This window comes from Amycolatopsis sp. NPDC101161 (genome assembly GCF_044768185.1).
Taxonomy (GTDB): domain Bacteria; phylum Actinomycetota; class Actinomycetes; order Mycobacteriales; family Pseudonocardiaceae; genus Amycolatopsis.
On record NZ_JBIWPI010000006.1, the window covers coordinates 578,599 to 802,890 of the forward strand.

Here is a 224,292-nt window from a genome sequence, read left to right on the forward strand (position 1 = left end):
CCGGCACCTGCGCCAGGCCGCGCTGCTGGCCGCCGGCTCGGGGTGGCGCTCGATCGGCGCGCTGGCGCGGGACCTGCTCGAGGAGTCCGGCGGCCGGCTGCGGCAGCCGCGCGCGGACGTCCTGACGCTGCGCGAACGCGAGGTGGCCGACCTGGTCGCCCGCGGCGCGAGCAACCGCGACGTCGCGAGCGCCCTGTTCGTCTCGCCGCGGACCGTCGAGCTGCACCTGACCAACGTCTACCGGAAGCTGGCCGTGGACAGCCGCGCCGAGCTGGCCGCGGCGCTGCGGGCGAGCGCCGGACCGGCGGCCCCGGAGGCCGCGAAGAGGACGCATGGGCTCGCCGGGTAGGGACGACGAGGTCGCGGTGGCCGGGGTGCCGTACCAGCGCGGCGTCCGGTGGCCGCGGCTGGCCGAGCGGGACGAAGAAGCCGCGTTGCTGACCGGGCTGGTCGGCGACCTGCGCGACGGACGGTCGGCGGTCGTGACGGTCACCGGCGCGCCGGGTTCCGGCCGCAGCGCGCTGCTGGCGTCCGTCGTGGCGACGGCCCGGGACGCCGGGTTGCCCGTGGCCCACGTGCCGTGCTGCCCGTCGGACCGGACCGAGCCGTTCACCGTGCTGCACGAGGTTTTCGCCGGGCTCGGCGTCGCGCTCCCGGCGCTCGCGGACGCACCCGATGAGCGCGAGCTGTGCCGGGACCTCTACGCCGGGCTCGGCGGGCAGCCGCTCGTGCTCGTCGTCGACGACCTGCACTGGGCCGACGCCCCGACCCGGGCCTGGCTGCGCGTGCTTTCCGGCTACCGCGCCGATGTTCCGGTGCTGCTGGTGGTCAGCGAGACCAGCGGGCTGGACACCTGGGAGCCGGCGACGGACGCCCACGACGTCCGGCTGCGGCCACTCGGCGACGCCGCGGTGGCCGCCCTGGTCCGCGTGCGGCTCGCCGGCGCCGACGAGGGGGTCGTCGAGCACGCCGTGCGCGGCAGCGGCGGAAACCCGGCGGTGCTGAGCGAGGCGCTCGCCCGGCTGCACATGGACCCCGCCGGAGCCCCGGAACCGGGCGGGCTGTTCACGCGGGTCGCCACCGAGCGCCTGCTGCGGCTGGTCGACGGCCTGCCCGCCGGGCTCCTCGCGGTGCTGCGCGCGGTTTCGGTGTGCCAGGAGGGTTTCGGGCCCGCGTTGCTGGCCGAGCTCGCCGGCTGCCCGCCGGACCGGCTCGCCGCGGACCTCGCCCGGCTGCGCGCGCTCGGCCTGGTCACCGCGGCCGGCGGGCTCGCCGGACCGGACGTCGGCCAGCGGGCGCTCGGCGGGATGACCGAGGAGAGCCGCGACGCGTTCTTCGCCCGCGCGGCGAAACTGGGCTACGAACACGGCGTCGCGAACGCGGCCGTCGCGGCGATCCTGCGGCGGACCCGCGTGATCGGCGAGCCGTGGGTGGTCGAGGTGCTGCGCGCGGCCGCCCGGCTGGGCCAGGGCGGCGGCCGCGACGGGCAGGCGACGGCGTCGCTGCGGCGGGCGCTGCGGGAACCGCTCGACCCGGCGCGGCGCGCGGCCGTGCTGATCGACCTCGGCGCCGGGGAGCTGCTGCTGGACCAGGAGGCGGGCGACCGCCACCTCGCCCAGGTCCTGTCCGAAGTGGACGGTCCCGGGCTCGGCCGGTACCGCTTGCTGGCCGCCGACCTGCTCAACGCGCGCGGCGGCCTGAGCGCGCGCACGCTCATCGCCGCGTTCCGCCGCCCGGACGTCTCGGCGGCCGAGCGCGACGCCCTCCTCGCCCTGTACTGGCTGGCCGACGGCGAACCCCAGGACCGGTCCGCGGTCGGCGGCTACGGCATGCCGCCGCTGCCCGAGCGGCCCGCCGAGCCGGCGCAGGCGGCCGTGGCCGCGGTGCTGCTCGCCCGGTGCGGCCGGCGTCCCGCCCGGGTGCGCGGGCTCGCGCGCGCCGCGCTGGCGCAGCCGATCGCCGACGCCGGCTCGCTCACCGCGCGCGCCGCGGCGGTCCGCGCGCTGACCCTGACCGGGGACCTCGACGAAGCCGCCACCCACGGCGGAGAAGTGCTCGTGCGCGCACGCCGCCAGGGCGCCCGGACGCTGATCGCGCGGGCCCTCGTCGACCGGGCCGAACAGCACCTCGCCGCCGGGCTCCTCGACGACGCCGAGGCCGACCTGGCCGACGCGCACGAGCTGGTGCCGCCCCGGCACTGGCACTCGGTGCTGCGCGCCCGAGTCGTCGCGACCGAGGCGCGGGTGCACCTCGAAGCCGGCCGCGCCGACCTCGCCCGGCGGACGCTCGACCGCGACCACGTCGAGCCGGGCCCCGGGCTCGGCAGCGCGTTCCTGTTGTACGCCAAGGGAACGACGCTGCTCGGCGAGGGCCGGCCCGACCAGGCGCTCCCCCCGTTGCGCGAGTGCGGCCGCCGGCTTTCCGCGCGGGGCTGGGAAAACCCCGAGCTGCTGCCCTGGCGCTCCGCCGTGGCGCGGTGCCTGGTGGCGACCGGCGACCGGGCGGCGGCTCGGCTGCTGCTCGGCGAAGAGCTCGCCGCCGCGAACGCGTGGGGCACCCGGGCCGCCGTCGGCGGGGCGCACCTGGCGATCGCGCTCGCCCTCGGTCCTGACGAGGAGGGCACCGCCGGGCACCTGGCCCGGGCGGCCGCGCTGCTGGACGGCACCGGCAGCCACCTGCGGCACGCGACGGCGCTGGTGGAGCTGGCCGCGCTCGCCGGCGACGCCGGTGGCGACCTCGCGCGGGCGGGCGAGTTGGCCGCGGTCGCGGACGGCGCCGGTGGCCACCTCGCGCGGGCGAGCGAGCTGGCGGCGCGGTACCGCTGGCCGGCCGTGCTGGCCCGGCTGCGCGAGCTGACCGGGGTGCCGGACCGGCGCCCCGTGCTTTCCGAAGCCCAGCGCCGGGTCGCGGACCTGGCCGCCGCGGGCACGTCCAACGCCGAGATCGCGGACCGGCTCGAGGTGACCCGGCGGACGGTCGAGCTCCACCTGACCAACGTCTACCGCAAGCTGGGGATCGCGGGCCGGCGCCAGCTCGCCGAAGCGCTGGCCGCCGCGGGGCGCCCGGGCGGCGAGGAGGGGTAGGCGTGACGCTGCCGGAGCGCGAGACCGAGCTGCGCCTGCTGTGCGGCGCGATCACCGCGGCCGGGGCGGGGGAGGGCTCGGTCACGGTGCTCACCGGGCCGCTCGGTGTCGGGAAGACCGCGCTGCTCAAGGAAGTCCTGCGGGTCGCCGAAGCGCGGCCCGGCGCGATGCGGGTGCTGACCGCGTCGGCGAGCCGGACCGAGCAGGACTTCGACTTCGGGGTGGCCTGCCAGGTGCTCGAGCCGGTGGTCGCCGGCGCGGCCGAGCGCGACGCCGAGCGCTGGTTCGCCGGCCCCGCTTCGGCGGCGCGGTGGCTGTTCCCCGGCGCCCCGGGCTGGCCGGGGTGGGACCCGGTCGGCCACAACGACGTCCTGACCACGCACGGCCTGGTCGGCCTGCTCGCCGAGATCGCCGCCGACCGGCCGCTCACCGTGCTCGTCGACGACCTGCACGTCGGCGACCGGCAGTCGCTCACGTGGCTGCGGCAGTGCGCGCGGCGGATCCGCGACCTGCCCTGCGCGCTCGTCGTCGCGGTCCGCGAAGGCGACCCGGGTGCCGACCGGCCCGCGATCCGCGAGCTGTGGGAGCTGGCGAAGACGCGGATCCGGCCGCCGAACCTGTCCGAGGCCGGCGTCGGGGCGGCGTTGCGCGCGATGTCCGACGGCCGGGCCGGCGACGCGCGGTTCGTCGCCGCCTGCCACGCGGCGAGCGCCGGAAACCCGTTGTTCCTCACCGAAGCCGTGCGCGGTGACCACCGCACCGGGCCGTCGCTGCTGCAGGAACGACTCGCCGCCCAGCTTGCCGTGCTGCCTCCCGCCGTGGGCGAGTGCGCCAAGGCGATCGCGGTGCTCGGCGAGCACGCCGAGCCGTGGCTGGTCGAACGCCTCACCGGCGGCGACTCGGTGGCCGTCGCGGAGGCCGTGCGGGCGTTGGGGCGCCTGGGAATCCTCGGCCCGGCGTCCCGGCCGCGGTTCGCCGCGCCCGTGCTGCGGGCCGCGGTCGAGGCGTCGACGACCGCGCCGGAGGACCTGCGGCTGCGGGTGCGCGCGGCGACGGTGTTCCACGAGGCCGGGTTCGCCGCGGAGACGGTCGCGGCCCAGCTGCTCGAAGTGCCCGCGCCGTCGCCGTCGCCGTGGATGCCGGAGGAGCTGCGCACGGCGGCCGACGCGGCGACCCGGCGCGGGCGGCCCCGGACGGCGGCGCGTTACCTGCGCCGCGCGCTGCTCGACCTGCCGCCCGACGGCCCCGAGCGCGGCTGGCGGCTGGTGGACCTGGCGCTCACCGAAGCCGCTTTCGACGTCCCCGCCGCGATCCGGCACCTCACGCAGGCGATCGGGCTGCTGCCCACGCCGCGGGAGCGGGCCGAGGCGGTCACCCTGCTGCCGCTGTCGGCGTTCCTCCGGCCGGAAGCCGCCGTCCTCGTCGGGCGCGTCCGGCCGGAGGACGCCGGCGCGCAGGCCGGGCTCCGGCTGGAGGCGCGGAGCCGGCTCACCCGCTGCGAAGACCCGGTGCTGCTGGCCGGCGCCGTCGACCGCCTGCGCGAACTGGGCCCGGAGCCGCCGATCGGCACGCTCGCCGAGCGCGAACTGCTGGCCGTGCTGCTCCACGCGGCCACGCTGAGCGCCGGGATGCCCGCGCGGACCGTGGCGGAGCTGACCGAGCGGCTGCTGCGCTGCGCCCCCGCGTCGTCGACGGAGTTCGCGGGCACCGCGCCGCTGCTGATCATCTGCGCGTTCGCCGCGGGCTCGACCGGGCAGCCGTCGTCCTGGCTCGAGAGCGCGGTCGGGGAGACGGTCGAAGGCCGCCCGGCGTCGCTGATCGCGGCGCGCGCGGCCGAGCTGGCCCAGAGCGGGCAGCTGACCCGCGCGCGGTCGACGGCTTGGGAAGCGTACGAGCTGATCGGCGGCGACCTGGCCGAAGCGGCCGAATCCCTGGTGATGGCGCTGGTTTCGGTCGCGATCATCGCCCGGGACGAGCGGCTCGCGGCCACCCTGGTCGAGCACTTCGACGAGGCCACCCTGGCGCGGCACGGCCTGCACGTGCGGGCCGCGCTGCTGATGCTGCGCGGCGCGGTGGCGGCGGTCGAGGACCCCCGCGGCGCGCTGGCGCGGTTCCTCGACTGCGGCGCGGCCCTGCACCGCGCCGGCTGGCGGAACCCGGCGGTGTTCCCGTGGCGGACGTGGAGTGCCTGGCTCCAGCGCCGGCTCGGCGACCGCGTGTCGGCCGGCGAGCTGATCGAGGACGAGGTCCGCTGGGCACGCGGCTGGGGCGCGCCGGTCGCGCTCGGCCGCGCGTTGCGGATCAAGGCGTCCCTGACTTCGGGCGCCGAAGCGGATCGCGTGCTCGCGGAGTCGATCGAGATCTCGCGGGCGTCGGGCGACCGGCTGGAGCTGGCGCGCGCCCTGTTGGCGGAGGGGGCGTTGCTGGGCGACGCCGCGGCGGCGGGCGACCGGTTCCGCGAGGCGTACCGGCTCGCGGAAGGCTGCGGCGCGCCGTGGCTCACCGGACGGCGGGTGGAGGAGCCGGCCGGGCCGTCGGCCGCGCTCAGCGAGGCGGAGGGCCGGGTGGTCGCGTTCGCCTTGGACGGGCTGACGAACGGCGAGATCGCGGCCGAGATCAACGTGAGCCGGCGGGCCGTCGAGAAGCACCTGACGAACTGCTACCGGAAACTGGGGATCTCGGGCCGCGCGGAGCTCGCCGAAGTGTTCGGCGCCTGGGGGTTCGGGGCCCGCAGCAGCGCGTGAGTCAGCCCGCGAGGCCGGCTTCGTGGGCCAGCAGCCCCGCCTGGGTCCGGTTGGCGCAGCCCAGCTTCGTCAGCATCCGCGAGACGTAGCTCTTCACCGTCGCCTCGGACAGGTGCAGCTTGGCCGCGATGGCCGCGTTCGACATGCCTTCGCCGAGGCAGACGAGCATGTCCAGCTCGCGGTCGGTGAGGTCGGCCGTGCGCTCCCGGGCTTCCTGCGAACGCTCGTGCTCGCCGGCCGACGCGGAGACCATCCGGCGTGCGGCTTCCTTGGACAGCACCGTGTGCCCGTCGGCCGCGACGCGCACCAGCCCGATCAGGTCTTCCGGGGGCGTCGACTTGAGCAGGAAGCCCGAAGCGCCGGCCCGCAGGGCCTTGAGGACGTAGCTGTCGGTGTCGAACGTCGTGAGCGCGACGAGGGCGGGCGGGTCGGGGAGCTTGACGATCCGCTCGATCGCGGTCAGCCCGTCCACCCCGGGCATCCGCAGGTCCATCAGCATGACGTCGGGCCGGAATCGCCCGGCGGCCTCGACGGCTTCGGCGCCGTCCTGCGCCTGGCCGACGATGTCGATGTCCCCGGCGGAGGTCAGGACCGTACGCAGGTGCGCGAGCACCATCGGCTCGTCGTCGACGATCACCAGGCGGATCACGCTGTCGTCTTTCCCTTGGGTGCGCACACCCCGCAGTATCGCATTGACCGGGCCCGCGCCGCCTCCAGACGTGGAACCCGCCGGGGCGGGTTCCACGTCCGCGCGTCAGCCCTCGGCGACCAGGTCCAGCAGGCGGCCGCTGAGGTCGAGGTGCTCGTCCACACTGCTCGTCAGGTAGGTCAGGTCGACGAACGTGTGGTCCGGCTCGAGGATCCCGGCGATCTTCGTCACCGCCTCGGCGATCTGCTCCGCTTCCGTGCCGGGCGCGGCGTTCACGCGCAGCGCCACGCCGAGCGCCTGCGGGTCGCGCCCGGCCTTCTCGGCGTCGGCCCGGAGCTTGGCCAGGGTGGAGGTGAGCACGTCCGCGGGGAACTGCTCGGGCACCGACCAGACCGGCAGCCAGCCGTCGGCCCGCTCGGCGACCCGGCGCAGCGACTTTTCGCCGAAGCCGGCCAGGTGCACCGGCGGCTTGCGCACCGGCTTGAGCGCGACGTGGGACTCGGCGATGGCGTAGCCGACGCCCTCGTGCGTCACGGTGTCCTTGGTCCACCAGGTTTCGAGCAGGTCGAGCAGGTCGTCCAGCCGCTTGCCGCGCTCGCTCATCGGGATGCCGACGGCCGCGTACTCGTCGGGCGACCAGCCGATGCCGAGGCCGGGCAGCAGCCGTCCGTTGGAGGCGACGTCGAGGCTGGTGAGCAGCCGGGCGAAGTTCGCCGGCTGGTACTGCGTGGCGTTGATGGTGCTTGAGCCGAGGATCGCGGTCTCGGTCACGGCGGCGGCGACGGCCAGCGCGGTGAACGGGTCCTGGGCGGTGTGGAACTCCTCGGGCATGGTGTCGTAGCCCGGGTAGGGCACGACGGGCGCGACCGGCGAGAGCAGCCGGTCACCGACCCAGAGACCGGCCGCCCCGGCCTGTTCGGCTTCGCGGGCGTACCGCGCGATCCCACCCGGTGTGGCGGCCGCCTTGCCGAAGACCGGAAGGCTGAAACCCAAACGCATGAATTCTCCCCTGGAGAGCGAACGGATCTTTGGATCCTCTCCCCAGTAGTACTCGCGTTTAGTTGCTCGTTCAAGCACCTACCATTCGATCTTCGCGAACAAGAACGGTTCGTCCTCCGGCGCGTCCTTGCGAGCCCGCAACGCTTTCGCGGCGGGTGCCCCGGCGGGCACGCGCAGCGGCGGCTCCGGTCGCTCGATCGTCTCGGCCACCGTGACAGCGACCTCTTCGGGTGTCACGACTTCGCCGCGCAAGGCGGCGAGCTGCGCGTACAGCGGGAGGTACGGATCTTCGTCGCCGAAGAAGACCTTGGCGCGTTCGGCGCCACCCGAGGAAACCGCGCCCGGCTGGACGATGCTCACCTTGACGCCGAAGTGGCGCGTTTCGACGGCGAGTGTCTCGGCGATCGCTTCCAGGGCCCATTTGCTGGCCGCGTACGGGCCGATGATCGGCAGCACGAGCCGTCCCTGGACGCTCGAAACGAAGACGAGGTGACCCGAGCCGCGGACGCGCATCGCGGGGAGGACGGCCTGGGCGACCCGCAGCGCGCCCAGCGTGTTGAGCCGGAAGAGCCGGTCGACCTCGTCGAGCGGAACGGTTTCCAGTGGCGCGCGCACGGTTTCGCCGGCGTTGCTGATCAGGACGTCGACTTCGCCGGCGTCCCGGATCGCCTGGCTGACGGAGTCGGAGTCGGTGACGTCGAGGCGCAGGCGCTGGTCGACGGGCAGGTCGGCGAGTACCCGCGGATCGCGCGCGGTGGCGATCACGCGGTGCCCGCGGCGGGCCAGTTCGAGCGCGATGGCGCGGCCGATGCCCTTGCCGGCGCCGGTGATGAGGACGGATGCCATGGTTTTCTCCTCAGGAAACGAAGTACGGGCCGTTGCCGGCGAAGGATTCCTTGTTCGCGAGCACGAACTGCTCGACCGACAGCGGGGTCTGGCCGCCGACCTGCTCGACGACGTCGTTGGTGTCCGCGAAAACGCCGTTCCGGTAGTCGATCGCGACGTTGCCGAGGTGCTGGATCAGGTGCGCCGGCAGCCCGCGCGCGGTCATCGACGCCGTGAACTCTTCGACGGTGATCGGCTCGTAGCGCACCGGGATGCCCAGCGTGCGGGCCATGGTTTCGGCGATCTCGTGGTGGTTCAGCTCGACCGGGCCGTGGAGGGTGTACGCGGCGCCGGCGTGGGGCTCGGGGTCGGCGAGTACCGCGGCGATCACGCGTCCTTGGTCGACCGCGGCGATCGGTGCGTGCCGGCCGTCGCCGAAGGGGAGGCGCAGCAAGCCTTCGCCGTCGCGCAGCTCCCACCACGTGGTGAGCCATTCGGCGAAGAACGTGGGGCGCAGGTGGGTGGCGAGCAGGCCGGTCCGGTCCAGCACGCGTTCGGCGAGCCAGTGCTGCCGGGCCGCGTTGCTGCGGGCCTCGCGGCGGGCGGAGATCTGGGACATGCCGACGATCGAGCGGACGCCGGTTTCCGTTGCGGCTTGGGCGAAGTTGACGGTCGCGTCGAGCAGGCCTTCGCGGATCGGGTAGCAGAAGTAGGCGCCGGTGACGCCGTCGAGCGCCGCGGTGACGGCGTTGAGGTCGAGGAGGTCGCCGTGCACGACTTCGGCACCGGCCGCGGCGAGCGCCCGCGACCGCTCGTCGTCGCGGCGGACCATGGCCCGGACGCGGTGGCCGCGGGCGAGCAGGTGGTCGATGGTCGCGCTGCCGGTCTTGCCGGCCGCGGCGGTCACGAGGAAGCGGGACATGGGACCTCCTGGGAAGTTCATTCACCGAACTACCGCACCGTAGCACGGTCGAGTTCAATGAACGAACTGCCGGTGTAAGCTGGCCCCATGGCCCTCCCCAGCACCTACGCGGACCGCAACTGCTCCCTCGCGCGCTCGCTGGAGGTCGTCGGGGAGCGGTGGACGCTGCTGATCGTCCGGGACGCCTTCTTCGGCGTCCGGCGGTTCGGGGACTTCGCCGCCCAGCTCGGGATTCCGCGTGCCGTCCTGACCAGCCGGCTGAAAGCCCTCGTGCGGGAGGGCGTCCTGGTCCGCGAAAACGCCGAATACCGGCTCACCGACAAGGGCGTCGCGCTCTGGCCGGTCGTGCGCGCGCTGATGGGCTGGGGCGACGCCTTCTACTCGCCGGACGGCGAAAAGCGCACGACCCGCCACGACGCGGACGGCGGCCGCCTCGACGCGGACGGCCGTTGCGAAGAGTGCGGCCTGGCTGTCCCGGTGCCGGAGATCCGCATCGAGCCCGGCCCGGGGTACCGGCCGCCCGCCGACCCCGACCCGGTGTCGGCCGCCATGAGCGCTTCGCGGCGACTGCTCGAACCGGTCGTGTGACCCACGTCATGCCCTGTCACAGCGACCGGGCACCCGGTGTCTTGAGGCCGACAAAGGAGACCTCATGACCATCGCACTCTGGATCGCCGCCGCGCTGCTCGCCGTTGTCGCCCTCACCGGGGGTGTCAGCAAGGCGTTCGTGCCCAAGGAAAAGCTCGCCGCCCACCCGGGCGGCGCGTGGACCGGGGAGAGCAGTGCCGGCTTCGTCAAGACGCTCGGCGTCCTCGAACTGCTGGCCGCGGCCGGCCTGATCCTGCCCGCCGCCCTCGGGATCGCTCCCGTCCTGGTCCCGGTGACCGCCGCCTGCTGGGTCCTGCTCATGATCGGGGCCATGATCACGCACCTGCGCCACGGCGAGGCGAAGTTCGTCGCCCTGAACCTGACCTACCTCGCCCTCGCGGTCTTCATCGCCTGGGGACGCCTGTGACCGCCACCGAAACCTTCGTCGCCCACCGCAACCTGCTCTTCACCGTCGCCTACGAGATGCTCGGCTCGGCGGCCGACGCGGAGGACGTCCTGCAGGAGACCTGGCTGCGCTGGGCCGACGTCGACCTCGGGGAGGTCCGTGACGAGCGGGCCTACCTGGTCCGCATCACCACCCGGCTGGCGCTCAACCGGCTGCGCACGATGAAGCGCCGCAAGGAGGCCTACGTCGGCCCCTGGCTGCCCGAGCCGCTGCTCACCGCGCCGGACGTCGCCGAGGACGTCGAACTCGCCGAGAACGTCTCGATGGCGCTCATGCTCGTCCTGGAGACGCTGGCGCCGACCGAACGCGCGGTCTTCGTGCTGCGGGAGGTCTTCGAGTTCGGCTACGACGAGATCGCCGCCGCCGTCGGCAAGACCCCGGCCGCGGTCCGCCAGATCGCGCACCGGGCGCGCAAGCACGTCGACGCCCGCCGCCCGCGTGAGACGGTGTCGGCCCGCGAAACCCGCGCGGTGCTGGAGTCGTTCCAGCGCGCGCTGGCCACCCGCGACTTCCAGGGCCTGCTGGACGTGCTCGCCCCCGACGTCGTCCTGCTCAGCGACGGCGGCGGCCTCAAGCAGGCGGCGCTGCGGCCGGTCGCCGGCGCGGACAAGGTGGTCCGCTTCATGTCCGGCGGTATCAGCCGCACCGACGCGGTGCTCACCAGCGGTTTGACGGTGGTCAACGGCAACCCGGGACTGGTGCTGCACCTGGACGGCGAGCTCGACGGCGTCATGGCGGTCCGGCTCGACGACGGCCGCATCACCGGGCTCTACTACGTGCGCAACCCCGAAAAGCTCACGCGCGTCGAGTCGGAGACCCCGCTGACCCTGCGGTGACGCTCAGACGTGCGTCGAGCTGACGACGTAAGCGGTGATGTGCTCCGCCAGCGCGCGGACCGCGGGGTGGTCCAGGTGCTTCTCCGCCTCGAGCTTGAGCGGCCGCAGGCGGTCCTTGGTCCGAACGGACTTGAGCATCTCGGCCGCGTCGACGGCTTCGGTGCCGATCCGCGCCCCGCGTTCGAGGTCGCCGTCCAGCAGGTGGGCGTGCGCCAGCATCGCCAGGCAGAACGCCCGGCTGCGGGCCATGTCCGGGCCGTACCGGGCGACCACGTCGGTCAGCGCCGCGATCGCCGTGCGGGCGTGGCGCGGCCGGCCGCGCTGGGCGAGCTCGGTGCGCACCGTCCCGGTCATCGCCGCGACGTCGGTCTCGGTGAAGAACCGCGCCCAGTCCGGTGGGTCCGCGGGCCCGGCCGCCTCGAACTCCTCGGCGGCCCGGCCGAGCAGGGCGAGCGCGAGCTGTTCGTCGCCCTTCCCCGCGTACGCCCACGCCTGGTTGGCGCTGAGGATGGCTCCCCGCCAGCGCGGACCCGCAGCGCCGCGCGGCCAGCCGGCCGTGCTGGAACTGGGCCAGCGCCTCGTCCGGGGCGCCGTGGTGCAGGTGGATGCGCCCGCGCCGGTAGCGGATGTTGGCCGCGAGCTCGTCGTTGCCGCCGTGCTCGGCCAGCGCGAGCGCCAGGTCGAGGTGGTGGTGCGCGGCGCCGGCGTGCCCGCTGTCGAAGCTCGCCCACGCGGCCAGGTTGTGCAGGTCGGCGACCGCGGAGAGCAGCCGCGTCCGCACTTCGCCGGGGGCCGCGTCCAAGAGCTCGTGCCCGCGGTGGATCCGGACGAGCACGGCGTCGCGGCACATCCCGCCGCCCGCCGCGTAGTCGACCGCGCGCAACGCCCTCGTCTGCGTCTCCAGCTGCTCGACCTCGGGCGGCCCGGGGCGGTCGGGCCGGGCCCGGCGGACGGTGAACTCGGCATCGGTCATGGCGACGTCTCCTGGCAGCACCAGTCGTGGCCGTAAACCATACTCGCCGCACCCGGGACCGGCGACCCCGGCGGCGCCGGAGGGTAGTGCCGCGGGCGCGGCACGTGACGGCGGGACAGGTATGGGTTCAGGTACTTGTACGGGTGCGGGGACGCGGGCCCGGGCGCAAGCTGAACCGGCCCCCGATGACCCGCAGGAGGTCGGAAAACCCATGGTGCACGGCCGGTCGCGTCCCCTCCTCCGGGTCGTTTCCCCCGCGAGCGTCCCGGAGCCGCGGCCGGCCCCTTCCGGCTCGCGCGACCGCTACGCCGACCTCGACGACCGGCGGCTGGCCGCCATCCTGGCCGCCGAGGACACCGCGGAGGAGCACGGCCTCAGCCCGCACACGCGCAGCACCTGCTACGTCCACCGGTGCTGGGCGCACCAGTGCGTCGGCGACCCGCTGCACATCCTCGTCGTCACCGGGCACCGGTGGTGCCGCCGCTGCGAGTGCCCGGTCGACGTCGCCGTCGACGAGACCCCGCCCGGCGCGGTGCACCTGTTCTGCCCGCGCTGCGGCCAGGCGGGCTCGGCGGCCAACCGCGAAGTCCGCCAGGCCTGCCGCACGAGCCTCGCCGCGATGCACGGCGGCGACACGCCGACGCTCTACCGCATCCCCGACGCCTGACACCCGCGAGGTTGCTTCCTCCGAGGGGCTCGCATTGACCGGCCCGCGCGGACGTCCTTACGGTGCTCGGGTGGGCAAGGCCGGCACGACGTGGGGGAAGGGCAACCTGCCCGCCGACACCACGAGCTTCGTAGGGCGCAAATCGGACGTTTCCGAGGTCAAGCAGCTGCTGACGCGGGCGCGGCTGGTCACGCTGACCGGGGTCGGGGGCGTCGGCAAGACGCGGCTGGCCGTGCAGACGGCCGCCGGCCTCTCCCGCGCGTTCCCCGACGGCGTCTGGCTGGTCGAGCTCGCCGGGCTGCAGGACCCGGCGCTGGTCGCGCACACCGTGCTGGAGGCGCTGGCCGTCCACGACGAAACCGGCCGGACGCCGGCGGCCGTGCTCGCCGAGCACCTGCGCGACCGGCGGCTGCTGGTCATCCTGGACAACTGCGAGCACGTCCTCGACGCGTGCGCGACGCTGGCGCACGACCTGCTGCGGGCCGCGCCGGGCCTGCGGCTGCTCGCGACCAGCCGCGAGCGGCTCGCGCTCGCCGCCGAGCACCTCTGGCCGGTGTCCCCGCTGCCGCTGCCCGAGCCCGGCCGTCCGCTGCCCGGCGGCGCCTGGCTGCGCTACCCGGCGCTGACGCTGTTCGCCGAACGCGCGGCCGCCGTCGACCCCGGGTTCGCCGTCACCGCGGAGAACCAGGAACGCGTGGCGCAGGTGTGCCGGCTGCTGGCGGGCATCCCGCTGGCGATCGAGCTGGCGGCCGTCCGGCTGCGGGTGCTGACGCTGGCGGAGCTGGAGTCCGGGTTGGACGACTGCTTCCGGCTGCCCGGGACGGTGAAGCGCGGCGGCGAGCCCCGGCACCAGACGCTGCTGGCGGCCGTCGACTGGAGCTTCGCGCTGTGCAGCCCGGCCGAGCAGCGGCTGTGGGCCCGGACGTCGGTGTTCGCCGGCGGGTTCGACCTGCGGGCGGCCGAGCGCGTCTGCGCGGGCGAGGACGTCGGCGCCGGTCTCGCCGGGCTGGTGGAGAAGTCGGTGCTGATCCGGGAGGCCGGGCGGTTCCGGCTGCTGGAGCCGTTGCGGCAGTTCGGCCGGGCCAAGCTGACCGAGTCCGGGGAAGCGGCGGAGGCCCTGCGGTCGATGCGGGACCACTACCTCCACCTGGTGGAGTGCGGCGAACGGGCGTGGTTCGGGCCGGAGCAGGCGGAGATCTTCCGCCGGACGCGGGTCGAGCACGCGAACCTGCGGGCGGCCCTGGACTACAGCCTGACGGTGCCGGGCGAGCTCGAAACCGGCCTCCGGCTGGCCTCGACGCTCTGGTACTACTGGGCGGGCTGCGGCGTGTTCGGCGAAGGCCGCCACTGGCTCGACCGCGCGCTCGCGCTGTCGCCCGAACCGGGTGCGTCGCGGGCGAAAGCGTTGTGGGTCAACGGGTACGTGGCGACGCTGCAGGGCGACAACGCGGGCGCGATCGCGATGCTGGAGGAGTGCCGCGCCTACGCCCGCCGGGCCGGCGACGAGGTGGCCCTGGCGTACGCGACGCACCGGCTCGGCTGCAACCTGCTGGTGGGCGACGACGTCGGCGACGCGAAGGCGCTGTTCGAGGAGGCGCAGGCGCGGTACCGGCGGCTCGGCGAGCTGAACAGCAACGTGATGCTGGCCGGCATCGAGCTGGCGGTGGCGTCGATCTTCCTGGGCGACCTGGACCGCGCGGGCGAGCTGTGCGAAGAGGCGTGCGCGACGGGCGCCGCCCACGGCGAGCAGTGGGCCCAGGCGTACGCGATCTTCGTCCAGGCGCTGGTGGCCCTGGGCCGAGGCGACTTCGCGCGCGCGGCCGAGCGCGGCCGGCATTGCCTGCGCGTCAAGCGGAAGTTCCACGACCTGCTGGGGATCGTGCTGGCGATCGAGCTCCTGGCGTGGAACGAGGCGGCCCGCGGCCACTGGGAGCCGGCGGCGACGATGCTGGGATCGGCGCAGCCGATCTGGCAGGCGGTCGGCTTCCCGATGTTCGGGTCGAGGTACTTCGGAGCCCCGCACGGCGAGTGCGAGAGTTCGGCCCGCCGGGCATTGGGCGAGGGCCGGTTCGCGGCGGCGGTCCGCCGCGGCCGCGAGTTCGGGCTGGAGGAAGCGATCGCGTACGCGTTGGGTGACGTGACGCCGTCGCCCGAGCCCGGCCCGTCCCGGGTGACACCGTTGACGGACCGCGAGCGCGAAGTGGCGGTTCTGATCGCGGACGGCCGGTCGAACCAGGAGATCGCGGACAAGCTGGTGATCTCCCGGCGGACCGCGGAGGGCCACGTGAACCGGATCCTGCGCAAACTGGGGTTCGATTCCCGAAGCCAGGTCGCGGCGTGGGCGGCGCAGGTCTCCCGGCTTTAGCCGAGGTCGCCTGAAGGCTGAAAAGCCCCGGCATCCGTAACGCGGAGCCGATTCGCGGCGACCCTGGCTGCGCATCGAAGAACGCGATGTTCGGCACTCGACGGCTCGTCCCCGGCCTCGCCGAACCCGGGAATCCTGGCGCGCCAGGGGAAGGGCTCACAATGATGCGAAAAACCCACGCGGTTCCGCGCGGCCTGCTGGTGGTGTTCTCCGTCGTCCTGCTCACCGTTCTCGGCCTCGCGCCGAGCGCGTCGGCGTCGGTCCTGTGGCCCGACGAGCAGGCGATGATCACCACGAGCACCTACCGATCCACCTACGTCTACGACGTCGGCGTCGGGAACGCCATCTCCGCCGAGCAGTTCGCGCAGCCGGCGGTCACCGCGTTCTACGGCGCCCAGGGCGGCTTCGACCGCAACTTCATGTACTGGGCACCGATCGTGGCGATCGACCGGCCCGACCAGTTCTGGACGAGGTGTGTCGGGAACGCCGGTGGCCTCTGCCAGAACGTCCAGCCCGGGAGCCAGAACATCTCCGCCGAGATCGGCGCCGGTCAGATCCACGTCAAGTACTGGAACGGCGCGTTCATCGGGGTGGCCTGCGGAAACTGGAACCACGGCGGCACCGGACCGGTTCCGGTGATCAGCGGCACGAAGTACGAGGACGTCAACGGCGACGGTGTCCGGCAGGCGGGCGAACCGGGGCTCGCCGGCTGGACGATCGACCTGTCCTTCAACGGAGCGGTCGTGGAAACGGCCACCACGGACGCCGGCGGCGGCTACTCGTTCGCCTTGGACGCCGACCAGTTCCCGGTCGGCGCGGGCACGTACACCGTGGCGGAACGCCCGCAGGCGGGGTGGGTCCAGTCGCACGCGCCGGCGCCCGTCACCGTGGGCTACGGCGCCGGTCCGGCGAACTTCGGCGGGAACGACTTCGGGAACTACCGGCCGGCGACGATCGGCGGCCGGAAGTTCGACGACCACGGTGCCGACGGCGGCGGAGCCGGCGATCCCGGGCTGGCGAACTGGACGTTCGACCTGGACAACGGCGCGACGGCGGTGACCGGGAGCACGGGCGACTTCGCCTTCCCGGGCCTGCGGCCGGGAACCTACACGGTGCGGGAACGGCAGCAGCCGGGGTGGCGGCGCACGACGCCGGCCTCCGGGGCCACGACCGTGACGGTCACCAGCGGCCAGGTCACCGGGGGCGTCGACTTCGGCAACGTCTGCCTCGGCGCGATCGCGGTGACCGCACCGGCCGGCGTGACGACCCGAGTCGACGAGGCCGGCGTCCCCGGCGTCCTCGCGAACGATCCGCCGGCACCGCGCACCGCGTCGGGTACCGCGACCGTTTCCGGGCTCCTGCCCGGGACCTACCGGGTGACCTTGACCTTGCCCGACGGCGTCTTCACGACCGACCCGGACCTCACGTCGCTCGACGGGAAGTTCGCGATCGTCAAGACGATCACGGTCGCCGAGTGCGGCACGAGCCCGGTCGCGCCGGCTTTCGTGACGTCGCAGCCGGGCAAGATCACCGGTGGCGTCCGGATCCTGGTGCCGGGCGGAACCGCCACCGCCGGGTTCGAGTTCATGCAGCGGGGCGACGGCCCGCGCGGCACGCTCGAGTACAACGACCACGGCAACGGGATCGACATCCACACCTCGGACATCACCGGCATCTCGGCTTCGGGCACGGACGCCTACGTGTTCGGGCACGCCGTCGTCGGCGGGGTGACGTACGGCTTCCGGCTCCACCTCGTCGACGCGGGTGAACCCGGCACCGGCGACCGGTTCGAACTCCTGCTGTCGAACGGGTACTCCGCCGGGCTGGGCCAGACGCTGAACGGCGGGAACGTCCAGATCCACTGACGGCCGCGGCGCAAGGGTCGTGAGTGGTGATCGGGGCTAGAACCCCGGTTGTCACTCACGACCGGTCGCGCTCTAGCCGAGCCGGTTGTCCCAATCGGCGAACGACGCCACCAGGTCCTCCGGTGCCCCGATGTCCTTCAACCGCCGCAATTGGTCCTCGATGTAGTAGCGGTACAACGGAACCAGCCCCGCCGCCAACTCCGGCCGCAGCTCTTCCGCGTCCAGCGGATGCCCCTCCCGGACCCGCAACGCCAACCGCACCAAAGATGCGGCCGGGGCGTCCGGCTGGGACAGGTACCACTCGATCGCCTCGTCGTTGTTCGCCGCTCGGCCCGACTCCAGCGTTCCCGAGTACAGGAACCGGACCGGGAACAGCACCGCCTTCGTGAACCACACCGTGTCCACCAGCAGCCGGCGCGGCGCGCGGAACTCCGCCGTCACCTCGGGCGTCGCCAGCACCGCGATCGCGAAGGAAGCGCTCTCCAGCAACAGCTCCGCCGGCGACGGGCGGGCGATCTCGGCCAGGACGTCCGAGCCCAGCAGGACCACGCCGTGGTCGGCCAGCTGCAGGCGGTCCAGCGCCGGGAACCGCCCGTCGTCGCGGCCTTCGCGCAACGCCGGCAGGGACGCCCAGAACACCGAAAGCTTGCGGTGCAACGGGCTCCGCTCCTGCAACGCCGTCGTCGTGTCCGCGATCGAAGCGCCGTCCGCGTCGGTCAGCACCAGTGCCAGGTCGATGTCGCTGGCCGCCGGGGAGTAGCCGCCGTAGGACAGGCTGCCCAGCAGGTACGCGCCGATCAGGCGCTCTCCCAACGCTTCCTGGTACGCGCGGGCCGCTTCGGCGGCGATTTCGCGGGCGGTCGCGGCCGGGTCGGTGCTCGTCATGCCGCCACCGTATCGCGGCGGGCGCACTCGGCGATGCGGTCCGAGACGACGCCGATCACCTGCCACGCCCGGTCGAGCACCGTGACGACGTCGTCCACCGTCCAGTCGCTGCGCCGGCGCAGCAGCTCGTAGCCCATCTCGAGGTGCTCGACGTCGGCTTCGTCGTGCAGGTCGAAGTATTCGTCCTCGGGGAACGCCCGCGTGCCCGCCTGGCTGAACACCAGGCTGCCCGCTTCGAGGGCCAGGTGCGCCAGCACCGCGCGCTGCACGCCGGGCAGGATCCCGAACTGGTCGACGAACCACGACGCGCCCGCCTCGATCACCGGGTCCCAGACCAGCTGCCGGTCTTCCGCGCGGCTGCGGGCGAGGATCTTGTCGTGCCCGATCTCCTCTTCCTGGTGCTCCAGGGCCAGGGCGCGCAGCTCCGGGTCGCTCTCGAACGTGACGCGGGCGCTGATCATCCGCTGGAAGGCGTTCGACCACGGCTGCAGGTAGGTGAGCACGGCCTTCTTGGTGTCGTCGGTCGTGTCCGCGTCGGTCAGCAGCCGGATCAGGGCCGACCCCTCGTACTCCCGCTGCCGCTGCTCGTTGTGCCGGGCCACGCGCTCGACGTCCTGCTGGGTCACGATCGGCTCCTTACCGTGGTGCTTCGGGAGATCATCTTTCCTGCCACGCTAAGCAAGATCAACAGGCGCGAGCGACCGGTCGTACACGGGGAACCGGAAGTACGTGGTGACGTCGCCGCGGCGGCCCGCTGTGCGGTAGCTCACCAGCTCGAGGATCCGCGTCTCCGTCAGCGGTCCCGGGGCCAGCGCGGCGGTGAGGAGGCGGAACCGGCCGGGGTCGACGCCTTCGCGGTGCAGCAGCGCGGCCGTCCGTTCGACGGCTTCTTCGTCACTGGCAGCGAGATCCGGCAGGCGCAGGTAGGTCGTGGACTCGGCCGCGCGGTCCAGTCCGGACCGGAACGCCAGGCAGCTCAACGCCGCCTCACCAGCGTCTTCCCGGTCGCCGGCCAGGAGTTGGTAAGCGGCGCGCGCGTCTTCGGCGTCGTGGCGCAGCGCGACCGAAGCGACGCGGTTCACGTCGGCGAGCCCGGCGCCGTGGTTGCGGTAGTAGACCTTGACCCGCGCCTCGGCTTCGTCGGCCAGGTCCACCGCGAAGAACTCGATTTCCCGGCTGCCGTCGACGGTTTCGACCCGGCGGCGGGCGTCGTCCCACGCGCGGGCCATGCCGAGCCGGTCCATCGCCTCGGCGACCGCGAGCTCGCGGTGAGCGTGCGGCCACGGGTAGAGGCCGAAGTAGGTCTTGTGGACGATCCGCGACGGCGGGCGCCAGGCGATCGAGTGCCACAGGGGCGCGGGCGACGGGCGGCCCCCGCGCACGGTGAACGTCTCGTGCACCCGGTGCAGCCTGCGGAAACCGCTCTCCGCGGGCGGCGCGACGGCGTGCCCGAGCCCGTCGAACAGCACCCGCAGCTCGGGGTGCGCTCCGGACCAGTTCACCGACATCTCGGCGGGGAACCCGTCGTCCGCCACATAGGACGGCTGGGCGGGCACGGCGCCGATCCGTTCGTGCGCCCACGGCGGCAGCAGCGCGCGCAGCATCCGCGTGGTCCGGACGGACTGCTCCACCGGAACCCCGAGCGCATCACACGCGGTAGACCAAAGCCCGCACAGGAAGTCACCGAAGAGACGACCCTGTGGCGGGTAGTTTTCCCTTATATATCCGGGAAACTCCGGCTCACGACTCGTCACGACCGGATGCTATCAGTTTGATGCTTGCTCAACTAAAAAGCTGCACCCGGGTGGTCCAACCAATTGCGCCATGTGGGTTTGCCGGTGTCCGACGTGGACACGCTCGGACACATCGGACACCGGCGCCGTCCGAGCCGGACACGGACCGGACAAACCGCAGGTCTCAGACCGGCGCGGGCACCACCGTCATGGCGTGCTTGACCAACCGGATCAGCGCGAGCTTGCTCGAGTCCCTGTCACGCGCGTCACACATGACGATCGGCACCCGGTCGGGGACGACGAGGGCCTCGCGGATCTCGTCCGCGGTGTAGCGCGGCGAGTTGTCGAAGCAGTTCACCGCGACGACGAACGGGATCTTCCGGCGCTCGAAGAAGTCGATCGCGGCGAAGCTGGTCTCCAGGCGCCGGGTGTCGACGAGCACGATCGTCCCGATCGCGCCGCGCGCGAGGTCGTCCCACATGAACCAGAACCGCGCCTGTCCTGGCGTCCCGAACAGGTACAGCACGTGCCGCGGCGAGATCGTGATCCGGCCGAAGTCGAGCGCGACCGTCGTCGTGGTCTTGCGCTCCACGCCGGACAGGTCGTCCACCCCGGCGCTCGCCTCGGTGAGCACCTCTTCGGTGGTCAGCGGCGGGATCTCGCTGACCGACCCGACCATGGTGGTCTTCCCGGCGCCGAACCCGCCGGCGATGATGATCTTGACCGGCGTGGGGACCAGTTCGTCAGTACTTGATGAGGCCATCGAGAACCGCCTGGAGTGTTTCGAGGTCCGGCGACTGCGCCGGGTGGTGGGCAGGGGAGCGCGTGATGACGAGGCCGCGTTCGATGAGGTCGCCGACGAGCACGCGCACGACCCCCAGCGGGATCTTCACGTAGACGGCGATCTCGGCCACGGACACCGGGTGCCGGCACAGCTGCACGATCGCCTGGTGCTCCGGGCCCAGCCCGGCCGGCTCCTGTTCCGAGCGCAGGGTCATCACCTGCGTGGACAGGTCCAGCCGCGCGTTGTCCGCGGGCGTCCGGCCGCTGGTGATCGTGTACGGCCGGACGAGCGGCCCGGCGGCCTCGTCGTACCAGCTCTCGTCCCCGCTCATGTGGCCTCCCGCAGGATCTGCGCCGCCTCGCGCGGCGCCGACACCATGTAGTCGCCGACCCGCTTGACCAGGCGGCTCATCTCGTACGCGATCATCTCGACGTCGACGTCGTCCGCCGCCAGCACGGCGAGGCACGCGCCCTGCCCGGCCGCCGAGACGAACAGGTAGCCGCGTTCCATCTCGATCATGTTCTGCAGCACCGGGCCGCGGTTGAACTGCTTGCTCACCCCCTTGGCCAGGCTCTGCAGGCTGGAGGCGATGGCCGACAGCTGGTCGGAGTCGTCCTTGCCCATGCCGGCCGACTTGCCGATCAGCAGCCCGTCGGCGGACAGCACGATGGCGTTCTGCGCGCCGACCACGCGGTTGACCACGTCGTCGAGCAGCCAGTTGAGATCGGGTTTGGGGTTCCCGTACTCGTTCATGCGTCAGAGACCTTGACTTTCCTCTGTGGACATTCGATGTGCTGTCGCGGACTTACGCGTCGTCGGACCCGACCACCCGGCCCCGGCGAGTGCCCTTGTGGAACGCGGCGAGGGTCCGCGCGGTCCCCTCACCGGGCGCGACGACGTCCTCGTCGCCTTCGTCGGGTTCGTGTTCGAGCTGGGCGACGAGGTTCTGCTGGGGTTCGCGCCGGGGCAGCCGGGGCCGGTCGTCGGCGGTCGGGGGCGGCGTCGCGGGCGCCTCGGCGGCCGGCGGTTCCGCGACCGGCGGCGCCGCGGCGGGCACCTCGGGCAGCGCGTCGGGCTGGGTGAGCGCGCGGGCCGGGTACGGCCTCGGCTTGGTGTCCCGCTTCATCGGGATCTGACCGCTGAACGAGCTGGGCGTGTCCATGGAACCGGGTGAGCTTTCTGCTGCCTGCGGCGCGGGTGCGCCCACCGGGGCCAGGACCGCGGTGGTCTCCGCCGGGGAGGAGCCGGGCTCTTCGGGGACGTTCCCCTGCTGTCCGGCCAGGTGCTGGGTCGGGATGAGCACGGTGGCGCGCAGGCCGCCGTAGCGGGACGGGTCGAACGTGACGGTCATGCCGAGCTTCGCCGCCAGCCGCGCGACCACGAAGAGGCCGAGGCTGGAGTCGGCCCGCAGCGCCATCGCGTCGAACTCGGGCGCCTCGGCCATCATCGAGTTGGCCCACTCGCGGACGCCGTCCTTCATGCCTAGCCCCTGGTCCGACACGTCGACGACGACCCCGCGCGCGACCTTGCGGCTGGTCACCTCGACCGGCGACCCGGGCGGCGAGAACGACGTCGCGTTGTCGACCAGCTCGGCGACGAGGTGGATGGTGTCGGCCACCGCGGCGCCGACGATCGCGACGTCGGGTACCTGCTCGACCTGGACCCGCGCGTACTGCTCGGTTTCCGAGACGGCCGCGCGCAGGACCTCCATCAGCGCCACCGGCTTGCGCCAGCGGCGGCCCGGCTGCTTGCCGCCGAGGATGATCAGGTTCTCGGTGGTGCGGCGGGCGCGGGCGGCGAGGTGGTCGAGCTGGAACAGCGAGGCCAGCTGCGTCGAGTTGTCCTCGCGGGCTTCCATCTCGTCGAGGATCTGCAGCTGCTGGTGGACCAGGACCTGGTTGCGGTGGGCGATGCCGAGGAACACGTTGTGCACACCGCTGCGGGCCTTGGCCTCGCTCGCCGCGGCGTTGACCGCGGTCAGCTGGGCGGTGTTGAACGCCTCGGCCACCTGCCCGATCTCGTCGCGGCCGTGGTCGAGCTGCGGGAGCTCTTCGGAGAGGTCGACCGGTTCGCCGTTCTTCAGCCGCTCCACGATGTTCGGCAGCCGGTTGCGGGCGAGGTCGAGGGAGTCGTTGCGCAGCCGCGCGAGGCGCGTCATCAGCGCGCGGTCGACGAGCGAGCGGGACACCCGCACCGCGACGATGATCGCCGCCAGCGACGCGAGCAGCGCCAGGATGCTGCCGATGATGACGTTGCGCAGCTGGGCGTCCCCGGAGTCGATCGCGGCCGCGGAGACCTTGTCCGCCTGGGTGATCGCGAGGTCGTTGAGGCCCTGGGCGACCTGGGTGGTCGCGTTCAGCCAGTCCGTTTCGGACACCGGCACGGTGTTCTGCTCGCTCGGCGACCACGGGCCGTGCTTGACGATCGCCTGCTCGGCGGTGGCCAGCTGCTGCCAGGCGGTGCTCTTGGTCAGGGCCCGGTACTTGTCGCGGACGCTCGGGTCGAGGAACGGCTCGATCTGCGTCAGCTGCGTCCGGTAGGTCCCCGACAGCTGCGCGAACTGGGCGAAGTCGTCGGGGGCGAAGGTGCCGGCCGAGAAGGCCGTCGAGACGAGCGACGTCTCGCGCGACATGGCGTCACCGGCGCGGAACACCGAGGTCGCGGTGATGCCGCCGGTCGCGGCCTCGGCGTCGGGCACGACGCGGGCCTGGGTGTCGAAGAGGTTGGACGCGGTGTCCATCACGCCGTTGTAGTAGCCGTTGACCTGCGCGCGGTCGATGCTGCGGAAGGAGATCTGCGAGCGCAGCACGGGCAGCTGGTCGAACTGGGACTTCAGCGCGTTGACCTTGGCCGCGATCTCGTCCGGCGCGTTGGAGATCGTCGCGGCGAACGCGTCCTTCAGGGCGCCGAGCTTTTCGTCGGTGGCCTTCTGCTGCTGCTGGAGCCGGCCCGGGCCGAGCGCGGGGTCGTCCAGGTACTGCAGCGCGGACTGGCGTTCCTTCTGGAACTCGGCGAGCGCGGAGGCGGCGGGGATGGACACCTCGCGCACCGACGCCGCGACCAGCCGGACGTAAACGCCGTTGAAGAGGAAGTAGGAGGAGACCGCGATCCACAGCACCAGCAGGGTCACGCTGGGAATGAGAACGGTCCTGGTCAGCCTTTTGCGGATCGACTTGTCGTACGGCTTGTCCGACTCGTCCTGGGCGTCTTTGTTCAGCACGGCGGTTCACGAACTCCTGAGTGACGGTCGGCGAAAACTCCGGACCCGGACGAGGAAGCGGACACGACGATGGGACACAGCGGCCGCCGTCACCCGTCTTCGCCTCACCCTCCGTGTTGCCGCGGAATCGATCAGGGTCCGTTTTTTACCACGAACCAGGAGGAGGCGGTGCCGCTGACCCGGCGTCCGGACGGTTGTCCGCCGGACGGCGAACGGTGTTTACCGACCGCGTCCGGTTGATTACCCCCATTTCCTCTGGTAACGGCCCCGAGCTGCATTTCGGCGTCTTGCACGCTGGGCCGAACGGGTGAAAGTGAATTCGTCCGGTTCGCCGCGCCGAAGCGTTCGCGGCGTGGGAATGAAGGGCAACGCGGTTGCCCGCGAGTCCGGTTCGGACCGTGGTCGCGGGCGACGGTGAGTCATGGTGCGCGGGGAAGATGATCTTCGTCACGAGCGGTGTGCCGCGGGCCGGAAAAGGCTTGGAAGCCGTGCCGGCCGGCCGCGTAGCGTACCGCGCATGTGCCGGTACGCCGAGACCGTCTACAAGGTCCACTACGTGTGCGTGCCGTGCCGCCGGAGTGGCAAGCACGCCTGGGATGGTGGAGAGCACCGGTGTCCCGAGTGCCGGGCGCCGATGGTCTTCGCCGGCCACGACTTCGCCGCGCCCCCGCGTCGCGACGGTTCGGGCTGGGCCGCGGTCGCCGCGGTACTGGCGGCCGGGTTGGCGTACGACGGCTTCGAGCCGTGCGGTTGTGGTCGCGAGCCGGAGTTCCGGCCCCGCAAGTCGGCGGAGGTGCGGGCGCGGCGTCGAGTTGCCGAGCGCACGGGGGTGTCGGACGCGGAAGCCCTCGCGGTCCGGGATCCGCACGACCTCCTCGGCTGAGCCCGTCCCGAGCTGACGGCCGAAACCCGGTTCACTCCTCGCCGCATCTCGGCAATGGCCGCCGTGGTTCGCGGACTCCGGCTGGGTCGCCGCCGCTGATCCACACCGTCACGACGCCTGCCACCGGCGCAGCGAGCGCCGCAGATTTTACATCGGACGAGCTATTGTCAAGCACACTCGACATCACCTACAGTTCTGTAAACCCAGCCAACGGAGGAGGGTGTCATGACCGGAACCGTGCCCGCGGGGTCCACTGAGCTTTGGCGCGATCGCAAGCGCTACCTCTGGCTGATCGGCCTGGTCGTCCCCTCGCTGGCGTTCCTCGCGATCGGCCTGCACGCAGCCACCGGGTGGGGCGCCTGGTTCTGGATCGGGCCGTTCGTGATCCTCGTGGTCGTGCCGCTGATCGACCTCGGCGCCGGGCTGGACCGCAGCAACCCGCCGGACGACGTCCTCGAACGGCTGGAGAACGACCGCTACTACCGCTGGATCACCTTCGCGTTCCTGCCGATCCAGTACGTCGGTTTCGTCGCCGCGTTCTGGCTGATCGCCCGCGGGAACCTCACCGTCGCCGACAAGGTCGGGCTCGCGATCTCCATCGGCTGCATCGGCGGGATCGGCATCAACACCGCGCACGAGCTCGGCCACAAGAAGGAGAGCCACGAGCGCTGGCTGTCGAAGATCGCGCTGGCGCAAAGCTTCTACGGCCACTTCTACATCGAGCACAACCGCGGTCACCACGTCCGCGTCGCGACGCCGGAGGACCCGGCGAGCAGCCGCGTCGGCGAAAGCTTCTACCGCTTCTGGCCGCGCACGGTCTTCGGCTCGCTGAAGTCCGCGTGGCGCCTGGAGCGCAAGCGCTACGCCCGCCGGGACAAGCACCCGTTCCGGCTCGGCAACGACGTCCTCAACGCCTGGCTGATGTCCGCGGTCCTCTGGGCCGCGATGGTCGCGTGGCTCGGCGCCGGCGTCCTGCCCTACCTGGTGATCCAGGCCGTGATCGGGTTCTCGCTGCTGGAGGTCGTCAACTACATGGAGCACTACGGCATGCTGCGGCAGCGCGTCGGCACGGAGGGGAAGCGACGCTACGAGCGCGTGGATCCCAGCCACAGCTGGAACTCCAACAACATCGCCACCAACGTCCTGCTCTACCACCTGCAGCGGCACAGCGACCACCACGCCAACCCGACCCGCCGCTACCAGACGCTGCGCGACTTCGCCGAGTCGCCGGTGCTGCCCACCGGGTACGCCGGGATGATCGTGCTCGCGCTGGTCCCGCCGGTGTGGCGCCGGGTGATGGACCCGCGCGTGCTCGCCCACTTCGACGGTGACATCTCCCGCGCGAACATCCAGCCGTCGAAGCGCGAAAAGATCCTTGCGCGGTACGGAACCCGCGTCACGGCCACCGTCCCGGAGCACGCCGACACCCACGGCGACGCCACCGAAGGCGGCATGTGCCCGGGCTGCGGCTACGTCTACGACGAGAAGCTCGGCGACCCGCGCGAGGGCTTCCCGGCCGGCACGCCGTGGTCGGCGATCCCGGACTCCTGGTGCTGCCCCGACTGCGGCGTCCGCGAGAAGGTCGACTTCGTCGCGCCGGGCCGGGTGGGTGCGTGATGCGGATCGACGCGGACCGCGCGAAGTGCGACGGCCTCGGCATGTGCGAGGCCATGGCGCCGGACTTCTTCGAGGTGGGCGAGGACGGCACGGTCGTCGTGCTCGACGAGCAGCCCGGCGAAGAGCACCGCCAGGACGTCGCCGCGGCGGTGGACGCCTGCCCGGTCCTCGCGCTGAAGCTGACATGAGCCTCGTCGTCGTGGGTGCCTCGCTGGCCGGGCTGCGCGCGGTGGAGTCCGCGCGCCGCACCGGGTACCGCGGCCGGATCGTCCTCGTCGGCGCGGAGGAGCACCTGCCCTACGACCGGCCGCCGCTGTCGAAGGCGTTCCTCGACGCGGATGGCCCGCGCCGCGTCGAACCGTTCCACGCGGAAACGGTGCTGCGGGACGAACTCGGCGTCGACCTGATGCTGGGCGCGTCCGCGGAAAGCCTGGACACCGACGCGCGCGAGGTGACGGTCGCCGGCACAGCGGTGTCCTACGACGCCCTGGTCATCGCCACCGGCGCGACCGCGCGAACCCTCCCCGGCGCGCGCACGCTGCGGACGGCCGAGGACGCCGTCGCGGTGCGCGCCGCGCTGGACGCCGGTGCGCGCACGGTCGTGATCGGCGCCGGGTTCATCGGCTCGGAAGTGGCGTCCGCGGCACGCAAGCGCGGCCTGCCGGTGACGATCGTCGAAGCGTCGGCCGTCCCGCTCGCCCGCGCGGTGGGGGAGACGGCCGGGGCGGAGCTGGCCGCGCTGCACCGCGAAGCCGGCACCGAGCTGCGGCTCGCCACCGAAGTCACCGGGGTCGCGGCCGGCGGCGTGCACCTGGCGGGCGGCGTGCACCTGGCGGGCGGCGAAGTCCTGCCCGCGGACCTCGTCGTCGCCGGCATCGGCGCGGTGCCGGCCACCGGCTGGCTCGAAGGCAGCGGGCTGACGCTGCACGAGCGCGACCGCGGTGTCGTGTGCGACGCGACGTTGGCGGCCGGCCCGCCGGGCGTCTACGCGGCGGGTGACGTCGCGCACGTGCCGAACCCGCTCTTCGACGGCCTCGGCATGCGGCTGGAGCATTGGACGAACGCGGCCGAGCAGGGTGCGGCCGCCGCGCGGCACGCGCTCGAGCCCGCGGCGGCCCGCCCGCTCGAAGCGGTGCCGTACTTCTGGTCGGACTGGTACGGCCGGCGCATCCAGTTCGTCGGCACCCCGCACGCCGACGAGGTGGTGTCCGCGGGCGGGGTGACGCTCTACCGCCGCGGCGACCGGATCGCCGGCGCGCTCACCGTCGACCGGCCACGCGAGATCATGAAGTACCGCCGCCGCGTCGCCGCCCGGGCGCCCTGGGCTGAGGCCCTGGCCTTCGCGGGCGCCGCCTAGAATGGCGATCATGAGTGCGGCACTTCCGGCGGCGCCCGAAGGTGGTCAGCACCGGCAGCCGATCATCACGGCGGCGATCGAGCTGACCGCGCGGTCGGGCTGGCAGGCGGTCACGATGGCCCGGCTGGCCGAGGTCGTCGGCGTCAGCCGCCAGACGGTCTACAACGAGATCGGCTCCAAGGCGGCGCTGGCCGAAGCGATGGTCACCCACGAGCTCGGCCGGTTCCTCTCGGTCGTCGCCGCGGCGTTCGACCGCCACGAGGACGACCTGGTCGAGGCGATCTACGACGCCGTCCGCGCGGTCCTCGAACTGGCCGACGACAACACGCTGCTGCGCGCGATCGCCTCCGCCACCCACGGCACGGCGTCGGAGCTGCTGCCGCTGCTGACGACGGAGGCGGGAACGCTGCTGACGCAGGCGAAGGGGATGCTGACCGCCCGGGTGGCGGCCTACGACCCGCCGTTCACCGGCGAGCAGCTCGCCGTGGTCATCGACCTCGTCGTCCGCACGGTCCTCAGCCATGTGATGCAGCCGTCGGACACGCCGGCCCGCACCGCGGACGCGCTGGCGTGGCTCGCGGCCCGCGTCCTCGGCGTGGACGCGACCCCGCCGCTGCGGCACCGCTGACTCACCGGAGGCCGTGCCGGTCCAGCCAGGCCGAGATCTCGGCCGCGATCTCCTTCGGCCGGTCCTCCTGGGCGTGGTGCCCGGCTTCCCCGCACGCGACGACGTCGAGCGCCGCGATGTTCTCCCGGCACCACCGCGCCACCTTCTCGCCGATGAGCAGCGTCGGGGAGCCTTCGAACGTCATGAGCAGCTTCGGCGTCCCGGTGCTGGTGGCCAGCCACTCGTCGTAGGCCTCGACGCGCGCGACGACCTCGGCGGGCTCGCCGCCGAGCGGCAGCTGCCGCGCCCACGCGAGCACCGGGCGGCGGCTTTCCGGCGTCGGGAACGGCGCGAGGTACGGCTCGAGGTCCGCCACCGGCGTGCGCACGCCGCCGGTGAACGCCTGCCGCACGAACAGGTTCTCCTCCAGCACCATCCGCTCGCCGACGCCGGGCGTGCGGATCTTGCGCGTGCGGTCCGCGGCCTGCGGGGTCACGTCGTCCCAGGCCAGAGGCTTGACGATCGTCTCGAAGAACGCCACCCCGCGGACGCGGCCCGGGTGCCGGGTGGCGAAGTCGAAGGCCAGCGCGCCACCCCAGTCGTGCCCGACGAGGACGACGTCGTCCAGGCCGAGCGCGTCGAACCAGGCGTCGAGGTGATGGGCGTGGTCGGCGAAGGAGTACGCGATGTCCGGCTTGGGGGAGCGGCCCATCCCGATCAGGTCGGGGGCCAGCAGCCGCCCGGCGCCGACGTGCGGCAGGACGTTGCGCCAGCCGTGCGACGAGCCGGGGTTGCCGTGCAGGAAGACGATCGGGGTGCCGGTGCCGGTTTCTTCGTGGTGCAGCGTCATTTCTCGTCCTTCAGCGGAGTGTCGAGCAGGAGCGTGAGTTCGCGGCTCAGGGCCGCGGTGCGGTCGCTTTTGCGGCCGCCGAGGGGTTCGAGCAGGCGGTCGAGCAGTTCGGCGACGGTCGCGATCGCCGGCTCGACGACCTCGCGGCCGCGTGCGGTCAGGCGCAACCGGATGGTGCGGGTGTCCGCGGGGTCGCGGGTGCGCTCGATCAGGCCGTCGGCGTCGAGGGAGCGCGCGAGCTTGGAGGTGTAGAGCGCTTCCAGCCCGGCCTCGTCAGCGAGTTCCCGCTGGCTGGGGAGGTTTCCGGCGCGTTCCAGCCCGAAGAGCGATGCCAGGAAGACGTACTGCGCGTGCGTGAGGCCTGCCGGCGCCAACGCGCGGTCGACCGCCACGCGCCATTTCGTGGAGAGCCGCCAGATGAGGTGCCCGGGAGTGCTCATGCCAGATACTGTACATGGCTATTAAGTACATGGCTACTATCTGGCGAGCTCGCGGATCCGTTCCATGGCCGCGCGGACTTCGGTGAACCCCGTGGTGAGCGGGCTCAGCCCGATACGGATGCCGTCGGGACGGCGGAAGTCGATGAGCACGCCGTTCTCGATGAGCACGCGGGACAGCCGTTCGGCGTCGGGGTGGCGCAGGGTGACGTGCCCGCCGCGGCGCGCGTCCTCCCGCGGCGAGGCCACCGTGAACCCGAGCGGGACGAGCCATGCGTCGGCGAGGGCGAGCACCCACCGCCCGAGCGCGACCGCCTTCGCGCGCACCCGCTCGATCCCCGCTTCGGCCAGCAGCGCGACGCCTTCCTGGACGCCCACCATGCCGAGCACCGGCGGCGTCCCCGAAAGCGCGCGGCGGATGCCGGGCGCGGGCACGTACCGCTCGGCCATCCCGAACGTGTCGGCCGCGCCCATCCAGCCGGTGATCGGCTGCCCGAACGCCTCGTGGTGACGCGCGTTGACGTAGAGGAACGCGGGCGCGCCGGGGCCGGCGTTGAGGAACTTGTACGTGCAGCCCACGGCGAAGTCGGCGCCGTCGGCGTCCAGCGCGACCGGGATCGAGCCGACGCTGTGGCAGAGGTCCCAGACCGTCAGCCCGCCGCGCTGGTGCACCACCCGCGTGATCCCGGCGAGGTCGGCGATCGCGGCCGAGCGGTAGTCCACATGGGACAGCACGACCGCCGCCGTGCGCGGGCCGGTGACCGTGGCGACGTCCTCGGCGCTCTCGATCCACCGGACGGTCAGGCCCAGTTCGGCGGCGACGCTGTCGACGAGGAACCGGTCGGTGGGGAAGTTCGCGGTGTCGGTGACGAGCTCGTCGCGGCCCGGCCGCAGCGCGACGGCCGCCCGGAGCACCTTGTACAGGCACACCGACGTCGAGTCGGCGACGATCGTCTGCCCCGGCGCGGCGCCGAGGGCGACGCGGCCCAGCTCGTCCCCGATCCGCTCGGGCAGCTCGAGCCAGCGCTCTTCCCACGACCGGATCAGCCGGGCGCCCCACTGCTCGGCGACGACGTCCCGCAGGCGTTCGGCGGTGGCGAGCAGTGGCCGGCCGAGCGAGTTCCCGTCGAGGTAGGCGACGACGCCGGGGTCGGTGATCGGGACGAAGCGGTCCCGGAACGCGGCCAGCTCGTCCGCGGCGTCGAGGCGCGCGGCCTCTTCGAGCGTGGTCAGCGGTTCTGCTCCTTGACGCGCACGGTTTCCTTGCGCACCTCGGCCTGGGTGGCGCGTTCGCGGACCAGCCAGTCGGGGTTCTCGGCCTTGAGCGCCTCGATCTGCTCGGTGGTGAGCGCCTCGGTGATGCCGCCCCGGGTGAGGCCGCCGATGGAGACGCCCAGCTTCGCCGCGACGACCGGCCGCGGGTGCGGGCCGGTGCGGCGCAGTTCGCGCAGCCACTCCGGCGGGTCGGCCTGCAGCGCGTTCAGCTCGTCGCGCGAGACGACGCCCTCCTGGAACTCCGGGGGCGTGGCTTCGAGGTACACACCCAGCTTCTTCGCCGCGGTCGCGGGCTTCATCGTCTGGGCGGTCTTGTGCGACGTCATGCCGTCCAGGGTAGCCAGCGCCCCGCCCGGTAGCCTGACCCGGTGACCTCGTTCCGTCTCGCGTACGTCCCGGGCGCGACGCCCGCCAAGTGGGTGCGGACCTGGGGCGAGCGGCAGCCGGACGTGCCGCTGGAGCTCGTCCCGGTCGCCGCCGCGGACGCGACGGAGCTGATCCGCTCGCGCGGGGCGGACGCGGCGCTGCTGCGGTCCCCGATCGACCGCGACGGCCTCCACGCGATCCCGCTCTACACCGAGACGACCGTCGTGGTCGTCCCGAAGGACCACCTGATCGCCGCGGCCGACGAAGTGTCCACAACGGACTTGGCGGACGACGTCGTGCTGCACCCGCTGGACGACACGATCGAGTGGCCGGCACTCCCGGGCCGGCCGGCGATCGAGCGGCCGGAAACGACGGCGGACGCCATCGAGCTGGTGGCGGCGGGCGTCGGTGTGCTGGTCGTCCCGCAGTCCCTGGCCCGCCTGCACCACCGCCGCGACCTGACGTACCGGACGGTCGCGGACGCGCCGCAGTCGAGCGTGGCGCTGTCCTGGCCGGAGGACGAGACGTCGGAGCTGATGGAGACGTTCATTGGCATCGTCCGCGGCCGCACGGTCAACAGCACGCGCGGCCGCCAGCAGCAGCCGGCGGCGCCGGCGGAGAAGAAGCGCCCGGAGCGCAAGCCGCCGGCGCCGAAGAAGCCGGCTGCCCGCCGGGCCGGCGGCGGCGCCCCGAAGCGGGGCAAGCCGCGCCGGAAGTCCTGACTCAGTTCGTCGCGTAGACGCAGTTGCCGTCGGCGCGGTCCGGCAGGTCGGGGTCGTCGAACCAGTGGCCGTTCTCGCCGAGGTAGCGGAACTGGAGCACGGTGCCCGGCGCGACGTCCACCGAAGCCGAGCGGCGGCCGTTGGAGCGCGGGGTCAGGTGGTGGCGGCCGGGCGTCCAGTCGTTGAACGACCCCACGACGCTCACCCGTCCGGGTGGCGCCCCGGCCGGGAGGCTGAACGTGACGCGCTGGGTGCCGGCCCGGCTCTTGCTGGTCTTGATCACGGCGGTGACGGCCTTTCGGGGAGGGCGGACGAGGGGCGTGCTCGGCACTGAGCGCCGACATGATGGCACAGTGGTAACGGTTCGGTCACCCGCAGTGCCCGAAGGTGGTACCCAGCCGCTCAACGGTTCGCCACCGACCGGGTGGTCCTGCGGTGATCCATGATCATCTTGCTGCCGGGCGCGCTTTCCGGTGCGAGACTGACTGCCGTGACCGTCGCCGCTGATAGTCAAGTCAAGGACCCGTGTGCCTGGCTCAGCGCCGTCACCCTCGACCTCGCCGGCGCGCTTCCGGCCGACACCCGAGGGGTGCTCTTGACGGTGTGGGACGGGTTGGTCGCCGCTCGGCTCGCCGGGCTGCACGCCGCCGTGGCCTCGCCCCGATGGCGGGCGCGGCAGCTCCACGCCGAAGCGGTCGAGTTCGATCTCGCGCTCCAGCTGGCCCGCAACTGCACCGTCGGCACCGGCCTGGCCATCCCGGCCCGGCTGCCGGGCGCCGCGGTCGCCTGGTCGGTCGCCCGGGCCGACGCCGCCGTCGCCGCGATCGTTTCCTTCTGCGCCACGGCCGAAACGATGCTCCGCCGGGCCGGCGAGCTGACGCCGGTGTGGGAGGACAGCCTGCTCGGGCCGGTCGCGCTGACCCGCTGGCTGGCCGACTGCTGGACGGGCCGCCACACGGGCTGCCCCCTGCGGCTGCCGGTGCCACCGCCGTCGTGGTGGCGGTGAAGGCCGTCCGTCAGGGGAAGGCTGGGCCGGCCGAACCCGGCGCCGGGCGAAAGGAGGCGGGGGTGGCCGGATCAGCTGTCCCGCCCACGAGACTCGCGGAGAGAACCCGCGCGGCGGTGCGCGAGGTGCTGCTGGCGGAGCTGAGATCGGCGAGCATCCGGGTGCTCGCCGCGGGGTGTTCACGGGAGAGACTGTTCGAGGTGCTGGACGCCCGGTTGAGTTCGCTGGCCGACGAAGTGGGCGGCCGACCGGCCCACCGGCGCTCGGCGGCTGAGGCTGCCTGCGAGCAGCCGGATTCCGCCGCCGCGGACGGCGGGCGGTTCGCGAGCCCGCGCTCGGCGGGCGAACCCGGTTGCGCCGCGCCGGACTCGGCCGGCGACTGGCTCGCGCCCGTGCGCTGGGTGGCCGAGGACCGGCCCGTCCACCCGTCCTCAGCGGCCGAGGATCGCGAGCACCGTCGCGACGACCCCCTCCAGCCGGGCCTCGTCGGCGAGGGCGGTGGCTAGCCAGTCGTCGAGCGTGGATCCGTTGTGCGGCAACCGGTCGAGCGCACCGCCGCCGGCTCCGAACACCGTCCGGACGACCGCGCGCACCGCTGTCGGCGGGTCCGCTCCGGCGTCCAGCCGGCGCTCGATCGCGCGCAGTGCCTGCTCGGCCAGTCCCGCCAGCCGGTCGTCGTCCGCCTCCTCCTCGCCCACCAGCTGCAACGGGGCCGGCTCGGCCGCGCCGTCCGCCGGCATCGGCGCCACCGGGGCCCGCTTGTGCCCGAGCGGCCGCTCGACGTGCTCGGCGTACCACTTCGGCCGCCTGCCCATCGCCGCCAGCACCTGCCGCACTTCGAGGTCCAGGGTGTCGCGGCCCGGCGGCGGCGCACCCGTGACCTCGGCCCGGCGTGCGGCCCAGCCGTCCAGCGGCCACAGCTCCGCGCCCGCCGTCGCCGGCACCCCGGCCCACACCAGGATCTGCACGGCGAGGTCGCACAGCCACGGGTCCCGCCCGAGCGCGTCGCCCAGCCAGCCCGGCAGCCGGGGCCGTTGCAGGGCCCCGATTTCGCCGCGGCGCCGCCGGTGCGCGTCGACCGTCGCCGGGCTCAGCCGGGTCGCCAGCCAGCCGTCGAAGTTCTCGATCGGGTCCGTCGCGCGCCGCAGTGCGTGCTCGACGACGGCTTCGACGTCGTCGTGGAACCGGTCGAGGCAGTCCGGCCGCAGCCAGTGCAGCCCGCGGGCGCAGTCCGGGTGCCGCCGCTGCCGTTCCAGTGGTTTGGTGATCCGTGTGAAGACCAGTGGCCAGGCCACCGTGTAGACCGCCCCGCGCAACCGGGCGAGGTCGCCGGGCGGGGCGGCCGACGCGGAGCCGGCGAGCCTGCCGTCGCGGGCCAGCCGGCGGACGCCGTCGACGTCCGCCGGTCCCGCGCACGGAAAAGTGGTGTCGAGCAACCCGTCCTCCCCGATGCCGTCGACCGGGACATGGTCGGTCAGCCGGGGAACGGGCAAAGGCCGCCCGCGGGCCGAATCACCGCGGAACTGGCCACGCGCTGGCCACTCCGGCGAATCACCTGATCGGCGCAGACGCTGCCGCCGATCGCGCGGAAGTCCGCGTGCCACAATCGAAACCCCATGGCACACGAGGACGGGTTGCTCCGCGAGCTGACGACGTTGCGCCGCGGCTGGGGGCTGGAGGCCGATCGGCTGCGCGACCGGCTCGGGCCGATCGTCGCCGGGTGGTGCGAAATCCACCGCACCGCGAACGACCGCGAAGCGCGGCGGGTGCTGCGCGACGCGATTTCCGCGGCGATCGCGGAGTTCCCGGCCGACGACCGGCTCGCGGTCAACGTCGCGCTCGGCATCGCGCCCGGCTCGCAGCACGCCCTGCTCAGCGACCGGGTCGGGGTCCTCGCCGACCAGCTGCGCGTGTCCGAACGCACGGCGCGGCGCCGCATCGACCGGTCGTTCGCGAGGCTGGCCGCCGAGATCGAGGCCGCCGCGAAGCCCGGCGACGACGTGCCGGACCCCGACCAGGGCTGGTTCGTCAAGCGGCTGCGCGCCATCGTCCGGTTGGACACGCCCGAACCGGAGCTGATCGAGGAACGGCTGATCGTCGCGACCCGCGACGGGCTGAGCCGGATCGCCGCCCAGTTCACCGTGCCCCGCCTGGAAGACGGCCACGACGGCGAGCGCCACGTGGCCGCCGACGCCCAGCACGGCGTCCGGATCACCGACGCGAAACGGGTGGGGCAGCGGCACTTCCGCTGGCTGCTCGACCTCCCGCGGCCGCTGTCGCGCGGCGACACCCACACGTATGCGCTGGTGGTCCGGATCGAGGACGGCCTGCCGATCCGGCCGTCGTACACGTTCGTGCCGCTGGTGGCGTGCGAGTCGTTCACCGTGCGCGTCCGCTTCGACCCGCGACGGCTGCCGTGGCGGGTGTGGCGGGTGGACCGGGTGCCGCCGTCGGTGCTCGCCGACCCACCCCAGCCGGGCACGCCGCTGCCGCTGGACGGTGCGTGCGAGGTCGCGCAGGAGTTCACCGCCCCGCAGCTGGGCTACGCCTACGGCCTCCGGTGGCTCACCTAAAGTATTCCTTGACTTGAATATTCTGCTGCGTGAATACTCGCCTGCATGGACGGGATCGCGGCAGCACTGGGCGACGCGGCGCGGTGGCGCCTCGTCGAGCTCCTGGCCGAGCGGCCTCGCTCGGTCGGGGAGCTTGCGGAGCTGACCGGCCTGCGGCAGCCGCAGACCACGAAGCACCTGCAGACCCTGGCCCGCGCGGGGCTGGTCACCGTGTTCCCGTTGGGGCAGCGCCGGGTCTACGCGCTCGAAGCCGAGCCGCTGACGGCGTTCGCGGGCCGGCTGGGGGAACTGGCGAAGGAGACCGAAGCGCACCGAGGCGAGCGAGACGCGGTCGCGCGGTATCGCGAAGCGGTCGAAACGGAGACGGCGGCCGCGGACCGGGAGCGATGGGCGGATGGCCGCGCGTTCGGCTTCGAGCGCGCGCTGCCCGCCCGGCGGGAGGTCGTCTGGAAGTACTGGACGGACCCGGCGTTGCTGGCGTCGTGGTGGGTCCCGCCGTCGATGACGGTGACCACGTGTCTCCTGGAGCCGCGTCCGGGAGGCCGGGCGGCGCTGACGTACCGCGACGCGGACGGCGAGTACCGAGCCGAAGGCTGGGTCCGGGTGGCGGACGAGCCGGGCAGGCTGGCGTTCGACCTGGCGGTGACGGGCCCGGCGTCGTTCACGGGCCATTACGACCTGGAGCTGACACCGCTACCGGGCGGCACCCGCTTGCGGCTGGGCTTGCGCATCACGGCAACAACGGTGGAGGCGGCCCCGGCGATAGCGGGGATCGAAACGGGCTGGGCCCAGGTGCTGGACCGCCTGACCGAGGTATTGGCGCAGCGAAAGGGCTGATCGGATGACCAGAATAGTAACGGCAAACCTGAGCATAACGCTGGACGGCCGTTACCACGGCCCAGAAGGCCCAGCCGACATGGGACCAATCATCCGCTACGCAACAACAGAGGTAGCACGCCGCCACCTGACAAGAATCTGGGAGGAAGCGACAACGGCGGTATTAGGACGCCGAAACGCAGAGGGCCTCCTGGGCTTCTGGCCATCGGTGGCATCCGACGAAAAGGCGGACCCCCGCGACCGAGCGTACGCAAACTGGCTGGTAGAAGCGGAGAAGGTGGTCTTCTCAAGAACGCTGAAAGAGGCCCCCTGGAAAGACACCCACCTGGTAATGATCTGCCCGGAGATGACAGGAGGCGGCCCACGCGTATTCGACGACGGCCTACCACCCTCAGGCTGGACCCTGACCCACCAGCAAGCGGGCGAGAAAGAAGAGCTGGCCCTGGTCTACGACCGAGCAGGCCGACGTCCTATGTAGACACCGGCAGGAGCCACCACGTCAACCCGGCCACACGGACGGGGGTCCGGGGGCGTGCCCCCGGGCGGGGTGTGGGGGTCGCACCCCCACAGGGAGGAAGCGAACCGAGCGAGTCGAGCGAAGCGAGAGGAGCAAAGGGTAGGGCGGGCGGGGCTCGAACCCGCGGCCAAGGGATTATGAGTCCCCTGCTCTAACCAACTGAGCTACCGCCCCCTGGCCCCGGCGCGTTGGTGGCTCGGGGATGTGCGTTTGCACAGAAGACCCAGTTCGCTTCAAGTTATCACAGCGGCCATCCGGGGAGATCCGGTAGGCCAAACAGGTTGAAGTGGCCACCGGGTGGCGCAGGCTCGTCTAGGTTGCAAGGGCGTCACCGCTGAACGGAACGGCGGGAGGGTGAGCGATGGTCACGGCACCGCGAGCCGGTCCGCACGAACCCCGCGCTCTCAGGTTGGCGCTGCTGGACGCACTCATCGCCGGGGCGGGTCTGGGGTACCTGGCGCACCTGTACCGGGAGGCGCTCGTGGCGAACCTCGCGGCCATCGGCCTGGGGCTGTTGCTCGCCTTGGCGGCGGGGTACGTGATCCGGGTGGCGGTGCGCGCTTTGCGCCGCGCGAACCGGCGTATGGAGGGGATTTTCGCGGAGGAACTGCGAAAGCCGTCGCCGCGGCCGCGGTGAGGCGGCGGATTCCGCTCAGGTGCCGCCGCCGGTCGGCGTGGGAGTCGGGTCCTGCGTGGTGGCCGGCGGAGGCGTTGTGGTCGGCGTGGTCGGCGGAGTTGTCGGCGTGGTCGGTGGCGCGGACGTTGTGGTCGGCGGGGGTGCCGTCGGCGAGCCGTAAGCCGCGTAGGTGAACCAGATCTGGCCGAACGTCTTCGGCGTGGTCTGGTTGAACATCGCCCGCACCTGGAACGTGTTCGCGGTGTAGGACCCCAGGACGGTGTTGAGCGTGAACGCGTTGTTCGGGCTCGGCGTGTTCGGCGACACCAGGATCGCCTCCGGCACCTTGCCGAGCGAGTGCGTCACGGTGCAGACGCCGTTGCCGTCGGTGAGGCAGCTGGCCTGAGCCGCTTGGACGATCGGTGCCGGCGACGGCCCGACTGCCGACGAAGCGCCGGCGAAGGCCACCGCGCCCGCCGTCACCACCGCTGCTCCGGCCAGCGCGGCCACCACGGTTCGTGCCATGACGATCCCCTCCCGTCGAAACGACGCCCCCAGGGTCGTCCGGCCCCGGCCCGCTGTTACACGCCGACCACTACTGTCCACAAGGGACTCGGTACCAGGCGTTCAGGATCGGCCCGGAGCAGCTCAGCTCCACGGCTTCCAACCGAACCGCCTCCCCACCCGCACGGTCGAACAGCCGCACCCCGTCGCCGAGCAGCACCGGCGCCACGTGCACCAGCACCTCGTCGAGCAACCCGGCCTCCCAGCACCGCCGGGCCGTCGCCGCGCCCAGTACCGCGACGTACCCGTCACCGGCCGCCTCGGCGGCCGACGACACGGCCTTCTCCAGCTCGGGGACCACCGTGAACCCCGGCGACGGCTCAGCCGACCGGGAGACCACGAAGATCGGCCCGCGCCACCGGCCGCCGTAGACCTCGCCCTCCGCCGTGGTCGCCGGGGCGTACGTGTTGTGCCCCATCACGATCGCCCCGATGCCGGCGAGCACGCGCTCGACTACCGGGTTCGGGCCCGCGTGCAGGCCGGACAGCCACGTCATGTCGTCGCCGGGGGCCGCGACGAAGCCGTCGAGGGACATCGTGATGTGGTAGAGGACCTTGGCCATGGTGGTGCCTTCCGTGTAGGGGGTCACCACGTACTGACGAAGGCCTCCGGAAAACTCATCGGTCGCGAAGTCAGGCCGGCACGAGTTCCGGCGCGGAGGCGTACCGCCGCGCCAGCGAGGCGCACACGATCAGCTGGATCTGGTGGAACAGCATCAGCGGCAGCACGATCAGCCCGACCTGCGCGTGCCCGAACAGCACCGTCGCCATCGGCAGCCCGCTCGCCAGGCTCTTCTTGGACCCGCAGAACACGATCGTGATCCGGTCCGCGCGCGCGAACCCCAGCAGGCGGGCGCCCCAGCTCGTCGCCGCCAGCACCGCCGCGAGCAGCACGCCGCAGAGGGCGAGCAGGACCAGCAGCGGGACGACGTCGAGCCGGTGCCAGATGCCTTCGGTCATGCCCGCGCTGAACGCCGTGTACACCACCAGCAGGATCGAACCGCGGTCGAACAGCTTGAGCGGCGCGGAGTTGCGCGTGATCCAGCCGCCGATCCAGCGCCGCGCCAGCTGGCCCGCGACGAACGGCGCCAGCAGCTGCAGCACGATCCCGAGGACGGCCGAACCGTCGACGCCGGCGCCGTCGCCGGACAGCAGCAGCGCCACCAGCAGCGGGGTCAGCACGATCCCGGCCAGGTTGGACAGCGACGCACTGCAGATCGCCGCCGCGACGTTGCCGCGGGCGATCGAGGTGAACGCGATCGACGACTGGACCGTCGAGGGCAGCACGGCCAGGAACAGCACGCCGGCCGCGAGCTCGGCGGGCAGCACCGACGGCGGCAGCAGCGTGAGCGCGAGGCCGAGCAGCGGGAACAGGACGAACGTGGCCGCCAGGACGACCGCGTGCAGCCGCCAGTGCCGCAGCCCGTCGAGGGCCTCCTGCGTCGACAGCCGGGCGCCGTACAGGAAGAACAGCAGCCCGACGGCGATGGTGGTGGCGGTGCCGAAGCCGTCCGCCACGACGCCGGAGGCGGGCAGCAGCGTGGCGATCCCGACGGTGGCGAGAATCGCGAGGACGAACGGGTCGAGGCGTAACCGGGACATGGATCTCCTTCCACACCCATTCTCGGCGGCCGGACGTTCATTGTGAACCCCGATGACCGGACTGACTGTCATCGCGGATCGCGATAAAGTGACCGCGTGCTCGACCCGCGCCTGTGCCGTTCGTTCCTCGCCGTCGCCGAGACGCGCAGCTTCACCGCGGCCGCGCGGCGCCTGGGCGTCGGCCAGCCGACCGTCAGCCAGCACGTCCGGCGCCTCGAGCGCGACTCCGGCGGCCTGCTCTTCGCGCGCGACACGCACACCGTCGAGCTCACCGCGCGCGGGCAGGCGATGCTGGGGTTCGCGCAGACCATCGTGGACACCGAAGAACGTGCGGAGCGGCACTTCCGCGGCGCCGAACTGCGCGGCCGCGTGCGCTTCGGCGTCTCGGAGGACTTCGCGCTCGGCGAGCTGCCGGAGATCCTGAACCGGCTGCGCCGCAGCCACCCGCTGGTGGACGTCGAGCTGACCGTCGAGCTGTCGGACGTCCTCGCGCAGCGGCTGCGCGCCGGCCAGCTGGACCTGGTGCTGGGCAAGCGCCGCCCGGGCGCGCACCACGGGCGGCTGCTCTGGCGGGAGCCGCTGGTCTGGATCGGCTCGGCGGCGACGGTGCTGGAGCCCGGCCAGCCGGTGCCGCTGGTGCAGTACCCGATGCCGTCGATCACGCGGCAGCTCGCCGTCGAGTGCCTGGAACGCGCGGGGCTCGAGTGGCGCGCCGCGTGCCAGACGTCGAGCCTCACCGGCCTGCGCGCCGCGGCGGCCGCCGGGCTCGGCGTCACCCTGCACGCGCGCAGCCTGGTGCCCGCCGACCTGGTCGAGCTCGACGGCCTGCCCGAACCCGGCGACATCGAGTTCATGCTGCTGGCCCGCGAGTCGAAAGAGGGCCCGGCGGCGGCGCTGGAGGAGTTCGTCCTCGACTACGTGCGGCGCTAGTCCTCTTCGCCCGTCAAGAGTCTTCGCAACCGCGCCAGCGCGCGGTGCTGGGCGACGCGGACCGCGCCCGGCGTCGAGCCCACCGCGTCCGCCGTCTCCTCCGCCGACAGCCCGACAACCACCCGCAGCACGACGATTTCGCGCTGCTTGGCCGGCAGGACGTCCAGCAGCCGCGCGAGCCGCTCGTTGAGCTCGAACCGCAGGGCGTGCTGCTCGGGACCGTCCGCGTCGGACACGCCGTCGGGGATCTCCGGGACCGGGTCGGAGCGGTTGCGGGCCGCGGCGCGGTGGGCGTCGGCGACCTTGTGCTGGGCGATGCCGTAGACGAACGCGAGGAACGGGCGGCCCTGGTCCCGGTAGGACGGCAACGCGGTGAGCACGGCGACGCACACCTCCTGGGCGACGTCGTCGGCCGAGGCGAACGACCGCTCGTGCCGGCCGACGCGGGCGCGGCAGTAGCGCACGACCAGCGGCCGGATGGTGGCGAGCAGGCGGGCGGTCGCGGCGTCGTCGCCGGCGATCGCGTCGGCGACCGGCTCGTCGTGGCGCCGCCAGTGGGAGGGGAACGCCTCGGGTGGCTGCGTCGCGGCGATCTCGCGGACGAGGGCGCGGCTGCGCACCCGGAGCAGGGTGCCCTCCACGTCGAGGCCGACCCGCAGCGAGTCGTGCAGCGCGGCGTTGGACTCCCGCAGCAGCTCGGTGATCGCCCGATCCCCGTACTCGGTTGCCGGCATGGTGCTCACCCTTCCCTGTCCCGCTGGTCGCCGGGCGGTGCGGCCCGGTGGCGCCTGAGGCGTTCCCGCACGTGGCGGAGGTTCGAACGGACGGTCGCGGGGGCGATGCTCAGCGCTTTCGCGATCTGCGTCGGCGTGAAGCCGTCGAGTGACCACGCGAGCACCATCCGCTGCTGGCCGGGCAGGGAGGCGAGCAGGTCGACGAACCCCGCGTGCTGGTCGACCAGGACGGCCAGCTTCTCGTCGTCCTGCGGGTCGGGCGTCCAGTCCGCGCGCGCTTCGCCGGCCGCGTCGAGCAGCCGGCCGGCGACGCGGCGCACCCAGGCCCGCGGGTCTTCGGGGACCGGCCACGCCTCCAGCGCGTGGAGCATCGCCTCGACGGCGGCGTCACGGGCGGTTTCGACCTCGAACCCGGCCTTGCACAGGAACGCCACGAGCGGGGGGAAGTCGGCGCGGAAGAACGCGTCGAAATCGTCGCCAGCGCACACGGACCCCTCACCACCCCTCGCCTCCACAGAACAAGTGCGGCGAGGTGACTCCTACGTGTAACGATTCGATCAAGACTGCTCGGTAGGAGTAATGGTCTGCTCCGGATCGGTGACGACCCGTGACGAATGGGTGCGGGCATCTCGGGTACCCGAACCCGATGACCCAGCGAGACACGGTCCGGCGCCTGCTGGAAGAGGCAGGCCCGACGTACGCCGCCGAGGCGGGCATCAAGCTCGCCGACCAGCCGGCGCCGCTCTACCGGCTGCTGGTGCTGTCGGTGCTGCTCTCGACCCGGATCAAGGCGGGCATCGCGGTCGACGCGGCCCGCGAGCTGCGGGCCGCGGGGATGGGCTCGGCGCGGGCCATGGCCCGCTCGACGTGGCAGCAGCGGGTGGACGCCCTCGGCCGGGCGCACTACAAGCGCTACGACGAACAGACCGCCACGGCGCTCGGCGAGGGCGCGCAGTACCTGTTGGACGAGTACCGCGGCGACCTGAGACGGGTGCGCGAGGCCGCGAACGGCGAATTCCGGACACTGGCCCGGCTCCTCGGGAAGGTGCCGCGGCTCGGACCGGTGGGCGCGGACATCTTCGGCCGGGAGGTGCAGCTCGTGTGGCCTGAGTTTCGACCGCGGCTGGACGGGAAAGCCTTGCAGGGGGCCGAAAAGCTCGGCCTGCCGACACAGCCCGGGCGGCTCGCGAAACTGGTCGCTCCCGACGAGCTGGCGCACTTCGCGGCGGCTCTCGTGCGGGTCGCGCTGGAGCGCGGTCTCGCCGATCGAGTGACGTGATCGACATCGAGATCCCGGGAAGAAGGGCGTACTCTCATGTGTTGCAGTCTTGGTTGCCCGGAGGGTGAGCCGGGGACCGAAGCCAAAACCCCCTTGACCCACGCGGATGCGCACGCGCGCCCGCGAGCTTCAAGTCGGTTGACGCGCCCTGACAATGGGAAACAGCAGTAGTAGAGGGAGGTGAACGAAGGAAATGGAAGCCACGATGACGGGCTGGGCGGAGCTCGCGGCCTGCAAGGACGAGGACCCGGAACTGTTCTTCCCGATCTCCGCGGTGGGCCCCGGCGCCCGGCAGACAGCGCAGGCCAAGGCCGTGTGCGCCCGCTGCCCGGTGCGCGCCGAGTGCCTCGGCTACGCGCTCGACAACGGCCTGGACCACGGTGTTTTCGGCGGGACCACCGCCGAGGACCGACGCCGGCTGGCGCGTACCGCGCCGCAGCGGCACCGAGCTGCTTGACCCAGCCGCCCGGTGACCTCTTCCCGGCGGCCTCGAAGGCGAACACCGAATCGGAAGAATTACTTTCCGGATCAGTGCGTGCCCGGGCGGGTGATTCCCTGAATCGCCCGCCCGGGCTTTTTCACGCCCACCCGCGGTCATCGTGCTCATTCACGCAGGATTTCCGGCAGGTCCCACACCGCCGCCGGGACGGACTCGAAGGCGGCCAGCTCCGTGATCAGCCCGTGCTCGATCGTGAGCAGCGAGACACCGAACCAGCGGTACTCGGTGTCGCCGGGGCGCCGCAGCCAGGTCGCCACCGCGGGCTGGCGGTTGGCGCGCGTCGGGCGCATCCGGAAGCGGCCGACGCAGTGCGGCGACGCGGGGTCCATCGACAGCGAGAGCGCGCGCACGATCGCCGCGGCGCTGCCGAACCAGAGTTCGTACGGCGGCATGACGGCGCGGGCGTCTTCGTGCAGCAGCCGCGCGACGGCTTGCGGGTCGCCCTGCTCGTAGGCGGCGATGAACCGTTTGAGCAGCGCGGTTTCCTCGGCCGTCGGATCGCCGGCCGTCCACTCGGAACGGTGCGCGGGCAGTCGTTCACGCAGGGTCGCCCGCGCCCGCTGCAGGGCGCTGTTCGCCGACGCGACGCTCGTCTCCAGCAGCTCCGCGGTTTCCTTCGCCGACCACCCGAGGACGTCGCGCAGGACGAGCGCGGCCCGCTGCCGGGGCGGCAGGTACTGCACGGCGGCGAGGTAGGCGAGCTCGATGGTCTCCCGCTCGACGGCGACGGCGTCCGGCCCGGCCGCGTCGAGCAGCCGGTCGGGGAAGGGTTCGAGCCACGGCAGATCGGCGGCGGCGATCGGGCCGTCGGGTTCGCCGGCGGGACCGAGCTGGTCGGGCAGCACCCGCCGCGGGCGCCGCGCGAGGACGTCGAGGCAGGCGTTGGTGGCGATCCGGTAGAGCCAGGTGCGCACGCTGGCCCGGCCTTCGAAGCGGTCGCGGGCCTTCCAGGCGCGCAGGAAAGTTTCCTGGGCGAGGTCTTCGGCGTCGGCGAGCGAGCCGAGCATCCGGTAGCAGTGCACGTGGATCTCCCGCCGGTGCCGTTCGACGAGAGTCTCGAAATCCAGTGCGCGCCCCACCCGGGCACGCTAGCGCACCCGGGGCTGGGAGACTGCCTCCGTGAGCGGAACGGTGCTGGTACTCGGCGGACGCAGTGAAATCGGCCTGGCCGTGGCGGAACGCCTGGCCGGCGACCACGACAAGGTCGTGCTGGCCGCCCGCCCCGGCGCGGACCTCACCGCCGCCGTCGCGGCCCTCGGGAAAGCCACCACCGTCGCGACCGCCGACTTCGACGCCGACGACCTCGCCGCCCACGGCCCCTTCCTCGAGAAGGTCGCCGCCGAACACGGCCCGCTCGACGTCGTCGTGCTCGCCTTCGGCATCCTCGGCGACCAGGCCCGCGCCGAAGAGGACGCCGCCCACGCCGCCGCCATCGTGCACACCGACTACGTCGCCCAGGTCGGCGTCCTCACCCACGCCGCGAACCTGCTGCGCGCCCAGGGCCACGGCAGCCTCGTCGTGTTCTCCTCGGTCGCCGGGATCCGCGTCCGCCGCGCCAACTACGTCTACGGCTCCGCGAAGGCCGGCCTCGACGGCTTCGCGAGCGGCCTCGCCGACGCCCTCCACAGTGACAACCGGGGCTTCGCCCCGGGCCGGGGGCTCCGCCACCCAGACCCCCGAAAACGCGGTGGCTCGGGCGTCCACCTGCTGCTCGTCCGGCCGGGCTTCGTCATCGGGCGGATGACCGAGGGCATGAGCCCGGCGCCGTTCTCGAGCACGCCGGACCAGGTCGCCGACGCGACCGTCGCCGCGCTGCGGAAGGGGCGCGGGGTCGTCTGGGTGCCCGGGGTGCTCCGTCCGGTCTTCTTCGCGATGCGCCTGCTGCCGCGCGCGGTCTGGCGCCGGATGCCGCGCTGACGCACACTGTGGCCGCGGCCACAGCACTCGCGCGTACGCGTTCCGGCACAGTCCGTCGCGAAACCGGCGGAAAGGCTCGGCCGATCGGCTAGCGTCACAGTTTTTCGACAACTTTCTCAGCTGATTCCCAGCTAACGCGGCGATCCTCGAAGGAGGGGATCCACCAGAGGGAAGCAAGGGGAAGTGTCGTGCTGCTGTCGTCCCGGGGGCGTCGCATCGGCGGGCGGGTCGCGCTCGGCGTCGTGTCGGCGCTCGTGCTCGGCGCCACCGGGTACGCCTGGTCGCAGCTGAGCAAACTGGACCACGGCCTCGTCACCGCCGACGTCATCTCACCGTCCGGCCAGGTCCAGGACGAGGACGCCCTGCCCGGCGAACCGCTCAAGGTCGCCCAGAACATCCTGCTCGTCGGGATCGACGCGCGTACCGACGCGTACGGCAACCCCTTGCCACAGAACGTGCTCGACGCACTGCACGCCGGCGGCGGCGAAGACGGCGGCGACACCACCGACACGATGATCGTCGTGCACATCCCGGCGGGCGGCGCCGCGGCCACCGCGATCTCGGTCCCGCGTGACTCCTATGTGGACATCGCGGGCGGGTACGGCAAGCACAAGATCAACTCCGCTTACAGCCGTGGCAAGAACGCCGCGATGTCCGGTTTGCGCTCCCAGGGCCTTTCCGGCGCGCAGCTGGAGGTGGCGGCGAACGAGGCGGGCGCGAAGACCGCGATCCAGACGATCGAGAAGTTCACCGGCCTGACGATCAACCACTACGCGGCCATCAACCTCGCCGGCTTCGACGCGCTCTCACAGGCCGTCGGCGGCGTCGAGGTCTGCCTCAAGGCGCCGGTGCACGACACCTACTCGGGCGCGGACTTCCCGGCCGGCCCGCAAACGCTTTCCGGCCCGCAGGCGCTCGCGTTCGTGCGCCAGCGCCACGGCCTGGCCAACGGTGACCTCGACCGCATCGCCCGGCAGCAGGCGTTCCTGTCCGGAATGGCCAAGAAGGTGCTGAGCGCGGGCACGTTCACCGACGTGTCGAAGCTGAACGCGCTGGTCACCGCCGTGCAGGGCTCGGTCGTCCTCGACAAGGGCTGGGACGTGCTCAGCTTCGCCCAGCAGCTTCGGGGGATGAGCTCGGGCGCGATCGCGTTCGCCACCATCCCGGTGCAGAGCCTCTCGCTGGCGACGCCGTCGGACGGCGACGCGGTGAAGGTCGACCCGGCGCAGGTCCAGCAGTTCATCCGGACGGCGATCAGCACCCCCGCGGTCCGGGCCTCGGGTGACGACACCGCCGGCGGCGTCAAGCCGGTGGCCGCGACCACTACGAAGACACCGTCACCGGACACCAAGCAGCCGGCGACCAGTACGGCCGCCGGCTGCGTGAACTGAGTGATCAGACGAATGCGGACTGCCCGGTGATCGCCTTGCCGACGATCAGGGTGTTCATCTCGCGCGTGCCCTCGAAGGAGTAGATCGCCTCGGCGTCGGCGAAGAACCGCGCGACGTCGTAGCCGAGCACGATCCCGTTGCCACCGAAGATCTCCCGGCTCCAGGCGACGACCTCGCGCATCCGCGAGGTGACGAACGCCTTGGCCAGCGACGAGTGCTCGTCCTTGAAGATCCCCGCGTCCTGCAGCCGGGCGAGCTGCACGAGCATGCCCCACGACGCGGTGATGTTGCCGAGGCTCTTCACGAGCAGGTCCTGCACCAGCTGGAACCGCGCGATCGGCCGGCCGAACTGCTTGCGCTCCTGGGAGTAGGCCAGCGCGGCCTCGTAGGCACCGATCATCACGCCCAGCGCCTGCCACGCGACGCCGCCGCGGGTGGCGCGCAGGATCTCCGCGACGTCGCGGAAGCCGTTGATGCCCTGCAGCCGGTTCGCCTCCGGGACGCGGACGCCGGTCAGGGTGATCTCGGCGTTCTCGACGATCCGGAACGCGGTCTTGCCCTGGATCTTCTCCGGCACGAAGCCCGGCGTGCCCTTCTCGACGACGAACCCCTTGACGTGGTTGTCGTCGACGTCCCGGGCCCACACCACGACGTAGTCGGCGAAGGTCGCATTGCCGATCCACTTCTTGGCCCCGTCGAGAATCCAGGTGTCACCTTCTCGCTTGGCGGTGGTGCGCATGCCACCGGCCACATCGGACCCGCCGAGCGGCTCGGTCATCGCGAACGCGCCGATCTTGTCCATCGCGGCCATCTCGGGAAGCCAGCGGTCCCGCTGCTCCTGGCTGCCTCCACTGTAGATCGAGTACATCGCGAGTCCGTTGTGGACACCGAAGAACGTCGCCACGGACGCGTCGGTGCGGCTCATCTCCATCGCCATCATGCCGGTGAGCAGGTGGCTGACCGCGGGCTTGTGCTCGCCGTAGCCGTCGTACGGCAGGCCGGCGAGACCGCTCTCGCGGAACATCCCGATGAGCTCCTTCGGGAAGGTGCCCGCTTCCCAGTTGTCGTTCACCAGCGGCTTGACGTCGTTGGTCATGAACTCGCGCGCCTTGACGAGCAGCTTGCGCTCGTCGTCGGGGAGCAGCGCCTCGAAGTCGTAGAAGTCGGCGGTCAGCTTGTCCTTGAGCGGTTCCATGTCAGTTCTCCTCCACTGCGTGCAAAACGGCGAGCTGCTTGCGGTCGCGCGTCTCGGCGAGTTCCGAGTACGTGGAGGAGCCGTAAGCCTGTTCGACGGCTTCGATGAGCCGTTCCTGCTCTTCGGGGCTCTGGCTGGGGTTGCCCAGACCGGCCCACATCTTCTTCATGGACTTGCCGATGTGCTCGGCCATGTGCCGGTAGCCGCCGGGGCCGCCACCGAGGTGCGAGCCGAGGAACGGCCCGACGGTCGCCCAGCGGATCCCGAGCGAGTTCGTGATCACCGCGTCCAGTTCGGCCGGGGTCACCACGCCCTGCTCGACGAGGTAGATGGCCTCGCGGCTCAGCGCGTTCTGCAGCCGGTTGCCGACGAACCCGGGGATCTCCTTGCGCTCCACGACCGGCGTCCGGCCGAGGGAGGTGTAGAACTCGACGGCCCGCTCGACCGACTCGTCGCTCGTGCGCACGCCGGGGACGACCTCGACCAGCGGAATGAGGTGCGGCGGGTTGAACGGGTGTCCGATGAGGACCCGCGTTCCGTCGATCTCTTCGGTGAACGCCGTGGACGGAATGGCGCTCGACGAGCTGAGCAGCAGCGCGTGCTCCGGAGCCTCCTCGACGAGCTGCTTGAAGAGGTCCTTTTTGAACTCGACGTTCTCGGGACCGTTCTCCTGCACCACATCCGCGTCTCGCACGGCTTCGGTGACGTCGGCGGCGATGCTCACCCGGCTCGCCAGGTCCTCGGCGGTGGTGCCGAGGTGCGGGGCGAACTGGGCCAGCGCGCCGGCGACGGCCTCAGTGAGATCCGGGCGGGGGTCGGTGACCCGGACGGTCAGGCCGTGGTGGGCGAACAGCGCCGTCCAGGACAGGCCGATGGTGCCGGCACCGATGACTGCGGCGTTCTTCATGACCGCGCTCCTTCCAGGTAGTCGAAGACCGGCTTGACCGGGGCGAGCGTCAGGTCGGTGAGGATGTGGCTGGCCGAGACGACCTCAAGCACCGGCAGGTCGGCCAGCGGCGCGAGGACGTGCTGGAACAGCTGCAGCCGCGCGGGGCCGGTGTAGGCCTCCTTGACCACGACGTCGGTGATCTCGGTGCGGACCAGCTCCTGGACGCGCGGGGCGCCGTCGTAGCCCGGGATCGTCTTGAGCATGAACGTCGGGACCGTGATCTGGCGCTCGGCCTCGCGGACGTCCAGCTCGTGGTGCTTGTAGCCCATGGTCGCGGTGGCCACCCGCAGCGTCCCGTAGTCCAAAGTGCCCACGAGGACACCGTTGTCGACGTAGAGGTCCGGGCTGCCGACGGTCTTCGGGTACGCGCTCACTTCGCGCCCGGACGCGGTCGCCGGGAAGTTGTCGAGGTACATCGCGTGCAGGTACTCGCCGCGCTCCCCGTCGAAGCTGACCTCGATCGCCTGGCCGGACTCGGTGTACGGGCCGTAGCCGGAGACGTCGCCCATCTTCATGACTTCGAAGCGCACCAACGGTTCTTCGACTCGCAGCGGCTCCGGCACGACGGCGCGCAGGGCGTCGGCGTCGGTGCGGTAGACGATGTTCAGGTACTCGCGGTTGGTGAACCTCGGGACGACCGGCGCGAACGCCGGGGCGGTCAGGGGAGTGGTCACGTGCTGCCGGACTTCTTCGATCTTCATTCGCCTGTCCACTTCGGAGCGCGGCGCTCGGCGAAGGCGGTCATGCCCTCGCGGACGTCGTTCGACTGCATCAGTTTCTTGATTTCTTCGCGCTGCACGGCTTTCGGATCGGCAGCACGCACGATCTTCTTGACGGCGGCGAGCGCGAGCGGCGCGTTCTCCGCCAGCTTCTCGGCCAGCTGCAGCGCGACCGCGGCGGCGTCGCCGCTCGGCGTGACGCGGTTGACCAGGCCCAGGTCCCCGGCGCGGCGGCCGCTGACGGGCTCGCCGGTCAGCAGGAACTCCATCGCCAGGTGGTGCGGGATCCGCTTCGGCAGCCGGATCACGCCGCCGCCCGCGGCGATCAGGCCCCGCTTGACCTCGGGGAGACCGAACTTCGCGTCTTCGGCGGCGACGATCAGGTCGCAGCCCAGCGCCAGTTCGAACCCGCCGCCCATGGCGAACCCCTCGACGGCGGCGATCAAGGGCTTGGTCAGCTCGGCTTCGGTCAGGCCGCCGAACCCGCGTCCCGGGATCTCCGGGGACTCGCCCTTGAGCGCGGCCTTGAGGTCCATGCCGGCGCTGAAGGTGTTCTCGGCGCCGGTCAGGACGCCCGCGCGGAGCGTGGGTCGGCTTCCAGCTCGTCCAGGGCCGCGGCCAGCCCGGCCGCGACGGCGGCGTTGACCGCGTTGCGGGCCTGGGGCCGGTCGATCGTGATCAGCAGGGTGCCGCCGATCCGTTCGGTGCGTACTTCGGTCATGGTCTTGCTTCTCTCAGTTCAGTTCCGCGAGGACTTCGGCGGTGTCCTGGCCGGCCAGCGGGGCCAGGCGGCGGATCGAGCCGGGCGTCGCGGAGAACTTCACCGGGATGCCGACCGTGCGGATGGTGCCCTCGCTCGGGTGCTCGACGGTGTCGAGCAGGTGGCCGTCGCGGACGTACGGGTTCTCGTGCGCCCGGTCCAGTTCGAGCACCGGCGCCATCGGGATGCTGTGCTTCGCGCAGACCTCGGCCCACTCGTCGGTGGTCAGCGCCGGCGCGCACGCGGCGATCTGCTCGGTCAGCCACTCGTTGTCGGCGCGGTCGATGGCCTCGCCGTTGACGCGCGGGTCCTCGGCGAGGTCCGGGCGCTCGGCGGCGGCGAAGAAGTCGCGGAAGTTCTTCGGGTTGTAGGGGATGACGCAGGCGAGGCCGTCCTTGGTGCGGACCGCGGCGTGCCCCTTCGTCATCGACAGCGCGAACCCGGTGGGTCCCTCGGCGGGCTCGTAGGTGTGGCCCGCGAGGTGCTCGACCAGGTTGAACGCGAGCAGCGTGTCGGTCATCGGGATCTCGATCTGCTGGCCCTGGCCGGTCTTGTCGCGGTGGACCAGCGCGGCGAGCACGCTGTAGGCGATGGTCAGCGACGACACCTTGTCGCCGATGATCGTCGGCAGGTAGACCGGCTCGCCCAGCGCCCGGTTGGCGACGTCGACCAGGCCGGAGGACGCCTGCACGGTCTCGTCGTAGGCCGCGTTGCCGGCCTGGGGGGAGTCGCCGCGGAAGCCCTGCGCGTGGGCGTAGACCAGGCGCGGGTTGCGCTGGGCGACGTCGGCGTAGTTCAGGCCGAGCCGGCTCAGCGCGCCGGGGCGCATGTTGGTGATCAGCACGTCGGCGGTGTCGATCAGCTTGAGGGCCTGCTCGCGCTCGGTCTCGTCCTTGAGGTTGAGGGCCACGCTGCGCTTGTTGCGGTTGACGTTCAGGTTCAGCGCGGTCATGCCCGGCGTGGTGCGGTACTGGCCGACGCGGACGGTGTCCGCGGGCGACTCGATCTTGATCACGTCGGCGCCCAGGTCGCCGAGGATCTGGGCCGCGTACGGGCCCATCACCACGGTCGAGAGGTCGATCACGCGCACGCCGTCCAGGGGGCCGGTGCTGTTCATCGCTTCCGTCCTTTCGCGCCTTGCTGTTTCGCTCTACTTACGAACGTAGGCGCGGTCGGCGCGAAAGGGAATGATCATGATACGAACAATGGTGTGACCGCGGCGGTCATACCATTTCTAGGTGGCCAGCGGCTCGGCGAAGACCTCTTTCGCGGCGTCGACGAGCTCACGCAGGTCGCCCTCGGCGCGGTCGCGGCGCCAGAGCAGGCCGGTGTCCAGCTGGGGGCGGAAATCCGTGAAGGGCAGGACGATGACGTTTTCGAGCCGGTAGCCGTGCATCGGGCTCTTCTCGTCGAGCATCGAAATGGAAAAGGCTTCGCCGCTGGAAATGATTTCCGACGTCCCGCCGTAGCCGGTGTTGGTCAATCTGATGCGTTTCTTGACGCCCAGTTCGGCCAATTGGTGGTCGAGCTGGTCGAAATAGGCTGGGGTGATTTCCCCAGGTGAGGCCACGTACGGGAATTCGGCCAGCTCGGCGAGGCTCACCGAGTCCCGCCCGGCGAAGAGATCGGCCGGGACGACCGCGCCGAGCCGTTCCGACATCACCGGCACCTGTTCGAGCGCGGGGTCGTTGACCGGCAGCCGGGCCAGGGTGAGGGCGAGCTTGCCCTCGTGCACGCCCTGGACAAGATCGGCGGTCGTGCCGGGCCAGCGCTTCAGCTCGTAGGTGTCGTGCACGCGCCCGGCGAGCGTGTTGACGAGCTCCCGCAGCTCGGGGTGCACCCCGGCGGGCATGCCGAGGAAGACGGTGCTGCGCCGCGGACGGGTCGCCTCCCGGAGCTTCCAGGGAATGGCCCGGACCTGCTCGAGGACGTCCCGGGCGAGCGGCAGCAGCGCGGTCCCGGCGGCGGTGAGGGTGACGTGGTGGGTGCTGCGGTCGAACAGCTGCTGGCCGAGCTCGTGTTCGAGGTCCTTGATCCGCTGCGAGAGGGGAGAGGCGGCCATGTGCAGCTTCCGCGCGGCGGCGGAGAAGTTCAGTTCCTCGGCGACCGCGACGAAGTAGCGCAGGTGCAGCATCTCCATGCCCCGACCCTACGGCCCGCCCGTGCTCGACACGCCGCGGCGGACCAGGTCCAGGAGCCGGTCGGCGCGGTCCGAGGCGCCGGAGAGCGCGATGCCGGTGGCGAGCAGGAGGAGGTCGAGGGCGTCGGTGTCGGCGGCGACGGCCCCGGCCTCCTTGGCGCGGTCCACCAGGGCCGCGGCCGTCTCGTTCACCGTCGCGTGCCACTGGGCGAACAGCGTCTCGTGGTCGCCGGCCGGGGTGGTCAGCGACAGCGCGAGGTCACGCTTGTCCCGGACGTGCTCGACGAACGCCGCCAGCCACGCGAACAGCTCCGCGCCCGGGTCGGCCGCGTCGAGCCGCGCGTTGCCCGTCAGCGAAGCGACGTCGCTCGCGTACACGGCGATGACCAGCTCACGACGGCTGGGGAAGTGCCGGTACATCGTCGCGTTGCCGATGCCCGCGCGCCGGGCGACGCGGTCGAGCGGGGCGTCCGGGCCGTCCTCGGCGAACACCTCCTTCGCCGCGGCCAGCAGCAGCGCGTGGTTGTCGCGCGCGTCGGATCGGCGGGCTCGTGCGGGCATCGCGCTCCTTGCCAAACGGGGACTTCCCCGGTTAGCGTAGCCGCACACTATCCGGGGAACTCCCCACTTAAGGAGCGAGCATGGACGCCGCCGAAGTTCACCGCCGGCTGGTCGCGCTGACGCCGTTCACGGCCGAGAGCGTCGAGGAAGGCCTGCGCTACATCGATCCGGAGGTCGTCGACCACCGCGGCGGCGCCGGGGGCGACCACCACGGCATCGACGCCTGGCGGGCGAAGTGGGAGGCCATGCTGGACGGCGGGATCTTCGCCGGCTTCCGCGACATCGGCGTGCGGGTCGAGCAGAACGTCGCCGCCGGCGAGTTCTCGGTGAACCGCTACACGAGCACCGGAACGGAGATCTCGACCGGCCGCGGCTACGCCGTGACCAGCATGGACATGATCCGCGTCCGCGACGGCCGGGTGGTCGAGCACTGGGCCCTGATGGACGTCACCGACCGCGCGGCCCAGCTGGCGCCAGGGGGAACGTCATCGTGAACGCCGCCCCGCCCTCCGGCGCCGGGCCCGCGGCCAGCGTCCCGCCCATCCGCGTCACCAGCCCGTGCACCAGGGCCAGCCCGATCCCCGACCCCACCGGCCGCCGGTCCCGGTAGCGCGCGTTCAGCACCCCGCGCTCGAACGCCACCGGGTAGTCCTCCGGCGCCAGCCCCGGCCCGCCGTCGCGGACCGACAGCTGCGCCGAGGACCCGTCGGTGGAAAGCGCGAACACCATGGGCGCGCCCGATGGCGTCACCCGCAGGGCGTTCTCCGCCAGCCCGTCGACCACCTGGCGCAGCCGCCGGGCGTCCGCCGTCACCAGGACCGGAGACGGGGGCGCCGAGACCCGCAGCTCCACGTCCTCCCGCGCGCACCGCAGCTGCCACACCTCCGCGCAGTCGCGGACCAGCGCACCCAGGTCCACCGAGGCCAGATCCAGCCGGAACTCGTCCGCGCCCAGCCGCGCCAGCTCCAGCAGGTCCGTCACCAGCCGTTCCAGCCGCGCGGCCTCGCGCTGGATCGTCTGACCCGCGCGCACGGCGTCGTCCCCCGAGGCGACGCCGTCCGCGATCGCCTCGGCGAAGCCCGTCACCGCCGTCAACGGCGTCCGCAGCTCGTGGGACACCGACAGCAGGAAGTCCCGCTGCCGCGTCTCGCTGACCGCCAGCGCGTCGGCCAGCGAGTTCAGCGAGCCCGCCACCTCCGCCACCTCGCGCGGTCCCTGGACCGGCACCCGGACGTCCCGCCGGCCCGCCCGCAGCGACCCCGCCGCCGCGGCCGCCCGGCGCAGCGGACGGCCCAGCAGCCGGCCCGAGACGAAGCCCGCCAGCGCCGCCACCAGGAGCCCGATCCCCAGCGCCAGCGCGATGCTGCGCACCAGCGCCCGTTGCGTCGCTTCGGCGTTGCGCGCCGGCAGGACCAGCGCGAACGCCGCCCCGCGCGTGCTGACCACCCGCGTCTCGACGAGGTACTGCGTGCCGCCGGCGGTGACGCGTCCCGAGTGGTTCGCCGCGAGGCCGAGCTTGCCCGCGGCCTGCACCGCCACCGCGTCCCCGAGCGCCTGCCCGCCCGCGCGCCGGACCACCACCGAGATGCCCTGCCCGCGGAGGACATCGGCCACCTTGCCCACGCCCAGCCGGTTGCCGATGCCGGTTTCGTCGAGCTGCGTCGCGACCACGTCGGCCTGCGCCGACAGCGACGACTGCAGCACGTTGTCCGCCGTGGTCCGGATCAGCCGGGCCGCGACCAGCCCGGCGACGATCACCGCGACGCCCGCCACCGCCAGGCACACGAGCGTGATCCGCCCGGCCAGCGTCCCCCTCATGCCGGGTCCGCCGCGTAGCCGATGCCGCGGACCGTCCTGATCGGACTGGCCGCGCCGAGTTTCGCCCGCAGCTGCGCCACGTGGACGTCGACCGTGCGCGTGCCCGCCGCCGCGGCGTACCCCCAGACGGCGCTCAGCAGCTGGTCGCGTGAAAGCACCTGCCCCGGGTGCCGGAGCAGGTGCGTGAGGAGGTCGAACTCGGTCGACGTCAGGAAAACCTCGGTGTCGCCGGCCCAAGCGCGGCGGCTCGTGACGTCGACGCGCGTGCCGCCCACGGCGAACGTCTCCGCGGCCGGTGTCGCCCCGGACGCGCGCCGCAGCACCGTCCGGACCCGCGCCGCCAGCTCGCGCGGGCTGAACGGCTTCGTCAGGTAGTCGTCCGCGCCGATCTCCAAGCCCAGCAAGCGGTCCAGCTCGTCGTCGCGGGCGGTGACGAACAGCACCGGCGTCCAGTCCCCGGCCGCGCGCAGCGCCTTGCAGATCTCGATACCGTCCATTCCGGACAGTCCGATGTCGAGCACGACCGCCACCGGCTTGAGCCGCCGGACGGCGTCCAGCGCACGGCCGCCGTCGGCCTCGACGTGCACGCCGAAGCCGTCGCGCTTGAGGTACATCGCCGCCAGCTCGGCGATCGCGGCCTCGTCCTCGACCACGAGGACGAGGCCGCGTCCCGGTGACCCCATGCCTGCTCCCGTCGCCGCCGTCACCAACGGGGAGACGCTAGCCGGTCAGGGTGAGCCATCGCTGTTCATGTCGGATTCGATGCCGTTGAGCGTCGACTCGACCCCGCTCAGCTCGGACGACGCCGGGGAGGTGCCGGAGTCCGGCGAACCGACCAGGTTGTCGCGGCAGGCCGAGCAGCCGAGCGCGATGAGCGCGGCGGCCCCGACCGCCGCCGCGACCCTCGCGCCCCTCACTTGGCCGGCTTGCAGTGCGCGGACGCGAAGGCGTCGAGCTTCTGCTTGGCCGTGGTCAGCTCGCCGATCCGGCCCTGCCGCTTGGTGGCGCGGTCGTCGAGCTTCTTGGCGCGGTCCTCGTGCCCCGCGGCGCGCTGGTCCTGCGCGCGCGCCTTGAGGTTGGCGACCGAGCCGGCCACCTCCGGGCCGCCGTTGATCCGCTTCTCCAGGTTGTCGGCCTTCTTCTGCAGCTTCGGCACCCAGTCCGAGCAGACCTGCTGCGACTCCTCGGGGCTCAGCGTGATCGGCGCGACCGGCGCCGGCGACGTGGTCTGGGCCGAGGCCAGCGGCGCCGCCACCAGCAGGCAGGCCGCGCTCCCGCAGCCCGCCAGCGCCAGCCGCGTCCAGGTGGTTCCTCGCATCGTGTCTCCCTCGTGTCCGTTGCTTACGAGGAGAACTCTCGCGGGGCGGTGTTCGGGGGGCGTCCGTCCCGTGTTCGGGGTTTGTAAGGCCGAGGGCTTCGGATCGGGGTGCGGGGGGTCTGGGTCTCGTTATCACGTGCTCCGCTCGTACATCGCCAGGAACTGCGCCATCGCTGCGTTCACGGCGTCGCGGTCGCCGGTCGTCACGAGGTCGAGCAGCAGGCCGCGCGTCACGGCTAGGCCGAGCCGGGCGTGGGCGGGCCTGTCGGCTTCGGGGACGCCTCGCTCGGCCAGCAGCGCCTCGAGCGGGGCGAGCCAGTCGTCGATGACGCCGTCGAGGAACTCGGCGGTGCCCGGCGTGCCGCCGAGCGCCTGGCCGTAGAGCTGGAAGAAGAGCTTCTCGTTGGCGCGCAGGTCGTCGTCGGTGAGCCGGCGCCAGAAGTCCGCCGGGTCCAGGTCGGCGAGCGCCGCCCGCTGCCGGGCCTCGACCTCCCGCGCCACCGCCGTGAGCAGGCCTTCCTTCGACCCGAAGTGGTAGATCAGCATGCGGTGGCTGGTGCCGAGGTCCGCGGCCAGCGCCCGCAGGCTCTTGCTCGCGCCGCCGTGGTGGGCGATGCGGTCGATCGCCGCGTCGAGGAGCTTCGCGCGCGGGCTTGCGTCGATCATGTACCAAATGGTACACGTACCAAATGGTACAGAAAATCTCGGTCCGCTCGGTGACGGCCGCGGACGCCGACACCGTGTACGCGCTGCTGCGGGACGGCGCGAGCTGGCCCCGCTGGTCGCCGCTGGGGTCGTTCGAACTGGTCCGCGAGGGCAAGGACGAGCCGGAGGGGCTCGGCGCGATCCGGCTGTTCCGGACCGGCGGCATCCGTTCGTACGAGGAGATCGTCGCGCTCGAGCCCGGCCGCCGGTTCGGCTACGCGCTCGACCACGGCCTGCCGCTGCGGGACTACGTCGCCTACGTCGACCTCGCGCCGGTGGACGGCGGCACGGAGATCCACTGGCACTCGTCGTTCACGGCGAAGGTCCCCGGCACCGGCTGGTTCTACCGCCGGTTCCTCACCCGCTTCATCGGGCGGGTCGTGGCGGGGCTGGTCGAGGCCGCGCCGGTGGCCCCATAAAGTAGGCGCATGTCAGCGCCACGACGGGGATCGACCGGCCGCACCCAGGAGGAACGCAGCGCGGCGATGCGCGTCCGGCTGCTCGACGCGACGATCGACTGCCTCGTCGAGTACGGCTACGCGGGCACGACGACGACCCGGGTGGCCGACCGCGCCGGCGTCACGCGCGGCGCGCAGGTGCACCACTTCCCGACGAAGGCCGACCTGGTGACCTCGGCGGTCCGGCACCTCGCGCAGAAGCGCACCGAGGTCGCGATGGCCGAGCTCGACCGGCTCCGCGCGTCCAGCGACCCGGTCGGCGACGCGTTGCAGCTGATGTGGGAGATGCACCAGGGGCCGGTGTTCTCGGCGACGGTCGAGCTGTGGGTCGCGTCCCGCACCGACCCCGAGCTGCGCGGGCAGATGGCGGCGGTCGAGCCGATCGCGACGTCCAGCCTGGTCGAGTTCGGCCGGGCGCTGCTGCCGGACCACGCGGAGCACCACGAGTTCCTGCACGCGGTGTACACGGCGATGGACGTCGTGCGCGGCATCCTGATCGCGAGCTGGGCGACGCGGGACCAAGACGAGCTGGAGGCCCGCTGGGAGCGCGGCCGCCGCCACCTGCGGCTGCTGTTCACGACGCTGATGGCCACTGTCTGAACGGCGTGTTACTCTCCCGGGGAAAGTGAGGTGTGCCGTGGGGCCGGACCCGTACGACCGCAACTGCCCGACCCGCCAGCTGCTCGACCGCATCGGCGACCAGTGGACGGTGCTCATCGTCGGCGCGCTGAAGGACGGCCCGCTGCGGTTCACCGAGATCGGCCACCGGGTGGACGGGATCTCCCAGAAGGTCCTGACGCAGACGCTGCGGAGCCTGGTCCGCGACGGAATCCTGACCCGCACGGCGTACGCGGTGATCCCGCCGAAGGTGGAGTACGAGCTGACGGCCCTGGGCCGCAACTTGTCGGAGCCGCTGGACGTGCTGGACCGCTGGGCCCGCACGCACATGACGGCGGTGCAGGAAGCCCGCGACGCCTACGACGCGGAGCACACCCCCGCCTCGGCGTGAGTTCGGCGGCCGCCGAAGCGTCCCGCTCCTAGATTCGGGGCCATGGACGAATTCCGCGCCCTCCACATCCCCGGTTCCCCGCTCCTGCTGCCGAACGCGTGGGAGTTCGGCATCGGCGCTTTCCTCGCCGCCCAAGGGTTCCGGGCCCTCGGCACCACCAGCCTCGGCGTCTCCGCGGCCACCGGCGAACCCGACGGCGCCCCCTCGACGCGGGACGCCACCGTCGCCCTCACCCGGCGCCTCACCCGGCTGGACGTCCTCGTCAGCGTCGACATCGCCGACGGCTTCAGCGCCGACCCCGCCGCCGTCGCCGATCTCGCCGCGGAACTCGGCGACGCCGGTGCCGTCGGCGTCAACCTCGAAGACGGCCGCGCCGACGGCGGACTCGCCCCGATCGACCACCAGACCGCCCTGATCAAAGCCGTCAAAGACCGCGTGCCGAACCTGTTCCTCAACGCCCGCACCGACACCCACTGGGCCGGCGACCACTCGATGGCGGAAGCCGAAAACCGGGCCAAGGCCTACGCGGACGCCGGCGCCGACGGCCTCTTCGTCCCCGGCCTCGCCGCACCCGCGGACGTCGAACGGATCGCCGGGATCGGCCTCCCGCTCAACCTCTTGTTCCTCCCCGGCAAAGTCACCCTCGCCGGGCTGGCGGAGCTGGGCGTCGCGCGCGTCAGCCTCGGCTCGCTCCCGTACCGCATGGCCCTCCAGGCGGCGGCCGAGACGGCGGCCGCGATCCGCGACGACCGGGACCTGCCGCTGAGCCCGCCGAGCTACGCCGACGTCGTCGCGCTCCTGCCCTAAACGGGTTGCCCCGGTCTGCCAGCCTGAAGACCATGACCGACTTCGCCGTTCCGCCCGGATACCTGAACACGCCCAGCGTCGGCGTCCCGCCGGCCCCGGTGGCGGCGGCGGTCGCCGAGTCCGTCGAACGGTGGCGCGCCGGCGCCACGCGGCCGGGGGAGTTCGACCCGTACGTCGACCGGTCGCGGGCCGGGTTCGCCCGGCTGCTCGGCGTCGAACCCGGGCGGGTCGCGATCGGCGCGTCGGCCTCGCAGCTGGTCGCCAATGTCGCCGCCGCGCTGCCTTCCGGCACCCGCGTGCTCGCCGCCGAAGGGGACTTCACCAGCGTGACGTTCCCCTTCGCGGCCAACCCCGGCGTCACGGTGACCGAGGTGCCCCTCGAGGCACTGCCGGAGCGGGTCGAGGGCCACGACGTCGTCGCGGTGAGCGTCGTCCAGTCCGCCGACGGCCGGCTCGCCGACCTGCCCGCGCTGCGGGCCGCGGCCGAGGCCGCCGGGGCGGCGGTGCTGCTCGACGCCACCCAGGCCGTGGGCTGGCTGCCGCTGGACGTCGCCTGGGCGGACTGGGTGGTCGCGGCCGGGTACAAGTGGCTGCTGTCCCCGCGCGGCTGCGCGTGGCTCTACGTGCGGCCGGACGCGCACGAGCGCACCCGGGCGGTCGCGGCGAACTGGTACGCGGGGGAGGACCCGTGGGCCACGGTCTACGGCCTCCCGCTGCGCCTGGCCGGCGACGCCCGCGCGTTCGACCTCTCGCCGGTCTGGCTCGCCCAGGTCGGCGCGGCCGCCGCGCTCGAGTACCTCGGCGGGCTCGACCTCACGCAGGTCGCGGCGCACAACACCGGCCTCGCCGACCTGCTGCTCGAGAAGCTCGGACTGCCGCCGCGCGGCAGCGCGATCGTGTCGCTCGACGCCGACCCGGAGCGGGTCGCGGCGGCGGGGATCGCCTCGAGCGTCCGGGGCGGCCGGGTGCGCGTCGGCTTCCACCTCTACAACACCGCTGACGACGTCGAACGCGTCTTACGCGCATTCGAGTGAACGCCGCGGAGACGGTGAACTACCGTATGGCCTCGTGGTTGGTGCGCATTTCACCCCAGGCCCGTCCGACACGGCTCCGCTGGGCGCGGTGCCCCCGCAGCCGCGGCCGCCCGCCCCGGGCCCGCCGCCGAGGGACACCAAGGCCCTGGCGCTGCGCGGCGCCGGGCTGGTCGCGATCGCGGTCGTCGCCGGGCTGCTGTGGTACCTGATCCGGCACGACTCGACGCCGGACGAGCCCGTGGCGCAGCCGCCGGCCCAGAACACCGGGCAGTACCAGTTCACCCAGGTCGCCGGGCCGGCGAAGTCCACGGACTGCGCTGCGAAGTCCTACGGCAAGACGCACGACTTCTTCGTGGACAACGCCTGCCAGTCGCTGGTGCGCGCGCTGTACACGACCGAGACGGGCGGGGCGAAGGCGCTGGTGTCGGTGGTGCTGGTCGGGATGCCGGACTCGACGAAGGCGAAGGCGCTCAAGACGCTCACCGAGCAGGACGGCACCGGCAACGTCACGGACCTGGTGAAGGACAAGACGTTCGCCGGCACCGGCACCCCGAGCGTGAGCGGCACGGACGCGGCGTACGCGTCGAAGGTGGACGGCACGAACACGACGATCGTGCTGGCCGACTTCTACGGCAAGCACTCGGACAAGACGCTGCTCGACAGGATCGCGAAAGACGCGCTGCGGCTGTCCGCCGACCTCCCCGGCTGACCCGGTCGCGCGCGGGTGTGCCGCGCACGACCGGGAGGGCTCAGCTCGCCTGGCCGGGCATGGCGATCGCCGTCGGCTTCTCGCCCGCCTCCGAACGCCACGGCGTCCCGCGCCGCGAAGCCGCCACCAGCGCGTGCAGCGCCGTCGTGCGCAGGCCCGCGTCGTCGGTGTGGTTGATGACCGCAAGCCACGCGTTCGCGCAGTCGGCCTCGGCCGTCGCGACCACCAGTGACGCCGACTTCGCGTCCGTCACCGGCTTCTTCGGCACGTACGCCGCTTCCGGCGCCACCGGCGTCGCCCCGGAGGCCGACAGCATCGTCTGCAGCAGATCGCGGCGCACCGCGTGCTCGGCGGCGCCGGCCTTCTCGGCGTCGCCGAAGTCGCCCGGCAGGAACGCGCTGACCAGGCCGTACACCCAGACAGCGGCGTGTTCGGCGGCGAGCGCGGTCTGCAGCGGGTCCACCGCCTCCGCCGGGACGGCACCGGCCGCCGGTGCGGGCGCCGGCGCGTCCTCGCCTGGGCCCAGCGCGGGGGCGGTGCGCTGGAGCGCCGCGCAGCCCGCCGCCACCGCCGCGACCAGGCCGGCCCGGTAGCGCGGCAGGCCGCCGACGAGGTCCTCGGCCTGCTTGCGCGCGGCCGCCAGCCGCTCCTTCAGGTCACTCAGCGCGGCCGGCGCCGGCGGCGTCGCGGACGTCGACGGCTTCGGCCGGTTCAGCCGGTCCACTTCGGACTTCAGCGCGGCCGCGTGGGCCGCGCGCGCGTCGGCGAGCTGGCCGGCGGCGTCGGCGTTCCCGCCCTTGGCCAGCGCCCGCGCGGCGGCGGCGTCCGCCTCGGCGGCGGCCAGCAGGGGCTGCAGGGGGTCGGGGCTCTCGTCGTAGCCGGGCCCGCACGCGGCCAGGGGGACGGCCAGCGCGGCCAGCGCCCCCGCGCGGAGGGCGGCACGACGGGTCAGGTCGGTCGGTCTTCCGGTCACGTCGGCCCATCCTGCCAGGCCCCGGGGCGGCCCCGCCGCTCGCGCGGGGTGAGCGGGGGACCGGATAAGCTGGTCCACCACCGACCCGCGCAACCGAGGAGAGCCCCACGTGCCAGGAGAACTCGCCAGCCGGCTTCAGCCGATAGTGGCCGAAGCCGTCACCGCCGCGGGTTTCGACCTCGACTCGTTCGAGGTGCAGCAGGCCGGCCGGCGGCAGCTGGTCAAGGTCGTCGTCGACGCCGACGACGGTGTCGGGCTGGACGAAGTCGCCGAGGTCAGCCGCAAGGTCTCGGCGGCGCTCGACGAGAACGAGCACGTGCTCGCGAGCGCCTACACGCTCGAGGTCACCTCGCCGGGCCTCGACCGCCCGCTCACCCAGCCGCGGCACTGGCGGCGCGCGCGGTTCCGCCTGGTGAAGATCACCCCGGCCGAGGGCACGGCCTTCATCGGCCGGGTCGGTCACGCGGGCGAAGACTCCGCCCGCGTCCTCGAAGGCGGCAAGCTCCGCGACGTCCGCTACGCCGACGTGGCGAAGGCGGTCGTGGAGATCGAGTTCAAGCAGCCGCCCGCCGAGGACCTGAAACTGCTCGAAGACGACGCGTCCGGCATGATCGCCGCCGAGACGGAGAAGGGGTCGAAGTGAACGTCGACATCGCCGCGCTGCGGGCGATCGAACGGGACAAGGACATCCCCTTCGAAACGGTGATCGAAGCCATCGAGACGGCTTTGCTCACCGCGTACAAGCACACCGAGGGCCACCAGCCGCACGCCCGCATCGACATCGACCGCAAGACGGGCCTGGTGCGCGTGCTCGCGCACACGCTGACCCACGACGGCCAGGTCGACGAGGAGTGGGACGACACCCCCGAGGGCTTCGGCCGGATCGCCGCCACCACCGCGCGCCAGGTCATCCTGCAGCGGCTGCGCGACGCCGAGCACGAGAAGACCTTCGGCGAGTTCTCCACCAAGGAGGGCGAGATCGTCGCCGGGGTGATCCAGCGCGACGCCCGCGCCAACGCCCGCGGCATGGTCGTGGTCCAGGTGGGGGACACCGAGGGCGTCCTGCCGTCCGCCGAGCAGGTGGCGGGGGAGTCCTACGAGCACGGCAGCCGGATCAAGGCGTACGTGGTCACCGTCTCGCGCGGCAACCGCGGCCCGCAGATCACGCTCTCGCGCTCGCACCCGAACCTGGTGCGCAAGCTCTTCGCGCTCGAGGTGCCCGAGATCGCCGACGGGACCGTCGAGATCGCCGCCGTCGCGCGCGAGCCCGGGCACCGCACGAAGATCGCGGTCAAGTCCACCGTGCCGGGCGTCAACGCCAAGGGCGCGTGCATCGGCCCGGTCGGCGCGCGCGTGCGGAACGTGATGAGCGAGCTGGCCGGCGAGAAGATCGACATCATCGACTACTCCGAGGATCCGGCCCGGTTCGTGGGGAATGCCCTGTCGCCGGCGAAGGTTGTTTCGGTACGAGTCGTGGACGAGCGGGCGAAGACCGCCCGCGTCGTGGTGCCGGACTTCCAGCTGTCGCTGGCGATCGGCAAGGAGGGCCAGAACGCCCGCCTCGCCGCCCGCCTGACCGGCTGGCGGATCGACATCCGCAGCGACGCCGCGCCCGCGGACGACGAGGGTGATCAAGACCACGCCAGTCCGTCGCGGCCCGCCGCGACAACCGGTTCGGCTGAGTGAAGGTCGAAGCGCTAGACTCAGGAGTGGTTCAACGCCCGCGGCGGGTAGCCGAGCACCAGCCCCACCGGAATTCCCCGGTGCGGACTTGTGTCGGCTGCAAGCGGCGGGCATTGATCGGTGAGCTGCTGCGCGTGGTCGCGGTGGCCGGGCGGGTGGTCGTCGACGAACGTCGGCGGCTGCCGGGCCGGGGGGCTTGGCTGCACCCCGACCCGGACTGCCTGGCCAAGGCCGAACGGCGGCGAGCCTTCCCGAGAGCCTTGCGGGCTCCCGGGGCGCTCGACGCCCGCGAGGTCCGCGAGCACGTCGGGCGCACCACCCCGCACCACGAACCCGGGACGTCCCCGGGGTCGCGAGGAATCAAGGAAGCAGGTCGACCCGTCATGAGTCAGCCGTGAAGCTGAAGCCATGAGCGTCAGACAATAAGGACGAGGTCAGCGGATCCCCGCCTGGCCTCCCCTAGATGAGGAGAGTTGTGCCAGGCAAGGCCCGCGTACACGAGCTCGCGAAAGAGCTCGGCATCACCAGCAAGGACGTTCTCGCGAAGTTGAAGGAACAGGGCGAGTTCGTCAAGTCCGCGTCGTCCACGGTCGAGGCGCCCGTCGCCCGCCGTCTCCGCGACGCGTATGCGCCGAAGGGCGCGAAGAAGCCCACCCCCGGTCCGTCGGCGCGCCCCGGCCCGCCGGCCGCGAAGCCCGGCGCGCCCGCCGCCCCGAAGCCCCCCGCACCTGCCCAGCAGGCGCCGGCGGCCCAGGCGGCTCCCGCACCGGCCGCTCCGGCTCAGGCCGCACCCCAGCAGCAGGCGCCCGCGGCGTCGAAGCCGGCCACCCCGGGGCAGCGCCCCGGCCCCCGGCCCGGCCCGCGCCAGCAGCCCGCCGCTCCGGCACCCCAGGAGCAGGTCCCGGCCGCCAAAGCCGAGGCTCCGGCGGCGCCCAAGCAGGACACCCCGGCCGCGCCCGCGCAGGGCACCGGCTCGGTCGTCCCGCCGAAGCCGCAGGGCCCCAAGCCCGGCGGTCCCAAGCCCGGTCCGCGCACCCCGCGGGTCGGCAACAACCCGTTCGGCGTCGGTTCCGGCGCCCCGCCGCGCCCGCAGGCCCCGCGCCCCGGTGGCGGTCAGGGCGGCGACAACCGCCCGCCGCGTCCCGGTGGCGGTCAAGGCGGCGGTGACCGTCCGGCCCCGCGGCCCGGCGGCGGCGCCGGTGGCAACCGGCCGAGCCCGGGCAACATGCCCCCGCGGCCGAACCCCGGCATGATGCCGGGCCGCACGCAGCGTCCCGCCGGTCCCGGTGGCGGCGCCCGCGGTGGTCCCGGCGGCGGTGCCCGTGGCGGTCCCGGTGGCGGCGCTCGTGGCGGCCCCGGTGGCGGTGGCGGCGGTTTCCGCGGCGGTCCCGGTGGCGGTGGCGGCGGCGGTGGCTTCCGCGGCGGCCCCGGTGGCGGCGGCGGTGGCGGCGGTTTCCGTCCCGGTGGCGGCACAGGTGCCCCGGCCGGTGGCGGCGGTTTCCGCGGCGGCGGCGGTGGCCGTGGCGGCCCCGGTGGCCGTGGCGGCACGGCGGGTGCCTTCGGGCGTCCCGGTGGTCCCTCGCGCAAGGGCCGCAAGTCGAAGCGGCAGAAGCGCCAGGAGTACATGGACAACATGCAGGCGCCCAGCGTCGGCGGCGTCCGCCTGCCCAAGGGGCAGGGCGAGACGATCCGGCTGCCGCGGGGTGCTTCGCTGACCGACTTCGCCGAGAAGATCGACGCCAACCCGGCTTCGCTGGTGCAGGTGCTCTTCCACCTCGGCGAGATGGTCACCGCGACGCAGTCCGTGTCGGACGACATCCTCGAGCTGCTCGGCGGCGAAATGAACTACACGGTTCAGGTCGTCAGCCCCGAGGAAGAAGACCGCGAGCTGCTGGAGACCTTCGACATCACCTACGGCGACGACGCGGGTGGCGAAGAGGATCTGCAGGTCCGGCCGCCGGTCGTGACCATCATGGGTCACGTCGACCACGGTAAGACCCGCCTGCTCGACACGATCCGGAAGACGAAGGTCCGCGAGAGCGAGGCCGGCGGCATCACGCAGCACATCGGTGCGTACCAGATCGAGACCGAGCTCGAGGGCAACCCGCGGCTGATCACCTTCATCGACACCCCGGGTCACGAGGCGTTCACCGCCATGCGTGCCCGTGGTGCGAACTCGACCGACATCGCGGTGATCGTGGTGGCGGCCGACGACGGTGTGATGCCGCAGACGGTCGAGGCGATCAACCACGCGCAGGCCGCCAAGGCCCCGATCGTGGTCGCGATCAACAAGATCGACAAGGAAGGCGCGAACCCGGACAAGATCCGGCAGCAGCTGACCGAGTACGGCCTGGTCGCCGAGGAGTACGGCGGCGACACGATGTTCGTCGAGATCTCCGCGCGGCAGAACATCAACATCGACGGCCTGCTCGAGGCGATCCTGCTGACCGCCGACGCCGCTCTGGACCTCCGGGCCAACCCGGACATGGAGGCCCAGGGTGTCGCGATCGAGGCGCACCTCGACCGCGGCCGCGGCCCGGTGGCCACCGTCCTGGTCCAGCGCGGCACGCTGCGCGTCGGTGACTCGGTCGTGGCGGGTGACGCCTACGGCCGCGTCCGCCGGATGGTCGACGAGCACAACGTCGACGTCACCGAGGCGCTGCCGTCGCGTCCCGTCCAGGTCATCGGGTTCACCTCGGTGCCGGGTGCGGGCGACACCTTCCTGGTGGTCGACGAGGACCGCGTCGCCCGGCAGATCGCCGAGCGCCGCGCCGCTCGTACGCGCAACGCGCTCAACGCGTCGCGCCGCAAGCGGGTCAGCCTCGAGGACCTCGACTCCGCCTTGAAGGAGACGAACAGCCTCAACCTGATCATCAAGGGTGACAACTCGGGTACGGTCGAGGCCCTCGAAGCCTCGCTGCTCCAGCTGGACGTCGGCGACGAGGTCGAGCTGAACGTGGTCCACCGCGGTGTCGGTGGCGTGACCGAGTCGGACATCGACCTGGCGACCGCGTCCGACGCGATCGTCCTCGGGTTCAACGTCCGCGCCCAGGGCAAGGCGACCGAGCGGGCCACCCGCGAGGGCGTCGACGTCCGGTACTACACGGTCATCTACCAGGCGATCGACGAGATCGAGCAGGCCCTCAAGGGCATGCTCAAGCCGGAGTACGAAGAGGTCGAGCTGGGCCGCGCGGAGGTCCGCGAGGTCTTCAAGTCCTCCAAGATCGGCACGATCGCGGGTTGCCTGGTCATGTCCGGCGAGATCCGGCGCAACGCCCGGGCCCGTCTGCTCCGCGACGGCACCGTCGTGGCGGAGAACCTGCCGGTCAGCTCGCTGCGGCGGTTCAAGGACGACGTGGTCGAGGTCCGCGAGGGCTACGAGTGCGGTCTGACGCTCGGTTCGTACGGCGACATCAAGGTCGGCGACCTGATCGAGACGTACGAGCAGCGCGAGAAGCCCCGCGCGTAAGGACGATCGACACCGGGTGTGCGTTTCCGCGCACACCCGGTGTCTCCCTACTACACCACCAAAACTGCCTATGTTCGTCGGAGCTCTCGAGCTCGACATCCTGCTCGGCGACGTCCATTCGCTGAAGCAGAAGCGATCCGTGGTCCGTCCGGTGCTGGCCGAGGTGCGCAAGCGCTTCGCCGTGTCGGTGGCCGAAGCCGGGCACACCGACCTGCACCGCCGGACCCTCATCGGGGTGGCTGTGGTCGCCGAAGGTGGCGAGCACGTCCGGGACGTGCTCGACTCGTGTGAGCGGTACGTGGCGAGCCGGCCGGAGTTCGAACTGCTCTCCGCCCGCCGCCGGCTGCTCGGTCCAGACGATTGAACCCTTTCTAGGAGAACGACATGGCTGATCCGGCTCGGGCTCGCAAGCTCGCGAAGCGGATCTCGCAGATCGTGGCGTCCGCGATCGAGCACGAGGTCAAGGACCCCCGGCTGGACTACGTGACCATCACGGACACGAAGGTCACCGGCGACCTGCACGACGCCACGGTGTACTACACGGTGCTGGGCGAGAAGCTGGACTCCGTCCCGGACTTCGCCGGTGCGGCGGCCGCCCTCGAATCGGCGCGCGGCGTGCTGCGCACGAAGGTCGGCCAGGGCACCGGAGTCCGCTACACGCCGACGCTGACGTTCGTCGCGGACACCATCCCCGAGGAGTCGAAGCGGATCGAGGACCTCCTCGCGAAGGCCCGCGAGGCCGACGCGGAGGTCGCGCGCCGCGCGACCGGCGCCCAGCACGCGGGCGACGTCGACCCGTACAAGGCACCGCGCGAAGACACCGAAGACGACGAGCTCGCGGAGGAGGAGAGCCGGGGCTGACCCGTGCTCTCCCGCCGCGGCCTGCTCGCCGGCAGTGCGTTGACGCTGCTGGCGGGCTGCTCGTCGCCCGAGCCGGCGCCAAGTCCGTCCCCGACCCGTCCTTCTGCGACGCGTGACCCGGTGACGGTGCAGCGCATGCGCTCCGCCGCCCGCGGCACGGACGTCGACCTGGTCCTGATCACACCCGAAGGCGTCCCGTCCTCGGGTCTGCCGGTGTGCCTGGCGTTGCACGGCCGAGGCGCCCGCGCGCGGACGTTCCTCGACTTGGGCGTCCCGGAGGCGTTGACGCAGGTCGTGCGCGCGGGCACCCCACCCTTCGCGGTGGCCGCCCTCGACGGCGACCACTACTGGGTCGACGTGGGTGGGAAAGACGACCCGCAGCGCATGCTGACCGACGAAGTCCCGGCCTGGCTGACGGCCCACGATCTCCGTCCGGCATCGGCGGTGTTCGGCATTTCCATGGGCGGCTTCGGAGCATTGCGCTTCGCCCGCACGCACCCGGACGTGAAGGCGGTCGCGACGGCGAGCGCGGCCCTGTTCGCCAGTTGGCCGGACGCGCGGTCCCGCGGGGTGTTCGCGGACGAAGCCAACTGGCGAGCGGAAGAACCGTTGCTGCACACGGGAGAATTGCGCCCGGCCGCGCTAGGCCTGTGGTGCGGCGAGTCGGACCCGTTCCTGGGCGCGAATCGCCGGCTGGCAAAGGCGGTTTCGCCCGCGGTGGCAAGGTTTTCCCCGGGCGGCCACAAGGAGGAGTACTGGCGCGGGATCCTGCCGGACGTCCTGAAGTTCGTGGGACAGCGGCTAAGCTGACGCGCGCGCGAAGAGAATCGCTTGCGGCGTCCGGGCTTCCGGATCCAGGAGCCATTCCGCTTCCACGGTGAACCCGGCTTTCCGCACCCGCCGGGCCAGCCACCACGGCTGCCGGAGGTGGATGTGGACCCGCATCGGGTGCCCGCCGTAGCCCTGGGTCTTCAGCCGGGTTCCCGCGCCGACGTGGTAGCCGATCATCAGCAGGCCGTCCGGCCGCAGGACCCGGCGGAAGTGCTCCAGCGTCACCGGCACCGAATCGTCCGGGATGTGGATCAGCGACCAGGACGCCAGCACGCCCGCCACGGACGCGGCGGGCAGCGCGAGGTCTGTCATCGATCCCACCTCGAACCGCAGTTCGGGGTGCGACCGGCGAGCCAGGTCGATCATCCCCGGCGACAGGTCGATGCCGGACGCGTCGACCCCCAGCGAAGCCAGGTACGCCGTGAAGTGCCCCGGGCCGCAGCCGACGTCCACCACCGGCCCGTCGGCCTGCGTGGCGAACAGCGTCAGCGCCGCCTTGAGGTACGGCTGCTTCTCGAGCGAGTCCGACACCCACTCGGCGTAGCTCGCCGCCACTGTGTCGTACGACGTGCGGGTGTCCGCGAGCCAGGTCATCGCGCGCGCAGCCCGTCGAGGACCATGCCGAGCGCGCGGCGCCAGTCCGGGGTCGCCGTCGCCGCGGCGAACACGATCGCCAGGTCTTCCGCGCGGAAGTCCGTCCGCAACGCGCCGGCGTCCTGGGCGCGCGAGATGATCCGGTTCATCCGGGACCCGTTGGCCTGCTTGGCTTTCTCCAGTCCCGACGCGGGGTCGAACGCCCGCGAGCACACTTCGGTGAAGCCGCGGTCGGACACCTGCATCAGCACCGACCGTTCGAGGAAGAGCACGAAACCGTCCCAGGGGTCGTCGCACGCGAGGGCTTCTTCGGTGACGGCCCGCGCTTCTTCCAGCGTCGGCAGGAACGCGGCCTCGACCAGGTCGGCCCGGGTCGGGAACCGGTTGTAGAGCGTGCCGATCGCGACTTCGGCGCGGCGCGCGATCTCGTCGAGCGGGGCGTCGACCCCCTTGGCGCCGAACACCTCCCGCGCGGCCGCCACCAGCGCCTCCCGGTTGCGCCGGGCGTCCGCGCGCAGGGGGCGTTGCTCGACGGTCACGCTCCGCAGTATAGCCGCGCAGGTTGCCTCCTGATCGGAACCTCACAGTGCCCACGGCCCGCGCCCGCCGGGAGCACAATGGGGGACAGCGGGGGCAATCCCCCGCATCGAGGCGGCCACCGAGGGAGGTCGGCACCGTGCACTCCGATCTCTCCCCGGCCGGGCGCACCGGAGTCCTCCTGGTCGGCACCCGCGGGCAGCGGGGCCCCGGGGAGGTGCTGATCAGGATCAGGGGCGGCCTGGAAACCTTCCTTGCCTGGTCCGACACGGAGCTGCCGAAGGGCACGACCGTCCTGGTCGTGGAAACCCGGGGCCGGCGCACGGTCGACGTCGTGGCGTGGGACGCCTCGGAACCCACTCTCTAGTGTGCGAAGAAGGACAGCCATGTTCGGGTATCGCGTTCCCGCGCCCAACGAGGCGATGCTGATCTCCGGGGGCAAGCACAGTCAGGGCGCCTCGCCGTTCCGGGTCGTCACCGGCCACGGCGCGTTCGTCATGCCGATTTTCCGGAAAGTCCGGTTCCTCACGCTTTCCATGAACGAAGCCGAAGTGACCGAAGTGTGCGTCACGAAACAGGCCATCGCCCTGACCGTGCGGGCGGTGATCGCGTTCAAGGTCGGCAACGACACCGAGAGCATCGTCAACGCCGGCCAGCGCTTCCTGTCCGACCAGGACCAGATGTCCGTGCTGACCGGCCGCATCTTCGCCGGCCACCTGCGCTCGATCATCGGGTCGATGACGGTCGAGGAGATCATCACCGAGCGGCAGAAGCTCGCCACCGAGGTGCTGGACGGCTCGGCGGTGGAGATGGCGAAGATCGGGCTCACCGTCGACGCGCTGCAGATCCAGTCCATCGACGACATGAAGCTCGGCTACATCGCCGCGATGGCCGCGCCGCACAACGCCGCCATCCAGCGGGACGCGCAAATCGCCCAGGCGGTGGCGAACCAGGCGGCGGCCGAAGCCGAGCAGAAGTCCCAGCGGACGCAGGCGGAGTACGCTCGGCAGACGTCGATCGTGCAGGCGCAGTACCGCGCCGAGGTCGAGGCGGCCCAGGCCGAGGCGGCGCAGGCCGGCCCGCTCGCGCAGGCGAAGGCCCAGCAGGAGGTCATCGACGCGCGCACCGAGCTCGCGCAGCGCGAGGCCGAGCTGCGCCAGCAGCAGCTGGTCGCCGAGGTGATCAAGCCGGCCGACGCGGAGGCCGAGCGGATCCGCATCCTGGCGCTGGCGGACGCGGAGAAGATGCGCGTGCAGGCCGAGGCGGCCGCGTCGAACAACCGGGTCGCGCTCGACCGGATGCTCATCGACCAGCTGCCGCAGATCGTCAAGGAGGCCGGGCGCGGGCTGTCCGGCGCGAACGTCAACATCCTCAACGGCGCCGACGGCCTCGGCGAGATGGCCGCCGGGCTCGTCGGCCAGGGACTGTCCATCTTGGACTCGGTGAAGCGCGGCCTGAGCACGCCGCCGGCGGCTCCCACCGGCGCGCCCGAGGACAACGGGCAGGCGCCGGTGAAGGGTGAGCTCACGCAGTAGCGCTTTGTCGACTCAGGAGGCGGGTTTCACCGCGACGACCAGGTCACGCAGGATGGCCTGGTCGACCCGGTGGGCGAACTCGTCCCACGGCCCGCCTTCGCGGACGTCGAGCCCGGCCTTGCGCAGCACCGCGACGAGCTCCTCGCGGGGCAGCACGGTGGTGTTCCACGAGATGCCGAGTGCCCCGCCGGGCCGCAGCACGCGCGTCCACACCGGGACGGCCGCCGCGAGCAGGTCGCGCGGGCTGCGCTGCAGCCCCGCCTCGCGGTGGCTGCCGTGCTGGACGCCGTACGGCGCGTCGGTGACGATCACGTCGCACGAGTTGGCCCGCAGCACCTCGTCGGTGGTCAGCGTGTCGGCCTGGAAGTAGGTGAGCTTGCGGGTGTCGCCCGCTTTGTACGCTTCCTTGTCCAGCGCGTACTCGATGTCGAGGCGGCGCCCGAGCCGGACCTTGTTGCGCCGCAGCTGACCCGAGTCGGCGGTGTGCTTGACGCGCTTGTTCCGCAGCCACGTCTTGATGAACGCCTCGTAGGCCTCGAAGTCCTTGGCGTCGACGTCCAGGCCGGTGGCGTGCAGGCCGTACATCATCGCCTGGTTCAGCGTGGTGCCGCGGCCGCACAGCGGGTCGAGCAGGTACTTCGGCCGGTCGGAGAACGGGTCCGCGGTAGCCAGCAGCGTCACGTTCAGCAGCAGCTTCGTGAACGACTCGTTCGTCTTGCCCGGGTACTTCTGGATGGTCAGCAGGTCCGAGTCGGCCTTCGCCAGCGGCGTCACCGTGACCGGGCGCAGGACGCCGTCACCCAGCTCGAACAGCGCGTACAGCGACGAGAGGTTCGACAGCAGCGCGAGGTCGCGCCCGCCGAGCGGCACCGAACTGGTGAAGCGCACGTACCCGACGCCGCCGAGCTCGACCTCCTCGATCCCGGACAGCTCGGCCGGCAGCGCCGCGCCGAACACCGCCAGCTCGGCGCGCAGCAGCGCGGGGGAGGAGGCGGCGTAGACCCGGTTGGCTGACGGGTGGACCAGGATCACGTACTCAGGCATCCCGCAGAGCGTAGCGTGACGCACCGTGACCCCTACTTTGGCGCAGGACATCCGGGACGCGGCGGCGCTGCTCGCGTCGGCGACCGACGTGACGGTGCTCGGCCACGTCCGCCCGGACGCGGACGCCCTCGGCAGCGCGCTCGCCCTCGGCCGGGCACTGCACCAGCGCGGCGCCCGCGTCCGCGTGTCGTTCGGCGAGCCCGACGAGGCCCCGGAGACGCTGCGGTGGCTGGACGAGGACGGCCTGCTCACCCACCCGGACGACCTGCCGGACAGCGAAGCGCTGCTGGTCTGCGTCGACACGCCGGTGCCGAAGCGGCTGGGCCGGCTCGCCGGGCGCGTCGAGCTCGCCGGCTCGGTGCTGGTGATCGACCACCACGCGACCAACACGTTCTACGGCGGCTGCAACGTCGTCGACGAGACGGCCGAGGCCAGCGCGATCCTCGTGTTCCGGATCCTGGACGCGATGGGCGTCGAGCTCGACGAGCCGATCGCGCGCGGGATCTACGCCGGGATCGTCACCGACACGAGCGGGTTCCGCCGAGCGAGCCCGGAGACGCACCGGATGGCCGCGCGGCTGCTGGAGGCGGGCGTCGACCCGGAGAAGGTGGTGCGGCGGATCGTCGACGAGCGGCCGTTCAGCTGGCTGCCGATGCTGTCGTCGGTGCTGAGCGAGGCTGCGCTGGAGCCGGAAGCCGCGCAGGGCCGGGGTTTCGTGCACGCGGTGGTGGGGGTCGACGAGGCGAGGACGGTCCGGGGCGAAGAGGTCGAGTCGGTGATCGACGTGGTCCGCTCGGTGCGCGAGGCGGCTGTCGCGGCGGTGCTCAAGCAGGACGTGACGAACCCGGCGCAGTGGCAGATTTCGTTGCGCTCGATCGGGATCGACGTATCGGCGGTAGCGGCGGAGTTCGGCGGCGGCGGCCACCGGCAGGCCGCGGGCTGCACGATCGCGGGCACCGCCCCGGAGGTCCTCGCCGGGTTGCGGGAGGCGCTGGAGCGGGCGCCGCTGCTGTAGGCGCTCGCCTCGGCGGCTTTGCCTGCGGTCCCTTTTTGTGGTGCCCGCCCCGCTTGGCCTGGCTTCGCCCCGCCTTGCCCCGCCTCGCTCCGCTTGGCCGGGCCCACCCTGCCTAGCCCGCCCCGCTTGGCCCGCCCCCCGCTTGCCCCGCCCCGCCCTGCTTGGCCTGGCCCGCTCCGCTTGGCGGGGCGCGGCCCGCCTGAGCCGCCCCGCCCCGCTTGGCCTGGCCCCGTCCGCCCGCCCCCGCCTGGACCCCGCCCGCCCCCGAGCCCGGCCGCCCTGTCTGCCGTGCCCCGCTCCGCCCGGCCTGCCCAGCCCAGCCCGTCAGCTCGCGGCTCACCCCGCCGCTGTCGGATGGCGGGCCGGGAAAGTTCCCGCGTTCCCGCCGGTCAGAACTGTCGGTGGGGGCGGTTAGAGTCCGGTTCGTGGTGAACGTGGAGGAGACGGAGCGGATCCCGGCGAAGCGCGTGCTCGGCCTGGCCGTGCCCGCGCTGGGGGTGCTGGCCGCCGAGCCGTTGTACGTGCTGGTCGACACCGCGGTGGTCGGCCACCTGGGCGCGCTGCCGCTGGCCGGGCTCGCGCTCGGCGGCGTCGTGCTCGCCCAGGTGTCGAGCCAGCTGACGTTCCTGTCGTACGGCACGACGTCCCGCACGGCCCGGCTGCACGGCGCGGGCCGCCGGGCCGACGCGGTCCGCGAAGGCGTCCAGGCGACGTGGCTGGCGGTACTGGTCGGGCTCTTCGTGCTGGTGGCCGGGCAACTGCTCGCGTGGCCGATCGCGCGGGCGCTGTCGGGTAGCGACGAGGTCGCCGGCGCGGCCGTGTCGTGGGTCCGGATCGCGCTGTTCGGAGCGCCGCTGATCCTGGTCACGATGGCGGGCAACGGCTGGATGCGCGGGGTGCAGGACGCCGCGAAGCCGTTGCGGTACGTGCTGGCGGGCAACGGGATTTCGGCGGTGCTGTGCCCGGTGCTCGTCTACGGCGCGGACCTCGGCCTGGAGGGCTCGGCGATCGCGAACGTCGTGGCGCAGGTGATCTCGGCGTCGCTGTTCATCGTGGCGCTGGTGCGCGAGAAGGTGGGGCTGCGCCCGGACTTCAAGGTGATGCGCGCCCAGCTGGGCCTGGGCCGCGACCTGGTGTTGCGCAGCTTGGCGTTCCAGGCGTGCTTCATTTCGGCGGCGGCGGTGGCGGCCCGCACGTCGACGGAAGCGGTGGGCGCGCACCAGGTGGTGCTGCAGTTGTGGACGTTCTTGGCCCTGGTGCTGGACTCGGTGGCGATCGCGGCCCAGTCCCTGGTGGGGGCGGCCCTGGGGGCGAACTCGGCGAGGCAGGCGCGCGGGGTGGCGACGCAGATCACCGGGTACGGGCTCCTGCTGGGGTGTTTCCTGTGCGTGCTGTTCGCGGCGTTGTCGTGGGTGCTGCCGCACGCGTTCACGTCCGACCCGGGGGTGCTGGCCGAGATCCCGCACGCGTGGTGGTTCTTCGTGGCGCTGCAGCCGATCGCGGGGGTGGTGTTCGCGCTGGACGGAGTGCTGCTGGGGGCAGGGGACGCGGCATTCTTGCGCAACGCGACATTGGGCAGCGCGGCGCTCGGCTTCCTGCCGCTGATCTGGGCCTCGTTGGGCTTCGGCTGGGGGTTGACGGGGATTTGGACCGGGCTGTCGCTGTTCATGGTGCTCAGGCTGGTGTTCGTGCTGGTCCGCTGGAGGTCGGGCAACTGGGCGGTGACGGGCGCGATCCGCCCGGCGTGACAGCAGGGCCCGCGGCCGGGGCGGTTGCCGGCGTGACCCGGTCGACCTGACCGCTCGCAGCGCCAGCCGGTTCAGCGGCCGGCGCGATCCGGCTGCCCGAACCCCTCGCCGCGGCCTGCCCGGCAGCTGATCGAGCAGCCGCGCGCCTACCTGCGCCGAAAACCCACCCCTCAAGCCCGCGCCCGGCGGGCGTGGCGTATCCGACGGTCCACCATCCGCCTCAAGAACGGCGCCGCCAACGGACCCAAAGCCGCCAGCAAAGCCACCGACCGGTCCGGATAAACGGCGTACCGCTCCCGCTCCACCGCCCGCACGATCGCCGAAGCCACCGCCTCCGCCGCCATCGGACGGATCGTCCCGCTGATCGCGGCCGTCTCGAGAGGCTTCCAGCGGTTCTCTTCCGCCAACTGCGGCGTGTCCACGTCCGGCGGATACACACAAGCCACATGCACCCCGGCCGGGTTCAGCTCGTCCCGCAGCGCCTCCATCAACCCCCGCACCGCGAACTTCGCTGGCGCGTAAGCCGTATACCCGTAGATCCCCAGCACCGCCGCCGCCGAGGAGATCGCCACGATCGACCCCGTCCGCCGCCGGACCATCGATGGCGCCACCTCGCGGACCGCGTGCAACGTCCCGAAGTAGTCCACCTCCACCATCCGCCGGAACACCTCGTCGTCCAGCGAAAGGAACTCGCCCGGACGCGCCTGCCCCGCGCACGTCACCAGCACGTCGCACGGCCCCGCCGCCTCCACCAACGATGAGAACGCCGCTGCCACTTCCCCCTGCGAAGAGACATCGGCCACCGCCGTCCGCACCGCGTACCCGCGTGACTTCAGCGACACCGAAGCCTTCCGCAGCCGGGATTCGTCCCGCGCCACCAGCGACACCGACGCGCCGCGCGCGCCCAGGGCGGCCGCCGTCGCCAAGCCGATCCCGCTGGACCCGCCGGTGATCACCGCGTGCGCCCCGTGGAGCCCGGTCACCGCACCACCCCCCGAACATGAAGGAGATTCACATAGAACCATGTGGTGAACGCCACCGGGATAACAGCTATGTTTCGTCGTTGCTTAGGCGCTACAAGTAGTAGGGACGGCAGCGCAGGCGTCCGCTACGAAACGCCGAATCCCTGGAGGAACTTGTGCCGCCCGCCACCGGCCGCGCCACCGCCCGGTCCTGGCTCATCTGGCTCGCCGCCGTCACCGTCTACCTCCTCGCGGTCTTCCACCGCACCTCCTTCGGCGTCGCCGGGCTGCAGGCGGCCGAGCGCTTCGGCGTCGGCGCGGCCGCGCTCGGGACGTTCACCGTCCTGCAGGTCGGCGTCTACGCCGCGATGCAGATCCCGACCGGCGTCCTGGTCGACCGCTACGGCCCCCGCCGCGTCCTCATGGCCGCTGTCCTGATCCTCGGCGCCGGTCAGCTGCTCCTCGGCGTCGCCCACTCCTACGGCCTCGGCCTGCTCGCCCGCGGCGTCCTCGGCCTCGGCGACGCCCTCACCTTCGTCAGCGTCCTGCGCCTGGTCGCCGCCCACTTCCCGGGCCGCCAGTACGCGCTGCTGACGTCGTTCACCGCGGCCGTCGGCTACATCGGCAACCTCGCCGCCACCGTCCCGCTCTCGCTGGTGCTCGACAGCGCCGGCTGGACCCCGACCTTCCTTGCCGTCGGCGCCATCACCGTCCTCTACACCCTGGTCGTGGCGCTCCGGGTCCGCGACGTCCCGGCCGGCACCCCGGAACCCGTCCGCGAAGAGGTCCGCCCGCGCCAGCTCGCCCACCAGGTCGCCGAGGCCTGGCGGACGCCGGGGACGCGCCTGGGCTTCTGGGTCCACTTCAGCACGATGTTCGCCCCCAACGCCCTGACGCTGCTCTGGGGCGTCCCGTGGCTGGTGCAGGGCCAGGGGCAGTCGAAGGCCACGGCCAGCGCGCTGCTCACCGTGTTCGTCTTCGGCTCGATGGCCGGCGGCCCGCTGCTCGGCGGCGTGATCGGCCGGCACCCGTCGCTGCGGATGCCGCTGGTCGGCGGCTACATCGGCGGGGCCGCGCTGGTCTGGGCGGTGCTGCTGAGCTGGCCGGGTGCGGTGCCTGTGCCGGTGCTGGTGCCCGCGTTCGCGTTCCTCGCCCTCGGCGGCCCGGCGTCGATGATCGGCTTCGCGCTCGCCCGCGACTACAACCCGCTCAGCCGCGTCGGCACCGCGACCGGCGTGGTCAACGTCGGCGGTTTCGTGGCGACGACCGTCGCCGCCCTGCTCGTCGGCGTGCTGCTGCAGTGGACCGGCGGCAGCTTCCGCGTCTCGCTGCTGGCCATCGTCGCGATCCTCGCGCTGGGCACGGTCCGGATGCTCGTGTGGTGGCGCCGCACCCGCGCCCACCTCTTCCTCGCCGAAGCCCGCGGCGAGGAGCTGCCGGTCCGGATCACCCGCCGCCGCTGGGACGCCGCCCTGCCGGAGACACCGATCGTGGCCGCGTGACCGACGCCTGCAGCAGCTGCGGCGCGACCGCGAACCCGCGCCGCTCGTAGGCGGGCACGGCCTGCCCGGAGGAGTGCACCGTGACGCGCTCCAGCCCCAGCTCCCCGGCCAGCCGCAGGACGGCTTCGATCAGCATCCCGCCGAGCCCGCCGCGACGGGCTTCCGGCACGACGTACACGCTCTGCACGTCTCCGCACGCCCTCGTGAACGCCGTCGGCGTCGGCACGCGCGGGGTGACCGCCAGGAACGCCATCCCGAGCACCCGCCCGCCGCGCACCACGACGAGGCAGTGGTGGGTGGCCGCGTTCTCCCGCGCCCACGCGGCGAACTCGCGCACGAACCGCGCGCGGCCGTCGCCGGGCAGGCCGTCCTGCTCGGCCACCCAGCGCCACCGGAGCCCGGCGACGGCGGCCAGTTCGGCGGGCCGGGCGGCCCGGACTTCGATCTCCGTCACGCTCCCATCCTGGCGGGTCGCGGCGGCCTGATCGACCCACGATCGGCGGCCGCTAGGGTTTCCCGCGTGTCGAGCCCCAAACCGCCCCGCCGTCCCGCCCCGCCGCCCGGTCTCCTGATCGTCGACAAGCCCGCCGGCATGACGTCGCACGACGTCGTCGCCCGCGCCCGCCGGATCATGGGCACCCGCAAGGTCGGGCACGCCGGCACGCTCGACCCGATGGCGACCGGCGTGCTGGTGCTCGGCATCGAGCGCGCGACCAAGCTGCTCGGCCACCTCGCGCTGGACCGCAAGACCTACCTCGCCACCCTCAGCCTCGGCAGCAGCACCACGACCGACGACGCCGAGGGCGAGGTCCTCACGACCGGGGACACCGAAAAGATCACCGACGACGAGATCGCCGAAGGCGTCGCCAAGCTGACCGGCGACATCCAGCAGGTGCCGAGCGCGGTCAGCGCGGTCAAGATCGACGGCAAGCGCGCCTACGCCCGCGTCCGCGCCGGCGAGGACGTCGTGATCCCGGCCCGCCCGGTGACCGTCTACCGCTTCGACGTCCTGGCCATCCGCCACGAGGACGACCGCGTCGAGGTCGACGCCGTCGTCGAGTGCTCGTCCGGTACCTACGTCCGCGCGCTGGCCCGCGACCTCGGCGCGGACCTCGGCGTCGGCGGCCACCTGAAGGCCCTGCGGCGCACCACGGTCGGCCCGTTCACCCTGGCGAAGGCCCGGACCCTCGACCAGCTCGAGGAGCAGCCCGAGCTGAGCCTGGACCTCGACGCCGCGGTCGCCGCGGCCTTCCCCCGCCGCGACCTCGACGCCGCCACGGCGAAGGCGGTCCGGCACGGCCAGCGCATCCCGGCGGCCGGTCTCGAAGGGACCTACGGGCTCTTCGGCCCCGACGGCCGGGTGCTCGCGCTGGCCGCCGACGAAGAAGGCGTGTCCCGCGCAGTGGTGGTGCTGCTGCCCGCCTAGGGTGGCTCTTGAGAGACGGGAGTCTGACGTGCTGCGGTGGCGTGGGCTGGGGGACCTCCCCGGCGGCTGGGGCCGGTGCGTGGTCACCATCGGCGTGTTCGACGGTGTGCACCGCGGGCACCAGGAGCTGGTGAGCCGGACCGTCGCCGCGGCGGCCGAACGCGGGCTGCCGAGCGTGATGCTGACGTTCGACCCGCACCCGTCCGAGGTCCTGCGCCCCGGCAGCCACCCGGCGCAGCTGACCACGTTGCGGCGCAAGGCGGAAATCGTCGAGGGCCTCGGCATCGACGTGTTCTGCGTGCTGCCCTTCACCCTGGAGCTGTCCCGGCTGCAGCCGGAGGAGTTCGTGCACGAGGTGCTCGTCGACCGGCTGCACGCGGCCGCGGTGGTCGTCGGCGACAACTTCACCTTCGGCGCCAAGGCCGCCGGCGACGTCGCGCTGCTGCGCACCCTCGGCCGCCGGTTCGGCTTCGCCGCCTACGGCGCCGAACTGCAGGGCAAGGAACTGTCCGAAGAGGACCAGTCGGCGATCACGTTCTCCAGCACCTACGTCCGGTCGTGCATCGACGCCGGGGACGTCGTCGCCGCGGCCGAGGCGCTCGGCCGCCCGCACCGCCTGGAAGGGATCGTCGTGCGCGGCGACGGCCGCGGCCACGAGCTCGGCTACCCGACGGCGAACCTCTCGACGCCGCGCTTCGCCGCCGTCCCGGCCGACGGCGTCTACAGCGCCTGGTTCACCCGCTCGGCCGACCCGTCGCGCCGGCTGCGCGCCGCGGTCTCGGTCGGCACGAACCCGACGTTCTCCGGCCGCGAGCGGACCGTCGAGGCGTTCGTCCTCGACGTCGACGAGGACTTCTACGGCCAGCACGTGGCGATCGACTTCGTGACGCGGCTGCGCGACCAGGTCCGCTTCGCCGACTCGGCCGGGCTGGTGACGCAGATCGACGACGACGTGATCGAGACGAGAAAGGCACTGGAAGTGCCCTCCGACACCCCTACCGGGGGCGAATAAGGGGAAATCGCGCTCACGCACGTGACAGCGATGGCAAAATGCTCACGGACGGTGTGCGCGAGCGGGGTTAGGGGATTGGGGACTGGTGGAGGACCACAAGATCGTCCAGCGCAACATCGCGTTGCAGCGCGAGTGGTACGGGGAACCGCTCGGCGACCGCGTGCGCCGGCTCGTGGTCGCGTTCGACGTTTCGCAGGCGTTCCTGGCCGAGGTCCTCGGGATCAGCGCCCCGATGCTCAGCCAGGTGATGAGCGGCCGGCGGGCCAAGATCGGCAACCCGGTCGTGCTGGCCAGGATGATCATGCTCGAGCGCAAGATCCTGGTGCCCGAGGTCGCCGCCGGCAACCGCGACGCGATGCTGGCCGCGATGGAGGACGTCCGCGACTCGCGCCCGACGGTCGGCCGCGACAACATCCCGGTGATCAACGAAGACCGCCGCGTCCTCGCCTACCTGCGTGACGTGGCCGAGGACGAGGACCTCGGCGAGGCCGCCAAGCGCCTCGACGACGACTTCCCGGCCATCGCCGACCTGCTGCGCCGGGCCGGCAACGGCTCCTGATGCCGGTCCTGTTCAGCGCGCTGGTCCCGCCGGACGACGTCGTCGAGCAGCTCGCAGAAGCCCTCGGCGAAACCGGCGACGGCCTGCGCTGGGAGCCGCCCGAGCGCTGGCACGTCACCCTCGCCTACTACGGCCCCGACGACGTGGACTCCCGCGCGGCCTGGCTGGCCGACCGGCTGGCCGGGCGGCCGGCCGTCGACGTCCGGCTGGAAAAGGCCGCGACGTTCCCCGGGGTGCTGTGGTTGACTGTCGCCGGATCGGAGCTGACGCCCCTCGCGCACGCCGCGGGGGCCGACGCCGAGGCGAGGCCGTACACGCCGCACCTGACGCTCGCGAGGTTCCCCCGGGAAGAACCGGGGCTCGCCGCGCGTTGGACCGAAAGGCTGGCCCGCTTCACCAGCCGTCGCTGGACGGCGGGCACGGTGGTGCTGATGACCAGCGAGCGCGAACCGGGTGGCCACCGCTACCGGGTGGTACGCGCCTTCGAGCTGGACGGCGCCTGAAGACGCTGTTCAGCGGGCTGGTAACCTCGACGTTCGGGTCCGGCTGCAGTCCGTGGCGGCCGTGACCGTCTTCCCGGCGTGCATCCACGCCCGGGGCCGCACGGCACTGATTATTTCGAGGAGCAACACAAGTGGCGCTGTCCACCGAAGAGAAGAAGTCGATCCTAGCCGAGTACGGCGTGCACGACTCGGACACGGGATCCCCCGAGGCCCAGGTCGCGCTGCTGACCAAGCGGATCGTCGGCCTCACCGAGCACCTCAAGGCTCACAAGCACGACCACCACTCGCGTCGCGGGCTCCTGCTGCTGGTCGGCCGTCGCCGCCGGCTGCTGAACTACGTGATGAAGGTGGACATCGAGCGTTACCGTGCGCTGATCCAGCGCCTCGGCCTGCGCCGATAGCTTCAACCCGAGGGGGAGTGGCCGCCGGCTGCTCCCCCTCGGTGCAGAAAGACAGGAACGGCGCGAGCGCGCACGAGGGTCCGTCCGCCGGTCCTCGGTAGTGGTTCCCGGGAAGAGTCCCGGGGGCTTCGATCGAAGACCGGCCTCATTCCTCGAGCGTCCTCAGGCGAAACGGGTCCCAGGGTGGGAGACTCGCGCCGTACAGAGGAACTAAAGAGGAGAAACACCCTATGACCGACTCCACCGGAGTCACCGTGCACGAGACCGAAGCCGTCATCGACAACGGCAAGTTCGGTTCCCGCACCGTCCGCTTCGAGACGGGCCGCCTGGCCAAGCAGGCCGCCGGCGCCGTCGTCGCGTACCTCGACGAAGAGACCATGCTGCTCTCGGCGACGACCGCGTCGAAGCACCCGAAGGAGCACTTCGACTTCTTCCCGCTGACCGTGGACGTCGAAGAGCGCATGTACGCCGCGGGCCGCATCCCCGGCGCGTTCTTCCGCCGCGAGGGCCGCCCGTCGACCGACGCGATCCTGACCTGCCGCCTGATCGACCGGCCGCTGCGCCCGTCGTTCGCCGACGGTCTCCGCAACGAGATCCAGGTCGTCATCACCGTCCAGAGCCTCAACCCGGACGACCCGTACGACGTGCTGGCCATCAACGCCGCTTCGGCGTCGACCCAGATCGCCGGCCTGCCGTTCTCCGGCCCGGTCGGCGGCGTCCGCGTCGCGCTGATCGAGGGCCAGTGGGTCGCGTTCCCGACCTGGTCGCAGCTGGAGAAGGCGACCTTCAACATGGTCGTCGCGGGCCGCATCGTCGGTGACGACGTCGCGATCATGATGGTCGAGGCCGAGGGCACCGAGAACACGCTCGACCTGATCGCCGACGGCGGCAAGGCGCCGGACGAGGTCGCGGTCGCCGAGGGCCTCGAGGCCTCGAAGCCGTTCATCAAGGTCCTCTGCGAGGCGCAGCAGCGCCTGGCCGACGCCGCCGCGAAGCCGACCGGCGAGTTCCCGGTCTACCCGGCCTACCAGCAGGACGTCTACGAGGCCGTCGCCGCCATCGCGACCGACGACCTGGCCCGCGCGCTGCAGATCGCCGGCAAGCAGGACCGCGACGCCGCGACCGACGAGGTCAAGGCCGCCGTGCTGGAGAAGGTCGGCCTCGGTGAGGGCGAAGCCTTCGAAGGCCGCGACAAGGAGATCGGCGGGGCGTTCAAGGCCCTGACGAAGAAGATCATGCGCCAGCGCGTCCTGACGGAGAAGATCCGCATGGACGGCCGTGGCCTCACCGACATCCGGTCGCTCGCGGCCGAGGTCGCCGTGATCCCGCGGGCGCACGGTTCGGCGCTGTTCGAGCGCGGCGAAACCCAGATCCTGGGCGTCACCACGCTGAACATGCTTCGCCTGGAGCAGCAGATCGACTCGCTGTCCCCGGAGACGCACAAGCGCTACATGCACCACTACAACTTCCCGCCCTTCTCCACCGGTGAGACCGGCCGCGTCGGTTCGCCGAAGCGCCGCGAAATCGGCCACGGCATGCTCGCCGAGCGCGCCCTGGTGCCGGTGCTGCCGAAGCGGGACGAGTTCCCCTACGCGATCCGCCAGGTCTCCGAGGCGCTGGGCTCCAACGGCTCGACCTCGATGGGCTCGGTCTGCGCGTCCACGATGAGCCTGTACAACGCCGGCGTGCCGCTGAAGGCGCCGGTCGCGGGCATCGCGATGGGCCTGGTCTCCGACGAGGTCGACGGCGAGACCCGCTACGTGGCGCTGACCGACATCCTCGGTGCTGAGGACGCCCTGGGCGACATGGACTTCAAGGTCGCCGGCACCAAGGACATCATCACCGCGCTGCAGCTCGACACGAAGCTCGACGGCATCCCGTCGGAGGTGCTCGCGGCCGCGCTGAAGCAGGCGAAGGACGCTCGCACCACCATCCTGGAGGTCATCGCCGAGGCGATCGACAGCCCGGACGAGATGAGCCCGTACTCGCCGCGCGTCACCAGCGTGAAGATCCCGGTCGACAAGATCGGCGAGGTCATCGGCCCGAAGGGCAAGATGATCAACTCGATCACCGAGCAGACCGGTGCCGACATCTCCATCGAGGACGACGGCACGATCTACGTGGGCGCTTCGGACGGCCCGTCGGCGGAGGCGGCGATCGACCTGATCAACGCCATCGCCAACCCGCAGCTGCCCAAGGTCGGCGAGCGCTTCCTCGGCACCGTGGTGAAGACGGCCGCGTTCGGCGCGTTCGTCTCGCTGCTGCCGGGCAAGGACGGCCTGGTGCACATCTCCAAGCTGGGCAACGGCAAGCGGATCGCCAAGGTCGAGGACGTCGTCAACGTGGGCGACAAGCTCCGCGTCGAGATCGCCGACATCGACAACCGCGGCAAGATCAGCCTGATCGTGGTCAAGGAAGACGACGCTGCCGAGGCTCCGGCCGGCGACAAGCCCGCCGACGCCGAGAAGGCCGACGCCAAGTAAGACCCGGCTCGTCCGGTTCGAGACAGTTCCGTCGAAGGCCTCCTCGCCGATTCCGGTGGGGAGGCCTTCGCGGCATCGTGAGTAAGGAACCCATGGCACGGCAGGTTTCCGGGCACGAGCAGCCCGTCGGCACCACCCGTACGCTCGAGTCCACTCCGGACGGTGCGGTCGTCAAGCGCAGCGTCCTCCCCGGCGGCCTGCGCGTGATCACCGAGCACGTCCCGGCGTCCCGCTCGGCCACGGTCGGGCTGTGGGTCGGCATCGGCTCCCGCGACGAGCCGGCCGCCGTCGCCGGCGCCGCGCACTACCTCGAGCACCTGCTGTTCAAGGGCACGAAGCACCGCGACGCCAAGCAGATCGCGGAAGAGGTCGACGCCGTCGGCGGCGAGTTCAACGCCTTCACGGCGAAGGAGCACACCTGCTACTACGCGCAGGTGCTCGACGCCGACCTCCCGCTCGCGGTCGACCTGGTCACCGACGTCGTGTTCGAGGCGCTCTGCACCGACCGCGACATGGACATGGAACGCAGCGTCGTCCTCGAAGAGATCTCGATGCGCGACGACGACCCCGAGGACCTCCTGCACGAGACGTTCGTGTCCGCGATCCTCGGTGACCACCCGCTCGGCCGCCCGGTGCTGGGCACCGAGAAGTCGATCATCGAGATGTCGCCGGCCGCGTTGCGGAACTTCTACAAGCGCCGCTACACGCTGCCGCGGATGGTCCTGTCCGTCGCCGGCAACATCGACCACAACCAGGTGCTCCGGCTGGTCCGCAAAGCCCTGAAGGACCGCCTGAACGGGGCCGCGACGCCGATCGCGCCGCGCGAAGGCCGCGCCCGGATCAAGACCCTGCCGAAGCTCGCCCTGCACACCGACGACACCGAGCAGGCCCACGTCATGCTGGGCCTGCGGTCGCTGTCGCGCCACGACGACCGGCGCTTCGCGCTGTCGGTCCTCAACGCGGCGCTCGGCGGCGGCATGTCGTCGCGGCTGTTCCAGGAGATCCGCGAGCAGCGCGGGCTGGCCTACCAGGTGTACTCGTCGGTCGCGAGCTACGCCGACACCGGCCACATGGCCGTGTACGCGGGCTGCCAGCCGGAGAAGCTCGGCGACGTCGCCGGCGTCATCCGCGAGGTGCTCGACAAGGTCGGCGTCGACGGCCTGACCGACGCCGAGGTGGCCCGCGCCAAGGGCCAGCTGCGCGGCGGGATCGTGCTGGGCCTGGAGGACACGTCGTCGCGGATGTCGCGGATCGGCAAGAACGAGCTCAACTACGGCCGGTACCTGGGCGTCGACGACACGATCGCCCGCATCGACGCCGTCACCACCGAAGACGTGTGTGCGCTCGCTCGCACTTTGTTCGCGCGGCCGGGCGGGGTCTCGGCCGCGGCGGTCGTCGGGCCGTACGCTCACGCCGACGACCTTCCTGACGACCTGCACGAGGTGATCGCTTCATGACCATCAACGTCGGTGTGCTCGGTGCGCGCGGCCGGATGGGCGCGACGGTGGTGAATGCCGTCGAAGGCGCTTCGGACATGAAGCTCGTGGCCGCGCTGGACGCGGGGGACGACTTCGCGGCGCTGGCCGGTGCGCAGGTCGTCGTCGACTTCACCCACCCCGACGCGGTGATGGGCAACCTGGAGTACCTGATCGCGCACGGCATCCACGCCGTGGTCGGCACGACGGGCTTCAGCGAGGACAGGCTTAAGGCGCTGCGCGGGCTGCTGGAGCCGTCCCCCGACCTGGGCGTCTTGATCGCGCCGAACTTCGCCCTTGGCGCGGTTCTGGCGATGCGGTTCGCGGCCCAGGCGGCGAAGTTCTACGCGTCGGCGGAGATCATCGAGCTGCACCACAACCGCAAGGCCGACGCGCCCTCCGGCACCGCCGCGCACACCGCCCGGATGATCGCCGCGGCGCGCGCGGAGGCGGGCGTGACGCCGGGTCCGGACGCGACGACGTCTGAACTGGACGGCGCCCGCGGAGCGACGGTCGAGGAGGTCCGCGTGCACTCGGTCCGCCTGCCGGGCCTGGTCGCGCACGAGGAGATCCTGTTCGGCGGCGAGGGGGAGACCCTGACTATCCGCCACGACTCCCTCGACCGGACGTCGTTCATGCCGGGCGTGCTGCTCGGCGTGCGCGAAGTGGTGAAGCGCCCCGGCCTGACGGTCGGCCTGGAGAACGTCCTCGACCTGTGAAGGCTCGCAACGTCGCGCTGCTGCTGACGGCGGCGCTGGTCGTCTACCTGTTCCTGCTCGCGGACCGGGCGTTCGCCCTGTTCAAGACGGGCACGGGCGTCGGCATCGCGCTGGGCGTGGGCGTGTTCCTGCTGCCTCTGCTCGGCGTGTGGATCATCGTGATGACCTGGCGCAACGGGGTGCAGATCCAGCGTCTCTCACGTCGGCTGGACGCCGAGGGCGCGCTCCCGGACGTCTCGGACCTCCCGCGCCGGCCTTCGGGCCGCGTGGACCGCGACGCGGCCGACGCGTGGTTCGCGGAGCGCCGCGCGGAGGTCGAGGCGGACCAGGAGAACTGGCGGACCTGGTACAAGCTGGCGTACGCGTACGACATCGCGGGCGACCGCCGGCGCGCTCGCGAGACGATGAAGAAGGCCGTCGAGCTGGAGGCCGCCGACCGCTGAATTCGCGGTGTGGCATTTCGCTGACAGTTGTCGTTCATTCGGGAAAAGGGCGGCATTCGTACTATCGCCCGCATGAAACCGACTTCATCGTCACCGGGGTTGCGGGCGTTGTCCGCGTCGCTGCGCGAAGTGCGCGAAGCGCGGAAGTTCGGCTTGCGCGAGCTGGCGCGGGCGCTGGAGATCGACCCGCGGTTGTTGTCCCAGTGGGAGCTGGGGATGCGGGTGCCGCCGGTGGAGGAAGTGGCCCGCATCCTCGGCTACTTGCGCGTCGACCGGGCGACGACGCAGCGGATCCTCTACGTGGCAACGCATGCCAAGGAACCCAACTGGCTGGACTCCAACCCGGTGGATCTGCCCGCGGCCCTCACGGCGGTGATCCAGTGCGAGCGCACGGCGAGCCTGATCACCAACTGGTCCCCGCTGATCATTCCGGGCTTGCTGCAGACCCCCGACTACGCCCGCGCGCTGCTCACCGCATCCGGTATCAGAGTGGATGAAGCCGATGCGCGGCTGGTAGCGCGCTTGGACCGGCAGCGAATTCTCTCCGCACGCAGGCCGGTTCGTTTCAACGCCATCATTTCCGAGCTGGCGATCCGCGAAGTGGTCGGGGATGAGAACCTCATGTCCGACCAGATCGATCACTTACTCGTCTTGGCCGCTGCACCGCACATTTCGGTGCGCATCGTGCCTGCCGACGTGGGGTATCACCCGGGCAAGATCGGCATGTTCGCCCTCTACGAGTTCCCTGCTGATCCCGCGATCGTGTACATGGAGCACTACCACGCCAGCGCCTTCGTCAACGAGTTGGACGCTATCGCCAGCTATCGGAAGCTGGTAAAGCTCTTGCTGGACAAGGCATTGACCGAAGAAGCCTCCCAAGCTCTGCTTCGGGAGGCAGCGCGTTAGGGGGCAGCGTGTACACGTGGCGCACGTCGAGTTACACCGCAACGGAAGAGTGCGTCGAGGTGCTCCTCGCCGAAACCGTGGGGGTGCGGGACACGAAAGCCCGTCACCTTGGCCAGCTCACGGTCTCCCGCGCCGCGTGGTCCGCCCTGATCTCAGTGGTGCAGCCACCCCGCGAAAACCGCAGGTGAAGCGGCGATCAAACTGAAGCGGATCCACCGTCCGGCCAGCCCGGTCGTCAGGAAGGTCGCGAGCCGCATGCGGACCATCCCGGCCAGCACGCTCGTCGCCATGAACGGCGGCAGGCCCACCAGGGAGCTGACCCCGTAGGTGCCCGCCATCCAGTGCGGGTGCCGGTGGCAGCGCTCGCGCAGCGCCTCGATCCAGCCGCGCATGCGCTTGGTGCGCAGCTGCCAGCGGACGCGTCGCTCGGTCATCGGCCGCTCGCGGTGCAGGCGGTCGTGCAGCGGCTTGGGCAGCTTGATCGTCCCGCGGGCGGCCAGGAAGTACAGCGTCTTCCCGGCGATCTGCCCGACGGCCACCGCCGCCCCGAGCCACAGCCAGTGCAGCCCCGGCTGGCTCGCGCACAGCCCGATCAGGAACACCTCGGCGTTGATCAGCGGCACGATGGCCGAACCGAACGCGACGCCCAGCGTCAGCAGGATCCAGCTCATCGTGTCACCTCCGCGCGTTCGCTCGTGTGTTCCAAGTTATCAGTTCGAAATCTCCGCGCACTGGGGTTAACCCCCCTCTTCGGCGGGTGGTCCGCACCAGAAGATCACCTGCGTGACGTCTTCCGGCCACCTGCCGCTGGAACCCTGACCGGGTGGCCGCCGAGCAATCCCGAACGCCCGCCGACCGATTCGGCGCCCTGTGCCAGGCGATCGTGCGCGTCCTCCCGCTGGGTCTGTCGCGGATCGTGGCGCCGACGTTTCTGGGCTTCTGCGTCATCAACGGTCTGACGTTCGGTGTGGACCTGGGGTTGCTGACGATCTTCCACGGCGTCGCCGGCTGGCCGGTGTGGCTTTCGATCACGCTGGCGTACGTCTGCGCGTTCGGGCTGAGCTTCGTGCTGAACCGGACGTTCAACTTCCATTCCCACGCGGCCGTCGGAATGCAGCTCGTGCTTTACATCGGTGCGATTGCTGTCAATTACGCGGCGTTTTTGCTGGGTGTGGGCGCGGGCTTGACGGCGCTGGGCGTCGAATACCACGTGTCACGGCTGCTCGCGGGCGCGTGCGAGGGCGTGTTCATGTACGCCGTGATGCGGTGGGTGATCTTCCGGGACGCCGGCTCAGGTGAGGGCGAGGTCGAGGGTGCCGGTGAGCCGGACCTCGCGGACCATGCGGTCGCCGGTGTCGAGGGTGCGGACCGTGCCGTCGGGGTTCCAGCCGGCGCGGCGGTAGAAGCCGAGGGAGGCGTGGTCGCCCTGGGCGACCCAGGCGATGCCGCGGGTGGCGCCGTCGGCCCGGAGGCCCGCGGCGGCCGTCGCGAGTAGCCGTCCGGCGTGGCCGCGCCGGCCCCACCGCGGCTCGACGAGCAGGGTGGCGACCAGGCCGGTGGTCTCCGCGTCCTCGGGCAGGCTGCCGTCGGCGGCGGCGACCTCGCCGTCGGGCGCGCGGCCGGCGACGCAGAAGCCGACGGTGAACTCGCCCTCGGTGGCGACGTAGACCTGGCTGCCGGGGTACTCGATGGTTTCGGCCCAGGTGCCGGCGAGGTCGGCGGCGTCCAGCTCGGCCAGGGCGCTCTTGCCGAGCAGGTCCTCGTAGGCGGCGTGCCAGGTGTCGCGCTGGATGCGGGCGATCTCCGCGGCGTCGGACAGGTCGGCGGGGCGGACGGCGGCGTCGCTCATGCGCTGAAGATATCGGGGCGCGCGTTTTTGTCGGTGGTGGGTGGCACCATGACGGCACCATGCAAACGATCAGCGTCTCGATGGCCCGGAAGACCTTCCTGGCCGCACAGGGCTTCGCCGACCCCCGTCCGTCCGGCCCGGTGTCCCGGCGGCACCTGAAACGGGTGCTGTCGCGGGTCCAGCTGCTGCAGCTGGACTCGGTGAACGTCGCGGTCCGGGCGCACTACATGCCGGTGTTCTCCCGCCTGGGCGCGTACGAGCCCGCGGTACTGGACAGCGCGGCGTGGTCCCACTCGGCGCGTCAGCCGCGGCTGCTGGTGGAGACCTGGGCGCACGAGGCGAGCCTGCTCCCGATCGAGGACTGGCCGCTGATCCGCTCGGGCGCGAAGCGCGACGGCTGGTGGAAGCACTACGGGCCGCTGATCGAGAAGTCCCCGGGCCTGGTCGACGAGATCCTGTCGGTCGTGAAGGAGCTGGGCCCGATCGGCGCGGGCGGCATCGAGCGCGAAGTGGAGGCGGACGCGCAGCGCCGCGGCCCGGGCTCGTGGTGGGAGCGCTCGGAGGTCAAGCGCGTCTGCGAGTACCTGTTCGGCATCGGCCAGCTGACGACGGGCACGCGCCGGTCGTTCGAGCGGCTCTACGACCTGACCGAGCGGGTGGTCCCGGCCGAGATCCTGTCCCGCACGGTGTCGGCGGAGGACGGCGCGCGGGGCTTGATCGAGCGTTCGGCCCGCGCGCTGGGCGTCGCCACCGAGACGGACCTGCGCGACTACTACCGCCTGGGCCCCGCCCCGGCCCGGCAGGCGATGGCGGAGCTGGTGGAGTCGGGAATCCTGGAGCCGGTCTCGGTCCGCGGCTGGAAAGCGGCGGCCTACCGCCACGTCGAGGCCCGCATGCCCCGCGCGATCACGGGCCGGGCGCTGCTGTGCCCGTTCGACCCGCTGATCTGGGAGCGAGCCCGCACGGAGCGGCTGTTCGGGTTCCACTACCGCATCGAGATCTACGTCCCGGAGCCGAAGAGGGTGTACGGGTACTACGTGTTCCCGTTCCTCCTGGACGGCTCGCTGGTGGCCCGGGTGGACCTGAAGTCCGACCGGGCGGCGGGAGTGCTGCGGGTCCAGGGAGCGTTCGCGGAGGAAGGTGTCGACGTGGCCCGGGTGCTCCCGGAGCTGGCGGCGGAGCTGAAGCACATGGCGGAGTGGCTGGGCTTGTCCGGCGTAGCAGTCGGTTCCCGCGGCGACTTGGCTCCGGCGTTGAAGAAGCTGCTGCGCTGAAGCCGGATGCGCCCGACGCGCCCTAGGCTGTCGTGAGTGGAGCCACTGACGGCGATCTCGGTGATCGCGGCGAAGTACGGGGTGTCGCAGCTGGTCGGTGCCCTCTCCGGGAACGACGACCTCGGGAGCCTGGCCTCGGAACTGCTGGGTGCGGTGACGGCCAGCGAAGACCGGTTGAGCGGGCAGCTGGCCCGGCTCGGCGGTCAGCTCGACGAGATGCTGGACCAGCGCTACACGACCGCGTTGTCCGCCGGGCAGCGCACCCTGCGCGATGTCGCGGCGGCGCCGGACCCACCGGCACGGCAGGCGGAATGGACGCGGGCACGCGACCTCTTTCGAGACGCCGCCGCCGCGGCGCGATCGCCGCTGCAGGAAGCGGTGGCCGAGCGGTACGTCGCCTTGTGCTTCGTCGCTCTCGGGTGGCCGGAGGCGGCACGCACGGCGATGGGCGAAGTGAGCCGGGCCGCGTTCGAAGCTTTGATGGGCGCGTTGCCGCTCGTCGGTCCCGAGGCGTACGAACGCGCTCGGGAGCAGTCCGGGCTCCCGGGCCGAGGGCGCCGCTCGGTGCGGCGCGAGCGAGAGCTCGACGAAAAGGGCCGCGAGATCATCGCGGCGGCGGCCGACGTGGTGCGCTTGACCCTCAGCCTGCTCGATAACACGCGGTGCTCGCCGACCCACCTCGTCCCGGATCGCGCGTCGAACTGTCCTGGCCGGATGGCTACGGCACCGAGCAGCGGCTGACCCGTTCCGCGCAGGTCCGGGTCACCCCCGGGGGTTCCGGCCGGTTCAAGCTGTCACCCGAAGACCCGTACTCGCGCGGAGGGACCCTGGAACAGTTCGGCCCCCTGTCGGTGCGCTGGACGTTCGAGGGCCGCTCCGCCGGCTCGCGCACGGCGATGCCGATGGCGACGGACTCCGACGAGGTGCGCGCGCTCGTGAAGCGCGTAGCCCCTGCGCTCGCGGGCGAGCTGAGCGGCGACCAGCTGCGGCACCTGTGGCTGGAGCTGTCGTCGACGGCGGAATCGGACGACGACTTCGCGGTGACGGTGCGGACCGAACCGGATTTGCGGATGCCGCTGCACTTCTTCCTGGCCAGTCGCGTGGACGTGTCCTACCTGCCGACCGTCTACTGGGGCTGGCCCACCGACCACGTCCTCGAGCCGGGGGAGCCGGAAATCGGTCTCCGCACGGGCGGTTACGAGGACAAGTACGGAGGGCTGTCGGGCGCGCTCTTCGTGAACTCCGTCCTGGCTTTCCACAGCAACGACCGGAAACCCGCCACGGAGCCACGTTGGGAAGAGATCCGCTCGGAGAACCAGGGCCGGTGAGCCGGCGCGGAACCGATCCAGGCGACGCCGACGGGCCGGCCCCCGGCGCCCGGGAGTCCACCGGATGCCTTCGCCGCGGAACGCGAAGAAACGGGCCGTTCCCGGAGATCCCCGCCAGGAACGGCCCGCCACCCCCTTGACCGGACGGCCGCGGGAAGCCCCGCCCGGTCGTGCGGTTCGCTCCCGGCCCCCGCCGGGAACGCCCCGCTTCCCTCAGCCGGCCGCGCGCGTCACGACCGCGTTGCCGGAGCCCGTGCGGGCCCGCACCTTCAGCTGCACCCCGCCCTCGGGAGCGCTGTCCGCCACGTCCAGCTCGCTGGACACCCGGCCACCGCTCGACGTCAGCTCGACCTCGGCAGCGGTCCCGCCGCGGATGCCCACCCGGACCTCGCCCGATCCCGTGATCAGGTCCAGCGACCCCGAAGCCGCGTCGGCCACCGAAAGGTCGCCGCTGCCCGTGCGGGCCATGATCTCGCCCGACACCGCGCCCAGCCACACGTCGCCCGTGCCCGTCGCCAGCGTCGCCGACCCCGCGATCGACGACGCCTCGACGTGGCCGCTGCCGCTGCGCAGCTGCAACCCGCCCAGCGTCGGGCCGAGCTTGATCGCGCCGCTGCCGGTGCGGACCGTCGCCGAGCCGTCGGCGCGGTCGAGCTTGACCTCGCCGGAGCCCGTCAGCAGGTCGACGCGCCCGGCCGAACCGGTCACCGTCACGTCCGCCGCGCCCGCCCGGACGTCCACGTGGGACCCCGCCGGAGCGCGGACGACCACCGACAGCGCGACGTTCCGCAGCTGCCACGCCTTCGGCGCCTGGACGACCAGGCGGTTGCCCAGCTTCTCGATCCGGCTCTGCCGCACCGCCTCGGCCGGGTTGGTCCCCGACGGGTCGACGCCCAGCTGGTCGCCGAACCGCTCGCCGACCCAGGACAGCAGGCTGTTGACCCCCGCCACCCACGGCTGCTGCTCGCCCTGGTCGTGCCGCAGCTCGACGCGGGCGCCGGAGTCGCCCTCCAGGACGACCTCCACGCGGCCGATCGTCACGCCGACGTCCAGGTCCAGCGGGCCCTCGGTCTCGAACTCGTCGATCCGCACCAGCTCGTCGTTCGGCTCCGCGGCCGGCGTCGTCTCTTCGTCACTCATCTTCGATCCCCTCTAGCCTTCGACCCAGCCGTGCAGGTGCGACCCGGGCCGGTCGCCCTTGCCGTGGTGCTTGGGGCCCGCGCCGAGCGAGCCGTGCCCCAGCGCCCCCTGCACCGCCTGGGAGACGAACGTGTTCAGCGAGACGCCCTGCGCCGCCGCCGCGCGCTCGGCCTGGCCCTTGATCTGCTCGACCAGGCGCAGGGTGATGCGCGAGATGTCCCCGCCGTCGATCGGCGGTGGCGGCGGTGTGGTGTCACGTGGTGTCGCGCGTGACGTCGGCTCCTCGGCGGAGCCGGTGACGACCACGCGGACGTCCCGGCCGTCCAGTCGCACGTCGACCACCTGGCCGGGCAATGCGGCCGTGACCTCGGCAGCGAGGTCGGCGAGGGCGTTCATGAGCGTCAGGCGGACGGCGGGTTCGAGCGCGGAGGACAGCAGCGCGGCCGCCCGCCGGGTGTGCTCGTCCCCGGCGGCAGCCGTGTTCGCGAGGTCCTCGCGAAGGTTGGCGATGTACGGCGTCAGGTCCATGACACCACTATGACGTCACTCGTGGTGTCAGTCAAGCGAGCGGTTAGGCTCACGGGAGAGCCGGTGGAAGGAGTGTGGACGTGGCCGTGTCACCACGGGTGCAGCTGATCGCGAAGACGGAGTTCTTGCCGCCGGAAGACGTGCCCTGGTCGACCGACGCCGAAGGCGGCGAGGCGCTCGCCGAGTTCGCCGGCCGCGCCTGCTACCAGGCGTGGGACAAGCCGAACCCGGCCACCGCCACCAACGCCGGCTACCTCGAGCACGTCATCGACGTCGGGCACCTCGCGGTGCTCGAGCACGGTTCGGTGACCTTCTACATCACCGGGATCTCGCGCTCGCTGACCCACGAGCTGATCCGGCACCGCCACTTCTCCTACTCGCAGCTTTCGCGCCGGTACGCGCCGGAGCCCGACGCCGCCTTCGTCGAGCCGGAGGTCATCGCGAACGACCCGGTGCTGCACGAGAAGTTCCTCGCCGCGACCCGGGCGAGCGCCGACGCCTACAGCGAGCTCCTCGCCGGCCTCGAGGAGAAGTTCGCCGACGTCCCCAGCGCGACCCTGCGCCGCAAGCAGGCCCGCCAGGCCGCCCGCGCGGTGCTGCCGAACGCGACCGAAACCCGCATCGTCGTCACCGGGAACTACCGGGCCTGGCGCCACTTCGTCGCGATGCGCGCCACCGAGCACGCCGACGTCGAGATCCGGCAGCTGGCCGTGGAGTGCTTGCGCCACCTGCAAAAGGCCGCGGCGAACGTGTTCGCCGACTTCACCATCTCGACGTTGCCGGACGGCACGGAGATCGCGACGAGCCCGAAGGTGTTCGAAGGCTGATGAAACGACTGGCGATCGACGTCCGGCCCGGCGAGTACGCCGTCGTCCGGCTGCCCGCGGACGCCCCGGTGCCGGCCGGGCTCCTCGCGCCCGGCGAACCCGCGTTCGTCTCGGTGACGCGGACGCCCGAGGAGCTGTCCATCATCTGCCCGGCCGGGCGGGAACCGGCCGGCGGCACGGCGGAGGACGGCTGGCGGCTGCTCTCGGTCCGCGGCCCGCTGGAGTTCACGCTCACCGGCATCATCGCCGCGCTGGCCTCGGAGCTCGCCGCGGCCGGGGTCGCGCTGTTCTCGATGTCCACGTTCGACACCGACCACATCCTGGTCCGCGGCACCGACCTCGACCACGCCGTCAAGGCGCTGCGCGAGTCCGGCCACGAAGTCGCGCACCCTTGACGCTTTTCCGCGGGCGATCCGCGGGTACCCCCGGCACGAGGGTGGGCGCCGTCACCCTTGAAATCGAAAGTTCGGCGTGCCTAAACTTCGATTTGGGATCCCCGACACCCGGTTGAGAGGCAGGCGCCATGGCGGTCACCGAGGCTGTCCGGCCGAGACTCGCCTCGCGCCTGCGCGCCGGGTCGGCCCTGCTCGGCCCGGCGTTCGTCGCCGCGATCGCCTACGTCGACCCGGGGAACGTCGCCTCCAACATCAGCGCCGGCGCCCGCTACGGCTACCTGCTGGTCTGGGTGATCGTCGCGGCGAACCTGATGGCCGTGCTCGTGCAGTACCTGTCCGCGAAGCTCGGGCTGGTCAGCGGGATGTCGCTGCCGGAGGCCCTGCGCGCCCGGCTGTCCCGGCCCGCGCGGCTGGCCTACTGGCTGCAGGCGGAGGTCGTCGCCATCGCCACCGACCTCGCCGAGGTCGTCGGCGGCGCGATCGCGCTCTACCTCCTGTTCGACCTGCCCCTGGTCGCCGGCGGCCTGATCACCGGCGCGGTCTCGCTGACGCTGCTCGCGGTCCAGGACCGCGGCGGCCAGCGGACGTTCGAACGGGTCGTCACCGGCCTGCTGGCGGTGATCGCGATCGGCTTCCTGGCCAGCCTGTTCGTCGAGCCGCCGTCCGCGGCGGGCACGCTCGGCGGCCTGGTGCCGAAGTTCGACGGCGCGGGCAGCATCCTCATCGCCGCGGCGATGCTGGGCGCGACCGTCATGCCGCACGCCGTCTACCTGCACTCCGGCCTGGTCCGCGACCGCCACGGCCGCCCGGAGGGGGCGCAGAAGCGCCGGCTCCTGCGCGCCACCCGCGCCGACGTCGGCTTGGCGATGCTGCTCGCGGGCGCGGTCAACCTCGGCATGCTGCTGCTCGCCGCGACGAACTTGCAGGGCCGGGCCGGCGTCGACAGCATCGAAGGCGCGCACGGCGCGGTCTCGCTGGCGCTCGGCCCTGGCATCGCGCTGATGTTCGCCATCGGCCTGCTGGCCTCGGGGCTCGCGTCGACGTCGGTGGGCGCGTACGCGGGCGCGATGATCATGCAAGGCTTGCTGCACAAGCGGATCCCGCTGGTCACGCGCCGGCTCGTCACGCTCGCCCCGGCGATCGTGGTCCTCGCCCTCGGCACCGACCCGAGCGCGGCCCTGGTCGTCTCGCAGGTGGTGCTGTCGTTCGGGATCCCGTTCGCGCTGGTGCCGCTGATCCGGCTGACCGCGGACCGGCGGCTGATGGGCGCGGACGTCAACCGCCGGCTCACGACGGTCGCGGCATCGGTGGTCGCGGGCGTTATCATCACGTTGAACCTGGTCCTGATCTACCTGACCTTCGCTGGCTGAGCCGATGATCCGGAGCTACGGTTTGAACGTCGAATGCGGAGAACGCGAGAACCACGCCCGGGATCTCGCGCAACACTTCGACGGGTTGCCTTCGCGCATCTTCTCCGACGGCGCCGGCTGGTGGTGCGGGGTGGCGCCCGAAGCGGTGGCCGCCGATCCGGTCGCCAGGACCGCGGCCGGGCGGCAGCTCTACTGGCTGCTGCGGACCGCCCCGCCGGTCTACCGCTACGCCCTCGCCGGCGTCGAGACCGGCGAGTTCCGCACGTACGCCGAACTGATGGCCGAGAAGGACCTGACCATCTTCCCGGGGCTCGTCGTCAGCGAAGACATCTGGGCCGCCACCGGCGGACGCGCCGACTTCAGCGACTTCGCGCCGGGCTACCGCTGGATCCCGTACCGCGGCGAAACGCGCCGCTGAGTCACGATTCGGCGGAACCCCGAACGCTCCGCAGCGGTCCGACTAGCATCTGCGCGACCGCCGCCAAAAGGAGCACCGTGACCGACGAACAGACCCGGCCGTATCCACCCCAGGCGCCCGTCACGCCTGGTCAGCGGGTGGTCGCGGGCCGCTACGCGCTCCTCGGCGAACTCGGCCGCGGCGGCATGGGCGTCGTGTGGCGGGCGCAGGACCAGGTCATCGGCCGCCAGGTCGCCGTCAAGGAGCTGCGGCTGCCCGACGCCGAGTCGGCTGCCGTCTTTTCCGAGCGCGCGCTGCGCGAGGTGCGCACCGGCGGTCGGCTCAACGACCCCGCCGTCGTCACGGTCTACGACGTCGTCACCGACGGCGGGACCACGTTCATCGTCATGGAGCTCGTCGAAGCGCCGTCGCTGGCCGACCTCGTGCGGCAGCGCGGCCCGATGCCCGCCGCGCAGGCCGCGTTGATGGGGGAGCGGGTGCTGGCCGCGCTGCAGGCCGCGCACGCCGCCGGGATCGTGCACCGCGACGTCAAGCCGGCGAACATCCTGGTCGCGCCGGACGGCCGCGTGAAGCTCACCGACTTCGGCATCGCCCACGCCGTCGACGACCCGCGCCTGACCACCAGCGGCATGATCGTCGGCTCGCCCGCGTTCATGGCGCCCGAGCGCGTCGAAGGCCGCGAAGCGCTGCCCGCGTCCGACCTGTGGTCCCTGGGCGCGACGCTGTTCTTCGCCGTCGAAGGCACGATCCCGTTCGAGCGCTCGACCACGGCCGCGACGCTGCACGCGATCATGACCGAGATCCCGTACCTGACCCGCGGCCATGGCCCGCTCGCCGCGGCCATCCTCGGCCTGCTCGTCGCCAACCCCGACGCGCGGCTCACCGCGGCGCAGGCCCAGAACCTGCTGACCACGGCGCAGGGCATGCGCCCGACCCCGCCGGGCGGCACCGCCATGCTGGGCCAACCCCCGACGCAGGTCGCGGCCCAGCCGCCGAAGAAGAACCGTCGTGCGCTGTGGCTGTCGGCCGCCGCGGTGCTGGTCGTCGCCGCCCTGGTCGGCGGCTTCTTCGCCGGCAAGGCGTACGAGACGCCCGCCGCCGACAAGCAGAAGCAGCCGACCATGACCTTCGGCGTCAACGGCCAGCTGCGCGTGGACGTCACCGACTACTACCGCTGTTACAACGGGCCCGTCCAGGACGGCGCGGTCATCAGCAAGGAGGACAACCACACCGAGTGCGGCAACAGCCACACGCTCGAGGTCTACGAGATCGGCGGCCTGCTGTCGGTCGAGAACTGGAACGCCGACGACGCCAAGATCGCGCTCTACCCCGGGCTGCCGGCGGTGACGGCGAGCGCCGAAGCGGCGTGCGCGACCGCGTTCCGGTCGTCGATCGTCCCCGACGCCAAGCGGCCCGACCTGACCTTCCGCGCGATCGTCCCCACCCAGGCCGAGTGGGAGCGCACGCCGACCGGCGAGAGCGGCGACGACGGGCCCACCCGCGACTTCTACTGCCTGCTGACCCGGGCCGACGGCGGCCCCATCACCGCGCCGATCGTGACCAAGGTCAAGTAGAAGTTCCGCGACGAGCGGCCGGGTCCCGGAAATCCTCCGCACTTCGCCGGGCGTGACCAGGTCGGCGCGGTTTTGTCGGTGCGACGGGGTACCGTCTCAGCATGTCCAACCCACCTACCGCAGCGCCGGGAAGACCCTTCGGGCGCGTGCTCACCGCGATGGTCACCCCCTTCGACACCGAAGGCGCGCTGGACCTGAAGCGGGCGCAGGAGCTGGCCGAGCACCTCGTGGAGCTGGGGAACGACGGCCTCGTGGTCAACGGCACCACCGGTGAGAGCCCGACCACGACCGACGCGGAGAAGCAGGAGCTGATCCGCGCCGTGGTCGAGGCCGTCGGCGACCGCGCGACCGTCGTGGCCGGCGCGGGCACCAACAACACGGCGCACAGCATCGAGCAGGCGAAGCAGGCCGAAGCGGCCGGCGCGCACGGCCTGCTGGTCGTCACCCCGTACTACTCGCGGCCGAGCCAGGCCGGCCTGCACGCGCACTTCACGACGGTCGCGGACAGCACCGGCCTGCCGGTGATGCTCTACGACATCCCGCCGCGCTCGGTCGTCCCGATCGAGGTCGACACGCTGCTGCGGCTGGCCGAGCACCCGCGGATCGTCGCGGTCAAGGACGCCAAGGGCGACCTGATCGCCGGCTCCGAGGTCATCGCCAACACCCACCTCGCCTACTACTCGGGTGACGACGGCCTGAACCTGCCGTGGATCTCCGTCGGCGGCACCGGCGTGGTGAGTGTGATCGGTCACGTCGTCGCGGGCCGGATCCGCGCCATGATCGACGCCTACGAGAACGGCGACACCTCCACCGCGCGCACCAACCACCGCGGCATGCTGCCGGTGCTGCGCGCGATGTCGCGGGTCGGCGGGGTCGCGTTCAGCAAGACGGCGCTGCGGCTGCGCGGCTTCGACGTCGGCGACCCGCGGCTCCCGATCGTCGCCCCGACCGCCGAGCAGGCCACCCTGATCGCCGCCGATCTCGGCCAGGGCGGCGTGCCGCTGGGCGACACGGCGGCCCAGGACTGGCATGGTGAGCGGGTGGCACAAGCAGACTCGAGGGCCGCCTACGTGGCGCCGACCTCGCACACCAGCGTTGGGACCCTGCCTCGGTGAGCTCACTTCCCCCCGGTCCAGGCCCCACCAACGCCCCGCCCGCACTCCCCGAGGGAGCCCTGCGCGTCGTCGCGCTGGGCGGCATCGGCGAGGTCGGGCGCAACATGACCGTCTTCGAATTCGGCGGCCGGCTGCTCATCGTCGACTGCGGGGTGCTCTTCCCCGAGGACGACCAGCCCGGCGTCGACCTGATCCTGCCCGACTTCCGCGCGATCGAGGACCGCCTCGACGACATCGACGGACTGGTGCTCACCCACGGGCACGAGGACCACATCGGTGCCGTCCCGTTCCTCCTGCGCCTGCGGCCGGACCTGCCGATCTACGGCTCGAAGTTCACGAACGCCCTGCTCGCGGCGAAGGCCAAGGAGCACCGGCAGCGGCCGAACCTCATCCAGGTCCGCGAGGGCGAGCGCCGCGACGTCGGCGCGTTCAACCTCGAGTTCTTCGCGGTGAACCACTCGATCCCGGACGCGCTGGCCGTGGCCATCCGCACCCCGGCGGGCGTGGTCCTGCACACCGGCGACATCAAGCTCGACCAGCTCCCGCTGGACGGGCGCCTGACCGACCTGGCCGGGTTCTCCCGGCTCGGTGACGAGGGCGTCGACCTGTTCTGCGTCGACTCGACCAACGCCGAGGTCCCCGGGTTCGTCATGCCCGAGCGGGACATCGGCCCGGTCCTCGACGACGTCATCCGCCGCGTGGACCAGCGCGTGATCGTGGCCTGCTTCGCCAGCCACGTCCACCGCGTCCAGCAGGTCCTCGACGCCGCGCAGCGGCACGGCCGCCGGATCGCGTTCGTCGGCCGGTCGATGGTCCGGAACATGGGGATCGCGGCCGAGCTGGGCCTGCTCAACGTGCCGGACGGGCTGCTGGTCGACCTCGACCAGGCGAGCACCCTGCCGGAGAGCAAGGTCCTGTTCGTCTCGACGGGTTCGCAGGGCGAGCCGCTCTCGGCGCTGTCGCGGATGGCGCGCGGCGAGCACCGGCAGATCTCGATCCGCGCGGGCGACACCGTCGTGCTGGCCAGCTCGATGATCCCGGGCAACGAGACCGCGGTGTTCGGCGTGGTCAACGGCCTGACCCGGCTCGGCGCGAACGTCGTCCACCAGGGCAACGCCAAGGTGCACGTGTCCGGCCACGCGTCGGCGGGGGAGCTGCTCTACCTGTACAACGCGGTGCGCCCGAGCAACGTGATGCCGGTCCACGGCGAGTGGAAGCACCTGCGCGCGAACGGCGAGCTGGCGATCCGCACCGGCGTCGCGGCCGAGAACGTGGTCATCGCCGAAGACGGCGTGGTCGTCGACCTGGTCGACGGCAAGGCGTCCCGCACCGGCCGCGTCGAGGTCGGGCACGTCTACGTCGACGGCCTGTCGGTCGGCGACGTCGGCGAGTCGACCCTGTCCGACCGGCTGGTGCTCGGCGAGGGCGGGTTCATCTCGATCAGCGTCGCGGTGGACTCCAGCACGGGCCGCGCGGTCAGCAGCCCGACGGTGTCCGGCCGCGGTTTCTCCGACGACCCGAAGGCGCTCGACGCCGTCGTGCCGCTGGTGGAGATGGAGCTGGCGCGCACGGAGTCCGAGGGCATCACCGACACGCACCGGATCGCCCAGGCGGTCCGCCGGGTGGTCGGCCGCTGGGTGGCCGACACCTACCGCCGCCGCCCGATGATCGTCCCGACGGTCATCCCGGTCTGACGCCGGTGAAGGGGCACCTTCACGGCTCTTGAGGCCGTGAAGGTGCCCCTCATGGCTTTTCAGCGTGTCACCGTGGCCAGGCCCAAGGCGAAGGCGACGGTGGCGATCTGACGCAGGAGTGCCCTGCGCGCCTGCCGTTGTTCGGTTCGTGTCGGCTTCATGCGTACCCCCAAGCGGTAGACATCCAGTGTTCCGCGTGCGCGGGCCCCGGACATCCCGCTCCGGGACGGCATCGCCTCCCTCCCCGGTATGAGGCGTTGTTAGGCCGTCCGGACCACGAACCGGTGCTTTGCCCGGCGCTAACCTTGGTCCCAGCCCGCCTCGGGAAGAGAGGCCGCGATGGGACGTCACTCCGACGGAAAGCGACGCCGGCTGCTGGTGCCCGCCGTCGCCACCGGGCTCGTGGTCGTCCTCGGCGTCGCGGCCTGGGTGACCGTTTCGTCGGTGCGGTCCCGGCCCACGTGCCTGCAGCCACCGAAGGTCCTGGTCACCGCGTCCGCCGACGTCGCTCCGGCGCTTTCGCTCGTCGCCCGTGGTCTCGACCTTTCGTGCGGCTCCGTCGAGGTCCAGACCAGGGAGCCGGCGTCGGCCGCCGAGCGGCTCGCCCTGTCCGACGGCAGCCCGCGGCCGCAGGTGTGGGTGCCGGACTCGACCCTCGCGCTGCGGCGCGCCCGCCAGCTCGGCGCCGGCGACGTCCCCGAGAGCGGGGCGTCGGTGGCGAGCTCCCCGGTGGTGCTGGCCGTGGCGGAGGACGTCGTCAAGGGCGTCGGCTGGCCGCAGCGCGACCCGGCCTGGGCCGACGTGCTGGGCGCGCCGGGCACCGTCCCGGGGATGTCCGACCCGGCCCGCGACGCGGTCGGCGCGCTGGCGCTGCTCGGGCTGAAGGAGAGCGTCCGGGCGGCGGCCGAGCCCGCGGGCGCGTACGTCGCATTGCTGCGGCGGTTCTCGGCCAACACGCTCGGCGCGGAGACGGACCTGATCGCGCGGCTGCCGGGATCGGGCGGCAGCGGCGGCACGGCGTCGGTGACGGCGTTCCCCGCGTCGGAGAACTCGGTGCTGCGCCACAACATCGAGGACCGGACGTCGCCGCTCGTCGCCGTCTACGCGACGGCGGTGCCCACTTTGGACTACCCGTTCGCCGAGCTGGGCGGGATCACGCCGCAGCAGCGTCCGATCGTCGACGCGCTGCGCGAGGCGGTGCTCGGCGACCCGGGCGCGGACGCGATCGCGAAGACGGGCCTGCGCGCGGCGGGCGGCCAGGCCCTGCGCGACCACGCCGACGACCGGCGCGTGGCGTCCCCGGGCATCCGCGCGGCGGGCATCCCGGCGCCGGGAGCCGTCGACGAGCTGCTCAACCAGTGGGCCGGGATCAACCTGAGCGCGCGGGTGCAGGTGCTCGTCGACGTGTCGGGGTCGATGAACGCCCAGGTGCCGGGGACGGGGCTGAACCGCATGCAGGTGTCGATGCAGGCGACGGAGAAGGCGATGCACCTGTTCAAGCCGACGACCCAGCTGCGGATGCTGGCGTTTTCGACGCGCCTGGACGGCGACAAGGACTACCGCGAGCTGCTCCCGATGGCCTCGGTGGCCCAGCACCTGTCGAGCGGAGCGCTGGACCGGCTGGCCCAGGTGAAGGCGACCCCGGACGGCGGAACGGGGCTGTACGACAGCGTGCTGGACACGTACCGGACGGCCAGGCGCGAGTGGGAGCCGGGCCGGTTGAACCTGGTGATCGTCCTGACGGACGGCCGCAACGAGGACCCGCACGGCATTTCCCGCGCGGACTTGCTGACGGAGCTGGCCAAGCTGCAGGACCCCCGCCGCCCGATCCCGCTGATCGCGGTCGGCATCGGCCCCGACGCGGACAAACCGGAACTCGACCAGCTGACCGCGGCGACGGGCGGTCAGGCGTTCATCGCCCCGGACCCGGCGAAGATCACGGACGTGTTTTTCGGAGCGCTGAGCCGGATCGCCGGCGGTTAGCTGAACCAGGCCCCGAACATCGAACCGTGGGAGCGGCCGCCCAACCGCTCGTCCAGGTCGATGGCCTGGGCTTCGGTGAGCACGCACATGTAGTCGACGACGGCCTTTGCCTCCCTCGCCTCCGAGGACCGCGGGTATCCCGACATGAAGTCCGCGTCGTGGCCCAAGCCCCGGTAAATCGAGCGAAGCTGGATCGGCAACCGGGGGCTCTTCGGTGACCCCGCCAGGCAATCGCGGAGCCGGTCGTAGAGGCATTGGACGATGTGCTTCTGGCCCTTCTGCATCACGGCCAACGACGGCCTGTCGATGACGTAGAACCAGGTGAGCTCCTTCAGCGCCTCGACCAGGTACTGGCAGCGCGGATCCACGCTCACGTACGGAGGCTCGGCCTTCAAGGAAACCGCGCCGACGCACTCGGTGAGGTTCGCTGTGGTGATCGCGTTCATCGCGGAGCGGTTTTGCCGCGTGTCCCAGCACGACGACGTGATGCCCCCGGAGAACCGGGCGATGATCTTCTTCAATTCCTTGTCGAAGTCGTCCGGGTCGAAATCGGCCATCCCGCTGAGCCGCCGGTGGGCGTGCTTGGCGATCCGGGCGCGGTCCCGGCTCAGGTCGTGCAGGGGGATCAGCCCGGCTCGGAAGTAGTCCTCGATGTCGTGGGTCGCGTAAGTGATGTCGTCGGCCCAGTCCATGAGGACGGCGTTGGCCGACCTGAGCCCGGCCGGTGCGCCCTTCCTCGCCCACCGGAAGTCTTTCAGTTCGCTCGTGTACGTTCCCCACTTCCTCCCGAACCCGCGGTCTGTCCACGGCGGGGTGGCGAAAGGATCGTCGGCGGACTTCGGTCTCGGGCGGGGGTACTTGAGCATCGCGTCGAGGGTTGCCCGGGTGAGGTCCAAGCCCGGGTGTTCGGTTCTCCGCCGGGCGAGTTTCGTGACGATCCGGAACGACTGGGCATTTCCTTCGAAGCCTTCCACTCCGTCCACGCGGCGCAGGCACGCGTCCAGGACCGGTTCGGCGATGTGCCCGAACGGCGGATGCCCGATGTCGTGGACGAGTCCGGCCGTCTCCACGACATCGGCTTTGATCCCCGCGATCTTCCGGAGCTCCCGGCCTTCCGCGGATTCGCCGTGTTTCAGCTGCTGGACCAGCCGGCGGCCGAGCTGGGCCACCTTGAGGCTGTGCGTGAGGCGGTTGTGCAGGACTCGCTGCTCGTTGACCGCGGCTACCTGGGCCACGCCGGACAGCCGGCGGAACGCCGACGAGTACAGCACCCGGTCGCGGTCTCGCTGGTAGGGAGAACGGAACGGGTCGTTTTCGATGTGGACGTGTCTTCGCGCTCGTCTTGACGGTTTCGTCATGGCCGGCCCCTCGTCGATTTGCAGTTGCCGTCTACGAACGTCCTGGCCGGCGACCTGTTACTGGATGGAGCCGGGTTGAACCCCGAAGTTGCTGTCTCGTGTCGAATTCGAAAGGGGGTTGCGACACCCGGGTCAATTGTCCGCGGTCTCCGCCGGTGCACGCCCCGCGCGCCGGCGGATGAGGGTGTAGACGGCCAGGATCACCGCCAGGCTGATCAGGCTCAGGTACAGCTGGGCCCGCGCGTCGGCGTCCACGAACAACATCGACGCCACCACGACCAATGTCAGGACCAGCGTCAGCCAGCTCAGCCACGGATACCCCCACATCCGCAGCTTCAACGTCTCCGGCGCCGAAGCTTCCAACCGACGTCGCATCCGCAACTGCGACCCGCAAATGATCGCGTACACGAACAACGCCACCGCGCCCGCCGAATTGATGATGAAGTAGAAGATCTTGTCCGGGGACACGTAGCTCATCACCACCGCCACGTACCCGACCGAAGTGGACGCCAGGATCGCCTTCCACGGCACTCCGCGCGCGTTCGTGTCGGCGATCCACGATGGCGCCCAGCCGTGGCGGCGCAGGGCGAACAACATGCGGGATGCCGTGTACAGCCCCGAATTCAGCACCGACAGCGCTGCCGTCAGGACCACCGCGCTGACCACTGTGGACGCTGCCGGGACGCCGAAGCGGCCGAACGCCGCCGCGAACGGGCTCGTCTCGGTCGGGATCTCGCGCCACGGGGTGATCATCACCAGCAGGGCCACCGAACCCACGTAGAACACGATCACGCGCCAGACGATCGTCGACGTCGCCTTGCGGACCGCCGTCTCCGGCTGGTCGGACTCCGCCGCCGCGATCGTGACGATTTCCGCGCCGAAATAGGAAAAGATGACGATCACCACGCCGTGGACGACCGAAAAACCGCCGTTCGGCACGAAGCCGTCGAGGCCGATGTTGCCCACCGAAAAGTGCGCGCCCGGCCAGAGTCCCAGCACGAACAGCAAGCCCAGCACCAGGAACACCACGATCGTCGCGACCTTGATCGACGCCAGCCAGAACTCCGTCTCGCCGAACGACCGCGCCGACGCCAGGTTCGTCGCCGTCAGCAGCAGCATCAGCGCCAGCGAGAACACCCACTGCGGCACGCCCGGAATCCAGCCCTGCAGGATCTTCGCGCCGGCCACTGCCTCGAACGCGACCACGCCGACCCAGAAGTACCAGTACAGCCAGCCGATCGTGAAGCCCGCCCAGCCGCCGAGGGAGTCCCGCGCGTACTCCATGAACGAGCCGAGCGCCGGCGCGGCCGTCGCCATCTCGCCGAGCATCCGCATGACGAGCACGACCAGCAGCCCGCCCAGCGCGTAGGACAGCACGGCCGCCGGGCCGACGGTGTGGATCACCGCGCCGCTGCCGATGAACAGGCTCGCGCCGATGATGCCGCCGAGGGCGATCATCCGGACGTGTCGCTGCCGGAGTTCGGGCCGCAGCCCCGACGTCGTCATGGTGGAGGATTGTCGCATTCCGACGCCAGTTCGTGAAGAACTCAGCTCGTGAGGATCTCGGACTTCCGCTGCACCAGGTACGCGCCGGCCAGCAGGATCGCCGAGCCGAGCAGCTGCACCCAGGTGAGCTCCTCGCCGAGCAGCGCCCACGCCGTCACGGTGACGATCACCGGCTCGACCAGCCCGAGCACGCTCGCGACCGACGCCGGCAGGTGCCGCAGCGACGAAATCCCGAAGACGTACGCGAACACGGTCGCCACCAGCACGAGCAGGACGAGCAGCAGCCACACCGGCGGGCGCCACGCGCCGAACGCGACGTCCGTGCCGAGCAGCTCGACCGGCCACGTCCACGGCGGCGCGACGACGCTCACGAGCACCGCGCCGATCACCATGCCCCAGGTGACCAGGCCCAGCGGGTCGATGTCGGCCACCGCGCGCTCGCCGAGCAGGAAGTACCCGGCCGAGCACAGCGCCGCGCCGAAGCCGGCGAGCAGCCCGACGCCGTTCAGCGTGACGCCCTGCCAGACCTGCGCGACCAGCGACAGCCCGAGCATGGCCAGCGCGATGCCGCCCCACACCGACCGCGGCAGCCGGTGCCGCCGCACGAACCGCACCCACAGCGCGATGAGCACCGGCGACACGAACTCCAGCAGGATCGCGATGCCGACCGGGATCCGGCCCGCGGCGACGAAGTAGAGCAGCTGCACCCCGGCCACGCCGAGCAGGCCGTAGCCGGCCAGGACCGGGAGCTCGGTCCGGCGGACCCGCAGCTTCCGCGGCGCGACCAGCGCCACCCCGGCGAGCAGCACGAGCCCGGCGACGCCGATCCGCATCGCCGCCACCTGCTCCGGGCTGAACCCGGCGGACATCGCGGACTTGCCCAGCGTGCCCGACGTGCTGAAGAACAGCGCAGCGAGCAGGACGAGGGTCGTCCCGCGGCCGCGGTGGGCCACCCGGGGTGGCGCGAGGACGGGCAGCTCGGTGGTCACCACCGCGACTGTAGGGCCCGCCGCGTCACTGCCAAAGCGCTTTTTCCGGTTACTCGGACTGCTTCAGCCCGGTGGCGACGTGCGTCGTGATCGTCGCGAGCCGGCGCCCTTGGACGCGCAGCGCGCCGAGCGCGAGGTCGTCCGGCGCCGCCGACTTGCGGGAGACGAACGAGCCGCCGTACGGGTTGCCGGACTCCATCAGGTGCGGGTCGGTGTAGCCGAGCGGGACGACGATCGCGCCCCAGTGGTAGAAGACGTTGTTGATCGCCAGCAGCGTCGACTCGAGGCCGCCGTGCCGGGTGGACGCCGTCGTGAACGACGTCGCGACCTTGTCGGCCAGCTTTCCCTGCGCCCACAGCCCACCCGTGCTGTCCAAAAAGGACTTCAGCTGGGCCGCCGGGCCGCCGAACCGGGTCGGGCTGCCGAAGGCGAGCCCGTCCGCCCACACGAGGTCGTCGAGCGTGGCGAGCTCGTGGTGCGGCCCCGAGTCGAGCCACGCCTGCCAGCGCGGGTTCTTCGCGATCGCCTCGGCCGGCACCGTCTCCGGTACGGTCCGGACCCGCACGTCGGCCCCGGTTTCCCGGGCGCCGGCGGCGAGGGACTCCGCGAGGGCGGCGGTGTTGCCGGTCGAGCTGTAGTAGACGACGAGTATCCGAGTGCTCACGCTCACCGACTCTAGGGGAGCCGCGCGCGGGTCTCAGGATCCGGACGTCGGCTTCCAGGGGCTGACCGTGTCGGTCGGGCGCGTCGGGTCGTGGAACTTCGGCCGGTCCAGCTCGCCCGCGCGCAGCGGGACGAGGCCGTCGGTGATCGCCTGCATGATCTTCGCGTGCGCGCGCACGCCGGCGCCGGGCCGCTCCGGCTCGACGTCGGACAGGTCGACCGGGTCGCCGAAGTGCACCCGGAACTTCGGCCGGCGCAGGGGAGCGCTGAGCCCGGACCGGGCGAGCGGGACGAGGTCGGCGGGGCCGTTGACGGTCTCGGTGCCCCAGTAGACGGCCTCGTGCGCGCCCCACTGGCTGATCGGGATCACCGGCACGCCCGACGCGAGGGCCAGCCGGGCCGCGCCGGTCTTGCCCCGCTCCGGCCACAGGCCCGGGTCGTGGCTGATCCGCCCCTCGGGGTAGACGATGATCGGCTCGCGCGTGGTCTTCAGCGCCTCGACGGCCTCCGCGAACTGCCCGACGGCGGTCGCGGCGACCTTCCGGTCGACCCGCAGGTGGCCGCTGACCCGCAGCGCCGGGCCGATGACCGGGGCGTCCAGGATGCCGCCGGCCAGCATGAACCGCGGGTTGATGCCGATCCGCTTGCACGCCGCCATCAGCACGAACGCGTCGAAGACGCCGATGTGGTTCGCCGTCATCAGCAGCGGCTTGCCGCGCAGCTGCGCCGGGATCCGGCCGGACACGGTGAGCCGCCCGACGAGGTTCACCAGCCCGCGGTCGATGTTCAGCATGGTCCGCCAGATGGCGGGGGCCCGGCGGGAGGTGTTGTCGGAGTGCAGCGCGACCATGGGGCAGAGCATGGCAGACGCCGGATTCACCCGGATGCGCACTGGCCGAATCGGTTCACGCGGCGGCGGGCGCCGACCTGGTTCACCCGGATGGCCGCTCAAGCCCCGGTGTGAGGCAGAAGTTCACCCTGGGCCGAGAGTGGCGCATGGGACGAACGCCGACGGCCGGTTACCGTTGACGGCATGGCTGGGTCGGCGACGAGGAAGCGAAGCACGAGTAGCGGCGCGAAGGGGGCAGCGGCGCGTAAGCCGCGTACACCCGCGAAGTCCCGCCCAGCCGCCCGCAAGCCGGCTCCCCGCTCGCGCCGCAAGACGCCGGGGATCTTCGGCAAGGGCGTCCGCGGCACCTGGAACCTGCTGGCCAAGGGCATCGGCACGCTGGCCAGGACGGTCGGCCGCACGCGCGAGCTCGAACCCGAACACCGCCGCGACGGCGTCGCCCTGGGCCTGATCGCCCTGGCCATCGTCGCGGCCGTCGGGGTCTGGTGGCGGGCCGCCGGGCCGATCGGGGCCGGGGTCGAGATCGCGACCCGGACCGTGCTCGGTGCCGGGGCCGTGACGCTGCCGCTGGTCCTCGTGGTCGTCGCCGTCGCGCTCATGCGGTCCGAACCGCACCCGGAGACCCGGCCGCGGATGGTCATCGGCACGATCATGGTCGTCCTGTCCGTGCTCGGGATGCTGCACATCTTCACCGCGCTCCCCGCCACGAACGACGGCCGCATGTACGCCGGCGGCATCATCGGCGCCTTCTCCGGCGGCCTGCTCACCATGGGCGTCACGACCTGGGTCGCCGTCCCCCTCCTGATCCTCGCGCTGGTCTTCGGCGTGCTCGTCTTCACCGGCACCCCCGTCCGCGAGATCCCGCACCGCCTGCGCAACTGGGGTCTCGACGAGGACGAGCTCGCCGAGGCCGAGCAGCAGAAGTCCGGCTTCGCGACCGACGAGGAGACCGTCACCGAGGCGGACCCGAAGTCCGCGCGCCTGCGCAAGCCGTCGCGCCGCCGCCAGGCCGCCGACGCCAACCCCGAGCAGCTCGACATCGACGCCGCCCTGGCCGAGGTGCCGACGCCGATCAAACCGCCCAAGGCCGTGCCCAAGCCGGCCGAGGTGCCCGAGAAGAAGCCGAAGAAGGCGCCGGAACCGCCGCTCGCGGTCACCCGCACCGTCGAGGGCGACTACCAGCTGCCGCCGCCCGACCTGCTGAAGCTCGGCGACGCGCCGAAGTCCCGCAGCAAGGCCAACGACGCCATGATCGAGGCGATCACCGGCGTGCTGGAGCAGTTCAACGTCGACGCGCAGGTCACCGGCTTCACCCGCGGCCCGACGGTCACGCGCTACGAGGTCGAGCTCGGCCCGGGCGTGAAGGTCGAGAAGATCACCGCGCTGACCAAGAACATCGCCTACGCCGTCGCGACCGACAACGTCCGGCTGCTGGCGCCGATCCCGGGCAAGTCCGCGGTCGGCATCGAGGTGCCGAACTCCGACCGCGAGATGGTCCGCCTGGGTGACGTCCTGCGCGCGCCGTCCACGGTCAAGGACAACCACCCGATGGTGATCGGCCTCGGCAAGGACATCGAGGGCCACTTCGTCACCGCGAACCTGACGAAGATGCCCCACCTGCTGGTCGCGGGCTCGACCGGTTCCGGTAAGTCGAGCTTCGTCAACTCGATGCTGGTGTCGCTGCTCGCGCGCTCGACGCCGGACGAGTGCCGGATGATCCTGATCGACCCGAAGATGGTCGAGCTGACGCCGTACGAGGGCATCCCGCACCTGATCACGCCCATCATCACCCAGCCGAAGAAGGCCGCCGCCGCGCTGGCCTGGCTGGTGGAGGAGATGGAGCAGCGCTACCAGGACATGCAGGTCAACAAGGTCCGGCACATCGACGACTACAACAAGAAGGTCAAGTCCGGCGAGATCACCGCGCCGCCCGGGTCCGAGCGCGAGTACCGGCCGTACCCGTACATCATGGCGATCGTCGACGAGCTCGCCGACCTGATGATGACCGCCCCGCGCGACGTCGAGGACGCGATCGTCCGGATCACCCAGAAGGCGCGTGCCGCGGGCATCCACCTGGTCCTGGCCACGCAGCGGCCGTCGGTCGACGTCGTGACCGGCCTGATCAAGACGAACGTGCCCTCGCGGCTGGCCTTCGCGACGTCGTCGCTGACCGACTCGCGGGTCATCCTCGACCAGCCGGGCGCGGAGAAGCTGATCGGCATGGGTGACGCGCTCTACCTGCCGATGGGCGCCGGGAAACCGGTCCGCATCCAGGGCGCGTTCGTCGGCGACGAAGAGATCGCCGCGGTCGTCAACTACGCCAAGGAGCAGGCGCAGCCGGACTACCAGGACGGCGTCACCGCGCAGAAGGCCGGCGAGAAGAAGGAGATCGACCCGGACATCGGCGACGACCTCGACGTCCTGCTGCAGGCGGCCGAGCTGATCGTGACGTCCCAGTTCGGCTCGACGTCGATGCTGCAGCGCAAGCTGCGGGTCGGGTTCGCCAAGGCGGGGCGCCTCATGGACCTGCTGGAAAGCCGCGGGATCGTCGGGCCGTCGGAGGGCTCGAAGGCCCGTGACGTGCTGATCAAGCCGGAGGAGCTGGACTCGGTCCTGTACCTGATCCGCGGTGGCGACCCGTCGCCGTCCGACGCGGACGACGAGTAGTGCAACCCGCCGCCGGGTCCGTTCCGTCCTGAGCGCATGGACCCGCAGCGCATCGCCGCCGGACTGTTCGCCATCGCCGTCGTCGCGGTGGGCGCCGGGAGCTCGGTCGCGGCCGGGCAGCCGGTGCCGGCCCGGCCGCCGGCGCCGTCGACCGTCAGCACCGCGCCCCGCGGTGACGTCACCCTGCGCGTCGGCCAGGAGGCCGCGGTCCAGGGGAAGGACCTGACGGTCCGCTACACGCGGATGGTCTCGGACTCCCGCTGCCGCCCGAACATGACGTGCTTCTGGCAGGGCGAGGCGACGCTGGCGTTCGTGCTGCGCGAACCGGGCCGCGGCGAGAGCACGACGGCCGAGCTGCACAGCGGCCCCCGGACCGGCCCGCAGGCGACCTCGTTCGCCGCCAGCCGCGTCGAGCTGGTGTCGGTGAGCGAGGACGGCCTGGAGGCGACCGTCCGGGTCAGCTGAGCGGCGTGCCCCAGTGGTCGAGGAAGGCCACTTCGGACAGCGGTGTGCGCGGCGCCGGCTTGAAGTCCGGCACCGTCGTGTACGCCACCGGCAGCAGCCCGACCTGCGTGTGGCCGTCCGGGATGCCGAGGATCTCCGCGGCTTCGGCCTCCCGCGCCAGGTGGTACGTCGTGAGCGTCGAACCCAGCCCGCGCGAGCGCAGCGCCAGCTGGAAACTCCACACCGCCGGGAAGATGCCGCCGTAGAAGGCCGCGTCGACCGCGTTGTCCCCGGCCGGGCGGCCTGCCACGACGGGGATCACGAACACCGGGACGCGCTCGATCACGTCGATCAAGTGCCGCCCGGAGGCCAGCGCCCGCGAAGGCGCGGCACTCGCCCGTTCCGCCAGGTAGGCCTCGCCGACTTCGCGGAAGATCGCGCCGAGCCGGTTCTTCACGTCCTGGTCGCGCACCACGAGCCAGCGCCAGGCCTGGACGTTGCCGGGCGTCGGCGCCTGCAGCGCCAGGTTCAGGCACTCCTCGACGACCTCGGGTTCGACCGGCCGGTCGAGGTCGAGCTTCCGGCGGACCGCGCGGGTCGTGCTGAGCAGGTGGTCGATGTCCATGCACCCATCCTGACGGGCCCGGGCCGGTCGCGCGGCCCGGGCCGCCGGGCTCAGCCGCCGAACTTGCGGACGGCCTCGTAGTACGTCCACGCCGCGCCCTTGCAGGCGATGTTGGACCCGCAGACGCTCTTGAGGTCGGAGTACAGGTTGTCGTCGATCTTCAACCGGTTCGCCTCGGTGAAGCGGCCCTGCTTCTTGTAGTTGCGGTACCCGAAGTCGTGGCGGTGGCAGCCCGGGAGGAACTTCCAGCCGAACGGGTTGTCCGGCGCCCACGAGCAGCCGTCGGAGGACCAGTCGAGCTGGCCGTTGTAGGGCGCCTGGCCCCGGATCGTCTCGAAGCCCGAGAGCGAGGTGTGGAACAGGTACTGGTCGGTCACGGTCGGGATGTCGACCGCCGCCGCCGTGCCGGCACCCAGCAGGGCGCTCCCGCCGACAGTCGCGGCCACCGCGATGGTGGCCCCCAGGTTCCGCAGAGTCGTGCGCATCTTGTGCGTTCCTTGCTGATCAGGTGGGGAATTGACCTGATCATCGTGGGACACCGAGGTGGCGCGCGTCACCGCCCGGAAGGATGTTAGGGGGAAACCTTCAGAATCCGGGCGGTGAACAGGGGTCTTCAGAGCTCGAGCAGCATCCGGGAGTTGCCGAGGGTGTTCGGCTTGACGTAGGGGAGGTCGAGGAACTCGGCGACACCGGTGTCGTGCGAGCGCCGCATCTCCTCGTACACCTCGTGCGACACCGGCGTGCCCTGGATCTCGACGAACCCGTGGCCCTGGAAGAAGCTCGTCTCGAACGTCAGCACGAACAGCCGCCTGAGACCCAGCTCACGGGCCTCGTCGATCAGCCGGGCGACCAGCACCCGGCCGACGCCCTGGCCGCGGACGGCCTTGTCGACCACCACGGTCCGCAGCTCGGCGATGTCCTCCCAGAGCACGTGCAGCGCGGCCGCGCCGACGACCTCGCCGTCCACCTCGGCGACCCAGAACTCCTGGACCGCTTCGTACAGCGTGACCAGGTCCTTCTCCAGGAGGACGCGCCCGGCGTCGGAGTCGACCAGGCCCTTGATCTTGCGGACGTCGGCGATCCGCGCGCGGCGGACGGCGGGGGAGGCGGACGGCACGATCGTCAACATTGCCACATCGCCGCGCCGGGGCGGCGACACGACCGGGCTACGCCGTCGTCGGCCCGCCCGGGACCGGCGGCTACCCTGAACGTCGTGCCTTCTCCTGCCACTGACTCCGCCGCCACCCGACGCGTCTCCCTGCTGACCCTGGGCTGCGCCCGCAACGAGGTCGACTCGGAGGAGCTGGCGGGCCGGCTGGCGGCCGGCGGCTGGGAGCTGGCGGCCGATCCGGAGGACTCCGACGTCGTGGTGGTCAACACCTGCGGCTTCGTCGAGTCGGCCAAGAAGGACTCCGTCGACACGCTGCTGGCGGCCTCGGACACCGGCAAGAAGGTCGTCGCGGTCGGCTGCATGGCCGAGCGCTACGGCAACGAGCTCGCCGACAGCCTCCCCGAGGCCGACGCGGTGCTGGGCTTCGACCACTACGCCGACCTCTCCGACCGGCTCGACGACGTCGTCGCGGGCCGCAAGGTCGCCTCGCACACCCCCGGCGACCGGCGCAAGCTGCTGCCGATCAGCCCGGTCCAGCGGCCCGCCGCCGCGGAGAACGTCGAGGTCCCGGGCCACGCGCAGCACGGCTGGGGCCCGCGGGTGCTGCGCACGCGGCTCGACGACTCGCCGGTGGCCGCGCTGAAGATCGCGTCCGGCTGCGACCGGCGCTGCTCGTTCTGCGCGATCCCGTCGTTCCGCGGCTCGTTCGTCTCGCGGCAGCCGGACGAGGTCGTCGCCGAGGCGATGTGGCTGGCCGAAAACGGCGTCAAGGAGCTGTTCCTGGTCAGCGAGAACTCGACGTCCTACGGCAAGGACTTCGGCCGCGACGGCGCCACCGCGCTGGAGCGGCTGCTGCCGCGGCTGGCGGAGATCGAGGGCATCGAGCGCGTCCGCGTCTCCTACCTGCAGCCGGCCGAGACGCGCCCGCAGCTGGTCAAGGCCATCGCGACCACGCCGGGGGTCGCCGAGTACTTCGACCTGTCCTTCCAGCACTCCAGCGAGCAGGTGCTGCGCCGGATGCGCCGGTTCGGCTCGACCGACTCGTTCCTGGCGCTGTGCGCGCAGATCCGCGAGTACGCGCCCGAGGCGGGCATCCGCACCAACGTCATCGTCGGGTTCCCCGGCGAGACCGAGCACGACCTCTCCGAGCTGGAACGCTTCCTGACCGGCGCGCGCCTCGACGCGGTCGGCGTCTTCGGCTACTCGGACGAGGACGGCACCGAGGCCGAGGGCTTCGACGGCAAGCTGGACGCCGACGAGGTGGCGAAGCGGGTCACGCGGATCTCCGCGCTGGTCGAGGAGCTGACCGCGCAGCGCGCCGAGGACCGGATCGGCACGTTCGTCGACGTCCTCGTCGAGCTGGACGACGACGGCGAGCTCACCGGCCGCGCCGCGCACCAGGCGCCCGAGGTCGACGGCGAGTGCGTCATCCTCGACGCGCCGGAGAAGACCGAGGTCGGTGACTTCCTCCGCTGCGAGGTCGTCGACTCGGCGGGCGTGGACCTGATCGTCCGCGCGGTACCGGACGCCGACCGGTGAGTGCGCTCCCCAGCGACGCCGCCGACGAGGGCACGGCCCACGACGGCCCCGCCCAGGTCCCGGTGGCGACCCCCGTCCCCACGCTCAACGTCGCCAACCTGCTGACGCTCTCCCGGCTGGTCCTGGTCCCGCTGTTCGTCGTCGCGCTGTTCACCGGCGACGGCCAGGACACCACCTGGCGCGCGATCGCCACCGGCCTGTTCGCCGTCGCCTCCTTCACCGACCAGCTCGACGGCTGGGTGGCCCGCAAGTACGGCCTGATCACCGACTTCGGCAAGATCGCCGACCCGATCGCGGACAAGGCGCTGACCGGCGCCGCTCTGGTGGGGTTGAGCGTCCTCGGCGAGCTGGGCTGGTGGGTCACGATCGTCATCGCCGTCCGCGAGATCGGCGTCACGCTGCTGCGGTTCTGGGTGATCCGCCACGGCGTGATCCCGGCCAGCCGCGGCGGCAAGGCCAAGACGATGGCCCAGATCGCCGCGATCGTGGCGTACCTGCTGCCGCTGCCCGCGGGCGCGGACCCGGTCCGCTGGGCGCTGATGGGCCTGGCCCTGGTGCTGACCGTGGTGACCGGCGTCGACTACCTGGTCCGGGCCCTGCGGCTGCGCGCGGCCGGCCGCCGCGTCACCGGGAGCTGAGCGTGGACGAAAAGGCCCTGGTCGCGGCCCTGACCGCGCGGGGCGAGACCGTCGCTGCGGCCGAGTCGCTGACCGCCGGCCTGGTCTGCGCGACCCTCGCGACGGTGCCCGGCGCGAGCGCGGTCCTGCGCGGCGGCCTGGTCGTCTACGCCACCGAGCTGAAGACCGCGCTGGCCGGGGTCGACGCGGGCCTGCTGGCCGAGCACGGCGCCGTGCACCCGGAGGTCGCGGCGCAGCTGGCCGAGGGCGCGCGCGACCGCTGCGGGGCGACCTGGGGGCTCGGGCTGACCGGCGTGGCCGGACCGTCGCCGCAGGACGGCGTGGCTCCGGGCACGGTGTACGTCGGGCTCGCCGGGATGGGAACACGCACAGTCCGTACGCTGGGCCTGTCCGGCGGCCGCGACTTGATCAGGACCGAATCGGTCCGGGCGGCGTTTGCCCTGCTCGGGGAACATCTGGCGTGAAACACGCGTTCGCCCTTGGCGTACGGACACACCAACTCCTGCGCCCGGGGCGCCGCTCTGGGTAACGTAGGGGGTACTTGTTCGGAAGGGAGGCGCGTGATGACCGTGCTGTTGCGTGAGGCGATCGGTGATCGGCTCCGTCATGCCCGCACCAACCAGCGTCGTACGCTGCGCGACATCTCCCGCGCCGCCAGGGTCAGCCTCGGCTACCTCTCGGAGGTGGAGCGGGGCCAGAAGGAGGCGTCGAGCGAGCTGCTCGCGTCCATCTGCCAGGCCCTGGACCTTCCGCTCGGCGAGCTGCTGCACAACGTGGCGGCGGACGTTTCGGCCCTCGACAACGTCGAGGTCGCACCGGTCGACGAGCGGATCGTGGAAGGCGCGCCCCGGGAGAAGAGGGGCGCCGAGGCCGCGGCGGCCGGCATCGAAGGCGGTCGCCTGATGTCCGAGCTGATCGGGAACGACCTCGCCGACCTGCGGGTTTCCCCGGCGCCGAGGATGAACACGACGTTGCGGACGACGATCGGGCAGCCCAAGCTGGCTTCCACGATCGCCGCTTAGGAGCGAAGAGCGCAAGACGACGGCCCCGGGCAACCTGCCCGGGGCCGTTCGCGTTACTTGAGCGTCGCGTCCGCGCTTGTACGCCTCGCCCCTCGCGGGTGACGGTGCGTGAAGCGTGGTCACGGCGTGGTTCGATCGCCGGAAGGCGGGCCGCCGACTCCGGGGTGATCAGGGGCGAACCCTGAAATCCCCCGGGGTCGCCTGGAACGGACGTGGCCGACCTGACACGATGGAACCCAACGCCGGGGTCGGTGCGTTGCATGTGCAGGGGAGTGACGCCCCACCCCGAGGACCTAGGCCCGTGGGACGCAAGAAGGCAGGCGGAGGAGATGGCCAACCCGTTCGTGAAGTTCTGGAAGTACATGATGGCGGCGTTCTCGTCGAAGATCGACGAGCACGCCGACCCGAAGGTACAGATCCAGCAGGCCATCGAGGAGGCGCAGCGCAACCACCAGGCGCTGACGCAGCAGGCCGCCTCCGTGATCGGCAACCAGCGGCAGCTGGAGATGAAGCTCAACCGGCAGCTCGGCGACGTCGAGAAGCTGCAGGCCTCGACCCGGCAGGCGCTCGTCCTCGCGGACGAGGCCCGTTCCAAGGGTGACGAGCAGAAGGCGACCGAGTTCGAGAACGCCGCGGAGAGCTTCGCGACGCAGCTCGTCACGGCCGAGCAGAACATCGAGGACCTGAAGACGCTGCACGACCAGTCGCTGCAGGCCGCGGCCCAGGCCAAGAAGGCCGTGGAGCGCAACTCGCAGATGCTGCAGCAGAAGCTGGCCGAGCGCACGAAGCTGCTCTCGCAGCTGGAGCAGGCGAAGATGCAGGAGCAGGTCTCCGCTTCGCTGAACCAGATGAGCCAGCTGGCCGCGCCGGGCAACACGCCGTCGCTGGAAGAGGTCCGCGACAAGATCGAGAAGCGCTACACCACGGCGCTGGGCTCGGCGGAACTGGCGCAGAACTCGGTCCAGGGGCGCATGATGGAGGTCCAGGCCTCCACCACGCAGCTGGCCGGCCAGTCGCGGCTGCAGCAGATCCGGGCCTCGATGCACGGTGACTCGGTCGCCCAGGTGACCGACGGCGGCAAGGCGGCCCAGCAGCCGGCCAGCAGCTCGGCCGACATCCAGCGCGAGATCCAGGCGCGCGTGCAGGCCGAGCAGGGCAAGAACCCGGCCTGACGCCGGCCGGCAGTCGAAGGGGGCGAGCATGGGGCAGCAGGGCAGACGACGCGACTTCAGCGAGTTCAGCGCGAAGCTGGAGAAGCACATCGAGAAGCTGCCCGACTACGCCGTGCGCGCCCAGGAGAAGCTCCAGAAGGTGCAGAAGTACTTCCCGCCGGCCGACCAGGCCGGCGGGAAGCCCGCACCCCCGCGGGCCCGGCCGAACCCCCTGCAGCGGCCGCCGGTGCGCCGCCCGGACATGACGGCCGGCTGGTCGTCGATGGCGAACCAGGTGCCCGCGTTCGCCGAAGCCCGCGCGAAGTGGGACCGCTGGAACCACCCGGCGGCGAAGCTGGAACGCCGCAAGCGCCGGACGTCCCGCGCGATGACGCTGTGGATCATGCTGACGATCCTGTGCGGCGTCCTCACCGTGGCGGCCGGGATGGGCTGGATGAGCGCCACCGGTGCCGCGATGATGCCGCAGGCGATCATGGCGTTCGCCGGCGCTGTCGTCTTCGGGACGTTCAGCGTCCGAAGCGGACTCAAGCTCCGCGAACTCAAGAACACGCCGCTCCCGTCCGCGCCGGCGGGACCGCCGCCGCTGCCGCCCGCCGGATCCGCCGCCCGCGAGCCGATGGAACGGCTGGCGGAGTGCGAAGCGTCGCTGGGCGAACTGCTGCGGCAGCTCTCCGTACCGTCCTCGGTGGGCACGACGCCGGTGTCCGAAGTGTCCGTCGCGGACGCCCGGCAGACCGCGGCCGAAGCCGCGGCCGCCTTGCGTGGCCTCGCCGGCCGCATCCAGGCGATCGAACGCGGCCGCAACTCCGCGCCGGCCCGCGAGCAGGCGGCCTTGGACGCGGCCGTCGGCAAGCTCCGCGAACAGCTCGACGACGGCCTCGAGGGCTACCGCGGCCTGGTCGCCGCGGCCGGCCACACGGTCGCCGCCTCGAGCGACGGCCTCGTCACGTCCAAACAGGCCCTCACCGACGCCACCGACCGCCTCGCCGGCCTCGCGATGGCGTTGCGCGAGCTTTCCTGAGCCTGAAAGACGGCGATCACGCGAATTCCGCCGTCGTTGCGCCGCCCGGGAACTCAAACTCGGCCGTTCGGGTGCCGCCGGGCGGCCGAACCGGATCTTCGTCACCCGGCGTGCGTGATCGTGCGTTTCACCCCGGCGTCGCGCCCTGTTCACCTCCCGGCTCCGAAACCCGCACGTAATCGGAAACTGGTGGCGACGGAAACGTGAGCCACCTAACGTTTCTGTCATGCAGGTAGAGGTGTCACTAGCCGGGAGGCCCGCCGTGGACTGAGGTTCGCCGGCGCCGACCGTACACAGTGGACTTTCTCGACCGCCGAGGAAAGGACGCCCCGTGAACACGCTCCCGCCGGATCCGGACCCCGTCCCCGCCACCCCGCCGACCGCTTCCCACCGCGTCATCGCGGCTTTCGAGCGCATCACCGAAGCCGACCGCCCCGACCTCTGGTCCACCCTGCGCGCGGTCGAGGACGTCCTCGTCGACGCGAAGGCCGTCGACGAGCGCGTCAAGGCGGGGGAGGACCTGCCGCTGGCGGGCACCGTCTTCGCCGTGCCGGAGCTGATCGACGTCGCCGGGCAGCCGTCCGGCCGTTCGGTCCCCGAAGCCAGCGCCACGATCGTTTCCCGGCTCACCGCGGCCGGGGCCGTCGTGCTCGGCAAGACCGGCGCGGGCACCGTGGCCTCGGCCTGGGACCGCACCAAGGTCGGCGGCCGCGGCGCGGCGGTCGCCGTCGCGCTGGGGATCGTCGACCTCGCCCTGAGCACGGCGGGCGCGGTCCCGGCCGCGTTGAACGCCGTCGTCGCAATCAAGCCGACCCGTGGCCTGCTGCCGATGACCGGCGTCCGCTCCGCCGACGCCGTCTCCGTGTACGCGACCGGCCTGGTCGACGCCCGCCGCGCGCTCGCCCTGATGACGGGCCCGGACGGCGTCTCGCCGACGCGCACCTGGCCCGCCGACGTCCGCCTCGGCGCGGGCGAGCACCCGCGCATCGCGTACCCGAAGAACCTGCCCCTGAGCGCCGCCGCGGCGATGGCGCTCGACGGGGTCGTGAAGCGGCTGACCGCGGCCGGCGCCATCCTGGAGCCGGTCGTCCTCGGTGAGCACGATTTCGAGGACGCGCTCCTGCTGCCCACCGTGCCGGATCACCCGGACCTGGCCGAAGCCCTGGCCGACCCGGCCGCCGTGCAGCACCGCCTGGCCGAGTGCACCGCCTTCGCGAACCTCCTCGACCTGGCGGCGGTCACCGTTCCGGTGCTGCCGGGGGACAGGCGCCCCTTCGGCGTCACGTTCCTGACGCGGGCGTTCGAGGACCAGATCGGTCTGGACCTCGCGACCGTCTGCACCGACGAGCCCATGACGCCCTACCCGGAACCGGGCGAGGACGTCGTCGTGTTCGGCGCGCACCTGCGCGGCCAGCCGCTCAACGACCGGCTCACCGAGCTCGGCGCGCGGTTCACCGGACCGGTCCGGACCACCGAGGGCTACCGGATGGTCCTGCTGGACACCGAACCACCGCAGCCCGGCGTCCTCGAGGGAAGTACCACCCTCGACGGCGAACGCTGGCGCCTGTCCCCGGCCGCGTTCGAGCGGTTCGCCGCCACGCTGAAGGAGCCCTTCGTGCTCGACCGCGTCGTGCTGGACGACGGCACCGCGCCCCTGGCCGTCCGGTGCCTGGCGGCCGAGGGAGCCGCCCTGGACCGCTACGAGTCCTGGCGCGGGTACGTCCGGTTCACCTCGACGGCCGGGCTGCGAGCCCCCGGCTGACCCGGCGCACCAGGCCCGGGCCGTGCAGCGCGAACCCGGTGTACAGCTGCACGAGCGACGCCCCGGCGTCCACCAGCCGGATTGCGTCGTCCGGGCCCATGATCCCGCCGACGCCGATGATCGGCAGGCTCCCGCCGGTGTGGTCGTGCACGAACCGCACGACCTCCGCCGCGCGGGCGGTCAGCGGCCGGCCGGACAGGCCTCCCCCCTGCCCGGCCAGGCTGCTTTCCGACGGCGCGATGCCGTCGCGCGACAGCGTGGTGTTGGTGGCGATGATGCCGGCGACGCCGTGCTCGAGCGCGACTTCCAGGAGTTCGGCGAGGGCGTCGTCGGTCAGGTCCGGCGCGACCTTGACCAGCACCGGCGTCGGGGTGCGGCCGCCGGCGAGCTCCACGGACGTCGCGCGCAGCTCGCCGAGCAGCTCGGCGAGCGCGGCGCGGTCCTGCAGCTGCCGCAGCCCCGGCGTGTTCGGCGAGCTGACGTTGATCGCGAAGTAGTCCGCGTACGGGTGCAGCGCACGCAGGGAGAAGCGGTAGTCCTCGACGGCCTCGCCGAGGGGCGTGACCTTCGACTTGCCGATGCTGATCCCGAGCGGCACGCCGGGTTTCCCGTCGCGCGCGAGCTTGGCGGCGAGCGCTTCGGCGCCGTCGTTGTTGAAGCCCATGCGGTTGATGACGGCGTCACTGGCGGGGAGGCTGAACAGCCGCGGCTTCGGGTTGCCCGGCTGCGCCAGCCGCGTCACGGTGCCGACCTCGACGAACCCGAAGCCGAGCGCGGCCCACGCGGGCAGCGCGCGGCCGTTCTTGTCCATCCCGGCGGCGAGGCCGACGCGGTTGGGGAACCGCAGGCCCAGCACGGTCACGGGGTCGTCGACGCGGAAGGCGCCGCCGAGAGCGGGTGCGACCTTCCCGAGCCGGGCCAGGACGCGGACCGTGCGCTCGTGCACCAGCTCGGGGTCGTGGTAGGACAGCCGGTACAGCGCCGGGCGGACGATCTTGTCGAAGAGCACGCCCCCATGCTGCCAAACCGCCCGCGGACCGCTACCCGAGCGTCACCTCGGCGTGAAGGCCGCCACTCAGTCGCGGTCCTTCCACTCGTCCTCGAGCATCGCGTAGATGAACTCGTCGGTCCACTCGCCCTTGACGATCTCGTTCTCCTTCAGGTGCGCCTCGCGGCGCATCCCGAGGCGTTCCATCAGCGCGGCCGACGCCTCGTTGCGGCCGTCGCAGCGGCCGATGATGCGGTGCAGCCCCAGATCCTCGAAGCCGAGCCGCAGCAGCTCGGTCGTCGCCTCGGCCGCCAGGCCCTTGCCGTGGTGGTCCGGGTGGAAGACGAACCCGATCTCGCCCTGCCGGTGCTCGCTGCTGAGCCACTCCAGGTTCAGGTCGCCGATCAGCTGGCCCGTCGAGGCCAGCTCCACCGCCACGGCGAGGAACTGCCCTTCCTTCGTCAACGTCGAGCTGTGCACCCGTTTCGCGAGCGCCGCGGCCGATTCGGCGCGGCTGCGCGGACCCCAGTACAGGTAGCGGGCGACGTCGGCGCGGGACTGGAAGGAGTTCAGCGCGTCGAGGTCGTCGGGCGTGAACGGGCGCAGGAGCAGCCGATCCGTGGCGATCGGGTAGTCGGGCCTGAGCATGCTTCCAGGCTAGCGACCTTCAGCCGTCCGGGGGACAGAACGGTGCACCTCGATCGGCAAACCCGGCGGTCGGATCGCCGGACGGTCGTTCGGCCGCGATCGGCGGCCTGACCTGCACAAATGAGCGCATGAAGGAACCCCCGGGGAGCCTCTCGGACGCCGTCAAACGTCCGAGCCCGAGCCGGACTGGTGCTCGGGAACCCCGGGGGCACGGTGACTGCCTGGTATTCGCTATCAGGCATCACGTGAAGCAGGCGATGAGCCGAAGGTGGCTCAGTTGTAGCGCTGCTCAAAGTCCTTCACGTGCCATCCGCTAGCGGACAGCCACCTCACGAGTCCTGTTGGAATACAACTTAGGACCACCTCCTTTCTCGTGTACTGCCACGCTAGGCGAAGATCCCGGTGTCCGGCAACGTCATTTCGCGAATCTCACTTCGCAGCCGCGCTTTCCCCCGGCGGCGACACTCGGCACCTGCCCGGTGCGCACGTTCGACGGCGGGCACACTTCGAGCGGATCCGGTGTGCCGCAAGGTGTTCCGGCAGCGCCGAGTCGGCGGTTCCGCCGGCGTGCGGGACGTTCGCGCAGCGCGAACACGAGCGTCTCCTGCCCGGCCTTGACGCCCTTCTCGCCGAGAGCGGGAGCTTGAACATCGTCGCGGGGCCGGTCTACTGCGACGGGTAAGGCCCGCGCTGGTCGTTCGGGCAGAACCACGTCGGCCGCCGCTGGACGTCGTGGCCCTGCGTGCGCACCAGGAGCTTGCCGCCGCAGCGGAAGCAGCCCTGGCGGGTGCGCTCGTAGACCCAGTTCTTGCGGTTGCGGTCGAGGTGGCCGGTCGTGCTCTGGTCGAACCGGCCGGAGCGGGCGTTGGCCAGCAGCAGCTTCCGGGCGAGCGCGACCGTGCGGCCGGCGTCCACTTCGGACACCGGCGTCCACGGCGTGACGCCGAGCAGGAAGGCGATCTCGCACTTGTAGAGGTTCCCGACCCCGGTCATCACGCGCTGGTCGAGCAGTGCGAGGCCCAGTTCCCGCTCGGGTTTGCTGCTCAGGTTGGCGACTGCGCGGTCCGCGTGCGCTTCGGTCCACTGTGGATCGAGCAGGTCCGGGCCGAGGTGGGCGACGAGGTCGGTTTCCTTCGGTGTGGCCACGAGTTTGAGGTCGTGGACGCGGAAGCCGATCACCTGGGTGTCCGCCGCGGTGAAGATCACGCGGGCGTGGTGCCCGGGCCGGCGCCACTTCGCGCCGGCCGGGTAGACGTCCCACATGCCGTCCATCATCAGGTGCGAGTGGAGCGTCAGGTCGCCGGAGAAGCGGGTGAACAGGTGCTTGCCGACCGTGCCGACGCCGAGCACCTCGCGTCCGGCCAGGTCCACTGTGGCCAGCTGCGGCACGCGGAACTCGCCGCGCAGCAACGTCTTTCCCGCCAGTGCCTGGTCGAAGCGCTTTCCGACGAGGTAGACGGTGTCACCTTCGGGCACGGCTCACCCCGCGGATTCGGACACCTCGGCGGGGGCCTCCGGGGTCTCCGGCGCCGGGCCTTCGGGCCAGTCGGGGCCTTCGGGCTCCTCGCCGGCGATGCGGTGGCGGCCCGCGCGGTTGGAGCGCAGGATCTTCGCCAGCACCATGTTGAAGGTCAGCGCGATCTCCTGGGCGCCGGGCGAGTGCCACTCGTGGATCGGGCTGCACGCGCCCTGGGCCTGCTGCACGGCCAGCCGGTCGGTGATCGCCGTCGGCATCACCAGCGACCCGAAGTTCTCGCGCAGCTCGGCGATCCGGAACTGGTGCTCGTAGGACCGCACGCGCAGCTTGTTGACCAGGACGCCGATCGCGCGCAGGTCCGGGTTGAGCTCCTTGCGGATCTTCTCGATCGCTTCGAGGGCCCGGTGCGCGCCGGCGACGGCGTAGATCGTCGGCTCGGTCACGATCAGCGCGCTGTCCGCGCCGACCAGCGCGGACTTCGTCAGCCGGCCCAGCGACGGCGGGCAGTCCAGGATCACCAGCTCGTACGGCGTTTCGCGCAGCGGCTCGCGGTGCAGCTCGTCGAGCGCGCGGGAGAAGTTCGCGAGGCGCTCGGGGTCGGCGTCCGGGTCGTTGAGCATTTCCAGCTCTTCGGCGCCGACGAGGACGTCGACGTCCTCGCTCCAGACGCTCGGCGCGATCGCGCGTTCGAGCATCGCCCGGCTGGGGTCTTCCAGCACGTCGGCGAGGGTCGCGTCGGTGTACGGCGGGTCGAGCGAGGTCGTGGCGTTGCCCTGCGGGTCGAGGTCCACGACCAGCGTCCGGGTGCCCCTACGCAGGGCGGCGGACGCGATACCGAGGGCGACCGTCGTCTTGCCGACGCCTCCCTTGAGGCTGAGTACGGCGACCGTGTGCACGTTCTCCAGCCTACGGGTGTGCGCGAGGGGCGCCGCCGGGCAAGGGGCGTTTCCCACCCGACCGGAAGCAGGCCGACCCTCCAGCGGCACGAGACCATTGCTGCGAAAGTCATCGGCCGTGCCTGTAGTCGGGTGGGTAACCAACGGCACAGTCACTCGAAGGGAGGAGCCCGGGAGGCGGGCGAGGGCGGGCACTACCCTGTGCGGCATGAAGACGGAGACCGTGGCCGCCCGGGGTTCGGGCGCCGTCCGCCGGGTGCTCGAGGCCGAGATCGAGGCCGCTCGCGCCCGGGGCGCCGAGCACCCCCGCGTCGTCGACGTGGGCGGCGGCAGCGGCGGCTGGGCGGTGCCGTTCGCGGCGGCGGGCTGCCGGGTGACCGTCGTCGAGCCGAGCCCGAACGCCCTCGCGACGCTGAAGCGGCGCGCCGAGGAGGTGGGCGTCTCCGAGCTGATCACGGTCGTCGCGGACGACTCCGACGCGCTGGGCCGGTACGTCGAGGCGGACTCGGCCGACTTGGTGCTGGCGCACGGGCTGCTGGAGATCGTCGACGACCCGGCCGCGGTGCTCACCGCGCTGGCCACGGCGGTCGCCCCGGGCGGCGTGGTGTCGGTGCTGGTCGCGAACCGGCACGCGGCGGTCCTGCACCGCGCGCTGGCGGGCCGGGTGGGCGAGGCGCGGCAGCTGCTCGAGAGCGTCGACGGCGTCGTCGCGGGTGACACGGTCCTGCGCCGTTTTTCCGCGGCCGGCCTGCGCGCCGACCTGGAGGCCGCCGGCCTGGAGGTCACGCTGCTGCAGGGCGACCGGGTGATCTCCGACCTGGTGCCCGGCGACGTCCGCGAGGACGAGCTGGCGGAGTTCGAACGGGTGGCGGCGGGGTCGCCGGCGCTGCGGGACATCGCGGGCCGGCTGCACGCCGTCGCGCGGCTCGCCTGACCCTTCCGGCGGGTTTCGGCCGTCTCGGTCGCGGTCGGCCCGAAACTGTCGGTGGTGCCCGGTAGCGTCCTCGGGGTGGGGCGAAATGCTGAGCTGCCGGGCGGGATGGCCCGGTTCCGGGTCCGGGCGGGCGAACCGCCACCGGACGACACCGGGTGCGGGATGCTGCACGTCGACATGGACGCGTTCTTCGTGTCCGTCGAGCTGCGCACCCGGCCCGAGCTGGCGGACAAGCCGGTCGTGGTGTCCGGCGGCGGACCGCGCGCGGTCGTGGCCGCGGCCAACTACCCGGCGCGGAAGTTCGGCGTGCGCTCGGCGATGCCGTTCTCGACGGCGAAGCGGCTCTGCCCGCACCTGATCAACATCCCGCCGACCGGCGGGCTCTACAGCGAGGTCTCCCGCGGCGTGATGGGGATCTTCCGCGAGCTGACGCCGCTGGTCGAGCCGTTGAGCCTGGACGAGGCGTTCCTGGACGTCAGCGGCGCGTTGCGGCGATTGGGCGCGACTCCGGCGTCGCTGGGTGCGCAGATCCGGGCCCGGGTGGCGGCGGAACACGGGATCACGTGCTCGGTGGGGGTGGCGAAGGTCAAGTTCGTCGCGAAGCTGGCGTCGGGGATGGCGAAGCCGGACGGCATGGTGGTGGTGCCGGCGGCGGAGACCCTGGCGTTCCTGCACCCGCTGCCGGTGTCGGCGCTGTGGGGAGTGGGCGCGCGCACGGAGGAGAGCCTGCGCCGGCTGGGGCTGGACACGATCGCGGACGTGGCGGCGTTCCCGCCGGACCGCCTGAAGAAGTCGCTGGGCGCGGCGGTGGGCGAGCACCTGTACCGGCTGGCTCACGGCGTCGACGAGCGCGCGGTGGTGGTGGATTCCCCGGAGAAGTCGATCGGCGCGGAGCACACGTTCGACGTGGACCGGCACGACCGCGGCGCGCTGGGGCTGGAGCTGTTGAGGCTGTCCGAGCGAGTGGGCGCGACGCTGCGGGCGCGGGGGATCCGCGGGCGGACGGTGTCGATCAAGGTGCGGTTCGCGGACTTCCGGACGATCACCCGGGCTCGCACGTTGGTGTCGGCGACGGATGTGGCGAGGGAGATCCACGCGGTGGCGGTGGCGTTGCTCACGGAGCACGCGCCGACGGGGGCCGTGCGGTTGATCGGGGTGCGAGTGGAGGGGCTCGACACGGGGGAGGCGGGGGAGCAGCTGGTGTTCGAGTCCCCGGCGCCCCGCTGGCGGGACGCCGAGGTGGCGGCGGACGTGGCGAGGTCCAAGTTCGGCTCGGCGGCCGTGCGGCCGGCTTCGCTGCTGGGGCCGCGGGAGGGATGAGGGTTTTCCGGTTCGGGCAGGGGTTTTGGGCCGGGCCGGGCCGGGCTGGGAGGGGCCGGGAGGGGTGCCGGGCCGGGAGGAGGCCGGGGTGGGGCCGTGGCCGCGGGTGGGAGCGGGGCCGGGCTGTGGGCGCCTGGCAGGTCGGTGATGACCTGCACCGCTGCTGCCGCCGCCGCTTCGCGGCGGTCAGCTTGGCGGAATCTCTCGGGTTGGCAGGCCGATGGCCCACGCCGCGGTTGTTTTGGCGCTATTGAGCCTGGCCGGGTGGTACCTGCACCGCGGCTGTCGCCGCCGCCTCGCGGCGGCGAGCCCGGCAGAATCTCTCGAGCGAGGAGGCTGGTCGCCCGCCCCGCACTCCACCGCGGCGAGCCCGAACTCCCTCCCCTCTCGCGCCGATCCACTCGCATTGCCCGCAATTCACGGCCGCCGTGCGCGCTGCACCGAGCCCGTGTGAGTTGCCCTCGGCACCCGCGGCAAACCGCCGCTACAGCGCCCTCGCCGCGCCGTTCACAGCGCGTGATTTCCACCTCCGCCAGCCGTCCCCCACATCGCCGTGCGGGGCGTCAATCGGTCACAACCCGCGACGGTGACCGTCCGCAACCCCGATCCGGAAGGATTTAGCCCAATTCGATCCCTTCTGGATGCGGGATCGGGTAGTCGTCCGGGCGCGGGCCTCGTATCCTGGACAGTGCCACCCCGCCTGGGGTTGGCTGTTGGGTCCAGGACGTTGCGCGGCCCGGCGCCCGCGACAGCTGTGCCGGAGGAGGAAAGATGCCACTCTCCGAGCATGAGCAGCGGCTGCTCGATCAAATCGAGCGCGAGCTCTATGCCGAGGACCCCAAGTTCGCATCCACGGTGCGTGGCACCCGGTTGCGTCGCCCCGCTCGCCGACGGCGTATCCAGGGCATCGCCCTGTTCGTAGTGGGCGTGGCCCTGCTGGTGCTGGGCGTGGTGGTGCCGCAGTTCCGGGTGGCCGACATCCCGCTGATCAGCGTGCTCGGGTTCCTCGTGATGTTCTTCGGGGTCATGTTGGCCGTCACATCGATTCGGCACGGCGCCGACGGAGACGGCAAGGGCGGTGGATCGGGATCTCGCGGGGCCAAGCAGTCGGGCCGCCGGAGCTCGTTCACCCAGCGGATGGAAGAGCGCTTCCGCCAGCGCTTCGAGGAACAGTAGCGCCGCAAGACCAAAAGATCCGCGTCCCGGCCGGGACGCGGATCTTCTTGTGTGCTCAAGTCGTCAGCCGCACTCGCGGTGACAGCGGGTGACACCCGGCCGGGTGACGCCCGGGGTCAGTCGCGGCCGCGGAACAGGGACTTCGGGAACAGCCGGCCCTTCCAGGACAGCGGCGCGTTCCGGTGCAGGCTTCGCCGCAGGTGGTCGAACGCCGACGGCAGCGTCGGGTCCGCCTGGCCGTCCTCGCCGTACCAGGACTTCTCGACCACGCCGATCACCGTGCGGAGACCGTCGCGACCCTCGTCGTCCAGGTGGTGCTTCGCCGCCAGCTTCTGACCCGCGACGCGGACCGTGTCGCTCGGCGGGATCGGCAGCCCGCGGTCGGCGCACTCGGCCCGCAGCTCGGACCACGCCGCGTCCGCCGCGCCGGGGCGCTGGGCGACGATCTCCTGCAGCCGGCGGCGCCGTCCGACGTCGCGGGCGGCCGACGGGCCCAGCAGACCCGCCAGCAGCAGCACCACGATCAGGCTGAACCACCACGCCACCAGCCAGGTCAGCACGCCCAGCACCGCCACCCACAACGCCGCCGCGATCAGCGGCAGCCAGTTCTTGAGCAGCGCGCCGAGCCCGGTCGCCGCGGGCTCCCGGTCCGGTCGTCTGCGGCGCCCGCCGACGACCACCAGGACCGTCGTCAGCACCGCGAGCGCGACCAGCGCCCCCACGAGCCACCACACCCACGGCGGCGTGCCCTCGTCGGTGGCCTGCGGGCCCTGCGCCTGCTGGTTCTGCTCGGTGTCGCGCGGCGCGCCGGTCGGCGCCGCGCTCGACTGGACCGTGCTCGGCGCCACCTGCGTGTCGTTGGGCTGGTTGCCGTCCTGGGTCCCGGCCTGCAGGTACGACGGGGTGATGCCGCGGCCGTCGGACAGCGGCGTCGGGTCGAACGTCACCCAGCCCTTGTCGCCGAAGTACGCCTCGACCCACGCGTGGGCGTCCTGCGTGGTGATCGACAGGTAGTCGTTGACCTGCACGCCCGGCGTGAACCCGATGGCCACGCGCGACGGGATGCCCGCGACCCGCAGCATCACCGCCATCGCCGACGCGAACTGCTCGCAGAAGCCGCGCTTGCCGTTGAGGATGAAGTCGGCGAGCGCGTCGGCGTCGTTCGCCGGCGCGGTCTTCGTGTCGTAGACGAACCCGTTCTGCGCCGTGAAGTAGCGCCAGATCGCCGACGCGCGGTCGAAGTCGTTGGCCTGGTTCGCGATCAGCTGCTGGGTCTTCGCGCGGACGCGGTCGTCGACGCGGTCGATCTGCGTGTAGCGCGGCGGCAGGTCGTCGACCCGCGGCGTCACGCGCAGCTCCTGGGCCGTGGGCTCCTTCAGCGACGCGTATTCGGTGTAGGCGGGCGGGGCCTCGCTGCGCGTGGTGAAGACCGTGCCGCTGACCTGGTCGTAGAGGTAGCCGTTGGCGGCGCCGTCGATGACCCGCGGCGCGCCGTACACCGGCAGCCAGTTGTCGCGCCAGCTCGCCGGCTCGACGTCGATCCGGCGCGCGGCGCCGCTGCCGTCGTCGCCCGGAGCGGGCGGCAGCTGCGGCCCGACCGGGACGCCCTGCTGCGAACGGCCTTCGTCGTGCAGGCCCCAGCCCTTGTTGGGGTAGTAGGTGTCCAGCGTCATCGCGCGCAGCAGCCGCCGGTCGGTACCGAGGCCGCGGACCTTGAACAGCTCGCGGTTGGCGCCCTGGTCGAGCATGCCGCGCAGCTCGGTGAACGGCTGGATGCCGAAGCCGCCGGCGCCCGCGCCGGGGCCGTCGCCGCCGTTGCCGAACGGGATCCGCCCGACCGTGCCGACCCAGGTGATCGCGCCGCCGAACAGGCCGAGCACGATCGCCGCGGCCACGACCGCGACCGGCGCCGACAGCACGCCCGGCTTGCCGCTGCGCCCGGGCGCTTCCCGGGTCCGCCAGCGCCGGTGCCGGTGGTTGCCGTCGACCGCCAGCAGGCCGGCGAACGCGGCCCCGCCGAGCAGGAACGTCCACCAAGGCAGCATTTCCTCGGAGAGCGCGGCCGGCACGGCGTAGACGCAGAGCAGGACGAGCCCGGTGGCGGCGGGTGCCGCGGCGGCGACGGTGAGCGTGTCGACCAGGACGGCGACCAGGCCGATCAGGATCGTCACGAGGCACAGGATCGGCTGGCTGCCTTCGACCGGTGGCAGCCCGACGCGGATCTGTTCGGCGGCGGCCGAAAGCGTGTTGCCGATCTCGCCGAACGCTTCCGGACCGGGGATGACCTGCAGGATGCCGTGCGTGGTGAACGCGCCGGTGATGAGGAAGAGCAGGACGACGAGCTGGCCGAGCCCGACGAGCACGGTCGGCACTTGCAGCGAGCGCAGCGCGAGCCCGGTGGCGGCGATCAGCAGCACGGCGACGAAGAGGTAGCCGAACCAGGCGAGCCCCGAGACGACGCTGGTGACCGAGGTGGCGGCGCAGAGGGTCGCGATCCCGGCGGCCGCGGGCGCGAGCAGGCTGCCGCGCCAGGCGGAGAGCGGGTGCTGGGAAGCGGGACGCCGAGGCGGGGTCGCGGAGGAACCGGACGGCCGGGGCGGAGCAGTGGTGCTCATCGCGGACCGCCGATCAGCGTGCCGCGGCGGGCGCCGCTTCTGCACAGCTCGGCCCACACCTGCGGCATCGGCGAGCCCGGCCCGGCGATCACCACGCCCCAGCCGGCCGCTCGCAGCAACGCCGCCGAATCCTCCGTCGCCGCCGCGCGCTGCTCAGGTGCGCTCACCCCTGCCGACCACGTCGGCGTGTCCAGCAGGACCGCGAGGCTCCGGATCCCGCGCGGGCGGTACTGGGCCAGCTCGTGCACCGCTTCGGTGCTGACCGTGCCGAGCACGGCGATCAGCTCCTGGCCCTCGCCCGGGTCGCCGGCCAGCGTGATGTCGCGCTGGTGCGCCGGCTGCAGCGCCGCCAGCGCGTCGAGCACGACGTTGTCGTAGTGGTCGCCGCCCTCGCCCGGGGTGTCGGCGAGCGTCACGCCGTGCTCGCTGACCAGCCGGACGCGGTGCCCGGACCGGCGCAGGTGCACCGCCGCCGACGCCGCGAACGACACCGCCCACTCCAGGCTCGCGGCCGGGCCGCTGCCGTGGTGGGCGGCCGCGCGGTGGTCGAGCAGCACCGTCGTGCCGCCGCGCCACGGCCGTTCCTCGACGCGGACCATGATCTCGTCGCGGCGCGCGGTCGAGCGCCAGTGGACTTTGCGCAGGTCGTCGCCCTGGCGGTACTGGCGGACGATCACGTCGGCCTCGCCCTGCCCGGCGTGCAGCCGGACCGTGCCGTCGTCGCCGACGCCGATGCCCGCGCCGCTCGGCAGGCCCCACAGCGGCACCACCCGGGGCACGACGACCAGCCGCGAGTGCCCGATCAGCTCGCGCTCGAACTCGCACAGCCCGAACGGGTCGGTGATGGTCGCGCGCAGCGGCCCGACCTGCTGGATCCCGCGCAGCACCGGCTGCAGCGGGTAGCGCAGCGCGACCTTCCGGTCGTGCGGGAGGCGTTCGACGACGAACCGCGGCCGCGAGCCCAGCGCGTACGGCACGCCGTCCTCGAGCAGGATCTCGCCGGCCGGCAGCCGCCCGCTGCGCCACAGCTCCAGCTGCACCTCGCCGGCGCCGCCGACCGCGACGCGCTGGGGGTGCAGTGCGCGGGTGGCGCCGATGCGCAGCCGGGTCGCCGAGATGAACACGGCCACCAGCAGCGGCAGCGCCACCACGAAGACGGCGACCCGCAGCAGGTCGCGTTCGTTGAGCACGAACGAGCACACCGCGGCCGCCAGCCCCGCGGCCAGCAGGCAGCGGCCGCGGGTGGTCAGGCCGGACAGGGCACGCAGCACGTCGTCCTTCTCCCCTTCGAGGGCGGTTACTGTGCAGTTGGTGCCAATCCGACCACAGTCACGGCCGGATGGCTTTTGCGGCGATGGACAAGTTCCGCTCCGGGGCCGGCCTACTTTTGGGTCGGATTGGCACCGGGCCGGGAGCCCTGCGGCACCGGCACCCGGTGCAGCACCGCCCGCACGACGTCGGTCGCCGACCGGCGCGCCGCGTGGGCCTCGGTGGTCAGCACCAGGCGGTGCGCGAGCACCGGCACCGCGACCGTGTGCAGGTCGTCCGGTACGACGTAGTCGCGCCCGGACAGCGCCGCCTGCGCCCGCGCCGCGCGGACCAGGTGCAGCGTCGCGCGCGGGGACGCGCCGAGCCGGATCTCCGGGACCTGGCGGGTGGCCGCGACGACGTCGACGGCGTACCGGCGGACCTCCGGCGCCATGTGCACGCCGCGGACCGTCTCGATCAGCCGGTGCACGGTCTCGCCGTCGGACACCGGCTGCAGGTCGTCCATCGGGTTGTGGCCGGCGTGCTCGTCGACCATGGCCAGCTCGGCCTGCTGGTCGGGGTAGCCGATGGAAACCCGCGCGGTGAAGCGGTCGCGCTGGGCCTCGGGGAGGGCGTAGGTGCCTTCCATCTCGATCGGGTTCTGGGTGGCGATCACCATGAACGGCTCTTCGAGGTGGTAGGTCGAGGTGTCGACGGTGACCTGGTGCTCTTCCATGCACTCCAGCAGCGCCGACTGCGTCTTCGGCGAGGCGCGGTTGATCTCGTCGCCCACCACGATGTTCGCGAACACCGGGCCGGGCCGGAACTCGAACCCGCCGCTCTGCCGGTTGTAGATGGAGACGCCGGTGACGTCGCTGGGCAGCAGGTCCGGCGTGAACTGGATGCGGCTGACCGTGCAGTCGATCGACCGGGCCAGCGCCTTGGCCAGCGACGTCTTGCCGACGCCGGGCACGTCCTCGACCAGCAGGTGGCCCTCGGCGAGCAGCGTGACCAGCGCGATCCGGATGACGTCGGGCTTGCCGACCAGGACCCGCTCGACGTTGGCGGCGATCCGCCGCGCGGTTTCGTGCAGTTCGTCCAGCGACACTCTGGCGGGGCGGCCGGGGGCCCGGCCGTTGCCCGTGGACTCCGCCGGGTAAGGCGGCCGTCCGGCTGCCTGCTCGCCCGATCCGGGCGTCGCAGACTGGATTCTCGACGTCACTCGACCTCCTGGTGGCGCATGGCCGCGCGCACCGTGCGCACCGCCGGGCCCGAACGGCCCCCATCGCTGCTGTCCGCGCGCAGCGACCAGCCTTCCACCCAGTGTGTCAAACCCGGGCGAACCTGGGGGCGGAACCCCGGGAAGCCCCGGGGAACACGCCCGGCATGACGATCGATGACACTGCGCAAGCAGGGACGATACCCCGAACGGGTGTGTTGTCACCCGATTCTGGGCGCTCCCGCTGACACCCCGCGCTGTTCTATGCTCCGATACGAGTTCGCCCGGCTACGGAGAGGCGTAACCGCTCATGAGCGAGGTGCGGGGGCAGACGTACGACGTCCGCGGGTTCGCGGTCGCGCCCGAGCTGGCCACGGACGCCTACGCGAAGCTCGGTCAGCTGCAGGACGTCGTCGGCGAGATGGTCCGCGAGGCCAAGGTGCTCGGCCGGACCGTGCCGCTCGGCGGCGGGTACGCGGGGGAGATCGGCAAGTTCATGGCCGAGTACGGCATCGGCGGCCGGGGCTCGGCCGTCCAGCAGCTGACGGCGTTCGGCAAGGAGCTCGAGACGTTGAAGCACCGGATCGGCCAGGCGCTGGCGAAGTACCAGCACGCCGACGAGCAGGCGGCGGACGGAGTGGACTGCACGGGTGGCTGACCGAGTGCGCGAGGAGCCGGGGGTGCGCCGGCAGCGGAAGGTCGGGTGGCTCACGCCTGTCCTTCTCCTCTTGCTCGGCGGCTGCGGGCAGCAGCCGTCCGCCGAACCCGCCACCGCGGGGCACGCGTCGGCTTCCGCCACCGCCGAGCCCCCGCCCGTGGCCTGGACCGGCCTGGCCGCGATGGACCCGTGCGCGCTGCTCACCCCGCAGGACCGCTCGACCGCGGGGATCGGCGTCCTCGGCAAGCCCAAGGACATCGCCGGCGCCCGCGCGTGCGACTGGAGCGTGCCCGGCACCTTCGGCGTCACCGTGACCCTCAGCGACACCGACGGCCTGGCCGACCTCGAGGTCGCGAAGAAGACGGCCACGAAGACCACGGTCGGCGCGCACCCGGCGCTGCAGGTGGCGGACAAGAAGGCCGCCGACGGCACCTGCGCCGTGCTGCTCGGCGTGGGCGACGCGGCCAGCGTCCAGATCGACGTCAGCAACACCGGCTTCTCGGACACCCCGCTCGCCTGCCGCCGCGCGGGCACGGTGGCCGGGCTGGTCGAACCGAAGCTGCCCTGAGAGAGGTGCGCCGTGCCCGAACCCCCCGTTCCGTCCGCGCGGTACGAGTCCTACAGCCACGAGGCCATGGCCGCGGAGGTCGAGCGGGACAACGACCCGGTCGCCGCGGGTGAGGCGGGCGCGCGCTGGGACGGGCTGGCGAAACGGCTGCACGAGTCGACCGCCGACCTCGCCGCGCTGGTCTCGTCGTCGGAGGAGAACTGGCGCGGCCAGGCGGGGGACGCGGCGCGGGCGGCGCTGGGCCGGGCCGCGCAGTGGCTCTCGCACTCGGCCGCCGTCTCGGCGTCGGTGGGCAGCGCCGTCGGCGCGCAGGCGGACGCGGCCGCGCGGGCCCGGGCCGACATGCCGCCGCCGGTGGTCTACGACCCGGCGTCGATGATCCGGGACGCCGCGTCGTCCGGGAACGTGCTGGTCCTGGCCGGGCTGGCCGACGAGATGGCGGCCCGCCGGGCGGAGGCGGAAGCGGCGCGCCAGAAGGCGATCGACGTCATGCGGACGCGCGACGCGGCGTTGCGCGGCCACGTGCCGGCCGCGGACTTCGAGGCGCCCCCGACGCTGGGGCCGGCTTGATCCGCGTTTCCGCGTCGGCGTTCGACATCCTCTGGACGGACCTGGGCCACGACCGCCCGCCGGAGCCGCTGACGGTGCGCAGCGTCGGCGCGACGGAGGAGGAACGTGCCGAGGTGCGGAAGGCGGTGTACGAGAACCTGGCCGGCCGCGGTTTGTACGACGGGTCCCGGCTAGAGCCGGCGTTGGCTGCGCGGCTGGAGGTGCTCGCGGCCGGCGAGGTGTACGTGGCGTGCGAAGCGCTGGCGGACATGACGTCGGACTTGCCGTTCCGCGCGGTGACGGCGGTGCACGGTCGCCGCGGCGTGCTGGCGACCCAGCCGGAGCAGACGATCGCGCTGGATTCGATCGGCGCGGGCGAGCTGTGCACGGCGGTCGTGGACGTGCTGCCGGAGTTGACGGCCGGGCCGGGGTACGGGATCAACCTGTCGGCCTCGGCGTTGGCGGACCCGTCGGCCGCCTCGGGAGCGGCGTCGGCTCAGCTGCAGGAGGTGCTGGCGATCCAGGCTCGGCCGGTTTATGCGGCGGGGCAGTTCAGCGTCAGCCGGCGGGAGGCTTCGGGGCGGGTGTCCCGGGTCGGCGGGCTTACTTGGTTCGATACCGACGTGGGGGCCTACTGCGCGACGAAGACCGCGGGGCGGGGTGGGCAGGAGTGGGTGAACGTGAGCCCGGTAGACAGCGCCCGGCTCGCGTCGCGCATCGCGGCTTTGGTGACCCCCGAGGATTGACCGGTGCCGGAGGCTGCCGACTCGCAGCACCCGGGGGAGCGCTGAGCCTTCGTACCGCGAGCCCCACCCGCATCCCCACCGGGCCCCATCCGCATCCCCACCGGGCCCCACCCGGGGTCCCCACCCAGCCCCACCCCGGGCCCCCACCGGCCCCCACACCGAGCCCCCTGGGTTCTTTCGCGGCCGTTATGCGGACGCATGGGGAACAGCTGAGGTTGCTCCGGCCCCCGGCGCGGGGGATCTTGGCCACCGTCCCCCACACCACCCCCCACCTGCCCCCACCCTGCTGACCTGCGCAAACGGACCACACGACGGAGTGAGCCGCCGGTTTCCCGCGTTGACTGTGGTGAAAAGTGGGGTACGGTGGTGGCCAGTGGGGCGGAAGGGAAGCCCCGGAGCCGCAGACGGAGGTTCGCCACCGGATGCGGTAGGGAGGTGGAGGCCGTGTTCCTCGGCACCCACACCCCGAAGCTGGACGACAAAGGGCGGCTCGCGCTGCCCGCGAAGTTCCGTGACGCCTTGGCGGGTGGGCTGATGCTTACCAAGGGGCAGGACCACTGCCTCTTCGTCTTCCCCCGCGCCGAGTTCGAGCAGATGGCGCGCAAGGTCGCCGAGGCCCCGTTCACCAACGAGGCGGTTCGGGCCTACCAGCGCTACCTGTTCGCGGGCACGGACGAGCAACGGCCGGACGGCCAGGGGCGCATCAGCATCGCGCCCGAGCTCCGCCGCTACGCGGGGCTCAGCAAGGAGTGCGTGGTGATCGGGGCGATCACCAGGCTGGAGATCTGGGACGCCCAAGCGTGGCAGGGCTACCTGGAGGAACACGAAGACAGCTACGCGAAGGCTCGAGAGGAAGTACTGCCGGGCGTCTTCTAGACGCGCGGACGCGGTGCACCGTCGTCGTCGGGGGACGAGGGGTTCGCCGCCCGCGCCACGGGGGAAGCCCACCCGGATGCCGTGAGGCCTCTGTCCGCTCAACAGCCCTGGTGCACCTTCCCCGGTACCAGGTCGGCAGCGGGCGGACAGGGACCTGACGGCATCCGCCATATTTCCCCCGGGCCGCCCAGGCGAGAAAGGGGGGAGGGAACATGACGGCACCCGAGCACGTCCCGGTGCTGCTCGACCGCATCGTCGAGCTGTTCACTCCCGTGTTCGCCGACCGCGACGGCGTCCTCGTGGACGCGACCGTCGGTCTCGGCGGGCATTCCGACGCCCTCCTCGAAGCCTTCCCGCGGCTGCACCTCGTCGCGCTCGACCGCGACCCCGCCGCGCTGGAGAAGTCCGGTGAGCGCCTCGCGCGCCACGGCGACCGCGTCGACTTCGTGCACACCGTCTACGACGGACTCCCGGAAGCCCTCGACGGCCTCGGCATCGCCAAGGCCGACGGCATCCTGTTCGACCTCGGTGTCTCGTCGATGCAGCTGGACCGGGCCGAGCGCGGGTTCGCCTACTCGAAGGACTCCCCGCTGGACATGCGGATGGACCCGACCACCGGGTTCACCGCCGCCGACGTGCTCAACACCTACGCGCCCGGCGAGCTGATCCGGATCCTGCGGGACTACGGCGAAGAACGCTTCGCGCAGCGGATCGTCAAGGCCGTCGTGGCCGCGCGGGAGAAGGAGCCGTTCACCACCAGCGGGCGCCTGGTCGAGCTGCTCTACGACGCCGTCCCGGCCGCCACCCGCCGCACCGGCGGGCACCCGGCCAAGCGGACCTTCCAGGCGCTGCGGATCGAGGTCAACGGCGAGCTGGAGGTGCTGCGCCGTGCCATGCCCGCCGCGCTGGGGGCCTTGCCGGTCGGCGGCCGGATCGTCGTCGAGTCCTACCAGTCCCTGGAAGACCGGCTCGTCAAGCAGGCGCTGGCCGAGCTCGCGAAGTCCCGCACCCCGGAGGGGCTCCCGGTCGAACTGCCGGGACACGGACCGGAGCTGAAGCTCCTGACCCGGGGCGCCGAAAAGGCCGGCGAAGAGGAGATCGAACGGAACCCGCGCGCGGCCTCGGTGAGGCTGCGGGCCGCAGAGAGGATCGGAGAGCCGCGATGACCGCTCCCGCGAAGTCCCGCCGCCCGGCCGCGCCGGCGACGCGGGGCCGCAGCGAGGCCGCCCGCACCTCGACCACCGTCGAGCCGGAGCCGCAGACCACCCAGCCGGGCAAGGCCGCGCCGCGCCGCGCGTCGCGGGGCCGCACGTCCGCGGCCGAGCGCGCCTACGCGCGCCGCGCCCAGCGGGCCGACCTGCTCAAGGAGCGCGAGCCGCGCCCGCGGCCGAAGGCCGAACCGGCGGAGCCGAAGCCCAAGTTCACGCTGCGGCTGCCGAAGTCGCGCGCGTCGTTCGTGCTGATGATGATGGCGCTGCTGGCCGCCGGCGTGGCGACCACGCTGTGGCTGACCACGCAGGCGATCGCCGACTCCTACCGGCTCGAGCAGCTGCGCACCACCAACGCGAACCTGGCCGAGACGAAGGAACAGCTGCAGCGCGACGTCGCGAAGGCGGAGTCGCCCGCGTCGCTGGCCCCCGCGGCCCAGCAGCTGGGCATGGTGCCGGGTGGCGACCCGGCGCGCATCGTCGTCGGCCCGGACGGGAAGACCTCGCTCGTCGGCGAGCCCAAGAAGGCGAAGGCGGACACGCCGGCGGCGCCGGTCGCGCCGCCGGCCGCGCCCGCCGCGGGCACCCAGTCGCAGCAGGGCGCGCCGATCGAGGGTGACCAGCCCGCCGTGCCGGCCGACGCGCAGCCCCCGGCGCAGCCCGGAGCCGGCCAGTGATGGCTGCCGGCCGGGGGCAGGCCCGCGCGCGGACCACGGGCAGTGCGCGGCGGACCTACGCCGCGGGGACGCGCAGCGCGGCCGCGCGGCGGGGCAACGGCGGACACCGCGGCCGGTTCTCCGCCGTGCGCCTGATCCTGGTCGCCGTGCTGCTCGTCGCGGGCGTGAAACTGGTGCAGGTGCAGTGGTTCGACGCCGCGGCGCTCTCGGCCGCGGCCGAGCGGCAGCGCACCCAGACCATCGACATCCCGGCCCAGCGCGGGTCCATTGTGGACCGCAACGGCGCCAAGCTGGCGTTCAGCGTCGAGGTGCGCTCGCTGTCGGTGAACCTCAAGGCGCTCCACAAGAGCATGGACGACTTCGCCGCGAAGAACCCCGGCACGAAGAAGACGTTCGACAACGAGACCGCGGCGGCCGCGAAGTACATCGCGGCCAAGGTGCCGAACCAGCTCACCGAGCAGCAGCTGCTCGACCTGTTCCACAAGCCGGTGTCGTTCACCTACCTGGAACACAACGTCGAGCCGTCGGTCGCCGCGGACATCGTCAAGAACTACCCGTGGATCGCGGTGGAGAAGCGGGCGCTGCGCGAGTACCCGGGCGGCAGCCTGGCGTCCAACATCGTCGGCGCCGCGAACTGGCGCTCCGACGACCCGGACGTGTCCAAGCACAACCTGCACGGCCTGGTCGGGCTGGAGCTGGTGCGCGACAACGACCTGGCGGGCACGCCGGGCCGGATGCTGGTCAACACGAAGAACGGCAGCGACAACGTCGTCATCCCGGGCACCGAGCGCGACCTGCAGGCCGCCGTGCCGGGGTCGGACCTCGAGCTGACCATCGACTCCGACCTGCAGTACGAGGTCCAGCGGCAGCTGTCGGACTACGTCCAGCAGTCGCACGCCAAGGGCGGGCAGGCGGTCGTCCTCGACGCCAAGACCGGCGAGGTCTACGCGCTGGCCAACGACACGACGTTCGACCCGAACGACCAGTCGACCTGGACCAACGAGGACCTCGCCAACCCGGCGGTCACCACGCCGTACGAGCCGGGCTCGGTCAACAAGGTGGTCACCGCGACCGGGGCGATCGACTACGGCATCGCGACCCCCGAGTCGACGGTCCAGGTGCCCGGCGCGCTGCAGGTGGCCGACAAGACCGTGCACGACGCCTGGACGCACGGCACGCAGACGTTCACCACCACCGGGATCTTCGCCAAGTCGTCCAACATCGGCACGCTGCTGCTCGCCCAGAAGATCGGCGAGGAGCGCTACTCGGACCTGCTCAAGAAGTTCGGGCTCGGCCAGCGCACCGGCGTCGGCCTGCCCGGCGAGAGCGCGGGATCGGTGCCGGCGCGCAGCCAGTGGTCGGCGACGACGTTCGGCAACCTGCCGATCGGGCAGGGCCTGTCGATGACCGTGCTGCAGATGGCCGGGATGTACCAGGCGATCGCGAACGACGGCCTGCGCGTCGAACCCCGGATCGTCAAGGCGAAGGTGAACCCGGACGGCACGACCGTGCCGGAGCCCGCGCCGAAGCAGGTCCAGGTGGTCAACCCGCAGACGGCGAAGACGGTGCGCGACATGATGCGCGCGGTCGCGCAGAACGGCAAGGGCCTGCAGAAGGGCACCGCGCCGACGGCGGCGGTCGAGGGCTACCAGATCTCCGGCAAGACGGGCACCGGCCAGCAGGTCGACCCGCGGACGAAGGCCTACAGCGACCACCTCTACAACATCACCTTCGCCGGCATCCTGCCCGCCGACCACCCGCGGTTCGTGGTCGGGATCCGGCTGGACGCGCCGGACACGACGCTGCCGGTCGGGCACTCGGCCGCGCCGCTGTTCCACACGATCGCGTCGTACCTGACGCAGCGGTACCAGATCCCGCTGTCGGACGGCCCGTCGCCGGAGGTCCCGCTGATCGTGCCGTGAGCACGGTGCGTCAAAGCCCCCTCACGCGGGTGAGGGGGCTTTTTCGCGCCCATCGTCCACATCGGTCCGCAGCACACGGAAAAGCGTTGTGCCGCAACGAGGAGCCGCTAGCCGTCTAGCACATGTGCCTCAGCCGCCCGCAATCGCCGTACCGCGTGCGGGTGCCCCGGACGGCCGCCGGTAGCCTCTTGGCCGTGTCCGTGTCCTCGTCCAGTTCCCAGGTGCCGGAAAGCCCGGTGAAAGCGGTCCCCGCACCGCCCCGCCCGGCGCGCATCGACCCGGTCCCGCTGGCGACGCTGCTCGCCAGGGCGGACGCGCGGCTGATCGCTGGCTCGCCCGACGCCGCCGACCTCACCGTCACCGGCACCACCCTGCGGGCCCAGCACGTGCTGCCCGGCGACCTCTTCGCCGCCCTGCCCGGGGCCCGCGCCCACGGCGCCGACTTCAGCGACCAGGCGATCGCGGCCGGGGCCGTCGCGGTGCTCACCGACGCCGAAGGCGCCGAGCGGCCCGCCCTGCGCGACGCCGGCGTCCCGATCCTCGTGCACGCCGACCCGCGCGCCGCCCTCGGCGAGATCGCCGCGTGGATCTACGGCGAGCCCTCGCTGCGGCTGGCCGTCCTCGGCGTCACCGGCACGTCCGGCAAGACCACGACGTCCTACCTGGTCGACGCCGGGCTGCAGGCCGCGGGCCTGACCACCGGCCTGATCGGCACGGTCGAGACCCGGATCGCCGGCGAACGCCTGGTCAGCGGCTTCACCACGCCGGAGGCGCCGGACCTGCAGGCGCTGCTCGCGGTGATGCTCGAGCGCGGCGTCACGCACGTGCCGATGGAGGTCTCCAGCCACGCGCTCGCGCTGGGCCGGGTCAACGGCACCCGGTTCGCGGTCGGCGCGTTCACCAACCTCTCGCAGGACCACCTGGACTTCCACAAGGACATGCAGGAGTACTTCGCCGCGAAGTCGCTGCTGTTCGACGGCCGCTCGACCACCGAGGTCGTCGTGGTCGACAGCGCCTGGGGCCAGGCCCTGCTCACGCCGCAGACGATCACCGTCACCACGGACCCGGGCACCGACGCCGCGTGGAAGGCCACCGACCTGCAGGCCACCCCGCACGGCGAGCAGACCTTCACGCTGCACGGCCCGGGCGGCCTCAGCGCGCCCGCCCGGATCCCGCTGCCCGGCGAGTTCAACGTCGCCAACGCCGTGCTCGCCGCCGCGATCCTCGGCAGCGCGGGCATCGCCCTGGAGCACATCGTCACCGGGCTCGCCGAGGTGCAGGTGCCGGGCCGGATGGAGCGCGTCTACGTCGGCCAGGAGTTCACCGCCGTCGTCGACTACGCCCACAAGCCGGCCGCGGTCGCCCAGGGCCTGGACGCGCTGCGCGCCCGCGCCGAGGGCCGGATCATCACCGTGCTCGGCTGCGGCGGCGACCGCGACACCGCCAAGCGCCCGATGATGGGCGAGGCGGCGGCCCGGCGCAGCGAGGTCCTGATCGTCACCGACGACAACCCGCGCTCCGAGGACCCCGCGGCCATCCGCGCCGCGATGCTCGCCGGCGCCCGCGCCGTCGGACCCGCCGAGGGCGGCGAGGTCCTCGAGATCGGCGACCGCCGCGAGGCCATCGAGCACGCCGTCGCGCTGGCCGAGCCGGGCGACATCGTCTTCCTCGCCGGCAAGGGGCACGAGTCCGGCCAGGAGGCCGGCGGCGTCGTGCACCCGTTCTCCGACCGCGACGAGCTGGCCGCGGCCATCCGCAACAAACTCGAGGTGAGTGTGTGATCGTGCTCAGCCTGGCCGAGATCGCCGACGTCGTCGGCGGCCGGCTGCACCGCGCGGACCCGGGCACCCAGGTGACCGGCAGCGTCGAGTTCGACACCCGGAAGCTCACGCCCGGCGGTCTGTTCGTCGCCCTGCCGGGGGAGAAGGTCGACGGCCACGACTTCGCCGCGCAGGCCGTCGAGGCCGGCGCCGTGGCCGTGCTGGCCGCCCGCGAGGTCGACGCACCCGCGATCGTCGTGCCGCCGCTCGCCGCGGGCGAGGCCCACGAGCGGTCGGTCGCGCTGACCGGCGACAAGGACGGCTCTGGCGCCGCCGTGCTGGCCGCGCTGGCCAAGCTCGCCCGGTTCGTCGTCCAGCGCCTGGCCGAGGGCACTCTGACGGTCGTGGGCGTCACCGGCTCGTCCGGCAAGACGTCGACCAAGGACCTGATCGCGCAGCTGCTGGAGCCGCTGGGCCCGACGGTCGCGCCGCCCGGGTCGTTCAACAACGAGCTGGGCCACCCCTGGACGGCGTTGCGCGCCGACGCGGAGACCCGCCACCTGGTGCTGGAGCTGTCCGCGCGCGGGCCCGGGCACATCGCCCACCTCGCCGAGATCGCCCCGCCGCGGATCGGCGCGGTGCTCAACGTCGGCAGCGCGCACGTCGGCGAGTTCGGCTCGCGCGAAGGCATCGCGAAGACCAAGGGCGAGCTGGTCGAGGCCCTGCCCGAGGACGGCGTCGCGGTGCTCAACCTCGACGACCCGCTGGTCGCGGCCATGGCGAGCCGCACGAAGGCCCGCGTGGTGTTCTTCGGCGAAAGCGCGTCCGCGCAGGTCCGGGCGACCGGCATCACGCTCGACGACCAGGCCCGCGCGTCCTTCCGGCTGGTCACCCCGGCCGGCGAGGCGGACGTGCGGCTGCCGCTGCACGGCGAGCACCACGTGAGCAACGCGCTCGCGGCCGCCGCGATCGCCCTGGAGCTGGGCTCCTCGCCGGCCGAGGTCGCGGAGCGGCTGTCGGCCGTCCAGCGGCGCTCGGCGCGGCGCATGGAGGTCGTCACCCGCGAAGACGGCGTCACGATCCTCAACGACTCCTTCAACGCCAACCCCGAGTCGATGCGCGCCGGCCTGAAGGCCCTCGCGGCGATGACGCGGGAGTCCGGCCGCCGGTCCTGGGCCGTGCTCGGCGTGATGGGCGAGCTCGGCGCGGACGCGGTCACCGCGCACGACGAGATCGGCCGGCTGGTCGTCCGGCTCAACATCGCCAAGCTCGTCGTGATCGGCCCCGAGGCGGCGGCCATGCACCAGGGCGCGCACCAGGAGGGTTCCTGGGGCGAGGAGTCGACCCTGGTACCCGACGTCGAGGCCGCGATCGCCCTGCTGCATGATCAGCTCCGCCCCGGGGACGTGGTGCTGGTCAAGGCCTCCAAGGCCGCCGGCCTCTGGCGGGTCGCCGAAGCTTTGCTCGAACCCCGGGAAACCGACAACTCCGAGAATCGCTCGAACGGTGGTGACGCGTGATCAGCATCCTGATCGCGGCCGCGGCGGGCCTGCTGGTCTCCATCATGCTGACGCCCTACCTGATCCGGGTGTTCTCCCGGCAGGGCTTCGGCCAGGAGATCCGTGAGGAAGGCCCCCAGGGACACAAGTCCAAGCGCGGTACCCCGACCATGGGCGGTGTCGCGATCATCATCGCGATGGTCGTCGGGTACTTCGCCGCGCACTTGATCAACTGGATGTTCAACTCCCGCAGCGGCGCCCCGACGGCCTCCGGGCTGCTCGTGCTGATGCTCGCGGTGGGCCTGGGGGTCGTCGGGTTCCTCGACGACTTCATCAAGATCCGCAAGCAGCGCAACCTGGGGCTGAACAAGACCGCGAAGCTGGTCGGCCAGCTGGTGGTCACGGTCGCGTTCGCGGTGCTGGCGCTGAACTTCGCCGACGCCCGCGGCATCACCCCGGCGTCGCAGAGCCTCTCCTACGTCCGCGACCTCGCGCTGATCACGTTCCCCGCGGTGTTCTTCGTGATCTTCTGCTACATCGTGATCTCCGGCTGGTCGAACGCGGTGAACTTCACCGACGGCCTCGACGGCCTGGCCGGCGGCTCGGCCGCGATGGTGCTGGCGACCTACGTCGTCATCTCGTTCTGGCAGGAGCGGCTCAACTGCGCCAACGGCCCGGCGCCCGCCTGCTACGACGTCCGCGACCCGCTCGACCTGGCGGTGGTCGCCGCCGCGGCCACCGGCGCCTGCGTCGGGTTCCTCTGGTGGAACGCGGCCCCGGCGAAGATCTTCATGGGCGACACGGGCTCGCTGGCCCTCGGCGGCCTGGTCGCCGGGCTTTCGATGACGACCCGCACCGAGCTGCTCGCCATCGTCATCGGCGGCCTGTTCATGGTCGAGATGATCTCGGTGGTCGCGCAGATCGCGGTGTTCCGGACCACCCGGCGAAGGCTCTTCCGGATGGCGCCGTTCCACCACCACTTCGAACTCGCCGGGTGGGCGGAAACCACGGTCATCATCCGGTTCTGGCTGCTCTCGGCGATCTGCTGCATGTTCGGGCTCGGCCTGTTCTACAGCGAGCAGCTGGGCTTCGGAGGCTGATCTTGAAGATCTCCGGTCGTCACGTTCTCGTCGCGGGTGCCGGGGTCACCGGGAAGTCCGTGGTCCCGGTGCTGGTCGAGCTGGGCGCTCGCGTAACCGTCACCGACGGCAACGCCGAGCGCTTGGCCGAGCTGGAGGGCCTGGGCGCCGAGCTGGTGCCGGGCCTGACCGAGCCGCCGTCCGACGTCGTCCTCGTCGTCACCAGCCCCGGCTGGCGGCCGACGTCGCCGCTGCTGGTCGCCGCGGCCGAGGCGGGCGTCGAGGTGATCGGCGACGTCGAGCTGGCCTGGCGGGTCGGGCGGCTGCGCGAGCACCCGCCGTCGTGGCTGGCCGTCACCGGCACGAACGGCAAGACGACCACCGTCGGCATGCTCGAGTCGATCCTCAAGGCAGCCGGCAGCAACGCCGTGGCCTGCGGAAACATCGGCTACGCGGCGCTCGACGCCGTCCGCGCGGGCTACGACGTCCTGGCCGTCGAGCTGTCGAGCTTCCAGCTGCACTGGTCCTCGACCCTCGCGCCGGACGCGGCCGTCGTGCTCAACCTGGCCGAGGACCACATCGACTGGCACGGCTCGATGGACGAGTACGCCGCCGCGAAAGGGCGCGTCTACACGCGCGCCAAGGTCGCGGTGCACAACGCCGACGACGAGTGGTCCACCCGGATCGCCGAAGAACACGCGCCGGAAAGCGCCCGCCGCGTCGGCTTCCGGCTGGACACGCCCCGGGCCGGCGAGCTGGGGCTGGTCGAGGACCTGCTGGTCGACCGCGCTTTCGTCGCCGACCCGGCGACCAGCGCCGAAGAGCTCGCCACGCTGTCGGACGTCCGCCCGGCCGGCCCGCACAACGTCTCCAACGCCCTCGCGGCAGCCTCCCTGGCCCGCGCCCACGGCGTCTCGCCGGAGGCCGTGCTGAAGGGCCTGCGCGAGTACCAGCCGGCCCCGCACCGGGCCGTCGAGGTGGCCGAGATCGGCGGCGTCCGGTACGTCAACGACTCGAAGGCGACCAACCCGCACGCGGCCGCCGGGTCGCTGCGGGCGCACGAGTCGATCGTGTGGATCGCCGGGGGCCAGCTCAAGGGCGCTTCGGTCGACGAACTCGTGAGCAGCATCGCCGGCCGCCTGCGCGGGGTTGTGCTACTCGGCGTCGATTCACCCGTGATCGCCGCCGCGGTCGCGCGACACGCGCCGGATGTCCCGGTGAACAGCCTCCGTCCGGGTGACCATGAACCCATGACTGCGGCGGTGAGTGCGGCCAGCGCGATGGCCCGGCCAGGTGACGTGGTGCTGCTGGCACCCGCCGCGGCGTCGTTGGACATGTTCCGCAACTACGGCGAGCGCGGCGACGCGTTCGCCGCGGCGGTGCACGTCCTCCGCGACGACGCAGCGGGGGAGCCGAGTGACGGTCACTGAGCCCAAGACACCCAAGCCCCGGGAGACGCCGAAGCGGCCGCGCCGCGAGCGCAAGGAAAGCGGGTTCGTCGCTTTCCGGACCGCGCTGACCGCGTGGCTGTCGCGCCCGCTCGCGTCCTTCCACCTCGTGCTCGCCCTCACCGGCGTGCTCACCGTCATCGGCATCGTCATGGTGCTCTCGGCGTCCTCGGTGGCGTCCTACAACCCGAAGACCGGCAGCGGGGTGTACTCGCTGTTCGTCAAGCACCTGGTGTTCGTCGCGATCGGTTCGGTCGTGTTCTGGCTGGGCCTGCGGGTCAAGCTGGAGCGGATCCGCGCGATGTCGGCCACCGCGACGGTCATCTGCCTCGGCCTGCTGGTGCTCGTGCTGACGCCGCTCGGCTCGACGGTCAACGGCTCGCAGGGCTGGTTCAAACTCGGCGACTTCACCTTCCAGCCGGTCGAGGCCGCCAAGGTCGCGCTGGCCTTCTGGGGCGCGCACATCCTGGTGATCAAGTACAACGTGATCCACCAGTGGCGGCACCTCCTCGTGCCGGTGGTGCCGATCGCGCTGCTGATGTTCGCCCTGGTCATGCTGCAGCCCGACCTCGGTGGCACGGTCACCCTGGCCGTGGTCCTGCTGGCGCTGCTGTGGTTCGCCGGCGCTCCGAAACGGCTGTTCGGCGTGATCCTCGCGGGCGGCCTGGCCGGCGTGCTCGTGCTCGCCCTCATCGCCCCCTACCGGCTCGCGCGGGTCATGTCGTTCCTCTCGCCGGACGCCGACACCAGCGCCGAAGGCTTCCAGGCCAACCAGGCCAAGCTCGCGCTCGCCGACGGCGGGTTCCTCGGCAAGGGCCTCGGCCAGGGCGCGTCCAACTGGGGCTACCTGCCGAACGTGCAGAACGACTTCATCTTCGCCCTGATCGGCGAGGAGCTCGGGCTGATCGGCTGCGTGGTCGTGCTCGCCCTCTTCGCGGGGGTCGCGATCGTGGGCCTGCGGATCGCCACCCGCAACATCGACCCGTGGATCCGGATCGTCTCCGGCACGCTGACGGTGTTCCTGGTGGCGCAGGCCGGCATCAACATCGGCTACGTCGTCGGCCTGCTGCCGGTCACCGGCGTCACGCTGCCGTTGATCTCCTACGGCGGCACCTCGCTGGTGATCACCATGCTCATCATGGGGGTGCTCGCGAACGCCGCCCGGCACGAACCGGAGGCGGTGGCCGCGCTGCGCACACAGGGGCCGGGTAAATTCGGACGCCTGCTGCGGCTGCCCGCGCCCGATCCGTACCGCCCGCCCGCCACCCGCAAGACGGCGGCCCGCGGCGGGGCGAAGGCGGCCAGGCCCGCGCCCCGTGCGGCGCGGCCCGCCCCGGCGCAGGAACGACGCAGGTCGGTCCGCGAACCGGTGCGCCGCAGCGCGGCACGGACGAGCACGGCCACGTCTCGCGGCGGGGCCGCGCGGACAACAGCGAGCCGTGGTACCCGGAGTACCGCGAACCGGAGAGGTCATTGGTGAGTAACCCCGTCAAGGGAGCCGAGCGAGCCGCCTCGGGCCGAGGGCCCGTGGTCGTGGTCGCCGGAGGTGGCACCGCAGGACACATCGAACCGGCCCTCGCCCTGGCCGACGCCGTCATGCGGCTGCGCCCGGACGCGACGGTCGTGGCGCTGGGCACCGAGCGCGGCCTGGAGAACAAGCTCGTCCCGGCCCGCGGCTACGAGCTGGAGCTGATCCCGCCGGTGCCGCTGCCGCGCAAGCCGACGCCGGAGCTGCTGCGGCTGCCGCTGAAGGTCCGCGACTCGGTCCGCAAGACCCGTGAGGTGCTGGACCGGGTCGGCGCGGACGTCGTCGTCGGCTTCGGCGGCTACGTCGCCCTGCCGGCCTACCTGGCCGCGCGCGGGCGCGTCCCGATCGTCGTGCACGAGGCCAACCAGTCGCCGGGCCTGGCCAACAAGGTGGGCGCGCGGTTCGCGCGCCGTGTCGCGGTCGCCGTCCCGGGGACGCCGCTGCCGAAGGCCGAGGTCGTCGGGATCCCGCTGCGGCGTTCGATCACCTCCCTCGACCGCGCCGCGCTGCGCGCCGAGGCCCGCGAGCACTTCGGGCTGGACCCGGACGCGCCGACGCTGCTGGTGTTCGGCGGCTCGCAGGGCGCGCAGTCGATCAACGCCGCGGTGTCCGGCGCGGCCAAGGACCTGGCCGACGCCGGCGTCGGCGTGCTGCACGCGCACGGCCCGAAGAACACGCTGGTCGTGCAGGAGTTCCCGGGCCGCCCGGCGTACGTGCCGGTGCCGTACCTGGAGCGGATGGACCTGGCCTACGCCGCCGCCGACGTCACGATCTGCCGCTCGGGCGCGATGACGGTCGCCGAGGTGACCTCGGTCGGGCTGCCCGCGGTGTTCGTCCCGCTGCCGATCGGCAACGGCGAGCAGGCCACCAACGCGCGCCCGGCCGTCGACGCCGGTGCGGCGCTGATGGTCGCCGACCCCGACCTCTCCCCGGCCAAGGTCGCCGAGCTGGTCGTCCCGCTGGTCACCGACGCCGACCGCGTCGCGAAGATGGGCGCGGCGGCGGTCGGCATGGGCCACCGCGAGGCCGACGAGACCCTCGCCCGCATCGTCCTGGAGGCCGCCCGTGGTTGAGTCGACACAGCCTGAGCTGCCCGCAGGGCTGCGCCGGGCGCACCTGATCGGGATCGGCGGCGCCGGCATGTCCGGCATCGCGCGGATCCTGCTGGCCCGCGGCGCTTTCGTGTCGGGCTCGGACGCGAAGGAGTCGCGCGCGCTGCTGTCGCTGCGGGCCCAGGGTGCCGAGCTGTTCGTCGGCCAGAGCGCGTCGAACATCTCGGCGCTTTCGCAGCCGCCGTCCGCGGTGGTCGTCTCGACGGCGATCAAGGAGACCAACCCGGAGCTGGTCGCGGCGCGCGCCGCGGGGATCCCGGTGCTGCACCGGGCCGAGGCGCTGGCCGGGCTGATGGAGGGCCACCGCGTCGCCTGCATCGCGGGCACGCACGGCAAGACGTCGACGACGTCGATGCTGACCGTGGCGCTGCAGCACTGCCGGCTCGACCCGTCGTTCGCCATCGGCGGCGACCTGAACGAGTCCGGCGCCAACGCCCACCACGGCGAAGGCGGCATCTTCGTCGCCGAGGCCGACGAGAGCGACGGCTCGTTCCTGACGTATTCGCCGTCGGTCGCGGTCGTGACGAACGTCGAGCCGGACCACCTGGACCACCACGGCACCGCCGAGGCGTACACGAAGGTGTTCACCGAGTTCGTGGGCCGCATCGTGCCGGGCGGGCTGCTCATCGTCTGCGGTGACGATCCCGGGTCGGACGAGCTGGGGTCGCAGGCCGAGGAGATGGGCGTGCGCGTGCGCCGGTACGGCCGCACGGCGACGGACGCCCGGGTCCTGGACTACGCCCCGGCGCCGGACGGTGGCGTCGTGCGGCTCCTGCTGGACGGCTCGGAGCTGTCCGTGCGGGTCGCGGTGCCGGGTGAGCACATGGCGTTGAACGCCGTCGCGGCGCTGCTCGCCGGGATCGAGCTGGGCGCGTCGGCTCCGGAGCTGGCCGACGGGCTCGCGGCGTTCGGCGGAGTCCGGCGCCGCTTCGAGTTCAAGGGCCGCGCCGGCGACGTCCGCGTCTACGACGACTACGCCCACCACCCGACCGAGGTGTCCGCGCAGCTGCGCGCGGTGCGCACGGCGGCCGGGTCCGGCCGGGTGATCGTCGTGTTCCAGCCGCACCTGTACTCGCGGACCAAGGCGTTCTCGGCGGAGTTCGCCGAGGCGCTTTCGCAGGCCGACGAGGTCGTCGTGCTGGACGTCTACGGCGCCCGCGAGGAGCCGGAGCCGGGCGTGACCGGAGCGCTGATCGCCGACGCGGTGACCGTGCCGGTGCACTACGAGCCCGCGTTCGACGTCGCCGCCGGTCTGGTGGCGGGCCTCGCGCGCGCGGGCGACCTCGTCGTCACCATGGGCGCCGGGGACGTGACGCAGCTGGGGCCGGAGATCCTCGCCGAGCTGGACAAGCGCTGAGCCCATGAGTCCGACCCGGGAACGCCGCCGTCCGTCCTCCGAGGAGGAGACCCCGGATCGCGCCACCCTGGCCCGCCAACGGCGCGGGCGGCGTTCCGAGGAGGAGCGCCGCCGCACCCGGGTCGCGCGCTCGACGCCGCGCAACCGGCCGAACCGGCGGGTCGAGATCCGCCGGCGGTGGGTGGCGCTGCTGTCGGTGCTGACCGTGGTCGCCTTGGTGTACCTGCTGTTCTTCAGCTCGATGTTGGGGGCCCGGGACGTCTCGGTCAGCGGGTCCCGCGCGGTGACCGCGGACCAGATCCGCGCGGTGGCGGCGGTGCCGCTGGACAAGCCGATGCTGCGACTGAGCACGGACGAGATCCGCGACCGGGTGGCGGCCATGCCGGGCATCGCGACGGTCGAGGTGTCGCGGTCCTGGCCGAGCACGGTCGAGATCACGGTGACCGAGCGCACGGCGATCGCGTTCTTCGACAGCGGCCCGGGAGGCGACGGAGTCCACCTGGTCGACGGCGGCGGCGTGGTGTTCAAGACGGTGCCTTCGCGGCCGGCGGGATTGCCGGAGCTGAAGCTGCCGAAGGTGTCGGCGGACGACCCGGTGACGCGCGCGGTGACGGCGGTGCTGGGGGTGATCCCGGAGCAGTTGTTGAAGCAGGTCACGACGGCGACGGCGAAGACCCCGGCGAGCGTGGAGTTCACGCTGTCGAGCGGCAAGATCGTCCGCTGGGGGACGGCGGAGCAGACGGACCGGAAGGCAAAGGTCCTGGCGGCGCTGCTGACCCAGGACGGCAAGGTCTACGACGTCGCGGCGCCTGAGCTGCCGACCATCACTTCCTGACTTCCGGGGGCTCGGTGGGCAGGGATGCCCGCAGCCGCCGGATGAGCCGGAGGACGTCGTCCCGGTTCTTCGCCGACTTCAGCCAGGCTGGAAGGCGCTCCACCAGGCTCATCGTCCCTGGGATCGGCCCGCGCTCCCGAAGCCGGGCGGCGACGCACGAGATCCAGGTGGCCGGCGTTGTACGCCCAGAGGAGGTGGCCGCGGCAGTCCGCCTGGAGCCACAGCGGTTGCCGGAAGTGGGGATCCGCCGGTTCGCCGAAGACCGGCGTCACGGGGAAGGCGTCCTCGGCCAGGCCGCAGGCGCGGCAGCGCAGCCGTCGTCGGGCCACCCGGCGACCCTCTACGGCTCGGAATTCCGGCGCTTCGAGATGGGCGAGCACGGTCGCGCACTCACCGCACGCCGGGCAGCGCACCAGTACTTCGCCCGCGAACCGCCCCAGGCGGACCAGCGGGTCTCGGAACCGGCCGACCCCTTGGTCACTCACCAGGTCATCCTGCCCGGCTCCGACCCAAGTCATCAGGCAAATAACGTGCACCTGCGTTCCCGTATGCCGTACGATCTCGTACGGCATACGACAACGAGGAGGGTGTTCATGACGATCCTGGTGACGGGAGCGACCGGCAGCGTCGGCCGGTTGGTGGTCGACGAGCTGCTCACTGCGGGAGTCTCCGTGCGAGCGCTGACCGTCGACCCCGAGCGAGCAGCTCTGCCTCCGGAAGCCGAAGTCGTCGTCGGGTCGCTGGCTCGGCCGTCGACGCTTCCCCTGGACGGCGTCGACGCCGTGTACCTCGCCCCGATGGCGCGGACCGTCCGGCGGTTCTGCGAACTGGCCACCGAGGCAGGCATCAAACGCGTCGTCGCGCTGTCGGGGAGCAGCGTCGGCGATGGTCACGAAGGCTCCAGTGGCAACGAGTACGGCGCGGTCGAGGTTGCCGTCCGGGAGGCCGGGTTCGACTGGACCTTCCTGCGCCCCGGCGTCTTCATGAACAACACCCTCGACTGGGCGGACATGGTCCGCGCGGGCGAGGTCGCGACGGCCTACGGCGACGCCACGCAAACCCCGATCGACCTCGGCGACATCGCGGCGGTCGCGGCCCGCGTCCTGACGAGCGAGGGGCACGTCGGCGCGACGTACGTCCTCAGTGGACCGGAGGCGATCAGCCTGCGCGGCCAGGTCGCGACCCTCGAATCAGTGCTGGGCAAGGAAATCCGCTTCCGTGAGCTGACCCGCGACGAACAGCGTGCGCAGTGGGTCGGCTACGGCGTCCCGGAGCAGGCGGTCGACTGGATCCTCGACGGCTTCGAGGAGACGTTGCGCCGTCCGCAGGTGCCGACCGGCGTCGTCGAGGAGCTGTTGGGGCGTAAGGGAACGACGTATGCCGAGTGGGTCGGGGCCAACCGGGAGGTGTTCGCCTAGACCTCGGTGCGCGTCATGCCGGCCAGTCCGAGCAGCGGGAGCGCGCCCGCGAAGACGACCACCGCCGTCCAGCCGCCCAGGTGGTACGCGATCGAGCCCGCCTGGGAACCGATCGCGCCGCCGATGAAGAACGTGCCCAGGTAGACGCTGTTCACGCGAGCGCGGGCCGATGGGTCCAGCTGGTAGATCACGTGCTGGCCGGTCACCAGCGTCGCCTGGACCGCCATGTCCACCGCGATCGCCGCGATCGCCAGCAGCACCACGCTGTGCGCGCCGAACCCGGCCAGGGCGAAGGCCGCCGCGCACAGCACGAACGCCGCCGCCGTGAGCCGCCGGCCGTGGCCGTGGTCGGACCACCGCCCGGCCAGCGGGGCCACCAGCGCGCCGGCCGCGCCCGCCAGTGCGAACAGGCCGACGCCGAGCTGGGTGTAGTTGAACGGCGGCGCCGTCAGCACGAACGCGATCGTCGTCCAGAACGCGCTGAACGCCCCGAACATCGCCGACTGGTACAGCGCGCGGTGGCGCAGCGCGGGGTGTTTCCGCGCCATGGCCAGGGTCGAGCGCAACAACTGTCCATAGTGGACGTCGGTCTTGGGTGCCCGGGCCGGCAGGATGAACCGCAGGACGACGGCGAGCGCGGCCATCGCGCCCGCCGAGATCAGGAACACCACGCGCCAGCCGGTCACCTCGGCCAGCAGGCTGGCGACGACGCGCGAGAGCAGGATGCCGAACAGCAGCCCACTGACGACGCGCCCGACGATCCGGCCGCGGATGGCGTCGGGGGAGATGTCGGCGGCGAACGGGACCAGGATCTGCACCACGACCGACGCTGCCCCGACGACGAGCGAAGCGATCAGCAGCACGGCGAACCCGGGCGCGACGCCGGTGGCGACGAGGCCGGCGCAGGCGACCGCGAGCAGCGTCGCGACGAGCCCGCGGTTCTCCATCCGGTCGCCGAGCGGGACGAGCAGCAGCATCCCGGCGGCGTAGCCGATCTGGGTGGCGGTGACGACCCCGCCGGCAGCGGCCTCGCCGATGCCGAAGGTGTGCCGCAGCTCCGCGAGCAGTGGCTGGGCGTAGTAGAGGTTCGCGACGGTCAGTCCACAAGAGACGGCCAGCAGCAGTACCAGCCACCCGGGCGGGGCCTTTTGCTCGGTCTCGGTCATCGTTACCCCCTGGAACCGGTTTGATCGGTTCCCGACGGTACCAGTCAAACCGGTTCCGGCGTACTGTGACCCGTATGACGGACCGATTCCGCGAAGGCGCGGGCAGGCTGTGCCTCGACTTCGTCCGGACGTTGCGCTACCGCGGGACGCCGGAGGAGCTGGAGGAGCTGCCCGACGCGGCGGCGTGGGGAGCGTGGATCGACCAGCTGGGCCCGTTCACGACACCGGTGAAGCCGACGGACATCTCGGTGCGCGACGCGTGGACGGCCCGCGAAGCGATTTACGAGCTGCTCACCGGTGACGTGCGCGAGGTGGTGCGCCGGCGGTTGAACCGGTTCGCGGCGATGCCGGTACCCGCGCCGTCCCTGACGGCCGCGGGCGAACTGCGCTGGCAGGCGCCGGATCCCGCGGAGGCGATGGTGGCGTTGCTGGCCCGGGACGCGCTGGAGCTGGTGACGTCCCCGGAGTTCGCCCGGGTTCGCCGCTGCGCGGGCGAGCGCTGCGGCGCGCTGTTCCTGGACACGTCGAGGCCGGGCACGCGGCGGTGGTGCTCGATGGAGATCTGCGGAAACCAGGCGAAGAAGTCGACTTATCGAGCCAAGGTGCACTGACGCGGAACGGCCCCCTCGGCAAGTCCGAGGGGGCCGTCCACGAAACCTCAGTTGAGCGCCGCGTCCAGCGTGATCGTCGTGCCGGCCAGGGCCTTCGACACCGGGCACGTCTTCTCCGCCGTCTCCGCGTACTCCGCGAACTGTTCCGCCGTCACGCCCTCGATGGACGCGCGCAGCGTGATCGCGATGCCGCTGATCTCGAAGCCGCCGCCGGACGCCGGGCCGAGGGTGACCTCCGCGCTCACGTCGATCGAGTCCGCGGTGAGCTTCTGGGCCTCCAGCACGCCCGACAGGTTCATCGCCAGGCACGACGAGTGCGCCGCCGCGATGAGCTCCTCGGGGCTGGTCTGGCCGTCCGGGTTGCCCGCCCGGGTCGGGAACGACACGCTGAACGTGCCGGCGTTGGACGAGTCCAGCGTGACCTCGCCCTTCCCGTTCTGCAGTCCGCCGACCCAGTGGGTGGTCGCGTCACGGCTGGGCATCAGGGCCTCCATGTGTGTAGGCGGTGGCCGACGCCGTCAGCCGCCGCAGGGTCGCTATCAGTTCCCGCCGCGAAGCGTCGTCGAGGCCCAGTGCGCAGCCGATGGCCGACGGGACGCCCGCCGCGCGGGTGCGCAGCGAACGGCCCTCCTCGGTCAGGCTGACCACCACCGTGCGTTCGTCTTCGGGCAGCCGCGCTCGCGTGACGAGCCCGTTGGCCTCGAGCCGCTTGAGCAGCGGGGAAAGCGTGCCGTAGTCCAGGTGCAGCGCCTCGCCGATCTCCTTGACCGGCCGGGCGTCGGACTCCCACAGCACCAGGAGCACCAGGTACTGCGGGTAGGTGAGCCCCAATTCGCCGAGTAGGGGACGGTAGGTGTCCGTCACCGCGCGCGACGCCGCGTACAGCGCGAAGCAGGCTTGCTCGTCCAAGAGGAACTCATCAGGCACGTCCGCAAACCTAGCCCACGATTACATCGTGCGCAAGGTACCCGGAACTGTCGGACCCCTCTGGCACAGTGCCCGGCATGACCAGACCCGATCGCCCGAAGGTCCCGCTCACCGGCGGCGAGCGCGAAGTCCTGACCGGCCTGCTCGACTACCACCGCGCCACCGTCGCGTGGAAGGCCGGCGGCCTCACCGAAGACCAGGCCCGGCAAGCGCACCTGCCGAGCGAGCTGACGACCGTCGCCGGGCTGGTCGCCCACCTCACGCTCAACGAGTGGTTCTGGTTCGCCGTGGTCGTCGCCGGCGAGGAGGACACCTGGGAGGAGAAGCTCGAGCAGGACCCGGACGCGGAGTTCCGGGTCTCGCCGGACACCAAGCTCGAGACCCTCCTCGCCGACTACGAGAAGCAATGCGCCCGCAGCCGCGAGATCATCGCGAAGCACAGCCTCGACGACGAAGTGACGCACAAGCACGAGACCTTCAACGTCCGCTGGGTCCTCACGCACATGATCGAGGAGACCGCGCGGCACGTCGGTCACCTCGACGTGCTGCGCGAGCTCACCGACGGGCTCACCGGGGAGTGACCTTCTTCGGCGGCAACGGGAAGAACCCGCTGGTGCGCTCGACGTAGTTCGCGTACGCCGGGCGCGTGCGCGCCATTCCCTTCTCCAGCATGGGTTTGCCCGTCCCGCGGGCGAGGGTGAACGTCATCGCCACGGGGGAGAGGATCGTCAAGGCGCCCGGCCACGTCGAGCACGCCAGCAGGTAGAGGCCCCACCACACGCACGCGTCGCCGAAGTAGTTCGGGTGCCGCGTGTAGCGCCACAACCCCGTGTCGAGCACCTTGCCCTTGTTCCCCGGATCGGCCTTGAAGCGGCGCAGCTGGTCGTCGCCGATCGTCTCGAAGGCGAAGCCGACCACCCACACGGCGATGCCCAGCCAGCCCAGGACGCCGATCCCCGTGCCGTCCACGGCGAACTGCACCGGGAGGGAGACGAAGTACAGCACCACGGCCTGGAACAGGTAGACGCGCACGAACATCTTGAGCGGCCCGTAGCCCATCCGCGCGTACCGCGGGTCTTCGGGCAGCTTGTGGTTGCGCAGGTGCAGGTGCACCGAGAGCCGCACGCCCCAGACGACCGTCAGGAGGACGACGACCAGCCGCAAGGACAGCGGGCCGTCGCCGAAGGGGAACGCGGCGACCGCGACGATCGCGAACCCGAGCCCCCAGAACGTGTCGATCGTGTCGTACCGCTTGCGCGCCCGCGCGATCCCGAAGGTCACGGCCACCGCCACGAGCGTGACGGCGGCCGTGACGAGCAGCTGCGGCATCAGCACCACTCCCGCGTCGCCGGCATCCCGGCGCGGCCGTGCTCGTCGGGCCGCACGGAAAGGATCTGGTCCACGCCCATCCGGTTCTCCTCGAACGCCAGTGCCCCGCCCACCAGGTACAGCCGCCAGACCCGCGCGCCGGTCTCGCCGATCAGCGCGACGACGTCGGCCCAGTTCTCCTCCAGGGTGTCGGCCCAGGCCCGGACCGTCCAGACGTAGTGCTCGCGCATCGCGTGCACGTCCCGCACTTCCAGACCGGCGGTCTCCAGGTGGTCGATCGTCCGGCCCACCGGGCGCATGGTCATGTCGGGGGCGATGTAGCGCTCGATGAACGCGCCGCCGCCGGGGGCGACGTTCCCGCGCGACATCTGCTGGATCAGCACCCGGCCGCCGGGCTTGACCATCTTGTGCAGCGTCGCCGCGTAGGCCGGGTAGTTGATCTCGCCGACGTGCTCGCCCATCTCGATGGACGCCACCGCGTCGAACGGCGCGTCCGGGAGCTCGCGGTAGTCCTGCCGGCGCACCTCGACGCGGTCTTCGAGGTCGTGCTGGGCGAGCCGGCCGCGGATGTGCTGCAGCTGCTCGGCCGAGAGCGTGATACCGACCGCGTCCACGCCGTGGTGCTTGGCCGCGTGGACCAGCAGCGAGCCCCAGCCGCAGCCGACGTCCAGCAGCCGCATCCCCGGCCGTAGCCCGAGCTTGCGGCAGATCATTTCCAGCTTGTCGTGCTGCGCCTGTTCGAGGCTCTGCGATTCCGAAGTGAAGTACGCGCTCGAGTACGCCATCGAATCGTCCAGCAGCAGCTGGTAGAAGGCGTTGCCGAGGTCGTAGTGGTGTGCGATCGCGGACTTGTCGCGCAGCAGGCTGTGCAGCTTGCCGGTCAGCCGGGCCTCCTCGGCGGGCGGCTTCGGCGGCGGCCCGACGACCCCGAGGCGGGCGGCGAGCCGGACGGCTTCGGCCCACTCGCGCGGGCCGAGCTTCGCCCGGTTCAGCTCCCCCGTGCGGGTGAGGGACCAGATCCGGCGGAAGCCGTCCGTCAGGTCCCCCTCGACGTCGAGGTCGCCGGTGACGTAGGCGCGGGCGAGCCCCAGCTCGCCGGGCGCGTAGAGGAGGCGGCGCAGGGCACGGCGGTTGCGCAGCACGACCGTGGGCGCGTCCACTGGTCCGGCGCGGGTTCCGTCCCAGGTCCGCAGGCCGACGGGGAGCTGCCCGCCGAGGAGCTTCCCGGCGAAAGAAGCGAGGCGGTGCGCGGTGGTGTTCGGCATGTCCGGGATTCGCTCTCCGCGGCGGCGTGGATTGGTTCGGCTCCGATCCAATCCGGACGCGGGGCGGCCGCGAAGGACCGGTGTGGAGATCACGGGAGAACGCATCGCCGTCATCGGCAGCGGGGTGGCCGGGCTGACGGCGGCATACCTGCTGCAACGCAAGTACGAGGTGCTGCTCTTCGAGGCGGACGACCGCCTCGGCGGGCACGCGCACACGCACGACGTGCCGAGCTCGCACGGCGGCACGATCGGCGTGGACTCCGGCTTCATCGTCCACAACGAGCGCACCTACCCGTCGCTGCTGCGGCTGTTCGCCGAGCTCGGGGTGCAGACGCGCGACACCGAGATGTCGATGAGCATCCGGTGCGACGGCTGCGGCCTGCAGTACGCCGGCGCGAAGGGGCTGGCCGGGCTGTTCGCCCAGCGCGGCAACCTCGCCCGGCCCCAGTACCTGCGCATGCTCGCGGAGGTCAAGCGGTTCCACCGGCACGCGAAGCGGCTGCTGGCGGCGGCGGACGCCGGCGACGTCACGCTCGGCGCGTTCCTCGCCATCGGCGGCTACACCCGCTACTTCGTCGACCACTTCATGCTGCCGCTGGTCTCGACCGTCTGGTCGGCCGACCGCAGCGACACCCTCCGCTACCCGGCGCGGTACCTGTTCGAGTTCCTGCGCAACCACGGCATGCTGAGCGTCAAGAACTCGCCGGCCTGGCGGACGGTCGCCGGCGGGTCCCGCGAGTACGTCGAACGCGCGGCGAAGCAGCTCACCGCCGTCCACCTGTCGACGCCGGTGCGCTCGGTGCTGCGGACCGCGGGGGGCGTCGAGATCCGCGACGACGCCGACACCCCGCACCGGGTCGCCAAGGTCGTCGTCGCCACGCACGCCGACCAGGCCCTGGCCCTGCTGGCCAACCCGACCGACGCCGAGCGCGAGGTGCTCGGCGCGTTCCGCTACTCGGCCAACGAGGCCTGGCTGCACACCGACACGAGCGTCCTGCCCTCACTGGCCGACGCGCGCGCGGGCTGGAACTACCGCGCGCCCGTCTGCGGCGCGCCGACCGGCGCGGTCCAGGTCAGCTACGACATGAACCGCCTGATGCGCCTCGACGAGCCGACCGGGTACGTCGTCACGCTCAACCCCGGCGACGGTCCGGAGAAGGAGCACCTCGTCGCGCGGATGGAGTACGAGCACCCGGTCTACACGCCGGAATCCGTTGCGGCGCAACGCCGGCTGCCCGAGCTCAACGACGGCGTGCTCGCCTTCGCCGGTGCTTACCACGGCTGGGGCTTCCACGAAGACGGCTGCTCTTCGGGGGCCCGCGCCGCCGAAAGCCTGGGAGTCGTGTGGTGACGAACGCGCTCTACGACGCCACGGTCGCGCACGTGCGGCGGATCGACCCGCCGCACGCCTTCGCCCACCGCGTGTACCTGTGGCGGGTCGACCTGGACGACCTGCCGCGGCTGCCGTGGTGGCTGCGGCCGTTCGCCCGGTTCGACCGCCGGGACCACTTCGTCGCGGGCGACCCGCGCGGGATCCGGGAGAAGCTGGACGCGTGGCTGGCCGAGCGCGGCGTCGACCTGCGCGGCGGGAAGGTCGTCATGCTGGCCGCCGCGCGCGTGCTCGGGTACGTGTTCAACCCGATCAGCGTCTACTGGTGCCACGACCGCGATGGCCGCCTCGAGTGCGTCGTCGCCGAGGTGCACAACACCTACGGCGGCCGGCACGCCTACCTGCTGCGCCCCGACGAAGCCGGCCTCGCCCGCACGGCCAAGGAGTTCTACGTCTCGCCGTTCCAGGAGATGGACGGCGAGTACCGGATGCGCCTGCCCCGCCCGGAAGCGTTGCTCGACCTCACCGTGGCGTTGCGCCGCGGGAGCTCGACGCCGTTGGTCGCTACGCTGCGGGGAGTTCGCCGCCCGGTGAACCCGCGGTGGCTGGCCCGGCTCGTGCTGGCCCGGCCGCTGCTCCCGCAGCGGGTGTCCGCGCTGATCCGCCGCCACGGCGTCGCGTTGTGGCTGCGGAAGGCCGCGGTCGTGCCGCGCACCCCGCAGACCGCCGGAGGACAGCTGCATGGATGAGCAGGCCCGCCCGCGCGCCGTGGCGCCGGTGCCCGCCGAAGTGCCGGCGGGTCCGACGGCCGAGGAGCTCATGGTGCGCGTCGCGAAGGGCGACGAGCGCGCCTTCGAGCTGCTCTACGACCAGCTGGCCGGGCCGATCTTCGGCCTGGTCCGGCGGATCGTGCGGGACGCGGCGCAGTCCGAAGAGGTCGCCCAGGAGGTCCTCGTCGAGCTGTGGCGCACCGCGACGCGGTACGCGCCCGACAAGGGCTCGGCGCTGAACTGGGCGATGACCCTGGCGCACCGCCGCGCGGTCGACCGCGTCCGCTCGGCGCGCGCCAGCACCGAGCGCGAGCAGAAGGCGACCTTCGAAGCCGCCCGCGGCCGCCCGTTCGACGAGGTCGCCGAGTCCGTCACCGCGCGGCTCGAACGCTCCCAGGTGCGCCGGTGCCTGTCCTTCCTGACCGATCTGCAGCGCGAGTCCGTGCTGCTCGCCTACTACCAGGGCTATACGTATCGCGAGGTGGCCGAAGTGCTGTCGACGCCGCAAGGAACCATCAAGACGCGGCTGCGGGACGGGCTGATCCGCCTGCGGGACTGCCTGGGGGTGACCGCTTGAGCACGCCCGAGATGCACACCCTGGCCGGCGCCTTCGCCCTCGACGCGGTCAACGACATCGAGCGCGCGGAGTTCGCCCGCCACCTCGAGGAGTGCGAGTCCTGCGCGCAGGAGGTCGCCGAGCTGCGGGCGACCGCGGCCCGGCTGGGCGCGGCGATGGCCGAGGAGCCGCCGCCGGAGTTCAAGGACCGGGTCATGGCGGCCATGCACGCCACCCGCCAGCTGCCGCCGCGCACGCGGCCCGGGTCGCACGAGCGGTCCCGCCGCTCGTCGCGGGCGCCGCGCTGGGCGGTCGTCGTGGCGGCCGCGGCCGCTGTCATCGGGCTCGCCGCGGGCGGCGTCTTCGGCGGCATCGCGCTGACCCAGCAGCAGGAGCTGCAGTCCGCGCAGAGCCGGCTCGACCAGGCGAAGCAGCGCTACGAGCCGGTGGCGGCGCTGCTGTCGGCCCCCGACGCGAAGACCGTGCACGGCGAGGCGCCCATCGGCGGCGGGGTCACGGTCATCGCCTCGAGGTCGCTGAACCGGGTCATGGTGATGGACACCGGGCTGCCGGCCCAGCCGGGCGGCAAGGTCTACGAGGCCTGGCTGATCACGGGCGGGAACGCCCCGCGCTCGGCCGGGGTGATCGCCGCGTCCGACGACGGCGGCCTGGTCGTGGCCGACGGCGTCGGGCCGGTGGACAAGCTCGCCGTGAGCGTCGAGCAGGCGGGTGGTTCGCCCACCGGAGCGCCGACCGACGTGCTCATGAGCATGCCCGCACCGGCCTGAGCGGCGTGCCATAGCAGATCGGGCCGGAGGGGTGTTCCCGGCTCCTCGCTCTTGCGCGCTCGAACGTGTTGTGGCAAAACACCTTTGCGACACACGGCGTGCCTACTGGATTAGAGCCTGCCTGGTGCCTACCGTCCTGCCTAACGTCGGCAGTTGACATAACTCTCAATCTGGGGTTTAGGTTGAGAGTTGATCACCGGCCGGCGGGCTGTACGGGCACAACGATCAGGAAGGCGGACTTCGATGACGCCCCCGCACAACTACCTTGCGGTGATCAAGGTGGTCGGCATCGGCGGTGGCGGCGTGAACGCCGTGAACCGCATGATCGAGGTCGGCCTCAAGGGTGTCGAGTTCATCGCGGTGAACACCGACGCCCAGGCACTGCTCATGTCCGACGCCGACGTCAAGCTCGACATCGGCCGTGAACTGACCCGCGGCCTCGGCGCGGGCGCCGCCCCCGAGGTCGGCCAGAAGGCCGCCGAAGACCACCGTGAAGAGATCGAAGAGGTCATCAAGGGCGCCGACATGGTGTTCGTGACGGCCGGCGAAGGCGGCGGCACCGGCACCGGTGGCGCCCCGGTCGTGGCGCAGATCGCCCGCAAGCTGGGCGCGCTGACCATCGGCGTCGTGACGCGCCCGTTCACCTTCGAGGGCAAGCGCCGCGGCAAGCAGGCCGAAGACGGCATCCAGTCGCTGCGCAACGAGTGCGACACCCTCATCGTGATCCCGAACGACCGGCTGCTGCAGCTCGGCGACATCGGCGTCTCGCTGATGGACGCGTTCCGCTCCGCGGACGAGGTGCTGCTGTCCGGTGTCCAGGGCATCACCGACCTGATCACCACGCCGGGCCTGATCAACCTCGACTTCGCCGACGTCAAGAGCGTCATGTCCGGCGCGGGCTCCGCGCTGATGGGCATCGGCTCGGCCAGGGGAGAAGGGCGGGCCATCCAGGCGGCGGAGAAGGCGATCAACTCGCCGCTGCTGGAGGCGTCGATGGACGGCGCCCACGGCGCCCTGCTGTCCATCGCCGGCGGCTCCGACCTGGGCCTGTTCGAGATCAACGAGGCCGCGTCGCTGGTGCAGGAGTCCGCGCACCCGGACGCCAACATCATCTTCGGCACGATCATCGACGACTCGCTCGGCGACGAGGTGCGCGTCACGGTGATCGCGGCCGGCTTCGACGCCGGCGCGCCGACCCACAAGAAGCTCGACCCGCCGGCGTTCGGCTCGCGCTCGTCGTCGACGACGGCGTCCGCCGCGGCCGGGCAGGTCTCGAACCCGCCGACGCCGCCGTCGGGGGCCACCCCGGTGCCGTCGGCGGGCAGCTCCGGCTACCCGGTCGCGCCGCCGCGGTCGCACTCGCCGCTGCCCTCGGCCACCGGCAACCCGCCGTCGGGCGGGCTTCCGCAGCCGGGTGGCGGCTCGCGCGGCTACTCGCCGCTCGGCTCCAACGCGACCCAGGGCAGCCTGCCCGGCCGCGCGATGCCGGTGCACGACGACCCGTCGGACGACGAGGTCGACGTGCCGCCGTTCATGCGGCGCTAGGTCAACCGCTGTTCGTGAAGGCCACCTCGGAGTCGCCGAGGTGGCCTTCACGGCGTTTGGGAGGATGGGGACATGCGGGTTCGGCGAGTGGTCACGACCAGGGCGGGCGGCGCGTCCCGGCCGCCGTACGACACGTTCAACCTGGGGGACCACGTCGGCGACGACGAGGGGAACGTCTACGCCAACCGCAAGCGGCTCGCGTCCGAGCTGGGCCTGGCGGAGGACAAGCTGGCCTGGATGGAACAGGTCCACGGCCGCACGGCGACCATTGTGGACGGCTCCGAGACCCGGGCGGCGGAGGCGACCGACGCCCTGGTGACGGCGACCCCGGGCGTGGCGCTCGTGGTGCTCGTCGCCGACTGCGTCCCGATCCTGCTGGCCGACGCCGAGGCCGGGGTGGTCTCGGCGGTGCACGCCGGGCGCGTCGGCACCCGGGTCGGCGTCGTCCCGGCCGCGGTCTCCGCGATGTGCGAGGCGGGCGCCGAGGTGGGCCGCATCGAAGCGCTGCTGGGCCCGGCGATCTGCGGTGACTGCTACGAGGTCCCGGCCGCCATGGCCGCCGACGTCGAGAAGCACGTGCCGGGCAGCGCCTGCAAGACCCGCCGGGGCACGCCCGGGCTCGACCTGCGCGCCGGGCTCTGGCGGCAGCTCGCGGACCTCGGCGTCGGGAAGATCGGCGTCGACCCGCGGTGCACGAACGAGGACAAGACGCTCTTCAGCTACCGCCGCGACGGCACGACCGGGCGCATCGCGGGGATCACGTGGATCGAAGCATGACCGACCGCAAGGCCGAGCTGGCCGCCAACCTCGCCGAGGTCGAGGAGCGGATCGCCGCCGCGTGCCGGGCCGCCGGGCGCGCGCGGGACGAGGTCAAGCTGATCGCGATCACCAAGACCTTCCCGGCGTCCGACGCCGCGCTGCTCACCGATCTCGGTGTCGCCAACCTGGGCGAGAACCGCGACCAGGAAGCCGGGCCGAAGGCCGCCGAAGTCGCCGAGTCGCGGCCGGACGCGCACCCGCGCTGGCACATGGTGGGCCGGCTGCAGCGGAACAAAGCGCGGTCCGTGGTCGGGTGGGCACACGAAGTGCAGTCCCTGGATTCGGCCCGGCTCGCCGACGCGCTCGCGAAGGCCGTGCGTGCGGCCCGGGACGCGCAGATACGTGACGAACCCCTCGACGTGCTGCTCCAGGCCAGCCTCGACGACGACCCCGCGCGCGGCGGCTGCCCGCTCGACGAGCTGGGCGCGCTCGCCGAGCTTGTCACTCACACGGGTGAACTGCGGCTTCGCGGCCTGATGGCCGTCGCACCGCTCGGCGCCGACCCCGCGGCCGCCTTCGAACGCCTCGCTCGCGCGGGTGAGAGCCTCCGCAAAGATCACCCGAATGCCGCAGACGTGTCCGCCGGGATGAGCCATGATCTCGAGCAGGCGATCACGCACGGCTCGACCTGTGTGCGTGTCGGAACCGCGTTGCTCGGTGGACGCGGTTTAGCCTCGCCGTAGGGAGCCCGTACCCGGTCACGTTTAGTGGTCGGCCGTACGGGGCACTGACGGCGTGGAGAAACGTCAGTGCGGGAGCGGCTAGGGCTAGGGAGAGGCATGAGCGCGCTGCAGAAGCTGAAGGCCTACTTCGGGATGGTGCCCGCGGACGACGACGGCTACGACGACGGGGACGACTACCGGCGCGGTTACGACGACGACTACGACTCCTACGAGGAGCCGGCGCCGCGGTCGTCCCGCTCACGGTACCGCGACGTCGACGACACGTACGACGAGCCCGTCAGCCGCAGCCGGTCACGCTCCGTCGCCGCTGCCGAGCCCGCCGTCCACGGCGCGCTCGCGATCGACCGCCAGCCGGAGCCCGTGGCGCGCCTGCGCCCGGTCACCGAGCCCGTCCGGCCGCCGCTGCGGGACCCGCTGAGCCGGATCACGACGCTGCACCCGACGAGCTACGTCGAGGCGCGGGCGATCGGCGAGCACTACCGCGAGGGCATCCCGGTGATCATCAACCTCACCGAGATGGAGAACGCGGACGCCAAGCGGCTCGTCGACTTCGCCGCCGGGCTGGCCTTCGCGCTGCGCGGGTCGATGGACAAGGTCACCAACAAGGTGTTCCTTCTCTCACCGCCCGATGTGGACGTCACGGCGGAAGACCGTCGGCGGATTGCCGAGGGCGGATTATTCTTGCGGGGCTGAAGTCGCGCGGACCGCTGAGCGCAAGCAGACGTGATTTTGTCGACCCGATGCCGCGTCGACCCCCTCAACAGCGTCTTCTGCGAGGACGCCCGGTTAGAGTAGGTACGTGGAAGCTGTGTGGCTGGTCGTCTGGTACGTGCTGTTCGCCTTCTGGCTGCTGTTGACGGCGCGGATCGTGATCGAACTCGTCCGGACGTTCGCCCGTGAGTGGCATCCGGCCGGGGGGGTTGCGGTGACGCTCGAGACCATCTACACAGTGACGGACCCGCCGGTTCGTCTGTTCAGACGAATCATTCCGATGGTTCGAATCGGCGGCGTGGGACTGGACTTGTCGATTATGGTTCTGCTGCTGGTTGTGTTCTTCGCGATGCAACTGGCGACTCCAAGTTGATCGGGGAAGAACTTGGATGGACCTGCAGGCCATGGAGTGCGTGAGGTGATCTGATGTCGTTGACCCCCGCTGACGTGCATAACGTTGCGTTCAGCAAGCCGCCCATCGGCAAGAGGGGCTACAACGAGGACGAGGTGGACGCGTTCCTCGACCTGGTGGAGACCGAGCTGGCCCGCTTGATCGAGGACAACAACGAGCTGCGCCAGCAGATGGAGCAGCTCGACGCCGAGCTCGAGTCGACTCGTTCCGAGCTCGAGAACGCCAAAGCGAACGTCGGCGCGCCCCCGATGCGCGAAGAGCCGTCCCGGCGCCTCGCGCCGGTGCCGCCGCCGCAGTCCGCCATGGAGCAGACCCAGGCGCACTCGATGGTCGGCGACAGCGCCGAGCCGAACGTGCAGGCCGCCAAGGTCCTGGGCCTGGCCCAGGAGATGGCCGACCGGCTGACCGCCGAGGCGAAGACCGAGTCCGACGGGATGCTGGCCGAGGCCCGCACCAAGTCCGAGCAGCTGCTCTCGGACGCCCGGGCGAAGTCCGACTCGATGGTCAACGAGGCGCGCACGCGCGTCGACACGATGCTGAACGACGCGCGGACTCGGGCCGAGACGCTGGAGCGCCAGGCGCGCGACAAGGCGACGACGCTGGAGCGCGAGTCGCAGCGGAAGTACACCGAGACGATGAACAGCCTCAACGCCGAGAAGGGCGGGCTGGGCAAGAAGATCGAAGAGCTGCGCACGATCGAGCGGGAGTACCGCACGCGACTGCGCGGGTTCCTCGAGTCCCAGCTGCGCGAGCTCGACGACCGCGGCTCCGCGGCCCCGGCGTCGGCCTCGTCGAACTCCGGCCAGTCGTCCGGTTCGTCCAGCGGCGGCCAGGGCTACTCGTTCGGCCCGCGCGCCGAAGCGGGCTGAGTTTCCTCCCGGGCCCACCCCGCCGGCACCGCCGGCGGGGTGGGCCACGGTTCGGAGTCGATCCGGTACCGCACGTGGGCGGGTCGGCGGACGATCTTGCCCTGTTCGTGTTGTAATTCAGCGTGCTTTACATCGTGCTGGTCCTGGTACTGGCGGCTCTGGGGTTGCTCGTCACCGCGCTCATCACCGCGTCTTCGCTGTGGGCGTGGGTATCCATCGGCCTCTCGGTGCTCGCGGGGCTGATCCTGGTCGCCGACTGGCTGCGCCGCCGGCGTCGGTCCGCGGCTGCCGCTCCGGTCGCCGCCGAGCCGGAGCCGGAACCCGCTTCCGGCGGCGAACCCGAGGCGGCTTCCGCCGAACCCGCGGAGAAACCGGCCGAGGAAGAGCAGACCGTCCTCATCCCGGCGGCCGGCGACCTGGGCGACCCGGCCGACACGCCCGAGCCGGAGCCCGAGCCCGAACCGGCTCCGGCCGAAGAAGAACCAGCCGAGGCCGAGCCGGTGACCCGAGGTGAGCCGGGCGAAGAAGAGACGTCGGCGGCCGACATCGCCGTCCTGGCCGACCTCGAGGACGAGGTCGTCGTTGTCGACGAACACCCGCGCTACCACCTGAGAACGTGCGTCTGGCTGGGCAGCCGCGACACGATCCCCATCGGCGTCGGCGAAGCCCGCCAGCTCGGCTTCACCCCCTGCGACCGCTGCAGCCCCGACGCGACCTTGGTGGCCGCGCACCGCTAGGCGGCCAGGCCCGCAACCCCGAGGTGGGCCGCCAACGCCCGCGCCCCCTCCGGCGTCAGCCGCAACGCGCGGTGTGCTTGCCCACGCCGGCGCACCCAGCCCGCGTCCACGAACCGCGTCGCGACCGCCGCGCCCAGAGCGCCCGCCAGGTGGTGGCGCTGCTCGCTCCAGTCCAGGCAGAACTTCAGCAGCGGACGCCGTCCCGCCGCGACCGCGGCCAGGTCCACGCCCAGCTCGCCGAAGACCGCTTCCGCGTCGGGACCCAGCGTGTACGGGTGTTCGCGCAGCGGAGCCGAAATCCGGTCACCCGGCCGCCGTCGCGTGTCCGAGGCGCCGGACAGCGCACCCCGGTCGAGCAGCGCCGACGTCACCGCCACCCCGAGCCGGCCCGCCAGGTGGTCGTAGCACGTCCGGGCCGTCCGCAACGCCTCCGCTCGCGTCCCTTCGCGCAACGACGACACCGGTTGCGACGGCGAGAACCGCGCCAGCGTCTCCATCAGCTCCGCGGTGTCCGGACCGGCCAGCCGGTAGAACCGGTGCCGCCCCGACTTCTCCGCGACGACCAGCCCCGCGTCCCGCAGCTTCGCCAGGTGCGCGCTGACGCCCGGCGCGGACAGCCGGGCTTCGGCCGCCAGCACGGACGCCGCCAGCGCCCGGCCGTCGGCCAGCGCCAGCAGCACGCGGACCCGCGCGGGGTCGGCGAACAGCGCCGCGGTGCGGGCGATGTCGGCGTCGCCTTCCATGCCCCCAGGATGCCCCCGGCACACTTCCACCGCGACGGAAGCGTCCGCGCGGTCCACTGGGGACATGCTGCTGTTCACCCTGTGCGCCGGGATGTTCCTGGTGCAGCTGGACGTCACGGTCGTCAACGTCGCCCTGCCCGCCATCGGCGCGGACCTCGGCGGCGGCCTCGCCGCGCTGCAGTGGGTGATCGACGGCTACGCGGTCGTCCTGGCCGCCCTGCTGCTCACCGGCGGCGCCCTCGGTGACCTCTTCGGGCACCGCCGGGTGGTCGTTGCGGGCTTCGCGCTGTTCGGCGCGGCATCGGCCGCGTGCGGGCTCGCCGGGTCGGCACCGTGGCTCGTCGCCGCGCGAGCCGGCCAGGGCCTGGGTGCCGCGCTGCTGCTGCCGGGCACGCTGGCCGTGATCACGAACGCCCACCCCGGACGCGCCGAGCGCGCGCGAGCCCTCGGCGTCTGGGCCGGGGTGTCGGCGCTGGCGCTTGCGGCGGGCCCGGTCCTCGGCGGGGCGATCGTCGCCGCGGCGGGCTGGCGGCCGGTGTTCTGGCTCAACGTCCCGATCGCGACGGCGGCCGCCGTCGCGATCCGCCGGCTCCTGCCGCGCGGCGACCGCGGGCCGGGCCGGATCGACTTCGCCGGCATCGCGACGGCCGCGCCCGCCCTCGGCGCCGGGGTCTACGCGGTCATCGACGCCAACGCGGTCGCCGGGGTGCTCGCGGTCGTCCTGCTGGGGGCGTTCCTGGTCGTCGAACACCGGTCGGCGCACCCGATGCTGCCGCCGGACGTCGCCCGGCGAACGGCGGCGGCGAACTTCGTCGCGGCGGCGATGAACTTCGTCGGCATCGGCACGATCCTCGTGCTCACGCTGTACTTGCAGGGTGTGCGGCACGCCGGACCGCTGCGAGCCGGGCTCGAAGTGCTGCCGTTGTTCCTCCCGCTCTCGGTGCTGGCGCCGGTCGCGGGCCGGCTGACCGGCCGGTTCGGGCCGCGGCCGCTCATGGTCGCCGGGCTGGCACTGGGCGCGCTCGGAACGCTGAACCTCGTGCTGGTCAACGAAAACAGCGGCTACCCGGCCCTCCTGCCGACATTGCTGGGGCTCGGGACCGGGATGGGCCTGCTGACGACGGCGGTGGTGACGGCGGCCGTCGGCGACGTCCCGGCCGAGCGGGCCGGCGTCGCGAGCGGCGTCAACAACACCGCCCGCCAGGCCGGCGGCGCGCTCGGCGTCGCGGTGCTCGGCGCCGTGATGGGTGGCGGCTTCGCCGGCGGCCTTCACGCGGCCGGCCTGATCGCCGGCGCGCTGTGGCTGGTCGCGATCGGCGTGACCGTCGTGTGGGTACGTGCCCCTCGTGACAACCCGGTTGCGCGGGCCGGTTAACCTGGTACCAGCAAGGCGTCGATCCGGCCATCACCGGGGAGCCTCCGGAAGAACCGAGCGGGCACGCTCTCAGTAGAACCGGACGGGTGCGGCCCGTGACAGCCGTCGAACGAGCGGCCTGGGTGTCCTTGCCAGGCAAGCGGGGTGGTACCGCGGTGCGCCGCCAGGCGTTTCGTCCCCGTGTGGGTGACCGGGAACCCGGTCGTCCGTACGAGAGCGACGAACCGAGGAGCAGCCGGATGTACCCCCAGGCCCAGCTGAACGACGGTGCGGGCGTCCCGTCGCAGCCGTCCTTCCCCGAGCTGGAGAAGCAGGTCCTCGCCTACTGGGAGACGGACCGGACGTTCCAGGCGAGCATCGACGCGCGCCCGGCCGGCGAGCACGGCGACAACGAGTACGTCTTCTACGACGGCCCGCCCTTCGCCAACGGCCTGCCGCACTACGGCCACCTCCTCACCGGGTACGTCAAGGACCTGGTGCCGCGGTACCAGACCATGAAGGGCCGCAAGGTCGAGCGCCGCTTCGGCTGGGACACCCACGGCCTGCCCGCCGAGCTCGAAGCGATGCGCCAGCTCGGCATCACCGAGACGTCCGAGATCGAAGAGATGGGCATCGCGAAGTTCAACGAAGCTTCGCGCGAGTCCGTGCTGCGCTACACCGACGAGTGGCGCGAATACGTCACGCGCCAGGCGCGCTGGGTCGACTTCGACAACGACTACAAGACGCTCGACGTCACCTACATGGAGTCGGTGCTGTGGGCGTTCAAACGCCTGTGGGACAAGGGACTCGTCTACGAGGGCTACCGCGTCCTGCCGTACTGCTGGCGCGACGCGACGCCGCTGTCCAACCACGAGCTGGGCATGGACGCCGACGTCTACCGCAACCGCCAGGACCCGGCCGTCACGGTCGGCTTCCGCCTGCAGGGCAACGACAACGACCTCGACGGCACGTACCTGCTCATCTGGACGACGACGCCGTGGACGCTGCCGTCGAACCTCGCGACCGCGGTGCACCCCGAGGTGGACTACGTCGTCGTCGAGAGCGAAAACCAGCCCGGCAAACGGTTCCTGCTCGCCGAAGCGCGCGTCGCCGCGTACGCGCGTGAACTCGGTGAGGAGCCGACGGTCGTCGCGCGCTACACCGGCTCGCAGCTGCTCGGCACCCGGTACGCCCCGCCGTTCCCGTACTTCACCGGCACCGAGAACGCGCACCAGGTGCTGGCCGCGGACTACGTCACGACCGACGACGGCACCGGGATCGTCCACATCGCCCCGGCCTACGGTGCCGACGACAAGGTCGTCACCGACGCCGCCGGCATCCCGCCGGTCACGCCGGTCGACGCGCACGGCAAGTTCGACGCGACCGTGCCGGACTACGAGGGCCAGCAGGTCTTCGACGCCAACCCGAACATCGTGCGGGACCTCAAGAACGGCACGGGTTCGGCGGCGCAGCAGGGCGCAGTGCTGCTGCGGCACGAGACCTACGACCACAGCTACCCGCACTGCTGGCGCTGCCGGAACCCGCTGATCTACCGCGCGGTCTCGTCGTGGTTCGTCGCGGTGACGCAGTTCAAGGACCGGATGGTCGAGCTCAACCAGCAGATCACCTGGTACCCGGAGAACGTCAAGGACGGCCAGTTCGGGAAGTGGCTGGAGAACGCCATCGACTGGTCGATCTCCCGCAACCGGTACTTCGGCACGCCGATCCCGGTGTGGCAGTCCGACGACCCCGAGTACCCGCGCACCGACGTCTACGGCTCGCTCGACGAGCTCGAGGCGGACTTCGGCGTGCGGCTGGACAACCTGCACCGGCCCTACATCGACGAGCTGACCCGGCCGAACCCGGACGACCCGACCGGCAAGTCGACCATGCGCCGGGTGCCGGACGTCCTCGACGTCTGGTTCGACTCCGGCTCGATGCCGTACGCCCAGGTGCACTACCCGTTCGAGAACGCCGACTGGTTCGAGCACCACTACCCGAGCGACTTCATCGTCGAGTACATCGGGCAGACCCGCGGCTGGTTCTACCTGCTGCACGTGCTCGCGACGGCGCTGTTCGACCGGCCGGCGTTCCGCACCTGCGTCGCGCACGGCATCGTGCTCGGCTCGGACGGCGCGAAGATGTCCAAGTCGCTGCGCAACTACCCGGACGTCAACGAGGTCTTCGAGCGCGACGGCTCCGACGCCATGCGCTGGTACCTCATGGCGAGCCCGATCCTGCGCGGCGGCAACCTCGTCGTCACCGACAAGGGCATCCGCGACGCCGTCCGCCAGGCCGTGCTGCCGCTGTGGAACTCGTACTACTTCCTCGCGCTGTACGCGAACGCCGAAGGCGTGGAAGGCAAGTGGCGCACGGACTCGCCGAACGTGCTCGACCGGTACGTCCTGGCGAAGACGCACGAGCTCGTCACCGACGTCGAGTACGCGATGGACCACTACGACATCGCGGGTGCGTGCCAGACCGTGCGGGACTTCCTCGAGGTCCTCACGAACTGGTACGTGCGGCGCTCGCGGGACCGCTTCTGGGCGGGCGACCAGGACGCCATCGACACGCTGCACACCGTGCTGGAGGTGACGTCGCGGGTGACGGCGCCGCTGCTGCCGCTCACCACCGAGGTCGTCTGGCGCGGCCTCACCGGCGGCCGTTCGGTGCACCTGACCGACTGGCCGAACGCGAACGACCTGCCCGCGGACGCGGCGCTGGTCACCGCGATGGACCGGGTGCGGCAGGTGGCGTCGTCGGCGCTGTCGCTGCGGAAGGCGAACAAGCTGCGCGTGCGGCTGCCGCTGTCGTCGCTGGTCGTGGCGGCCGACGACGCCGAGACGATGGGCGCCTTCGCCGACATCCTGCGCGACGAGGTGAACGTCAAGGCGGTCGAGCTGACCACCGACGTCGCCGCGCACGGCGGGTTCGAGGTCGCGGTCAACGCGCGGGCGGCCGGCCCGCGGCTGGGCAAGGACGTCCAGACCGTGATCAAGGCCGTCAAGGCGGGTGACTGGTCGTTCCAGGGCGGCGCCGTGGTCGCGGCCGGCATCACGCTGCGGGAAGGCGAGTTCGACCGGCGGCTGGTTGCCAAGGGCGGCGGCGCGGCGGCCGAGCTGCCCGGCGGGTCGGGGCTGGTCCTCATCGACACCGAGGTGACGCCGGAGCTGGCGGCCGAGGGCCTGGTCCGCGACCTGATCCGGGTCGTGCAGCAGGCCCGCCGCGACGCCGGGCTGGACGTCGCCGACCGGATCGCGCTGACCGTGGACGCGCCTTCCGACGTCGTGGACGCGGCTCGGACGCACGAGGAGTTCCTCGCGTCGGAGACCCTCTCCACGTCGGTGACCTACGGCGCGGTGGCCGACGGGTCGGCCGGCACCGTCGGCGACGGCACGAAGGTCACGGTCGCGGTCGAAAAAGCCTGACCGATCGTCGTGGGTGGCCGGTAAGATCAGCCGGTCACCCACGACGGTGGCGTTCCTTGGGGGAGGGGTACGCGGAAATGAGTCCTGCGAGAAGACGCGGCATCCTGATCGGCGGCGCGCTGCTCGTCGTCGTGGCCGTGGTGGCGGCGTTCTTCGTGCTGAACGGCGGTTCGACGCCCGCGGCGGAGGCCGGGGCGACGAGCGTCGAGAACCCGGGCGCGGCCGATCCGCACTCGGCGATCACGGAGTACCTGCAGGACCTGTCCGAGAACAACCCGGACGCGGCGGGCCGGCTGACCGACGCCGCGCCGGCGGCCGCGGTGGCGCTGCGGGACGCGCGGAACACGCTGAACCCGTCGTCGCTGAAGGCGAAGCTGACCGTCCTGCAGCCGACTCCGGCCGGGGCCAAGCAGACCAGCGGGACGTTCAGCGTCTCGTGGGCGCTGAAGCCGGGGAAGGTCTGGACCTACGACGTGCCGTTCGAGCTCGCCCAGACCGGTGGGAAGTGGCTCGTGCACTGGGCACCGTCGCTGCTGCACCCGAAGCTGGAAGCGGGGCAGCGGCTGGTGGTCAGCACGGCGGTGCAGGACACGACGGCCGTCGCCGACCGCGACGGCAAGCCGCTGGTGGTCAGCGGGTCCGGCGGCCTGCGCGCGGTCGACGGCGACCCGGCGCCGCTGTTGCGTTCGGCGCTCACCGGGCAGGTGACGGCGGCGAGCGGGGGCGGCTTCGCCGTCGAACGCGTCGACACCAGCGGGAAGAGTGTCGAGACGCTGTTCGGGAAGGCCGACGGCGACGCGAAGACGCTGACGTCGAGCCTGAGCCTGACCGCGCAGAAGTCCGCGCAGGCCGCGGTGGACGGCTACCAGGGCTCGGCCATGATGGTCGCCCTCGACACGGGTTCGGGCGACATCCTCGCCGTCGCGCAGAACGCGGCCGCGGGGAACGCCCCGAAGGCGCTGCACGGCCTGTACGAGCCGGGTTCGTCGTTCAAGATCGCGACGTCGGTCGCGGCGGTCCAGCAGAGCGGGCTCAACGCGGGCTCGCCGGTCGACTGCCCCGGCGTCGCGACGATCGGCACGCGGACGGTCAAGAACGAGGGCTTCGAGCTGGGCGCGACGAACCTGCAGACGGCGTTCGCGCGCTCGTGCAACACGACGTTCGGGCAGCTGGCGCTGGACCTCCCGGCCGACGGGCTGGTGAAGGCCGCGAACGAGCTGGGCCTCAACGCCGACTACGAGATCCCGGGGATCGACACCGAGCTGGGCAAGGTCGAGCCGGCGGCGAGCAAGGACGAGCAGGTCGAGGACGGGTTCGGCCAGGGCCGGATCCAGGCGAGCTGCCTCGGCGGCGCGCTGATGGCGGCCACGGTCGCGGCCGGCAAGGCCATCACACCGCGGCTGTGGCACGACCTCGACACGAAGGTCGTCAAGGGCTATTCGCCGCCGCCCGCGGCGGTGCTCGGCCAGGTGCGGAAGATGATGCGGGCCGTGGTGACCGGCGGGACCGGCCGCGGCGCGGCGGGAGCGGGCGAGGTCTTCGGCAAGACCGGCACCGCCCAGTTCGGCGACGGCTCGAACGCCACGGGCTGGTTCGTCGGGTACCGCGGGAACGTGGCGTTCGCGGTGCTCCTGGAGAGCTCCAACGACTCGGGCCCGGCGGTCACCCTGGCCGCGAAGTTCCTGAAGGGGATCTGACGCTTCGGCCGCGGCCGAACAGCGCGGGTCGTAGCGTGGGGGCATGGAGACGATCGCCCTCGCCGAGGTCGCCGCGGTGCTCGCCGACCCGAGCCGGGCCACCATGTGCCTCGCCCTGCTCGACGGGCGGGCCTGGACCGTCGGCGAGCTGGCCAAGGCGGCCGGGATCGCGCTCTCCACGGCCAGCGAACACGTCACCCGGCTGGTCGACGCCGGGTTCGTCGTCCGGGTCAAGCAGGGCCGCGCGAGCTACGTCCGGATCGCCGACCCGCGCGTCGCCGAGCTGATCGAGCACCTGGCCCAGCACGCCGTGACATCCGGGGCGCTGCCCCGGGCCGGGGGCTCCGCCACCCGGAGCCCCCTAAAAACTGTCGGGCACCGGCCGGTAACGGGGCTGAAGTCGTCGCTGCGGGTGAAGCGGCTCGGCTTCGCGCGCACCTGCTACGACCACCTCGCGGGCGTGCTCGGCGTCGCCGTGCGCGACGGCATGCTCGCCACCGGCCTCGTCGACACCGCCGACGGCCTGACGCTGACCGGCCGCGGCCGCGAGGTGCTGGCCGGGCTCGGCGTGCCGGTCGCCGCCGGGCGCCGGCCGCTGCTGCGCGACTGTCTGGATTGGACGGAACGCCGCGACCACCTCGCCGGCGCACTGCCCGCGGCGCTGCTCGACCGGGCGGTCGAGGCCGGCTGGGTCGGCCAGGACGGCCACCGCGCCGTGAAGGTGCACCCGAGCGCCGCCGAGCCGTTCGCTGCGCTGGGCGTCGATCTCGCGGCGCTGGATGGGCCTTAACACACCGGGTGTCCGACTCGGGCCGGCGGTACACGAACGAGTTAACCCTCCCGCTTCACTATTCTGAGTGCCCACGGCACTCGGAGGGAGGCGGCATGGACCAGCTCCCCGTGCTGCTCGGCGTCGGCGGCGTCGTGCTGCTCGCGTCCGTGCTCGCCGTGCGCGTCTCCATCCGGCTCGGCCTGCCGTCGCTGCTGCTGTACCTCGGGATCGGCGTGGTGCTCGGCGAAGCCGGCTTCGGCATCCGGTTCGACAACCCCGAGCTGACCCAGTCGCTCGGCCTCGCCGCGCTCGTCATGATCCTCGCCGAAGGCGGGTTGACGACGCGCTGGTCGGCCGTGAAACCCGCGCTGGGCCTGGGAATCGCACTGTCCACAGTGGCCGTCGTGGTGAGCGTCGCGGTCACCGGCGCGGCGCTGCACTTCCTGCTCGGCCTCGACTGGCGGTTCGCCCTGCTGTGGGGCGCGGTGCTCGCTTCGACCGACGCGGCGGCGGTGTTCTCGGTGCTGCGCACGGCCGGGATCGGCAAACGCCTGGTCGGGGCACTGGAGCTGGAGTCGGGCGTCAACGACGCACCGGCGTACATCGCGGTCGTCGTGCTGGCCGAAGGCACCACTGTGGACTGGACGCTGCCGCTGCTGGTCGTCTACGAGCTGGGCGCGGGCCTGGCGATCGGGCTCGCCTTCGGCTGGCTCGGCGGGATCGCGCTGCGCCGGGCCGCGCTGCCGGCGACCGGGCTCTACCCGCTCGCGACGATCGCGGTCTGCGTGGTCGCGTACTCGTCCGGCCAGCTGGCGCACGCGTCCGGGCTGCTCGCCACGTACGTCGCCGCGCTGGTGCTGGGCAACGCGCGGCTGCCGCACCGGTCGGACACGCTGTCGTTCGCCGAGGGGCTCGGCTGGCTGGCGCAGATCGGGCTGTTCGTGCTGCTCGGGCTGTTCGCGTCGCCGAGCCGGCTGCTCGAGACGCTGGTCCCGGGCCTGGTCGCCGGCGCCGTCGTGCTGCTGCTGGCCCGGCCGATCTCGGTGGTGCTCTCGGTGCTGCCGTTCCGGCTGCCGTGGCGGGAACAGGCGTTCCTGTCGTGGGCCGGCCTGCGCGGCGCGGTGCCGATCGTGCTGGCGATGATCCCGCTGTCACGAGGGTTGCCGGGCGCGCAACGGCTGGTCGACGCGGTGTTCGTGCTGGTCATCGTGCTGACGCTGGTCCAGGGGGCGACGCTCGGGCCGCTGGGCCGCAAGCTGGGGCTGGCGACGAAGTCCGAGCCGCACGAGGTCGAGGTCGACTCCGCACCGCTGGACGAGCTGGGCGCGGAGCTGCTGCAGGTCCGCATCCAGCGCGGGTCGAAGCTGCACGGCGTGTACTTGTCGGAGCTGAGGCTGCCGACGGGGGCGACGGTCAGCCTGGTCGTCCGCGAGGGCGCGGGTTTCACGCCCCAGAAGACGAGCCGGCTGCAGGAGAACGACCAGCTGCTGGTGGTGACGACCACGGTGGTCCGCGACGCGGTCGAGCGCCGGCTGCGAGCGGTGGACCGGGCGGGCCGGCTGGCCAGGTGGCGGGGCGAGTCGGGGCGCTAACCCGTTCGTGGTCGTGGCCGCGCTGTGACCGATCGGACGAATCCGTCGCTGGATGCGAGCTGCCGTTGGGGTGAGGCGGTGCTCGGGCCGCGCGACGCGGTCGGCAAGGCAGCGAGCTGGGCCGTTGGGAGCGAGTCGGCGCTGTTGGCTGTGGCTGCCCAGCCCAGCCAGCCCAGCCCAGCCGCATGATCTGGCCCGCCAAGCGCGCCAGCCCGCCCCCTCCCGCGCGGCCCCCTGAACCGCGCTTTGTCCGGTCCCTGTCCACTCTCCCCGCCGACCTGGTGATCTTTTCCCGCAAGGGTGATCTTCCCCGTCCGGAATCTTCCCAATGATCCAACCTTTGGCCTACTCTCCGCCCGATCCGGTTAGTTCGAATGGGTGAGCGTTAAGCCAAAGGAGTACGCACGGTGACAAAACTGCACACTCGCCGGACGGTCCTCGCCGTCGCGATGACCGCGGCCCTCGGCCTGCTCGGCGCGCCGGCCGCGATCGCCGAAGTGGCTCCCTTCCCGGCTCTCGCCCTGCCGTTCAAGGCCGGTCAGCAGGTCTACTCCGCGGGCATCCACTCCGACGACGGCAGCACCGGCGTCAAGAACGCGATCGACTTCAGTCCGGCCGACCGGACCGTGCGCGCCCCTCTGGCCGGGACCGTCCACCTGCAGCACTGCGCCGGCGGCGACTGGGTCACCATCGACCACGCCGGCGGCTGGCGGACCGGGTACTACCACATGGAAGGCATCAAGGTCACCGACGGTGAGCACGTCGAGGCCGGGGCCGTCCTCGGGTCGACCGGGAACGCGCTCCCGTGCGGTGGCAGCAGCACCGGCGCCCACGTGCACTTCACGCTCTGGACCGTGCCCGAGGCCGCGAACTGGGACGGCAAGTCCTTCGCGGAGGTCTCGACGGCCGTCGCCCAGGCCGATGGCGAACCCGTCGACGGCAAGACCATCGGCGGCTGGCGCTTCACCGCGGGAGCCGAGCAGTACACCGGCACCGCGACGCACCTCGCGGACAACGCCGTGACGCAGCTCCCCGGACGCTTCCGCGCCAAGCTCTGAGGCCTCACGGTGTGTGAGCGGCGTCTCAGAATGTGAGGCGGGGGTTGGCCGCCGGCCGCGTTCTCGGTTACCTTCGGGCTCAGGTCATGAGTGCCAGCGCGAAGCCCCGGCTTGCTGGCCGGCAACCCTCCTACCGCGGTGGGGTGCCCCGGGTGAAGACCGGGCCGGTCGCGCCGTGCGACGGGCAAGCGCGGGCCCCTCGCCGGGGTCCCCCGGACCGCCGAGGAGGCACCGATGACTCTCGCCATCGACCGCACCAGCACGACCACCCTGGCTGCCGTCACCGCGAAAACCGTTGTCACGCAAGACATCCCGACCGTCGCGGGGGCCGCCCTGCGCGTCCCGCTCGTCACCGGCGAGGCAATCGGCTACGCCAACCTCGACCACGCCGCGAGCGCCCCCTGTCTCGACGCCGTCCGCGCGAAGGTCGACGAATTCCTGCCCTGGTACGCCAGCGTCCACCGCGGTGCCGGCTTCGCCTCCCAGGTCTCCACCAAGCTCTACGAACGCACCCGCGACGTCCTGCGCCGCTTCGTCGACGCCCGCCGGACCGACACCGTCGTGTTCACCCGCAACACCACCGACTCCTTCAACCTGCTCGCCCGCAGCCTGCCGCGGCACACGACGGTGGTCGTCTTCGACACCGAGCACCACGCCGCGCTGCTGCCGTGGCAGGGCCCGAACGTCCGGCGGATCCCGACCCCGCGCACCCGCCTCGCGGCAGTGTCCGCTGTGGACGAAGCCCTCGCGGATGCACCGCAGGGACCGCGATTGGTCGTCGTCACCGGAGCGTCCAATGTGACCGGTGAGCTGCTCCCCGTCGCCGAAATCGCCGCCGTGGCGCGCAGGCACGGCGCGCGCATCGCGCTCGACGCCGCCCAGCTCGCCCCGCACCGCCGGATCTCGATCAAGGACCTGGACGTCGACTACGTCGCGCTGTCCGGCCACAAGCTCTACGCGCCATTCGGTGCGGGCGCCCTGATCGGGCGCGCCGACTGGCTGCGCGCCGCCCGGCCGTACCTCGCCGGCGGCGGCGCGACCAAGCTCGTCACCGAGGACGCCGTCGTCTGGAACACCGGGCCCGAGCGCCACGAAGCCGGCTCGCCCAACACCGTCGGCGTCTACGCGCTCGGCGTCGCGTGCGAAACCCTCGGCGAAAACTGGGCCGCGATCGAAAACCACGAGCAGACCCTGCTCGCCCGGCTGCGCAAGGGACTCGAAGGCATCCCGGGCTGCGCCGAGCTGCGGCTGTTCGCCGCGCCGGTCGACCGCGTCGGCACGGTCAGCTTCGTCGTCGACGGCTTCGACCCGGGCTGGGTCGCCGCGGTGCTGTCGGCGGAGTACGGCATCGGCGTCCGCGACGGCGCCTTCTGCGCCCACATCGCCGCCAAGCGCCTGATCGGCGTCACCGGCGGCACCGGGCAGCAGGCCATCCGCGTCAGCCTCGGCCTCGGCAGCACCGAGGAGCACGTCGACCGCGTGGTGCGGGCGCTGCGCCAGATCGTCGCGCGCGGGGCCCGCTGGGAGTACGCGAAGGTGGACGGCCGCTGGGCCCCGGTCGGCGACCCGCGTGAGCTGCCGCCGTTCTGCTGAGCGCTAGCCTGGCCCGATGGGGAGAGAGCGGCGGTTCTGGTTTCCGTTGGCCCTGCTCGGGCTGACGCAGATCGGCATGGTGGCGCTGCAGCTGCTGTCGCGCCGCAGCCCGGCCGAAGACCAGTCCGCGAACCTCCTCCTCAGGCCGGCGGCCCCGCCCGGGGTGGCGCAGTACGGCCGCGCCCAATGGCTGTCCCAGGACGCCTTCTACTCCCTGGGACGAGGCCTGCCCACGGGCGTGGCCTGGCTGGTCGCGCTCGGCGTGGTGCTGATCGGCACGGCGATCTGGTACGCGCTCGCCCTGCGGCCCGTCCGCACCGGGTGGTTCGTCCTCGGGACGCTCGGCGCGCTGCTCGCCGTGCCGCTGCTCGACCTGGTCGGGTCGTGGCAGTTCCGGCTCGGCGACGAGCTGTGCGGCCCGCTGCTGGCCACCCTCGGCCTGCTGGTGCTCGCCGCGTACGAGCGCAGCAAGCTCGTCCTGCTCGCCGCGGCGGCGTTCGCGGTGATCGCCGTGGTGCTCTCGGCGGACCTGGTGGGGGTGCTCGGCTCGGCGGCCGTCCTGCTCGCCGCGGCGTTCGCCGCCCTCCTGCGCCCGGCGCGCGAGGCCCTGCCGTGACGGGGACGCGGCGGTCCTGGTTCCCGGGACGGCTGGTGATGGTGGCGGTCGAGCTGGTGTCGAAGGACACCGCGCGCGGGGCCACCAGCTGACCCGGGGCACCGGCCTCCCCGACAACCGGCTCTCGGGCATCGACGCCGCCACCGACGTGGTCGCTCGGCCGGCTCGCCTGCGTGGTGCTCGCCGTGGCGGGCCGGTACCGGTAGTCCCGGCGGGCACGCCGCCGCAGGCCGTCCGGTTCGAGCGCGGCCGTCCCGCTGCTCGACCTGGTCGGCGCGCTGGAGCTGCGGCTACCCGGGGACGGGCGTGCCGCGCTCGGCCCCCTGGTGCCGGCCGGGTACGGGCGCGGCCGGTTCCTGGTGGCCGTCGATGCGGGGTCCGTCCTGGTCACGGTGGTTTTCCCGACCCCGCCGGGGGGTGCGCTGATGGCGGCGGGCCTGCTGTTCGCCGTGCTGCCGCGCGGGCCGGTCACCGCCGCCGACACGGCCTGACCAGCACCGTGGACAATGGTGCGGTGAGCACCGAGCCCAGCCACTCCGAGCCCGACACCGACGCAGCCGCCGAGGTGGCGCCCGAGACCGTGCAGGAGACGCCGGAAGAGCCGGCGACGCCGCTGCCGAAGCGGCGCGTGGGCTGGGTGTTCGCGGTCGCCGTCGTGTTCTGGGCGATCGACCTGGTGACGAAGAACCTGGTCGCCGCCAACCTCGAAGGCAAGGAGCCGGTCCGGATCCTCGGCGGGCTGATCTACCTGCAGGTGATCCGCAACCCGGGTGCCGCCTTCTCGATGGCCACCGGCATGACGTGGGTGCTCGCGCTGGTCGCCCTCGCCGTCGTCGTCGCGATCATCTGGCTGTCGCGGCGGCTGCGCTCGATCGGCTGGGCCATCGGCCTCGGCCTGGTGCTCGCCGGCGCGACCGGCAACCTCACCGACCGCATCTTCCGCGCGCCCGGCGGGCTGCAGGGCCACGTCGTCGACTTCATCTCGGCGTTCGCCCCGAACGGCAAGGGCTTCGCGATCTTCAACATCGCCGACTCGGCGATCTGCGTCGGCGGCGCGCTGATCGTGCTGCTTTCCCTGCTGGGCAAGGACTACGACGGCACGTCGACCAAGGACAAGAAGAAGGCCGAAGCGCCGGAGCAGCAGGAGGAGCAGGCGTGAGCTCGCGGATGCTCCCGGTGCCCGACGGGCTCGACGGGATGCGGGTCGACGCCGGCCTCGCCAAGCTGCTCGGCCTGTCGCGGACCGTCGTCGCGGAGCTCGCCGAATCCGGGGACGTGCTGCTCGACGGCCGTCCCGCGGGCAAGTCCGACCGGCTCTCCGGGGGCGGCCTGCTGGAGATCACCCTGCCGGAGCCCGCGAACCCCGTCGAGGTCGTCGCGCAGCCGGTCGAGGGCATGCAGATCCTGCACGACGACGACGACATCGTCGTGATCTCGAAGCCGGTCGGCGTCGCCGTGCACCCGAGCCCGGGCTGGACCGGACCGACCGTCGTCGGCGGCCTCGCCGCGGCCGGCCTGCGCATCGCGACCTCGGGCGCGGCCGAGCGCCAGGGCGTCGTGCACCGGCTCGACGCGGGCACCACCGGCGTGATGGTGGTGGCCAAGAGCGAGCACGCGTACACCGTGCTGAAGCGCGCGTTCAAGGAGCGCACGGTCGACAAGGGCTACCACGCGATCGTCCAGGGCCACCCCGACCCGATGCGCGGCACGATCGACGCCCCGATCGACCGCCACCCGCGTCACGACTACAAGTTCGCGGTCGTCCAGGGCGGCCGCCCGAGCGTCACGCACTACGAGGTCGTCGAGGCGTTCCGGGCGGCGTCGCTGGCGCACATCAAGCTGGAGACCGGGCGGACGCACCAGATCCGCGTCCACTTCTCGGCGCTGCGCCACCCCTGCGTCGGCGACCTGACGTACGGCGCGGACCCCGTCCTGGCACGGCACCTCGGCCTGAGCCGCCAGTGGCTGCACGCGAAGACGCTGGCGTTCGCGCACCCGGCGGACGGCCGCTGGGTCGAGTTCGAGTCCGAGTACCCGGACGACCTGGCGAAGGCCCTGGAAATCCTGCGCGACGAGAGCTATTAGTCGTCGATCGACCAGGTGAGCGTGCGCTCGTCCGGCTCCGGCCGCGGGCTCCAGCGCACCGAAACCACGCGCGTCGCGTCCGGCAGGACGTACACCGTGTGGCCACCCAGGGTTTCGCCCGGTTTGACGCCGATCTTGTGCGGCGGCCGGGACGTCAGCGACACCGGCGCCTTGCCGATCGCGGTGCCGTCGGCGGCGAGCAGCTCGAGGTAGTTGTCCGGCAGCGACGCGAACGGGATCGAGCCGCGGTTGGTGATCTCGGTGTGCACGACGACCGCGCGTTCGCCCGCCTCCAGGCGGTAGCCCGCCGCGCCGAACAGGTAGTCCGCCGGGTCCTGGACTTCCAGCAGCTGCACCGTCAGCTGTTCGCCCTCCAGGCCCTGGGTCGCCATGACCTCGCCGAGCTTGCCCTTCTTGCCGGTGCCGGCCGGCCGGGCGGGCTCGTCACCGCGCGCCCACGACGCCGTCTGCGGCAGGCCCCACGTGCTCACCACGGGATCGACCGGCGCCGGCGGCGGGGTGACCTGCGGGCGCGGCGGCGGGCCCGGGTACCGACCGGACGGCGTGCCCTGGACGTTGTACGGACCCGAAGGCGCGCCTTGCACGTTGTACGGACCCGACGGCACGCCCTGCGGCCCCGGGCCGGGCGGCATCGGCGGCGCGGGCTGCTGGGGCACCGGGTGCGACGGCGGCGCGAACTGCTGCGGAGCCGGGAACGGCTGCTGCGGCGGCCGGTTCGCCCACGACGGCGGCGCGCCCGCGATGGCCGCCCGCAACCCCTGCGGGTCGCTCTCGACGCCGACGAGCAGCGGCAGCCCGCTGCCGGACAGGGCGACCAGCCGGTAGGCGACCTCGCGAGGATCCATGCCGACCTTGGCCGCCAGCTCGTGCACCGCGGTCTTGCCGAGCTCGGCGAGCGCGGCGAGCAAGCGGATGTCCACGGGATCGGTCACGGCCACCCGCTGAACGCTACCGCCTCGCCGATCCACCCGCGCCGGCCCCGCCCGGCGCCGCCTTGCCGATCCGCCCGCGCAACCCGCGCCCACCTGCGCTGGCTGCGCCCGCCTACGCCACCCGCGCCCACTTGCGCCACCCGCGCCCGCCTCCGCTGGCTGCGCCCGCCTGCGCTGGCTCCGCCCGGTGGCGTCGCCTTGCCGATCCACCTGCGCGCCACCCGCGCCCGCCTGCCTGCGCCGCTCGCTCCCGCCTGCGCCGCCTGTGCCCGGCAAGGCCACCTCGCAGATCCACCCCCGCCCGCCCCGCCCGGCGGCTCACCGTTCTTGTCGGTGATCTCCGTTAGGGTCGGTTCCGAGCACAACACCGAAAGCTGGGGGTCCTGCCCATGACCGCGGTCACCGAACTCGCCGAGGAGTTCGTCGAAGCGCTGTTCGCCGCCGATCCGCTGACGCCCGCCCTGCTGGGCATCCGGCCGGCCGAGCCCGGCTTGCCGGACCTGTCCGCCGAGGCCGAACAAGCGCACCGGGCCACGCTCGCGGCGTTCGCCGAGCGGGCCCGCGCGCTGGACGCCGGGGAGCTGTCGGCCGAAGACCGCGTCACCCGCGAAGTCCTCATCGCCACGGCGGAAGACCGCGTCGCCGCGATCGACAGCCGGATGACCGAGTTCACGGTCACCGACGTCATGGTGGCGCCCGCGGCTTCGCTGCTGATGGTGCTGCCGATGGCGACGGTCTCGGCGGGCGACACCGCCGAGGCCCAGCTCGGCCGGCTCGCCGCCATCCCGGCGTACCTGCGCCAGGCCGCCCGGCGGCACGCCGACGGGATCGCCGCCGGGCGCACCCCGGTGGCGCACCTGGTCGAGGCCGCGGTCGCGCACCTCGACCGCTACCTCGCCGACCCGGCCACCGATCCGCTCCGCCGCCAGCCGGCGCCGGACGAGGAGTTCGAGCGCCGCCGCGACGAGCTGCTCGCCGACGTCGTCCGCCCGGCCTTCGCCGAGTACCGCGAGTTCCTCGTCACCGACGTCCGGCCGCACGGCCGGCCCGCCGAGCAGCCCGGCCTGAAGTGGCTGCCGGGCGGCGACGAGACGTACGCGCGCCTGGCGAAGGTGCACACGACCACCGAGCGGACGCCGGAAGAGCTGCACCGGACCGGGCTCGACATCATCGACTCGCTGGCCGCCGAGTACCGCGAGCTGGGGCAGCGGGTGTTCGGCACCGACGACCTGGCGGAGATCTTCCGGCGCCTGCGCACCGACCCCGCCCTGCGCTGGAGCGGCGCCGAAGAGCTGCTGGACACCGCCCGCACCGCCGTCGCCCGCGCGACCGCGGAGGCCCCGAAGTGGTTCGGGACCGTGCCGTCGCAGCCGTGCCTGGTCGAAGCGGTGCCGGAGGAAGCCGCGCCCGGCGCGCCCCCGGCGTACTACCTGCGCCCGGCCGCCGACGGCTCCCGCCCGGGCATCTACTTCGCGAACACCTACGAGGCCACCGAGCGGTTCCGGCACACGGCCGAGTCGGTCGCGTTCCACGAAGCCGTGCCGGGGCACCACTTCCAGCTGAGCGTCGCGACCGGCCTGACCGACCTGCCGCTGCTGCGCCGCATCGGCAGCTTCACCGCCTACACCGAGGGCTGGGGCCTCTACAGCGAGCGCCTCGCCGAGGAGATGGGGCTGTACTCCGGCGACGTCGCGCGGCTGGGCATGCTGACCGCCGACTCGATGCGGGCCGGCCGGCTGGTCGTCGACACCGGCCTGCACGCCCTGGGCTGGAGCCGGCAGCAGGCCGTCGACTACCTCGCCGAGCACACGCCGATGGCCCAGGTGGAGATCGAAGCCGAGGTCGACCGGTACATCGCGTGGCCCGGCCAGGCGCTGGCGTACATGGTGGGGCGGCTGGAGATCCAGCGGATCCGCGCCCGCGCCGAGGAGCGGCTCGGCTCCCGGTTCGACATCCGCGCGTTCCACGACCTGGTGCTCGCCGGGGGCGCGCTGCCGCTGTCGGCGCTCGCGTCCGCCGTCGACGAGTGGGTGGCCGGCCACGGCGACACGGCGAACGGCCTGGCCGCCGAGCTGGTCGAGCTGACCTTCGAGCACGAGCCGCTGTTCCCGTCGGTCTACGGGCTGCCCGGCGACCACGACCGGCTCTCCGACCAGAGCCGCGCGGCGCAGGAGAAGTACCGCGCGGCCTACCGGGAGCTCGCCGCCCGGGCCCGCGCGCTGCCCGCCGAGGCGCTGACGGCGGAAGAGGCCGTGACGCGCGAGGTCGTGGTCGCGGCCGCCGAGGTCGAGGCCGACCGGCTCGGCGCCCGCAGCGCCGACATCGCGGTCAGCGACGGGCTGACCGCGCCCGCGCTGTCGCTGCTGCTGTACCTGCCCTACTACAAGCTCGACGACGAGAAGAAGGCGCGCGGCTTCCTGGCCCGGCTCGCGGCGATCGGCACGTTCCTCGAGCAGCTGACCGAGCGGCAGCGCGAAAGCCTGGCCGACGGGCTCGTGCCGGCGGCCTACCTCGCCCGCGTCGGCATCGAATACATCGACCGCTACCTGGCGGCGCCGGAGTCCGATCCGCTGAAGGTGGGCACGACCGCGGCGGTCGAGGGCTTCGAAGCCGAGCGCGACCGGCTGCTCGCCGAGGTCGTCCACCCCGCTTACGCGCGCTACCGCGACTTCCTGCGCACCGAGGTCGAGCCGGTCGGCCGGCCCGACACCGCGCCCGGCATCGGGCACGTGACGGGCGGCGCGGAGCGGTACGCGGCGCTGATCCGCGCGGAGACGACGACCGAGCGCACGGCCCAGGACCTGCACGACACCGGGCTGGCGCTGATCGCGAAGCTCGCGGACGAGTACCGCGAACTGGGGCAGAAGGTGTTCGGCACCACCGAACTCACCGAAATCTTCGAGCGGCTGCGCACCGACCCCGAGCTGCGCTGGCGTGACGGCGAGGAGCTGCTGTCCGCGGCCCGTGACGCCATCGCGCGCGCGGAAGCCGTGGCGCCGCGGTGGTTCTCGAGCATCCCGGCGGAGAAGTGCGAGGTCGCGCCGGTGCCCGAGGCCGACGCGGCGAGCGGCACGATCGCGTACTACCTCCAGCCGTCGCTCGACGGCACGCGGCCGGGAACCTACTACGCCAACACGTACGAGGCCGACAAGCGCCCGCGCTTCACCAGCGAGGCGATCGCGTTCCACGAAGCCGTGCCGGGGCACCACTTCCAGCTCAGCCTGGCCCAGGAGCTGACGGACCTGCCGCTGCTGCGGCGGATCGGCATGTTCAACGCCTACGCCGAAGGCTGGGGCCTCTACGCGGAGCGGCTGGCCGACGAGATGGGCCTGTACTCCGACGACGTGGCCCGGCTGGGCATGCTCACGCAGGACTCGATGCGGGCGGGCCGGCTCGTCGTCGACACCGGGATGCACGCGCTCGGCTGGAGCCGGCAGCAGGCGATCGACTACCTCGTCGACAACACGCCGATGGCGCGGCTCGAGATCGAGGCGGAGATCGACCGGTACGCCGGCTGGCCGGCCCAGGCCCTCGGGTACATGGTCGGGCGGCTGGAGATCCAGCGGCTGCGCGCCGAGGCCGAGGAGGCGCTCGGCGACCGCTTCGACATCCGCGCGTTCCACGAAGTCGTGCTGGGCCACGGCATGCTGCCGCTGTCGGCGCTGGCCAAGGTGGTCACCGACTGGGTCGCGGCCCAGGGCGACACCGCCGACCGGCTGGCCGACGAGTGCCTCGAGCTGATGTTCGAGGCGCAGCCGCTGCTGCCGTCGCTCTACGGCCTGCCCGGCGCGCACGACAAGCTCGCCGACCAGTCCGCCGAGGCGGTCGCCCGGCAGCGCGCCGGGTTCGCCGCGCTCATCGCGCGGGCCGAGGCGCTCGAGGCGCTGCCGCCCGCCGAGCGCGTCACGCGGGACGTCGTGATCTGGCAGGCCCGCACGCTGATCGACGTCCTGGACTCGGGCCGCGCGGACATCGCGGTGAGCGACGGGCTGGCCGCGCCGGCGCTGGAACTGCTGATGATGCTGCCGCAGACGGTCCTCGACGACGAGGCCAAGGCCCGCGGCTACCTGAGCCGCCTCGGCGCGGTCGGGACGTACCTGGACCAGTTGATCGAGCGGCAGCGGGCCGCGCTCGCCGCGGGCCTGACGCCGCCGGAGTTCCTGGCGCGCATCGGCGTCGGCTACGTCGAGCGGTACCTCGCGGCGCCGGACGGCGACCCGCTGAAGGTGCCGGTCCACGGGCTCGAGGCCGAGCGCGACCGGTTGCTGGCCGAGGTCGTGCGGCCCGCGTACGCGCGGTACCGCGACTTCCTGGCCGACGAGGTCGTGCCGGTCTCGCGGCCGGAGACGTCCCCGGGCATCGGCGACCTGCCGGGCGGCGCGGAGCGGTACGCGAAGCTGATCCGGGCGGAGACGACGACCGAGCGCACGGCCCAGGACCTGCACGACACCGGGCTGGCGATCATCGAGCGGCTGGCGGGGGAGTACCGCGAGCTGGGGGCGAAGGTGTTCGGCACCACGGACATCGCGGAGATCTTCGACCGGATCCGCACGGACCCGGCGTTGCGCTGGCGCGACGGCGACGAACTGCTGGACGCGGCTCGGGCGACGATCGCGCGGGCGGAAGCTGTGGCGCCGCAATGGTTCCTGCGGGTTCCGGAGCAGAAGTGCGAGGTCGCGCCGGTGCCGGCCGCCGAGGCGGAAAGCGGCTCGATCGCGTACTACATCGACGCGTCGCTGGACGGTTCGCGCCCGGGCACGTACTACGCGAACACGCACGAGGCCGACCAGCGGCAGCGGACGCTCGGGGAGGCAGTGGCGTTCCACGAAGCCGTGCCGGGGCACCACTTCCAGCTGACGCTCGCGCAGCAGCTGACGGGAGTTCCGCTGCTGCGCCGGATCGGCATGTTCAACGCGTACGCCGAGGGCTGGGGGCTGTACGCCGAGCGGCTGGCCGACGAGATGGGCCTGTACTCCGACGACGTGGCCCGGATCGGCTTGCTGACGCAGGATTCGATGCGCGCGGCGCGGCTGGTGGTCGACACGGGCCTGCACGCGCTGGGCTGGAGCCGGCAGCGGGCGGTGGACTACCTGGTCGAGAACACGCCGATGGCCCGGATCGAGATCGAGGCGGAGATCGACCGCTACGCGGGCCACCCGGGCCAGGCGCTGGGGTACATGGTGGGCCGCCTGGAGATCGAGCGGCTGCGGACGGAGGCGGAGCAGGCGCTGGGCGACCGGTTCGACATCCGCGAGTTCCACGACACGGTGCTGGGCAGCGGAACGGTCCCGCTCCCGGTCCTGGCGGACGTGGTGTCCGAGTGGGTGGCGGCCCGCGCGCAGTGAGGACGGCTGAGCCCGGTGGCGTGGTTCGCTGCCGGGCCCGGACCCACCAAGACGAGGAGCACACGTGACCTGGCTCGACCTCGCCGACGACACCCCCTTCGGCCTGGACAACCTGCCCTACGGCGTCTTTTCCGTCGGCGGCGCGCCCGAGCGGCGCATCGGCGTGCCCGTCGGTGAGCACGTCCTCGACCTCACCGCCGCTGCCGAAGAAACCGCCGCCCCCTTCGCGCCGCTGCTCGCCGGTGGCGTCCTCAACCCCCTGCTCGCCGCCGGGCCCGACACCTGGCGGGAGGTGCGCGAAAACCTGCGAACCTGGCTCACCGAACCCCGGTACGCCGACCAGCTCCGCCCGCACCTCCACTCGCTGGCCGAGGTCACCACGCACCTCGCCTTCGACGTCGCCGACTACGTCGACTTCTACTCCAGCGAGCAGCACGCCCTCAACGCCGGCCGGATCTTCCGGCCCGACGCCGCCGAGCTGCCGCCGAACTGGAAGCACCTGCCCATCGCCTACCACGGCCGGGCGGGCACGGTCGTCGCGTCCGGCACGCCCGTCGTCCGCCCGCACGGGCAACGCAAGCCGCGCAACGCCGATGCGCCCTCCTTCGGTCCGTCGCAGCGGCTGGACATCGAAGCCGAAGTCGGGTTCGTGGTCGGCGTTCCGGGCACCCGGGTGTCCACCGCGGACTTCGCGGACCACGTCTTCGGCGTCTGCCTGGTCAACGACTGGTCGGCCCGCGACCTCCAGGCCTGGGAGTCCCAGCCGCTGGGCCCGTTCCTCGGCAAGTCGTTCGCGACGTCGGTGTCGCCGTGGATCGTCCCCCTCGCCGCGCTCGAGCACGCGCGGGTCGACGGCCCGCCGCAGGACCCGGAGCCGCTCGACTACCTACGCACCACCGAAAAGTGGGGCCTCGACCTGGCGATCGAAGTCCGGCTCAACGGCCACCTCGTGTCCAGCCCGCCGTTCGCGACGCAGTACTGGACGGCGCCGCAACAGCTGGCGCACCTGACGGCCAACGGCGCGACCCTGCGCACCGGCGACCTGTTCGCCTCGGGCACCGTCACCGGCCCGGAGCGCGGCCAGCGCGGCTCGTTCCTCGAACTGTCGTGGGGCGGGCGGGAACCGCTCGACCTCCCGGACGGTCAGACCCGCACGTTCCTGGAGGACGGCGACGAGGTCGCGATCAGCGCGACGGCCCCGGGGCCGGGCGGCACGCGGATCGGCTTCGGGGAGGTGCGCGGCACGGTCGTCCCCGGCTGACGCGTGACGATCCCCCGGCCACCGGGTCCGGACTGCGGGGGAGACGTGCGGATGAGAGGGTCGGCCGGTGGAGAAAGCCGTCGTGAGGAAACCGCTCCGGCGGGTCGGGGCGACGCTCGCCCGGTACCGCGAACGCGACGGCGACCACTACGCCGCCGCGGTCACCTTCTTCAGCCTGCTCGCGCTGGTGCCGCTGGTCATGGTCGCCGTCTCGGTGGCCGGGTTCGTGCTGGCCGGCGACCGGCTGCTCGCCACCGAGCTCGACCGGGTCATCGACGGCGCGCTGCCACCCGAGATCGCCGGGCGGGTCAACGACGTCGTGCACACCGTCGTCGGGGAACGCGGGCGGATCGGGCTGCTCGCGCTGACCGTCGCCGCGTACTCGGGCTGGAGCTGGATCAGCAACGTCCGCGACGCCGTCACCGCGATGCTCGGGCAGGAGCGCACCACCCGGCCGCTGCTGCGCGGGATCGCCGCGGACGTCCTGGCGCTGATCGGCGTCGGGCTCGCGATGGCCGTGTCGTTCGGGCTGGCGGCGCTCACCGGCGCGGCCGGGACGTGGCTGCTCGGCCTGACCGGGCTGACCGGCGGGTTCGCGCAGTTCGTCCTCGTCGCCGGTTCGCTGCTGCTCGGCCTCGCGGCGAACTGGCTGGTCATCGCGTGGTGCCTGGCCCGCCTGCCGCGTCGGCCGCTGCCGCTGCGGTCGACGTTGCGCCCGGCCGGGGCCGCCGCCGTCGGGCTCGCCGCGCTCCAGCAGGCCGGCGGGCTGTACCTGCACCTGCTCGGCCGGTCGCCCGCGGTCGCGGCGTTCGGCACGCTCGTCGGCGTGCTGCTGTTCGTCTACCTGGTGGTCCGCTGGCTGCTGATGGTCACGGTGTGGCTCACGGTCCGGGACGACCCGCCGCCCGGCACGCTCGCCGCCGACGTCCGCTACGCCGGGACGACGCTCGGGGCCGGCGCCTCGGCGGAGCTGGTGGTCCGCACCCTGACCGGCCGCTGAGCGGCGGCCTCGATCGGGGTGTGATCCGGCCCACCGGCCGGGCGCGTTGACTTCAAGTGCTTGAAGTCCCGCATGCTGGCTCCCATGGCGGCCGGAGTCGAGCAGGTGTGGTTGACGATCCTCGAGGCGTCCCGGCGCAGCGGGCTCAGCGAGCCGACGTTGCGCTACTACGAGCAGATCGGGCTGGTCGGCCCGGTGCCGCGGGATCCGAGCAGCGGGCACCGAAGGTACGACGCGGCGACCATGGACGTCCTGGATTCGCTCGGGTGCCTGCGGTCGGCCGGGTTGCGGGTCGAGGACCTGCGGCGGTACCTCGACCTGCTGGCCCGCGGCGATGCGGCCGCCGCCGAGCAGCGTGACCTCTTCGACCACCACGCCGACCGGCTGGAAGCCGAGATCGAGCGCTTGCGCCTGCGGCTGGAGTACCTCCGGCTCAAGGCGCGGCTCTGGGACGCCCGCGACCGCGGCGACACCGGCGCGGCGCACCGGCTCCTCCCGCGGCTCCGGTCGCTGATCGACCGATTCTGACCATCCACAAAGGACTGACATGAACGACGACCGAGCGCTCGTCCTGGTCACCGGCGGCACCGGGTACCTCGCCGGCCACACCCTCGCGCGGCTGCTGGCCGACGGCCACCGGGTCCGCACCACCGTGCGCGACCTCGACCGGGCGGCCGAGGTCCGGGCCCTCGCCGGGCCCGGTGACCTGGAGGTGGTGGCCGCGGATCTCGGCGCCGACGTCGGCTGGGCCGCGGCGACCGAGGGCGTCGACTACGTCCTCCACCTGGCGTCTCCGTTCCCGCCCGCCGCACCCGAAAACGACGACGAGGTGATCCGCCCGGCCCGCGACGGCGCCGTGCGGGTCCTGGCCGCGGCCCGGGAGGCCGGGGTCCGGCGGGTCGTGCTGACGTCGTCGTTCGCCGCGGTCGGGTACAGCGCCGTGCCGCGAGAGGAGTACACCGAGGCCGATTGGACGGACCTCGCCGATCCCAACAGCGCCTACGTCCGGTCGAAGGTGATCGCCGAACGCGCCGCGTGGGAGCAGGTGCGGGCGGCGGGCGGCCCGGAGCTGGCGGTGATCAACCCGGCCGGCATCTTCGGACCGGTCCTCGGCGAGCGCCTGTCGTCTTCGGTCTCGCTGGTGCGGGCGATGCTCGACGGCGCGATGCCGGTGGTGCCGCCGCTGTACTTCGGCGTGGCCGACGTCCGCGACGTCGCCGACCTGCACGTGCGGGCGATGACCCATCCCCGGGCCGCGGGGGAGCGGTTCCTGGCCGCGGCCGGGGAGTCGATCAGTTTCCTCGGTCTGGCCCGGATCCTGGCCGAAAGCGGGCACGCCGTGACCACGACGGAGATGACCGCCGAGCAGGTGCGCGCCGCGGCCGAAACCGATCCGGCCCTGCGGGAAGCGGCCGCTCGCCTCGGCCGCGTGCCCGTCATCCGCACCACCAAGGCGAGGACCGTGCTCGGCTGGCGGCCTCGCCCGGTCGAGGAAACGGTGGCGGACACCGCCCGCAGCCTCCTGGCCGCCGCCGAACGGGAGCCCGCTCCCTGAGTGGCGGCGCGCACATCGTCCCGGCGCGCGGCGCCCGGCCCCAGTAGGCTCCGTCTAAGCGCCTGCGTTCCGGCCGTGCTGGGCTTCGCTGCCCTCGCCGTCGTGATGCGAATGTGCACGATGGCCCTGACCCTGCGGTTCCTTCACCGGTTGATCGAGATCGGCAAGGACAACCGCGAGGTTCTACGGCTCGCCCTTCCGATCCTCAAGGCTCTGCCCGGCCTGCTCCGCGAAGACCGACGTTGGGCCGCCTCCCTCCGACAGCTGATCCCCCGAGGTCGGCGACGAGGACAGCGCGGACGGGGGTGATGCGCCGCGCTGATCTTCGCCCGGCGCGGCGCCGCACCCGAGCCCGCGCCGGGCTTCCCCGCCTCGGGCAGAATGCGCCGATGAACCTTCAGAGCGCGGCGTGGCTGGTGGCCGTGGTGACCGGCGTTGCCGGGTGGATCGGGGGCGCCCGATCGAAGTTCGGCGCGATCGGTCAACGTCGGCGAGAACTGCGCCTGCGCACCTGGCACGGCTACATCCCCCGGGGCATGATCTCCAGCTGGTACGTGGCCCTGGCCGAGGAACCCAAGACGCCGACCGCTCGTGTGGTCCTGGAAGTTCGCCAGGGCGCCCCGGACGGCAAGCCGGACGTGTCCGGCGCACACGCGCTGCGCCAGCAGATCAAGGCGGACGGGATAATGGCGCGCGTGCCGACGCCGGCCGAGTACGAGTTCCTGGGCGATCTGGAGAAGAAGCTCGGGTACGGCAAGGACCCGGAAGCCCGGGTGATCCACTGACTCGTCGTGCGACATGAGCGCGACGGAGACCGGCCGGAAACCGTGCGGCGCACGACGGCATGGGCATACGCGAGCACTTGTTGACGACTCGTGAAAACCAACCCCCGGCGGTCTCTTGGGTTCTAGGGCGGATTCCAGTGACCGTCGCAACATTGCTGCTAGATCATGGTGCCAGGGCGGCGGCGAAGACGCCGGCGTGGGTGCCGCCAGCCGAGGGGCGAATTCAACCGGTCGTCGCAACACCTCGATCGCGGAGGTGTGCGATGGGCGGCAACACGAAGCTGGAGCGGGTGCCCGAAGGGGTGCGGAGGCAGTGGGCGGCGGACCGGGCGTTGCGGTCGCCGGGTCGGCCTGAGCCCTCGCGCGGTGTGCAGCGGGAGTTCTGGCGCCTGATCGCGACGGGGGTCACGACGTTCGAGGCCGCGCTTCACGTCGGCGTGTCGTGGCCGGTCGGGGCGCGGTGGTTTCGCCACGCTGGCGGCATGCCGCCGATCAGCCTGGACGAACCCTCCGGCCGCTATCTATCTTTTGCCGAACGCGAGGAGATCGCGCTGCTGCGGGCGCAAGGCAAGGGCGTGCGGGAAATCGGCCGCAGCATCGGACGCGATGCGGGGACGATCTCGCGCGAGTTGCGGCGTAACGCCGCGACATGCAGCGGCAAACAGGAATATCGAGCCACGGTGGCGCAGTGGAAGGCGCAGCAGGCGGCCAAGCGCCCGAAGACAGCCAAGCTGGTGTCGAATCCGCGGCTGCGCGAATACGTCCAGAAGCGCGTGAGCGACAGCGTCCGCCGACCCGATGGTACGGCCGTCGCCGGGCCTGAACCGCCCGCGTGGAAGGGATTGAACAAGCCGCACCGGCAGGACCGGCGGTGGGCGACAGCCTGGAGCCCGGAGCAGATCGCCCATCGTCTCAGGATCGACTTCCCCGAGGATGAATCCATGCGCATCAGCCACGAAGCGATCTACCAGGCCCTGTTCGTCGAAGGCCGCGGCGCGCGTGGAGGAACGTGGGGAGGAGTCGTGCGTATGGACCTCGCCATCTTTGCTCGCGGTCACCGCGGCACAGCTGCAGGCGCGCCTCCGCGCGGACTAACGGGTACGCGTTTCGTGGCCGCACGAAGATCACGCGGTGTCGGGCAAGGGTGATGGCGAGGTGTCGGCGGAGCGGTTCAAGTCGCCCATAATAAGACAAACGGTGCATATTGCGATCTATTGTGGACATTCGGTAACTCTGTGCTGATTAAGCCGGTTGGACTATTTCCGCTGGTCGACGGGTTTGGCAGGGTGATCTCGGGTTCGTCGGGGGCCCGGCTGTGTGCTGGTGCTCTTAGGCGAGGGGGATCTCGTGAGTTTTTTTGGTGTGCGTTGGCGCGCATTTTTCCTGGCCGCCGTCGTCGGCATCACCGGTCTTCCGGCGCTCGCGGCGCCGGTCGCGTCGGCTGCCGTTTCGGTGCCCGACCAGGCACAGGACGAGGCGACGGCCTCGGCGTGGGCGCGTGCGGCCGGCAAACAGATCTTGGTGACGTCGAAGACGACCGAGACCTCCCAGACCGTGGCGAATCCGGACGGCTCGTGGACGTTGACCGAGTACACGCACCCGGTGAGGGTCAAGCACGGTCCTGACTGGACACCGATCGACACGACGCTCGTGCGCAACGCCGACGGGGCGGTGACGCCGAAGGCGACGGTGCTGGACCTCGCGCTGAACGCGGGTGGCACCGGGTCCGTGGCCAAGCCCATCGTGCAGGCCGGCGAGGCGGGCAAGGAGGTCGGTCTGAAGTGGACGAAAGACCTCCCGGCACCGTCGTTGTCCGGGGATACCGCGACCTACGCCGAGGTGCTTCCGGGAGTGGATCTGACGGTGCGTGCGCTGCCGGAGGGCTACACCGAGAACCTCGTCGTCAAGACCCGGGAAGCCGCGCAGAACCCGCAGCTGCGCGACATCCCGTTCGGCCTGCACACCAAGAACACCACGGTGTCCGTGGCGCCGGGCGCGGGGCGCGGCACACCGACCTCCGGTGCGAAGCCCGCGGACGGGCTGGAGGTCAAGGACACCAGCGGAGCGGTGGTCTTCGCCGGTGACGCGTCACGCATGTGGGACTCCTCCGGTGCGGGGTCCGAAGCCGAGCGGCAGCTGGGTGCAGGCGGTGGGCACCGCGAGGCGGTCATGGGGGTAAAGCTGTCCCCGGACACCGTCGCGATCACGCCCGACCAGGCCTTCCTCGCCGACCCGGCGACGCGGTACCCGGTGACCCTCGACCCGGACACCTGGTGCTCCACCTGCGGGATGCAGGCGCATGCGGTGGTGCAGTCCGGGTTTCCGGACGCGCGCAACTACAACGCCTCCGACGGTGCTCTGTCCGATCTCAAGGCGGGTTACGAAACCGACGACCGGGCGGGCACCTCGCGGTCGTACCTGCAGATGAACACCGCGCAGATCGCCGGGACCGTCGTGCATTCGGCCAGCCTGAACACCACGATCACGCACACCTACAACTGTTCGAACGCGGCGGACACCGACCTGTGGCTGACCGGCCCGTTCGGCGGGGACATCACGTGGAACAACCAGCCGGGCTGGAGCTACTACATGTCGTCGGTGAACGTGGCCAACTGCGGCAACGCGCCGGACGTCCACGGGGAGTTCGACGCGACGCACGCCGCGCAGGACGCGGCGGCGGGCCGCTGGCCGAACGTGTCCCTCGCGCTGGTGGAGGACGGGCAGGGCGGCGGCGTGGCCACCTGGCGGCGGTTCGCGCTGAACCCGTACCTGCAGGTGAACTACGACTCGGCGCCGAACCCGCCAACGGCGTTGTCCATGCAGAACGGGTTGCTGCCGTGCACGAGCGGGGCGAACCGGCCGTGGGTGTACACGAAGAACCCGCAGCTGGCGGGGAAGGTGTCCGACCCGGACGGTGGCACGCTGTACGCGAAGTTCGCGGTCGCGTACGGCGCACTGGGGCACAACGTGTACGCGCACGACAACGGCGGGAACATGGTCGCGGTGGGCACACCGGGCCAGAACCAGCAGGCAACCGCGCAGCTGGCCGCGGTCCCGGCGGGCTGGATCAACGAGGACGGCATCTACAACTGGTCCATGCAGGCCACCGACGGTGAGCTCTGGTCGAGCTGGGTCGGGAACTGCGAGTTCACCGTGGACAGCAAGGTACCCGCGCAACCGGTGGTGGCCATGCCGTCCTGGACGCATCCGGCGGTGCAGGGTGATCCGGTCGAGTTCAGCATCTGGACCGGGATGGCCACCGACAACTTCTACGACATCGACCACTTCATCTACACGACCGACGGATCCGAGCCACAGGTCCAAGGATCGCCGAGCGTTCCGGCGACGCAGTCGACCGACGGTGCCGGGAAGATGGTCGCGGTCGGCGGGATCAAGGCGACCGCGCTCAACGGGAACCAGAACATCATCAAGGTGAAGTCGGTGAACAAGGCCGGCACTGCGAGCCCGGACGCGCAGTGCGTGGTGCTCACGGATTCGAACCCGGCACTGGACCCGGCTTCGTGCTCGTACCACGTGGAGCCGGTCACGCCGGGCAAGAACCTCACAGCCGCGTGGAGTGCCGACGAGCCGTCGGGCACGACGCTGGCGGACACGGCTGCGGGCACGCCGGGGAACGCGGGTCTTGCCGCGCATCCGATGACGACCGTCGGCGGGGTCACCTCGGGGCCAGGCTACGACCACGGGAACAGCTGGACGCACCCGGACACCAACGGCTACGGCGAAGGCACGAAGGGCGCGATCGGTCTCGACGGCACGACCGGCTACGCCAGGACCGCGGACCAGGCGATCGACGCGTCGAAGTCGTTCACCGTGGCTGCCTGGGCGAAGCTCGCCGATACGACGCATTCGCAGACCGTCATCGCGCAGGACGGGACCCAGGCGATGCCGTTCGCACTGCAGTACAACAAGGAAAACAACGCCTGGGCGATACGCGTCACGGCGGGAGATTCGGCCACGCCGGCGGCCGTCTGGGCCTTCTCCGGCGGACCGCCCCAAGTCGGCGTGTGGACTCATGTGGCGGGGACGTATGACGCGTCGACCCAGGTCGTCACGCTCTACGTCGACGGTGCGAAGCAGAGCACGGCGATCGCCCAGCCGTGGGCCGCGACCGGACCGGTGGTGCTGGGCGCGACGAAGTGGTCCGGGACTCGCGCCGACTTCTTCCACGGCGCGCTCGACGACGCTCAGGTGTGGCAGCGAACGTTGTCCGCGGCGGACGTGCGAGACCTCGCCAACACCGCGGCGCCGGTGGCGAACTACGGCTACGCCGAGGGCTGTGCGCCGGAGCTGACGGCGGGAACGTCGCGGGTCACGTCGTTGCAGGCGGCGTGGATGCTGGGTGAGAAGGCCGGTTCGATCGCGAAGGACGCGACCGGCAACGCGAACGCGATCACCCTGGCGGGCGGGTACACCTGGGCCGGTGGCCGCAGCGGCGGCGGACTGTGGCTGGACGGCACCGGATCCGGCTCGACCGCCGCCTCGGTGGTGGACACGACGCAGTCGTTCACGGTGTCGGCCTGGGTGAAGGCCGACGACCTGAACAGCGACTACACAGTCCTGTCCCAGAACGGCGTCAACACGCCGGGTTTCGTGTTGCGATACGCGAAGAGCAGCAACCGGTGGGCGTTCGGGATGAACCCGTCGGACACCGCAGGCGCCGCCACCCAGTGGGCGACCGGAACCTCGGTGCCGCAGGCCGGCGCGTGGACGATGGTGACCGGAACGTTCGATCGCGGCGCGCTGCGGATCAGCCTGGCGGTGAACGGGAAACGTGAGGCGAGTGCGGACGTTCCGGCGGCGTGGGACGCGGCTGGTGCGTTCGTCCTCGGCGGTGAACCCGGGGCGAAGAACCTCTTCAAGGGGGTCGTCGATCAGGCACGGGTGTGGGGCAAGGCGCTGAGCGCCGACCAGATCGCGGCCATGGCCGGCGCCCGGTACTACGACACGGTCACGCAGGGCAGCGCCACCGCGACCGGTGGCGTCTCGCTGGCAACGGAACAGGACAGCGGCGGCAATCCCGTCGACTGCGCGGCGAAGTTCGACAGCTCGTGGACGGGGCACATCGACGCGGCCAAGCCGGCGGACCTGCGTACGGACAAGTCGTTCACGGTCGAGGGCTGGGTACGCCACGACTGGACGGCCTCGGACGCCTCGGCCCACGGCGCGGTCGACAACGTCGCGCGCACCCTCGTCAGCATGGATGACGGCCAGGCGTCGCCGTTCATCCTCGGGTACCAGCCGTGGACGGACTCCGGTGGTGCGGTGCACGGCCGGTGGTCGTTCCTGCTGCCGAGCGGGACCGCGGACGGGAACGGCACGTCGATCGAGTTCAGCGACTCCGACGTCGTGAACAACACGTGGACGCACCTGGCGGCGACCTATGACCTGAGCACCAAGACGATGGCCCTCTACGTCAACGGCGTCCGTCAAGCGGGTCTCCTCTACACACCGTCGGGTAGTGCCTCCGGGCTCACGGCTCGCGCGGCGACGGGTGGCCTCCTGGTCGGCGAAGCGGTGTGGACGAAGGTGCACACCAACTACTTCTACGGTGGTATCGCCGGAATCCGCGTCTACTCCGGGGTTCGCAGCGACACCGGAATCGTCATCGACAAGAGGGTCGACGACCCCGGCGCCCTCTTCGGCGTCCGCCACTGAATCCCGTACCGGCTTCCGCACACAGGGGTAGGTTCACATGATCGTCAGACGTGCGCGTTTCCGCTTGCGGGCGACCGCGGCCGGCGTCGTCCTGGTGCTCCTCGGCTCGGCGCAGTCCGCTGCTGCCGCGACCGGCACGGGATGGCACGGACTGGGCTGGGACCTCCCGCCCCTGCAACAGACAGCTTCGGTCAAGGGCGCCGACGGCGGCTTCCTGCCGGTGACGAAGCCGAAGGCGATGGCGCCCGCGGCCGTCGCCCAGGCCAGCTGGCCCACTGCCGGCAGCAGTGACGTCGACCTGTCCGCGCCGGGCGGCACCGGCCAGGTCAAGGTGGCGCGAGCCGGGCAGAAGCAGGCACGGGCGGCGGCCGCGAAGGGCACGGTGAAGGTCACCACGCTCGACCAGACGACCGCGGCCAAGGCCGGGATCAAGGGCGTCCTCATGCAGGTGGCCCCGGTGTCCGGCGACACCGGCGGCCCGCTGCAGCTCGACCTCGACTACCAGAGCTTCGGTGCCGCGTACGGCGGTGGCTTCGGCGACCGGCTCCACCTCGTCCAGTACCCGTCTTGCCTGCTGTCCACTCCGGACAGGCCCGAGTGCCGCGTCGGAACGCCGCTGGCATCGGACAACAACAGCCGCACGCACCATGTGACCGGCGAAGTGGCGCTGCCCACCACCACGGCCCAGGCCGCCACCGCCGAGGCGAATACCGCCGCCGCGAAGTCGGCGGTCGTCGCGGCGGTGGCGGGAACGGCCGGTGGCGGCGGGAACTTCGGCGCGACCGATCTCAAGCCGGCCGGGTCGTGGACGGCGGGCGGCTCCTCGGCCGACTTCCGCTTCTCCTACCCGATCACGACGCCGTCCTGGCCGGGTGGGACGGTGCCGTCGATCAGCCTCGACTACTCCTCCAGCGCCGTCGACGGGCTCACCTCGGCGACGAACAACCAGGCGTCGGGCATCGGCGACGGCTGGGGACTCAGCGGCGGCGGGTTCATCGAGCGGTCGTACAAGGGATGTTCGCAGGACCTCGGCGGCAACAACGGGCAGACCAAGACCGGCGACCTGTGCTGGTTCAACGACAACGCGACCATCTCCTTCTCGGGCGCGAGCGGTGATCTGGTGCTCGACAAGGCGACCGGCACCTGGCATCCCAAGGACGACGACGGTACGCGGGTCGAACGGTTGACGAACACCGTGAACGGCGACAAGTTCAACGAATACTGGAAGGTCACCACCCCGAACGGGACGCAGTACTTCTTCGGCCTCAACCGCCTGCCCGGCTGGGCGAGCGGCAAGGGGGAAACCCAGTCGACGTGGACGGTTCCGGTGTTCGGCAACAACTCCGGCGAACCGTGCAACGCCGCGACGTACGCGGCTTCGTGGTGCCAGCGTGCGTGGCGCTGGAACCTCGACTACGTCGTCGACCCGCACGGCAACGCGGTTTCCTACTACTACCAGCCCGAAACCAACAACTACGGGCTCAACCGCAATGCCTCCACCGCGAACGACCCGGGGACGCCCTACACCCGTGGCGGCTATCTCACGAAGATCGAATACGGCTTCAACACCACCCTCGGCGATGTCTTCGGCCATGCTCCGGTGCAGGTGCTCTTCGACACGAGTGAGCGGTGCGTGCCCAGTGGCACTGTCACGTGCGACCCTGGGCAGCTGAACTCCGGCACCGCGACGTCGTGGCCGGACGTGCCCTCCGAGCAGATCTGCGCGCAGGGCGCGGTGTGCGTCTACGGCTCGCCGACCTTCTTCTCGCGCAAGCGGTACACGAAGATCCGGACTCAGATCACCGACGGCGGCTCAGGCTGGAAACCGGTCAACGACTGGGCACTCGGCCAGTCGTTCCCGGCCGGCGGCGACGGGAGCCCGGCGGCGCTGTGGCTGGATTCGATCACCCAGACCGGCCGGGTCGCGAGCCCGTACACGGTCGGCAACGCGATCACGCTGAATCCGACGACGTTCCACGGGGTCCTGAAGGCCAACCGCGTCAACGCCAACAGCCAGTACACGGCGATCACGCGGAACCGCATCGATGCGATCACCAATCCGCAGGGCGGGATCACGACCATCACGTACGCGGACCCGGAATGCGTGCCCGGCGTGAAGATGCCCGCCAGTCCGGAGTCCAACACGCTGTCGTGCTACCCGGTCTACTGGACCCCGGGCGGTGCGACGGACCCGGTCCTGGACTGGTTCAACAAGTTCCGCGTCACCGACGTGCTCGAAGACGGCCGGACTGTGTTGTCCCAGGTCAAACGCACGCACTACGACTACCTCGGCGGCGCGGCGTGGCACCACGACGACAACCCGCTGACCGATCCGAAGTACCGGACGTGGTCGGACTGGCGTGGCTACGGCGACGTGAAGACGACTGTCGGTCAGGCGGGCAGCGATCCCGCCGGGCCGCCGGTCGTGTCGGAGTCGATCTACCTGCGTGGCATGGACGGGGACACCTTGCCGGGCGGTGGCACGCGCAGTGTCAGCGTGAGCAGCGACAACTGGAAGGAGTCGATCGCCGACCGGAAGGAGCTCCGCGGGTTCGTCCGCGAGACCGTCTCCTACCTGAACGGCAAGCCGATCGGCGGAGCGCTCAACGATCCCTGGGTTTCGGACCCGACGGCCACCGATGCCGACGGGCGCGCCGCCGCCTACGTCGGCACCGAGACCAGCCGCACCCGCACCTGGCTTGACGCGGCCAACACCTGGCGCGTCGCGCGCACGCACACGACGTTCGGCAAGTACGGGCTCGCCACGCACGTCCAGACGGAGCCCGACACGGCCGATCCCAAGCAGACGACCTGCAGTATCACGCAGTACCTGGAGAACACCACCGACTGGCTGCTGACCTCCTCGAGCGAGGTGCAGAAGGTTTCGGGGCCGTGTGACGAGACGGCGAACCCGCCGGGGCCGGACAACATCATCACCGACACCCGGACCTGCTACGACGATCAGGCCCTGGGCGTGGCGCCCAAGAAGGGCAACGTGACCCGGATCGACGGCTTGCAGTCCTGGGCCGCGGGGAGCGCGGAAACGTTCAAGGCGCCCGCCTCCACGTCGGTGTACGACGTGTACGGCCGGGTTACGAGCGCCACGGACGCGCTCGGCCTGACGACCACGACGGCATACACCCCGGCGACGGGCGGCCCGGTCACCCGGATCGTCACCACCAGCCCACCGATCAGCGCGACCAACACCACCAAACTCACCGAGATCAAGGACTTCGACCCGGTCTCCGGGGCGCTGACCGGCGAAGCGAACCAGAGCGGTCTGCGCACGGACGCGACGTTCGACGCTCTCGGCCGCACGCTGTCGGCCTGGAAGCCGGGCCACAGCAAGGCGGCTAACGCGCCGGCCGACGTGACCTACTCGTACACGGTCAGCAACACCGGTCCCAGCACCATCGTCACCGCAGGACTGCTCGCGAACGGGCAGTACGCGAGCTCCTACAGCCTGGTGGACGGGCTCGGCCGGACCGTGCAGGCGCAGAACCCCGCACCCGACGACAGCGGCGGACGGGTGGTCACCGACTCGATCTACGATTCCCAGGGCCGGGCCTGGAAGAACCACAGCTCCTACTGGAACAGCACCGCACCCGGGTCGACACTGCTCGTCGTTCAGGACAACGCGGTGCCGAACACCAACGCCACGACCTACGACAGCGCCGGGCGCGCAATCGCGACCGCGTACCTCGCCAAAGGCGCCGAACAATGGCGCACCACAACGATCCCGGACGGCGACCGCACCACGACGCTCCCGCCGGCGGGCGGCACCGCCACGACCACGATCACCAACGGCCTGGGCCAGCGGACCCAGCTGCTGCAGTACAAGGACCCGACGAGGACGTCTCCCGGGTCACCCGCGGACACGACGACGTACACCTACACGCGCAGCGGTCAGCAGGCGAGCATCACCGACACCACGGGCAAGAACGTCTGGACGTTCGCCTACGACTTGAACGACCGCAAGATCTCGTCGTCCGATCCGGACACCGGGACGACGACGTTCACCTACGACGACGCCGGGAAGCTGACCAGCACGACCGACGCCCGGCACCGGCAGATCAGCTACACCTACGACAACCTCGGCCGGAAGACCGCGGAGTACGACGGCGACGTCACATCGGGCACGAAGCTGGCCGAGTGGACCTATGACACGCTGCTGCCCGGGCTGCCGACCGCGTCGATCCGGTACGCGGACGGCAAGACGTACCGGAAGGATGTCGCCGGCTACGACACCGCTGGGCGGTCCACCGGCACCACTGTGACGATCCCGGCGGGGGAGACCGGGCTGGCCGGGACGTACCAGTTCGGGGTCACCTACGACCCGAACTCCGGTGCCGTGCGCACCATGACCAGCCCGGCGGTGGGCAGGCTGCCCGACGAGGAGATGTCGTTCGGCTACTCCACGTTGGGCGTGCCGCTGACGATGCTGGCCGCCGACTCGAGCGGTGGCGCGACGCAGCTGGTTTCGCAGACGAAGTACAACCCGATGGGGCAGGTGCTGCGGACCAACTACCAGGACGCGGCGAACCCGAACCAAGTCTCCGTCACCAACACCTACGAGGACGGCACGAACCGGCTGGCCACCACACAGGCCCAGCGGGCCACGTCGTCGAACTACTGGATCGCCAACCGCGTCTACACCTACAACCCGTCGGGCAGCATCACCAAGATCGCCGACACCCCGGCGGACGCGCCCGCGGACGTCCAGTGCTTCCGGCAGGACTACCTCCAGCGCCTCACCGACGCCTGGACGCCATCTTCGAGCGACTGTGCCACCTCGCCGACCACAGCGGGCACGGGCGGCGCGGCGTCGTACTGGACGTCTTGGACGTTCGATGACATGGGCAACCGGAAGACGCAGGTCCAGCACACGGGCGCGGGTGACATCACCACGACGTCCACCTATCCTGCCTCGGGCGACTCGCAGCCGCACGCGGTCCAGGCGACCACGACGACTGGCCCGGCTGGGACGACTCAGGCGGCTTACAGCTACGACCGAACCGGGAGCACGAAGAGCCGTGGCCCGGACGGCGCGGCGCAGACGTTCACCTACGACGCCGAGGGGCACGTCGCCACCGCCACCGAGGCCAACGGCGCGGCCAGCAGCTACCTGTACGACGCCGACGGCGCGTTGTTGATCGCTCGCGAGCCGACCGGGACCACACTGACCGTCGGCGACACCGAGCTGAACGTCCCCACCGGTGGGACGAAGGCGCTCGGCACCCGGTTCTACAGCTACAACGGGCAGGTGATCGCCACTCGCAAGGGCGATGTCGGGCTGACGTGGAAGCTGTCCGATCACCTGGGCACGACGTACGCCACGGTGGACGCGGGGAACCTGGCGGTGTCGAAGCGCTGGCAGGACCCGTACGGCCTCACGCGGGGTGCGCCGCCGTCCACCTGGCCCGACAAACACGGCTATGTCGGCGGCTACCAGACCACGACGGGATTGACCCATCTCGGCGCGCGTGACTACGACCCGGCGACCGGCCGGTTCCTGAGCGTCGACCCGCTGCTGAACCCGGCCGACCCGCAGTCGATGAACGGTTACGGCTACAGCGACGCCAACCCGGTCAACCTGTCCGATCCGTCGGGTTTGTATGTGGTGGGTGGTGAGGACCCGAATACCGGGGTGCCGTACGGCGTCAGCTACAACGACCACGGCGGGGCGACGCTGGTCGGGATCTTCCCGGAGAGTGAGCTGGCCGGTGCGGCGTTGCTCAATCCGGGGCAGGCGAGGCAGCAGCGTGCGTATCACGCGCGTGTGCGGAGGGCGGAGCTCAATCGTCATTTGTCGAAGTATTCGCCGACGACGAATGACTATGTCCGCTTGCAGAACTACTGGTCGATGATAGGCACTGCTTACAATGACCGGGATTTCTGGGACACGGCGACCGGGGCCGGCAGCGAGCACGCGTGTTTCGGAGCGCGTGGGTGTCAGATGGCGTGGATTCACCTCGAGGAGAACCCGAACGACATCGAGGGCGCCAAGAGTATTGCGGCGTTCTACTGCGTCGAGAACTACGAAGAGTGCGCGCATACGAAGTTCTGGGACGACAACGTCCATCAGATGTTCCAGGACTTGCTGATGCTCGGCGCGATGGGTCTCGGTGGCGCGGGGAGCGCGGCGGACGGCGAAGCGGCGGCGGCGACCGGGGTCGGAGGCGCGGCCAGAGCCGAGGTGGAAGCCGAAACAGCAGCCGCAGCCCAACGGACCGTCAAGACGGACGAAGCGGGTGTAGGCGCGGGTTGGTATCCTGAGACCGGAGGTAAACTGCCGGAAGGTTGGGGCGAAGGGAAGCCCAACAAGAAGGGCGTGGGTTTCCGCTGGCAGGATCCCAAAAACCAAGGAAACGGAGTTCGTATCGATCAGGGGAATCCCAATTCTCCTTTCCCGAGTCAGCAGGTCGACCATGTGATTGTCCGCGTCAACGGCAAGGTGATTGGACGTGATGGTAATCCGATTAGCGGTGCCATCGATCAGGACCCCACTAACGCGCACATACCGCTTAGTGAATGGCAGAACTGGTCATCTTGGAGTAGGCCGTGAATGACGTTCGATTTCCGGCCATGCGGAACGAGATCGTTCGAGCGGTGAAAGCTCTGGCGGATCCCGAGTATCAGTGGTCTGCGTGGGTTCGGCGAGAGTTGCCGCCTGGGCAGTACGATGAGTTTACTCATCGAATCCATATCCTTTACGACGATACGCAGGTGTTGGAAGACCCGGCGGCTGCCGTCGGCGTCTATCTTTACTCTCGCGAGGAAGCCGATGCGATGGCAAAATTGGCGGCAGCGCTGGACGCCCTGTTCGCTGAGTTGGGAACCGAGCTTTCCGACGAGGACTACCTTCGGGCGCGAGCATGGTCGTCTGTCGTGGCGGCAGCGAGGGAGGCGTTGGGCTCGCTGGAAAAACACTGATGCGGCCTGTCTGTGGTTGACGACTGCTGCGGCGGGTTGAACTGTTGTCTGAATCCCTGCGGTGGCGGCCGCCTGCTCGCCATGGACGACGCGGTTCCGTGCAGTCGGAACCTGCACTGACGGGACTATGTCAGTCGCGCGGCCGGCCCCGTGTTGAGCTGCCGAGCACCACTTGCCGAGGCACGCGCACTGCGGCATGAGCGTGCGTTCGTCCGGACGACAGCCAGGAGCAGGGTAAGGGCGAGCGGAAGTCATGCGACAAACGGTGCGTCTTTTGCGACAGTGCACCTGTGCCTGACCTGACAGCATTCACCGATACCTACTACGTGGAGGCAGGCAACACTCCCGTCCTGGTCCACAACTGCCCGCCCGCGATTTCGGGCGGGCAGGCAGCGCAGCAAGGCGGTGCGGCTTACGAGGACTACCTTCACGACGCCCTTGGTGGTGGAGGCAACTTCAGCGAGGGTGGCCGCGAGTTCGACGGCGCGTTCGTCAATCCCGCGAACGGCGCGGGGACCTGGTACGAGGCGAAGTCGGGCGGGTATCGGGATCGGCTCCTAAACAATCCCAGGGCCTTGAAGGGTTTCAATCGACTGGGCTGAACGAAACATGGCAACCATCCGCTCGTCGGCATGAGCGCGCGTCACAGCCCCGAGGTCGCCGCCCCGAGCAAGCGAAAGGCACGTCATACAGATACAGGCGAAACTCGATTGCTTGCCGAAGCCCAGTGAAGCGATCATGAGCCGGTGTCCAGGACGTAAGGCTTGACGAGGTGAAGTCGGGGCTCCGTGATGCCTTCACCTGGCACGGTGACCGCACGGACCAGCATCGTCATGTCGACGTCACCGGCTGGTGGCGTCGAGCAGATCTGCTCGGGCACATCGGCCCCGCGCTGGCGCGCCAGTTCGCCGGCGAGCAACCCAATTTGTTGCCCTTCTCCCGCAGCAACACGGTGCAACCCATCGGGTTGAGATCGCGACGGCGAAGTGCAAGTGCTCCACCGCGCCGGCATGCCGTTTCGCTGTGGAGTCTGAGCAGGAGGCTGTCGAGGAGCGGGTCGAAACCGGTGGTGGACGCGACGAAGTTGATTTCGCTTAGCTCGCTGGCCTTGAGCGCGCGACGGTTGCTGTCGCGTTGCCTGGAGTAGTTCAGGTTGGCTGTCGGGCTGTCCCTCAAGTCGATCAACTTGTCGGCGTCAGCGCGCCGGTAGACGCACTTGACCGCGTCGATGAAGTTCGACTCCGCGCCTTGGCCGGAACGGGAGTACGGCTTCGCGGCGGCGCGCTCTTGGACCAGCTTGGCCAGCTGGCTGACTTCGGTGGCGCGAGGCTCGTCGATCGGCCTGTCGCCCCATTCGTCGACCAGAACGCGCCAGTAGTGCTGCCACGTGTCGCGCGAGCCCTTCGCGGTCGCTTTGGCGACTTCCGGAACGTACTCGGCGAAGGTCGGGATCCTCGTCTCTTGCGCTTTGGCTGCCAGCTGGACGAGTGGCACGCCGAGCCTGGCGAGCACCAGCTCGGCCGCTGCCGCGATCGCCTCATCTGCTGGAGGGCCTGCAATGGTCACAGCTGACCTCCCCGAAGCGCGCGGTCATTCTGAAGTGACAGACAGTGATTGAGGTGAGGCATCGTGTAGAAGATGAGCGCATCGCCGGCCTCAGGGGCGGCCAGCAGAAGCCGGTCGCCTTTGCGGATCCCGCATCGCGCGCGGACCGGGCCCGGCACGTGGAACCCGCCTCGGCTGGTGAGGCGATACCAGCCGTCGGCAGCGCGTCGGAACACCCCGATGCCCGTTCCGATGGTCGTCAGGGACAGATGATCGGCGGGTGCCCAGCCCAGCTTGTCGACGATGGACTGTTCGGAAATGCGACCGGAGCGGTCGACACGAGCGATCGCGTAGGTCCAGGTCGTCTCGGTCGGGGCCGGGAAGACGTCCGCCAGGGGAGGGGCGCTGGACGGAGTCATCCGCGCGTGCTGACTCGGGTGCGGAACCCGGGCGTCGGACGGGATCAAGGCGGGCACCAGCTGCTCAGGCATGTGACCAGCGCCACTCGTTCGAGGAGGTCGGGGGTGTGACACGTGTTGCAATCAGTGCGTCGCAGGGAGCGGCGAGCGGTGGGTGAGGTATCACGTAGGAGCGCGACTTAGCGCTTGCTCAGCAACGGAGGTGGCCATGCGGATCGGGACCGCGATCAACTACGCCGGAGGCTTCGCCGACAGCGTCGCGGACATCGTCGAGCTGGAGAAGGTGGGGCTCGACGTCGCGTTCGTTCCCGAGGCCTACTCCTTCGACGCCGTGAGCCAGCTCGGTTACCTGGCGGCGAAGACCGAACGCGTCCAGCTCGCGTCGGGCATCTTCCAGATCTACACGCGGACGCCGACGCTGACCGCGATGACCGCAGCCGGCCTGGACTTCGTTTCCGACGGGCGGTTCATCCTCGGCCTCGGCGCCTCCGGGCCGCAGGTCATCGAGGGCTTCCACGGCGTGAAGTACGACGCGCCGCTGGCCCGCACGCGCGAGATCGTCGAGATCTGCCGCCAGGTGTGGCGCCGCGAACGCGTCGTCCACGACGGCAAGCACTACACGATCCCGCTGCCGCCGGAGCAGGGCACCGGCCTCGGCAAGCCGCTCAAGCTCATCAACCACCCGGTGCGCGAGCGCATCCCGGTGCTGCTGGCCTCGCTCGGGCCGAAGAACGTCGCGCTCACCGCGGAAATCGCCGAGGGCTGGCAGCCGATCTTCTTCCACCCGGAGAAGGCGGCCGACGTCTGGGGAGAATCCCTGGCGGCGGGCAAGGCCAAGCGCGACCCGGCGCTGGGCGAGCTCGACACGTTCGTCAGCGCCGCCCTGGCGATCGGCGACGACGTGGAGCCGCTGCTCGACCACCTGCGCCCGATCGTGGCGCTGTACGTCGGCGGCATGGGCGCGCGGGGCAAGAACTTCTACAACGACCTCGCCTGCCGCTACGGCTACGAGGCCGAGGCGAAGCTGATCCAGGACCTGTACCTGGACGGCAAGAAGGAAGAGGCCGCGGCGGCGGTGCCGGTCGAGCTGCTGCGCTCGATTTCGCTGGTCGGGCCGGCAGGGTACGTGAAGGAGCGCTTGGCGGCGTTCAAGGAAGCGGGCGCGACGACGCTGGTGGTCAACCCGCTGCTCCCGGGCCGCGAGGCACGCGTGGCGGCGGTGGCCCGGCTGCGCGAGCTGCTCGGCTGAGCCGCTAGACCGGCGTCGCGTACACGGCCACCCGCGGCGTGTCCACGCCGGCGAAGTCGTGGGTCCCGTCGCTGGTGATCAGCCGCAGCTCGGGGCCCGATCCGTCCGGCGCGACGAGCGTGCTGTCCGGCTCGTCCGGCGGGAACGTCTCCGTCCGCCGGACCGTGAAACGCGCTTCGCGGCCGTCGTCGTCGCGGACCAGGACCGCCGCGCCCGGCTGGAGGGTGCCCAGGCGGGCGAACGCGCCTCGCGAGAACCCGAAGCCCGCGTGCCCGGACAGCACGGCCACGCCCGGTGCGCCCGGTGCCGGTCCGTCGGCGAACCAGCCGACACCCTGGGCCGTGCCGGGCTGCTCGCGGCGGCCGGCGATGTGGCCGAGGTCGACGAGGTGGCTCACGGCGAGTCCGAGGTCGGGGATCACCAATGCGGTGGGCAGGACCCCCGTGGCCGGCCGGTCTTCGGCCGCCGCGCCCGGGGTGAGCGACGCGCTCGGCGCCAGCACCGTCGTGACGCCGAGCAGGACACAACCCAGCCCGGCCACCACCGCGAGCACGGCGGCGGCCGGCCCGACGAACTTCCCCTGCCGCACGCCGGTAAGTCGGGAGAGCGGGAACGGGCGTTACCGAATCGTGTCCAGGGGTGTCCTGGTTCACTCGATCGGGTTATGTGGCTGTGACCTTCACGTCAACAAAGCACCTCCGGAGGAGGTAAATCCGACAATTCCCGGCGAACTACCGCGAATTCCGGCAGAATTCCTGGTTTCAACCTGTCGAACCGGGGATATCCATCGGGGCGGAAGCGAGGTGCGCCGAGTCGTGCGGAAAATCGAAGAGCCCGCGGTGGGCGTGCTGGACGTCGGATCGTTCAGTGCCCGCCTCGTCGTGGTGCCGGTCGACGGCTCGCCGCGCGAGCCGGTGCTGAACCACCAGACGCGGCTGCGCCTCGATCGCGCGCTCGACGACCGCGGCCGGCTCACCGAACGCGGCATCGCCGACATCACGGCCGCCGTCGCCGCGGGCATGACGGCCGCTTACCGCCACGGCGTCACCGACGTCTACCCGTTCGCGACGTCCTCGATCCGCGACGCCGCCAACGCGGCCGAGGTCGTCCGGCACGTCGCCGGTGAAACCGGTGTCGAGCTGCGGTTCCTCTCCGGCCGCCGCGAAGCCGAGCTGACCTACCTGGCCGCCCGCCGCTGGTACGGCGCCGAGGCCGGCCCGCTGCTGGTCCTCGACATCGGCGGCGGCACGGTCGAGCTCGCCGCCGGCCGAGGCGACAAGGCCACCTTCGCGCGGTCGCTGCCGCTGGGCGCGCGGTCGATGACCCGCGACTGGCTGCCGGGTGAGCGCGTTTCGTCCAAGCAGGTCAAGGCGCTGCGCGCGCACGCGCTCGACGTCGTGACCACCGCGCTCGGCGCTGCGGACGTCGACGAGCCGATGGTCGTCGGCTGCTCGAAAGTGCTGCAGCAGCTCGCGCGGCTGGCCGGGGCTCGGCCGAACAAGTGCAAGGAGCTGCGGCTCGAAGACCTGCGCGCCTGGATCCCGCGGCTCGCCGCGCTGCCGCCGTCGAAGCGCGCGAAGCTGCCCGGCATCTCCCGCAGCCGCGCGCACCAGGCGCTAGCGGGCGCGATCGTGGCCGAGGCGCTGCTGACGGTCGCCGGCGGCAAGGTCGCGATCTGCCCGTGGTCGACCCGCGACGGCCTGCTGCTCAGCCTGCAGGACCGCGCGCGGGAGAAAGCGGCCAAAGGCGTCGCCGCCTGACCGCTGGCCGTGCCCGGGAAAACCGGGTATTCCGGAGAGCATGAGCGAGCAGCAGCGCATCCACGCCCTGGACGACGAAGACGACGAACTCCCGAAGCTGCCGAAACCGGGCCAGCTGACGCACGACGTGCCGACCGCGCCCGACCCGGACGTCAGCCCGGGCGGGACCGAAGAGATCCCGGCCCCACCCGGGCGGGAGGCCGCGAGCGACCTCCCGCAGTGACGCCTCAGTCGGAGTAGACCTCGCTGATCGGGTTCGCCGGTTCGGCGTACTGACGCAGCTTTTCCGAGTCGCGTCGCATGGGCGCGCGGCCCGGCGGCTGCTTCGGCGGATCGCCCGCGTCGATCTTCGGGATCGCGAACCGCTGCGGCTCCGGGGTGAGCGTGATGCGCTCGCCGTGGTGCAGCACTTCCAGCGGGTCGCCGTCGAGCACGTGGTAGGTCGCCTGGTCGCGGTCGATCTCGACCTGGAACCGCGTGCCGCGGAACATCAGCCGGAAGGTGATCCGGTCGAGCTGCGCCGGGAGCCGCGGCGCGAACGCCAGCGTCCCGCCGTGGTCGCGCAGGCCGCCGAAGCCGGCCACCGCGCCCTGCCACGCCCCGGCCAGCGACGCCATGTGCAGGCCGTTGCGCACGTTGTTGTGCACGTCGTGCAGGTCGGTCAGCGCCGCTTCGGCCAGGTAGTCGTAGGCCAGGTCGAGGTGCCCGACCTCGGCCGCGACCACCGCCTGCGTCCCCGCCGACAGCGAGGAGTCCCGCACGGTCCGCGCCTCGTAGTAGGCGAAGTCGCGGGCTTTCTCCGCCGGGCTGAACGAGTCGCCGCACAGGTGCAGCGCCAGCACCAGGTCCGCCTGCTTCACGACCTGCTTGCGGTAGAGGTCGAAGTACGGGTAGTGCAGCAGCAGCGGGTAGTGCGCGATGTCGGTGTGCTCGTAGTCCCACTCGTCGTGGTCGAGGAACCCCTCCGACTGCGGGTGCACGCCGAGCTCTTCGTCGTAGGGCAGGTACATCGCCGCGGCGGCCGCGCGCCACGAGTCCAGCTCGACGGTGTCGACGCCGAAGTGCGCCGCCACGTCCGGGTGCCGCTCGCACGAGTCCGCGGCGGCCAGCAGGTTCCGGCGCGCCATCAGGTTCGTGTAGACGTTGTTGTCCGCCACGGCCGAGTACTCGTCGGGCCCGGTGACGCCGTCGATGCGGAAGTCGCCGTGCCGGTCGTGGTGCCCGAGCGACGCCCACAGCCGCGCCGTTTCCAGCAGCAGCTCGGTGCCGTAGTCGCGCTCGAACTCCTCGTCGCCGGTCGCGTTGAGGTACCGCAGGACGGCGTCGGCGATGTCCGCGCTGACGTGGAACGCGGCCGTGCCCGCCGGCCAGTACGCCGAGCACTCGGCGCCGTTGATCGACCGCCACGGGAACGCCGCGCCCCGCAACCCCAGCTGGTGCGCGCGTTCCCGCGCTTTGTCCATTGTGGAGTGACGCCAGCGCAGGGCGTCGCGCGCCGCGTCCGGGATCGTGTAGGTGAGCACCGGCAGGACGAACGACTCGGTGTCCCAGAAGGCGTGCCCGTCGTACCCGGGGCCGGTCAGGCCCTTGCCCGCGATGGCGCGGCTCTCCCCGCGGGCACCGGCCTGGAGGAGGTGGAACAGCGCGAAGCGGACGGCCTGCTGCAGCTCGGGATCGCCCTCGATCTCGATGTCCGAGGTGGCCCAGTAGTCGTCGAGGAACGCGCGCTGCTCGGTGATCAGGCCCTTCCAGCCGGTCTGGCGCGCGCCCGCGAGCGCGGCCTCGACCTGCGACCGCAGTGCGGGCACCGAGCGCTGGGCGGACCAGCCGTAGGCGAGGAACTTCGTGATGCGCAGCCGGCCGCCCTTCGGCACGTCGACCGCGACGGTGAGCCGCGCGAGGTCCTCCTCGGAGTGGATGCGGGCGCGGATCCCGTCGTCCACCTCGATCTTGTGGTCCATCGCGGCGGCCATCCGCAGCCCCGACCGGCGGGTCTGGTGCACCAGCACGGCGTTGTAGTCCGACGCGCGGTGGAACTCGCCGACCAGTGGCGAGTTCAGCGCGGCGGCCACCCGCGGGTCGCTGGTGTCGGATTCGATCGGCTCGTTGGCCAGCAGGTCGGACTGGACGACCAGCTGCAGGTCCTCGTCGAGCGGCTCGACCTCGTACCGGATCGCGGCGACCGCGCGCTGGGTGAACGACACCAGCCGCTCGGTGCGCACGCGGACCCGCCGCCCGGTCGGCGACGACCACTCGGTGGTCCGGCTCAGCGTGCCCTTGCGGAAGTCGAGCACGCGGTCGTGCGCGGTGGCCGCGCCGTAGCGCATGTCCAGCGGCTCGTCCTCGACGAGCAGCCGGATGATCTTGCCGTCGGTCACGTTGACGACGGTCTGGCCTTCTTCGGGGTAGCCGTAGCCCGCCTCGGCGTAGGGGAGCTCGTGCTGCTCGTAGAAACCGTTGAGGTAGGTGCCGGGCAGCCCGCGCGGCTCGGCTTCCTCGAGCGTGCCGCGCAGCCCGATGTGCCCGTTCGACACCGCGAACGCGGACTCGGTGCGCTGCAGCGCGTCGACGTCCATGCCGCGCCAGCGCAGCTCCCACGGCGAGCACTCGTAGCCGCGGGGTTCTTCTTCGGTCATCAATCCTCCAGCAGGTCGGCGAGGTCGTCGACGACGATGTCGGCCCCGTGCGCCTTCAGCTCGGCGGCCTGGTCGGCCCGGTTCACGCCCACGACGTAGCCGAAGCCGCCGGCCTTCCCGGCCTGGACGCCGGACTGGGCGTCCTCGAACACGGCCGCGTGCGCGGGTTCGACGCCGAGCGCCTCGGCGCCGGCCAGGAACGAGTCCGGCGCGGGCTTGCCCTTGAGGTTCCGTTCGCGGATGACGAGGCCGTCGATGCGAGCCTCGACGTACTTGCTCAGGCCGGCGGCGTCGAGCACCTTCGCGCCGTTCGCGGACGACGTCACGACGGCGATGCGCAGGCCCGCGGCCTTGACCGCGTCGAGGTAGCGGATCGAACCGGGGTAGGGGTTCACGCCGCGCTCGTCGATGATCTTCAGGACGAGCTCGTTCTTGCGGTTGCCCAGGCCGTTCACGGTCGGGGCGTCCACCGGGTCGTCGGGCGTGCCCTCCGGCAGCTCGATCCCGCGCGAACGCAGGAATTCGCGGACGCCGTCGGCGCGCGGGCGGCCGTCCACATAGGTCGCGTAGTCCTGCGCGGTGAACTCGCGGAAGTTTTCGCCGTCGCGGGCGCGCAGAAACTCGTCGAAAGTCCGTTTCCAGGCTTCGCTGTGGAGTACGGCCGTACCGGTGAGCACTCCGTCGAGGTCGAACAGGCAGGCGGTGATGGTCTCGGGCAATCCCGTCATGCCCGCACGCTACCGGTCACCCCGATCGGGTGTGGGCTCCTGGGGGTGCGGCCGCACCCGATGGATGAGTTCGTGCACGGTCGCGTCCGCGAGCCGGTAGCGCACGACGCGTCCGGTGCGCTGCGCGGTGACCAGCCCGTGCGCCCGCAGCAGCCGCAAGGCCTGCGACACCGCGGTGTCGGTCATGCCGGTGACCGCGGCGAGGTCGGTGACGCTGATTTCGCGGGCGTAGTGGATCGACACCAGCAGCGCCAGCCGGGACGGGTCGGCGACGACGGAGAACCGCTGGGCCCATTCGTCGATGACGGCGCGGTCGCCCAGCCCGTCGACCGCCGCCGCGACGCGTTCCGGGTCGATCAGCTTGCGGTCGGTGCTCACCCCCGGATGATTCCACCCGGCCCGCGGGCGGACCACCGGTGGCCTGGGTCACGCGCGCTTGACGACGGCGGGGCGGGCGGGCGAAGCTGCGGTTAAGACAGTTGTCATAGTCGAGGAGCCGGGATGACCGACGTCGAAGCGCAGGTCCGTTCGAAGACCATCACGTGGCAGGACCCGCTGGCGACCGCCCGGCTCGGCGCCACCATGTCCGGGTTCGACTACCTGACCGCCGTCGCCGAGGGGCGCGTCCCCGGCCCGCCGATCGCCGCGCACTTCGGGTTGCGCTGGGAGCACATCGGCCACGGCGAGGTCGTCGCGGTCGCGGAGCCGGACGAGTCGCTGTACAACCCGATCGGGATGGTCCACGGCGGCGTCGCGGCCACGATGCTGGACTCGGTGGTGGGTTGCGCGGTGCACACGACGCTGCCGGCCGGCGTCGGCTACTCGTCGGTGGAGCTGAAGGTGAGCTACCTGCGGGCGATCCACGCGGGCCGCGGCGAAATCCGCGCGACGGGCCGCGTCGTGAAGGAGGGCTCGCGGATCGCGTTCGCCGAGGGGGAGATCCGCGACGCCGAGGGCAAGCTGCTGGCCACGGCGTCGGGGACCTGCGTCATCACGCGCTGAGCGGCTGCTTGACGTCCCAGTGCTCGACGAGGAGACCGTCCTCGACGCGCAGGACGTCGACGACGGCGGTGCCGGCCACGTGCAGGTGCACCATGACGAGGTCGTTCTCCGCGACGACGTGCTTGATCTCCGCGGTCGCGCCGGCCAGCGGAGAGTTCTTGACGGCGTCGGCGAACGCGTCGCGGCCGTCGGGCAGGCCGGGGCTGTGGGTGACGAAATCGGGGTGGAGCGCGGCTTTGGCCGCGTCGAAGTCCTTGCGCACGAACAGGTTCTCGAGGCAGTCGACGACGATCATGCGGTTCGTTTCGCTCATGTCCCGATTCTCGCGCGGGCGTCGATTACGTCGCGGGTAATCACCGGGGCGGCCGGACGCGCCGGGCGCGGATCGCGTCGTCGCCGCCGAAGCGGCCGATGACCGCCGCCAGGAGGTCGCGGGCGTCGGCGACCCGCTCGGCGCCGAACTCCGTCTCCAGTTCTTCCTGAAGTTCCTCCCTGAGCGCGCGAGTGGCCTCGACGGCGTTCCGCGCGTGCTCGGTCAGGTGCAGGAGCTTGGTGCGCGCGTCGGCGGGGTCGGGTTCGCGGCTGAGCAGCCCTCGGCGTTCGAGATCGGCGACGGCCTTCGACGCGGCCTGCTGGGTGACGCCCATGCGTTCGGCCACCGCGGTGATGGACAGCGGTGCGGCCAGGACGTGCTGGATGACGACGCCGTCGTTGAACCTGAGGTCGTCGAGCCCCCGGCCGGCGAGCCGCCGCTGGATCTCGTCGGTCATGGCCCAGCCCGCGAAGAGCGCGGTCAGCGAGAGGTCGAGGGTGCTAGGATGCACAACCATGGTTGTGGAATCTAGCACAGTGCCGGCCGAACTGGCCGAAGCGTTCGTGCGCGTGGCGCACCGCATCGTCTGGTGCACGCTGGTGACCGTCGACGGCCGGGGCCGGCCGCGGTCGCGGGTGGTCCACCCGATCTGGGAGCGGGGTCCGCTCGGGCTGACGGGGTGGCTGTTCACCCGCCCGACGCCGCTGAAGGCGAAGCACCTGGCGGCGTCGCCGTACGTGTCGTGCTCGTACTGGGACCCGCGGCACGAAGTGGCGGTGGCGGAGTGCCGCGCGGAGTTCGCGGACGACGAGCCGTCGCGGAAGTACCTGTGGGAGCTCTTTGCATCGACCCCGGAGCCCCTGGGCTACGACCCGAAGATCCTGGGTGGCGAGGACTTCCGGGACCCGAAGATCACGGTGCTGAAGCTGACGCCGTGGCGGATCTCGACGGGCGGAGAAGCCTGGCGCGCGGCCTAAGCCGCTTGCCAGGTGAACCGCTCGACCTGCGGCAAGAACCGGACGACGGCCGACATCGGCAGCTCGGCGAGTTCCGGTGCGCCGCCGAGGAATTCCTTCCGCTCTGCCATGAGCTGGTCCTCGGCCCATTGGGCCAGTGTGCGGCGTTCGCGTGGGTCCACCTGCGCCAGCGGTTGGGAGGTGGCCAGCAGCAGCGCGACGAGCACGATCAGGCCGCCGACCGCCTCGTCCGTCAGGTGGGTGCCGGGCTCGCCGAGGACGCGTGCTTTGCTGATCCGGTAGACGTTCACGAACCGCTTGGCCCGCCGCGGTGAGCTGCCGACCAGCGGGGCAACGAGCCGGATCTGCCGGATTTCGGCGTCGGTCAAGGCCAGCGCCTGGGTGTGGTCGAGTCCCAGGTTGCGGGCAAACGACGTGCGCCGGATCTCGATGGGAAGCTCGAAGCCGCTCGGGGGCGTGACGACGTCGGCGGCAGGCGGCTCCGGCTGGGTCGCTTCGGCGGTGTGCTGGAGCAGGTCGGCGCAGGTGTCCGCGGTCATCGGGGGCAATCGGTAGGTGAGCTGGAAGATCTTCTCCAGGTACTGGCGCGCGGTGCCGGTCTCGGCCTCCGGCTGTCGGGCTCGGATGGACTGGGTCAGCCACTGCGGGTCGACGCCGAGGACCACGACGAACATCGGCAGCGCGAGCAGGAGGTGCACGGCCTCCAGCACGCGGACCACCGTTTCGGATGAGCACCGGTCGAGGTCGTCGATGTAGAGCACGATCCGATCGACCGGTGACTCGGCAGTCTCGTCCTCGAGTGCGGCCCGGAGGTAAGCGTCGAGGTCGCTGAGGTCCTGGTGCGCCAGCGCGACCACGCCGAGGTGCCGCCGGTAGTCGTCACTGCTCGCCCGTTCGGACAGGTAGCGCTCGAGCAGGCGGGAACCGGCCAGCTCGCCGAGGTCAGCCTGCGCCGCGGCTTCTCGCTGTTCGGCGGCCAGCAACGCGGCGCGGGCCGCGGCGAGGTCGGCTTCGGTGGCTTCGTAGCGTTGACGCGCCTCGGCCTCCTTCGCGCGATACGCGGCCTCGGCCTCGGCGACCCGCTTGTCGAGTTCGGCCTGGATCCGTTCAGCGGGCGCGAGCAGCTCGCGCAACCGACGTGCCTGGCTGGTCAGCCAGGTGAAGGCGCCGCCGAGCGCGGCCGTCACCGGGGGCAGCCACGGCTGGATCCAGTCCACCGCGGTCATCACAGCGATGCCCGCCACCCAGAGCACGAGGCCGGCCAGCAGCCCGAGGACCAGAGGAGACCGCCACCACGGCCGCGCGGTCGCCAGGATTCCGCTGCGCCGCACGGTGTCCCGGATGTCCTTCGCCGTGCGGGCCAGCTCGCGGGCGTTCTCCCCGATGCCGGTCAGGCCGAGTTGCTCCGCGGCCTTGGCGAGCCCGCTCCGCAGCTCCGGATCGACCTTGACGGTCGTCCAGATATCCTTCGCGGTGACCTCGCCGGCGTTCTCCAGCGCTGCTTCCCGTTCCCCTTCGAGCCGATCGACCGCGTCCCGGGCACTGGCGACCGCCGCGGCGGCCGAGTTCACCTGCGCCTGTGCCTCTTCCTTGGTCTGCTGGATGCCGTGGACCCGGTCCAGGGCCGCGGTGAGGGCCTTCTCCTGCGGGGAATCGTCGCGGTGCAGGGAGACGAAGATGTGGTGGACGAGGCTGGCCCAGAGGTTGCCTTCGGCGTAGTGCCAGGCGTTGAACCAGACGTGTGCCACGTTGTGGCAGCAGCTCAGGCTGTCGAGCGCGGTGATTTCGGCTTCGAGGGTGCGCATGAAGAATGTCTTGCCGGTGCCCCACTCGCCGTAAAGACCGACCGCGAGTGGGGGCTGAAGTGACTTCGCGGCGAGGAGGGCGGCCAGGGCGCGGGCGTCGTAGGTGATGCCCAGGCGGTCGGTGCCGCTGGTGGTCTCCCCGGCGAAGCCGGGGATGAGCCGCGCCCGTTCGGAAAGCTGATTCGTGCCGGTTGTAAGACGCCACTCGAAGGCACCGGTGTGGATGCGGTCGAAGTTCCGTCCGCGCACCCAGTCGGGTGCCTCGTCGATCGGTAGCACCGTGAGCAGGAGGTGTTCGGCGGGGGAAAACACCATAAGGGCGATCTCCCAGTCTTGGGCGACCTGGGCGATGCGGACCCGAGGGTCGGCTCCGGGAACCGCACGCAGGGTCAGGTTCGGGTTGCCGTCCTCGAGAAGCTGTGCGAATCCGATGACCTGGTCCTTGACCGCGTTCGGTAGCTCTCCGAAGACAGCCTGGAAGTCCTGCGAGATCGAGACATTCATGGATTCAGGCCGCGCCCACCCGCCGCTCGAAGACCAGCCCCTCGGCCGCCCGCAGTCCCACGCTGATCGCGCCCGTCAGGACCGCGTCCTCGCCCAGCTCGCCCTGGACCACCTTCGGCACCAACGGCGTGAACGCCCGCAGCGCGCGGTCCAGCGGCTCCAGCAGCAGGTCCGCCGCCGTTCCCATCCCGCCGCCCAGCACGATCAGCTCCGGGTCGATCACCGCCGCCACCGAAGCCACCGTGTACGCCAGCCGGTCGGCCTCCGCCTCCAACGCCTGCTTCGCCAGTTCGTCGCCTTCGCGGGCCAGGCGGAACACCTCGCGGGCCGATTTCGCCGTCCCCAAGCCGAGTTCGCGGGCGCCGCGGACCACCGACTGGGCCGCCGTCGCCTCCTCCAGGTGACCGCGGGCCGGGGGCGTGCCGTCCTCCGACGACGAGCGCGTGCGGCCGTACGGGAGGTAGCCGATCTCGCCGGCCGCGCCCGTCGCGCCGCGGAACACCCGGCCGTCGACCATCATGCCCATGCCGACGCCCGTGCCGATCGTGATGCAGCCGAACACCGACGCCCCGCGCGCGGCGCCGCTCTCGCCCTCGCCGACCGCCGTCAGGTTGGCGTCGTTCTCCACCATCAGGTCCGGCCCCAGCGCGGCTTCGAGGTCGTCGATCAGCCCGGCCCGGCCCCAGCCCGGCAGGTTCGGCGCGTGCCGGAAGCAGCGCTTCTCCGGGTCGGCGACGCCGGGGGAGCCGACCACGCGGACAACGATGTCGGCGGCCGACAGCCGCGCCTCCGCGACCGCCGAAGCCGCGATCTTGCCGACCGCCGTCACCAGCGCCGCCCCGGAGCGGGCGCTGTTGCGCTCGTCCCGGCGGGCCACGATCTTGCGGCCGAGGTCCGACACCGCGACGCGGATGTGCTCACGCCCGATGTCGACGCCCAGCACGTACCCCGCGGTCGGGTCGGCTTCGTAGAGCACCGCCGAGCGGCCGGTGCCGGTCGACGTCTGCCCGGTCGGGCGCGCCAGCCCGGCGGCTTCGAGCGCCAGCAGGGCCTGGCTGACCGTCGGCTTCGACAGCCCGGTTTCCTTCGCCACCTGCGGGCGGGTCGCCGCGCCGCTGCGGCGCAGCAGGTCGAGCACCGCCCGCTGGTTGATCTTGCGCATCCCGGCGGGGGTCCCGACCGTTGGAGCATCTACGCCGGCCACCCGTGCCCGCCTCCACTCGTTCTCGTACTTCCTGCCACGCTAGCCGCCCGAACCCCGGTTTCGCCGGAATACGCTCGCTTCGGGACCCGTTGACCGGGGCATGAGCACTCCGGTACGCGGCCGGGTCCGCGTGGCACAAGGCGCGAAGCGGGTGCGGGTGTTCCTCGGCGGCCAGGTCGTCGCGGACACGGTGCACCCCCTTCTGGTGTGGGAAGTCCCGTACTACCCCACGTACTACTTCCCGCGCGCGGACGTCGTGAGCGGCGTTCTCGCCCCCTCGGGCCGGACGTCGCACTCGCCCAGCCGTGGAGAAGGCGTTCGGTCGACGATAAAGGTTGGCCGAGCCGAGGCGGTGGACGGCGCGCTGGAATACCCGGATTCGCCGATCGAGGAGCTGCGGGACCACGTCCGCTTCGAGTTCGGCGCCTTCGACTGGTTCGAAGAGGACGAGCAGATCTTCACGCACCCGCGCGACCCCGGGGTGCGCGTCGACATCCTGCCGAGCTCGCGCCACGTGCGGATCGAGGTCGACGGCGTCACCGTCGCCGACACCGTGCGGCCGCACCTGCTCTTCGAGACCGGGCTGCCGACCCGCTACTACCTGCCCCGCGTGGACGTCCGGATGGACCTCCTCGAGAAGATCGACGCGGTGACGCACTGCCCGTACAAGGGCGCCGCGGAGCACTTCGACGTGGCCGGGCACCCCGACCTCGCCTGGAGCTACCCGACGCCGCTGCCGGAGAGCGAGCGCGCCGCCGGCCTGGTGGCGTTCCTCGACGAGAAGGTCGACGTCTTCGTCGACGACGTCCGGCAGGAGCGGCCGAAGACGAAGTTCGCCTGAGCGCTCACGCGTCCGGCAGCCAGTTCCCGTGGAAGCCCGCGGGGACGCGCTGCGGGAGGTGGACGGTCGCCACGGGCGCCGCGGCGACGTTCCCGGCGTCGAGCACGACGAGGTCGCTGCGGTCTTCCGCCGCGTCGTAGACGTAGGTGAGCAACCAGCCTTCGCCGTGCTCCGCCGGGACGAACACCGCTTCGCCGGGAACGCGGCCGGCCCCGAAGACGTGCTCGACCGAGGTGCCCGCGTGCAGGTCGTGGCGGCGCAGGACGTCGCGGCCGGTGACGTGGCCGTAGCGCGCGTCGGACCCGGCGAGCCGGTCGTCGATGCGGGGGAACTCGCCCGGCCGGTCGTCGAGCCGGTCTTCGGTCACCGTGCCGGCGGCGAGGTCGATCGTCCAGCGCCACAGCGACGCCGGCGGGTCCTCGTGGCCGGCCCACCACTGGTGGTCGTAGCGCAGGACGTGCACGACGATCCGCCCGTCCGGGGTGTCGAACGCGTTGAGCGTGTGGAAGACGTAGCAGGGCTCGATCTCCAGCCAGCGCACGCCGGCTTCGGGCCGGTCGCGGCGCAGCACGCCGAGCCGGGCGCCGTAGCCCGCGTCCCACCGGTAGGGCATGCCCCGGCCGACCGACGCCCGGTCGAACACGACCGGCAGGTCGTAGAACACCGCGTGCTCGTTCGTCAGCGCGAAGTCGTGCATCATCGTCAGCCCCGGCACGTCGATCGGCTGCTTGACGACGAGCTTCCCGGCCGCGTCGGCGCGGTAGTAGCTCACGTGCGGCGCGGTGATGCTGCCGTAGCCGAAGAAGTGCAGCTCCCCGGTCACCGGGCAGATCTTCGGGTGCGCGGTCATCGAGTCGGCCAGCTCGCCGCCGAAGTCGTAGGCGCCGACGGTCTCGAGGTCCGTCGTGATCTCGTACGGCAGCGACGACTCGACGAGCGCCAGCGTGCGGCCGGCGTGGTTGACGACGTGGGTGTTCGCGACGCTCGCGTGCAGGTTCCGCGTGCCGTTTTCGTTGTACAGCTTGAGATCCGGGTCCGCGAAGCTGTCGGTGCGCACCCACCGGTTGCGGTACCAGGCGGCCCGGCCGGCTTCGAGGCGGACGCCGTGGACCATGCCGTCGCCGGTGAACCAGTGCCCGCTGTCCCCGCGCGGGTTGGGGCCGTTGCGCAGGTACCAGCCGGTCAGCTCGGGCGGCAGCGCGCCGGTCACCGGGAGGTCGAACGCCGTCAGCTCGTCGTGGACGGGCGCGTAGGCGCCGGTGAGGTGGAACGCGGAGGTCGTCATGCGGCTTCCTGGGCGCGGGCGCGCACGCTGCGCGGGTAGCGGATGGTGAAGGCGACGGGGACCGCGAAGCAGACGACCTTGAGCGCGATCAGCGCCGCCGTCGCGTGCGGCGCGTAGTTCAGCAGCGCGATGCCGGCGAGGCCGCCGACGGTGAAGCTGATCGCCCAGACGAGCGTGATGATCACGTTGACCCGCTTGAAGATCGGGTTGTCCCAGAACTTCTCCGGCGTCGTCGTGCGGGCGATGCCGAGGGTGAACGGCTGGCCGATGGCGAGCGAGCCCCAGGCGGTGAGCGCCAGCCACGCGTCGGTGAGCGCGCCGGTGTAGGTCTTCAGCGGCGACGCCGGGAAGACGAACGCGACGGCGGTGAGCAGCGCGAAGAACGTGAAGCCGCTCCACTCGAGGATCAGCGTGTCGGCTTTGCGGCCGTCGCGGCGGGCCAGCAGCAAGAGGGCGGCGGAGATCGCCAGGCCGGTGAGCCCGGACCAGCGCCAGTCGAACTGCGTCGCGACCACGGCGAACGCTATCCACGGCAGCAGGCTCTTCAGGTAGTTCACGGCGGGTCCTTCCCGACATTCCAACTTTGACATGTCGAAACTAGAAGCTGCCGAGTCGACATGTCAAGAGTGGAATGTCATGATGGCGGTATGAGCCTTCGACACGCGGTGCTCGGGATGCTGGCCGACGAGCCGGGAAGCGGCTACGACCTGCTGAAACGCTTCGAGCGGGCGATGGCGAGCGTCTGGCCCGCGACGCAGAGCCAGCTCTACGGCGAGCTCGGCAAGCTGGAGAGCGCGGGCATGATCCGCGTCCAGGCCGAGGGCCCGCGCGGGCGCAAGGAGTACGAGATCACCGACGCCGGGCTCGCCGAGCTGCGGCACTGGCTGGTCGAGGTCGACCCGGGCGGCCCCCCGCGCAGCGCGGGCCTGCTGCGCGTGTACTTCCTCGGCTCGGTCTCCCCGGAGCAGGCACGCGGCTATGTGGCGACGATGGGCGAGGCGGGGAGGGAGCGCGAGAAGCGGCTGGAGGAGCTGGAGGGCTCGATCGACTGGGGGGACGACAACCAGTCGGTCTACGGCCGGCTCGTCCTGGAGTGGGGGAAGCGCTTCTCGGTCATGCAGAGGGAGTGGGCGGAGTGGGCGGTCAAGCAGATCGAGTGACCGGCGTATAACGCCCTATTCGGCAGTTCTTTCAGGCCGCGTGCCGGCCGTGGGCCTGGCGGCGGAAGGGACGCGGCCGCGGCCGTCCCGCCGGGGCGTCCACAGTGGACCCGGACACCGTCGGGCCGCCGTCGTCGGCCGTGGCCGCCGGTAGTGGTGCGCCGCCGTGGTCGCGGTGACCGCGGTGCACCGTCCACAGCAGCGCCAGGCCCAGCACGACCAGGACGTGCGTCGCGAGCCGCGCGAGCGTCACCTGGCCCGCCGCCAGGTCGCCCGCCGACAGCACCAGCAGGACCCCGACGAACCCGGCCAGCACCGGCAGCTGCCCGCCCGCCGTCCGGGGCCGCGCCACCGCCGTCAGCAGGCCGATCCCGATCGCCAGGTTCCACGCGCCGCTCTCGTGGCCGAGGTGGGCGAGGCCGTGCGCGCCGTCGGTGCCGAGCAGCTGCGCGAACGCCAGGCCTAGCTGCCCGATCGCCACCAGGGCCAGCGCGATCCGCGGCGCCCAGCCCTCACCGGACGGCGCCGGCGTGCGCTCGAGGATCGCCGCCGTGAGGTCCGGGACCGGCGGCGCCGGGCGCAGCACCATCGCGCGGCGCAGGTCGGACGCGGCCGCGAACCACTCGCGGCACGCCGCGCAACCGTCCAGGTGCCGGTCGACGCCGACCGGCTCGTCCTCGCCGTCCAGCCGGGCCGAAAGCCCTTCGCGGCACTCCTCGCACTTCACCTCCCAGTAGTCGGACGGCGGGCCCCGGAGGTTCCCGGTTACTGCTACGTTCCGGATCATGACCCGCGGTGAGGACGACGAACGCGTCACGGGCCTGGCCATGGCCGCCGGCCGCGGCGACCGGCGTGCCCTCGACGAGTGGGTTCGCGCGACGCAGGCCGACGTCTGGCGCTTCCTCGCCCACCTCACCGACGCGGCCGCGGCCGACGACCTGACCCAAGAGACGTACCTTCGCGCCTTCGGCAGCCTTCGCCGCTTCGCCGGACGTTCGTCGTCGCGGACGTGGCTGCTGTCCATCGCGCGCCGGGTGGTCGTCGACCAGATCCGGGCCGCCGGCGCCCGCCCCAAGATCGCCGACACCGACTGGGAAATCGCCGCCGAACGCACCCGCGACCCCGCGGCCGGCTTCGAGGAGCTCGTCGAGCTGGGCCTGCTGCTCGACGGCCTCGAGCCGGAGCGGCGCGAAGTCCTCGTGCTGACCCAGGTCCTCGGCCTGTCCTACGCCGAGGCCGCCGACGTCTGCGGCTGCCCGGTCGGCACGGTCCGCTCCCGCGTCGCCCGCGCCCGCGACGACCTGATCCAGGCCCGGCGCGCCCGCGGCACCGGCTAGCGGACGCCCGGCCCGTACCGCCGCGCCATCCCGACGAGCCACTCGCGGCCCACCGGGTTGGCCGTGTGGATGCGCACTTCCGGCGGCCAGCGGTCGTTTTCGCACAGCCACAGCACGACCGGGCGGGTCGTGTCGTCGCCGCCGAGGTCGTGGTCGAGGGAGATCGCCGTGAACTCGCCGCCGGCGAGCAGCTCGATTGCCGCGGCGCTCGACTTCGCCCACGTCCAGCCCGGCGGCGCCGGCCGCAGGTCGTCCACCCAGAGGCCGGTCATGCCGCGAGCAGCTCGCGGGTGCGGGCCTGCTCCGCGGGCGTCCCGAACGGCATCACCAGCAGCTCGGTCGCGCCGGCGTCTTCGAGCGACTTCACCCGCCGGCGCACGGTTTCCCCGTCCCCGACGATGACGCTGTCCGACACGCGCGCGTAACCGTCGCGGTCCAAAATGGACCGATAGGCGGGAACCTGCGCCGCCGCCCCGTAGGTCTCTTCGACCCACGACCGGCGTTCGTCCACTTCGGACGTCACGCAGATCAGCTGGCCGGAGACCACCCGGCCGGCGCCGAGCGTCGGTGCCACGAACTCGCCGGTCGCCCGCGGTCCGGCCCACGTCGTGATCACGCCGTCGGCCAGCTCGCCGGCCAGCCGCGTCGAGCCCGGGCTCACCGAGCCGACCAGGACCGCCGGCCGGGACGCGCCTGGCGTGGTCAGCCCGCCCGCCGCTGTCAGCGATTCGCCGTGGACGTCCGCTTTTTCCCCGCGCAGCAACGGGTTCAGTGCTTCGAGGTACTCGCGCAGGTGCCGCAGCGGGCGGTCGTAGGAGTACCCGAACTCCCGCTCGACGATGTGCCGGTGGCTCAGCCCGACGCCGAGGTGGACCGGCGCGCCGGCCGCGGCCTG

The 224,292-nt window shown here is 72.0% G+C and carries 220 protein-coding genes, 1 tRNA gene, 3 pseudogenes and 1 riboswitch (2 of these 225 cut by a window edge); of the genes and pseudogenes, 140 read left to right on the forward strand and 84 right to left on the reverse strand.

Annotation, left to right across the window (positions count from 1 at the left end; translation table 11 throughout):
• The 3 genes in view from ACIRSS_RS40810 to ACIRSS_RS40820 are tightly spaced (at most 2 nt apart) and all read left to right on the forward strand, a layout consistent with a single transcriptional unit that may run on beyond the window.
• Positions 1-349, forward strand: partial view of a LuxR C-terminal-related transcriptional regulator gene (locus tag ACIRSS_RS40810; protein WP_400904901.1) — the 3' portion only. The gene continues 2,222 nt to the left of window position 1, outside the view; the window shows 349 of its 2,571 coding nt (coding positions 2,223-2,571); the start codon falls outside the window, past its left edge; the stop codon is at positions 347-349.
• The gene (locus ACIRSS_RS40815; RefSeq protein ID WP_400904904.1) at positions 333-3,083 is read left to right on the forward strand and encodes a LuxR C-terminal-related transcriptional regulator; all 2,751 of its coding nucleotides are present in this window, start codon (positions 333-335) and stop codon (positions 3,081-3,083) included. The genes ACIRSS_RS40810 and ACIRSS_RS40815 overlap by 17 nt, the downstream gene beginning before the upstream one ends.
• A 2-nt stretch (positions 3,084-3,085) precedes the next feature.
• Positions 3,086-5,827 carry an ATP-binding protein gene (locus tag ACIRSS_RS40820; RefSeq protein ID WP_400904907.1) on the forward strand — a complete coding sequence of 914 codons (2,742 nt, stop codon included), beginning with the start codon at positions 3,086-3,088 and terminating at the stop codon, positions 5,825-5,827.
• A 1-nt stretch (position 5,828) separates the two neighbouring features.
• Here ACIRSS_RS40820 and ACIRSS_RS40825 read toward each other — a convergent pair whose 3' ends face one another.
• From ACIRSS_RS40825 to ACIRSS_RS40840, 4 genes are all read right to left on the reverse strand, one after another.
• Positions 5,829-6,476: a response regulator gene (locus ACIRSS_RS40825; protein ID WP_400905890.1), complete on the reverse strand. Its 648-nt coding sequence runs from the start codon at positions 6,474-6,476 to the stop codon at positions 5,829-5,831.
• Positions 6,477-6,581: 105 nt separating this feature from the next.
• On the reverse strand, positions 6,582-7,475 hold the full coding sequence (locus tag ACIRSS_RS40830) for a TIGR03619 family F420-dependent LLM class oxidoreductase (RefSeq protein ID WP_400904910.1): 894 nt from the start codon (positions 7,473-7,475) through the stop codon (positions 6,582-6,584).
• A gap of 78 nt (positions 7,476-7,553) precedes the next feature.
• On the reverse strand, positions 7,554-8,321 hold the full coding sequence (locus tag ACIRSS_RS40835) for an SDR family oxidoreductase (RefSeq protein ID WP_400904913.1): 768 nt from the start codon (positions 8,319-8,321) through the stop codon (positions 7,554-7,556).
• 10 nt (positions 8,322-8,331) lie between these two features.
• Positions 8,332-9,222 (reverse strand): NmrA family NAD(P)-binding protein, encoded by an 891-nt coding sequence (locus ACIRSS_RS40840; protein ID WP_400904916.1) that lies wholly within the window; start codon positions 9,220-9,222, stop codon positions 8,332-8,334.
• An 87-nt stretch (positions 9,223-9,309) separates the two neighbouring features.
• On the opposite strand from ACIRSS_RS40840, the gene ACIRSS_RS40845 reads away from it, so the two are divergent.
• The 3 genes from ACIRSS_RS40845 (at position 9,310) to ACIRSS_RS40855 (ending at position 11,112) form a co-directional block, all read left to right on the forward strand.
• Positions 9,310-9,810 carry a winged helix-turn-helix transcriptional regulator gene (locus ACIRSS_RS40845; protein ID WP_400904918.1) on the forward strand — a complete coding sequence of 167 codons (501 nt, stop codon included), beginning with the start codon at positions 9,310-9,312 and terminating at the stop codon, positions 9,808-9,810.
• A gap of 64 nt (positions 9,811-9,874) precedes the next feature.
• A complete protein-coding gene (locus ACIRSS_RS40850; RefSeq protein WP_400904920.1) occupies positions 9,875-10,237 on the forward strand; it encodes a DoxX family protein in 363 nt (120 codons plus the stop codon).
• Positions 10,234-11,112 (forward strand): RNA polymerase sigma-70 factor, encoded by an 879-nt coding sequence (locus tag ACIRSS_RS40855; protein WP_400904923.1) that lies wholly within the window; start codon positions 10,234-10,236, stop codon positions 11,110-11,112. The genes ACIRSS_RS40850 and ACIRSS_RS40855 overlap by 4 nt, the downstream gene beginning before the upstream one ends.
• Positions 11,113-11,115: 3 nt before the next feature.
• Here the strand turns inward: ACIRSS_RS40855 and ACIRSS_RS40860 are convergent, their stop codons facing one another.
• Positions 11,116-11,466: a hypothetical protein gene (locus ACIRSS_RS40860; RefSeq protein WP_400904925.1), complete on the reverse strand. Its 351-nt coding sequence runs from the start codon at positions 11,464-11,466 to the stop codon at positions 11,116-11,118.
• A 202-nt stretch (positions 11,467-11,668) separates the two neighbouring features.
• Between ACIRSS_RS40860 and ACIRSS_RS40865 the strand changes: the two genes are divergently transcribed.
• The 4 genes from ACIRSS_RS40865 to ACIRSS_RS40880 all read left to right on the forward strand — a co-directional run bounded on the left by ACIRSS_RS40865 (position 11,669) and on the right by ACIRSS_RS40880 (position 16,982).
• The gene (locus ACIRSS_RS40865; protein ID WP_400904928.1) at positions 11,669-12,121 is read left to right on the forward strand and encodes a hypothetical protein; all 453 of its coding nucleotides are present in this window, start codon (positions 11,669-11,671) and stop codon (positions 12,119-12,121) included.
• A gap of 175 nt (positions 12,122-12,296) precedes the next feature.
• Positions 12,297-12,752, forward strand: coding sequence for a hypothetical protein (locus ACIRSS_RS40870; RefSeq protein ID WP_400904931.1), 456 nt, complete (start codon positions 12,297-12,299; stop codon positions 12,750-12,752).
• 70 nt (positions 12,753-12,822) lie between these two features.
• Entirely contained in the window at positions 12,823-15,117 is a 2,295-nt protein-coding gene (locus tag ACIRSS_RS40875; protein WP_400904934.1) for an ATP-binding protein, read from the forward strand.
• 161 nt (positions 15,118-15,278) lie between these two features.
• Positions 15,279-16,982 (forward strand): SdrD B-like domain-containing protein, encoded by a 1,704-nt coding sequence (locus tag ACIRSS_RS40880; RefSeq protein WP_400904937.1) that lies wholly within the window; start codon positions 15,279-15,281, stop codon positions 16,980-16,982.
• A 72-nt stretch (positions 16,983-17,054) separates the two neighbouring features.
• On the opposite strand, the gene ACIRSS_RS40885 is transcribed toward ACIRSS_RS40880, so the two are convergent.
• The 7 genes from ACIRSS_RS40885 to ACIRSS_RS40915 all read right to left on the reverse strand — a co-directional run bounded on the left by ACIRSS_RS40885 (position 17,055) and on the right by ACIRSS_RS40915 (position 23,604).
• Positions 17,055-17,867, reverse strand: coding sequence for a hypothetical protein (locus tag ACIRSS_RS40885; protein ID WP_400904940.1), 813 nt, complete (start codon positions 17,865-17,867; stop codon positions 17,055-17,057).
• Positions 17,864-18,493, reverse strand: a complete 630-nt coding sequence (locus ACIRSS_RS40890; RefSeq protein ID WP_400904942.1) for a hypothetical protein — start codon at positions 18,491-18,493, stop codon at positions 17,864-17,866. The genes ACIRSS_RS40885 and ACIRSS_RS40890 overlap by 4 nt, the downstream gene beginning before the upstream one ends.
• A 48-nt stretch (positions 18,494-18,541) precedes the next feature.
• Positions 18,542-19,498 (reverse strand): hypothetical protein, encoded by a 957-nt coding sequence (locus ACIRSS_RS40895; RefSeq protein WP_400904944.1) that lies wholly within the window; start codon positions 19,496-19,498, stop codon positions 18,542-18,544.
• A 286-nt stretch (positions 19,499-19,784) separates the two neighbouring features.
• The gene (locus ACIRSS_RS40900) at positions 19,785-20,363 is read right to left on the reverse strand and encodes a GTP-binding protein (RefSeq protein WP_400904946.1); all 579 of its coding nucleotides are present in this window, start codon (positions 20,361-20,363) and stop codon (positions 19,785-19,787) included.
• Positions 20,344-20,715 (reverse strand): DUF742 domain-containing protein, encoded by a 372-nt coding sequence (locus ACIRSS_RS40905; protein WP_086680729.1) that lies wholly within the window; start codon positions 20,713-20,715, stop codon positions 20,344-20,346. The genes ACIRSS_RS40900 and ACIRSS_RS40905 overlap by 20 nt, the downstream gene beginning before the upstream one ends.
• Positions 20,712-21,137, reverse strand: a complete 426-nt coding sequence (locus tag ACIRSS_RS40910) for a roadblock/LC7 domain-containing protein (RefSeq protein ID WP_364461841.1) — start codon at positions 21,135-21,137, stop codon at positions 20,712-20,714. Before ACIRSS_RS40910 ends, ACIRSS_RS40905 begins: the two co-directional genes overlap by 4 nt.
• Before the next feature lie 52 nt (positions 21,138-21,189).
• On the reverse strand, positions 21,190-23,604 hold the full coding sequence (locus ACIRSS_RS40915) for a nitrate- and nitrite sensing domain-containing protein (protein ID WP_400904949.1): 2,415 nt from the start codon (positions 23,602-23,604) through the stop codon (positions 21,190-21,192).
• Positions 23,605-24,121: 517 nt separating this feature from the next.
• Here ACIRSS_RS40915 and ACIRSS_RS40920 point away from each other — a divergent pair.
• From ACIRSS_RS40920 to ACIRSS_RS40940, 5 genes are all read left to right on the forward strand, one after another.
• Positions 24,122-24,487, forward strand: coding sequence for a hypothetical protein (locus tag ACIRSS_RS40920; RefSeq protein ID WP_400904952.1), 366 nt, complete (start codon positions 24,122-24,124; stop codon positions 24,485-24,487).
• Positions 24,488-24,712: 225 nt separating this feature from the next.
• Positions 24,713-26,104 (forward strand): fatty acid desaturase, encoded by a 1,392-nt coding sequence (locus tag ACIRSS_RS40925; protein ID WP_400904954.1) that lies wholly within the window; start codon positions 24,713-24,715, stop codon positions 26,102-26,104.
• Positions 26,104-26,292, forward strand: coding sequence for a ferredoxin (locus tag ACIRSS_RS40930; RefSeq protein WP_400904956.1), 189 nt, complete (start codon positions 26,104-26,106; stop codon positions 26,290-26,292). The genes ACIRSS_RS40925 and ACIRSS_RS40930 overlap by 1 nt, the downstream gene beginning before the upstream one ends.
• A complete protein-coding gene (locus ACIRSS_RS40935) occupies positions 26,289-27,461 on the forward strand; it encodes an NAD(P)/FAD-dependent oxidoreductase (RefSeq protein WP_400904959.1) in 1,173 nt (390 codons plus the stop codon). The genes ACIRSS_RS40930 and ACIRSS_RS40935 overlap by 4 nt, the downstream gene beginning before the upstream one ends.
• A 1-nt stretch (position 27,462) precedes the next feature.
• Complete coding sequence (locus ACIRSS_RS40940; protein ID WP_400904961.1) at positions 27,463-28,089, forward strand: TetR family transcriptional regulator; 627 nt, start codon at positions 27,463-27,465, stop codon at positions 28,087-28,089.
• A 1-nt stretch (position 28,090) separates the two neighbouring features.
• Here ACIRSS_RS40940 and ACIRSS_RS40945 read toward each other — a convergent pair whose 3' ends face one another.
• The 4 genes from ACIRSS_RS40945 to ACIRSS_RS40960 are packed head-to-tail and all read right to left on the reverse strand — an operon-like array spanning position 28,091 to position 30,956.
• Positions 28,091-28,918: a haloalkane dehalogenase gene (locus ACIRSS_RS40945; RefSeq protein ID WP_400904964.1), complete on the reverse strand. Its 828-nt coding sequence runs from the start codon at positions 28,916-28,918 to the stop codon at positions 28,091-28,093.
• Positions 28,915-29,358, reverse strand: a complete 444-nt coding sequence (locus tag ACIRSS_RS40950; RefSeq protein WP_400904966.1) for a MarR family winged helix-turn-helix transcriptional regulator — start codon at positions 29,356-29,358, stop codon at positions 28,915-28,917. Before ACIRSS_RS40950 ends, ACIRSS_RS40945 begins: the two co-directional genes overlap by 4 nt.
• Before the next feature lie 36 nt (positions 29,359-29,394).
• The gene (locus tag ACIRSS_RS40955) at positions 29,395-30,588 is read right to left on the reverse strand and encodes a kynureninase (protein WP_400905893.1); all 1,194 of its coding nucleotides are present in this window, start codon (positions 30,586-30,588) and stop codon (positions 29,395-29,397) included.
• Entirely contained in the window at positions 30,585-30,956 is a 372-nt protein-coding gene (locus tag ACIRSS_RS40960; RefSeq protein ID WP_400904968.1) for a DUF5997 family protein, read from the reverse strand. Before ACIRSS_RS40960 ends, ACIRSS_RS40955 begins: the two co-directional genes overlap by 4 nt.
• 42 nt (positions 30,957-30,998) lie before the next feature.
• Here ACIRSS_RS40960 and ACIRSS_RS40965 point away from each other — a divergent pair, with 42 nt between their 5' ends.
• A complete protein-coding gene (locus tag ACIRSS_RS40965) occupies positions 30,999-31,718 on the forward strand; it encodes a LysR substrate-binding domain-containing protein (RefSeq protein WP_400904975.1) in 720 nt (239 codons plus the stop codon).
• Between the two features lies 1 nt (position 31,719).
• On the opposite strand, the gene ACIRSS_RS40970 is transcribed toward ACIRSS_RS40965, so the two are convergent.
• A complete protein-coding gene (locus ACIRSS_RS40970; protein WP_400904977.1) occupies positions 31,720-32,001 on the reverse strand; it encodes an isoamylase in 282 nt (93 codons plus the stop codon).
• Positions 32,002-32,208: 207 nt separating this feature from the next.
• Between ACIRSS_RS40970 and ACIRSS_RS40975 the strand changes: the two genes are divergently transcribed.
• Both ACIRSS_RS40975 and ACIRSS_RS40980 read left to right on the forward strand, forming a co-directional pair.
• On the forward strand, positions 32,209-32,724 hold the full coding sequence (locus tag ACIRSS_RS40975) for a hypothetical protein (RefSeq protein WP_400904979.1): 516 nt from the start codon (positions 32,209-32,211) through the stop codon (positions 32,722-32,724).
• Positions 32,725-32,786: 62 nt separating this feature from the next.
• Positions 32,787-33,230: a hypothetical protein gene (locus ACIRSS_RS40980; RefSeq protein ID WP_400904983.1), complete on the forward strand. Its 444-nt coding sequence runs from the start codon at positions 32,787-32,789 to the stop codon at positions 33,228-33,230.
• Here ACIRSS_RS40980 and ACIRSS_RS40985 read toward each other — a convergent pair.
• Positions 33,156-34,217, reverse strand: a complete 1,062-nt coding sequence (locus ACIRSS_RS40985; RefSeq protein ID WP_400904986.1) for a hypothetical protein — start codon at positions 34,215-34,217, stop codon at positions 33,156-33,158. The genes ACIRSS_RS40980 and ACIRSS_RS40985 overlap by 75 nt on opposite strands.
• A 123-nt stretch (positions 34,218-34,340) precedes the next feature.
• On the opposite strand from ACIRSS_RS40985, the gene ACIRSS_RS40990 reads away from it, so the two are divergent.
• Both ACIRSS_RS40990 and ACIRSS_RS40995 read left to right on the forward strand, forming a co-directional pair.
• Positions 34,341-35,297, forward strand: coding sequence for a hypothetical protein (locus tag ACIRSS_RS40990; RefSeq protein WP_400904989.1), 957 nt, complete (start codon positions 34,341-34,343; stop codon positions 35,295-35,297).
• A gap of 45 nt (positions 35,298-35,342) precedes the next feature.
• Positions 35,343-36,134 (forward strand): metalloregulator ArsR/SmtB family transcription factor, encoded by a 792-nt coding sequence (locus ACIRSS_RS40995; protein WP_400904992.1) that lies wholly within the window; start codon positions 35,343-35,345, stop codon positions 36,132-36,134.
• 617 nt (positions 36,135-36,751) lie between these two features.
• Here ACIRSS_RS40995 and ACIRSS_RS41000 read toward each other — a convergent pair.
• Positions 36,752-36,825 (reverse strand) — tRNA-Ile (locus ACIRSS_RS41000).
• A gap of 235 nt (positions 36,826-37,060) precedes the next feature.
• Between ACIRSS_RS41000 and ACIRSS_RS41005 the strand changes: the two genes are divergently transcribed.
• Positions 37,061-37,288 (forward strand): hypothetical protein, encoded by a 228-nt coding sequence (locus ACIRSS_RS41005; RefSeq protein ID WP_400904995.1) that lies wholly within the window; start codon positions 37,061-37,063, stop codon positions 37,286-37,288.
• A gap of 15 nt (positions 37,289-37,303) precedes the next feature.
• On the opposite strand, the gene ACIRSS_RS41010 is transcribed toward ACIRSS_RS41005, so the two are convergent.
• From ACIRSS_RS41010 to ACIRSS_RS41020, 3 genes are all read right to left on the reverse strand, one after another.
• Positions 37,304-37,792: a hypothetical protein gene (locus ACIRSS_RS41010; protein WP_400904997.1), complete on the reverse strand. Its 489-nt coding sequence runs from the start codon at positions 37,790-37,792 to the stop codon at positions 37,304-37,306.
• A 70-nt stretch (positions 37,793-37,862) separates the two neighbouring features.
• Positions 37,863-38,423, reverse strand: coding sequence for a dihydrofolate reductase family protein (locus ACIRSS_RS41015; protein WP_400905000.1), 561 nt, complete (start codon positions 38,421-38,423; stop codon positions 37,863-37,865).
• A gap of 40 nt (positions 38,424-38,463) precedes the next feature.
• Positions 38,464-39,432 (reverse strand): bile acid:sodium symporter family protein, encoded by a 969-nt coding sequence (locus ACIRSS_RS41020; RefSeq protein WP_400905001.1) that lies wholly within the window; start codon positions 39,430-39,432, stop codon positions 38,464-38,466.
• Positions 39,433-39,528: 96 nt separating this feature from the next.
• On the opposite strand from ACIRSS_RS41020, the gene ACIRSS_RS41025 reads away from it, so the two are divergent.
• Complete coding sequence (locus tag ACIRSS_RS41025) at positions 39,529-40,362, forward strand: LysR substrate-binding domain-containing protein (RefSeq protein ID WP_400905004.1); 834 nt, start codon at positions 39,529-39,531, stop codon at positions 40,360-40,362.
• Here the strand turns inward: ACIRSS_RS41025 and shbA are convergent.
• Together shbA and ACIRSS_RS41035 are read right to left on the reverse strand one after the other, a co-directional pair.
• Entirely contained in the window at positions 40,359-40,955 is a 597-nt protein-coding gene (shbA, locus tag ACIRSS_RS41030; protein WP_400905896.1) for an RNA polymerase sigma factor ShbA, read from the reverse strand. The two genes, ACIRSS_RS41025 and shbA, sit on opposite strands and share 4 nt — an antisense overlap.
• Before the next feature lie 146 nt (positions 40,956-41,101).
• Positions 41,102-41,584, reverse strand: a complete 483-nt coding sequence (locus tag ACIRSS_RS41035; RefSeq protein ID WP_400905006.1) for an RNA polymerase sigma factor — start codon at positions 41,582-41,584, stop codon at positions 41,102-41,104.
• Positions 41,585-41,742: 158 nt separating this feature from the next.
• Here ACIRSS_RS41035 and ACIRSS_RS41040 point away from each other — a divergent pair, with 158 nt between their 5' ends.
• Together ACIRSS_RS41040 and ACIRSS_RS41045 are read left to right on the forward strand one after the other, a co-directional pair.
• Positions 41,743-42,375: an endonuclease gene (locus ACIRSS_RS41040; protein WP_400905008.1), complete on the forward strand. Its 633-nt coding sequence runs from the start codon at positions 41,743-41,745 to the stop codon at positions 42,373-42,375.
• A 193-nt stretch (positions 42,376-42,568) separates the two neighbouring features.
• Positions 42,569-42,832 (forward strand): WhiB family transcriptional regulator, encoded by a 264-nt coding sequence (locus ACIRSS_RS41045; RefSeq protein ID WP_086679434.1) that lies wholly within the window; start codon positions 42,569-42,571, stop codon positions 42,830-42,832.
• A gap of 146 nt (positions 42,833-42,978) precedes the next feature.
• Here the strand turns inward: ACIRSS_RS41045 and ACIRSS_RS41050 are convergent, their stop codons facing one another.
• A complete protein-coding gene (locus ACIRSS_RS41050; RefSeq protein WP_400905013.1) occupies positions 42,979-43,953 on the reverse strand; it encodes an RNA polymerase subunit sigma-70 in 975 nt (324 codons plus the stop codon).
• A gap of 40 nt (positions 43,954-43,993) precedes the next feature.
• Between ACIRSS_RS41050 and ACIRSS_RS41055 the strand changes: the two genes are divergently transcribed.
• The gene (locus ACIRSS_RS41055) at positions 43,994-44,791 is read left to right on the forward strand and encodes an SDR family NAD(P)-dependent oxidoreductase (RefSeq protein ID WP_400905015.1); all 798 of its coding nucleotides are present in this window, start codon (positions 43,994-43,996) and stop codon (positions 44,789-44,791) included.
• 188 nt (positions 44,792-44,979) lie between these two features.
• Entirely contained in the window at positions 44,980-46,182 is a 1,203-nt protein-coding gene (locus ACIRSS_RS41060; RefSeq protein ID WP_400905017.1) for an LCP family protein, read from the forward strand.
• A gap of 4 nt (positions 46,183-46,186) precedes the next feature.
• Here the strand turns inward: ACIRSS_RS41060 and ACIRSS_RS41065 are convergent, their stop codons facing one another.
• The 7 genes and pseudogenes from ACIRSS_RS41065 to ACIRSS_RS41095 form a co-directional block, all read right to left on the reverse strand.
• Positions 46,187-47,377 carry an acyl-CoA dehydrogenase family protein gene (locus ACIRSS_RS41065; protein WP_400905020.1) on the reverse strand — a complete coding sequence of 397 codons (1,191 nt, stop codon included), beginning with the start codon at positions 47,375-47,377 and terminating at the stop codon, positions 46,187-46,189.
• Position 47,378: 1 nt separating this feature from the next.
• A complete protein-coding gene (locus ACIRSS_RS41070; RefSeq protein WP_400905023.1) occupies positions 47,379-48,284 on the reverse strand; it encodes a 3-hydroxyacyl-CoA dehydrogenase NAD-binding domain-containing protein in 906 nt (301 codons plus the stop codon).
• Entirely contained in the window at positions 48,281-49,027 is a 747-nt protein-coding gene (locus ACIRSS_RS41075; RefSeq protein ID WP_400905025.1) for an acetoacetate decarboxylase, read from the reverse strand. Before ACIRSS_RS41075 ends, ACIRSS_RS41070 begins: the two co-directional genes overlap by 4 nt.
• Positions 49,024-49,766, reverse strand: a pseudogene (locus ACIRSS_RS41080) (crotonase/enoyl-CoA hydratase family protein). Before ACIRSS_RS41080 ends, ACIRSS_RS41075 begins: the two are co-directional and overlap by 4 nt.
• Positions 49,767-49,779: 13 nt before the next feature.
• Positions 49,780-50,922 carry a CaiB/BaiF CoA transferase family protein gene (locus ACIRSS_RS41085; protein WP_400905028.1) on the reverse strand — a complete coding sequence of 381 codons (1,143 nt, stop codon included), beginning with the start codon at positions 50,920-50,922 and terminating at the stop codon, positions 49,780-49,782.
• Between the two features lie 117 nt (positions 50,923-51,039).
• Positions 51,040-51,945, reverse strand: coding sequence for a LysR family transcriptional regulator (locus ACIRSS_RS41090; protein ID WP_400905031.1), 906 nt, complete (start codon positions 51,943-51,945; stop codon positions 51,040-51,042).
• Between the two features lie 9 nt (positions 51,946-51,954).
• Positions 51,955-52,506 carry a TetR/AcrR family transcriptional regulator gene (locus ACIRSS_RS41095; protein ID WP_400905034.1) on the reverse strand — a complete coding sequence of 184 codons (552 nt, stop codon included), beginning with the start codon at positions 52,504-52,506 and terminating at the stop codon, positions 51,955-51,957.
• An 80-nt stretch (positions 52,507-52,586) separates the two neighbouring features.
• On the opposite strand from ACIRSS_RS41095, the gene ACIRSS_RS41100 reads away from it, so the two are divergent.
• Positions 52,587-53,000 (forward strand): nuclear transport factor 2 family protein, encoded by a 414-nt coding sequence (locus tag ACIRSS_RS41100; protein WP_400905037.1) that lies wholly within the window; start codon positions 52,587-52,589, stop codon positions 52,998-53,000.
• Here ACIRSS_RS41100 and ACIRSS_RS41105 read toward each other — a convergent pair.
• The 5 genes from ACIRSS_RS41105 to ACIRSS_RS41125 form a co-directional block, all read right to left on the reverse strand.
• Entirely contained in the window at positions 52,954-54,324 is a 1,371-nt protein-coding gene (locus ACIRSS_RS41105; RefSeq protein WP_400905041.1) for a sensor histidine kinase, read from the reverse strand. The two genes, ACIRSS_RS41100 and ACIRSS_RS41105, sit on opposite strands and share 47 nt — an antisense overlap.
• Positions 54,321-55,007 carry a response regulator gene (locus ACIRSS_RS41110; protein WP_400905044.1) on the reverse strand — a complete coding sequence of 229 codons (687 nt, stop codon included), beginning with the start codon at positions 55,005-55,007 and terminating at the stop codon, positions 54,321-54,323. Before ACIRSS_RS41110 ends, ACIRSS_RS41105 begins: the two co-directional genes overlap by 4 nt.
• A gap of 45 nt (positions 55,008-55,052) precedes the next feature.
• Positions 55,053-55,241 carry a hypothetical protein gene (locus tag ACIRSS_RS41115; protein ID WP_400905047.1) on the reverse strand — a complete coding sequence of 63 codons (189 nt, stop codon included), beginning with the start codon at positions 55,239-55,241 and terminating at the stop codon, positions 55,053-55,055.
• Positions 55,238-55,642 (reverse strand): hypothetical protein, encoded by a 405-nt coding sequence (locus ACIRSS_RS41120; protein ID WP_400905050.1) that lies wholly within the window; start codon positions 55,640-55,642, stop codon positions 55,238-55,240. Before ACIRSS_RS41120 ends, ACIRSS_RS41115 begins: the two co-directional genes overlap by 4 nt.
• 132 nt (positions 55,643-55,774) lie before the next feature.
• Positions 55,775-56,308 carry a TetR/AcrR family transcriptional regulator gene (locus ACIRSS_RS41125; protein WP_400905053.1) on the reverse strand — a complete coding sequence of 178 codons (534 nt, stop codon included), beginning with the start codon at positions 56,306-56,308 and terminating at the stop codon, positions 55,775-55,777.
• Positions 56,309-56,331: 23 nt separating this feature from the next.
• Between ACIRSS_RS41125 and ACIRSS_RS41130 the strand changes: the two genes are divergently transcribed.
• From ACIRSS_RS41130 to ACIRSS_RS41155, 6 genes are all read left to right on the forward strand, one after another.
• Entirely contained in the window at positions 56,332-56,766 is a 435-nt protein-coding gene (locus ACIRSS_RS41130; protein ID WP_400905055.1) for an SRPBCC family protein, read from the forward strand.
• 66 nt (positions 56,767-56,832) lie between these two features.
• Complete coding sequence (locus tag ACIRSS_RS41135; protein ID WP_400905898.1) at positions 56,833-57,405, forward strand: TetR/AcrR family transcriptional regulator; 573 nt, start codon at positions 56,833-56,835, stop codon at positions 57,403-57,405.
• Between the two features lie 37 nt (positions 57,406-57,442).
• A complete protein-coding gene (locus tag ACIRSS_RS41140) occupies positions 57,443-57,814 on the forward strand; it encodes a winged helix-turn-helix transcriptional regulator (RefSeq protein ID WP_400905059.1) in 372 nt (123 codons plus the stop codon).
• A 42-nt stretch (positions 57,815-57,856) separates the two neighbouring features.
• Positions 57,857-58,621: an isocitrate lyase/phosphoenolpyruvate mutase family protein gene (locus ACIRSS_RS41145; protein WP_400905062.1), complete on the forward strand. Its 765-nt coding sequence runs from the start codon at positions 57,857-57,859 to the stop codon at positions 58,619-58,621.
• Between the two features lie 32 nt (positions 58,622-58,653).
• Positions 58,654-59,655, forward strand: a complete 1,002-nt coding sequence (locus ACIRSS_RS41150; protein WP_400905065.1) for an aminotransferase class V-fold PLP-dependent enzyme — start codon at positions 58,654-58,656, stop codon at positions 59,653-59,655.
• Between the two features lie 88 nt (positions 59,656-59,743).
• Positions 59,744-60,364 carry a hypothetical protein gene (locus ACIRSS_RS41155; RefSeq protein ID WP_400905901.1) on the forward strand — a complete coding sequence of 207 codons (621 nt, stop codon included), beginning with the start codon at positions 59,744-59,746 and terminating at the stop codon, positions 60,362-60,364.
• Positions 60,365-60,404: 40 nt separating this feature from the next.
• Here ACIRSS_RS41155 and ACIRSS_RS41160 read toward each other — a convergent pair whose 3' ends face one another.
• Positions 60,405-61,337: a ferritin-like domain-containing protein gene (locus tag ACIRSS_RS41160; protein WP_400905067.1), complete on the reverse strand. Its 933-nt coding sequence runs from the start codon at positions 61,335-61,337 to the stop codon at positions 60,405-60,407.
• Between the two features lie 109 nt (positions 61,338-61,446).
• Between ACIRSS_RS41160 and rimP the strand changes: the two genes are divergently transcribed.
• The 7 genes from rimP to ACIRSS_RS41195 all read left to right on the forward strand — a co-directional run bounded on the left by rimP (position 61,447) and on the right by ACIRSS_RS41195 (position 68,160).
• A complete protein-coding gene (rimP, locus tag ACIRSS_RS41165; protein ID WP_400905070.1) occupies positions 61,447-61,980 on the forward strand; it encodes a ribosome maturation factor RimP in 534 nt (177 codons plus the stop codon).
• Complete coding sequence (nusA, locus tag ACIRSS_RS41170; protein WP_400905073.1) at positions 61,977-63,023, forward strand: transcription termination factor NusA; 1,047 nt, start codon at positions 61,977-61,979, stop codon at positions 63,021-63,023. The genes rimP and nusA overlap by 4 nt, the downstream gene beginning before the upstream one ends.
• A 77-nt stretch (positions 63,024-63,100) precedes the next feature.
• Positions 63,101-63,418 carry a YlxR family protein gene (locus ACIRSS_RS41175; protein WP_364271753.1) on the forward strand — a complete coding sequence of 106 codons (318 nt, stop codon included), beginning with the start codon at positions 63,101-63,103 and terminating at the stop codon, positions 63,416-63,418.
• 77 nt (positions 63,419-63,495) lie between these two features.
• Positions 63,496-66,489, forward strand: coding sequence for a translation initiation factor IF-2 (gene infB / locus ACIRSS_RS41180; RefSeq protein ID WP_400905075.1), 2,994 nt, complete (start codon positions 63,496-63,498; stop codon positions 66,487-66,489).
• A 70-nt stretch (positions 66,490-66,559) separates the two neighbouring features.
• Positions 66,560-66,853, forward strand: coding sequence for a DUF503 domain-containing protein (locus ACIRSS_RS41185; RefSeq protein WP_003083991.1), 294 nt, complete (start codon positions 66,560-66,562; stop codon positions 66,851-66,853).
• Between the two features lie 20 nt (positions 66,854-66,873).
• Positions 66,874-67,350, forward strand: coding sequence for a 30S ribosome-binding factor RbfA (gene rbfA, locus ACIRSS_RS41190; RefSeq protein ID WP_400905078.1), 477 nt, complete (start codon positions 66,874-66,876; stop codon positions 67,348-67,350).
• A 3-nt stretch (positions 67,351-67,353) separates the two neighbouring features.
• Positions 67,354-68,160 carry an alpha/beta hydrolase gene (locus ACIRSS_RS41195; protein ID WP_400905080.1) on the forward strand — a complete coding sequence of 269 codons (807 nt, stop codon included), beginning with the start codon at positions 67,354-67,356 and terminating at the stop codon, positions 68,158-68,160.
• Here ACIRSS_RS41195 and ACIRSS_RS41200 read toward each other — a convergent pair.
• Both ACIRSS_RS41200 and ACIRSS_RS41205 read right to left on the reverse strand, forming a co-directional pair.
• A complete protein-coding gene (locus ACIRSS_RS41200; protein WP_400905083.1) occupies positions 68,152-68,775 on the reverse strand; it encodes a class I SAM-dependent DNA methyltransferase in 624 nt (207 codons plus the stop codon). The genes ACIRSS_RS41195 and ACIRSS_RS41200 overlap by 9 nt on opposite strands.
• Positions 68,772-69,314, reverse strand: a complete 543-nt coding sequence (locus ACIRSS_RS41205) for a TetR/AcrR family transcriptional regulator (protein WP_400905086.1) — start codon at positions 69,312-69,314, stop codon at positions 68,772-68,774. Before ACIRSS_RS41205 ends, ACIRSS_RS41200 begins: the two co-directional genes overlap by 4 nt.
• 137 nt (positions 69,315-69,451) lie before the next feature.
• Between ACIRSS_RS41205 and ACIRSS_RS41210 the strand changes: the two genes are divergently transcribed.
• Both ACIRSS_RS41210 and ACIRSS_RS41215 read left to right on the forward strand, forming a co-directional pair.
• Positions 69,452-69,679 (forward strand): hypothetical protein, encoded by a 228-nt coding sequence (locus tag ACIRSS_RS41210; RefSeq protein WP_400905089.1) that lies wholly within the window; start codon positions 69,452-69,454, stop codon positions 69,677-69,679.
• Positions 69,680-69,698: 19 nt separating this feature from the next.
• Complete coding sequence (locus tag ACIRSS_RS41215; RefSeq protein ID WP_400905091.1) at positions 69,699-70,847, forward strand: SPFH domain-containing protein; 1,149 nt, start codon at positions 69,699-69,701, stop codon at positions 70,845-70,847.
• A gap of 12 nt (positions 70,848-70,859) precedes the next feature.
• Here ACIRSS_RS41215 and ACIRSS_RS41220 read toward each other — a convergent pair whose 3' ends face one another.
• Positions 70,860-71,891 carry a TRM11 family SAM-dependent methyltransferase gene (locus ACIRSS_RS41220; protein WP_400905093.1) on the reverse strand — a complete coding sequence of 344 codons (1,032 nt, stop codon included), beginning with the start codon at positions 71,889-71,891 and terminating at the stop codon, positions 70,860-70,862.
• 25 nt (positions 71,892-71,916) lie between these two features.
• On the opposite strand from ACIRSS_RS41220, the gene ACIRSS_RS41225 reads away from it, so the two are divergent.
• Both ACIRSS_RS41225 and ACIRSS_RS41230 read left to right on the forward strand, forming a co-directional pair.
• Entirely contained in the window at positions 71,917-72,906 is a 990-nt protein-coding gene (locus ACIRSS_RS41225; RefSeq protein WP_400905095.1) for a bifunctional oligoribonuclease/PAP phosphatase NrnA, read from the forward strand.
• A gap of 428 nt (positions 72,907-73,334) precedes the next feature.
• Positions 73,335-74,654 (forward strand): MATE family efflux transporter, encoded by a 1,320-nt coding sequence (locus tag ACIRSS_RS41230; protein WP_400905904.1) that lies wholly within the window; start codon positions 73,335-73,337, stop codon positions 74,652-74,654.
• A 170-nt stretch (positions 74,655-74,824) separates the two neighbouring features.
• Here the strand turns inward: ACIRSS_RS41230 and ACIRSS_RS41235 are convergent, their stop codons facing one another.
• The gene (locus tag ACIRSS_RS41235; RefSeq protein WP_400905098.1) at positions 74,825-75,637 is read right to left on the reverse strand and encodes an SDR family oxidoreductase; all 813 of its coding nucleotides are present in this window, start codon (positions 75,635-75,637) and stop codon (positions 74,825-74,827) included.
• Between the two features lie 155 nt (positions 75,638-75,792).
• Here ACIRSS_RS41235 and ACIRSS_RS41240 point away from each other — a divergent pair, with 155 nt between their 5' ends.
• Entirely contained in the window at positions 75,793-77,118 is a 1,326-nt protein-coding gene (locus ACIRSS_RS41240; RefSeq protein ID WP_400905100.1) for a nitrate/nitrite transporter, read from the forward strand.
• Here ACIRSS_RS41240 and ACIRSS_RS41245 read toward each other — a convergent pair.
• Entirely contained in the window at positions 77,063-77,572 is a 510-nt protein-coding gene (locus tag ACIRSS_RS41245) for a GNAT family N-acetyltransferase (protein WP_400905102.1), read from the reverse strand. The two genes, ACIRSS_RS41240 and ACIRSS_RS41245, sit on opposite strands and share 56 nt — an antisense overlap.
• A gap of 66 nt (positions 77,573-77,638) precedes the next feature.
• Between ACIRSS_RS41245 and truB the strand changes: the two genes are divergently transcribed.
• The 11 genes from truB to ACIRSS_RS41300 all read left to right on the forward strand — a co-directional run bounded on the left by truB (position 77,639) and on the right by ACIRSS_RS41300 (position 87,233).
• Positions 77,639-78,544: a tRNA pseudouridine(55) synthase TruB gene (gene truB, locus ACIRSS_RS41250; RefSeq protein WP_400905105.1), complete on the forward strand. Its 906-nt coding sequence runs from the start codon at positions 77,639-77,641 to the stop codon at positions 78,542-78,544.
• Positions 78,545-78,572: 28 nt separating this feature from the next.
• Positions 78,573-79,556 (forward strand): bifunctional riboflavin kinase/FAD synthetase, encoded by a 984-nt coding sequence (locus ACIRSS_RS41255; protein ID WP_400905107.1) that lies wholly within the window; start codon positions 78,573-78,575, stop codon positions 79,554-79,556.
• An 85-nt stretch (positions 79,557-79,641) separates the two neighbouring features.
• Positions 79,642-80,115, forward strand: a complete 474-nt coding sequence (locus ACIRSS_RS41260) for a helix-turn-helix transcriptional regulator (RefSeq protein ID WP_086683272.1) — start codon at positions 79,642-79,644, stop codon at positions 80,113-80,115.
• Positions 80,115-80,618, forward strand: coding sequence for an RNA 2',3'-cyclic phosphodiesterase (gene thpR, locus ACIRSS_RS41265; protein ID WP_400905110.1), 504 nt, complete (start codon positions 80,115-80,117; stop codon positions 80,616-80,618). Before ACIRSS_RS41260 ends, thpR begins: the two co-directional genes overlap by 1 nt.
• A 131-nt stretch (positions 80,619-80,749) precedes the next feature.
• Positions 80,750-81,019 carry a 30S ribosomal protein S15 gene (gene rpsO / locus ACIRSS_RS41270; protein ID WP_003084034.1) on the forward strand — a complete coding sequence of 90 codons (270 nt, stop codon included), beginning with the start codon at positions 80,750-80,752 and terminating at the stop codon, positions 81,017-81,019.
• Positions 81,020-81,249: 230 nt separating this feature from the next.
• Positions 81,250-83,502: a polyribonucleotide nucleotidyltransferase gene (locus ACIRSS_RS41275; RefSeq protein WP_400905114.1), complete on the forward strand. Its 2,253-nt coding sequence runs from the start codon at positions 81,250-81,252 to the stop codon at positions 83,500-83,502.
• A gap of 92 nt (positions 83,503-83,594) precedes the next feature.
• Positions 83,595-84,959, forward strand: coding sequence for a M16 family metallopeptidase (locus ACIRSS_RS41280; protein WP_400905116.1), 1,365 nt, complete (start codon positions 83,595-83,597; stop codon positions 84,957-84,959).
• The gene (dapB, locus tag ACIRSS_RS41285; RefSeq protein ID WP_400905119.1) at positions 84,956-85,696 is read left to right on the forward strand and encodes a 4-hydroxy-tetrahydrodipicolinate reductase; all 741 of its coding nucleotides are present in this window, start codon (positions 84,956-84,958) and stop codon (positions 85,694-85,696) included. Before ACIRSS_RS41280 ends, dapB begins: the two co-directional genes overlap by 4 nt.
• Positions 85,693-86,139: a tetratricopeptide repeat protein gene (locus tag ACIRSS_RS41290; RefSeq protein WP_400905122.1), complete on the forward strand. Its 447-nt coding sequence runs from the start codon at positions 85,693-85,695 to the stop codon at positions 86,137-86,139. The genes dapB and ACIRSS_RS41290 overlap by 4 nt, the downstream gene beginning before the upstream one ends.
• A gap of 72 nt (positions 86,140-86,211) precedes the next feature.
• Positions 86,212-87,045: a helix-turn-helix domain-containing protein gene (locus ACIRSS_RS41295; protein ID WP_400905124.1), complete on the forward strand. Its 834-nt coding sequence runs from the start codon at positions 86,212-86,214 to the stop codon at positions 87,043-87,045.
• Positions 87,046-87,104: 59 nt separating this feature from the next.
• Positions 87,105-87,233: a DUF397 domain-containing protein gene (locus ACIRSS_RS41300; protein ID WP_400905907.1), complete on the forward strand. Its 129-nt coding sequence runs from the start codon at positions 87,105-87,107 to the stop codon at positions 87,231-87,233.
• On the opposite strand, the gene ACIRSS_RS41305 is transcribed toward ACIRSS_RS41300, so the two are convergent.
• Complete coding sequence (locus tag ACIRSS_RS41305; protein ID WP_400905126.1) at positions 87,198-87,716, reverse strand: hypothetical protein; 519 nt, start codon at positions 87,714-87,716, stop codon at positions 87,198-87,200. The two genes, ACIRSS_RS41300 and ACIRSS_RS41305, sit on opposite strands and share 36 nt — an antisense overlap.
• 296 nt (positions 87,717-88,012) lie before the next feature.
• Here ACIRSS_RS41305 and ACIRSS_RS41310 point away from each other — a divergent pair.
• Positions 88,013-88,264: pseudogene (locus ACIRSS_RS41310) on the forward strand (GtrA family protein); the annotation flags it as partial.
• 72 nt (positions 88,265-88,336) lie between these two features.
• Here the strand turns inward: ACIRSS_RS41310 and ACIRSS_RS41315 are convergent.
• On the reverse strand, positions 88,337-88,894 hold the full coding sequence (locus ACIRSS_RS41315; RefSeq protein ID WP_400905129.1) for a GNAT family N-acetyltransferase: 558 nt from the start codon (positions 88,892-88,894) through the stop codon (positions 88,337-88,339).
• A gap of 59 nt (positions 88,895-88,953) precedes the next feature.
• Between ACIRSS_RS41315 and ACIRSS_RS41320 the strand changes: the two genes are divergently transcribed.
• From ACIRSS_RS41320 to ACIRSS_RS41330, 3 genes are all read left to right on the forward strand, one after another.
• Entirely contained in the window at positions 88,954-90,168 is a 1,215-nt protein-coding gene (locus ACIRSS_RS41320) for a winged helix-turn-helix domain-containing protein (RefSeq protein ID WP_400905131.1), read from the forward strand.
• Positions 90,169-90,204: 36 nt separating this feature from the next.
• Positions 90,205-90,909: a hypothetical protein gene (locus ACIRSS_RS41325; RefSeq protein ID WP_400905133.1), complete on the forward strand. Its 705-nt coding sequence runs from the start codon at positions 90,205-90,207 to the stop codon at positions 90,907-90,909.
• A 110-nt stretch (positions 90,910-91,019) separates the two neighbouring features.
• Positions 91,020-91,496: a hypothetical protein gene (locus ACIRSS_RS41330; protein ID WP_400905135.1), complete on the forward strand. Its 477-nt coding sequence runs from the start codon at positions 91,020-91,022 to the stop codon at positions 91,494-91,496.
• 213 nt (positions 91,497-91,709) lie between these two features.
• On the opposite strand, the gene ACIRSS_RS41335 is transcribed toward ACIRSS_RS41330, so the two are convergent.
• Positions 91,710-92,636, reverse strand: coding sequence for a DUF4097 family beta strand repeat-containing protein (locus ACIRSS_RS41335; protein ID WP_400905136.1), 927 nt, complete (start codon positions 92,634-92,636; stop codon positions 91,710-91,712).
• Between the two features lie 12 nt (positions 92,637-92,648).
• Complete coding sequence (locus ACIRSS_RS41340) at positions 92,649-93,164, reverse strand: toxin-antitoxin system HicB family antitoxin (RefSeq protein WP_364462058.1); 516 nt, start codon at positions 93,162-93,164, stop codon at positions 92,649-92,651.
• 74 nt (positions 93,165-93,238) lie between these two features.
• On the opposite strand from ACIRSS_RS41340, the gene thyX reads away from it, so the two are divergent.
• The 8 genes from thyX (at position 93,239) to ACIRSS_RS41380 (ending at position 102,540) form a co-directional block, all read left to right on the forward strand.
• Positions 93,239-93,991, forward strand: a complete 753-nt coding sequence (gene thyX, locus ACIRSS_RS41345; RefSeq protein WP_400905138.1) for an FAD-dependent thymidylate synthase — start codon at positions 93,239-93,241, stop codon at positions 93,989-93,991.
• Entirely contained in the window at positions 93,991-94,386 is a 396-nt protein-coding gene (locus ACIRSS_RS41350; RefSeq protein WP_400905141.1) for an ACT domain-containing protein, read from the forward strand. The genes thyX and ACIRSS_RS41350 overlap by 1 nt, the downstream gene beginning before the upstream one ends.
• A 128-nt stretch (positions 94,387-94,514) precedes the next feature.
• Complete coding sequence (locus ACIRSS_RS41355) at positions 94,515-95,756, forward strand: Nramp family divalent metal transporter (RefSeq protein WP_400905144.1); 1,242 nt, start codon at positions 94,515-94,517, stop codon at positions 95,754-95,756.
• 4 nt (positions 95,757-95,760) lie between these two features.
• Entirely contained in the window at positions 95,761-96,174 is a 414-nt protein-coding gene (locus tag ACIRSS_RS41360) for a hypothetical protein (protein ID WP_400905147.1), read from the forward strand.
• Between the two features lie 77 nt (positions 96,175-96,251).
• Positions 96,252-97,748 carry a serine/threonine-protein kinase gene (locus tag ACIRSS_RS41365; RefSeq protein ID WP_400905149.1) on the forward strand — a complete coding sequence of 499 codons (1,497 nt, stop codon included), beginning with the start codon at positions 96,252-96,254 and terminating at the stop codon, positions 97,746-97,748.
• Positions 97,749-97,849: 101 nt separating this feature from the next.
• Positions 97,850-98,863 carry a 4-hydroxy-tetrahydrodipicolinate synthase gene (gene dapA, locus ACIRSS_RS41370; RefSeq protein WP_400905152.1) on the forward strand — a complete coding sequence of 338 codons (1,014 nt, stop codon included), beginning with the start codon at positions 97,850-97,852 and terminating at the stop codon, positions 98,861-98,863.
• Entirely contained in the window at positions 98,860-100,557 is a 1,698-nt protein-coding gene (locus ACIRSS_RS41375; protein WP_400905155.1) for a ribonuclease J, read from the forward strand. Before dapA ends, ACIRSS_RS41375 begins: the two co-directional genes overlap by 4 nt.
• A 339-nt stretch (positions 100,558-100,896) precedes the next feature.
• Complete coding sequence (locus ACIRSS_RS41380) at positions 100,897-102,540, forward strand: VWA domain-containing protein (RefSeq protein ID WP_400905157.1); 1,644 nt, start codon at positions 100,897-100,899, stop codon at positions 102,538-102,540.
• On the opposite strand, the gene ACIRSS_RS41385 is transcribed toward ACIRSS_RS41380, so the two are convergent.
• The 5 genes from ACIRSS_RS41385 to ACIRSS_RS41405 all read right to left on the reverse strand — a co-directional run bounded on the left by ACIRSS_RS41385 (position 102,537) and on the right by ACIRSS_RS41405 (position 107,906).
• Positions 102,537-103,898 carry a deoxyguanosinetriphosphate triphosphohydrolase family protein gene (locus ACIRSS_RS41385; protein ID WP_400905159.1) on the reverse strand — a complete coding sequence of 454 codons (1,362 nt, stop codon included), beginning with the start codon at positions 103,896-103,898 and terminating at the stop codon, positions 102,537-102,539. The two genes, ACIRSS_RS41380 and ACIRSS_RS41385, sit on opposite strands and share 4 nt — an antisense overlap.
• A gap of 132 nt (positions 103,899-104,030) precedes the next feature.
• The gene (locus ACIRSS_RS41390) at positions 104,031-105,404 is read right to left on the reverse strand and encodes an amino acid permease (protein WP_400905162.1); all 1,374 of its coding nucleotides are present in this window, start codon (positions 105,402-105,404) and stop codon (positions 104,031-104,033) included.
• A 41-nt stretch (positions 105,405-105,445) separates the two neighbouring features.
• Positions 105,446-106,393, reverse strand: a complete 948-nt coding sequence (locus ACIRSS_RS41395; protein ID WP_400905164.1) for an EamA family transporter — start codon at positions 106,391-106,393, stop codon at positions 105,446-105,448.
• 49 nt (positions 106,394-106,442) lie between these two features.
• A complete protein-coding gene (wrbA, locus tag ACIRSS_RS41400) occupies positions 106,443-107,057 on the reverse strand; it encodes an NAD(P)H:quinone oxidoreductase (RefSeq protein ID WP_400905166.1) in 615 nt (204 codons plus the stop codon).
• Between the two features lie 33 nt (positions 107,058-107,090).
• Positions 107,091-107,906 carry a lysophospholipid acyltransferase family protein gene (locus ACIRSS_RS41405; RefSeq protein WP_400905168.1) on the reverse strand — a complete coding sequence of 272 codons (816 nt, stop codon included), beginning with the start codon at positions 107,904-107,906 and terminating at the stop codon, positions 107,091-107,093.
• Positions 107,907-108,089: 183 nt separating this feature from the next.
• On the opposite strand from ACIRSS_RS41405, the gene ACIRSS_RS41410 reads away from it, so the two are divergent.
• Both ACIRSS_RS41410 and ACIRSS_RS41415 read left to right on the forward strand, forming a co-directional pair.
• Positions 108,090-110,573 (forward strand): DNA translocase FtsK, encoded by a 2,484-nt coding sequence (locus ACIRSS_RS41410; protein ID WP_400905171.1) that lies wholly within the window; start codon positions 108,090-108,092, stop codon positions 110,571-110,573.
• A gap of 36 nt (positions 110,574-110,609) precedes the next feature.
• On the forward strand, positions 110,610-111,038 hold the full coding sequence (locus ACIRSS_RS41415; RefSeq protein ID WP_400905172.1) for a hypothetical protein: 429 nt from the start codon (positions 110,610-110,612) through the stop codon (positions 111,036-111,038).
• Here the strand turns inward: ACIRSS_RS41415 and ACIRSS_RS41420 are convergent.
• The 3 genes from ACIRSS_RS41420 to ACIRSS_RS41430 all read right to left on the reverse strand — a co-directional run bounded on the left by ACIRSS_RS41420 (position 111,031) and on the right by ACIRSS_RS41430 (position 112,771).
• Entirely contained in the window at positions 111,031-111,642 is a 612-nt protein-coding gene (locus ACIRSS_RS41420) for a nitroreductase family protein (RefSeq protein WP_400905175.1), read from the reverse strand. The two genes, ACIRSS_RS41415 and ACIRSS_RS41420, sit on opposite strands and share 8 nt — an antisense overlap.
• A 50-nt stretch (positions 111,643-111,692) precedes the next feature.
• Positions 111,693-112,127, reverse strand: coding sequence for a phospholipase (locus ACIRSS_RS41425; RefSeq protein WP_400905178.1), 435 nt, complete (start codon positions 112,125-112,127; stop codon positions 111,693-111,695).
• Between the two features lie 128 nt (positions 112,128-112,255).
• Positions 112,256-112,771, reverse strand: a complete 516-nt coding sequence (locus ACIRSS_RS41430) for an amino-acid N-acetyltransferase (RefSeq protein WP_400905180.1) — start codon at positions 112,769-112,771, stop codon at positions 112,256-112,258.
• Between the two features lie 84 nt (positions 112,772-112,855).
• Here ACIRSS_RS41430 and rimO point away from each other — a divergent pair, with 84 nt between their 5' ends.
• From rimO to ACIRSS_RS41465, 7 genes are all read left to right on the forward strand, one after another.
• Positions 112,856-114,292, forward strand: coding sequence for a 30S ribosomal protein S12 methylthiotransferase RimO (rimO, locus tag ACIRSS_RS41435; protein ID WP_400905183.1), 1,437 nt, complete (start codon positions 112,856-112,858; stop codon positions 114,290-114,292).
• A complete protein-coding gene (pgsA, locus tag ACIRSS_RS41440) occupies positions 114,289-114,930 on the forward strand; it encodes a CDP-diacylglycerol--glycerol-3-phosphate 3-phosphatidyltransferase (RefSeq protein ID WP_400905185.1) in 642 nt (213 codons plus the stop codon). The genes rimO and pgsA overlap by 4 nt, the downstream gene beginning before the upstream one ends.
• A gap of 2 nt (positions 114,931-114,932) precedes the next feature.
• Positions 114,933-115,394 carry a CinA family protein gene (locus ACIRSS_RS41445; protein WP_400905187.1) on the forward strand — a complete coding sequence of 154 codons (462 nt, stop codon included), beginning with the start codon at positions 114,933-114,935 and terminating at the stop codon, positions 115,392-115,394.
• Positions 115,395-115,493: 99 nt separating this feature from the next.
• Positions 115,494-115,952 carry a helix-turn-helix domain-containing protein gene (locus ACIRSS_RS41450; protein ID WP_400905190.1) on the forward strand — a complete coding sequence of 153 codons (459 nt, stop codon included), beginning with the start codon at positions 115,494-115,496 and terminating at the stop codon, positions 115,950-115,952.
• Positions 115,953-116,281: 329 nt separating this feature from the next.
• Positions 116,282-117,124, forward strand: coding sequence for a PspA/IM30 family protein (locus ACIRSS_RS41455; RefSeq protein WP_400905193.1), 843 nt, complete (start codon positions 116,282-116,284; stop codon positions 117,122-117,124).
• A 28-nt stretch (positions 117,125-117,152) separates the two neighbouring features.
• Positions 117,153-118,145: a hypothetical protein gene (locus tag ACIRSS_RS41460; protein ID WP_400905195.1), complete on the forward strand. Its 993-nt coding sequence runs from the start codon at positions 117,153-117,155 to the stop codon at positions 118,143-118,145.
• Positions 118,146-118,476: 331 nt separating this feature from the next.
• Complete coding sequence (locus ACIRSS_RS41465; protein ID WP_400905197.1) at positions 118,477-119,907, forward strand: amidase family protein; 1,431 nt, start codon at positions 118,477-118,479, stop codon at positions 119,905-119,907.
• On the opposite strand, the gene ACIRSS_RS41470 is transcribed toward ACIRSS_RS41465, so the two are convergent.
• From ACIRSS_RS41470 to ACIRSS_RS41485, 4 genes are all read right to left on the reverse strand, one after another.
• Complete coding sequence (locus tag ACIRSS_RS41470) at positions 119,873-120,916, reverse strand: quinone-dependent dihydroorotate dehydrogenase (protein ID WP_400905199.1); 1,044 nt, start codon at positions 120,914-120,916, stop codon at positions 119,873-119,875. The genes ACIRSS_RS41465 and ACIRSS_RS41470 overlap by 35 nt on opposite strands.
• A 66-nt stretch (positions 120,917-120,982) precedes the next feature.
• Positions 120,983-121,543: a GNAT family N-acetyltransferase gene (locus ACIRSS_RS41475; RefSeq protein WP_400905205.1), complete on the reverse strand. Its 561-nt coding sequence runs from the start codon at positions 121,541-121,543 to the stop codon at positions 120,983-120,985.
• 666 nt (positions 121,544-122,209) lie between these two features.
• Positions 122,210-123,019, reverse strand: a complete 810-nt coding sequence (locus ACIRSS_RS41480) for a DNA-formamidopyrimidine glycosylase family protein (protein ID WP_400905207.1) — start codon at positions 123,017-123,019, stop codon at positions 122,210-122,212.
• Between the two features lie 3 nt (positions 123,020-123,022).
• A complete protein-coding gene (locus ACIRSS_RS41485) occupies positions 123,023-123,916 on the reverse strand; it encodes a ParA family protein (RefSeq protein WP_400905210.1) in 894 nt (297 codons plus the stop codon).
• A 208-nt stretch (positions 123,917-124,124) separates the two neighbouring features.
• On the opposite strand from ACIRSS_RS41485, the gene ACIRSS_RS41490 reads away from it, so the two are divergent.
• The 3 genes from ACIRSS_RS41490 to ACIRSS_RS41500 all read left to right on the forward strand — a co-directional run bounded on the left by ACIRSS_RS41490 (position 124,125) and on the right by ACIRSS_RS41500 (position 127,346).
• Positions 124,125-124,850 carry a methyltransferase domain-containing protein gene (locus ACIRSS_RS41490; RefSeq protein ID WP_400905213.1) on the forward strand — a complete coding sequence of 242 codons (726 nt, stop codon included), beginning with the start codon at positions 124,125-124,127 and terminating at the stop codon, positions 124,848-124,850.
• 105 nt (positions 124,851-124,955) lie between these two features.
• Entirely contained in the window at positions 124,956-126,170 is a 1,215-nt protein-coding gene (gene dinB, locus ACIRSS_RS41495) for a DNA polymerase IV (RefSeq protein WP_400905910.1), read from the forward strand.
• Between the two features lie 771 nt (positions 126,171-126,941).
• Positions 126,942-127,346 carry a DUF3040 domain-containing protein gene (locus ACIRSS_RS41500; protein ID WP_372666942.1) on the forward strand — a complete coding sequence of 135 codons (405 nt, stop codon included), beginning with the start codon at positions 126,942-126,944 and terminating at the stop codon, positions 127,344-127,346.
• Between the two features lie 116 nt (positions 127,347-127,462).
• Here ACIRSS_RS41500 and ACIRSS_RS41505 read toward each other — a convergent pair whose 3' ends face one another.
• The 3 genes from ACIRSS_RS41505 to ACIRSS_RS41515 form a co-directional block, all read right to left on the reverse strand.
• Positions 127,463-129,961, reverse strand: coding sequence for a transglutaminaseTgpA domain-containing protein (locus ACIRSS_RS41505; protein ID WP_400905215.1), 2,499 nt, complete (start codon positions 129,959-129,961; stop codon positions 127,463-127,465).
• Positions 129,958-131,232, reverse strand: a complete 1,275-nt coding sequence (locus tag ACIRSS_RS41510) for a DUF58 domain-containing protein (protein ID WP_400905216.1) — start codon at positions 131,230-131,232, stop codon at positions 129,958-129,960. The genes ACIRSS_RS41505 and ACIRSS_RS41510 overlap by 4 nt, the downstream gene beginning before the upstream one ends.
• Before the next feature lie 110 nt (positions 131,233-131,342).
• Positions 131,343-132,431 (reverse strand): AAA family ATPase, encoded by a 1,089-nt coding sequence (locus tag ACIRSS_RS41515; protein WP_400905218.1) that lies wholly within the window; start codon positions 132,429-132,431, stop codon positions 131,343-131,345.
• Positions 132,432-132,738: 307 nt separating this feature from the next.
• On the opposite strand from ACIRSS_RS41515, the gene ACIRSS_RS41520 reads away from it, so the two are divergent.
• From ACIRSS_RS41520 to ACIRSS_RS41600, 17 genes are all read left to right on the forward strand, one after another.
• Positions 132,739-133,086 (forward strand): hypothetical protein, encoded by a 348-nt coding sequence (locus tag ACIRSS_RS41520; RefSeq protein WP_400905221.1) that lies wholly within the window; start codon positions 132,739-132,741, stop codon positions 133,084-133,086.
• On the forward strand, positions 133,079-133,654 hold the full coding sequence (locus ACIRSS_RS41525) for a DUF3558 domain-containing protein (RefSeq protein ID WP_400905223.1): 576 nt from the start codon (positions 133,079-133,081) through the stop codon (positions 133,652-133,654). Before ACIRSS_RS41520 ends, ACIRSS_RS41525 begins: the two co-directional genes overlap by 8 nt.
• Before the next feature lie 12 nt (positions 133,655-133,666).
• Positions 133,667-134,224, forward strand: coding sequence for a PPE domain-containing protein (locus ACIRSS_RS41530; RefSeq protein WP_400905226.1), 558 nt, complete (start codon positions 133,667-133,669; stop codon positions 134,222-134,224).
• The gene (locus ACIRSS_RS41535; protein WP_400905228.1) at positions 134,221-134,949 is read left to right on the forward strand and encodes an ESX secretion-associated protein EspG; all 729 of its coding nucleotides are present in this window, start codon (positions 134,221-134,223) and stop codon (positions 134,947-134,949) included. The genes ACIRSS_RS41530 and ACIRSS_RS41535 overlap by 4 nt, the downstream gene beginning before the upstream one ends.
• A 444-nt stretch (positions 134,950-135,393) precedes the next feature.
• Complete coding sequence (gene mraZ / locus ACIRSS_RS41540) at positions 135,394-135,825, forward strand: division/cell wall cluster transcriptional repressor MraZ (protein ID WP_086670270.1); 432 nt, start codon at positions 135,394-135,396, stop codon at positions 135,823-135,825.
• A gap of 212 nt (positions 135,826-136,037) precedes the next feature.
• A complete protein-coding gene (gene rsmH / locus ACIRSS_RS41545) occupies positions 136,038-136,991 on the forward strand; it encodes a 16S rRNA (cytosine(1402)-N(4))-methyltransferase RsmH (protein WP_400905230.1) in 954 nt (317 codons plus the stop codon).
• The gene (locus ACIRSS_RS41550) at positions 136,988-137,710 is read left to right on the forward strand and encodes a hypothetical protein (protein ID WP_400905232.1); all 723 of its coding nucleotides are present in this window, start codon (positions 136,988-136,990) and stop codon (positions 137,708-137,710) included. Before rsmH ends, ACIRSS_RS41550 begins: the two co-directional genes overlap by 4 nt.
• Positions 137,710-139,632 (forward strand): peptidoglycan D,D-transpeptidase FtsI family protein, encoded by a 1,923-nt coding sequence (locus ACIRSS_RS41555; RefSeq protein ID WP_400905235.1) that lies wholly within the window; start codon positions 137,710-137,712, stop codon positions 139,630-139,632. Before ACIRSS_RS41550 ends, ACIRSS_RS41555 begins: the two co-directional genes overlap by 1 nt.
• Positions 139,633-139,868: 236 nt before the next feature.
• A complete protein-coding gene (locus ACIRSS_RS41560) occupies positions 139,869-141,413 on the forward strand; it encodes a UDP-N-acetylmuramoyl-L-alanyl-D-glutamate--2,6-diaminopimelate ligase (RefSeq protein ID WP_400905913.1) in 1,545 nt (514 codons plus the stop codon).
• The gene (gene murF / locus ACIRSS_RS41565) at positions 141,410-142,912 is read left to right on the forward strand and encodes a UDP-N-acetylmuramoyl-tripeptide--D-alanyl-D-alanine ligase (protein WP_400905238.1); all 1,503 of its coding nucleotides are present in this window, start codon (positions 141,410-141,412) and stop codon (positions 142,910-142,912) included. The genes ACIRSS_RS41560 and murF overlap by 4 nt, the downstream gene beginning before the upstream one ends.
• On the forward strand, positions 142,909-143,991 hold the full coding sequence (gene mraY, locus ACIRSS_RS41570) for a phospho-N-acetylmuramoyl-pentapeptide-transferase (RefSeq protein ID WP_400905241.1): 1,083 nt from the start codon (positions 142,909-142,911) through the stop codon (positions 143,989-143,991). The genes murF and mraY overlap by 4 nt, the downstream gene beginning before the upstream one ends.
• 2 nt (positions 143,992-143,993) lie before the next feature.
• Entirely contained in the window at positions 143,994-145,400 is a 1,407-nt protein-coding gene (gene murD / locus ACIRSS_RS41575) for a UDP-N-acetylmuramoyl-L-alanine--D-glutamate ligase (protein WP_400905244.1), read from the forward strand.
• Positions 145,387-146,898 (forward strand): putative lipid II flippase FtsW, encoded by a 1,512-nt coding sequence (ftsW, locus tag ACIRSS_RS41580; RefSeq protein WP_400905247.1) that lies wholly within the window; start codon positions 145,387-145,389, stop codon positions 146,896-146,898. The genes murD and ftsW overlap by 14 nt, the downstream gene beginning before the upstream one ends.
• Complete coding sequence (gene murG / locus ACIRSS_RS41585) at positions 146,895-148,019, forward strand: undecaprenyldiphospho-muramoylpentapeptide beta-N-acetylglucosaminyltransferase (protein ID WP_400905250.1); 1,125 nt, start codon at positions 146,895-146,897, stop codon at positions 148,017-148,019. The genes ftsW and murG overlap by 4 nt, the downstream gene beginning before the upstream one ends.
• Positions 148,012-149,415, forward strand: coding sequence for a UDP-N-acetylmuramate--L-alanine ligase (gene murC, locus ACIRSS_RS41590; protein ID WP_400905253.1), 1,404 nt, complete (start codon positions 148,012-148,014; stop codon positions 149,413-149,415). Before murG ends, murC begins: the two co-directional genes overlap by 8 nt.
• 4 nt (positions 149,416-149,419) lie before the next feature.
• Positions 149,420-150,250, forward strand: coding sequence for a cell division protein FtsQ/DivIB (locus ACIRSS_RS41595; protein ID WP_400905256.1), 831 nt, complete (start codon positions 149,420-149,422; stop codon positions 150,248-150,250).
• 593 nt (positions 150,251-150,843) lie between these two features.
• On the forward strand, positions 150,844-151,668 hold the full coding sequence (locus ACIRSS_RS41600) for an NAD(P)H-binding protein (protein ID WP_400905258.1): 825 nt from the start codon (positions 150,844-150,846) through the stop codon (positions 151,666-151,668).
• Here ACIRSS_RS41600 and ACIRSS_RS41605 read toward each other — a convergent pair.
• Positions 151,665-152,834, reverse strand: coding sequence for an MFS transporter (locus ACIRSS_RS41605; protein WP_400905261.1), 1,170 nt, complete (start codon positions 152,832-152,834; stop codon positions 151,665-151,667). The two genes, ACIRSS_RS41600 and ACIRSS_RS41605, sit on opposite strands and share 4 nt — an antisense overlap.
• A 74-nt stretch (positions 152,835-152,908) precedes the next feature.
• Between ACIRSS_RS41605 and ACIRSS_RS41610 the strand changes: the two genes are divergently transcribed.
• The gene (locus tag ACIRSS_RS41610) at positions 152,909-153,445 is read left to right on the forward strand and encodes a CGNR zinc finger domain-containing protein (RefSeq protein ID WP_400905264.1); all 537 of its coding nucleotides are present in this window, start codon (positions 152,909-152,911) and stop codon (positions 153,443-153,445) included.
• A 47-nt stretch (positions 153,446-153,492) separates the two neighbouring features.
• Here ACIRSS_RS41610 and ACIRSS_RS41615 read toward each other — a convergent pair whose 3' ends face one another.
• Positions 153,493-153,927, reverse strand: coding sequence for an OsmC family peroxiredoxin (locus ACIRSS_RS41615; protein ID WP_290061807.1), 435 nt, complete (start codon positions 153,925-153,927; stop codon positions 153,493-153,495).
• Positions 153,914-154,372: a MarR family winged helix-turn-helix transcriptional regulator gene (locus ACIRSS_RS41620; protein WP_400905269.1), complete on the reverse strand. Its 459-nt coding sequence runs from the start codon at positions 154,370-154,372 to the stop codon at positions 153,914-153,916. Before ACIRSS_RS41620 ends, ACIRSS_RS41615 begins: the two co-directional genes overlap by 14 nt.
• Positions 154,373-154,449: 77 nt before the next feature.
• On the opposite strand from ACIRSS_RS41620, the gene ACIRSS_RS41625 reads away from it, so the two are divergent.
• The gene (locus ACIRSS_RS41625) at positions 154,450-154,953 is read left to right on the forward strand and encodes a DinB family protein (protein ID WP_400905272.1); all 504 of its coding nucleotides are present in this window, start codon (positions 154,450-154,452) and stop codon (positions 154,951-154,953) included.
• Here ACIRSS_RS41625 and ACIRSS_RS41630 read toward each other — a convergent pair.
• Together ACIRSS_RS41630 and ACIRSS_RS41635 are read right to left on the reverse strand one after the other, a co-directional pair.
• The gene (locus ACIRSS_RS41630) at positions 154,940-155,701 is read right to left on the reverse strand and encodes a DUF1295 domain-containing protein (RefSeq protein WP_400905275.1); all 762 of its coding nucleotides are present in this window, start codon (positions 155,699-155,701) and stop codon (positions 154,940-154,942) included. The genes ACIRSS_RS41625 and ACIRSS_RS41630 overlap by 14 nt on opposite strands.
• Positions 155,701-156,966, reverse strand: coding sequence for a class I SAM-dependent methyltransferase (locus ACIRSS_RS41635; RefSeq protein WP_400905278.1), 1,266 nt, complete (start codon positions 156,964-156,966; stop codon positions 155,701-155,703). Before ACIRSS_RS41635 ends, ACIRSS_RS41630 begins: the two co-directional genes overlap by 1 nt.
• A gap of 82 nt (positions 156,967-157,048) precedes the next feature.
• On the opposite strand from ACIRSS_RS41635, the gene ACIRSS_RS41640 reads away from it, so the two are divergent.
• The 11 genes from ACIRSS_RS41640 (at position 157,049) to ACIRSS_RS41690 (ending at position 166,186) form a co-directional block, all read left to right on the forward strand.
• Complete coding sequence (locus ACIRSS_RS41640; protein WP_400905281.1) at positions 157,049-158,317, forward strand: NAD(P)/FAD-dependent oxidoreductase; 1,269 nt, start codon at positions 157,049-157,051, stop codon at positions 158,315-158,317.
• Complete coding sequence (locus tag ACIRSS_RS41645) at positions 158,311-159,045, forward strand: DUF1365 domain-containing protein (RefSeq protein ID WP_400905283.1); 735 nt, start codon at positions 158,311-158,313, stop codon at positions 159,043-159,045. Before ACIRSS_RS41640 ends, ACIRSS_RS41645 begins: the two co-directional genes overlap by 7 nt.
• Positions 159,038-159,643 carry an ECF RNA polymerase sigma factor SigK gene (sigK, locus tag ACIRSS_RS41650; protein ID WP_400905286.1) on the forward strand — a complete coding sequence of 202 codons (606 nt, stop codon included), beginning with the start codon at positions 159,038-159,040 and terminating at the stop codon, positions 159,641-159,643. The genes ACIRSS_RS41645 and sigK overlap by 8 nt, the downstream gene beginning before the upstream one ends.
• Positions 159,644-159,654: 11 nt before the next feature.
• Positions 159,655-160,410 carry an anti-sigma factor domain-containing protein gene (locus ACIRSS_RS41655; RefSeq protein ID WP_400905915.1) on the forward strand — a complete coding sequence of 252 codons (756 nt, stop codon included), beginning with the start codon at positions 159,655-159,657 and terminating at the stop codon, positions 160,408-160,410.
• A 243-nt stretch (positions 160,411-160,653) separates the two neighbouring features.
• The gene (gene ftsZ / locus ACIRSS_RS41660; protein ID WP_400905289.1) at positions 160,654-161,955 is read left to right on the forward strand and encodes a cell division protein FtsZ; all 1,302 of its coding nucleotides are present in this window, start codon (positions 160,654-160,656) and stop codon (positions 161,953-161,955) included.
• 72 nt (positions 161,956-162,027) lie between these two features.
• A complete protein-coding gene (gene pgeF / locus ACIRSS_RS41665) occupies positions 162,028-162,732 on the forward strand; it encodes a peptidoglycan editing factor PgeF (RefSeq protein WP_400905291.1) in 705 nt (234 codons plus the stop codon).
• Positions 162,729-163,457: a YggS family pyridoxal phosphate-dependent enzyme gene (locus ACIRSS_RS41670; protein WP_400905293.1), complete on the forward strand. Its 729-nt coding sequence runs from the start codon at positions 162,729-162,731 to the stop codon at positions 163,455-163,457. Before pgeF ends, ACIRSS_RS41670 begins: the two co-directional genes overlap by 4 nt.
• A 96-nt stretch (positions 163,458-163,553) precedes the next feature.
• Positions 163,554-164,150, forward strand: a complete 597-nt coding sequence (locus ACIRSS_RS41675) for a cell division protein SepF (RefSeq protein WP_086670200.1) — start codon at positions 163,554-163,556, stop codon at positions 164,148-164,150.
• A 115-nt stretch (positions 164,151-164,265) separates the two neighbouring features.
• Entirely contained in the window at positions 164,266-164,541 is a 276-nt protein-coding gene (locus tag ACIRSS_RS41680) for a YggT family protein (protein WP_072477845.1), read from the forward strand.
• Between the two features lie 53 nt (positions 164,542-164,594).
• A complete protein-coding gene (locus ACIRSS_RS41685; protein WP_400905297.1) occupies positions 164,595-165,449 on the forward strand; it encodes a DivIVA domain-containing protein in 855 nt (284 codons plus the stop codon).
• Positions 165,450-165,571: 122 nt separating this feature from the next.
• Complete coding sequence (locus ACIRSS_RS41690; protein ID WP_400905300.1) at positions 165,572-166,186, forward strand: hypothetical protein; 615 nt, start codon at positions 165,572-165,574, stop codon at positions 166,184-166,186.
• Here the strand turns inward: ACIRSS_RS41690 and ACIRSS_RS41695 are convergent.
• Positions 166,183-166,929 carry an ArsR/SmtB family transcription factor gene (locus ACIRSS_RS41695; protein ID WP_400905303.1) on the reverse strand — a complete coding sequence of 249 codons (747 nt, stop codon included), beginning with the start codon at positions 166,927-166,929 and terminating at the stop codon, positions 166,183-166,185. The genes ACIRSS_RS41690 and ACIRSS_RS41695 overlap by 4 nt on opposite strands.
• A 64-nt stretch (positions 166,930-166,993) precedes the next feature.
• Here ACIRSS_RS41695 and ACIRSS_RS41700 point away from each other — a divergent pair, with 64 nt between their 5' ends.
• The 11 genes from ACIRSS_RS41700 (at position 166,994) to ACIRSS_RS41750 (ending at position 181,124) form a co-directional block, all read left to right on the forward strand.
• Positions 166,994-168,304: an MFS transporter gene (locus ACIRSS_RS41700; RefSeq protein ID WP_400905306.1), complete on the forward strand. Its 1,311-nt coding sequence runs from the start codon at positions 166,994-166,996 to the stop codon at positions 168,302-168,304.
• A 239-nt stretch (positions 168,305-168,543) separates the two neighbouring features.
• On the forward strand, positions 168,544-171,711 hold the full coding sequence (ileS, locus tag ACIRSS_RS41705; RefSeq protein ID WP_400905309.1) for an isoleucine--tRNA ligase: 3,168 nt from the start codon (positions 168,544-168,546) through the stop codon (positions 171,709-171,711).
• 77 nt (positions 171,712-171,788) lie between these two features.
• On the forward strand, positions 171,789-173,408 hold the full coding sequence (locus tag ACIRSS_RS41710; RefSeq protein WP_400905311.1) for a penicillin-binding transpeptidase domain-containing protein: 1,620 nt from the start codon (positions 171,789-171,791) through the stop codon (positions 173,406-173,408).
• 43 nt (positions 173,409-173,451) lie between these two features.
• Positions 173,452-174,198 (forward strand): ArsR/SmtB family transcription factor, encoded by a 747-nt coding sequence (locus tag ACIRSS_RS41715; protein ID WP_400905313.1) that lies wholly within the window; start codon positions 173,452-173,454, stop codon positions 174,196-174,198.
• Between the two features lie 95 nt (positions 174,199-174,293).
• Entirely contained in the window at positions 174,294-175,772 is a 1,479-nt protein-coding gene (locus ACIRSS_RS41720; protein ID WP_400905316.1) for a potassium/proton antiporter, read from the forward strand.
• A gap of 407 nt (positions 175,773-176,179) precedes the next feature.
• The gene (locus tag ACIRSS_RS41725) at positions 176,180-176,830 is read left to right on the forward strand and encodes a M23 family metallopeptidase (RefSeq protein WP_400905318.1); all 651 of its coding nucleotides are present in this window, start codon (positions 176,180-176,182) and stop codon (positions 176,828-176,830) included.
• 82 nt (positions 176,831-176,912) lie between these two features.
• Positions 176,913-177,027: riboswitch (SAM riboswitch) on the forward strand.
• A 37-nt stretch (positions 177,028-177,064) separates the two neighbouring features.
• Complete coding sequence (locus tag ACIRSS_RS41730) at positions 177,065-178,423, forward strand: aminotransferase class V-fold PLP-dependent enzyme (protein WP_400905321.1); 1,359 nt, start codon at positions 177,065-177,067, stop codon at positions 178,421-178,423.
• Positions 178,424-178,439: 16 nt separating this feature from the next.
• Positions 178,440-179,039 carry a hypothetical protein gene (locus ACIRSS_RS41735; protein WP_400905324.1) on the forward strand — a complete coding sequence of 200 codons (600 nt, stop codon included), beginning with the start codon at positions 178,440-178,442 and terminating at the stop codon, positions 179,037-179,039.
• A gap of 359 nt (positions 179,040-179,398) precedes the next feature.
• Positions 179,399-179,530, forward strand: a complete 132-nt coding sequence (locus ACIRSS_RS41740) for a hypothetical protein (protein WP_400905327.1) — start codon at positions 179,399-179,401, stop codon at positions 179,528-179,530.
• A gap of 23 nt (positions 179,531-179,553) precedes the next feature.
• Complete coding sequence (lspA, locus tag ACIRSS_RS41745) at positions 179,554-180,198, forward strand: signal peptidase II (protein WP_400905330.1); 645 nt, start codon at positions 179,554-179,556, stop codon at positions 180,196-180,198.
• Positions 180,195-181,124 carry an RluA family pseudouridine synthase gene (locus tag ACIRSS_RS41750; RefSeq protein WP_400905333.1) on the forward strand — a complete coding sequence of 310 codons (930 nt, stop codon included), beginning with the start codon at positions 180,195-180,197 and terminating at the stop codon, positions 181,122-181,124. Before lspA ends, ACIRSS_RS41750 begins: the two co-directional genes overlap by 4 nt.
• Here ACIRSS_RS41750 and ACIRSS_RS41755 read toward each other — a convergent pair.
• Complete coding sequence (locus tag ACIRSS_RS41755; protein WP_400905336.1) at positions 181,121-182,083, reverse strand: AsnC family protein; 963 nt, start codon at positions 182,081-182,083, stop codon at positions 181,121-181,123. The genes ACIRSS_RS41750 and ACIRSS_RS41755 overlap by 4 nt on opposite strands.
• Before the next feature lie 383 nt (positions 182,084-182,466).
• Between ACIRSS_RS41755 and ACIRSS_RS41760 the strand changes: the two genes are divergently transcribed.
• From ACIRSS_RS41760 to ACIRSS_RS41810, 11 genes and pseudogenes are all read left to right on the forward strand, one after another.
• On the forward strand, positions 182,467-187,422 hold the full coding sequence (locus tag ACIRSS_RS41760; protein ID WP_400905339.1) for a DUF885 domain-containing protein: 4,956 nt from the start codon (positions 182,467-182,469) through the stop codon (positions 187,420-187,422).
• Positions 187,423-187,486: 64 nt separating this feature from the next.
• The gene (gene fahA, locus ACIRSS_RS41765) at positions 187,487-188,683 is read left to right on the forward strand and encodes a fumarylacetoacetase (protein ID WP_400905341.1); all 1,197 of its coding nucleotides are present in this window, start codon (positions 187,487-187,489) and stop codon (positions 188,681-188,683) included.
• Between the two features lie 82 nt (positions 188,684-188,765).
• A complete protein-coding gene (locus tag ACIRSS_RS41770; RefSeq protein ID WP_400905344.1) occupies positions 188,766-189,683 on the forward strand; it encodes a YhjD/YihY/BrkB family envelope integrity protein in 918 nt (305 codons plus the stop codon).
• An 84-nt stretch (positions 189,684-189,767) separates the two neighbouring features.
• On the forward strand, positions 189,768-190,211 hold the full coding sequence (locus ACIRSS_RS41775; RefSeq protein ID WP_400905346.1) for a MerR family transcriptional regulator: 444 nt from the start codon (positions 189,768-189,770) through the stop codon (positions 190,209-190,211).
• Positions 190,212-190,230: 19 nt separating this feature from the next.
• Positions 190,231-191,238: an NAD-dependent epimerase/dehydratase family protein gene (locus ACIRSS_RS41780; RefSeq protein WP_400905350.1), complete on the forward strand. Its 1,008-nt coding sequence runs from the start codon at positions 190,231-190,233 to the stop codon at positions 191,236-191,238.
• Positions 191,239-191,627: 389 nt separating this feature from the next.
• Positions 191,628-192,023 (forward strand): hypothetical protein, encoded by a 396-nt coding sequence (locus ACIRSS_RS41785; RefSeq protein WP_400905352.1) that lies wholly within the window; start codon positions 191,628-191,630, stop codon positions 192,021-192,023.
• A 482-nt stretch (positions 192,024-192,505) separates the two neighbouring features.
• Positions 192,506-193,021 (forward strand): annotated as a pseudogene (locus tag ACIRSS_RS41790) (transposase); the annotation flags it as partial.
• Positions 193,022-193,385: 364 nt separating this feature from the next.
• Positions 193,386-197,699: a LamG-like jellyroll fold domain-containing protein gene (locus tag ACIRSS_RS41795; RefSeq protein WP_400905354.1), complete on the forward strand. Its 4,314-nt coding sequence runs from the start codon at positions 193,386-193,388 to the stop codon at positions 197,697-197,699.
• Between the two features lie 37 nt (positions 197,700-197,736).
• Positions 197,737-204,264: an RHS repeat-associated core domain-containing protein gene (locus ACIRSS_RS41800; RefSeq protein WP_400905357.1), complete on the forward strand. Its 6,528-nt coding sequence runs from the start codon at positions 197,737-197,739 to the stop codon at positions 204,262-204,264.
• Positions 204,265-204,284: 20 nt separating this feature from the next.
• Positions 204,285-204,632, forward strand: a complete 348-nt coding sequence (locus ACIRSS_RS41805) for a hypothetical protein (RefSeq protein WP_400905360.1) — start codon at positions 204,285-204,287, stop codon at positions 204,630-204,632.
• A 290-nt stretch (positions 204,633-204,922) separates the two neighbouring features.
• Positions 204,923-205,234: a hypothetical protein gene (locus ACIRSS_RS41810; protein WP_400905362.1), complete on the forward strand. Its 312-nt coding sequence runs from the start codon at positions 204,923-204,925 to the stop codon at positions 205,232-205,234.
• Positions 205,235-205,463: 229 nt separating this feature from the next.
• On the opposite strand, the gene ACIRSS_RS41815 is transcribed toward ACIRSS_RS41810, so the two are convergent.
• Positions 205,464-206,198, reverse strand: a complete 735-nt coding sequence (locus ACIRSS_RS41815) for a hypothetical protein (protein ID WP_400905365.1) — start codon at positions 206,196-206,198, stop codon at positions 205,464-205,466.
• Positions 206,195-206,668, reverse strand: coding sequence for a hypothetical protein (locus ACIRSS_RS41820; RefSeq protein ID WP_400905368.1), 474 nt, complete (start codon positions 206,666-206,668; stop codon positions 206,195-206,197). The genes ACIRSS_RS41815 and ACIRSS_RS41820 overlap by 4 nt, the downstream gene beginning before the upstream one ends.
• 136 nt (positions 206,669-206,804) lie before the next feature.
• Between ACIRSS_RS41820 and ACIRSS_RS41825 the strand changes: the two genes are divergently transcribed.
• Entirely contained in the window at positions 206,805-207,845 is a 1,041-nt protein-coding gene (locus tag ACIRSS_RS41825) for an LLM class F420-dependent oxidoreductase (RefSeq protein WP_400905371.1), read from the forward strand.
• A 4-nt stretch (positions 207,846-207,849) separates the two neighbouring features.
• Here the strand turns inward: ACIRSS_RS41825 and ACIRSS_RS41830 are convergent, their stop codons facing one another.
• Positions 207,850-208,434 carry a class F sortase gene (locus ACIRSS_RS41830; protein WP_400905373.1) on the reverse strand — a complete coding sequence of 195 codons (585 nt, stop codon included), beginning with the start codon at positions 208,432-208,434 and terminating at the stop codon, positions 207,850-207,852.
• Between the two features lie 226 nt (positions 208,435-208,660).
• Between ACIRSS_RS41830 and ACIRSS_RS41835 the strand changes: the two genes are divergently transcribed.
• A complete protein-coding gene (locus ACIRSS_RS41835) occupies positions 208,661-209,605 on the forward strand; it encodes a Ppx/GppA phosphatase family protein (RefSeq protein ID WP_400905376.1) in 945 nt (314 codons plus the stop codon).
• A gap of 40 nt (positions 209,606-209,645) precedes the next feature.
• A complete protein-coding gene (locus ACIRSS_RS41840) occupies positions 209,646-209,828 on the forward strand; it encodes a hypothetical protein (protein WP_400905378.1) in 183 nt (60 codons plus the stop codon).
• Between the two features lie 4 nt (positions 209,829-209,832).
• On the opposite strand, the gene ACIRSS_RS41845 is transcribed toward ACIRSS_RS41840, so the two are convergent.
• The 3 genes from ACIRSS_RS41845 to ACIRSS_RS41855 are packed head-to-tail and all read right to left on the reverse strand — an operon-like array spanning position 209,833 to position 213,347.
• The gene (locus ACIRSS_RS41845) at positions 209,833-212,241 is read right to left on the reverse strand and encodes a glycoside hydrolase family 65 protein (protein WP_400905379.1); all 2,409 of its coding nucleotides are present in this window, start codon (positions 212,239-212,241) and stop codon (positions 209,833-209,835) included.
• Positions 212,241-212,969, reverse strand: a complete 729-nt coding sequence (locus tag ACIRSS_RS41850) for an HAD family hydrolase (protein ID WP_400905382.1) — start codon at positions 212,967-212,969, stop codon at positions 212,241-212,243. Before ACIRSS_RS41850 ends, ACIRSS_RS41845 begins: the two co-directional genes overlap by 1 nt.
• 9 nt (positions 212,970-212,978) lie before the next feature.
• A complete protein-coding gene (locus ACIRSS_RS41855; RefSeq protein ID WP_372666998.1) occupies positions 212,979-213,347 on the reverse strand; it encodes an ArsR/SmtB family transcription factor in 369 nt (122 codons plus the stop codon).
• 123 nt (positions 213,348-213,470) lie between these two features.
• Here ACIRSS_RS41855 and ACIRSS_RS41860 point away from each other — a divergent pair, with 123 nt between their 5' ends.
• Complete coding sequence (locus ACIRSS_RS41860; protein WP_400877236.1) at positions 213,471-213,971, forward strand: PaaI family thioesterase; 501 nt, start codon at positions 213,471-213,473, stop codon at positions 213,969-213,971.
• Here ACIRSS_RS41860 and ACIRSS_RS41865 read toward each other — a convergent pair.
• Positions 213,961-214,284, reverse strand: coding sequence for a nuclear transport factor 2 family protein (locus tag ACIRSS_RS41865; RefSeq protein ID WP_400905384.1), 324 nt, complete (start codon positions 214,282-214,284; stop codon positions 213,961-213,963). The genes ACIRSS_RS41860 and ACIRSS_RS41865 overlap by 11 nt on opposite strands.
• 40 nt (positions 214,285-214,324) lie before the next feature.
• The gene (locus ACIRSS_RS41870; protein WP_400905386.1) at positions 214,325-214,801 is read right to left on the reverse strand and encodes a MarR family winged helix-turn-helix transcriptional regulator; all 477 of its coding nucleotides are present in this window, start codon (positions 214,799-214,801) and stop codon (positions 214,325-214,327) included.
• On the opposite strand from ACIRSS_RS41870, the gene ACIRSS_RS41875 reads away from it, so the two are divergent.
• Complete coding sequence (locus ACIRSS_RS41875; protein ID WP_400905389.1) at positions 214,800-215,261, forward strand: pyridoxamine 5'-phosphate oxidase family protein; 462 nt, start codon at positions 214,800-214,802, stop codon at positions 215,259-215,261. The genes ACIRSS_RS41870 and ACIRSS_RS41875 overlap by 2 nt on opposite strands.
• On the opposite strand, the gene ACIRSS_RS41880 is transcribed toward ACIRSS_RS41875, so the two are convergent.
• Both ACIRSS_RS41880 and ACIRSS_RS41885 read right to left on the reverse strand, forming a co-directional pair.
• Complete coding sequence (locus ACIRSS_RS41880; RefSeq protein ID WP_400905392.1) at positions 215,258-217,570, reverse strand: P-loop NTPase fold protein; 2,313 nt, start codon at positions 217,568-217,570, stop codon at positions 215,258-215,260. The two genes, ACIRSS_RS41875 and ACIRSS_RS41880, sit on opposite strands and share 4 nt — an antisense overlap.
• Positions 217,571-217,574: 4 nt before the next feature.
• Entirely contained in the window at positions 217,575-218,732 is a 1,158-nt protein-coding gene (locus ACIRSS_RS41885) for an ROK family protein (RefSeq protein WP_400905394.1), read from the reverse strand.
• Between the two features lie 142 nt (positions 218,733-218,874).
• On the opposite strand from ACIRSS_RS41885, the gene ACIRSS_RS41890 reads away from it, so the two are divergent.
• Entirely contained in the window at positions 218,875-219,615 is a 741-nt protein-coding gene (locus tag ACIRSS_RS41890) for a DUF427 domain-containing protein (protein ID WP_400905397.1), read from the forward strand.
• Positions 219,616-219,619: 4 nt separating this feature from the next.
• Here the strand turns inward: ACIRSS_RS41890 and ACIRSS_RS41895 are convergent, their stop codons facing one another.
• Both ACIRSS_RS41895 and ACIRSS_RS41900 read right to left on the reverse strand, forming a co-directional pair.
• Complete coding sequence (locus ACIRSS_RS41895; protein WP_400905400.1) at positions 219,620-220,900, reverse strand: carotenoid oxygenase family protein; 1,281 nt, start codon at positions 220,898-220,900, stop codon at positions 219,620-219,622.
• Positions 220,897-221,457 (reverse strand): hypothetical protein, encoded by a 561-nt coding sequence (locus ACIRSS_RS41900; protein WP_400905402.1) that lies wholly within the window; start codon positions 221,455-221,457, stop codon positions 220,897-220,899. Before ACIRSS_RS41900 ends, ACIRSS_RS41895 begins: the two co-directional genes overlap by 4 nt.
• A gap of 90 nt (positions 221,458-221,547) precedes the next feature.
• Between ACIRSS_RS41900 and ACIRSS_RS41905 the strand changes: the two genes are divergently transcribed.
• Positions 221,548-222,060 (forward strand): PadR family transcriptional regulator, encoded by a 513-nt coding sequence (locus ACIRSS_RS41905; protein WP_400905405.1) that lies wholly within the window; start codon positions 221,548-221,550, stop codon positions 222,058-222,060.
• Between the two features lie 31 nt (positions 222,061-222,091).
• Here the strand turns inward: ACIRSS_RS41905 and ACIRSS_RS41910 are convergent, their stop codons facing one another.
• On the reverse strand, positions 222,092-222,847 hold the full coding sequence (locus ACIRSS_RS41910) for a hypothetical protein (protein WP_400905407.1): 756 nt from the start codon (positions 222,845-222,847) through the stop codon (positions 222,092-222,094).
• Here ACIRSS_RS41910 and ACIRSS_RS41915 point away from each other — a divergent pair.
• Positions 222,846-223,397 (forward strand): sigma-70 family RNA polymerase sigma factor, encoded by a 552-nt coding sequence (locus ACIRSS_RS41915; protein WP_400905410.1) that lies wholly within the window; start codon positions 222,846-222,848, stop codon positions 223,395-223,397. The genes ACIRSS_RS41910 and ACIRSS_RS41915 overlap by 2 nt on opposite strands.
• Here ACIRSS_RS41915 and ACIRSS_RS41920 read toward each other — a convergent pair.
• A complete protein-coding gene (locus ACIRSS_RS41920; protein ID WP_400905413.1) occupies positions 223,394-223,669 on the reverse strand; it encodes a cyclic-phosphate processing receiver domain-containing protein in 276 nt (91 codons plus the stop codon). The genes ACIRSS_RS41915 and ACIRSS_RS41920 overlap by 4 nt on opposite strands.
• A protein-coding gene (locus ACIRSS_RS41925; RefSeq protein ID WP_400905416.1) for a TIGR03564 family F420-dependent LLM class oxidoreductase crosses the window boundary here: on the reverse strand, positions 223,666-224,292 show its 3' portion. The gene runs 234 nt beyond the window's last position; 627 of the gene's 861 nt are visible here — the last part of the coding sequence; the start codon falls outside the window, past its right edge; its stop codon occupies positions 223,666-223,668. Before ACIRSS_RS41925 ends, ACIRSS_RS41920 begins: the two co-directional genes overlap by 4 nt.

What these genes read in the sequence shown, in the direction of transcription:
- ACIRSS_RS40815 (WP_400904904.1), top strand. Translation starts at nt 333, where the DNA reads ATGGGCTCGCCGGGTAGGGACGACGAGGTCGCGGTGGCCGGGGTGCCG.
- ACIRSS_RS40830 (WP_400904910.1), bottom strand. Translation starts at nt 7,475, where the DNA reads ATGCGTTTGGGTTTCAGCCTTCCGGTCTTCGGCAAGGCGGCCGCCACA.
- ACIRSS_RS40835 (WP_400904913.1), bottom strand. Translation starts at nt 8,321, where the DNA reads ATGGCATCCGTCCTCATCACCGGCGCCGGCAAGGGCATCGGCCGCGCC.
- ACIRSS_RS40840 (WP_400904916.1), bottom strand. Translation starts at nt 9,222, where the DNA reads ATGTCCCGCTTCCTCGTGACCGCCGCGGCCGGCAAGACCGGCAGCGCG.
- ACIRSS_RS40845 (WP_400904918.1), top strand. Translation starts at nt 9,310, where the DNA reads ATGGCCCTCCCCAGCACCTACGCGGACCGCAACTGCTCCCTCGCGCGC.
- ACIRSS_RS40850 (WP_400904920.1), top strand. Translation starts at nt 9,875, where the DNA reads ATGACCATCGCACTCTGGATCGCCGCCGCGCTGCTCGCCGTTGTCGCC.
- ACIRSS_RS40860 (WP_400904925.1), bottom strand. Translation starts at nt 11,466, where the DNA reads ATGACCGGGACGGTGCGCACCGAGCTCGCCCAGCGCGGCCGGCCGCGC.
- ACIRSS_RS40870 (WP_400904931.1), top strand. Translation starts at nt 12,297, where the DNA reads ATGGTGCACGGCCGGTCGCGTCCCCTCCTCCGGGTCGTTTCCCCCGCG.
- ACIRSS_RS40880 (WP_400904937.1), top strand. Translation starts at nt 15,279, where the DNA reads ATGATGCGAAAAACCCACGCGGTTCCGCGCGGCCTGCTGGTGGTGTTC.
- ACIRSS_RS40885 (WP_400904940.1), bottom strand. Translation starts at nt 17,867, where the DNA reads ATGACGAGCACCGACCCGGCCGCGACCGCCCGCGAAATCGCCGCCGAA.
- ACIRSS_RS40900 (WP_400904946.1), bottom strand. Translation starts at nt 20,363, where the DNA reads ATGGCCTCATCAAGTACTGACGAACTGGTCCCCACGCCGGTCAAGATC.
- ACIRSS_RS40905 (WP_086680729.1), bottom strand. Translation starts at nt 20,715, where the DNA reads ATGAGCGGGGACGAGAGCTGGTACGACGAGGCCGCCGGGCCGCTCGTC.
- ACIRSS_RS40910 (WP_364461841.1), bottom strand. Translation starts at nt 21,137, where the DNA reads ATGAACGAGTACGGGAACCCCAAACCCGATCTCAACTGGCTGCTCGAC.
- ACIRSS_RS40920 (WP_400904952.1), top strand. Translation starts at nt 24,122, where the DNA reads ATGTGCCGGTACGCCGAGACCGTCTACAAGGTCCACTACGTGTGCGTG.
- ACIRSS_RS40925 (WP_400904954.1), top strand. Translation starts at nt 24,713, where the DNA reads ATGACCGGAACCGTGCCCGCGGGGTCCACTGAGCTTTGGCGCGATCGC.
- ACIRSS_RS40930 (WP_400904956.1), top strand. Translation starts at nt 26,104, where the DNA reads ATGCGGATCGACGCGGACCGCGCGAAGTGCGACGGCCTCGGCATGTGC.
- ACIRSS_RS40935 (WP_400904959.1), top strand. Translation starts at nt 26,289, where the DNA reads ATGAGCCTCGTCGTCGTGGGTGCCTCGCTGGCCGGGCTGCGCGCGGTG.
- ACIRSS_RS40940 (WP_400904961.1), top strand. Translation starts at nt 27,463, where the DNA reads ATGGCGATCATGAGTGCGGCACTTCCGGCGGCGCCCGAAGGTGGTCAG.
- ACIRSS_RS40945 (WP_400904964.1), bottom strand. Translation starts at nt 28,918, where the DNA reads ATGACGCTGCACCACGAAGAAACCGGCACCGGCACCCCGATCGTCTTC.
- ACIRSS_RS40950 (WP_400904966.1), bottom strand. Translation starts at nt 29,358, where the DNA reads ATGAGCACTCCCGGGCACCTCATCTGGCGGCTCTCCACGAAATGGCGC.
- ACIRSS_RS40960 (WP_400904968.1), bottom strand. Translation starts at nt 30,956, where the DNA reads ATGACGTCGCACAAGACCGCCCAGACGATGAAGCCCGCGACCGCGGCG.
- ACIRSS_RS40990 (WP_400904989.1), top strand. Translation starts at nt 34,341, where the DNA reads ATGGCACACGAGGACGGGTTGCTCCGCGAGCTGACGACGTTGCGCCGC.
- ACIRSS_RS40995 (WP_400904992.1), top strand. Translation starts at nt 35,343, where the DNA reads ATGGACGGGATCGCGGCAGCACTGGGCGACGCGGCGCGGTGGCGCCTC.
- ACIRSS_RS41010 (WP_400904997.1), bottom strand. Translation starts at nt 37,792, where the DNA reads ATGGCACGAACCGTGGTGGCCGCGCTGGCCGGAGCAGCGGTGGTGACG.
- ACIRSS_RS41020 (WP_400905001.1), bottom strand. Translation starts at nt 39,432, where the DNA reads ATGTCCCGGTTACGCCTCGACCCGTTCGTCCTCGCGATTCTCGCCACC.
- ACIRSS_RS41040 (WP_400905008.1), top strand. Translation starts at nt 41,743, where the DNA reads ATGACCCAGCGAGACACGGTCCGGCGCCTGCTGGAAGAGGCAGGCCCG.
- ACIRSS_RS41045 (WP_086679434.1), top strand. Translation starts at nt 42,569, where the DNA reads ATGGAAGCCACGATGACGGGCTGGGCGGAGCTCGCGGCCTGCAAGGAC.
- ACIRSS_RS41065 (WP_400905020.1), bottom strand. Translation starts at nt 47,377, where the DNA reads ATGGAACCGCTCAAGGACAAGCTGACCGCCGACTTCTACGACTTCGAG.
- ACIRSS_RS41070 (WP_400905023.1), bottom strand. Translation starts at nt 48,284, where the DNA reads ATGAAGAACGCCGCAGTCATCGGTGCCGGCACCATCGGCCTGTCCTGG.
- ACIRSS_RS41075 (WP_400905025.1), bottom strand. Translation starts at nt 49,027, where the DNA reads ATGAAGATCGAAGAAGTCCGGCAGCACGTGACCACTCCCCTGACCGCC.
- ACIRSS_RS41085 (WP_400905028.1), bottom strand. Translation starts at nt 50,922, where the DNA reads ATGAACAGCACCGGCCCCCTGGACGGCGTGCGCGTGATCGACCTCTCG.
- ACIRSS_RS41090 (WP_400905031.1), bottom strand. Translation starts at nt 51,945, where the DNA reads ATGGAGATGCTGCACCTGCGCTACTTCGTCGCGGTCGCCGAGGAACTG.
- ACIRSS_RS41095 (WP_400905034.1), bottom strand. Translation starts at nt 52,506, where the DNA reads ATGCCCGCACGAGCCCGCCGATCCGACGCGCGCGACAACCACGCGCTG.
- ACIRSS_RS41100 (WP_400905037.1), top strand. Translation starts at nt 52,587, where the DNA reads ATGGACGCCGCCGAAGTTCACCGCCGGCTGGTCGCGCTGACGCCGTTC.
- ACIRSS_RS41105 (WP_400905041.1), bottom strand. Translation starts at nt 54,324, where the DNA reads ATGAGGGGGACGCTGGCCGGGCGGATCACGCTCGTGTGCCTGGCGGTG.
- ACIRSS_RS41110 (WP_400905044.1), bottom strand. Translation starts at nt 55,007, where the DNA reads ATGGGGTCACCGGGACGCGGCCTCGTCCTCGTGGTCGAGGACGAGGCC.
- ACIRSS_RS41120 (WP_400905050.1), bottom strand. Translation starts at nt 55,642, where the DNA reads ATGCGAGGAACCACCTGGACGCGGCTGGCGCTGGCGGGCTGCGGGAGC.
- ACIRSS_RS41125 (WP_400905053.1), bottom strand. Translation starts at nt 56,308, where the DNA reads ATGATCGACGCAAGCCCGCGCGCGAAGCTCCTCGACGCGGCGATCGAC.
- ACIRSS_RS41130 (WP_400905055.1), top strand. Translation starts at nt 56,332, where the DNA reads ATGGTACAGAAAATCTCGGTCCGCTCGGTGACGGCCGCGGACGCCGAC.
- ACIRSS_RS41135 (WP_400905898.1), top strand. Translation starts at nt 56,833, where the DNA reads ATGCGCGTCCGGCTGCTCGACGCGACGATCGACTGCCTCGTCGAGTAC.
- ACIRSS_RS41145 (WP_400905062.1), top strand. Translation starts at nt 57,857, where the DNA reads ATGGACGAATTCCGCGCCCTCCACATCCCCGGTTCCCCGCTCCTGCTG.
- ACIRSS_RS41150 (WP_400905065.1), top strand. Translation starts at nt 58,654, where the DNA reads ATGACCGACTTCGCCGTTCCGCCCGGATACCTGAACACGCCCAGCGTC.
- ACIRSS_RS41185 (WP_003083991.1), top strand. Translation starts at nt 66,560, where the DNA reads ATGTTCGTCGGAGCTCTCGAGCTCGACATCCTGCTCGGCGACGTCCAT.
- rbfA (WP_400905078.1), top strand. Translation starts at nt 66,874, where the DNA reads ATGGCTGATCCGGCTCGGGCTCGCAAGCTCGCGAAGCGGATCTCGCAG.
- ACIRSS_RS41200 (WP_400905083.1), bottom strand. Translation starts at nt 68,775, where the DNA reads ATGACCTGGCTCGCGGACACCCGCACGTCGTACGACACAGTGGCGGCG.
- ACIRSS_RS41215 (WP_400905091.1), top strand. Translation starts at nt 69,699, where the DNA reads ATGTTCGGGTATCGCGTTCCCGCGCCCAACGAGGCGATGCTGATCTCC.
- ACIRSS_RS41220 (WP_400905093.1), bottom strand. Translation starts at nt 71,891, where the DNA reads ATGCCTGAGTACGTGATCCTGGTCCACCCGTCAGCCAACCGGGTCTAC.
- thpR (WP_400905110.1), top strand. Translation starts at nt 80,115, where the DNA reads ATGCCGGTCCTGTTCAGCGCGCTGGTCCCGCCGGACGACGTCGTCGAG.
- ACIRSS_RS41275 (WP_400905114.1), top strand. Translation starts at nt 81,250, where the DNA reads ATGACCGACTCCACCGGAGTCACCGTGCACGAGACCGAAGCCGTCATC.
- ACIRSS_RS41280 (WP_400905116.1), top strand. Translation starts at nt 83,595, where the DNA reads ATGGCACGGCAGGTTTCCGGGCACGAGCAGCCCGTCGGCACCACCCGT.
- dapB (WP_400905119.1), top strand. Translation starts at nt 84,956, where the DNA reads ATGACCATCAACGTCGGTGTGCTCGGTGCGCGCGGCCGGATGGGCGCG.
- ACIRSS_RS41295 (WP_400905124.1), top strand. Translation starts at nt 86,212, where the DNA reads ATGAAACCGACTTCATCGTCACCGGGGTTGCGGGCGTTGTCCGCGTCG.
- ACIRSS_RS41305 (WP_400905126.1), bottom strand. Translation starts at nt 87,716, where the DNA reads ATGAGCTGGATCCTGCTGACGCTGGGCGTCGCGTTCGGTTCGGCCATC.
- ACIRSS_RS41315 (WP_400905129.1), bottom strand. Translation starts at nt 88,894, where the DNA reads ATGAGCGACGCCGCCGTCCGCCCCGCCGACCTGTCCGACGCCGCGGAG.
- ACIRSS_RS41320 (WP_400905131.1), top strand. Translation starts at nt 88,954, where the DNA reads ATGCAAACGATCAGCGTCTCGATGGCCCGGAAGACCTTCCTGGCCGCA.
- ACIRSS_RS41335 (WP_400905136.1), bottom strand. Translation starts at nt 92,636, where the DNA reads ATGAGTGACGAAGAGACGACGCCGGCCGCGGAGCCGAACGACGAGCTG.
- ACIRSS_RS41340 (WP_364462058.1), bottom strand. Translation starts at nt 93,164, where the DNA reads ATGGACCTGACGCCGTACATCGCCAACCTTCGCGAGGACCTCGCGAAC.
- ACIRSS_RS41350 (WP_400905141.1), top strand. Translation starts at nt 93,991, where the DNA reads ATGAAACGACTGGCGATCGACGTCCGGCCCGGCGAGTACGCCGTCGTC.
- ACIRSS_RS41355 (WP_400905144.1), top strand. Translation starts at nt 94,515, where the DNA reads ATGGCGGTCACCGAGGCTGTCCGGCCGAGACTCGCCTCGCGCCTGCGC.
- ACIRSS_RS41360 (WP_400905147.1), top strand. Translation starts at nt 95,761, where the DNA reads ATGATCCGGAGCTACGGTTTGAACGTCGAATGCGGAGAACGCGAGAAC.
- dapA (WP_400905152.1), top strand. Translation starts at nt 97,850, where the DNA reads ATGTCCAACCCACCTACCGCAGCGCCGGGAAGACCCTTCGGGCGCGTG.
- ACIRSS_RS41380 (WP_400905157.1), top strand. Translation starts at nt 100,897, where the DNA reads ATGGGACGTCACTCCGACGGAAAGCGACGCCGGCTGCTGGTGCCCGCC.
- ACIRSS_RS41385 (WP_400905159.1), bottom strand. Translation starts at nt 103,898, where the DNA reads ATGACGAAACCGTCAAGACGAGCGCGAAGACACGTCCACATCGAAAAC.
- ACIRSS_RS41390 (WP_400905162.1), bottom strand. Translation starts at nt 105,404, where the DNA reads ATGACGACGTCGGGGCTGCGGCCCGAACTCCGGCAGCGACACGTCCGG.
- ACIRSS_RS41405 (WP_400905168.1), bottom strand. Translation starts at nt 107,906, where the DNA reads ATGGTCGCGCTGCACTCCGACAACACCTCCCGCCGGGCCCCCGCCATC.
- ACIRSS_RS41410 (WP_400905171.1), top strand. Translation starts at nt 108,090, where the DNA reads ATGGCTGGGTCGGCGACGAGGAAGCGAAGCACGAGTAGCGGCGCGAAG.
- ACIRSS_RS41415 (WP_400905172.1), top strand. Translation starts at nt 110,610, where the DNA reads ATGGACCCGCAGCGCATCGCCGCCGGACTGTTCGCCATCGCCGTCGTC.
- ACIRSS_RS41420 (WP_400905175.1), bottom strand. Translation starts at nt 111,642, where the DNA reads ATGGACATCGACCACCTGCTCAGCACGACCCGCGCGGTCCGCCGGAAG.
- ACIRSS_RS41425 (WP_400905178.1), bottom strand. Translation starts at nt 112,127, where the DNA reads ATGCGCACGACTCTGCGGAACCTGGGGGCCACCATCGCGGTGGCCGCG.
- ACIRSS_RS41430 (WP_400905180.1), bottom strand. Translation starts at nt 112,771, where the DNA reads ATGTTGACGATCGTGCCGTCCGCCTCCCCCGCCGTCCGCCGCGCGCGG.
- ACIRSS_RS41450 (WP_400905190.1), top strand. Translation starts at nt 115,494, where the DNA reads ATGACCGTGCTGTTGCGTGAGGCGATCGGTGATCGGCTCCGTCATGCC.
- ACIRSS_RS41455 (WP_400905193.1), top strand. Translation starts at nt 116,282, where the DNA reads ATGGCCAACCCGTTCGTGAAGTTCTGGAAGTACATGATGGCGGCGTTC.
- ACIRSS_RS41460 (WP_400905195.1), top strand. Translation starts at nt 117,153, where the DNA reads ATGGGGCAGCAGGGCAGACGACGCGACTTCAGCGAGTTCAGCGCGAAG.
- ACIRSS_RS41475 (WP_400905205.1), bottom strand. Translation starts at nt 121,543, where the DNA reads ATGCTCAGGCCCGACTACCCGATCGCCACGGATCGGCTGCTCCTGCGC.
- ACIRSS_RS41490 (WP_400905213.1), top strand. Translation starts at nt 124,125, where the DNA reads ATGAAGACGGAGACCGTGGCCGCCCGGGGTTCGGGCGCCGTCCGCCGG.
- dinB (WP_400905910.1), top strand. Translation starts at nt 124,956, where the DNA reads ATGGCCCGGTTCCGGGTCCGGGCGGGCGAACCGCCACCGGACGACACC.
- ACIRSS_RS41500 (WP_372666942.1), top strand. Translation starts at nt 126,942, where the DNA reads ATGCCACTCTCCGAGCATGAGCAGCGGCTGCTCGATCAAATCGAGCGC.
- ACIRSS_RS41505 (WP_400905215.1), bottom strand. Translation starts at nt 129,961, where the DNA reads ATGAGCACCACTGCTCCGCCCCGGCCGTCCGGTTCCTCCGCGACCCCG.
- ACIRSS_RS41520 (WP_400905221.1), top strand. Translation starts at nt 132,739, where the DNA reads ATGAGCGAGGTGCGGGGGCAGACGTACGACGTCCGCGGGTTCGCGGTC.
- rsmH (WP_400905230.1), top strand. Translation starts at nt 136,038, where the DNA reads ATGACGGCACCCGAGCACGTCCCGGTGCTGCTCGACCGCATCGTCGAG.
- ACIRSS_RS41550 (WP_400905232.1), top strand. Translation starts at nt 136,988, where the DNA reads ATGACCGCTCCCGCGAAGTCCCGCCGCCCGGCCGCGCCGGCGACGCGG.
- ACIRSS_RS41555 (WP_400905235.1), top strand. Translation starts at nt 137,710, where the DNA reads ATGGCTGCCGGCCGGGGGCAGGCCCGCGCGCGGACCACGGGCAGTGCG.
- ACIRSS_RS41595 (WP_400905256.1), top strand. Translation starts at nt 149,420, where the DNA reads ATGAGTCCGACCCGGGAACGCCGCCGTCCGTCCTCCGAGGAGGAGACC.
- ACIRSS_RS41600 (WP_400905258.1), top strand. Translation starts at nt 150,844, where the DNA reads ATGACGATCCTGGTGACGGGAGCGACCGGCAGCGTCGGCCGGTTGGTG.
- ACIRSS_RS41605 (WP_400905261.1), bottom strand. Translation starts at nt 152,834, where the DNA reads ATGACCGAGACCGAGCAAAAGGCCCCGCCCGGGTGGCTGGTACTGCTG.
- ACIRSS_RS41610 (WP_400905264.1), top strand. Translation starts at nt 152,909, where the DNA reads ATGACGGACCGATTCCGCGAAGGCGCGGGCAGGCTGTGCCTCGACTTC.
- ACIRSS_RS41615 (WP_290061807.1), bottom strand. Translation starts at nt 153,927, where the DNA reads ATGCCCAGCCGTGACGCGACCACCCACTGGGTCGGCGGACTGCAGAAC.
- ACIRSS_RS41625 (WP_400905272.1), top strand. Translation starts at nt 154,450, where the DNA reads ATGACCAGACCCGATCGCCCGAAGGTCCCGCTCACCGGCGGCGAGCGC.
- ACIRSS_RS41630 (WP_400905275.1), bottom strand. Translation starts at nt 155,701, where the DNA reads ATGCCGCAGCTGCTCGTCACGGCCGCCGTCACGCTCGTGGCGGTGGCC.
- ACIRSS_RS41635 (WP_400905278.1), bottom strand. Translation starts at nt 156,966, where the DNA reads ATGCCGAACACCACCGCGCACCGCCTCGCTTCTTTCGCCGGGAAGCTC.
- sigK (WP_400905286.1), top strand. Translation starts at nt 159,038, where the DNA reads ATGGATGAGCAGGCCCGCCCGCGCGCCGTGGCGCCGGTGCCCGCCGAA.
- ACIRSS_RS41655 (WP_400905915.1), top strand. Translation starts at nt 159,655, where the DNA reads ATGCACACCCTGGCCGGCGCCTTCGCCCTCGACGCGGTCAACGACATC.
- ftsZ (WP_400905289.1), top strand. Translation starts at nt 160,654, where the DNA reads ATGACGCCCCCGCACAACTACCTTGCGGTGATCAAGGTGGTCGGCATC.
- pgeF (WP_400905291.1), top strand. Translation starts at nt 162,028, where the DNA reads ATGCGGGTTCGGCGAGTGGTCACGACCAGGGCGGGCGGCGCGTCCCGG.
- ACIRSS_RS41670 (WP_400905293.1), top strand. Translation starts at nt 162,729, where the DNA reads ATGACCGACCGCAAGGCCGAGCTGGCCGCCAACCTCGCCGAGGTCGAG.
- ACIRSS_RS41675 (WP_086670200.1), top strand. Translation starts at nt 163,554, where the DNA reads ATGAGCGCGCTGCAGAAGCTGAAGGCCTACTTCGGGATGGTGCCCGCG.
- ACIRSS_RS41685 (WP_400905297.1), top strand. Translation starts at nt 164,595, where the DNA reads ATGTCGTTGACCCCCGCTGACGTGCATAACGTTGCGTTCAGCAAGCCG.
- ACIRSS_RS41695 (WP_400905303.1), bottom strand. Translation starts at nt 166,929, where the DNA reads ATGGAAGGCGACGCCGACATCGCCCGCACCGCGGCGCTGTTCGCCGAC.
- ACIRSS_RS41700 (WP_400905306.1), top strand. Translation starts at nt 166,994, where the DNA reads ATGCTGCTGTTCACCCTGTGCGCCGGGATGTTCCTGGTGCAGCTGGAC.
- ileS (WP_400905309.1), top strand. Translation starts at nt 168,544, where the DNA reads ATGTACCCCCAGGCCCAGCTGAACGACGGTGCGGGCGTCCCGTCGCAG.
- ACIRSS_RS41710 (WP_400905311.1), top strand. Translation starts at nt 171,789, where the DNA reads ATGAGTCCTGCGAGAAGACGCGGCATCCTGATCGGCGGCGCGCTGCTC.
- ACIRSS_RS41715 (WP_400905313.1), top strand. Translation starts at nt 173,452, where the DNA reads ATGGAGACGATCGCCCTCGCCGAGGTCGCCGCGGTGCTCGCCGACCCG.
- ACIRSS_RS41720 (WP_400905316.1), top strand. Translation starts at nt 174,294, where the DNA reads ATGGACCAGCTCCCCGTGCTGCTCGGCGTCGGCGGCGTCGTGCTGCTC.
- ACIRSS_RS41730 (WP_400905321.1), top strand. Translation starts at nt 177,065, where the DNA reads ATGACTCTCGCCATCGACCGCACCAGCACGACCACCCTGGCTGCCGTC.
- ACIRSS_RS41735 (WP_400905324.1), top strand. Translation starts at nt 178,440, where the DNA reads ATGGGGAGAGAGCGGCGGTTCTGGTTTCCGTTGGCCCTGCTCGGGCTG.
- ACIRSS_RS41760 (WP_400905339.1), top strand. Translation starts at nt 182,467, where the DNA reads ATGACCGCGGTCACCGAACTCGCCGAGGAGTTCGTCGAAGCGCTGTTC.
- ACIRSS_RS41775 (WP_400905346.1), top strand. Translation starts at nt 189,768, where the DNA reads ATGGCGGCCGGAGTCGAGCAGGTGTGGTTGACGATCCTCGAGGCGTCC.
- ACIRSS_RS41780 (WP_400905350.1), top strand. Translation starts at nt 190,231, where the DNA reads ATGAACGACGACCGAGCGCTCGTCCTGGTCACCGGCGGCACCGGGTAC.
- ACIRSS_RS41785 (WP_400905352.1), top strand. Translation starts at nt 191,628, where the DNA reads ATGAACCTTCAGAGCGCGGCGTGGCTGGTGGCCGTGGTGACCGGCGTT.
- ACIRSS_RS41800 (WP_400905357.1), top strand. Translation starts at nt 197,737, where the DNA reads ATGATCGTCAGACGTGCGCGTTTCCGCTTGCGGGCGACCGCGGCCGGC.
- ACIRSS_RS41805 (WP_400905360.1), top strand. Translation starts at nt 204,285, where the DNA reads ATGCGGAACGAGATCGTTCGAGCGGTGAAAGCTCTGGCGGATCCCGAG.
- ACIRSS_RS41820 (WP_400905368.1), bottom strand. Translation starts at nt 206,668, where the DNA reads ATGCCTGAGCAGCTGGTGCCCGCCTTGATCCCGTCCGACGCCCGGGTT.
- ACIRSS_RS41825 (WP_400905371.1), top strand. Translation starts at nt 206,805, where the DNA reads ATGCGGATCGGGACCGCGATCAACTACGCCGGAGGCTTCGCCGACAGC.
- ACIRSS_RS41840 (WP_400905378.1), top strand. Translation starts at nt 209,646, where the DNA reads ATGAGCGAGCAGCAGCGCATCCACGCCCTGGACGACGAAGACGACGAA.
- ACIRSS_RS41845 (WP_400905379.1), bottom strand. Translation starts at nt 212,241, where the DNA reads ATGACCGAAGAAGAACCCCGCGGCTACGAGTGCTCGCCGTGGGAGCTG.
- ACIRSS_RS41850 (WP_400905382.1), bottom strand. Translation starts at nt 212,969, where the DNA reads ATGACGGGATTGCCCGAGACCATCACCGCCTGCCTGTTCGACCTCGAC.
- ACIRSS_RS41860 (WP_400877236.1), top strand. Translation starts at nt 213,471, where the DNA reads ATGACCGACGTCGAAGCGCAGGTCCGTTCGAAGACCATCACGTGGCAG.
- ACIRSS_RS41865 (WP_400905384.1), bottom strand. Translation starts at nt 214,284, where the DNA reads ATGAGCGAAACGAACCGCATGATCGTCGTCGACTGCCTCGAGAACCTG.
- ACIRSS_RS41875 (WP_400905389.1), top strand. Translation starts at nt 214,800, where the DNA reads ATGGTTGTGGAATCTAGCACAGTGCCGGCCGAACTGGCCGAAGCGTTC.
- ACIRSS_RS41870 (WP_400905386.1), bottom strand. Translation starts at nt 214,801, where the DNA reads ATGGTTGTGCATCCTAGCACCCTCGACCTCTCGCTGACCGCGCTCTTC.
- ACIRSS_RS41880 (WP_400905392.1), bottom strand. Translation starts at nt 217,570, where the DNA reads ATGAATGTCTCGATCTCGCAGGACTTCCAGGCTGTCTTCGGAGAGCTA.
- ACIRSS_RS41885 (WP_400905394.1), bottom strand. Translation starts at nt 218,732, where the DNA reads ATGCGCAAGATCAACCAGCGGGCGGTGCTCGACCTGCTGCGCCGCAGC.
- ACIRSS_RS41890 (WP_400905397.1), top strand. Translation starts at nt 218,875, where the DNA reads ATGAGCACTCCGGTACGCGGCCGGGTCCGCGTGGCACAAGGCGCGAAG.
- ACIRSS_RS41895 (WP_400905400.1), bottom strand. Translation starts at nt 220,900, where the DNA reads ATGACGACCTCCGCGTTCCACCTCACCGGCGCCTACGCGCCCGTCCAC.
- ACIRSS_RS41905 (WP_400905405.1), top strand. Translation starts at nt 221,548, where the DNA reads ATGAGCCTTCGACACGCGGTGCTCGGGATGCTGGCCGACGAGCCGGGA.
- ACIRSS_RS41915 (WP_400905410.1), top strand. Translation starts at nt 222,846, where the DNA reads ATGACCCGCGGTGAGGACGACGAACGCGTCACGGGCCTGGCCATGGCC.
- ACIRSS_RS41910 (WP_400905407.1), bottom strand. Translation starts at nt 222,847, where the DNA reads ATGATCCGGAACGTAGCAGTAACCGGGAACCTCCGGGGCCCGCCGTCC.
- ACIRSS_RS41920 (WP_400905413.1), bottom strand. Translation starts at nt 223,669, where the DNA reads ATGACCGGCCTCTGGGTGGACGACCTGCGGCCGGCGCCGCCGGGCTGG.